Annotated in this window: 155 protein-coding genes, 6 tRNA genes, 1 other RNA gene and 3 pseudogenes (1 of these 165 cut by a window edge); 83 read left to right on the top strand and 82 right to left on the bottom strand. The window is 71.2% G+C overall.

What is annotated here, in order from left to right; all coding sequences use genetic code 11:
• Window positions 1-83: 83 nt before the first annotated feature.
• The 10 genes from ACZ4NB_RS04430 to ffs form a co-directional block, all read right to left on the bottom strand.
• Window positions 84-878: an SURF1 family protein gene (locus ACZ4NB_RS04430; RefSeq protein ID WP_467658205.1), complete on the bottom strand. Its 795-nt coding sequence runs from the start codon at window positions 876-878 to the stop codon at window positions 84-86.
• 85 nt (window positions 879-963) lie between these two features.
• Window positions 964-2397 carry a hypothetical protein gene (locus ACZ4NB_RS04425; RefSeq protein WP_467658204.1) on the bottom strand — a complete coding sequence of 478 codons (1434 nt, stop codon included), beginning with the start codon at window positions 2395-2397 and terminating at the stop codon, window positions 964-966.
• The gene (locus ACZ4NB_RS04420; protein WP_467658202.1) at window positions 2394-3056 is read right to left on the bottom strand and encodes a SigE family RNA polymerase sigma factor; all 663 of its coding nucleotides are present in this window, start codon (window positions 3054-3056) and stop codon (window positions 2394-2396) included. The genes ACZ4NB_RS04425 and ACZ4NB_RS04420 overlap by 4 nt, the downstream gene beginning before the upstream one ends.
• A 485-nt stretch (window positions 3057-3541) precedes the next feature.
• On the bottom strand, window positions 3542-4657 hold the full coding sequence (locus ACZ4NB_RS04415; protein ID WP_467658200.1) for an aspartate-semialdehyde dehydrogenase: 1116 nt from the start codon (window positions 4655-4657) through the stop codon (window positions 3542-3544).
• Complete coding sequence (locus ACZ4NB_RS04410; RefSeq protein ID WP_467658199.1) at window positions 4654-5925, bottom strand: aspartate kinase; 1272 nt, start codon at window positions 5923-5925, stop codon at window positions 4654-4656. Before ACZ4NB_RS04410 ends, ACZ4NB_RS04415 begins: the two co-directional genes overlap by 4 nt.
• A gap of 262 nt (window positions 5926-6187) precedes the next feature.
• Window positions 6188-6850: a DUF5063 domain-containing protein gene (locus ACZ4NB_RS04405; RefSeq protein ID WP_467658197.1), complete on the bottom strand. Its 663-nt coding sequence runs from the start codon at window positions 6848-6850 to the stop codon at window positions 6188-6190.
• Window positions 6843-7442, bottom strand: coding sequence for a recombination mediator RecR (recR, locus tag ACZ4NB_RS04400; RefSeq protein ID WP_006604196.1), 600 nt, complete (start codon window positions 7440-7442; stop codon window positions 6843-6845). Before recR ends, ACZ4NB_RS04405 begins: the two co-directional genes overlap by 8 nt.
• Window positions 7443-7493: 51 nt before the next feature.
• Complete coding sequence (locus ACZ4NB_RS04395; protein ID WP_467658196.1) at window positions 7494-7844, bottom strand: YbaB/EbfC family nucleoid-associated protein; 351 nt, start codon at window positions 7842-7844, stop codon at window positions 7494-7496.
• Window positions 7845-8231: 387 nt separating this feature from the next.
• On the bottom strand, window positions 8232-10823 hold the full coding sequence (locus ACZ4NB_RS04390; RefSeq protein WP_467658195.1) for a DNA polymerase III subunit gamma and tau: 2592 nt from the start codon (window positions 10821-10823) through the stop codon (window positions 8232-8234).
• Between the two features lie 84 nt (window positions 10824-10907).
• Window positions 10908-11006: signal recognition particle sRNA small type (ffs, locus tag ACZ4NB_RS04385), an RNA gene on the bottom strand.
• 131 nt (window positions 11007-11137) lie between these two features.
• Between ffs and ACZ4NB_RS04380 the strand changes: the two genes are divergently transcribed.
• Window positions 11138-11222: transfer RNA gene (locus ACZ4NB_RS04380), tRNA-Ser, on the top strand.
• A 295-nt stretch (window positions 11223-11517) separates the two neighbouring features.
• Window positions 11518-12432 carry a PASTA domain-containing protein gene (locus ACZ4NB_RS04375; protein WP_467658193.1) on the top strand — a complete coding sequence of 305 codons (915 nt, stop codon included), beginning with the start codon at window positions 11518-11520 and terminating at the stop codon, window positions 12430-12432.
• A 253-nt stretch (window positions 12433-12685) separates the two neighbouring features.
• Here ACZ4NB_RS04375 and ACZ4NB_RS04370 read toward each other — a convergent pair whose 3' ends face one another.
• Entirely contained in the window at window positions 12686-14722 is a 2037-nt protein-coding gene (locus tag ACZ4NB_RS04370; RefSeq protein ID WP_467658192.1) for a TerD family protein, read from the bottom strand.
• Between the two features lie 309 nt (window positions 14723-15031).
• Here ACZ4NB_RS04370 and ACZ4NB_RS04365 point away from each other — a divergent pair, with 309 nt between their 5' ends.
• Both ACZ4NB_RS04365 and ACZ4NB_RS04360 read left to right on the top strand, forming a co-directional pair.
• Window positions 15032-15526, top strand: coding sequence for a hypothetical protein (locus ACZ4NB_RS04365; protein WP_467658191.1), 495 nt, complete (start codon window positions 15032-15034; stop codon window positions 15524-15526).
• A 584-nt stretch (window positions 15527-16110) separates the two neighbouring features.
• On the top strand, window positions 16111-18879 hold the full coding sequence (locus ACZ4NB_RS04360; protein WP_467658189.1) for a SpoIIE family protein phosphatase: 2769 nt from the start codon (window positions 16111-16113) through the stop codon (window positions 18877-18879).
• Here ACZ4NB_RS04360 and ACZ4NB_RS04355 read toward each other — a convergent pair.
• Window positions 18839-20839: an ABC transporter ATP-binding protein gene (locus tag ACZ4NB_RS04355; protein ID WP_467658188.1), complete on the bottom strand. Its 2001-nt coding sequence runs from the start codon at window positions 20837-20839 to the stop codon at window positions 18839-18841. The genes ACZ4NB_RS04360 and ACZ4NB_RS04355 overlap by 41 nt on opposite strands.
• 467 nt (window positions 20840-21306) lie before the next feature.
• Window positions 21307-22803: an MFS transporter gene (locus ACZ4NB_RS04350; RefSeq protein ID WP_467658187.1), complete on the bottom strand. Its 1497-nt coding sequence runs from the start codon at window positions 22801-22803 to the stop codon at window positions 21307-21309.
• 166 nt (window positions 22804-22969) lie between these two features.
• Between ACZ4NB_RS04350 and ACZ4NB_RS04345 the strand changes: the two genes are divergently transcribed.
• On the top strand, window positions 22970-24103 hold the full coding sequence (locus tag ACZ4NB_RS04345) for an Lrp/AsnC family transcriptional regulator (RefSeq protein ID WP_467658185.1): 1134 nt from the start codon (window positions 22970-22972) through the stop codon (window positions 24101-24103).
• A 373-nt stretch (window positions 24104-24476) separates the two neighbouring features.
• Here ACZ4NB_RS04345 and ACZ4NB_RS04340 read toward each other — a convergent pair whose 3' ends face one another.
• The 5 genes from ACZ4NB_RS04340 to ACZ4NB_RS04320 all read right to left on the bottom strand — a co-directional run bounded on the left by ACZ4NB_RS04340 (window position 24477) and on the right by ACZ4NB_RS04320 (window position 31937).
• Window positions 24477-25451, bottom strand: coding sequence for a chitin-binding protein (locus tag ACZ4NB_RS04340; protein WP_467658184.1), 975 nt, complete (start codon window positions 25449-25451; stop codon window positions 24477-24479).
• A 38-nt stretch (window positions 25452-25489) separates the two neighbouring features.
• Complete coding sequence (locus tag ACZ4NB_RS04335; protein ID WP_467658183.1) at window positions 25490-27625, bottom strand: nuclease-related domain-containing DEAD/DEAH box helicase; 2136 nt, start codon at window positions 27623-27625, stop codon at window positions 25490-25492.
• A gap of 202 nt (window positions 27626-27827) precedes the next feature.
• Complete coding sequence (locus ACZ4NB_RS04330; protein WP_467658181.1) at window positions 27828-30062, bottom strand: family 2 encapsulin nanocompartment cargo protein terpene cyclase; 2235 nt, start codon at window positions 30060-30062, stop codon at window positions 27828-27830.
• 160 nt (window positions 30063-30222) lie between these two features.
• Window positions 30223-31053, bottom strand: a complete 831-nt coding sequence (locus ACZ4NB_RS04325; RefSeq protein ID WP_467658180.1) for an ATP-grasp domain-containing protein — start codon at window positions 31051-31053, stop codon at window positions 30223-30225.
• Complete coding sequence (locus ACZ4NB_RS04320; RefSeq protein WP_467658179.1) at window positions 31050-31937, bottom strand: ATP-grasp domain-containing protein; 888 nt, start codon at window positions 31935-31937, stop codon at window positions 31050-31052. The genes ACZ4NB_RS04325 and ACZ4NB_RS04320 overlap by 4 nt, the downstream gene beginning before the upstream one ends.
• A gap of 340 nt (window positions 31938-32277) precedes the next feature.
• Here ACZ4NB_RS04320 and ACZ4NB_RS04315 point away from each other — a divergent pair, with 340 nt between their 5' ends.
• A complete protein-coding gene (locus ACZ4NB_RS04315; protein ID WP_467658178.1) occupies window positions 32278-33747 on the top strand; it encodes an amidohydrolase family protein in 1470 nt (489 codons plus the stop codon).
• 144 nt (window positions 33748-33891) lie between these two features.
• Here the strand turns inward: ACZ4NB_RS04315 and ACZ4NB_RS04310 are convergent, their stop codons facing one another.
• Complete coding sequence (locus tag ACZ4NB_RS04310) at window positions 33892-34653, bottom strand: GntR family transcriptional regulator (protein ID WP_467658232.1); 762 nt, start codon at window positions 34651-34653, stop codon at window positions 33892-33894.
• Between the two features lie 246 nt (window positions 34654-34899).
• Here ACZ4NB_RS04310 and ACZ4NB_RS04305 point away from each other — a divergent pair, with 246 nt between their 5' ends.
• The 3 genes from ACZ4NB_RS04305 (at window position 34900) to rocD (ending at window position 37616) form a co-directional block, all read left to right on the top strand.
• Entirely contained in the window at window positions 34900-35406 is a 507-nt protein-coding gene (locus tag ACZ4NB_RS04305; protein WP_467658177.1) for an Lrp/AsnC family transcriptional regulator, read from the top strand.
• A 123-nt stretch (window positions 35407-35529) separates the two neighbouring features.
• The gene (gene ddaH / locus ACZ4NB_RS04300) at window positions 35530-36384 is read left to right on the top strand and encodes a dimethylargininase (protein ID WP_467658176.1); all 855 of its coding nucleotides are present in this window, start codon (window positions 35530-35532) and stop codon (window positions 36382-36384) included.
• Complete coding sequence (rocD, locus tag ACZ4NB_RS04295; protein ID WP_467658174.1) at window positions 36381-37616, top strand: ornithine--oxo-acid transaminase; 1236 nt, start codon at window positions 36381-36383, stop codon at window positions 37614-37616. Before ddaH ends, rocD begins: the two co-directional genes overlap by 4 nt.
• Window positions 37617-37654: 38 nt before the next feature.
• Here the strand turns inward: rocD and ACZ4NB_RS04290 are convergent, their stop codons facing one another.
• Window positions 37655-38023 (bottom strand): peptidoglycan-binding domain-containing protein, encoded by a 369-nt coding sequence (locus ACZ4NB_RS04290; RefSeq protein WP_467658173.1) that lies wholly within the window; start codon window positions 38021-38023, stop codon window positions 37655-37657.
• 176 nt (window positions 38024-38199) lie between these two features.
• Window positions 38200-38784 carry a TetR/AcrR family transcriptional regulator gene (locus tag ACZ4NB_RS04285; RefSeq protein WP_467658171.1) on the bottom strand — a complete coding sequence of 195 codons (585 nt, stop codon included), beginning with the start codon at window positions 38782-38784 and terminating at the stop codon, window positions 38200-38202.
• A gap of 147 nt (window positions 38785-38931) precedes the next feature.
• On the opposite strand from ACZ4NB_RS04285, the gene ACZ4NB_RS04280 reads away from it, so the two are divergent.
• The 5 genes from ACZ4NB_RS04280 to ACZ4NB_RS04260 all read left to right on the top strand — a co-directional run bounded on the left by ACZ4NB_RS04280 (window position 38932) and on the right by ACZ4NB_RS04260 (window position 42407).
• Window positions 38932-39390 carry a nuclear transport factor 2 family protein gene (locus ACZ4NB_RS04280; RefSeq protein WP_467658170.1) on the top strand — a complete coding sequence of 153 codons (459 nt, stop codon included), beginning with the start codon at window positions 38932-38934 and terminating at the stop codon, window positions 39388-39390.
• Between the two features lie 168 nt (window positions 39391-39558).
• Window positions 39559-40176, top strand: coding sequence for a TetR/AcrR family transcriptional regulator (locus ACZ4NB_RS04275; RefSeq protein WP_467658169.1), 618 nt, complete (start codon window positions 39559-39561; stop codon window positions 40174-40176).
• A complete protein-coding gene (locus tag ACZ4NB_RS04270) occupies window positions 40173-40829 on the top strand; it encodes a peroxiredoxin-like family protein (RefSeq protein WP_467658167.1) in 657 nt (218 codons plus the stop codon). Before ACZ4NB_RS04275 ends, ACZ4NB_RS04270 begins: the two co-directional genes overlap by 4 nt.
• Before the next feature lie 169 nt (window positions 40830-40998).
• Entirely contained in the window at window positions 40999-41250 is a 252-nt protein-coding gene (locus ACZ4NB_RS04265) for a hypothetical protein (protein ID WP_467658166.1), read from the top strand.
• An 11-nt stretch (window positions 41251-41261) separates the two neighbouring features.
• Window positions 41262-42407: a flotillin family protein gene (locus ACZ4NB_RS04260; protein WP_467658164.1), complete on the top strand. Its 1146-nt coding sequence runs from the start codon at window positions 41262-41264 to the stop codon at window positions 42405-42407.
• Window positions 42408-42593: 186 nt separating this feature from the next.
• On the opposite strand, the gene ACZ4NB_RS04255 is transcribed toward ACZ4NB_RS04260, so the two are convergent.
• Complete coding sequence (locus ACZ4NB_RS04255) at window positions 42594-43103, bottom strand: MarR family winged helix-turn-helix transcriptional regulator (protein WP_467658163.1); 510 nt, start codon at window positions 43101-43103, stop codon at window positions 42594-42596.
• Window positions 43104-43402: 299 nt separating this feature from the next.
• Between ACZ4NB_RS04255 and ACZ4NB_RS04250 the strand changes: the two genes are divergently transcribed.
• Window positions 43403-44641 carry a cytochrome P450 gene (locus ACZ4NB_RS04250; protein ID WP_467658162.1) on the top strand — a complete coding sequence of 413 codons (1239 nt, stop codon included), beginning with the start codon at window positions 43403-43405 and terminating at the stop codon, window positions 44639-44641.
• Between the two features lie 323 nt (window positions 44642-44964).
• Window positions 44965-45171 (top strand): ferredoxin, encoded by a 207-nt coding sequence (locus ACZ4NB_RS04245; protein ID WP_399145612.1) that lies wholly within the window; start codon window positions 44965-44967, stop codon window positions 45169-45171.
• A gap of 95 nt (window positions 45172-45266) precedes the next feature.
• Here ACZ4NB_RS04245 and ACZ4NB_RS04240 read toward each other — a convergent pair whose 3' ends face one another.
• Entirely contained in the window at window positions 45267-45734 is a 468-nt protein-coding gene (locus tag ACZ4NB_RS04240) for a nuclear transport factor 2 family protein (RefSeq protein WP_467658160.1), read from the bottom strand.
• 89 nt (window positions 45735-45823) lie between these two features.
• On the opposite strand from ACZ4NB_RS04240, the gene ACZ4NB_RS04235 reads away from it, so the two are divergent.
• The 8 genes from ACZ4NB_RS04235 (at window position 45824) to ACZ4NB_RS04200 (ending at window position 51425) form a co-directional block, all read left to right on the top strand.
• On the top strand, window positions 45824-46393 hold the full coding sequence (locus tag ACZ4NB_RS04235) for a PadR family transcriptional regulator (RefSeq protein ID WP_467658159.1): 570 nt from the start codon (window positions 45824-45826) through the stop codon (window positions 46391-46393).
• A gap of 154 nt (window positions 46394-46547) precedes the next feature.
• Window positions 46548-46904 (top strand): hypothetical protein, encoded by a 357-nt coding sequence (locus ACZ4NB_RS04230; RefSeq protein ID WP_467658158.1) that lies wholly within the window; start codon window positions 46548-46550, stop codon window positions 46902-46904.
• Between the two features lie 129 nt (window positions 46905-47033).
• Window positions 47034-48089 carry an NAD(P)-dependent alcohol dehydrogenase gene (locus ACZ4NB_RS04225; protein ID WP_467658156.1) on the top strand — a complete coding sequence of 352 codons (1056 nt, stop codon included), beginning with the start codon at window positions 47034-47036 and terminating at the stop codon, window positions 48087-48089.
• 215 nt (window positions 48090-48304) lie between these two features.
• A complete protein-coding gene (locus ACZ4NB_RS04220; RefSeq protein WP_467658155.1) occupies window positions 48305-48847 on the top strand; it encodes an LAETG motif-containing sortase-dependent surface protein in 543 nt (180 codons plus the stop codon).
• Window positions 48848-48875: 28 nt separating this feature from the next.
• Window positions 48876-49580, top strand: coding sequence for an RNA polymerase sigma factor (locus tag ACZ4NB_RS04215; RefSeq protein ID WP_467658154.1), 705 nt, complete (start codon window positions 48876-48878; stop codon window positions 49578-49580).
• Window positions 49577-50128 (top strand): hypothetical protein, encoded by a 552-nt coding sequence (locus ACZ4NB_RS04210; protein WP_467658152.1) that lies wholly within the window; start codon window positions 49577-49579, stop codon window positions 50126-50128. Before ACZ4NB_RS04215 ends, ACZ4NB_RS04210 begins: the two co-directional genes overlap by 4 nt.
• Before the next feature lie 174 nt (window positions 50129-50302).
• A complete protein-coding gene (locus ACZ4NB_RS04205; RefSeq protein WP_467658151.1) occupies window positions 50303-50929 on the top strand; it encodes a DUF4232 domain-containing protein in 627 nt (208 codons plus the stop codon).
• Between the two features lie 199 nt (window positions 50930-51128).
• Complete coding sequence (locus ACZ4NB_RS04200; RefSeq protein WP_362912149.1) at window positions 51129-51425, top strand: type II toxin-antitoxin system VapB family antitoxin; 297 nt, start codon at window positions 51129-51131, stop codon at window positions 51423-51425.
• A gap of 102 nt (window positions 51426-51527) precedes the next feature.
• On the opposite strand, the gene ACZ4NB_RS04195 is transcribed toward ACZ4NB_RS04200, so the two are convergent.
• Window positions 51528-51977: a hypothetical protein gene (locus tag ACZ4NB_RS04195; RefSeq protein ID WP_467658150.1), complete on the bottom strand. Its 450-nt coding sequence runs from the start codon at window positions 51975-51977 to the stop codon at window positions 51528-51530.
• Between the two features lie 186 nt (window positions 51978-52163).
• Between ACZ4NB_RS04195 and ACZ4NB_RS04190 the strand changes: the two genes are divergently transcribed.
• Window positions 52164-52811, top strand: a complete 648-nt coding sequence (locus tag ACZ4NB_RS04190; RefSeq protein WP_467658148.1) for a LytR C-terminal domain-containing protein — start codon at window positions 52164-52166, stop codon at window positions 52809-52811.
• 69 nt (window positions 52812-52880) lie between these two features.
• On the opposite strand, the gene upp is transcribed toward ACZ4NB_RS04190, so the two are convergent.
• Window positions 52881-53516, bottom strand: coding sequence for a uracil phosphoribosyltransferase (gene upp, locus ACZ4NB_RS04185; RefSeq protein WP_384424530.1), 636 nt, complete (start codon window positions 53514-53516; stop codon window positions 52881-52883).
• Window positions 53517-53693: 177 nt separating this feature from the next.
• Here upp and ACZ4NB_RS04180 point away from each other — a divergent pair, with 177 nt between their 5' ends.
• The 4 genes from ACZ4NB_RS04180 (at window position 53694) to ACZ4NB_RS04165 (ending at window position 55440) form a co-directional block, all read left to right on the top strand.
• Window positions 53694-53924, top strand: a complete 231-nt coding sequence (locus ACZ4NB_RS04180) for a hypothetical protein (RefSeq protein ID WP_467658147.1) — start codon at window positions 53694-53696, stop codon at window positions 53922-53924.
• Window positions 53925-54133: 209 nt separating this feature from the next.
• Window positions 54134-54652 carry a tRNA adenosine deaminase-associated protein gene (locus ACZ4NB_RS04175; RefSeq protein ID WP_467658145.1) on the top strand — a complete coding sequence of 173 codons (519 nt, stop codon included), beginning with the start codon at window positions 54134-54136 and terminating at the stop codon, window positions 54650-54652.
• 107 nt (window positions 54653-54759) lie between these two features.
• Entirely contained in the window at window positions 54760-55263 is a 504-nt protein-coding gene (locus tag ACZ4NB_RS04170; protein ID WP_467658231.1) for a nucleoside deaminase, read from the top strand.
• Between the two features lie 90 nt (window positions 55264-55353).
• Window positions 55354-55440: transfer RNA gene (locus tag ACZ4NB_RS04165), tRNA-Ser, on the top strand.
• 90 nt (window positions 55441-55530) lie between these two features.
• Here ACZ4NB_RS04165 and ACZ4NB_RS04160 read toward each other — a convergent pair.
• The gene (locus tag ACZ4NB_RS04160; protein WP_467658144.1) at window positions 55531-56025 is read right to left on the bottom strand and encodes a hypothetical protein; all 495 of its coding nucleotides are present in this window, start codon (window positions 56023-56025) and stop codon (window positions 55531-55533) included.
• A 401-nt stretch (window positions 56026-56426) separates the two neighbouring features.
• Here ACZ4NB_RS04160 and ACZ4NB_RS04155 point away from each other — a divergent pair, with 401 nt between their 5' ends.
• The 6 genes from ACZ4NB_RS04155 (at window position 56427) to ACZ4NB_RS04130 (ending at window position 60661) form a co-directional block, all read left to right on the top strand.
• On the top strand, window positions 56427-56591 hold the full coding sequence (locus ACZ4NB_RS04155; protein ID WP_393486083.1) for a hypothetical protein: 165 nt from the start codon (window positions 56427-56429) through the stop codon (window positions 56589-56591).
• Between the two features lie 55 nt (window positions 56592-56646).
• Window positions 56647-56940, top strand: coding sequence for a Dabb family protein (locus tag ACZ4NB_RS04150; protein WP_467658143.1), 294 nt, complete (start codon window positions 56647-56649; stop codon window positions 56938-56940).
• 242 nt (window positions 56941-57182) lie between these two features.
• Window positions 57183-57992, top strand: coding sequence for an RNA polymerase sigma factor SigF (locus tag ACZ4NB_RS04145; RefSeq protein WP_384424516.1), 810 nt, complete (start codon window positions 57183-57185; stop codon window positions 57990-57992).
• A gap of 190 nt (window positions 57993-58182) precedes the next feature.
• Window positions 58183-59019 (top strand): RNA polymerase sigma factor SigF, encoded by an 837-nt coding sequence (locus ACZ4NB_RS04140; RefSeq protein ID WP_393486079.1) that lies wholly within the window; start codon window positions 58183-58185, stop codon window positions 59017-59019.
• Window positions 59020-59178: 159 nt separating this feature from the next.
• Window positions 59179-59955, top strand: a complete 777-nt coding sequence (locus ACZ4NB_RS04135; RefSeq protein ID WP_467658141.1) for a hypothetical protein — start codon at window positions 59179-59181, stop codon at window positions 59953-59955.
• 232 nt (window positions 59956-60187) lie between these two features.
• Window positions 60188-60661: a VOC family protein gene (locus tag ACZ4NB_RS04130; RefSeq protein WP_467658140.1), complete on the top strand. Its 474-nt coding sequence runs from the start codon at window positions 60188-60190 to the stop codon at window positions 60659-60661.
• A 3-nt stretch (window positions 60662-60664) separates the two neighbouring features.
• On the opposite strand, the gene ACZ4NB_RS04125 is transcribed toward ACZ4NB_RS04130, so the two are convergent.
• From ACZ4NB_RS04125 to ACZ4NB_RS04110, 4 genes are all read right to left on the bottom strand, one after another.
• A complete protein-coding gene (locus ACZ4NB_RS04125; protein WP_467658139.1) occupies window positions 60665-61465 on the bottom strand; it encodes a class I SAM-dependent methyltransferase in 801 nt (266 codons plus the stop codon).
• 241 nt (window positions 61466-61706) lie between these two features.
• Window positions 61707-61925 (bottom strand): hypothetical protein, encoded by a 219-nt coding sequence (locus tag ACZ4NB_RS04120; RefSeq protein ID WP_467658138.1) that lies wholly within the window; start codon window positions 61923-61925, stop codon window positions 61707-61709.
• Window positions 61926-61999: 74 nt separating this feature from the next.
• Window positions 62000-62224, bottom strand: coding sequence for a helix-turn-helix domain-containing protein (locus ACZ4NB_RS04115; protein WP_467658137.1), 225 nt, complete (start codon window positions 62222-62224; stop codon window positions 62000-62002).
• Entirely contained in the window at window positions 62224-62832 is a 609-nt protein-coding gene (locus ACZ4NB_RS04110; RefSeq protein WP_467658136.1) for a DUF2975 domain-containing protein, read from the bottom strand. The genes ACZ4NB_RS04115 and ACZ4NB_RS04110 overlap by 1 nt, the downstream gene beginning before the upstream one ends.
• Before the next feature lie 353 nt (window positions 62833-63185).
• On the opposite strand from ACZ4NB_RS04110, the gene ACZ4NB_RS04105 reads away from it, so the two are divergent.
• From ACZ4NB_RS04105 to ACZ4NB_RS04095, 3 genes are all read left to right on the top strand, one after another.
• Window positions 63186-63659: a MarR family winged helix-turn-helix transcriptional regulator gene (locus ACZ4NB_RS04105; protein WP_467658134.1), complete on the top strand. Its 474-nt coding sequence runs from the start codon at window positions 63186-63188 to the stop codon at window positions 63657-63659.
• Between the two features lie 95 nt (window positions 63660-63754).
• A complete protein-coding gene (locus ACZ4NB_RS04100; RefSeq protein ID WP_467658229.1) occupies window positions 63755-66265 on the top strand; it encodes an MFS transporter in 2511 nt (836 codons plus the stop codon).
• 211 nt (window positions 66266-66476) lie between these two features.
• Window positions 66477-67319 carry a YceI family protein gene (locus ACZ4NB_RS04095; protein ID WP_467658133.1) on the top strand — a complete coding sequence of 281 codons (843 nt, stop codon included), beginning with the start codon at window positions 66477-66479 and terminating at the stop codon, window positions 67317-67319.
• A gap of 52 nt (window positions 67320-67371) precedes the next feature.
• Here ACZ4NB_RS04095 and ACZ4NB_RS04090 read toward each other — a convergent pair whose 3' ends face one another.
• From ACZ4NB_RS04090 to ACZ4NB_RS04055, 8 genes are all read right to left on the bottom strand, one after another.
• Window positions 67372-68556, bottom strand: coding sequence for an RNA polymerase sigma factor (locus ACZ4NB_RS04090; protein ID WP_467658228.1), 1185 nt, complete (start codon window positions 68554-68556; stop codon window positions 67372-67374).
• Window positions 68557-68561: 5 nt separating this feature from the next.
• Window positions 68562-68981: a YciI family protein gene (locus ACZ4NB_RS04085; RefSeq protein ID WP_467658132.1), complete on the bottom strand. Its 420-nt coding sequence runs from the start codon at window positions 68979-68981 to the stop codon at window positions 68562-68564.
• A gap of 117 nt (window positions 68982-69098) precedes the next feature.
• A complete protein-coding gene (locus ACZ4NB_RS04080) occupies window positions 69099-69887 on the bottom strand; it encodes a TetR/AcrR family transcriptional regulator (RefSeq protein WP_467658131.1) in 789 nt (262 codons plus the stop codon).
• Window positions 69888-69942: 55 nt separating this feature from the next.
• Window positions 69943-71538: an MFS transporter gene (locus ACZ4NB_RS04075; protein WP_467658129.1), complete on the bottom strand. Its 1596-nt coding sequence runs from the start codon at window positions 71536-71538 to the stop codon at window positions 69943-69945.
• A 262-nt stretch (window positions 71539-71800) separates the two neighbouring features.
• On the bottom strand, window positions 71801-74122 hold the full coding sequence (locus ACZ4NB_RS04070) for an ArnT family glycosyltransferase (RefSeq protein WP_467658128.1): 2322 nt from the start codon (window positions 74120-74122) through the stop codon (window positions 71801-71803).
• On the bottom strand, window positions 74119-75489 hold the full coding sequence (locus ACZ4NB_RS04065; protein WP_467658127.1) for a bifunctional glycosyltransferase family 2/GtrA family protein: 1371 nt from the start codon (window positions 75487-75489) through the stop codon (window positions 74119-74121). Before ACZ4NB_RS04065 ends, ACZ4NB_RS04070 begins: the two co-directional genes overlap by 4 nt.
• Before the next feature lie 123 nt (window positions 75490-75612).
• Window positions 75613-77172 carry a sensor histidine kinase gene (locus ACZ4NB_RS04060; RefSeq protein ID WP_467658126.1) on the bottom strand — a complete coding sequence of 520 codons (1560 nt, stop codon included), beginning with the start codon at window positions 77170-77172 and terminating at the stop codon, window positions 75613-75615.
• A gap of 110 nt (window positions 77173-77282) precedes the next feature.
• The gene (locus ACZ4NB_RS04055) at window positions 77283-77984 is read right to left on the bottom strand and encodes a response regulator transcription factor (RefSeq protein ID WP_467658227.1); all 702 of its coding nucleotides are present in this window, start codon (window positions 77982-77984) and stop codon (window positions 77283-77285) included.
• A 541-nt stretch (window positions 77985-78525) separates the two neighbouring features.
• Here ACZ4NB_RS04055 and ACZ4NB_RS04050 point away from each other — a divergent pair.
• Window positions 78526-79080: an NADPH-dependent FMN reductase gene (locus ACZ4NB_RS04050; RefSeq protein ID WP_467658124.1), complete on the top strand. Its 555-nt coding sequence runs from the start codon at window positions 78526-78528 to the stop codon at window positions 79078-79080.
• Between the two features lie 95 nt (window positions 79081-79175).
• On the opposite strand, the gene ACZ4NB_RS04045 is transcribed toward ACZ4NB_RS04050, so the two are convergent.
• The 3 genes from ACZ4NB_RS04045 to ACZ4NB_RS04035 form a co-directional block, all read right to left on the bottom strand.
• Window positions 79176-80051, bottom strand: coding sequence for an amidohydrolase family protein (locus tag ACZ4NB_RS04045; RefSeq protein WP_467658123.1), 876 nt, complete (start codon window positions 80049-80051; stop codon window positions 79176-79178).
• Between the two features lie 270 nt (window positions 80052-80321).
• Window positions 80322-81224: a DUF2797 domain-containing protein gene (locus ACZ4NB_RS04040; protein ID WP_467658226.1), complete on the bottom strand. Its 903-nt coding sequence runs from the start codon at window positions 81222-81224 to the stop codon at window positions 80322-80324.
• 235 nt (window positions 81225-81459) lie between these two features.
• Window positions 81460-82521: a GlxA family transcriptional regulator gene (locus ACZ4NB_RS04035; RefSeq protein WP_467658122.1), complete on the bottom strand. Its 1062-nt coding sequence runs from the start codon at window positions 82519-82521 to the stop codon at window positions 81460-81462.
• Window positions 82522-82685: 164 nt separating this feature from the next.
• Between ACZ4NB_RS04035 and ACZ4NB_RS04030 the strand changes: the two genes are divergently transcribed.
• Window positions 82686-83477: an NAD(P)H-dependent oxidoreductase gene (locus ACZ4NB_RS04030; protein WP_467658121.1), complete on the top strand. Its 792-nt coding sequence runs from the start codon at window positions 82686-82688 to the stop codon at window positions 83475-83477.
• 55 nt (window positions 83478-83532) lie between these two features.
• Here ACZ4NB_RS04030 and ACZ4NB_RS04025 read toward each other — a convergent pair.
• Window positions 83533-83606: transfer RNA gene (locus ACZ4NB_RS04025), tRNA-Met, on the bottom strand.
• A gap of 369 nt (window positions 83607-83975) precedes the next feature.
• On the opposite strand from ACZ4NB_RS04025, the gene ACZ4NB_RS04020 reads away from it, so the two are divergent.
• Together ACZ4NB_RS04020 and ACZ4NB_RS04015 are read left to right on the top strand one after the other, a co-directional pair.
• Window positions 83976-84566, top strand: a complete 591-nt coding sequence (locus tag ACZ4NB_RS04020) for a hypothetical protein (RefSeq protein ID WP_467658120.1) — start codon at window positions 83976-83978, stop codon at window positions 84564-84566.
• Window positions 84567-84679: 113 nt separating this feature from the next.
• On the top strand, window positions 84680-85390 hold the full coding sequence (locus ACZ4NB_RS04015) for a hypothetical protein (RefSeq protein WP_467658118.1): 711 nt from the start codon (window positions 84680-84682) through the stop codon (window positions 85388-85390).
• Window positions 85391-86239: 849 nt separating this feature from the next.
• Here ACZ4NB_RS04015 and ACZ4NB_RS04010 read toward each other — a convergent pair.
• On the bottom strand, window positions 86240-86461 hold the full coding sequence (locus ACZ4NB_RS04010) for a CarD family transcriptional regulator (protein WP_467658117.1): 222 nt from the start codon (window positions 86459-86461) through the stop codon (window positions 86240-86242).
• Between the two features lie 507 nt (window positions 86462-86968).
• Here ACZ4NB_RS04010 and ACZ4NB_RS04005 point away from each other — a divergent pair.
• Both ACZ4NB_RS04005 and ACZ4NB_RS04000 read left to right on the top strand, forming a co-directional pair.
• A pseudogene (locus tag ACZ4NB_RS04005) lies at window positions 86969-87865 on the top strand (site-specific integrase); the annotation flags it as partial.
• A 403-nt stretch (window positions 87866-88268) separates the two neighbouring features.
• The gene (locus tag ACZ4NB_RS04000) at window positions 88269-89402 is read left to right on the top strand and encodes a hypothetical protein (RefSeq protein ID WP_467658116.1); all 1134 of its coding nucleotides are present in this window, start codon (window positions 88269-88271) and stop codon (window positions 89400-89402) included.
• 198 nt (window positions 89403-89600) lie between these two features.
• Here ACZ4NB_RS04000 and ACZ4NB_RS03995 read toward each other — a convergent pair whose 3' ends face one another.
• A complete protein-coding gene (locus ACZ4NB_RS03995; RefSeq protein ID WP_467658114.1) occupies window positions 89601-90107 on the bottom strand; it encodes an NUDIX hydrolase in 507 nt (168 codons plus the stop codon).
• Window positions 90108-90123: 16 nt separating this feature from the next.
• Between ACZ4NB_RS03995 and ACZ4NB_RS03990 the strand changes: the two genes are divergently transcribed.
• The 11 genes from ACZ4NB_RS03990 (at window position 90124) to ACZ4NB_RS03940 (ending at window position 100131) form a co-directional block, all read left to right on the top strand.
• Entirely contained in the window at window positions 90124-90903 is a 780-nt protein-coding gene (locus ACZ4NB_RS03990; protein WP_467658113.1) for a GntR family transcriptional regulator, read from the top strand.
• Between the two features lie 519 nt (window positions 90904-91422).
• The gene (locus ACZ4NB_RS03985; RefSeq protein WP_467658111.1) at window positions 91423-91695 is read left to right on the top strand and encodes a DUF6284 family protein; all 273 of its coding nucleotides are present in this window, start codon (window positions 91423-91425) and stop codon (window positions 91693-91695) included.
• A complete protein-coding gene (locus tag ACZ4NB_RS03980) occupies window positions 91692-92147 on the top strand; it encodes a Pycsar system effector family protein (protein WP_467658110.1) in 456 nt (151 codons plus the stop codon). Before ACZ4NB_RS03985 ends, ACZ4NB_RS03980 begins: the two co-directional genes overlap by 4 nt.
• Window positions 92144-93283 carry a hypothetical protein gene (locus ACZ4NB_RS03975; protein ID WP_467658109.1) on the top strand — a complete coding sequence of 380 codons (1140 nt, stop codon included), beginning with the start codon at window positions 92144-92146 and terminating at the stop codon, window positions 93281-93283. The genes ACZ4NB_RS03980 and ACZ4NB_RS03975 overlap by 4 nt, the downstream gene beginning before the upstream one ends.
• 29 nt (window positions 93284-93312) lie before the next feature.
• The gene (locus ACZ4NB_RS03970) at window positions 93313-93705 is read left to right on the top strand and encodes a DUF6251 family protein (RefSeq protein ID WP_467658108.1); all 393 of its coding nucleotides are present in this window, start codon (window positions 93313-93315) and stop codon (window positions 93703-93705) included.
• 75 nt (window positions 93706-93780) lie between these two features.
• On the top strand, window positions 93781-93963 hold the full coding sequence (locus ACZ4NB_RS03965) for a DUF6257 family protein (protein WP_467658107.1): 183 nt from the start codon (window positions 93781-93783) through the stop codon (window positions 93961-93963).
• A 92-nt stretch (window positions 93964-94055) separates the two neighbouring features.
• Window positions 94056-96221, top strand: a complete 2166-nt coding sequence (locus tag ACZ4NB_RS03960; protein ID WP_467658106.1) for an FtsK/SpoIIIE domain-containing protein — start codon at window positions 94056-94058, stop codon at window positions 96219-96221.
• Between the two features lie 285 nt (window positions 96222-96506).
• On the top strand, window positions 96507-96983 hold the full coding sequence (locus ACZ4NB_RS03955; protein ID WP_467658105.1) for a DUF2742 domain-containing protein: 477 nt from the start codon (window positions 96507-96509) through the stop codon (window positions 96981-96983).
• Window positions 96980-98596 carry a DNA primase family protein gene (locus ACZ4NB_RS03950; RefSeq protein WP_467658104.1) on the top strand — a complete coding sequence of 539 codons (1617 nt, stop codon included), beginning with the start codon at window positions 96980-96982 and terminating at the stop codon, window positions 98594-98596. The genes ACZ4NB_RS03955 and ACZ4NB_RS03950 overlap by 4 nt, the downstream gene beginning before the upstream one ends.
• 54 nt (window positions 98597-98650) lie before the next feature.
• Window positions 98651-98848, top strand: coding sequence for a helix-turn-helix domain-containing protein (locus tag ACZ4NB_RS03945; RefSeq protein WP_069573051.1), 198 nt, complete (start codon window positions 98651-98653; stop codon window positions 98846-98848).
• Window positions 98848-100131: a tyrosine-type recombinase/integrase gene (locus ACZ4NB_RS03940; RefSeq protein ID WP_467658102.1), complete on the top strand. Its 1284-nt coding sequence runs from the start codon at window positions 98848-98850 to the stop codon at window positions 100129-100131. Before ACZ4NB_RS03945 ends, ACZ4NB_RS03940 begins: the two co-directional genes overlap by 1 nt.
• Before the next feature lie 80 nt (window positions 100132-100211).
• Here the strand turns inward: ACZ4NB_RS03940 and ACZ4NB_RS03935 are convergent.
• Window positions 100212-100284, bottom strand: a tRNA-Arg gene (locus ACZ4NB_RS03935).
• A gap of 484 nt (window positions 100285-100768) precedes the next feature.
• Window positions 100769-100859 (bottom strand) — tRNA-Ser (locus ACZ4NB_RS03930).
• 243 nt (window positions 100860-101102) lie between these two features.
• Between ACZ4NB_RS03930 and ACZ4NB_RS03925 the strand changes: the two genes are divergently transcribed.
• Both ACZ4NB_RS03925 and ACZ4NB_RS03920 read left to right on the top strand, forming a co-directional pair.
• Window positions 101103-101876, top strand: coding sequence for an SSI family serine proteinase inhibitor (locus ACZ4NB_RS03925; RefSeq protein WP_467658101.1), 774 nt, complete (start codon window positions 101103-101105; stop codon window positions 101874-101876).
• 191 nt (window positions 101877-102067) lie between these two features.
• Entirely contained in the window at window positions 102068-106303 is a 4236-nt protein-coding gene (locus ACZ4NB_RS03920) for a PAS domain-containing protein (protein WP_467658100.1), read from the top strand.
• A 424-nt stretch (window positions 106304-106727) separates the two neighbouring features.
• Here ACZ4NB_RS03920 and ACZ4NB_RS03915 read toward each other — a convergent pair whose 3' ends face one another.
• Window positions 106728-108377, bottom strand: a complete 1650-nt coding sequence (locus ACZ4NB_RS03915) for a long-chain fatty acid--CoA ligase (RefSeq protein ID WP_467658099.1) — start codon at window positions 108375-108377, stop codon at window positions 106728-106730.
• 180 nt (window positions 108378-108557) lie between these two features.
• Window positions 108558-110411 carry a SpoIIE family protein phosphatase gene (locus tag ACZ4NB_RS03910; RefSeq protein WP_467658098.1) on the bottom strand — a complete coding sequence of 618 codons (1854 nt, stop codon included), beginning with the start codon at window positions 110409-110411 and terminating at the stop codon, window positions 108558-108560.
• Window positions 110412-110535: 124 nt separating this feature from the next.
• Between ACZ4NB_RS03910 and ACZ4NB_RS03905 the strand changes: the two genes are divergently transcribed.
• Both ACZ4NB_RS03905 and ACZ4NB_RS03900 read left to right on the top strand, forming a co-directional pair.
• Window positions 110536-114888: a HAMP domain-containing protein gene (locus tag ACZ4NB_RS03905; RefSeq protein WP_467658097.1), complete on the top strand. Its 4353-nt coding sequence runs from the start codon at window positions 110536-110538 to the stop codon at window positions 114886-114888.
• Window positions 114885-115655, top strand: coding sequence for a response regulator (locus ACZ4NB_RS03900; protein ID WP_467658095.1), 771 nt, complete (start codon window positions 114885-114887; stop codon window positions 115653-115655). The genes ACZ4NB_RS03905 and ACZ4NB_RS03900 overlap by 4 nt, the downstream gene beginning before the upstream one ends.
• Before the next feature lie 29 nt (window positions 115656-115684).
• Here ACZ4NB_RS03900 and ACZ4NB_RS03895 read toward each other — a convergent pair whose 3' ends face one another.
• From ACZ4NB_RS03895 to ACZ4NB_RS03880, 4 genes are all read right to left on the bottom strand, one after another.
• Entirely contained in the window at window positions 115685-116530 is an 846-nt protein-coding gene (locus ACZ4NB_RS03895; protein WP_467658094.1) for a hypothetical protein, read from the bottom strand.
• A 214-nt stretch (window positions 116531-116744) separates the two neighbouring features.
• A complete protein-coding gene (locus tag ACZ4NB_RS03890) occupies window positions 116745-117122 on the bottom strand; it encodes a hypothetical protein (RefSeq protein WP_467658093.1) in 378 nt (125 codons plus the stop codon).
• Window positions 117123-117194: 72 nt separating this feature from the next.
• Entirely contained in the window at window positions 117195-117836 is a 642-nt protein-coding gene (locus ACZ4NB_RS03885) for a DUF6313 family protein (protein ID WP_467658091.1), read from the bottom strand.
• A 1374-nt stretch (window positions 117837-119210) separates the two neighbouring features.
• Window positions 119211-119621 carry an ATP-binding protein gene (locus ACZ4NB_RS03880; protein ID WP_467658090.1) on the bottom strand — a complete coding sequence of 137 codons (411 nt, stop codon included), beginning with the start codon at window positions 119619-119621 and terminating at the stop codon, window positions 119211-119213.
• A 112-nt stretch (window positions 119622-119733) separates the two neighbouring features.
• On the opposite strand from ACZ4NB_RS03880, the gene ACZ4NB_RS03875 reads away from it, so the two are divergent.
• The 3 genes from ACZ4NB_RS03875 to ACZ4NB_RS03865 all read left to right on the top strand — a co-directional run bounded on the left by ACZ4NB_RS03875 (window position 119734) and on the right by ACZ4NB_RS03865 (window position 121174).
• The gene (locus ACZ4NB_RS03875; protein WP_467658088.1) at window positions 119734-120582 is read left to right on the top strand and encodes a helix-turn-helix domain-containing protein; all 849 of its coding nucleotides are present in this window, start codon (window positions 119734-119736) and stop codon (window positions 120580-120582) included.
• Window positions 120579-120830 carry a DUF397 domain-containing protein gene (locus ACZ4NB_RS03870; RefSeq protein WP_467658087.1) on the top strand — a complete coding sequence of 84 codons (252 nt, stop codon included), beginning with the start codon at window positions 120579-120581 and terminating at the stop codon, window positions 120828-120830. Before ACZ4NB_RS03875 ends, ACZ4NB_RS03870 begins: the two co-directional genes overlap by 4 nt.
• A 134-nt stretch (window positions 120831-120964) precedes the next feature.
• Complete coding sequence (locus ACZ4NB_RS03865) at window positions 120965-121174, top strand: hypothetical protein (protein WP_467658086.1); 210 nt, start codon at window positions 120965-120967, stop codon at window positions 121172-121174.
• Window positions 121175-121273: 99 nt separating this feature from the next.
• Here ACZ4NB_RS03865 and ACZ4NB_RS03860 read toward each other — a convergent pair whose 3' ends face one another.
• From ACZ4NB_RS03860 to ACZ4NB_RS03820, 9 genes are all read right to left on the bottom strand, one after another.
• Window positions 121274-121636 (bottom strand): peptidoglycan-binding domain-containing protein, encoded by a 363-nt coding sequence (locus ACZ4NB_RS03860; RefSeq protein WP_467658085.1) that lies wholly within the window; start codon window positions 121634-121636, stop codon window positions 121274-121276.
• A 171-nt stretch (window positions 121637-121807) separates the two neighbouring features.
• Entirely contained in the window at window positions 121808-122740 is a 933-nt protein-coding gene (locus tag ACZ4NB_RS03855; protein ID WP_467658083.1) for a TIGR03620 family F420-dependent LLM class oxidoreductase, read from the bottom strand.
• 130 nt (window positions 122741-122870) lie between these two features.
• The gene (locus tag ACZ4NB_RS03850) at window positions 122871-123404 is read right to left on the bottom strand and encodes a SigE family RNA polymerase sigma factor (protein ID WP_467658082.1); all 534 of its coding nucleotides are present in this window, start codon (window positions 123402-123404) and stop codon (window positions 122871-122873) included.
• Window positions 123405-123565: 161 nt separating this feature from the next.
• On the bottom strand, window positions 123566-124732 hold the full coding sequence (locus tag ACZ4NB_RS03845) for a lipid-transfer protein (RefSeq protein ID WP_467658081.1): 1167 nt from the start codon (window positions 124730-124732) through the stop codon (window positions 123566-123568).
• On the bottom strand, window positions 124729-125121 hold the full coding sequence (locus ACZ4NB_RS03840; RefSeq protein WP_467658225.1) for a MaoC family dehydratase: 393 nt from the start codon (window positions 125119-125121) through the stop codon (window positions 124729-124731). Before ACZ4NB_RS03840 ends, ACZ4NB_RS03845 begins: the two co-directional genes overlap by 4 nt.
• A 44-nt stretch (window positions 125122-125165) precedes the next feature.
• The gene (locus ACZ4NB_RS03835; protein WP_467658080.1) at window positions 125166-126296 is read right to left on the bottom strand and encodes an acyl-CoA dehydrogenase family protein; all 1131 of its coding nucleotides are present in this window, start codon (window positions 126294-126296) and stop codon (window positions 125166-125168) included.
• A 1-nt stretch (window position 126297) separates the two neighbouring features.
• Window positions 126298-127374 carry a bifunctional MaoC family dehydratase N-terminal/OB-fold nucleic acid binding domain-containing protein gene (locus tag ACZ4NB_RS03830; protein WP_467658079.1) on the bottom strand — a complete coding sequence of 359 codons (1077 nt, stop codon included), beginning with the start codon at window positions 127372-127374 and terminating at the stop codon, window positions 126298-126300.
• The gene (locus ACZ4NB_RS03825) at window positions 127371-128606 is read right to left on the bottom strand and encodes an acyl-CoA dehydrogenase family protein (protein WP_467658077.1); all 1236 of its coding nucleotides are present in this window, start codon (window positions 128604-128606) and stop codon (window positions 127371-127373) included. Before ACZ4NB_RS03825 ends, ACZ4NB_RS03830 begins: the two co-directional genes overlap by 4 nt.
• A 218-nt stretch (window positions 128607-128824) precedes the next feature.
• A complete protein-coding gene (locus ACZ4NB_RS03820; RefSeq protein WP_467658076.1) occupies window positions 128825-129130 on the bottom strand; it encodes a hypothetical protein in 306 nt (101 codons plus the stop codon).
• 443 nt (window positions 129131-129573) lie between these two features.
• Between ACZ4NB_RS03820 and ACZ4NB_RS03815 the strand changes: the two genes are divergently transcribed.
• Window positions 129574-130650, top strand: a complete 1077-nt coding sequence (locus tag ACZ4NB_RS03815; protein WP_467658075.1) for a bifunctional DNA primase/polymerase — start codon at window positions 129574-129576, stop codon at window positions 130648-130650.
• 293 nt (window positions 130651-130943) lie between these two features.
• Entirely contained in the window at window positions 130944-132545 is a 1602-nt protein-coding gene (locus ACZ4NB_RS03810) for an ABC-F family ATP-binding cassette domain-containing protein (RefSeq protein ID WP_467658073.1), read from the top strand.
• A gap of 61 nt (window positions 132546-132606) precedes the next feature.
• Here ACZ4NB_RS03810 and ACZ4NB_RS03805 read toward each other — a convergent pair.
• The 3 genes and pseudogenes from ACZ4NB_RS03805 to ACZ4NB_RS03795 all read right to left on the bottom strand — a co-directional run.
• Window positions 132607-133062, bottom strand: a pseudogene (locus tag ACZ4NB_RS03805) (class I SAM-dependent methyltransferase); the annotation flags it as partial.
• Window positions 133059-133604 carry a GNAT family N-acetyltransferase gene (locus ACZ4NB_RS03800; protein WP_467658072.1) on the bottom strand — a complete coding sequence of 182 codons (546 nt, stop codon included), beginning with the start codon at window positions 133602-133604 and terminating at the stop codon, window positions 133059-133061. The pseudogene ACZ4NB_RS03805 and the gene ACZ4NB_RS03800, both read right to left, overlap by 4 nt.
• A 323-nt stretch (window positions 133605-133927) precedes the next feature.
• Window positions 133928-134419 (bottom strand): peptidoglycan-binding protein, encoded by a 492-nt coding sequence (locus tag ACZ4NB_RS03795; protein ID WP_467658071.1) that lies wholly within the window; start codon window positions 134417-134419, stop codon window positions 133928-133930.
• A gap of 492 nt (window positions 134420-134911) precedes the next feature.
• Between ACZ4NB_RS03795 and ACZ4NB_RS03790 the strand changes: the two genes are divergently transcribed.
• A complete protein-coding gene (locus tag ACZ4NB_RS03790; protein WP_467658070.1) occupies window positions 134912-135448 on the top strand; it encodes a hypothetical protein in 537 nt (178 codons plus the stop codon).
• Window positions 135449-135472: 24 nt separating this feature from the next.
• On the opposite strand, the gene ACZ4NB_RS03785 is transcribed toward ACZ4NB_RS03790, so the two are convergent.
• A complete protein-coding gene (locus ACZ4NB_RS03785; protein WP_467658069.1) occupies window positions 135473-135928 on the bottom strand; it encodes an Lrp/AsnC family transcriptional regulator in 456 nt (151 codons plus the stop codon).
• Window positions 135929-136173: 245 nt separating this feature from the next.
• On the opposite strand from ACZ4NB_RS03785, the pseudogene ACZ4NB_RS03780 reads away from it, so the two are divergent.
• Window positions 136174-136470: pseudogene (locus tag ACZ4NB_RS03780) on the top strand (PaaI family thioesterase); the annotation flags it as partial.
• On the opposite strand, the gene ACZ4NB_RS03775 reads toward ACZ4NB_RS03780, so the two are convergent.
• On the bottom strand, window positions 136467-137288 hold the full coding sequence (locus ACZ4NB_RS03775) for an SDR family NAD(P)-dependent oxidoreductase (protein ID WP_467658068.1): 822 nt from the start codon (window positions 137286-137288) through the stop codon (window positions 136467-136469). The pseudogene ACZ4NB_RS03780 and the gene ACZ4NB_RS03775 sit on opposite strands and share 4 nt — an antisense overlap.
• A 111-nt stretch (window positions 137289-137399) precedes the next feature.
• On the opposite strand from ACZ4NB_RS03775, the gene ACZ4NB_RS03770 reads away from it, so the two are divergent.
• The 4 genes from ACZ4NB_RS03770 (at window position 137400) to ACZ4NB_RS03755 (ending at window position 140678) form a co-directional block, all read left to right on the top strand.
• Window positions 137400-137819, top strand: coding sequence for a MarR family winged helix-turn-helix transcriptional regulator (locus ACZ4NB_RS03770; RefSeq protein WP_467658066.1), 420 nt, complete (start codon window positions 137400-137402; stop codon window positions 137817-137819).
• Between the two features lie 384 nt (window positions 137820-138203).
• On the top strand, window positions 138204-138407 hold the full coding sequence (locus ACZ4NB_RS03765) for a hypothetical protein (RefSeq protein WP_467658235.1): 204 nt from the start codon (window positions 138204-138206) through the stop codon (window positions 138405-138407).
• An 85-nt stretch (window positions 138408-138492) separates the two neighbouring features.
• Window positions 138493-139338, top strand: a complete 846-nt coding sequence (locus tag ACZ4NB_RS03760) for a DUF4097 family beta strand repeat-containing protein (protein WP_467658065.1) — start codon at window positions 138493-138495, stop codon at window positions 139336-139338.
• A gap of 149 nt (window positions 139339-139487) precedes the next feature.
• On the top strand, window positions 139488-140678 hold the full coding sequence (locus tag ACZ4NB_RS03755) for a cytochrome P450 (protein ID WP_467658063.1): 1191 nt from the start codon (window positions 139488-139490) through the stop codon (window positions 140676-140678).
• A gap of 242 nt (window positions 140679-140920) precedes the next feature.
• Here ACZ4NB_RS03755 and ACZ4NB_RS03750 read toward each other — a convergent pair whose 3' ends face one another.
• The 3 genes from ACZ4NB_RS03750 to ACZ4NB_RS03740 form a co-directional block, all read right to left on the bottom strand.
• A complete protein-coding gene (locus ACZ4NB_RS03750) occupies window positions 140921-141349 on the bottom strand; it encodes a hypothetical protein (protein WP_467658062.1) in 429 nt (142 codons plus the stop codon).
• A gap of 234 nt (window positions 141350-141583) precedes the next feature.
• Window positions 141584-142648: a UDP-N-acetylmuramate dehydrogenase gene (locus tag ACZ4NB_RS03745; RefSeq protein ID WP_467658061.1), complete on the bottom strand. Its 1065-nt coding sequence runs from the start codon at window positions 142646-142648 to the stop codon at window positions 141584-141586.
• A 53-nt stretch (window positions 142649-142701) separates the two neighbouring features.
• Complete coding sequence (locus tag ACZ4NB_RS03740) at window positions 142702-143103, bottom strand: SgcJ/EcaC family oxidoreductase (RefSeq protein WP_467658224.1); 402 nt, start codon at window positions 143101-143103, stop codon at window positions 142702-142704.
• A 1060-nt stretch (window positions 143104-144163) separates the two neighbouring features.
• Between ACZ4NB_RS03740 and ACZ4NB_RS03735 the strand changes: the two genes are divergently transcribed.
• Window positions 144164-144469, top strand: coding sequence for a hypothetical protein (locus ACZ4NB_RS03735; RefSeq protein ID WP_467658060.1), 306 nt, complete (start codon window positions 144164-144166; stop codon window positions 144467-144469).
• Between the two features lie 704 nt (window positions 144470-145173).
• Window positions 145174-145935, top strand: coding sequence for a tyrosine-type recombinase/integrase (locus ACZ4NB_RS03730; protein ID WP_467658059.1), 762 nt, complete (start codon window positions 145174-145176; stop codon window positions 145933-145935).
• 135 nt (window positions 145936-146070) lie between these two features.
• Here ACZ4NB_RS03730 and ACZ4NB_RS03725 read toward each other — a convergent pair.
• A tRNA-Ser gene (locus ACZ4NB_RS03725) sits at window positions 146071-146158 on the bottom strand.
• 52 nt (window positions 146159-146210) lie between these two features.
• Entirely contained in the window at window positions 146211-147707 is a 1497-nt protein-coding gene (locus ACZ4NB_RS03720; RefSeq protein WP_467658058.1) for a S1C family serine protease, read from the bottom strand.
• Between the two features lie 366 nt (window positions 147708-148073).
• On the opposite strand from ACZ4NB_RS03720, the gene ACZ4NB_RS03715 reads away from it, so the two are divergent.
• On the top strand, window positions 148074-148925 hold the full coding sequence (locus ACZ4NB_RS03715) for a glycerophosphodiester phosphodiesterase (protein WP_467658057.1): 852 nt from the start codon (window positions 148074-148076) through the stop codon (window positions 148923-148925).
• A 58-nt stretch (window positions 148926-148983) separates the two neighbouring features.
• On the opposite strand, the gene ACZ4NB_RS03710 is transcribed toward ACZ4NB_RS03715, so the two are convergent.
• Window positions 148984-149109 carry a hypothetical protein gene (locus tag ACZ4NB_RS03710; protein ID WP_266105151.1) on the bottom strand — a complete coding sequence of 42 codons (126 nt, stop codon included), beginning with the start codon at window positions 149107-149109 and terminating at the stop codon, window positions 148984-148986.
• On the opposite strand from ACZ4NB_RS03710, the gene ACZ4NB_RS03705 reads away from it, so the two are divergent.
• Entirely contained in the window at window positions 149066-149686 is a 621-nt protein-coding gene (locus ACZ4NB_RS03705) for an ATP-binding protein (protein ID WP_467658055.1), read from the top strand. The two genes, ACZ4NB_RS03710 and ACZ4NB_RS03705, sit on opposite strands and share 44 nt — an antisense overlap.
• A 190-nt stretch (window positions 149687-149876) precedes the next feature.
• A complete protein-coding gene (locus ACZ4NB_RS03700; RefSeq protein ID WP_467658054.1) occupies window positions 149877-150866 on the top strand; it encodes a DUF5926 family protein in 990 nt (329 codons plus the stop codon).
• 232 nt (window positions 150867-151098) lie between these two features.
• Here the strand turns inward: ACZ4NB_RS03700 and ACZ4NB_RS03695 are convergent, their stop codons facing one another.
• Both ACZ4NB_RS03695 and ACZ4NB_RS03690 read right to left on the bottom strand, forming a co-directional pair.
• Window positions 151099-151752 carry a hypothetical protein gene (locus ACZ4NB_RS03695; RefSeq protein ID WP_467658053.1) on the bottom strand — a complete coding sequence of 218 codons (654 nt, stop codon included), beginning with the start codon at window positions 151750-151752 and terminating at the stop codon, window positions 151099-151101.
• 160 nt (window positions 151753-151912) lie between these two features.
• A complete protein-coding gene (locus ACZ4NB_RS03690; RefSeq protein WP_467658052.1) occupies window positions 151913-152662 on the bottom strand; it encodes a bifunctional DNA primase/polymerase in 750 nt (249 codons plus the stop codon).
• A gap of 707 nt (window positions 152663-153369) precedes the next feature.
• On the opposite strand from ACZ4NB_RS03690, the gene ACZ4NB_RS03685 reads away from it, so the two are divergent.
• Window positions 153370-154944 carry a PP2C family protein-serine/threonine phosphatase gene (locus ACZ4NB_RS03685; protein WP_467658050.1) on the top strand — a complete coding sequence of 525 codons (1575 nt, stop codon included), beginning with the start codon at window positions 153370-153372 and terminating at the stop codon, window positions 154942-154944.
• A 150-nt stretch (window positions 154945-155094) separates the two neighbouring features.
• Window positions 155095-156561 (top strand): aminopeptidase P family protein, encoded by a 1467-nt coding sequence (locus ACZ4NB_RS03680; protein ID WP_467658049.1) that lies wholly within the window; start codon window positions 155095-155097, stop codon window positions 156559-156561.
• 35 nt (window positions 156562-156596) lie between these two features.
• Here the strand turns inward: ACZ4NB_RS03680 and ACZ4NB_RS03675 are convergent, their stop codons facing one another.
• Entirely contained in the window at window positions 156597-157247 is a 651-nt protein-coding gene (locus ACZ4NB_RS03675; RefSeq protein WP_467658047.1) for a TetR/AcrR family transcriptional regulator, read from the bottom strand.
• Between the two features lie 535 nt (window positions 157248-157782).
• Here ACZ4NB_RS03675 and ACZ4NB_RS03670 point away from each other — a divergent pair.
• The 6 genes from ACZ4NB_RS03670 to ACZ4NB_RS03645 all read left to right on the top strand — a co-directional run bounded on the left by ACZ4NB_RS03670 (window position 157783) and on the right by ACZ4NB_RS03645 (window position 162732).
• Window positions 157783-158307 carry a hypothetical protein gene (locus ACZ4NB_RS03670; RefSeq protein WP_467658046.1) on the top strand — a complete coding sequence of 175 codons (525 nt, stop codon included), beginning with the start codon at window positions 157783-157785 and terminating at the stop codon, window positions 158305-158307.
• A gap of 101 nt (window positions 158308-158408) precedes the next feature.
• Window positions 158409-159245 (top strand): DUF4097 family beta strand repeat-containing protein, encoded by an 837-nt coding sequence (locus ACZ4NB_RS03665; protein WP_467658044.1) that lies wholly within the window; start codon window positions 158409-158411, stop codon window positions 159243-159245.
• 124 nt (window positions 159246-159369) lie between these two features.
• Window positions 159370-160386 carry an ATP-binding cassette domain-containing protein gene (locus ACZ4NB_RS03660; protein WP_467658222.1) on the top strand — a complete coding sequence of 339 codons (1017 nt, stop codon included), beginning with the start codon at window positions 159370-159372 and terminating at the stop codon, window positions 160384-160386.
• Window positions 160383-161174, top strand: coding sequence for an ABC transporter permease (locus ACZ4NB_RS03655; protein ID WP_467658043.1), 792 nt, complete (start codon window positions 160383-160385; stop codon window positions 161172-161174). Before ACZ4NB_RS03660 ends, ACZ4NB_RS03655 begins: the two co-directional genes overlap by 4 nt.
• Window positions 161175-161282: 108 nt before the next feature.
• Window positions 161283-162524 carry a cytochrome P450 gene (locus ACZ4NB_RS03650; RefSeq protein ID WP_467658041.1) on the top strand — a complete coding sequence of 414 codons (1242 nt, stop codon included), beginning with the start codon at window positions 161283-161285 and terminating at the stop codon, window positions 162522-162524.
• Between the two features lie 4 nt (window positions 162525-162528).
• The gene (locus tag ACZ4NB_RS03645; RefSeq protein ID WP_467658039.1) at window positions 162529-162732 is read left to right on the top strand and encodes a ferredoxin; all 204 of its coding nucleotides are present in this window, start codon (window positions 162529-162531) and stop codon (window positions 162730-162732) included.
• Window positions 162733-162823: 91 nt separating this feature from the next.
• Here ACZ4NB_RS03645 and ACZ4NB_RS03640 read toward each other — a convergent pair whose 3' ends face one another.
• The 7 genes from ACZ4NB_RS03640 to ACZ4NB_RS03610 form a co-directional block, all read right to left on the bottom strand.
• Window positions 162824-163066, bottom strand: coding sequence for a hypothetical protein (locus ACZ4NB_RS03640; RefSeq protein ID WP_467658038.1), 243 nt, complete (start codon window positions 163064-163066; stop codon window positions 162824-162826).
• A gap of 205 nt (window positions 163067-163271) precedes the next feature.
• The gene (locus ACZ4NB_RS03635; protein ID WP_467658036.1) at window positions 163272-163505 is read right to left on the bottom strand and encodes a hypothetical protein; all 234 of its coding nucleotides are present in this window, start codon (window positions 163503-163505) and stop codon (window positions 163272-163274) included.
• A 537-nt stretch (window positions 163506-164042) separates the two neighbouring features.
• Complete coding sequence (locus ACZ4NB_RS03630) at window positions 164043-164597, bottom strand: hypothetical protein (protein ID WP_467658034.1); 555 nt, start codon at window positions 164595-164597, stop codon at window positions 164043-164045.
• 80 nt (window positions 164598-164677) lie between these two features.
• Window positions 164678-166279 carry an alpha/beta hydrolase gene (locus ACZ4NB_RS03625; protein ID WP_467658033.1) on the bottom strand — a complete coding sequence of 534 codons (1602 nt, stop codon included), beginning with the start codon at window positions 166277-166279 and terminating at the stop codon, window positions 164678-164680.
• A gap of 3 nt (window positions 166280-166282) precedes the next feature.
• Window positions 166283-166627: a hypothetical protein gene (locus ACZ4NB_RS03620; RefSeq protein ID WP_467658031.1), complete on the bottom strand. Its 345-nt coding sequence runs from the start codon at window positions 166625-166627 to the stop codon at window positions 166283-166285.
• A gap of 245 nt (window positions 166628-166872) precedes the next feature.
• Window positions 166873-167442: a peptide deformylase gene (locus tag ACZ4NB_RS03615; RefSeq protein ID WP_467658030.1), complete on the bottom strand. Its 570-nt coding sequence runs from the start codon at window positions 167440-167442 to the stop codon at window positions 166873-166875.
• Window positions 167435-167675 carry the end of a helix-turn-helix domain-containing protein gene (locus ACZ4NB_RS03610; protein ID WP_467658028.1) on the bottom strand. Its footprint extends 575 nt past the window's final position, so only the last 241 of its 816 coding nucleotides appear in the window; its start codon lies beyond the right edge, outside the window; it ends in the stop codon at window positions 167435-167437. The genes ACZ4NB_RS03615 and ACZ4NB_RS03610 overlap by 8 nt, the downstream gene beginning before the upstream one ends.

The following is a 167675-nucleotide window of genomic DNA, read 5'->3' as shown; positions in this document are numbered from 1 at the left end:
AGGGTGGAGGGCCCCCCGGGGGAAGCCCCCCAAGCCGCCTCCCCCCACACAACCCCACCCCTCAGCCCCCACTCCCCGAGCCCTCACCCCTCCGGCAAGATCCCCAGCGCTGCGTCCCGTGCCGCTTCGGCTTCGCGGCGGAAGAGGCGGAACCACATGAAGACCACGAATCCGGCGAAGACGAACCACTCGCCGGTGTAGCCGAGGTTCTGGAATGCCTTGAGGTCCAGGCCGCTGCCCTCGGCGGCGGCCGGGGGGACGGCGCGCAGCGGGGCCTGGACCTCGGCGAGCGTGATCCAGCCGTCGTAGACCTCGTACGGAACGATGTTGACCAGCGACGCCGCGCTGATCATGCCGAGCTGCCCCCGCGGCAGCCCGCCGCCGGCCTGCACACCGTCGGTGCCCTGGTTCTCGGAGGCCTGCAGCGCCCCGGTGACCGTCACCTCGCCCTTGGGCGGCGCGGGCACCTTCGCCGTATCGGCCTTGTCGCCGGCGTCACCGGGCAGCCAGCCCCGCACGACGGGGAGGGCCTTGCCGCTGTCCGTGCGCAGGAGGTTGAGGACGTAGAAGCCCTGCCGGTCGCCGTGTGCGCCCTTCAGGGTGCGGCCGGGTACGAGCAGTTGGTGACCGGGGTCGTAGTGCCCGCGGGCGCTGGCCTGACGGCCGGAGGTGACCTGGTCGACGGGCAGCAGGCCGGCGAGGGGACGCGCCACCGCGGCCTTGGCCCGGGCGGAGCGGTCCTCCTGCTGCTGGTGGGAGTCGACCCGGTCCTCGAAGCGGCTCAGCTGCCAGCTGCCCATGAAGATGCAGAAGGGAATCGCCAGTACGGCGAAGACGTTGATCCCCCACCACCGCGGGGTCAGCAGGAACCGGTACACACCACCACGGTACGGGGCCTGTACGGCGGGCCCGCACCGCCCCCTCCACGTCCCGCGTCCACCGCGCGGACCTGGGCGTCGGCCGCTACTGGGCCGCCAGCGCCTCGGTGCGGTACACCGTTCCGGCGCAGGCGTCCGCGACCTTCGCCTCGGTCGCGGCGGGCTCCCCGGCCTCCGGCGTGTGGCTGAGAACGATCCCTCCGGGCGCGGTTCCGCCACCGCCGGTCCCGGCGTCGCCGCCCGCCTGACCGCTGCCGTCACCGGCCGGTGCGGCGCCGGAGTCCGGGGACTGCTCCGGCTCCTTGGACGGGTCGGGGGTCGGTGAGGGCCCCGGGGTGACGCATCCGGTGGTGCCGCCACCGGCCTCGGGGATCCAGGCGAACTTGACCTCGTACGCCTCCCCCGGCTTGAGAACCAGCTGGTCAGGGGTGGTGGCCGGGTCGGGTAGACCGGTGGCCTCGTCGCCCGAGGTGTGGTCGACGACGTGTATGCGGTCCGGGTTCGTGGAGCCCTGGGCGACGACGCCGACGGCGCCACCGCCCTCGACGGAGCAGGCCGTGGTGGAGGTGTTGACCACACGGAACGAGCCATAGACGCGGCCCGAGGTGTCCGCGGGGAGGACCGTGCCGGTGCCCTGGCCGAGCTGGTCGCGGGAGCACACCGGCGAGGTGACGTCCATGGTCGCGTCCGGGGCGGGGGTACCGGCCCCGGCGCCATGGCCCGCGCCGTTCTTCTCGGCGGCCTTGCCCTTGCCCTCGGGCGCGCGTCCGCCGGGCTTCGCGCCGGCCGCGTCGGTCGGCCGGGGTCCGGCGTGCTCGGTGCCCTCGCCGTGTGCGCCTTCGGCGCCGCCCTGGGCCGCCTGGCTGCTCGCGGTGTTGGCGGACCGGTCCGTGGAACCGTCCGCGAGGTCCACGACGTGGACCATGGCCGGGATGGACGTACCGCCGAGCAGCAGCGCGGCGGCCGCTCCCACGACGGCATGACGCCGGCGCTGGCGGCGGGCGGGTACCGCGCGGCGCAGCTGCTCCAGCGCGTCCGGCGCGGGTTCGAGGTCGGCGACGCGGGACTGCAGGAGCCGCCTCAGTTCGTCCTCGCCGCCGAAGCCACCGCCCGTGGGGTGGCTGCGGCCGTGCCGGTCGTCGTCATCGCCGCCACTGCCGCTGCCACCGCCGAAGGTGACGTCGGCCCGCGCATCACGATCGTGCGCGGCGTCGTCGTAGGCGATGCCGTCGCCCCGGTCCGTGTCAGCGCCAGGGCCGGTCTCCACGCCCTGGCCCGCCTCGGCGTCCCGGCTCGTCTCAGCGCCCTGGTCGGTCTCGGCGTCCAGGCCCGCCCCGGCGCCTCGGCCGAGCGTCGCGCCACCGCACGGACGGCCGGCGACCGGTTCGTCTTCCTGGCGCCCCTGCGCCTCACGCACCGCATACGAACCGAACGCCCCATGCGTACCAACCGGCTCCCGCAGGCGACGTGTTCCCCACGCGCCCGCCGAGTCGCGCCGGCCGAACCTTGTGCCACTCATGCGGGAGCCTCCATCGCGACGCGGAGCGCCGCGATCCCGCGCGATCCGTACGCCTTGACCGAGCCCAGCGATATGCCCAGCGTCTGGGCCACCTGCGCCTCGGTCATATCGGCGAAGTAGCGCAGAACCAGTACCTCGCGCTGGCGGCGCTGCAGCCCGCGCATCGCCTTGATCAGCTGGTCCCGCTCCAGCAGGTCGTACGCGCCCTCCTCGGCGCTGGCCATGTCGGGCATCGGCTTGGAGAGCAGCTTGAGCCCGAGGATGCGGCGACGCAGCGCGGAGCGCGAGAGGTTGACGACGGTCTGCCGGAGGTAGGCGAGGGTCTTCTCGGGATCGCGCACCCGCCCGCGCGCGGAGTGCACGCGGATGAATGCCTCCTGGACGACGTCCTCGCAGGAGGCGGTGTCGTCGAGGAGCAGCGCGGCGAGACCGAGCAGCGAGCGGTAGTGCGCGCGGTAGGTCTCGGTGAGGTGGTCGACTGTGGTGCCCGCTGCCATCGCCTCGTCAGAGTCCCCACTCTGCGAAGGAAGCTGCGCGGGACGCGTGGCGGGCCAGGGGGCGATCACCGGCATGCCCCCGGCCCCACGGGGCCGCTGCGGGCGCACTGCCGCCCCTGCCGCGCCCGCTGGGGCGATCGTGAATCCGAGTACCTCTGCCACGCCTGTTGGACACGCTTCCCCCCATAAGGGTTGTACGCGCAAGGCACCGCTTTTGACGATGCATCAAATGCCCTCATGCGTACCAGCTCTTCCCGAATGTCCCATTCACTCTGACGCGCTTGTCCTGACACCCGGGGCTCGACCAGCGGCCCGCGGACATCCCGGGCCACCCCTGAGGGCGGCCACAAAGACGCGCCCCGCCCGACTGCCGGTTGCAGTGTGGCGGGGAGCGAATGGTCGAACAGATCGTCAGCCCAGATCAAGACGTAAGGGCCGGCAATTCGCTCACAGGATCTTCACACAACCCACAAAGTATCGCCCAGGCGGTCGGGCCGCGACGGCCAATCCCGCCAAGTCGCCCGGTAGCGAGCCTTCGGCGTACGGGCCTCCGGTGCACCAAGCCCAGCTTGCCCCACCGGGATCACGCCCCCGCTACCGACCCCCACCGGGCCGACCGGCTCGCGACCCGCCCCCGGCCCGCGTCCCTACCCCCGCAGCTCCGCCGCCACCAACTCGCCGATCTGCGCCGCGTTCAAAGCCGCGCCCTTGCGCAGATTGTCCCCGCACACGAACAGCTCCAGCGCCCGCGGATCGTCCAGCGAGCGCCGCACCCGGCCGACCCAGGTCGGATCCGTACCGACGACGTCGGACGGGGTGGGGAACTCCCCCTCGGCCGGATCGTCGCTGAGGACGACCCCGGGGGCGGCGGCCAGGATCTCGTGCGCGCCGGCGACCGTGACCTCGTTCTCGAACCGCGCGTGCACGGCCAGCGAGTGGGTCGTGAGCACCGGCACCCGCACACAGGTCGCGGTGACCGGCAGGTGCGGCAGCCCGAGGATCTTGCGGGACTCGTTGCGGACCTTGAGCTCCTCGGAGGACCAGCCGTCCTCCTGGAGCGAGCCGGCCCAGGGCACGACGTTGAGCGCGATCGGCGCCGGGAACGGCCCGAGCGTGTCCCCGACGGCCCGCCGCACGTCACCGGGCGTCCCGCCCAGCTCCGTACCGCTCACCGCCGACAGCTGCGCCCGCAGCGTGTCGACGCCGGCCTTCCCCGCACCCGAAACGGCCTGGTACGAGGAGACGATCAGCTCGCTCAGCCCGTACTCGGCGTGCAGCGCGCCCAGCGCGACGATCATCGACAGCGTCGTGCAGTTGGGGTTGGCGATGATGCCGCGCGAACGCACCCGCGCGGCATGCGCGTTGACCTCGGGGACGACCAGCGGCACCTCCGGATCCATCCGGAAGGCGCCCGAATTGTCCACGACCACCGCGCCCTTGGACACCGCGACCGGCGCCCACTGCGCGGAGACCTCGTCCGGGACGTCGAAGATCGCCACGTCGATGCCGTCGAGGGCGTCCTCGCTCAGCGCGACGACCTCGACCTGCTCGCCCCGTACGGTCAGCTTGCGGCCGGCCGACCGGGGCGAGGCGATCAGGCGGATCTCACCCCAGATGTCGGCCCGCTCGGAGAGGATCCCGAGCAGCACCGAGCCGACGGCACCGGTGGCGCCGACGACGGCGAGATGCGGCCTGGGAGCCGTACGGGCGTCCGTCCCCGCCGTGTCGGCGAGGGACGGACGGCCCGCCTCGGCCGGAATCATCGTCCGGTGCCGCCATAGACCACGGCCTCGTCGCTCTCCGTGTCGAGACCGAAGGCGGTGTGCACGGCGCGCACGGCCTCGTTGACGTCATCGGCGCGGGTGACGACCGAGATGCGGATCTCGGAGGTCGAGATGAGCTCGATGTTCACGCCGGCGTTCGACAGCGCCTCGAAGAACGTCGCCGTGACGCCCGGGTTGGTCTTCATACCCGCGCCGACCAGCGAGATCTTGGCGATCTGGTCGTCGTAGCGCAGCGACTCGAAACCGACCGCGGCCCGGGTCTTCTCCAGGGCGGCGACGGCCTTGCGGCCCTCGGCCTTGGGCAGCGTGAAGGAGATGTCGGTCAGGCCGGTCGAGGCGGCCGACACGTTCTGCACGACCATGTCGATGTTGACCTCGGAGTCCGCGATCGCGCGGAAGATGCGCGCGGCCTCGCCCGGCTTGTCCGGGACGCCGACGACCGTGACCTTCGCCTCGGAGGTGTCGTGTGCGACGCCCGAGATGATTGCCTGCTCCATCGACTGGTCCCCTTGCGGTTCGTTGCTGACCCACGTGCCCTGCAGCCCCGAGAAGGAGGAGCGGACGTGGATCGGGATGTTGTAACGGCGTGCGTACTCGACGCAGCGGTGCAGCAGCACCTTGGAACCGGAGCTGGCCAGCTCCAGCATGTCCTCGAAGGAGATCCAGTCGATCTTCCGGGCCTTCTTCACGACCCGGGGGTCGGCGGTGAAGACGCCGTCCACGTCGGTGTAGATCTCACAGACCTCGGCGTCCAGCGCGGCCGCCAGCGCCACGGCGGTGGTGTCCGAGCCGCCCCGCCCCAGCGTGGTGATGTCCTTCTTGTCCTGGGACACGCCCTGGAAGCCGGCGACGATGGCGATGTTGCCCTCGTCGACCGAGCTCTTGATGCGGCCCGGCGTGACATCGATGATCCGTGCCTTGTTGTGCACGGAGTCGGTGATGACACCGGCCTGGCTACCGGTGAAGGACTGCGCCTCGTGACCGAGGTTTTTGATCGCCATCGCCAGCAGGGCCATGGAGATCCGCTCTCCGGCGGTCAGCAGCATGTCGAACTCGCGCCCCGACGGAATCGGGGACACTTCCTGCGCGAGATCGATCAGCTCGTCCGTCGTGTCGCCCATCGCCGAAACCACGACGACCACCTGGTGGCCGTTCTTCTTGGCTTCGACGACTCGCTTGGCAACGCGCTTGATGCCCTCGGCATCCGCAACGGATGAGCCGCCGTACTTCTGCACGACAAGGCCCACGTGCGCTCCTCGCAACTGTCTCTTCGGGAGTTTCCTCCCGGACCCCCGAAATGGGGGTACTGCGGTCGGCTCAGTCTATCGAGCAAGCGGAGTCCGCCCTGCTGGTACCACATCGTGAGATGTGCGACCCACTGCGTGAGCCAGGCGTCCCGGGGCGGTTCCGCCGGGCGCCCCATCGCGCCCGCTCGGCGAGCACATGCCCGCTACAGGCCGGTACACACGAAAACGTAACCCAGGTCACAGGCCGGGGCGCCCCGGGGGCTCAGACTCCGCGCAGCCCCAGCGGACCGGCGATCTCGGCCGCCATGACCTTCCCGGCCTCCTCGGCGAGCCGGTCCTCGTCGCCGTCGGCCCCGCTGTCGGTGTCCAGGCCGTCCAGGGCGTCCAGCGGCTGGTCGAGGCGTACGTGGGCGACCAGCGACTGCAGCGCGCGCAGGGCGGCCGAGGCGGTCGGGCCCCAGTTGGACAGGTAGGAGAACTGCCACCACCACAGGGCCTCGCTGACCCGGCCCGCCCTGTAGTGCGCCAGCCCGTGCCGCAGGTCGGTGACGACGTCCGCCAGGTCGTCGGAGATGCGGCACGCGACCGGCTCGCTGCGCGGCACATACGGGTCGAAGACCTCGGAGTAGACGTCCACCGGGTCGAGCAGGACCGCGAAGCGCTCCCGCAGGTCGTCGACGTCCGGCTCCGGCCCGGTGTCCGGCTCGTACCGCTCGTCGGGGACGATGTCCTCGTGGGCGCCCAGCCGTCCGCCGGTGAGCAGCAGCTGGGAGATCTCCAGCAGCAGGAAGGGCACCGCGCTGTCCGGCTCGTCGCCCTTGGCGACCTCCGTGACGGCGACGATGAAGCTCTCGATCGAGTCGGAGATCGAAACGGCGAAGTCGTCCGGGTCCTGTGTCGCGTTGTGCAGCGTGGCATCAGACATCGAGAAGTCTCCTCCCTTCGAAGGCCCGCCCGAGCGTGACCTCGTCGGCATACTCCAGATCGCCTCCGACCGGCAGTCCGCTCGCCAGTCGTGTCACTCTCAGGCCCATGGGTTTGATCATGCGGGCCAGGTACGTGGCCGTGGCCTCGCCCTCCAGATTCGGGTCGGTGGCCAGGATCAGCTCGGTGACGGTGCCGTCCGCGAGCCTGGCCAGCAGTTCCCGTATCCGCAGGTCGTCGGGGCCGACGCCCTCGATCGGGCTGATCGCCCCACCGAGGACGTGGTAGCGGCCGCGGAACTCGCGGGTCCGCTCGATGGCCACGACGTCCTTGGGCTCCTCCACGACACAGATGACCGCCGGATCGCGCCGCGGGTCCAGGCAGACCCGGCACTGCTCCTCCTGCGCCACATTGCCGCAGACGCTGCAGAACCGGACCTTCGCCTTGACCTCCATCAGCGCGTTCGCGAGCCGGCGGACATCGGTCGGCTCGGCCTGAAGGATGTGGAAGGCGATCCGCTGCGCGCTCTTGGGACCGACGCCGGGCAGCCTGCCCAACTCGTCGATCAGGTCCTGGACCACGCCTTCATACACGGAACGTCTTCTCTCTCTTCTGCCGTGCTGCGTACGCTAGTTGGCTACTCCTCAGAAAGGGAGACCGGGGATGCCGCCGCCGCCCAGACCCTGGGCGAGCGGACCGAGCTTCTGCTGCTGGAGCTGCTGGGCGCTGGCATTGGCATCCCGGACGGCCGCCAGCACGAGGTCGGCGATCGTCTCGGCCGTCTCCTCCGCGGAGTCGACGTCGACCGCCTTGGGGTCGATGACCAGGCCCTTGAGCTCACCGGAGCCGGTCACCGTGGCCTTGACCAGGCCGCCGCCCGCGGAGCCCTCCACGGGCGTCTCCGCCAGCTCCTGCTGGGCGGCCGCGAGGTCCTGCTGCATCTTCTGGGCCTGCTGGAGCAGCTGCTGCATATTGGGCTGACCACCGGGGATCACGACGTGACTCCTGCCATACGACAACGATTGGTGCGGTAGCCCGAGCCTACGTGTTCCACCGCCCCCGCGCCCTACTGCGTAAGGAGGAGCACGGGTGTACGCCTGATGTAGGCCCGGTGGGAGCGTGTCGTTCACCTCGCGCCGGTCCGGCCGGGGGGACCGCGCCGGTCCGACAGGGAGGATCCGCGCCGGTCCGGCCGGGACGGGAGCCAGGACTGAGGCCAGGCTGGGGCCAAGGACAGGCCCTATCGCCGCGCCTCGCTCGCCACCCCCGCAGGCGCCCGCTCATCGCCCTCCGCGCCTGCTCATCCACATATCCGCATCCGCGTATCCGCGCAGACGCACTGAGTCACCCCCCAGTCGTCCCCCAGTCATCCCCGTATCCGCTCACTCATTGTTGAACTCCTCCAGCACCGTCGCGCCCAGCTCCCGCACGATCAGGTCGTGGCCGCTGAGGGCGGAGTCGACCAGGTCCGGGTCGTCCTCGGCCGGCATGTCGTACTCGATCGACATCGGCGGGGGCTCGGGGGTGTACGAGGGCTCCGCCGCGGGGGCGCCGCCCTGACCGCCCCCCGCAGACGCCGAGGGGGCCACCGCTTCCCGCGCCATCCGCGCACCCTGGCTGCCGCCGGCGCCGCCCTGGCCGTACTGCCCGCCGGAGGACTCGGACGCACCCTGGCCGCCCTGCTGGGGCGGGGGTGCGGACTGCGGCGGCGCGGCGGGCGCTCCGCCACCGAAGCCGCCACCGCCTCCGCCGGGGCCGCCGCCGAAGCCGCCACCGCCGCTGCGGGGCGCACCGCCGGCGGGCGGATTGGCCCCACCGGACGGGTCGACGATCGCCTCCACGCGCCACTGCACCTGGAACCGCTCGGCGAGCACGTCCTTGAGGACGTCCTCGCTGCCGCCGTTGGCGAAGCTGTCGCGGGCGCCGGCATTGGGGAACCCGATCTGCAGGGTCGTCCCGTCGAAGCCGGAGACCTGCGCGTTCTGGCTCAGCAGAATCCAGGTGAACCGCCGCCGGTCCTTCACCGCCTCCAGGATCTCCGGCCACATCTGCCGCACCTGCGCGGCACCCTGCGCCGCCCCGGGGGCCACTCCGGCCTGCGGCGGCTGCTGCTGCGCGACCGGATGCCCACCGGCCGCCGGAGCGGTCTGCGCCGGCTGCGGCGGTACGGGCGCGCCGCCCGCCGGGCCGGTCCCCGCGGGCGCACCGCCCTGCGACCCCTGGCCGCCCTGGCTCTGCGGCCCCTGGCCGCCTTGGCCCGGCGCCACGGCCGTCGGCCAGCCGCCGGGCTGCCGTGCCCCGCCCGCGCTGCCCGCTCCGCCCGCGCCGTTGCCACGGCCCGCGGCTCCGGGCCAGGCCCCGGGCCGTGCGGGCGCGCCCTCCTGGCCGGCGCCCTGCGCACCGCCCGCCGGACCGCTCTGCGGCCCTCCCGCGGCACCGCCGCCGGCCCCCTGCTGCTGCTCTCCACCGGGCGCGGCCATGGCCCCGCCGGGCGCGCCCGAACCACCCGCATCCCGAGCCGGAGCCGGAGGGGCCGTCGCGGCCGGGCCGCCCGCAGCAGCCGGTGCCCCCGCACCGCCACCCGGGCCGCCATGCGCCGCCGCACCGCCGCCTGTCGCGCCCCGCACCGCGGCACGGGCTGCCGCCGGACCGGACGGCCCCGCGGCCGGCATCGCCGGATGCGCCTCCGGGCCCGGCACATACCCGGCCGCCGGCCCACCCGTGGCCACCACAGGCGCGACCCCGGCCCCCAGGTCACCACCAGGACTGCCGGTCACACCGCCGGCACCGCCCGCCCCGCCGAGCAGCGCCGCACCCGCACCGCGCTCCAGGCGGTCCAGTCGCGCCTGCACCGACCGCTCGTCGTCGTACGCCGCGGGCAGCAGCACCCGCGCGCAGATCAGTTCCAGCTGCAACCGGGGCGAGGTCGCCCCGCGCATCTCCGTCAGGCCCGTATTGACCAGATCGGCCGCCCGGCTCAGCTCGGCCGCGCCGAACACGGACGCCTGCGCCGTCATCCGCTCGACCACATCCGCGGGGGCGTCGATCAGTCCCTTCTCCCCCGCGTCCGGCACCGCCGCCAGGATCACCAGGTCCCGCAGCCGCTCCAGCAGGTCCGCCACGAAACGGCGGGGGTCGTTGCCGCCCTCGATGACGCGGTCCACCACCTCGAAGGCCGCCGCCCCGTCCCCGGCGGCGAACGCCTCCACCACCGAATCCAGCAGCGACCCGTCGGTGTACCCCAGCAGGGCCGTCGCCATGGCGTACGTCACACCCTCGGCGGCAGCGCCGGCGAGCAGCTGGTCCATCACCGACATCGAGTCACGCACGGAGCCGGCGCCGGCCCGCACGACCAGCGGCAGCACCCCGTCCTCGACCGGGATGTCCTCCTGGCCGCACACCTGCCCCAGGTAGTCGCGCAGCGTCCCGGGCGGCACCAGGCGGAACGGATAGTGATGGGTCCGCGACCGAATCGTCCCGATGACCTTCTCGGGCTCGGTCGTGGCGAAGATGAACTTCAGATGCTCCGGCGGCTCCTCGACCACCTTCAGCAGGGCGTTGAACCCCGCGGAGGTGACCATATGGGCCTCGTCGATGATGTAGATCTTGTACCGGCTGCTGGCGGGCCCGAAGAACGCCTTCTCCCGCAGCTCACGGGCGTCGTCCACGCCTCCGTGCGACGCCGCGTCGATCTCGATCACATCGATGGACCCGCGCCCGTTCCTGGCCAGGTCCACACACGACTGGCACGTCCCGCAGGGCGTGGGAGTGGGACCTTCCTCACAGTTCAGGCATCGCGCGAGAATCCGGGCGCTGGTCGTCTTGCCGCAGCCGCGTGGCCCGCTGAACAGATAGGCGTGGTTGACCCGGTTGTTCCGCAACGCCTGCTGCAGCGGATCGGTCACGTGCTCTTGCCCGATGACCTCGGCGAAGGTCTCGGGTCGGTATCGGCGGTACAGCGCAAGGGACGACACGCATACGACGATATCGGGCCCCACTGACAACCGGCCCTTCCCCAAGTTCTCCGCTTCGCTCCAGCAGGGGCGGGCCCCATCGCAAACGCAAGCGCCCCCCACGCACCCGCCAGAGCCGACCTACCCTTGCTGCCTTCCGGCCCTGGGGGAGTTCAGTCAGATAGCGCCACGTGAGGGGCTGCGCACCACAGTAGCGGATCCACCCCCCGACAGCCGAACCCGACCCCGGCCCGCACCCCCGCTCCGACCCCCTCCGCGCCCCTCCCCCGGATCATGTTCGCGAGCACTCCCCAACGTCTTGTATTGTTTGCGGCGGAGGATTCGCCTAGTGGCCTAGGGCGCACGCTTGGAAAGCGTGTTGGGGGCAACCCCTCACGAGTTCGAATCTCGTATCCTCCGCCTGATGGAAGGCCCCGACCGGTTCACCGGTCGGGGCCTTCGTCGTTTCGTGGTCGCAGTTTCGGCTGCAATCGCGTGATCGACTCCTCCCGCGAGCCTCATGGGCCAGATCTGGCCGACCTCCCCTGTTCAGCGGCGAAACCTTCGGGCTGCTGCGTACTCTCGCCCGTCCACCCCCCTTCCCAGAGTCCGCTCGAACCTCCCGAGGGAAGCCGTGTACCCGACACACCCATATGTCCCGCCACCACCTCTGCCTGTGCGGCGCTGGTGGCAGCACCCGGCGTTAGTCGTCCTCTTGCTGATCTTCTTCCCGCCCGCTGGGATCGCGCTGGCATGGCTGACGCTCTGGAACCCGGCGAAGAAGATCGTCGCGACGGCGCTCTCCCTGCTCTGGTTCATTGTGATCCTCGTCTCGGACCCGAAGACATCACAGGATGAGGCGAAGGCCGCACTGCCACAGAGGCCAACCACCGAGCAGTCAGCCGCTGCGTCGCCTGCGCCCAGCAGGAGCGAGCCTCCCCGCTACGTGGGGAAATCCCTCAGGGAAGCCCAAGAAGCCGCAGCCGTCGACGGCTACAACGCCGTCTCCCACGACGCCTCCGAGAACGACGCCGCCCAGTGGGACGCCGACAACTGGCACGTCTGCTTCCAGGCAAAGGCCAAGCAAGCCGGAGCCGATCCAGCGCTCGACTTCGGCGTAGTCCAGAGCGGGACTCCCTGCCCGGCCAAGGACGGCGCCCCGATCCCCTGGCCGAAGATGCCGGACGTCGTGGGCATGACCTTCACCAAGGCGTCGGAATCGGTGGAGAAGAAGGGCATCACCGAAATCGAGGCCGAGGGCGCATACACCGATGTCGCCCCGCCCACCGAGCCGGATGAGTGGAAGGTGTGCTTCCAGGATCCAGAGGCCGGCAAGGAAATCCCGAACCCAGAGCAGCAGACGGCGTATCTCAAGGTGGCCGAGCCCGGCACCTCATGCCCCAGGTCGGAGGGCAGCAGGCTGCACCCCGTTCCGAATCCCCCCGGCGGGGGGAACGACAGTTCCGGAGGCTCTACGTCTTCGGGCGGCTCCGGCGACGACAGCGGCAGTCGACCGGTCAAGCATCCCGGTTCGTTCTGCTCCCCCGCCGGTGCAGTCGCTGTCTCCTCCTCCGGTACCCCTCTGGTCTGCGGCCCAGCCTCTGACGGCCGCAATCGCTGGCACTCCTGATTCCCACGTCTGAGCCCTCCCCCGTGGTGTCCTGCAACGGGGGAGGGCTCAGGCGGTTCAAGGAAACGATCAACAGGTGCGAACTCTCAGACCACTTCGGGCAATTGCTCTTCGCGGCCGATGCTGAGCCGGCTGCCGCCATTCCCGAGCTCAGGGCGCGCAGCCGGTTTGCAGCCCCCTGGCCTCTAGGCCACGCGCCCCGTGGGCAGTCGCGGGTGCGAGGTGCTCGCGTGTCACTGTCCACGGCCGCGTGTCATTCGGATACGGCATGTACCTTCGTTGCTGCTCGCCGGGGCGTCGGACGATCCAGGTGGACAACCACACTGGTGTAGAAGCGATGCACGGCGTCATCGACGCTGCGGATGAAACCCGATTCGGCGTTGCCACGACCGCTGCCCATGCCTTTGAAGAGGGACAGTCGGAAGCCGGTGATCCGGCTGTCGTTGATCTTGGGGATCATGTCCGCCGGCTCCGGGCGGAGCCGTTCCAGCGTGCCCCGCGGCCCCCCGGCCTCTCCTTGGACCAGCGTTTCGACGTGCAGGTCTGCCGGTGCCTCGGCCAATCGGCGGATGAGGCGTTTGGCCCACGTCAACGGGTAGCCCTGCTCGGGTGCGGGGATCTCGATGGAGGTGCGGAGCTTGGCGGTGCGCAGGTCGGCGCTGATCGCCAGGATCCCCGGTGCGCCCTCGATGCGGAGCTCTGCCTGAAGTCTGCCGTCGCGGCACAGCTGATCGGCCAGGAGGCTGCGGCGCGCTTTCGGATCGGTTCCACGCTTGGCGCGCTGGACGGGCAGTATCTTCTGCCCAAGTTCGCCACCGAGGCTGAGGCAGAGCTGACGGATGAGCCGCTCCCAGCTCTCGACCACGTCCAGGGCGCGCGAGTCGCCCTGGCACAGGGTTTCGTCATCGATCCCGTTGCGTACGGGGACCCAGGCCGATCCCATGTTCTGGAAGCCGTGGCAGCCGGAGTTCTCATGCCGTAGGTAGTACAGCAATTCCTGGAGCAGCCAGGCATGCGCCCTGTCTCTGACGCCCTCGTGCCGGATCAGCATCTGTGCCTGGTACGTGACTTCGGCCCAGGAGAGGTGCCAAAGGGCCACCTTGTGTTTGCGCCGTCCATCGATTTTCACGTCGACGAGCGGGCTGCCTTCCAGCGCGACATCGTTCGACAGGGTGATCACAGCCTCGTATCCACGGCGTGCGGCGATGTCCATATACGCCTGCACCTGATCGGGCTTCAGGTCATTGCCGTTGGTCTTGGTTTCCACCAGCGCGGTCCACAGCTTGCCGGCCCGCTCGACACGGATCACTCCGTCGGGGCGGCGTGGGGCATCACCGTGCGGCAGGGAGACCTCGGTGAACGTCTCCATGCGGCCCGCCGGTGCTCCGAATGCCGCCGTGAGCCTCCGGCCGAGCTCCGGTACTTGCGCCATCACCGACAGCAGTACCGACGTAGCGCGCATCTCCCGGTCCCGGTCGCTCTTGAGCACCGAAACCGGAAAGAGTCTGGCCTGCTTCCAGGACTCGTTCTCCGCCAGAGACTTCCTGGCCGCCTTGGGCACGGTGACCTTCTTCGCGGTGCGCGGCCGTGCCGCCTTCTTCGGCCCCACCTCGTCGCAAGGCGGGCGGGGAGACGGAACCAAGCCTGGTGACGCCTGCGGTTCCTGCTCGACGACCGAAACGTGAACCGTCATATCGGCTTGCTCGTTGCTCACTGCGCCATTCAGCGCTTCTTCTACGCCCGCGTCGTCCTCGATGTCGACGCCGAAGTCCGTCGCCAGGCCGGCCAGGCCGGCGTCGTAACCCTGCCCGACGGCACGGAACTTCCACTCTCCCCCGCGCCGGTACAGCTCGCCGAAGATGATCGCGCTCACCGTTCCTGCGTCGTCGATGGCGAACCTGAGGAGGTTCTCGCCGCCCCCGTCGGCCAACGTCACCTTCAGGTCTTCCAGTTCCCCGAAGCCGGCCCCCTGATAGCGGCTCGCTGCCACGACGATCCGGTCGATGTCGGCCGGGACAGCCGTCAGATCGAAGCTGATCCTGTCCTCGTCGCCGCTCTCCGTCGGCGTCTTGCCCAGTAGTTGCACACTGCCGTCAGCGGCAACCGGGTTGTTGTAGAAGTAGAAGTCGCTGTCACTGCGCACCTTGCCGTTCGCCCCCAGCAGCAGGACGGACACATCCGCATCGCCTTCACCGGTCGGACTGACCCAGCCCAAGCTGAGGATCACCGAACCGGCGTTCTCACTCAGGGCCGTCAGCGCGACGTTCGAGCCCTTGGCCATGTCATGCATGGAGCCCCCAGATCTCGCAAACTCGGGCACTTGGCTGCCCCACCCAGGCAGCTCACCCAGCACCGTTATGTGATGTACGGCACAGTCAAAGACTGTAGTTCCCACACACCAGACCGTGGGGGGTGTCCGGAAAACATCCGGCCTGCTTCGGTGGCGGCCGGGCAGGAGCACGGCCGGATGGACCCGCACGCCGCGCCCGGCCTATGCCCCAACCCGATAGGCGCGCCCGGCACTTGAGCACGGCGGAGCCGGCGCGCGGCATACCCTGGGCGCCCCCTACGAGAACTCGGCGTCCGCGGAGGTGGCCAGGTGGTCGACGGTGATCAGTCCCCCGGGGCCGGTGGGTTTCTTGGTGTGTGGCTGGACGAGATCGCCATCGAGCTGTCCAAGCTGGGGGCGCTTGCGCTCCCGGAGGGCTTCGCGGACGACTACAGCCCTGGCACGCTGCCCGTCCTGGAGGCTGCGGCCATCGCCTACCTGGAACAGGGGGGCAACACCGATCTCCTCGTCCGCGGCCTGGGCGCCTATCTGGGGGAGGCCGTCTTGTACACGGCCGGGGGGCGCTGGGAGTGGTCCGGATGCGGGGAAGGCGATCCCGTCGTGGTCGTGGACCCCGTGCACAAGGCGGGGCCGGTCGATGTGTGCGGCATCGTCCACAGGGCTCTGGACGAGGCCACCGGCGAGGTGTTCGCCGAGGAGCACGGATGGATGGAGATCGCCGCGGCCGCGCAGATGGACAGGGATCCGTCCTGGCGGCCGGTGAAGGAAGTGGACGGCGTGGAGCGTCCTCAGGGGCGCGGCTGATCGGTCGGGGGACAGGAGCCGCCGCGCGAGTGGGCCGGGTGCCGCGGGCAGGTGGTGGGTGAGTGCTCGGCACCGTCTGCTGGTCGGTACATGCCCGTCCCCGGCGTCACCCCCCTGCCGAGGCCGCGCTGGGGCCTGGTCGCCGCGTGGAGCGTGCGCCCCCGGGTCACCACCGCTTACGCCTGCCTCGCGGCTCCCCCCATAGCGGTACTCGTCGTCACCTTCGTGGCCGGTCGCCGGGACAGCCGACCCCAGCCACCTCCGATGCCGGTCGCCGGGACAGCCGACCCCAGCCACCTCCGATGCCGGTCGCCGGGACAGCCGGCCCCAGCCACCTCCGATGCCGGTCGCCCGGACGGCCGACCCCAGCCGCACGCGATGCCGGTAGCCGCCCGCCGGCCGCCATCTACGTGCATGTGCCACGTGCCCGAGCCGGCAACCGGCCCCGGGCGGCCCCGGGCCGGTTCTGGGCCGGTTCTGGGCAGGGGCGGGGCGGCCCGGCGCCGCCCGCTCTCGTCATACCGTCATCCGATACCCCGGCGTGGTGTGTGTCGGAGGTGCCAAACGAGCGGTACATATGGGACATGGCCCGAAAATCCGGCCGCTTCCCGTGGCTGCCTTCGGGGCGCTGGTTCACCGGTCGGCGCCCGGGCCGCAGTCGGCGTGCGCACAGTGCCGCCTCGCCGGGATCGCCGGGGCGACGCCCGCGGCCGCTGGCCAGTGTCCACAGCGTCGCCGGTCAGCTGTTCCTTCTGCAGGTCCTGATCGTGCTGCTGCTCGTCGTGGCCGCGGTGATCACGCTGCTGGTGCAGGCCCGCAGCGACCGGTTCCAGGGGGCGCGCGATCGTTCGCTGGCGGCGGCCGAGGCGTTCGCGCACAGCCCCGGGCTGGTGGAGACGCTGCGCGGCAAGGACCCGTCGGCGGTGCTCCAGCCGCGGACGGAGTCCGCCCGCAAACAGGGCGGGCTCGACTTCATCGTGATCATGAACCGGGACGGCATCCGCTACACGCACCCCAAGCCGAAGGAGATCGGCCGGCACTTCGTCGGCACCATCAAGCCGTCGCTCAACGGCAAGGTCACGCTGGAGAGCGTCCACGGCCCGCTCGGTCACGAGGTGCAGGCGGTGGTGCCGGTCATGGACGCGCACGGCAAGGTCGTGGCCCTGGTGTCGGCCGGTATGCGGGTCAGCCGTGTGAGCAGCGCGATCGACCGGCAGCTGCCGGTCGTCCTCGGCACCGGGGCGGCGGCGCTCGGCCTGGCCACGGCCGGTACCGCACTGGTGAGCCGGCGGTTGCAGCGCCAGACCCATGGGCTCGGACCGGCGGAGATGACCCGTATGTACGAGCACCACGACGCGGTGCTGCACGCCGTGCGCGAGGGCGTGATCATCGTCGACGCGGACGGGTGCGTCCTGCTGGCGAACGACGAGGCGCGCCGGCTGCTCGACCTGGCGTCCGACGCGGAGGGGCGCCCTGTAGACGAGCTGGGGCTCTCCCCCGGGGTGGCCGAGCTGCTGGCGTCCCGGCGCGCGGTCACCGACGAGGTGCTCCAGGTCGGCGACCGGCTGCTGGCGGTGAACAACCGGCCCACCGACCGCCGTGGGGGCCCGCCCGGCAGCGTGGCCACGCTGCGGGACTCCACCGAGCTGCTCGCCCTCGCGGGGAAGGCCGAGGCCGCCCAGAGCCGGCTGCGGCTGCTCTACGACGCCAGCGTGGCGATCGGTACCACCCTGGATGTGCGGCGCACCGCCGAGGAGCTGACCCAGGTCGCCGTGGGGCGGTTCGCCGACTACGTCACCGTCGACCTCGCCGAGCCGGTGCTGAGCGGCGAGGAGCCGCCGCAGGGGGCGTATGAGGAGGCTCCGGAGCTGCGCCGGGTGGCGCTCGCCGGCATCCGCGACGACCATCCGCTCTACCATGCGGGCGAACTCCACAGCTTCGCCGGGACCACGCCGATGGCCATGGTCTTCGTGACCGGGGAGTCCGTGCTCGTACCGGATCTGCAGGTCGCCGACCACTGGCGCGACCAGGACCCCGAGCGCTTCCAGCTGGTGCTGAGCCACGGCTGCCAGTCGCTGATCACCGTGCCGCTCCAGGCGCGCGGGGTGCTCATGGGGGTGGCCAATTTCTGGCGGACCCGGGAGAGCACCGCCTTCGAGGAGAGCGAGCTGTCGCTGGCCGAGGAGATGGCGGCCCGGGCGGCGGTGTGCATCGACAACGCCCGGCGCTTCACCCGCGAGCACGCCCTGGCCGTCACGCTGCAGCACAGCCTGCTCCCGCGCGGTCTGCCCGAGCAGAACGCCCTCGACATCGCCCACCGCTACCTGCCCGCGCAGACCGGGGTGGGCGGCGACTGGTTCGACGTCATCCCGCTGCCGGGCGCCCGGGTCGCGCTGGTCGTCGGCGACGTGGTCGGCCACGGCCTGCACGCGGCCGCCACGATGGGCCGGCTGCGCACCGCGGTGCAGAACTTCTCCACCCTCGACCTGCCGCCGGACGACCTGCTCAGCCACCTGGACGAGTTGATCAACCGGATCGACCAGGAGACGGCCGCGGCCAACGAGGACGCCATGGTCGCGGGGGCCACCTGCCTGTACGCGATCTACGACCCCTCCTCCGGGGTGTGCAGCCTGTCCCGCGCCGGCCACCTCCTGCCGGCGCTGGTGCATCCCGACGGCACCGTGGAGTTCCCCGAGCTGCCCGCGGGCCCGCCGCTCGGTCTCGGCGTGCTGCCCTTCGAGTCGACGGACCTGCCGCTGGCCGAGGGCAGCAGCCTCGTGCTGTACACCGACGGCCTCGTCGAGGACCGCAACCGGGACATCGACACCGGATTGCGGCTGCTGGCCACGGCGCTGGCGCAGCCGGGCCGGACGCCGCACGAGACCTGCGAGGCCGTGCTGGCCGCCCTGCTGCCGGACCGCCAGCGCGACGACATCGCGCTGCTCGTCGCGCGCACCCGCCGACTGGCCCCCGAGCGGATCGCCGACCGGGAGGTCCCCTCCGACCCGGCGGCGGTGGCCGACGCGCGCGCGGAGATCACCCGGCAGCTGACGCAGTGGGGCCTGGCGGAGTCGGCCTTCACCACCGAGCTCATCGTCAGCGAGCTGATCACCAACGCCATCCGGCACGCCACCGGTCCGATCCGGGTGCGCCTGCTGCTCGACTCCACGCTGATCTGCGAGGTCTCCGACACCAGCAGCACCGCTCCGCACCTGCGCTACGCCGCGGCGGAGGACGAAGGCGGCCGCGGTCTGTTCCTCGTCGCCCAGCTCGCCCAGCGCTGGGGCACCCGCTACACCCCCGGCGGCAAGATCATCTGGGCCGAGCAGGCCCTTGACCGGCCCCTTCTCTGACCGGTCCGGTCCTCGATCGGCCGGCGGCGCGGCTCGGGGCGCCGTTGTGGGTGCGGGCGGGGGGATGGGCGTGGAAGAGCGTGTCGTACAGGCCGTGCCGGTCCAGGAGTTGGGGGTGGGTGCCCGACTCCACCAGTCGGCCGCCGTCCAGGACCAGGATGCGGTCGGCTTCCACGGCGAGGTCCAGGTCGTGGCTGATCACGATCGCGGTGCGGCCCTCGGCGAGGCGCCGCAGCGGGCCGAGGATGCGCTGGGTGGCCAGCACGTCCAGGCCGGTGGTGGGCTCGTCGAGGACGAGTACCGGGGCGTCGCGCAGCACGGCGCGGGCGATCGCGACGCGCTGGAGCTGGCCGCCGGAGAGGCGGGCGGTACCGGGGGCGATGACGGTGTCGTAGCCCTCCGGGAGGGCGCTGATGAAGTCGTGGGCGTCGGCCGCCCGGGCGGCGCGTACGACCTCGTCGTGGGAGGGGTGGACGTGGACCAGCCCGCAGGCGATGTTCTCCTCCACGGTGTCGTGCAGGACGAGGGTGTCCTGCGGCAGCAGGGTGATGTTGCGGCGGAGCTGGGCCAGCGGCATCTGGTCCACGGGCACGTCGTCCAGCCGGATGCTGCCGGTGTCCGGGTCGTAGAACCTCAGCAGCAGCGCCGCCAGGGTCGACTTGCCCGCGCCGCTCGGTCCGGTGATGACCAGCAGTTCGCCGGGGACCGCGGTGAAGGAGAAGTCCTTCAGGACGTCCTCGGAGCCTCCCGGGTAGCGGAAGTCGACCGCCCGCGCCTCCACCTCCCCGACGGCGCGGTCGAAGCGCGGCGGGGCGGCCAGGGACGGCGGCGGGTCGCTGACGGCGGGGCGGGCGTCGAGGATCTCCAGCAGGCGCTCGGAGCCGGCGGTCGCCTCGGTGGCGGTCAGGCCGAGCTGGCCCAGGGAGCGGATCGGCGGGTAGAGGTAGCCGACGAAGGCGGCGAAGGCCAGCAGCTGTCCGAGGCTCATCCGGCCCGCGGAGATCTCCCACGCCCCGAGGCCGATGATCGCCAGCACGCAGAGGGTTTCGAGCAGTTCCACGATCTGGTCGTAGAGCCCGTTGAGGCGGGCGCTGCTCACCGAGGCCCTGAACCAGGTGTCCGCCCGGCGCTGGAGGCGCTGCTCCTCGTCGTGCTGCCGGTTGTACGCCTGGGTCATCACGACGTTCACCAGGCCCTCTTCGACGACCGAGGTGATGGCGCCGTCGGCGGCGCGCTCCCGGCGGGAGATCTCCTTCACCCGGCTGGTGAAGCGCTGGGTGGCGTACCAGAACACCGGGGCCAGCAGGAATGTGGCCAGTGCCAGGTCCCAGCGCAGCCAGAGGGCGGCACCGGCGTAGAAGACGATGCCGAACAGGGCCGCGACGGCCTGCACGAGGCCGGAGACCACGAGTTCCTCGATGGCGTCGACATCGCCCGTCATCCGCTCCAGCAGGTCGCCGCGGCGGTTGCGCTGGAAGAAGTGCGGCGGCAGCTTCTGCAGATGGGCGAAGACCCTGGCCCGGAGGCGCATCACGAAACGCTCGGCGGTCCAGGCCGCGAGCGAGTTGCCGAGGTAGCCCACCACCGCGCCGATGACGGCGACGCCGAGCCACACCCCGGCGGGCTGCCAGAAGGCGCTGACCGAGCCCTTCTGCAGGGCGTTGTCGGTGAGTTGGGCGAAGACCAGGATCGCCACGGTCTCGGTGGCCGCGGCCCCGATGGCGGCCAGGCAGACCAGGAAGATCCAGCGGCGGTCGCCTTTGGTCAGCGGCCAGAAGCGACGGATCGACTCCTTCAGGCCGACGCGCCTGGTGCGGATCGAGGGGTCCGCCTGCGCCGCCCACAGGCCGCGCCCGAGGCCCTGGCCCTGGCCAACGGGCGGTGTTCCGGTGCCTTGTTGGGGCGGCGGCGCGGGCGCTTCATCGCGTGCCGTTCGCCGGCGGGAGCTGCGCAGATGCATGGTCGCTACGTCATCTCGGGCTGCTCGGGAAAGCCGAGGCTGGGGAACCGCGGGGTGCCCCTATACACACGAGGCGGACCCGCGTGTCACGCGAGCCAGCCTCGAGCTCAGAGCTTTGACTTAGTCGTAGTAGCCGAAGTAACGGCGCCTACGGAGCCTGCGACCGTGCCTGCGGCGGAACCGCCGACGGCCGCGGTGCCCACCGTGGTCGTCCCAGTCGCACCTGTCGCGCCTACGTGGGAAGACGTTCCGGAAGCTCATGCTTCCTCCTCGATCGGTTCTTTGCTGACGAGCCGTTTTTCCAGCTCCGTCAACTCCCAAGCTACGACGCCAACCTGCCACCAACAAGGAAAAATGCATGAAATTTCAGACATACGCCGAAATTCTTTTCATTACCACGCAAAGTGCCTGCGGGTGACGCTCCGAATGCGGCGCCGCGTTTGAGCGAACCCGCCCTCACCAGGCAACTATGACCCTCCGTAGCCGGCACGGGACTTGACGGTCCGGTCGCGGCGCGCCGCCGGCTCCGGGCCGCGACGAGGCCGGCGCATCGGCACCGCGGCGACACCGGTGGCGGCGAGCGCCACCACGGCGGCGCAGAAGGCGTTCCGGGCGCCGTGCAGCGCGGCGTCCGCGACCGATGTGCCGGTGGCGGTAGCGGTGGTGGTGGTGGTGACGGATGCGCCGACGGCGTGGAAGAAGACCGCGCCGAGCAGCGCGACGCCGAGCGTGCCGCCGAGTTGCTGGGCGGCGTTGAGCAACCCGGCCGCGGAGCCCGTCTCGTGCGGGCGGACCCGGTGCAGGGCGGTGGCGAAGAAGGCGACGGCGAACAGCCCCTGCCCCAGGCCGCAGGCGGCCAGCGCGGCCGGCAGCGGCCACGGGTAGGACGTCGCCGGACCGGTCGCATAGACCGCGACGGCGGCCAGGGCGCCCACGAGCAGGGCGGCCAGCCCGGCGAACATCACGCGCGAGCCGTGGCGCGGCACCAGGCGGGCGCCCGCGATCCAGGAGGAGACCGCCATCGCGCACGACCACGGCAGCAGGGTGAGGCCGGCGGACCGGACATCGGTGTGCGGCCCGAGTTGGAGCTGCAGCACGATCACCATCATCAGGCCGTTGATCACCGCGAAGAAGAGCACGGAGGCGGCCAGCGCGGCCGGGAAACCGCGGTCCCGGAAGAGCCCGGTCTCGACCAGCGCGCTGCGGCCCCGCGCACCGCGGCGGCGCTGGTGGGCACCGAAGACCGCCAGGACGGCGAGACCGGCGGCCAGCACGGCCCAGGGCCGGGGCGAGCCCCAGGCCGGGCCGCCGTCGATCAGCGGGTGGACGGTCAGACCCATGCCGAGGACCGCCAGCGCGGTGCCCGCGAGGTCGAGGCGCGGCCGTCGCGCGGAGCGGTCCTCCCGCAGGAGGGGCGTCGCGGCGAGCACCCCCAGGCCGAGCGGGACGTTGACGAAGAACACCGCGCGCCAGGACGAGCCGAGCAGATCGGCGTGCGTCACGACGCCCGCGAGTACCGGACCGCAGACCGCGGCCAGCCCCATGACCGGGCCGATGCTGCCCATGGCCCTGGCCAGTTCGTCGCCGTCGAACATGCTCCGGATCAGACCGATGGTCTGCGGGATGACGAGCGCCGCCGCGGCGCCCTGGGCGGCCCGCGCGGTGATCAGCAGCGCCGGTGAGGCGGCCAGCGCACAGGCCACCGAGGCGGCCACGAACCCGGCGACCCCGATCCGGAACACCCGCTTGCGCCCGGCGATGTCCCCCAGCCGGCCACCGGTGATCAGCAGCACCGCGAACGGCAGCGTGTAGGCGGCGCTGAACCAGGGGATGGCGGAGGCGGGCCCTCCGAGGTCGGCATGGATCACCGGGGCGGTGACCGTCATGATCGTGGCGTCGAGCAGGTTCATGGCCTCGGCGATCAGCAGGATCACCAGGGCGGCCCAGCGGCGGCGAGCGGGCATGGGGGCCTCCGTTCAGGGGATGCGAGGGATGCGGCGGCGCGGCGTACGGCGGTTTCCGCACATCCGGCCGGTTGCGGCGGAGCGCACGGGAGAGCCTGCGGGCGCGTACGGTGGGATTCCCTCTGCGGCGCCGAGATCGCCGATCTTTTCCATCGGAGCCGGACTGGTGAAGGATTCATCCATCGAGCGGGTCCAAGAAGGTGCGGCCGTGCGGCTCGACGACGTCGACCGCGGGCTGGTCCACGCGCTGCACCTCGACGGGCGGGCGCCGTTCAGCCGGATCGCCGCGGTGCTCGGGGTGTCGACCCAGACCGTGGCCCGCCGCTACCGGCGGCTGCGCGCGGCGGCCGGACTGCGGGTCGTCGGGCTCGCCGATCCGCACCGCGCGGGCCGGGCGCAGTGGCTGGTACGGCTCACCTCCGCCCCGCACAGCGCCCAGGACCTCGCCCACGCGCTGGCCCGGCGCGCGGACACCTCCTGGGTGAAGCTCGCCTCCGGCGGCACCGAGATCATCACGGTCGTGCAGACCCCGGCCGATGCCGCCGGGCACTCACTGCTGCTGCACGACATCCCGCGCACCGCCGGCATCACCGCGGTCTCCGCCCACTACCTGCTCCACACCTACCTCGGCGGCCCCACCGCCTGGCGCGGCCGCGCCAACGTCCTGGACGAGGCCCGGCAGCGCCAACTGGCGCCCCCCGCACGGGCGGACGACGACAACACCGGACGGGACGGCCGGGACGGTCCCGGCGATCGTGACGGCGGACAACACCCCATCCCCGTCGTGGAGTTGACCGACGGCGACGTCCGACTGCTGGCCGCGCTCCAGCGGGACGGCCGGACCGGCCAGGCCGAACTGGCCGCGGCCACCGGCTGGTCACCGGCCACCGTCGCGCGCCGCCTCACCGCCCTGCGGGCGTCCGGCACGCTCTTCTTCGACGTCGAGGTCGACGACGCGCTGTACGGGGCCACCACGCAGGCCCTGCTCTGGATGACCGTGGCCCCCACCCACCTCGACCAGGTCGCCACCGACCTCGCCCGCCACGACGAACTGGCCTTCGTCGCCGCCACCACCGGCCCCACGAACCTGGTCGCGCACGCCCTGTGCCCCGGGCCCGCGGCCCTGCACCGCTACCTCACCCACCGCCTCGGCAACCGCACGGCGATCCGCACCCTGGAGACCGCGCCCGTCCTGCGCACCATCAAGGGGGCGGGCCCGCTCGCTCCCCCGGCTCCCGTACGTCCGCCCGCGGCGACCACCCCGGCCACACGTGCGCGGCGCCCCCGGACCGCGGTGTAGCGGGCCGTCCAGTACGCCCGTCCTCGCGCCGGTACGGCACTCCTCGCGCCAGTGCGCCTCGGCCGGTTCGCGCTTCGCATCGCCGCCGGATCCTGGTGTCGCTGTCCGAGGACTACCGCCCCCGCTCGAAGCCTTCGTCGCCCGGCGCAGCGAGCCGCTGCTGCGCGCACTGGACGGGCTCTCCCCCGGCGACCGGGCCGGCTTCCTGGCCGGACTTACGGCCTGGGTCCGCGAGGTGCAGAGCGGAAAGCCCGTCTCCCCGACTTCCGTGGGACGGAGGTCGAGGAGACGGGCCGGCCCCTAGGGGGTGCCTCCCGCTGGGCGGCGCTGCGGCCTCACCGGTTCAACAGCACCGAGCCCGGCACCGCGCGCCTTATTCGGCGGGCGAGTCACCCGCGGGGCGGCCGACCACTTTGGGGCGGGTGCTCGGCCTGGCCGGCGCGCTGGAGGGCGTCGGCTTGGCAGCCGGGGACTTGGCGGCCGCAGGGGAGCGCGCGGGCGCCGGGGCGTCGCCCCGGTCCGGGGAGTTCACGGGGTCCTGAGCGTCGGACGGATACGGGGACTTGGCGGGCGCCGGGGACTTGGCCGGCGCCGGCGTCCTGGCGGGAGCCGGGGAACGCGCCGGGTCCGGGGACTTGGTGGGCGTCGGGGCACCCGAGGGATGCATCGGGTCACGCGGGTCCGGCGAACGGAAGGGGTCCCGGGGATCGAACGGGGCCGCGGAGTCACGCGGGTCCGGGGAACGGGACGGGTCTGGGGAACGGGACGGGTCCGGGGAACGGGACGGGTCCGGGGCGTCGGAGTGATCCGCCGGGTCCCGCGGGTCCGCGGAGTCACGGGGATCCGGGGAACGCGACGGATCGTCGGAGTCGCGCGGGTCCGGCGAGCGGGACGGGTCCGGGGCGTCCGAGGGGTCGCCGGAGTCCGAGGGCTCACCGGTATCGCGCGGGTCCGGAGCGTCCGACGGGTCGCCGGAGTCACCCGGATCCTCGTAAGACGGGTCCTCGGAATCGCGCGGGTCCGGCTCCGGTGCGCTGTCCGGGTCGAGTTGCAGGCTTCCGTACCGCGTGAAGCGGGCCCACTCGCCGGCCGGGACCGTGGCCATCGCCTTCCCGGTGCAGTCGCGGGAGGACCACAGGATGAGGTCGAGGGGGGTTTCGTTGCCCACCTCTCCACCGCCGTCCCCGAGGCCGTAGCAGTGGTCGTCACCCGGGTCGAGGATCTCGTACTGCTTGTTGTGCGGGCGCATGTGGAAGGTGATGGTGCCGGTGGTGGCCTGCGCACGGACGGGGGCGAACGCGGCGAGCGCCGTCCCGGTGATTGCCGCCGCGCCAAGCAAAGCAGTCATATGTCGCATGGCCGGAAGGTTCCACATACCATATGAGACTATTCATCACGAATCGGATATTCACCCCCGGCCCCCGTGACACTTCCCAGCCACAGCACGTCCCGCGCCCGGGTCATCGCCACAAAGAGCTGACTGCGGGCCAGTTCCCCTTGTTCGCGGGCCGTTTCGACGCCCGCTCCCCCGGTGCCCTGCTTGGTCTCGGGTGGTAGGACGGCGTCGTACCGGGGCAGGTAGACGCGCTTGAATTCCAGGCCCTTGGCGCGGCGGTAGCTGCCGAGCTTCACCCCTTCGGACGGGTTCCCGTCGTACTGCTCCAGCGGGCAGACCCCGATGCCCGCGCGGGTCAGCAGGCGGAGGTAGCGCTCGATGGCGCGCTTGGAGGAGCACAGGACGGCGGAGTCGGCCCGCTCCTCGGGGGTCAGGGCGTGCAGGGCGGCCAGCAGCGCCCGGTCGTGGCCGGCCGCCGTGGGCAGTGCGGCGCGCTGCACCTGGCCGTGATGGTAGGTCAGGTCCACGTCCCGGCGGCCCGGTGTGCGCAGCCCGTCGAGGTCCTCGAAGGCGTCCTCGGCGACCAGGGAGAGCGCGGTGTCCACGATCTCCTTGCTGTTGCGGTAGTTGGCGCGCAGCACCTGCCCCCGGTCGCCGCGGATGTCGATGCCGGCGTCGGAGAGCCGGAAGCCTCCGGGGTAGACCGACTGCTGCCCGTCGCCGATGAGCAGCAGCCCGTTGGAGCCGTCGCCGACCAGGGCGTGCAGCAGGCGCACCCCGACGAGGGTGAGGTCCTGGACCTCGTCCACGACGACGGCCGTGTACCCGCAGTGGTGGTTGCGGCCGGCCGCCTCGGCGAGCGCGAGGGAGAGCACGTCGTTGAAGTCGTGCACCGCGCGCCCGGTGCGCTCGGCCTCGTACGCCTCGTACAGGGCCCAGACGGCCTGCCGGTGCGGGCGGCGCAGGGCGGCCCGGCGGCGACGGCGGGCGAGCCCGGCGTACTCGTCGAAGGAGGTGATGCCGCGGCCCTTGATGACGTAGTCGATCTCCTCGCGCCAGTAGCGGGGCAGCGGGTCGATCTCGGCCAGGCAGCTGTCCCGGCCGACGTGTTTCCAGGCGAGGCTGAAGGCCGTCTCGGCCTTGTCCTTGTGCAGGCGGACGGGGACACCGCGGCTGTGGAGGTACTCCTGCGCCCAGGAGTGCAGGCTGCGGAAGTCGATCCGGTCGGCGACCGCCGGGGCCATGGCCCTGAGGAAGGTGGCCTGCACACGGGGCAGGTTGTTGGCGAAGGTGGCGTACAGGACGCGGCCGCCGGTGCGCTGGGCGAGGTGGGCCGCGCGGTGCAGGCCCACAACCGTCTTGCCGGTGCCGGCCGGACCGCTGATCCGGGCGGGGCCGGCCCAGTTGCGGCGTACCAGCGCGAGCTGTTCGGGGTCCAGGAAGCTCATCCACTGCTCGATGGGGGCCCGGCGCGCTTCGTCCAGCGCGGCCTCGCGGAGCCCGTCGAGGTCGAAGAGGCCGTCGGCCCCGTCCGTCGGCGGGCGGGTGGCCGTGCGGGCGGGCCGGTGGTCGGCCGGGTCCTCGTACTCGGGGAAGACCCGGCCCAGATGCTCGGCCAGGGCGCGGACCGAGGCCGCGGGCAGCCGGGTGCGCTCCGACAGCAGCGCGGGGCCGATCTCGTGCTCGCCCAGCAGCCGTACCCGGCCCAGCTCGGCGTCGACGCGCTGCCCGGCGAAGGCCATCAGCGGGCGCACCGCCACCGGGGACATCCCCAGGGACGCCACCGCGACCTCGGCGGCCTTGGTGACCGCGAGCAGCTTGCGCCGGTGCTCGTCGCGGGAGAATCCGCCGGCCAGCAGCCGTCCGCACGAAGGCTCGGGCGCGGCCCGCCAGTTCTTGACGTCGATGACGAAGACCCCGCCGGGGCCGATCAGCAGCATGTCCACGTTGGCCGCGCGGGTGCCGGGCCAGCGCCGGTCCACCAGCAGCCGCCAGCCGCGTTCGGTCAGCATCAGCAGCTGGGCGGCGACCCGCTGCTCGCCCTCGCTCGCCGCCTCCCAGCGCTCGGCCTGCTGCCGGGCCGCCCGCCACTGCTCGCGTAACACCCGCTCCTGCCTGCGGGCTTCCTGCGCCCGCCGGGAGGCCGATCCGCCCGCCGAGCCGCCCGCCGCACCCGCTGCCGCCATCGCCCGTCCCCTCACCGCCGACCCCCCCCCGCACCCGCGGGGGTCATGAACCATAGGTCGGTGGCACATGACGTGGTAGCGCGCACGGGAGGAGCACAGGGGGCATGGCGTGGGCCCGCAGGCGCTGGTCCTACGGGCCCGTTGGCCTGGCGCCGGGCGGGTCCGGCGAGCTGCGGCCCGGCGCTACGGCACGGCCGACGGCCTATCCGACGCCGGCGAGGGCGCCCTTGAAGAGCCGGGCCGCCGACGTGCCGAGCCCCGACGGCGCGCCCAGCCAGCCCGGCGAACCCGGCGGATGGCGCAGCTCGTGCTCGGTGTAGCGCAGGCAGTCCCGGTGCCAGACGAGGATGCCGGACATCCAGTTCTCCAGCTCGCGCACATAGCCGTCGAGCGCCTCGCGGGCCTCGGCGGAGAGCTGGAAGTCGTCGTAGAGGAGCGGGAGTTCCTTGGCGGCGACGTGCTGGAACTCGCGCATCCTGGAGGTCATGAGGTCGTTGACGATGGCCAGCGCGGTCGGGTAGTCGCAGTCGAAGAAGGTCTGGACGACCAGGATGCCGTTGTGGACCTCGCCCTCGTACTCGATCTCCTTCTGGTAGGAGAAGACGTCGTTCAGCAGGCAGGCGAAGTCGGCGGCGGAGTTCTCCAGTGAGCGCAGCGTGCCGGTGCGGTAGATCTCCGGGGGGACCCGCCGGCCGTGGCCGATGCGGCTGAGGGCCATGGTGAGGTCGGAGCCGAAGGTGGCGCGGCGCATCTCGATGTAGTCGACCGGGTCGGGGATGCGGTTGAGGACCTGGTTGTCGATCTCCCAGAGCCAGCTGGCCGTCATCGTGTCGACGGCCGCGCGGAACGCCTCGCGGGCCTCCGGGGTCATCGGCCCGGCGGTGCGGGTCCACAGGTCCGACAGGCCGCGTTCGAGGGCGTTGACCGGCTCCGGGGTGGGGCCCAGGTCGAGCGGCATGAAGGCCGACAGCCGCTCGGTGCAGACCTTGGCGGCGGCGATGTCGCGGGGGCGGCCGAAGACCTGCGGGTAGTAGTCGTCGGCGTAGGTGCCCCAGGCCAGCCAGCCGGAGGTCAGGTCGAGTTGCTCGGGCGTCGCGTCGGGGTGGATGCCGGCCGCGCACAGCGGCAGGTCGTGGCGGATGATCGCGGGCTCGTCCCAGACGTCGGAGAGCGGCACACCGGGCTGCGGCTGCAGGATGCCCATCCGGTGCGCCCAGTCGACGAGCCGGCGGCGGGCGCCCTCCAGGTGGGGGCTGAGGGTGGCGGTGAAGGGCATGTAGATGTCGGGGATGCGGGCCGGCCCGACCTCCTGGTGCGGGACGTGGGTGGAGCTGCGCAGGCGGTGCGCGGCCGCCGTGGCCAGCGCGGTCTTGAGATCGGCCGCAGAGGTGCCGAGGCCGCCGGCGGAGAACGGCGACCAGGGCGCTCCCGAGCCGGCCGCCGCGCCGCCGCCGTTCATATAGCGGCTGGAGCGCATGTGCCACTCATGGCCGCCGGACTGCCAGTCCTGCAGGCCCTTGGCGTACGCCAGCACGTCGGCACACGACGCGGGGTCCAGGCCCTTCTCCAGGAACAGCGCGGGCAGCTCCGCGACCACCGTGTTCTCGAACTGCTGGAGCCGCGAGGTGATCAGGTCGTTGACGGAGTCGGCGGCCTCCTGGGTGGTGCAGTCCAAGAAGGTCTCCAGCACCAGGACGCCGTTGCTCAGCTCGCCCTCCTCCTCCGTCTCGCGCTGGTAGGAGAAGAGGTCGTTGCGCAGGTGGACGCCGTCGGAGAAGGTGTCCTTGAGCACCCGCAGCGGCCGGGAGCCGGCGACGGCCGCCGGGACCTCGGCGCCGGTCGCGTACTCCACCAGGCCCGCCGACCAGGGGGCGCCGCCGACCTTGCGGCGCATCTCGATGTACTCGACGGGGTTGGGCACCCGGTTGATGTTGATGTTGGACAGTTCCCACAGCGATTCGTTGAGCAGATGCTCGGTGCTCTCGGCGAACCGCCGGCGCCAGTCCATCGACATGTGCGGCACAGTGCGCGCCCACAGGTCGGCCAGGCCCGCCTCGACCGGGTTGACCGGCTCGGGCACGGCCGCGGAGTCGTCCATCGGCATGAAGGCGGGCAGCCGGTCGAGGTACTCCTTGCCGCCCTCCCGGTCCAGCGTCCGCTTGAACTTCTCCAGGAAGTGGTCGTCGAAGAAGAAGACCCAGACGTACCAGTCGGTGACCAGCGAGAGCGCGTCCGCGTCGCAGTCCGGGTGGGTGTACGAGCACAGCAGGGCGTAGTCGTGGGCGTCGAGGTCCTTCTCCTCCCAGATGCCCGAGCCCTCCAGCATCCCCATGTCGCGGGCCCACTTCTTGGAGTGCGTACGCGCCGCCTCCAGATGCGGGTTGAGCCGCGCCGGATAGGGCGTGTAGAAGTTGGGCAGTTCGAATGGCTGTGTCACCGTGGCTGGCCTCTCCCCATACGTACGGAAGGAAGGCGCGGCGCAGCACGCCCCCCTGACGGGCCAGCGCTACCCCGGGCGTCGGTGCGTCAGTCCTTGTGGAGCGGGAGGTTCCGTCTCGGTGCCGCTTGGGTTCGATCTTCTTCCGCGGATGATCGGTTCAGGCGGGTGCCTGGCGCTGTGCTTCCGGTTCCCGCGCCGCCGTACGGAGGGCGAGCGCCGCCAGCGCCTCCGGGGCGCCGGCCTGGCCCCGGATGCCGGGGAAGGCGTTGACGTCCACGATGACGGGCCGGCCCGCGCCGGCGTCGAGCAGGTCCACGCCGTAGACCTCCAGGCCGAAGACCGCGCCGACTTCCAGGGCGTACGCGGCCCAGCCCGCGGGGAGTTCGTCCAGCGGCAGCGGGCGGGTCGGCCCCCGGCCGCCCGGGGCCAGTTCCGAGCGGCGCAGCGCGGCGAAGAGCCGCCCGTCGACCACCCACAGCTTGCGGTCCCAGCCGCTGTTCGCGGTGAACTCCTGGACGACCACCGGCTCTTCGGGCCAGTCGGCGGCCAGCCGCCGCAGCTGCCGGGCGCTGTCGGCCCGCGCCACCAGGTCGTGGCGCCGGCTGTGCCGGCTCTTGATCACCAGCGGGGTGGCCGGCTCGCCGGCCGCGGCCAGCCGCCCCAGGGTGGGCACGAACGAGGTCCGGGCGAACGGCAGCCCGGCGGCGCGCGCCAACTCCGCCATCTCCACCCGGTCCTGGCAACGCTCCGTCGCGGCCCTGGAGTTGATCACCGGGACGCCGCGCTCCTCCAGGCGGGCGGCCAGGGCCAGCGCCCCCGGGGTACGTGCCTTGAGCAGGCAGACGTCGAGGGGCGGCAGGTCCCGGCCGCGTCCGTGGGCCTCCTCGCCGGAGCCCAGGTGCACCACTTGGTGATGCGGCGTCAGCAGTGCGGTGACCGCGGCCAGCAGCGGATGTCCCGGATCGGCGGTGATCAGGCCGACCCTCACCGCTCTCCGCCGATCGCCGCCAGCGGGGCCGCCGCCGAGGAGAGCCGCGCCGGAGGGACCACCGCCCGCCCGGCCCCCTCACGGGCGAGCCGCACGATCGCGGCGGACACCCGGGCGACGGCGTCCGGCACCTGGCGGAAACTGGGGAAGTCGTTGATGTCGACGACCACCGGCCCGGTCGGCCCCAGCAGCACATCGACGCCGTACAGGTCGAGGCCGAAGACCGCGCCGACCTCCTCGGCGATCCGGGCGACCTCGGGGGTGAGCGGGACCTGGCGCTCCCGTACGGCGCGGCCGGGGTGCAGCGGTGAGCACCGCTCGGTCGCGTACAGCTCACCGGCGACGCAGTAGACCTTGAGGTCGGCCCCGGAGTTGGGGACGTAGGGCTGGGCGATGAGCAGACCGCCGTCGGCGGGCCCGGCGCCCGGTCCGGTCAGCCGGTCCGGCGTCTCGACCAGCCGGACGGCGCGCCCCGAGCTGCCGTCGGCCGGCTTGACCACGAGCGGGTACTCGGCCTCGGGTATCTCCGCGAAGTCCGCCGCCCGGGCGGCCGCGTACGTCGCCGGGACCGGCAGCCCGCTGCCGCGGGCGATCACCGCGGCCAGCGCCTTGTCCCGTACGCCCCGGATGGCCCGGACGTCGTTGACCGTCGTCAGCCCGACGGAGGCGGCGGCCTCCAACAGGGACAGCCCCGGCCCGCCGGAGACGGTCTTGAGGACCCAGGCGTCATGGCTGCCGGCCTGCACCGCCCGGGACAGCGGGATCAGCGAACTGCCGGGCCGCAGCACGTCCACCTGATGGCCCCAGGCGCAGAGTTGGCGGATCACGTCCAGCGGCATGCCGTCGTCGCGGTACTGCTCCTCCACCAGGAAGCAGAGTCTCATCAAGCATCCTCGTCTTCGCCGCACGTCCGTCCACCGTCCGTCCGGCAGATCCACGACGTACCAGGATCCCACGGGGCCGGCGGGACGAGCCGTGGGGCCCACGCGCCCGGCTCCGTCTGATGTTTCGGCCGGGTTACGCCACCCCGCACGCCCCGTCCATAGGCCCTGACCAGCGGTGCGGCCGCGACCCGTACGACTTGCGCCACCCACGCCCCCATCTCTCAAATCCCGTATGCCGGAACCCTTGTTCCGCTTCTTGGGCGGTCCTAGGGTCAGGCCACCCCGGGGACCCATCGACGAGCGGTACGCGAGTACCGAAGCACGGAAGCAGGCGAGCGGGTTGGCGAACGAACAGCGAAGCGGCTTCGGCCGGCGAGGGTTTCTGGCCGGTGTGGGCGGATTCGTCGGCGCGTCCGGCGTCGGCGGTGCAGGCACGGCGGACGCCGCGACCCGCGACGACGACGCGGCGCAGCACGGGCCGGACGGCGGTCCGCGGCCCGCGCACTTCCACGGCGCACGGCAGCTGCTCGTACCCGAGGTGCTGCTCCTGCCGGACGGGCCGGTGCGGGGCCGGGCCGTGCTCGTGGAGGGCGGGAAGTTCCGCGCGATCGGGCCGGCCGAAGGGCTCATCGCCGCCCACCCGGGCCTTCCGCCGGTGCGCCTGGACGGCCATCTGCTGATGCCGGGCTTCGTGGACGCGCACCACCATCTGACCCAGAGCTTCGGCAAGGCCCAGTCGTTCGGCCAGCCGTCGGAGATCTTCAAGACGATCTGGGAGCCGCTGGAGCACGCCCTGGACGAGGAGAGCGCCTATCTCTCGGCGAAACTGGCCGCGTTGGAGGCGCTGCGCGGCGGCTTCACCACCGTCGCCGACGCCGGGACCCGTGCGCCCGTCGATGTCCGGGCGGTGGCCAGGGGCACGGAGGAAGCCGGTATCCGCTGCGTACTGTCGAAGATCGTCTCCAGCGGGACGGGCGGTCCGGAGCACCTGGCGCGGTGGGACGGGCATCCGCTGATCCACCCCTCGCTGGCGATCGCCGTGCCCGAGGACGCGCCCGCGGAGGTCATCAAGAAGACCGCCGACCTGTGTGCCGAGGCCGGTGCGGTGCTCCAGGTGCACGTCAACGAGCATCTCGCCTCCGTGGAGCGCTCGTTGAAGAGCGTCGGCCGCCGCCCCCTCGGCCATCTGCACCACATCGGCGCGCTGGGCCCGCACACCCTGGGCGCGCACGCCACCCTGCTGACCCCCGCGGAGATACGGCTGCTGGCCGATTCCGGTGCCGCGATCAGCTACAACCCGGTGGCCAGCGCCTGGAAGGGCAACGGCGTCGCGCAGGCGACCATGCTGGCGGCGATGGGCGTGCGGTTCGGCATGGGCACCGACGGCACCCGCGGCGACGGCTTCCGGCTGCTCGACGCGGGGGAGACCGCACAGCGGCTGGCGTACGGGATGGCCGAGGGCGACTCGGTGTGCGGGGCCGGGCGGCTGTGGCTGGAGCATGCGACCTCGCGCAGCGCCGATGCGCTCGGGCTGGGCAAGGTGACCGGGGAGATCGCGGTCGGCAAGGCCGCCGACTTCCTCGTCGTGGACCTCCGCGTCCCCGAGCTCACGCCGTCGTACGACCTGCGGTGGGAACTCGTCCGCCTGGCGAACCGCGACCAGATCGCCGCGGTCGTCGTCGGCGGCAGGCTGCGCCTGTGGCACGGCTGGCCGCCGGACTGGGACGGCCCGGCCCTGGTCGCCCGCGCGGCGAAGCTGGGCCCGGAGGTCGTCCGCCGCGCCGGGATCCAACGGGTGGACCCGGTTTAGGAGCGCTTCGGGAATACCCCCCTGCCCCCGCCACGTTGTGGCCCCGCAGGGGGCCCTCGCACCCCCTACGGGATCTGTTCGCCCCCGCCCTAGGTGAACCCCCCGCCGCCCCGGCCCGCCCCCTCGCCTCCCCCGCCGCCCCCGTCAGTTGCCACCCCGCACCCGGTCCAGGGTCGCGTGCAGCGTCAGCCGGTCGCCGCGCAGATGGATGAACTCCAGGTCCGCGGGGCGGCCGTCGGCGAGGCGGGTGAGGCGTTCGACGGCGAGTACGGCGCCGCCCTCGGGCATCGCGAGCACCGCGCAGGTCGCCGGGTCCGCGACGACGGCCTGTGCGGAGATCTCGGCCCGGCCCAGCGGCTCGCCGGCCGCCGTCTCGATCAGGTCGAACACGTCCTGCCGCTCCAGCGCCTCCCGCCCCCGCGCCAGCAGCGGCCCGCCGACCTCGGGGATGAGGTACGTGCAGTCCAGGGACAGCGGAGCGCCGTCCACCCGGCGCAGCCGCTCCAGATAGACCGCCGGGCTCCCCTCGGCCAGCCCGAGCCGCCGGGCGACCGTCATCGGCGGCCGTACGCTCCGCGCCTCCCGCACCTCGTTGACGACCGTCCCGTGCCGCCCCAGCACCTCCGCCAGCCCGGACAGCTCGCCCAGCGGATGCCGGTACGTCCGCCCGACCACCACCGTGCCCACGCCCCGCCGCCGCGCCACCAGGCCCTCGTCCCGCAGCAGTCCCAGGGCCTCCCGCACGGTGTTGCGGGAGGTGGCGAACTCGGCGACCAGCGCCCGCTCGTCCGGCAGCGCGCCCTTGGGGAACGCCCCGCGCAAGACCTGCGCCCGCAGCACGTTCGCCACCCGCCGCGCCCGGTCCGCCCGCGTGCGCCCCTCGCCGGTCCCGCCGCCTCCGGCCATCGGATCGTGCACGCCCGGTCCCTCCCTCACTGACACGGCTCCCGGTTGGGCCGCGCCGCCCGGTCCCGTCCCGGGACAGCACACCTAGCGGCCTGGCCGCGAAGCTACGCCACCCCGCGTGACCTGCATAGATATCGGCGTTACCGGATTGCCGTGCCCGAGGGGGGATGCGTCGCCGCCGCGCCTGGTACCGCTAGCGTGAGGCGCCCGCTCCGGTGCGGGACCGGGAAGAATCGGGAGGCTCCAGTGACCAGCAAGGCCGCGCCCTTCGACGACCTCGACCGCAAGATCATGGCGGCGCTGATCGACAACGCACGGGCCAGCTTCGCGGAGATCGGGGCGGCCGTCGGGCTGTCGTCCACGGCGGTCAAGCGGCGGGTGGACCGGCTGCGGGAGAACAACGTGATCACGGGGTTCACCGCGACCGTGCGGCCGGCCGCGCTGGGGTGGCTGACCGAGGCGTACGTCGAGGTGTACTGCGACAGCGCGGCGCCACCCCGGCGGCTCGCCGAGGTGGTGCGCAACCATCCGGAGATCGCGGCGGCGATGACCGTCACCGGGGGCGCCGATGCGCTGCTGCACGTACGGGCGACCGACGTCGAGCACTTCGAGGAGGTGCTGGAGCGGATCCGCACCGAGCCGTTCATCCGCAAGACGATCAGCTACATGGTGCTGTCCCATCTGCTGCCGGACAGCCCGGAGGCGGGCGCGGGCCGCCCCTCGACGACAGGTGGCGCAGCAAACCGGCTCTAGCCGGCCGGGGAACGCAGCATTCCTGCGCGGATGAGCAGCAATCGTTTCTTGTGACCGGAATGGGTCCCTTCTTACCGTGGAGTGCACCGCGGGTGACGATCAGTGACAGCTCGTCATACCCGCATGTCCTCATGGAAGCGGAGGGATATTTCTGTGCCGACGAGTCGTGCGCCGAGCCCCCGGCGCTATCTGGTCTGCGAGCCCCGGCATTTCGATGTGCGCTACGCCATCAACCCCTGGATGCGCGCGGACGTGCCGGTCGACACGGCACTCGCGAGCCGCCAGTGGACGGCGCTGACCGAGGCGTACCGCGCGCACGGGCACACGGTGGAGTCCGTGCCCCCGGTGCCCGGTCTGCCGGACATGGTGTTCGCGGCGAATGCGGCGGTCGTCGTCGAGGGGCGGGTCTTCGGCTCGCACTTCCACGCGCCGGAGCGGCGGCCGGAGTCCACCGCGTACGAGACCTGGTTCAAGGCCGCCGGGTTCGACGTCTACCGGCCGGAGTCCGTGTGCGAGGGCGAGGGCGACCTGGTCCCGGCGGGCCGCTTCCTGCTGGCCGGCACCGGCTTTCGTACGACGCGGGCCGCCCATCGGGAGGTGCAGGAGTTCTTCGGCGTACCGACCATCAGCCTCCAGCTGGTCGACCCGCACTTCTACCACCTGGACACCGCGCTCTTCGTCCTCGGCGGAGACGACGGGGAGCAGAACATCGCGTACTACCCGGAGGCGTTCTCGCCGGGGTCCCGTGAGGTGCTCGCGCGGCTCTTCCCGGAGGCGGTGACCGCGACCCGGGACGACGCCATGGCCTTCGGCCTCAACTCCGTCTCCGACGGCCGCCATGTCTTCATCGCCCCGCAGGCCACCGGGCTGATCGACGAGCTCGCCGCCCGCGGCTATGTCCCCGTCCCCGTCGACCTGTCGGAGTTCCACAAGGCCGGCGGCGGCATCAAGTGCTGCACCCAGGAGATCCGTTCATGACCGCTCCCACCCGCACCCTCCGTGTCGGCGCGCCCCGTTCGTCCGCCGAGCTGATCGACGCCGAGCGCCCGGTCCTGGCGCACAACTACCACCCGCTCCCCGTGGTCGTCGCGCGCGCCGAGGGCGTCTGGGTCGAGGACGTCGAAGGCCGCCGCTACCTCGACATGCTGGCCGGATACTCGGCGCTCAACTTCGGCCACCGCCACCCGGACCTCGTCGAGGCCGCGCACCGCCAGCTCGACCAGCTCACCCTCACCTCCCGGGCGTTCCACAACGACCGGCTCGCCGGATTCGCCGAGGGCCTGGCCGAGCTGACCGGCCTGGACATGGTGCTGCCGATGAACACCGGGGCCGAGGCGGTGGAGAGCGGCATCAAGGTCGCCCGCAAGTGGGCGTACGACGTCAAGGGCGTCCCCGCGGACCAGGCCACGATCGTGGTGGCCGGCGGCAACTTCCACGGCCGGACGACCACGATCGTCGGCTTCTCCGACGACGAGACGGCCCGGGTCGGCTTCGGCCCCTTCGCCCCCGGTTTCCGCACCGTTCCGTACAACGACCTCGCCGCCCTGGAGGGGGCCGTCGACGAGACCACGGCCGCGGTGCTGATCGAGCCCATCCAGGGCGAGGCGGGCGTGGTCATCCCCGACGACGGCTACCTCACCGGCGTACGCGAGCTGACCCGGCGGGCCGGGTGCCTGCTCATCGCCGACGAGATCCAGTCCGGTCTGGGCCGCACCGGCACCACCCTGGCGGTCGAGCACGAGTCCGTCGTCCCCGATGTGCTGCTGCTCGGCAAGGCGCTGGGCGGCGGCATCGTCCCGGTCTCCGCGGTCGTCGCCCGCCGCGACGTGCTCGGTGTGCTGGGCCCCGGCCAGCACGGTTCGACGTTCGGCGGCAACCCGCTGGCGGCGGCGGTCGGTTCCGCGGTCGTCGGGCTGCTGGCCACCGGCGAGTTCCAGCGCCGCGCGGCCGACCTGGGCGAGGTCCTCCGTACCGGCCTGGCCGCCCTGGTCGGCAGGGGCGTCACCGGCTTCCGCGCCCGCGGCCTGTGGGCCGGCGTGGACATCGACCCCGCTCTGGGCACCGGTCGCGAGATCAGCGAACGCCTGCTCAAGGAGGGCGTCCTGGTCAAGGACACCCATGGCTCGACGATCCGGCTCGCCCCGCCGCTGACCATCACCGGCGAGGAGCTGGCGTCGGCGCTGGCCGGCCTGGAGCGGGTGCTGGCTTAGGGGGGCGCGGTGGGGGGGACACGCCCTGGGGTGTCCCCCTAGGCGGCGCGCAGGGCCTTCCAGGTCTGCGGACCGACGACCCCGTCGGGCAGCAGGCCCCGTACGTCCTGGAAGTGCGCGACCCAGCTCTCGGTCTGCGGGCCGAATTCGCCGTCGCCGTCCAGCACGCTGCGGCCGCTCCAGTAGTTGATCAGGCACTGGATCTCCCTGACCCCGTCGCCCGTGTCGCCGCGCCGCGTGGTGGCCTGGCCGTCGTAGTAGCCGCAGTGGCCGCGGACTTGCTGCGGTGCGGCGGCGGGGACGGGGGACGCGGCCGGGGCGGCGGCGTGGGCGGCGGGTGCCGTGGCCAGCAGCAGGCCGGCCGCTACGGAAAGGGCGGCGGCGCGGGAACGCGGACCCCTGGGCATCGGAAGATCTCCTTCTCCTTCGAGCACCGTGCCCGCCGTGCGACTGTCTTCCTCGGCGGGCCGGCGGGACCGGCCCGGGCGGCGCGGCAGCCGCAGTCAGGTTTGGCCCGCACGGTGCCCGGCCATGCGCGGGCCCGGCGGAATCCGCCCCTATGAGTGACGGCGCGGCCCCGTCCCTACGACCGGGCAGCGCACGTCGCCAGCAGGCTCTCGGCGGCCCTGCGGGCGTGCCGGGCCGCGTCGGGCTCGCCCGAGAGGGCGGCGGCGGTGATCGCACCGTCGACCAGCAGCGCCAACTGGCCCGCCAGGGGGGCGGGCTGGCGGACCGGGACGGCCTGGACCAGCCCGGTCAGGTAGGACAGCAGCGCCCGCTTGTGCTCCCGGGCGACCTGGCCGACCCCGTCGGAGACGGCCCCCAGCTCACCGAAGGCGTTGATGAACGCGCAGCCGCGGAAGTCCGGCGCCGAGAACCAGTCGTGCAGCCAGTCGAAGACCGCGAGCGGCCGCGTCGCGGGGTCGTCGGCGTGCTCGGTGACGTAGGCGGCGAGGGCGGCGCGCCAGCGCTCGTCGCGGCGGCGCAGATACGCCTCGACGAGGTCGTGCTTGGCGGGGAAGCACTGGTAGAGGCGCTTGAGCGACACCCCGGCGGCGGTGCGGAGTTCGTCCATGCCGACGGCCTGGATCCCGCGGTCGTAGAACAGCTTCTCCGCGGCGTCGAGTATCCGCGTCCGGGCTTGGGCGCGGGCCTCGTCGTGGTCCATGACACCTCCGTGGCGCTTCGGCGCGGCTTTTCAGGAGAACGAGCGTTCTCTACACTAGCCGACCAGGGCGAGAACGACCGTTCTCCCTCGCGCCGAGACAGTCCCACCAAGGGCCGGGACAGGTCCTACCGAGACAGGGAGCCCGCCATGGCACCACGCCCCCCGTTCCCCCCGTTCGACGAGCCGAGCGCGCTCCAGAAGGTGCAAGCCGCCGAGGACGCCTGGAACACCCGCGATCCGGAGCGGGTCGCCCTCGCCTACACCGAGGACTCGATCTGGCGGAACCGCGACACCTTCCTCACCGGCCGGGACGAGATCGCAGCCTTCCTGCGCCGGAAGTGGGCCCGGGAGCTGGACTACGCACTGCGCAAGGAGCTGTGGTCCTACAGCGGCGACCGCATCGCGGTGCGCTTCCAGTACGAGAGCCGCGACGCCGACGGCCAGTGGTGGCGCAGCTACGGCAACGAGCTGTGGGAGTTCGACGAGGAGGGGCTGATGCGCCGCCGGGAGGCCGGCATCCACGATGTCGCTATCACCGCGGCGGAGCGACGGATCTTCGGCCCGCGACCGGAGGCCGAGCGGGGCCGGCCCCTCCCCTTCCACTGACCGGCCGCCCGGAGCCGGCACCCCAGATTTCCGGAGGCGCCGGCTCCGGATGTTTTCCACAGCCGTCGCACCAACTCCCTTGCGTACGAGCCGAGTCAGAGTATCTTGGAATAACCGTTCCAAGATGAGTTGCGGGAGGTCTCCGCAGCGCGAGACGAGCAGGCCGCCATGCCCGACATCAAGCACTTCAACCCCGACATCGTGCTCGACGACGCCCTCCAGATCTTCTGGCGCCAGGGTCTGCCCACCACCGGAATCCAGGCCCTGGTGACCGCGACCGGAGTCAGCCGCTCCAGCCTCTATGCGACCTTCGGCAGCAAGGACGGCCTCTACGCCGCGGCGCTGGCCCGCTATATAGAGCAGCACTCGACGCCGGCCTTCGCCCGGCTCTCGTCGGCGGGCTCGGGCCTGACCGCCGTCGAGGAGTTCTTCGGCGGACTGATCGACATCCGCTGCGCCGGCCCGGTCGCCGGCTGGGGCTGCATGGTCACCAACGCCTACGCCGGTCCCGAGTGCGCCGATCCCGATATCCGCGGCCTGCTCGAAGAGCATCACGGCGCGCTCCGGTCGGCCATGCGGTCGGCCCTGGAATCCGCCGCCGAACTGGACCAACTCCAGCCGTCCACCGACCTCGACGACGCCGCCGCGGTGCTGGCGACCCTCGCGTACGGCGTCAATCTGCGCTCCCGCGCCGGCGCCGACGCCCAGTCCCTGACCGACACGGTCTCCGCCGCCCTCGCCCCCCTGCGCGCCCGTCCCTCACCCCAGGAGCAGCCCCGCCCATGAGCCTCGACGACGAACTCACCGCGTTCTTCCGCGCCGGCTACCCCGAACTACCGGCCGCCGCCCGCGCCGTGATGGAGCGCGCCGCCCGCGATCTCGCCGCATCGGGCCAGGCGGCGCAGGCCCGGCAAGTCGGCGACACCGCCCCCGGCTTCCGGCTGCCCACCGCCACCGGCGAAGCCGTCGGCCTGGACACCCTGCTGTCCACCGGCCCCGTCGTGCTCACCTTCTACCGCGGCGCCTGGTGCCCCTTCTGCAATCTGGCCCTGCGCGCCCTCCAGCAGCACCACGCCGAGATCACCGCCCGCGGCGCCCACCTGGTGGCCGTATCGCCCCAGATCCCCGATGAGTCCCTCACCCTCACCGAGAAGCACTCCCTGGCCTTCGACGTCCTCAGCGACCTCGGCTCGGACACCGCCAAGAGTTACGGCCTCGCCTTCGACCTGACCGACGAACTGGCCGCCGTCTACGACTCCTTCGGCTTCGACCTGCAGCGCGTGAACGGCGGCCATCCCCGCACGCTGCCGATACCGGCCACCTACGTCATCGACCGCGACGCCCTCTTCCACTGGGCCTTCATCGACACCGACTACGTCGCGCGCGCCGAGCCCTCCGACATCCTGGCCGCCCTCGACGCACTACCGTCCGCACACTGAATGCGCCAGGCGATCCGGCGTTCTCCAACGGCAGTCTGACGGCGCGGAGGCCCTCGGCGGCGCGCCTGCGGACCGGTGCTCGAACTCGCCGCCATCCCCCCATAGGCCCCCGCACGCCAGGGCGCTATGGTCGTTTTTCCAGGAACGTTACGGGGGAGGACAGCCGCCGATGGCACAGGACGATGCCGTGATCGGCTGTACGGGAGTGCTGCTGATCGGCACTCGCGGGGCTGCCGGCCCCGGTGAGGTCCTGGTGCGGATCAGAGGCGGTTCGGAGACCTTTGTCGCCTGGTCCGCCCAGCCCCTTCCGGTAGGGGCGACCGTGCTCGTGACCGAGTCCCGTGGCCATCGCCAGGTCGACGTCATGGAGTGGGCCGATCCGTTGGACGCGTTGACCGGCGATGCCGGCGACGCCCGTTGAGGAGACACAGCATGTTCGGTTACCGCGTTCCCTCCCCTGATCAAGCCATGCTGATCTCGGGTGGCAGGCGTGGACAGGGGGGCGCGCCGTTTCGAGTGGTGACCGGCCACGGCAAGTTCGTGCTCCCGGTCTTCCGCAAGGTCCGCTTCCTGACTCTGGCGATGTGCGAGGCCGAGGTGGCCGAGCGGTGCGTGACCCGGCAGGGCATCACCCTCACGGTCCGCGCCGTGATCGCCTTCAAGGTCGGCAACGACACCGAGAGCATCGTCAACGCCGGTCAGCGCTTCCTGTCCGACCAGGACCAGATGTCGATCCTCACCGGCCGCATCTTCGCCGGTCATCTGCGCTCCATCATCGGCTCGATGACGGTCGAGGAGATCGTCACCGAGCGGCAGAAGCTGGCCACCGAGGTCCTGGAGACCTCCAAGACCGAGATGGCCAAGATCGGCCTGATCGTGGACTCCCTCCAGATCCAGTCGATCGACGACGGCGACACCGGCTACATCGAGGCGATGTCCGCCCCGCACAAGGCGGCCATCCAGCGCCAGGCGCAGATCGCGCAGGCCCAGGCCACCCAGGCATCGGTCGAGGCGCAGCAGGAGGCCGCGCGCAATCAGGCCGAGTACTCCCGGCAGACCGCCGTGGTCCAGGCCGAGTACTCCGCCGAGGTGGACCGCGCCCAGGCCCACGCCGCCCAGGCCGGTCCGCTCGCCCAGGCGCATGCGCAGCAGGAGGTCCTCGCCGCGCAGACCGAGCTGGCCCAGCGCCGCGCCCAGCTGCGCCAGCAGGAACTGGTCGCCGAGGTGGTCAAGCCCGCCGAGGCCGAGGCCGAGCGCATCAAGCTGCTGGCCATGGCCGAGGCCGAGCGGATGAAGATCCAGGCCGAGGCCGCCGCCTCCTACGACCGGGTCGCCCTGGACCGGATGCTCATCGACCAGCTCCCGCAGATCGTCAAGGAGGCGTCCGCGGGCCTGGCCAACGCCAACGTCAACGTCCTCAACGGCACCGACGGCCTCGGTGAGATCGCCGCCGGCCTGGTCGGCCAGGGCCTGACCATCCTCGACTCCGTCCGCCGCAACCTCGGCACCCCCGACAAGGCCGACACCGCCGCGTCCCCCAACGGCCAGGGCCCCAGCGGCCGCGTCGAGATCGAGTAGCCCGCGCCGAGAATCCTCCGGTGGGTCGCGTCCGTCACGGCCCCGGCCCACCGGTCCCGACCACCAGCCCCCGACCACCGGACACGGCCCACCGGCCCCGACCACCGGGCACAGCCCACCGGACACCGGCCACCGCCCACCGGACACCGGCCACCGCCCACCAGCCCCGGCCCACCGGGCACCGCCTCAGGGCGTGTCCATACCGCCCCGGCCCCGCTGCCCTTCCTCCTGTGCGTGCCGGTGGCGGGCCCAGGCGACCAGATGGTTGAGGACGGAGACGGTGGTGGCGATATCCGCGTCGTCGAAACCGTCGAGCGCCTCGTGGAGACCGGCCTGGCTGGTGTGCTGGAGGCGCTGGAGGACGGCCTTGCCGTGCGGGGTGATGGCGACCTGGCGGGCGCGCCGGTCGAGCGAGTCCGGGGTGCGCTCGACCAGGTTCTGGGACTCCAACTGGCCTATCTGGCGGGTGACATGAGGGGGCTCGACCATCAGCAGGTCGGCCAGGTCGCCGACCCTGCTGACCCCTCCGCTGTCCTCCAGGGCCATCAGCAGCCACAGGTCGGAGCGTGCCGCGGTGACGCCCGCCTTGACCGCCTGGCGTTCGTGCGCCCGGGATCGGGTGAGCAGGTAGGACAGTGTGGCCAGCACCCTCTGCAGTGCTGCGGTGGGGTCCTGGTCTCTTCCGGGCTCCGGCATGCAGGCACTTTAGCCGTCCCGTTGACCACGGGAACGGGATGCTCCGGGCACGCTCCGTACGCCTCCCCGCTCGCTTTGAGACAACCTCTCGGCGGCCCTGAAGGCCCCTTCCCGCCCCCGCTCGGGGTGAGTTAACGTGACGTTACTTAGTTGCTTAACTTAGGTAACTAATTACGTTCGGCCCACGGCCGTTGTCCGCCCCTGCCCAGCAGCCGCACACAGGACCGTCGAGGAGTGGCGCCACCCGCACACCGTTCACCACGGCAGTGCCGTGTCCCGATCGCGGAAGGACCAGCCGTATGACGACCGCAGAACGCACCGAGGCACAGCGCGACGCCGGCCCCGGCGAGGGGCCCGCCGCCCTCACCCTCCCGGCCAAGCGGGCCGGCGGCTGCCCCTTCGATCCGGCACCCGGCGTCGAACGCGCCCGCCGCGAGGAGCCCGTCACCCGGGCGACGCTGTGGGACGGCTCCTCCTGTTGGCTGGTGACCCGGTACGAGGACGTACGGGCGGTGCTCGCCGACCCGCGGTTCAGCGCCGACGCGACCCGCCCCGGATTCCCCTTCCTCACCGCCGGCGCCCGGGAGTTGTTCGCCCAGGACCCGGGCTTCATCCGCACCGACGACCCCGAGCACGCACGGCAGCGCCGGATGCTCACCGCCGACTTCATGATCAAGAAGATGGAGGCGATGCGCCCCGAGGTGCAGCGCATCGCCGACGAGCTGCTCGACCGGATGACCGAGGACCGCGACTCGGCCGACCTCGTGGCCGAGTTCGCACTGCCGCTGCCGTCCCTGGTCATCTGCCTGCTGCTCGGCGTTCCGTATGAGGACCACGGCTTCTTCCAGGAGTGCAGCCGGATCCTGCTCAATCTCGGCTCGCCGCCCGAGGCGGTACGCACCGCGCAGGAGGATCTGCGGCGCTTTCTGAGCGAGCTGGCCGAGTCCAAGCGGCAGACCCCGGACGACGGGATCTTCAGCCGGCTCGTCGAGCGCGGAGACCTCGACAACGCCGAAATCGCCTCCATGGGACGGCTGTTGCTGATCGCCGGCCATGAGACCACCGCGAACATGACCGCGCTGTCCACCCTCACCCTGCTGCGCAACCCCGCCCAACTGGCGCGGCTGCGCCAGGACCCGTCGCTGATCAAGGGCGCCGTGGAGGAGCTGCTGCGCTATCTGACGATCGTCCACAACGGCCTGCCGCGGATCGCCACCGAGGACATCACCGTCGGCGGCACCACCATCCGCGCCGGCGAGGGCGTGCTGTGCACGATCAACACCGCCAACCGCGATGAGGAGGTCTTCCCCGACGGTGCCGTGCTCGACGTCGGCCGTGACGCGCGCCGCCATGTCGCCTTCGGCTTCGGCGTCCACCAGTGCCTGGGGCAGCCGCTGGCCCGGGTGGAACTGCAGATCGCCCTCGAAACGCTGCTGCGCCGACTGCCGGACCTGCGGCTGGCCGTGCCCTTCGAGGACGTCCCGTTCCGCCACGACATGGGCATCTACGGGGTGCACGCCCTCCCGGTCGCCTGGTGAACGGCCCCCGGGCCGCGTAGCCGAAACCCCAAGCCGAAGAAAGCCCGGAACCCGGAACCCGGAACCGGAAACCCGTCAACCGAAGGCCGGGAACCGCAAGCCCCAAACCCCGGGCGCCGCGAGCCGCAAGCGCCGAACCCCGGGGCGCCGGGAGCCGCAAGCCCCCAACCCCGGCCGCCGGAAACCGCAAGCGCCGAAGCCCGGGAGCCGGATCCCGAAGCCCGGCTCTCGACATCACTCGGCTCCGCTCGACAACCTGGCGCGCGAAGGTCCGGCAACCGAAACGCGCCAGCGACATCCGCCACCCAACTACGGGGAGAACCATGCGCGTCCACATCGACCAGGACAAGTGCTGCGGCGCCGGAAGCTGTGTGCTGTCGGCACCCGACGTGTTCGACCAGCGCGACGAGGACGGCATCGTCGTCCTCGTCGACGCCGAACCGCCGGCCGAGCTGCACGACGCGGTACGCGAGGCGGCGGCCCTCTGCCCGGCCGCCGCGATCACGACGGAGCAGACCGAGCGGGTGTAGCCGCCGCCCGCGGGGGCCTCGGCCCGGCGCGCCCGGAGGCGCCGCCACCGAGGCCCCGCACACCCCGTACGCCCTCCGCACGCGCTCCGCGGGGCCTACGGCCGCGGCGCCGGCCCCTCCGCGACCAGCCCGTCCGCGACCAGGCCCGCCAACACCGCCTCCCCCAGCGCCTGCACCGCGGACTGGGGGCGCACCATCACCGTGAACTCCTTGATCAGGCCCGCCTCGTCGAACTGCAGCAGATCGATGCCATGGATCTGCTTGCCCCCCACGGTGGCCCGGAAGATCAGGATCGCCGATTCGGCGGAGCCGCCCGCCGCCCCGGCCGCCGTCTGCGCGCTACCGGCCAGCTCGCCCACGTAGTGGAAGTCCTCGAAGGTGCGCAGCAGCACCCCGAACAGCCCGAGGACCATCGGCCGCCCCTCGAAGGGCTTGAACTTCACCGGGCTGTACAGCCGGACGTCCTCGGTGAACAGCTCCTCCACCGCGCCGAGTTCGCCCGCTTCCACCGCCGCCTTGAACCGCTCCGCGGTGGCCTGCCCGGCCCGCACCCCGGTCGTCATGGTTGTCCCCTCTCGCCGCTTCCCAGCCATGGATATGATTAGTCATATTCTTGAGTATGGGAAGAGCGGGGAAGGGGCGACCCGGGGCGATGGCTCTCAAGCACGCGGTGCTGGCGGCACTGCTGGACGGCGAGTACAGCGGCTACCAGCTGGCCAAGGCGTTCGACGTCGGCGTCGCCAACTTCTGGCACGCACTGCCGCAGCAGCTCTACGCCGAGCTGACCGGGCTGGAGGCGGCGGGGCTGGTCGGCGGCCGGCGGGTGGTGCAGGAGACCCGGCCCAACAAGCGGCTGTTCCATGTCACCGACGAGGGCCTGGCCGAGCTGGAGCGGTTCGCGGCGGCCACCTCCAAGCCGTCGTTCATCCGCGACGATCTGCTGGTGAAGGTGCAGGCCGTGGACCGGATCGACGCCGCGCCGGTGATCGAGCAGCTCGACGAGCGGGCCCGGACCGCCGCCGCCAAGGTCGAGATCTTCGAGAAGCTGCTGGCCCGGCTGCGCGGCGAGCGGGACGAGTCGGAGTTCCTGGCCCACGGCGACCGCATCGGCCCGTATCTGACCTGCCTGCGCGGCCTCGCCTTCGAGCGGGAGACCCGGGACTGGTGCGAGCGGATCGCGGACGTGCTCAGGGAGCGCAGCGCGGTGCGCCAACCGGACTAGGGCGGCGCTTAGTTGAGCACGCCGGGACCGGCGTCTCGTACAGCGCTCGACGGATCGATTCACCGGCACCCCTTCGTGTGACGGGCCACATCACCGGGCCCGGATATGGGCAGCTCCCTTCCGCACAGATACCGGAAACGGAAGGAATGTCCCCATGCGTCCACGCCGCGCCACCACCGTCGCCGCCACCGCCCTCGGCGCCCTCGCACTCGCGCTGTCCCTGCCCGCCTCCCCGGCCGGCGCCGCCACCGGCACCTTCACCTACGTCTACGAGGACCTGGGCGGCGGCCCGCAGCTGGGCGTGCTGGCCGACCCGCCCAGCCGGGAGTGCATCACCCTCCCCGAGGTGGCGCCCGAATTCCTCCCGCCCGCGCACTCGCCCCGCAACCACACCGGCTCCACCGCCACGGTCTTCACCGGCGCCCACTGCGACGGCGACTACTTCACCCTCCGCCCGAACGGCGGTCACGCCTCCGAGCGGCTCAAGCTCCGCTCGGTGGTCTTCTCCTAGGCGCCCAGCTCCTCCGCTTCGGTCGGCGGCCGGCCGAAGCGGAGGGTGGTCCTGGCAGGGGTAGGCACAGCGTGCCCAGGTTGAACAGGGCACTGGCTAGGACAATCGGAACGCCGGATTCTCGATGGCATGACCCACACCTCTGTCTCCGCGTACGCCGCGCCCGCCCCCAAGGCTCCACTGGAGCGGATCACGATTCCGCGCCGCGAGCTGGGTGCCCACGACATCCTGATAGAGATCAAGTACGCCGGCATCTGCCACTCCGACATCCACACCGTGCGCGCCGAGTGGGGCGACGGCGGGAACTTCCCGATCGTCCCCGGCCATGAGATCGCCGGTGTGGTCGCCGAGGTCGGCGCCGAGGTCAGCCGCTACCGGGCGGGCGACCGCGTCGGCGTCGGCTGCTTCGTCGACTCCTGCCGGGAGTGCGAGAACTGCCGGGCCGGCCTGCAGCAGTACTGCACCGGCGCGCTCGGCAACGTCGGTACGTACAACGCCACCGGCCGCGACGGCGAGCCCACCTACGGCGGCTACTCCACGCACCTCGTCGTCGACGAGAACTACGCGCTGCGCATCCCCGACAGCATCCCGCTGGACGCCGCGGCCCCGCTGCTGTGCGCCGGCATCACCCTCTACTCCCCGCTCGCCCACTGGAAGGCCGGTCCGGGCAAGCGGGTCGCCGTCGTCGGCCTGGGCGGCCTCGGCCACATGGGCGTGAAGATCGCGCATGCGATGGGCGCCGAGGTCACCGTGCTGAGCCAGTCGCTGCGCAAGAAGGACGACGGCCTGCGGCTGGGCGCGGACCACTACCACGCGACCTCCGACCCGGCCACGTTCGAGGCGCTGGCGGGGACCTTCGACCTGATCGTCAACACCGTCTCGGCCGACCTGGACCTGAACGCCTACCTCGGTCTGCTGCGCACCGACGGCACCCTGGTCCAGGTCGGGGCGCCCGAACGACCGCTTCCGGTCGCGCCGTTCGCGCTGATCCCGGGGCGGAAGTCGCTGGCCGGATCGATGATCGGCGGCATCCCCGAGACGCAGGAGATGCTCGACTTCTGCGGTGAGCACGGGCTGGCCGCGGACATCGAGGTGATCAGTGCGGACCGGATCAACGAGGCGTACGAGCGGGTGCTGGCGAGCGATGTGCGCTACCGCTTCGTGATCGACACGGCCACGATCTGACCGCCCGCGATCCGCTCCTCGCCGCCCGCCGGCACGCGCCCGGGGCGGCCCACCACCGGCCGTCCCGGCGCCCCTTCCGGGTGCCGGGACGGCCGGCCGGGCCGACCCGTGAAAAATTCTCGCCGCCGCCCGGCAACCCCCGGGGCCGCCGCACGTCGTGACGGGTGAGGGCGCCATCAGGCGCCCGCCCGTCGAACAACGTGGAGCAGCCGACCGTGAAGCACATCCGCACTTCCCGCCCCCGCGCCGTTTCGCCGTACGCGGCCGATACCGCCCCGCGGCGCACCGCCCGTCCCGCTCTGCGCCGCGCGGCCGGCGCCGGGCTGCTGGCGGCGCTGGCGTTCACCGCGCTGACGGCCGCGGGCACCGCGCACGCCGACGACCGCACGCCCGAGCCGCGACCCACCCGGCCGGGGCAGGCCACCCCGTCGCCCGCGCCGCGCCCGACCGAGGGCAGTGCGCGGCCGACGCCCGCCCCGGACACCAGCGTCAGTCCCTCCCCCAGTGCCCCGCCCGGCGGCCCCCGGCCGTCCGCCTCGCCCACCCTCCCGGGGCCGCGGCCGAGCAGCACCGCCTCGCCCCGTCCCAGCGCCGAGCCGTCCAAGGCCCCCCAGCCCGGCGAGGGCCCCCAGAAGGGCAAGGAACTCGCGCACACCGGTGCCTCGTCCGCGACCACGACGGCCTTCGGCGGCGGCGCCGCGGCACTGCTCGCCGCGGGCGGCGGCACGCTCTACGCCGTCCGGCGCCGGCGCGGCTGATCCGGCGCCCACCCGCCCCGAGGAACACATGGAGTACTCCGTCGGCCCGCACGGCGCCCCGGTACGGTTCGCCCTGCCGGGGCCCCGGCACGCCCTGTGGCGGTGGCTGCTGCGCGGCGCCCGCCCGGCAGCCGTCCACCGCGAGCCACCGCACCGCACCGGGCCCTTCGCCCGGCGGCCCGGGGACGGCCACCCGCCGTACGGGCACCGCCCGCCCGACGACGCCACCGCCCCGCCGCCCGACCCCCGCCCCACGATCAGCGAGCTCTACCACGCGCACCGACTCGCCATGGTCCGGCTGGCCGTACTCCTCGTCGACGACCGGGCCACCGCCGAAGACGTCGTCCAGGACGCCTTCGCCGCGCTCTACAAGCGGCACGGCGACCAGCTCGGCGAGGTCGACAACGCGCCGGCCTATCTGCGCACCGCGGTCGTCAACGCCGCCCGCTCGGTGCTGCGGCGCCGGCGCACCGCGCGCGACTACACCCCGCCGTACGAGGCCGACGCGCCCTCCGCGGAGGAGCGGATCGTGCTGGACGAGGAGCATCGCGAGGTGCTCGCCGCGCTGAGCGGGCTGACCCCGCGGCGCCGCGAGGTCCTCGTACTGCGCTACTGGTGCGATCTGACGGAGGCGCAGATCGCCACGACGCTGGGCATCAGCCGCGGCGCGGTGAAATCCCTCGCCAGCCGCGCCCTGGACGCACTGGAGAAGACCTTGGAGGCGCGGTCATGAACGGCCCCGGCACGGAGCCCGAACGGCGCGTCGAGGAGCGGCTGCGGCGGGCCTTCGCGGCCCGCGCGGACAGCATCGGCATCCGGGACCTGCGGCCCGCCGCGCCCCCGGGACCGGCGCTGCGCCGCGGCCGTCCGATCGGCCCGCGGCGGCCCTGGCTGCGCCGCTTCGGCCTGCCCCTGGCGGCGGCCACGGCGGCCGCCGCCGTCGCGCTCGGCTATCTGGCGGCCGCCCCGGACGGGCCGCCGGTCCGCCCCGCGCCCCCCGCCACCTCGCCGAGCCCGGTCCCCACCCCGTCCCCGTCGCGCAGCGTCCCGCCCCCCGAACCGTCGCCGCGCGACACGCCGACGGGCCCGGGCCGCTCCGCGAGCCCCTCCGGCTCCCCGTCGCCCGGAGCCGACCCGGCACGCCCGCCCGGGCGCGCCCCCAGCGCCACCCCCACACCCACTGGGGGCGGCCGCCCGGTGGAGAGCACCCGGCCGCCGGCCTCGGCGACGCCGTCGGCCACCCCCGGTCCGAGCAACTCCCCCACGCCCACACCGCCTTGACGGTCCCGGGCGCAGACAGGGCCGGTGCGGGGCGCCGGCGCACGGCGGCGGGCGGCCCCCGCGCGCCGGCGCTCCGGCGCCCGCGGGCTCCGGGCAGGCGTTAGCGGCGCGTTAGCCGATCACCAGCGCCCGCGCCGAAGGTCGTATGCAGCCACCGTTCCGGGGGAGTCCCCTATGCCGCCCATCACCGCCGTCACCGCCCGCCGGGCGTTCGCCGCGGGCCTGACCGCCACCGCCGCGCTGGCGCTCACCGCCGGCTGCCACGACGGCTACGGCCCCCGGGCCGACGCGCCGGCCACCGCGGTGTCACCGGCCCCCACCCCGCCCGCCCCGCCGGACGGCGGCGACCGGCCCGGCCCCGGCGGGCGGGTCGCCTGTACGCCGGAGATGCTCCGCTTCCACGCGGGCGCGCTGCCCCACCCCGCCCACCGCATGCTGCTGACGGTCACCAACGACTCCGACCGGACCTGCGACTTCGCCGCCCAGGGCTACCCCCTGCTGCGCTTCGGCGACGACCGGCAGCCGGCCATCCCCGCGATCGAGGACAGCCGCCCGCCGTCCGTGGTCGCCCTCGCGCCCCGCGCGACCGCGTACGCCGCGATCACCACCTCGGCGGACGGCGGCCCGCACTTCGGCGGGAGCCGGGGCGGCCGGAAGGTCTCCCAGTTCGGTGTCGCGCTGACCGCCCGCGCCCACCCCACCCAGGTCGGCCTGGACGACCGCGCCCCGGTACCCGTCGACCCGCACACCGCCAAGGTCACGTACTGGCAGGCGAGCCTGGCGGCGTGCCGTAAGTGGTGACGGCGGCCCGGAGGCGGCGGGCGCCGGCGCGGAACGGGGCACGCCCGACGGGGCGGGGCGCGCCGTAGTCCGTTCGGGTCGCATCCGGCCATATCCCCCGGGGCGTCGCCCGCCAATGATCCAAATTTGCCGCCAATGATCCTTTTGCACTGCTGCGGCATGGCTGCGCCCGGTGCCGCTCGCCCGGTAGGCTTTCCGTGTGATCTTCAAGCGCATCGGAAATGGGCGGCCGTACCCCGACCACGGCCGGGAGAGCACCCGCCAGTGGGCGGATGTCGCCCCGCGCCCGGTACGCCTCGACCAGTTGGTGACCACCAAGCAGCAGCTCGATCTCGAAACGCTGCTCGCCGAGGACTCGACGTTCTACGGCGACCTCTTCGCGCACGTCGTGAAGTGGGGCGGCGACCTCTATCTGGAGGACGGTCTGCACCGCGCGGTGCGCGCCGCGCTCCAGCAGCGCCAGGTGCTGCACGCCCGCGTCCTCGAACTGGACTGACGCCCCCGCGCCGCCGCCGGTACGCATACGCCTGCCGCCGAGCGCCCCACAGGCGAGCGGCCCACCGGCACGCACCGATGGGCCGCCCGACTCAGCCGTGGATCACGGCATCTGGATCCAGGGGCTGCGCGGGATCACATTGTGCGTGGACCCCACGCCACGGAGCCGCGCCACCACGGTGTAGTCGCCGGCCGACTTCGGCTCCCAGTCGAATCCCTTGATGGTGTACTTGTTCACCTTGCCCGTGGGGCAGGGCCGCTTGGCCGCCTTGTAGACCGTGCTGCCGCTGCCCGCCTTGAGGACGTTGAACTCCACCTCGCACTTGTCGTGATGGGCGGGCAGCCAGACGCGCGCGTAGGCGCGCAGGAGCCCCCGCCCCGGCTTGCTGACGCACGACTGCCAGTAGTAGATCTTGTTGTTGTGCTCGTGGGTGTTGGAGTAGTCGTAGCAGCCGCCCGTGCCTCCGGCGTAGGCCGCCGGTGCCAGGGTCAGTCCGGTCAGGGACACGGCCGCACACAGAGTTCCCACCGTGGCGGACTTGAGCAACTTCACGTTCTTGTTTCCCCGCAATAGACGTACTGGGGGCAGGTCAGGGCCCCCTGAAATGGTCATGACAACCCTACGTTCCATAGCGATCTCCGACCACCCCTGCCGGAAATTGATCCTTTTGGGTTGGGTCCTGCGCCACGCGTTGATCATTTAGTAGGCACGGACCGCCGTCCGCACTACGCTGCGCCCATGAGCATGCTGACGCCTCCAGGCATGGGCGGTAAGAAGTACCGCGTCACAGGCGACAGGTATCCGCGGATGCGCCGTCCCCGGCACCGTCGCCGGATCGTTCTCACCCTCGTCGCGACCGTCTGTGCCCTCGGCCTGATCGGCTGGGGCACGCTGCAGCTCATCGACGTCTTCGGCGGCAAGGGCGACACCGCCCAGGCATCCCCGGGCAAGAAGCACTGCCAGGACGGCGGCCGCGCGAACGGGGCGCAGGCCCGGTCCGCGGTGCAGAAGCCGCCCGCGCCCGGCACCCTGACCGTCAACGTCTTCAACGCCACCCAGCGCTCCGGTCTCGCCAAGCGCACCGCCGACGAGCTCAAGAAGCGCGGCTTCAAGATCGGAAAGGTGGGCAACGCCCCGGCCGCCTACGACAAGAAGGTCAAGGGCGCCGGGATACTGCTCGGCCCCAGGGCGGCGGTCGACGGCCCGCTGAAGGTGCTGGCCACCCAGCTCGCCGGCGCCCAGCAGAAGACCGACGACCGCAAGAGCGCCGAACTCGACCTGATCCTCGGCGACGCCTTCAAGGACCTGGCCACCCAGCAGGCCGCCGCCAAGTCCCTGTCCGTGCTGTCCCACCCGTCCCCCGCCCCCGTCGAGGACACCTGCTGAGCGCATGCGAGCGGGCCCCGCACCGGACGTGGTGCGGGGCCCGACAGTGATCAAGGGGCGGGCGCTCGCTCAGCCGGCGGTGCCGTACATCCGGTCGCCCGCGTCGCCGAGGCCCGGCACGATGTAGCGGTCCTCGTTCAGCCGCTCGTCGACGGCCGCGGTGACCACCGTCACCGGCGTCCCGGCCAGCTCCTTCTCCATGACCGCGACGCCCTCCGGCGCGGCCAGCAGGCAGATCGCCGTGACATCGTCCGCACCGCGCTTGATCAGCTCGCGGATCGCCGCGACCAGCGTGCCGCCGGTGGCCAGCATCGGGTCGACGACGTACACCTGCCGCCCCGAGAGGTCGTCGGGCATCCGCGTGGCGTACGTATGCGCCTCGTACGTCTCCTCGTTGCGCACCATGCCCATGAAGCCGACCTCGGCGGTGGGCAGCAGCCGGACCATGCCGTCCAGCATGCCCAGACCGGCCCGCAGGATCGGTACGACCATGGGGCGCGGATGCGACAGCCGCACGCCGGTGGTCGCGGTGACCGGGGTCTCGATGTCGACCTGCTCGGTGCGCACATCACGGGTGGCCTCGTAGGCGAGCAGGGTGACCAGCTCGTCGGCGAGCCGCCGGAAGGTGGGGGAGTCGGTGCGCTTGTCGCGCAGTGTGGTGAGTTTGTGCGCCACCAGCGGGTGGTCGACGACGTGGATCCGCATGACATCGACAGTAACCGAGCCGGCGGGCCCCGACGCCCGCCGTGCGGCGCCCGGCTGCCGGCCACGCTCGCCCGGTCCGGCTGGCATGACCCCGCGAAAAGGAGGGAAAGTGGGCACGTACGCCCGATCGGCCGTCCCGTCATCGGGCGAAACATCGCGCCCAAGGTGGTGTGCAGCGTGCCCGACCGCAAGCGGACCGACGACACGAACGACGCCGTCCACGGCGATCCGGGGCCGGCCTCCGGCGCCGGGCCGGGCGACGAGAGCGCGGCGGCGCGCCGACGGCGGCGCGCTCAGTTCCTCCGCGAACTGCACGAGGCCAAGGAGCTGCGCGACCGCGTCCAGCCGCGCCGGGTGCGGGCCGAACGCATGCGTATGGCCATGCGGATGCGCACATTCCGCTGGTAGCGGAGGTTGTTCCGCCGGTAGCGGAAATCCGTCGCGCGCCCGCCCGCGCTGCGGCACGTGAGCGACATCTCGCACACCTCCGCACGACGCAGCGTCGAAGACCCCGCGCGAACGCCATGTTTCTGCCACGATTCCGAAGGGGCGGGACCACCGGCGTGCACGCCGCCCCGCCCCGGCCCGGCACGCCTATGACCAGTGGGAGAGTCACGGTGTACTTCGCCGCACTGCTCGCGCGCACCGAAGACGGGTGGGAAGCGAGCGATAAGGAGCTCGACGATGTGGAAACGCTGACCGATCTGGCCGATCTGGCCCGAGAGGCGGCGGTGGACGACGACACGGTGGTGGCCTTGGTCGAGCAGGAGGATGCCTGGTTCGGTGTCATCCGGCTGGACGGGGACGACGACCCCCGCGTCTTCATCTCGAACGCCGCCGTGGCGGCCCGGAGCTCGTACGGTGCGATGCTGACCGACGAGCTGCTGGGCCGCGACAAGGACGTCGAGGACGAACTCGCAAGCCTCGACCTGGACGGCACGGAGGACGGCGAACCCGAGGCACAGCAGGGCGAGGACGAGGCGGACACCCCCGTCCCGGCCGGCCCGCTCGGTGACGCCCGGCTCTTGGACGACCTCGGCATCGGGGAGAAGGAACTGCTCACCCTCGACGGCGACGCCCTAGGTGCGATCGCCGACGCCCTCGGCTGCACGGACATCCTGGAGGCCGTCCGGTAGCCCCGTCATCGACACTGGGGGGCATGAGCGCCCCCCAGTCCGACCCGCCGCACGATTCCCCCGCCTCCCCCGCGCCCGACCCGCTGCGCGATCCCTGGATCGCACCGATGCGGCAGGCGCTTCAGGAGGCCGCCCGCGCCCCCGGGACCGGTGACGTCCCGGTGGGCGCCGTCGTGCTGTCCGCGGACGGCAGGGTGCTGGGCACCGGCCACAACGAACGCGAGGCCACCGGCGACCCCACCGCGCACGCCGAGATCCTCGCCCTGCGGGCAGCCGCCCGCACCCTCCAGGAGGAAGCCGCGCGCACCGCGCCCTCCCCCGCACGCTCCGCGGCGGAGGCCGGCCCGGGCGGGAGCCCGTCGGGCCGGTGGCGGCTGACCGGCTGCACCCTCGTCGTCACCCTGGAACCCTGCACGATGTGCGCCGGCGCCCTCGTCCTCTCCCGCGTCGACCGCGTCGTCTACGGCGCCCGCGACGCCAAGGCGGGCGCGGCCGGCTCCCTGTGGGACGTCGTCCGCGACCGGCGTCTCAACCACCGCCCCGAGGTCGTCACCGGCGTCCTCGAAGCCGAGTGCGCCGCCCAACTCACCGCGTTCTTCCGCGACCGCTGACCGGCGGCGCGGGCCCGCGCGCGGGGCGCTGCGCCCCTTCCGGGGAATCCGATTTCGGCGCACGGCCACCCGTGGGCTAAGCTCTCTCTCGGTAGCGTGTCCGAGCGGCCGAAGGAGCGCGCCTCGAAAGCGCGTGAGGGGGCAACTCCTCCGTGGGTTCAAATCCCACCGCTACCGCTCAAGAACGAGGGCCCCGATCCCCCTGGGATCGGGGCCTTCGTCATGTCCGGGCCCGCGGGGCCGCGGGGCCGCCGCGCATCGCCTCGGCTAGGCGTCGCGTCGCCGGCTCACCGCGCGGCGGACGAAGCGGACGAGCAGCCAGATCACCACGATCATGACGATCAGGAAGACGACGAACAGCACGATCAGGAAGATGCCGAGCTTCTTGAAGAAGCCCTTCTTCTTCTTGACCTTCGACTTCCACTTGCCCTTCTTGGACTTGAAGGCCGTCTTGTAGTGCGTGGCCTGATGCCCGCCGTGGTGCGCGTTGTGGTGGCGGTACGAGGCGGTCTGCGCGGGAGCCTCGGCGGCGCCGGACACCTCGGCGGTGCGGCTCACCGTGCTCGTGACGGCCATCGCCCGTGCGACCCCCTCCGTACCGCGGCCGGCGGCCGCCGCGGGCGCGACGGCCGCGGTCAGCAGGCCGATCAGCAGCGCCAGTACGACGGCGGGCCGCGCGGGGCTCGCCGGGCGGCGAGGCGCCGGGACGGGCAGGCGGCCGGTCCGGTACGACGGATCGGACTCGGGCCGTGCGGAGTTCATGGGCATTCTGGGTCCCCCCTCGGGTCAGGCGTCCCGCCATTATGGTCGGGGGGAGCGGAGTCGGGGGACGGCCGCTCCCCCCGACGCGGACCGAACCCCAAAGTCCACGCCGTGTCAGGGGGGGGCGAACGGCGCGGACCCCGCAGTGAGGTCCTGGTCCCGGGCCCGGGAATTCCTGCCAGATCCACTGGGCCACTCACTCATGGTGCTCTCCGGAAGCGTCTCAACAGCCCGGCAAAGGGCCTCCTTTGGCGGGCCTTTGGTCCATAAAGTCCGGATCAGTGCCCGGTTCCGCCGCCGTCGCGACTCCCACGGTCGAACACGTGTGGTTACACTCACCCGACTGCAACCGGGATCTACCGGGACTGCCGTAGGGGACTGCCGTAGGGGAGACGGGACTGATGGCACAGGCGAAGAAGATCGCGATGTACCTGATCATCGTCTTCGTGCTGTACACGATCATCACGTCCCCACAACGGGCCGCCGACCTGGTCCAGATAGGCTTCGAGGGCATCTCGACCGCCGCTCAGGGCGTCGGCGAGTTCATGACCCAGCTGATCAACTAGGGGTCCGCCGCCGCACCGGACGGCCCCGGTGATCGCCCGTCGTAGGGAGGCCCCCGTGATCCGCCACCTGGTCCTGTTCAAGCTCAATGACGGCGTCGCCCGCGACGAGGAGCGGGTGCGAGCCGGCGTCCGCGCGTTCGAGGCCCTCAAGGACGAGATCCCGGAAGTGGAGTTCTGGGAGTCCGCCTGGAACATCACCGACCGCCCGATCGCCTACGACTACGCGATCAACACGGCCGTGGCCGACACGGACGCCCTCAAGCGCTACCTGGAGCACCCGGCCCACCAGGCAGCCGCCGCCCAGTGGCGAGAATTCGCCACCTGGGTGATCGCCGACTACGAATTCTGATCCGCAACCCTCCCCGTACGCCGTACGCCGAGCCCCTCGCCCCACCGGGCGGGGGGCTTTGCCGTACCCCACCCCGGGTACACCACCCGCCCGCCCCGCGCGCCTCCCCCAAGGCCCGCTCCGACCACCCAACTCTCTGTTCAACACGGCGTTATGAGGTCCTTGCGCACCGTGTATCCGTCTTGTAATGCTATGACCGCTTTTGCCGGATTCATGCACTGTGAGCACCGTGAAAGGGTGGCGTGACCGTGACGGCCCGTACTGCCCCCAAGGCTCCATCCCGCGAGAGCCGTAGCGCGGACACGCGGGCGCTCACCCAAGTACTGTTCGCCGAACTTGCGGACCTGGAACCCGGCACCCCCGAGCACACCCGCGTCCGCGCCGCGCTGATCGAGGCCAATCTGCCGCTGGTGCGCTACGCCGCGGCGCGCTTCCGCAGCCGCAACGAGCCGATGGAGGACGTCATCCAGGTCGGCACGATCGGTCTGATCAACGCGATCGACCGGTTCGATCCGGACCGGGGTGTGCAGTTCCCGACCTTCGCGATGCCCACCGTCGTCGGCGAGATCAAACGCTACTTTCGAGACAATGTCCGCACCGTCCATGTGCCGCGCCGCCTCCACGAGCTGTGGGTGCAGGTCAACGGCGCCACCGAGGACCTGACGGTGCTGCACGGGCGCTCCCCCACCACCGCCGAGATCGCCGAGCGGCTGAAGATCGGCGAGGACGAGGTGCTGGCCTGTCTGCGGGCCGGCCGGTCGTACCACGCGACATCGCTGGAGGCCGCGCAGGAGGGCGACGGCCTCCCCGGCCTGCTGGACCGCCTCGGCTACGAGGACCCGGAGCTGGCCGGCGTCGAGCACCGCGACCTCGTGCGCCACCTCCTCGTCCAGCTCCCCGAACGCGAGCAACGGATCCTCCTGCTGCGTTACTACAGCAATCTGACGCAGTCACAGATCAGTGCCGAACTGGGGGTGTCGCAGATGCATGTGTCGCGGCTACTGTCGCGGAGCTTCGCCCGCCTGCGATCCGCAAACAGGATCGACACATAACCGGGACGGACGACCCGTTCCTGCGCAGATATATCGACATGGCGCTACAGCGTGTTGCCGACATGTGACATTCTGCAGGAACCGCGTTTGCCGTAGCGCTGCCTCCGGTATTCAGGTGGAGGTATCACTCCTCGGTCCACCCCGGGCCGGGGACGCCGCAGCGACCCGTCCGCGACCTCAAGGGGGTGGCATGTCCGTAGAACTGGGCAGCTCGAAGGTGCTTTCCGCGATTCCCGCGCCCGCGCCGCACGTGCACGACGACGACGCCATCAACACCCGCACGCTCTCCCGCTCCCTGTTCCTGCGGCTGGCCTCGCTCGACAAGGACTGCGCGGAGCGTACGTACGTCCGCGACACGCTCATCGAGCTCAACCTCCCGCTCGTGCGCTACGCGGCGGCCCGCTTCCGCAGCCGCAACGAGCCGATGGAGGACATCGTCCAGGTCGGCACCATCGGCCTGATCAAGGCGATCGACCGTTTCGACTGCGAACGCGGGGTGGAATTCCCGACGTTCGCGATGCCGACCGTCGTCGGCGAGATCAAGCGCTTCTTCCGCGACACCTCATGGTCGGTGCGGGTCCCGCGCCGGCTCCAGGAGCTCCGGCTCGCCCTCACCAAGGCCAGCGACGAGCTCTCGCAGAAGCTGGACCGCTCCCCGACGGTTCCCGAACTGGCCATGTGCCTGGGGGTGTCGGAGGAGGACGTGGTCGACGGCCTGGCCGTCGGCAACGCCTACACCGCCTCCTCGCTCGACTCCCCGTCCCCCGAGGACGACGGCGGCGAGGGCTCCCTGGCGGACCGCCTGGGCTACGAGGACAGCGCCCTGGAGGGCGTGGAGTACCGCGAGTCCCTCAAGCCCCTGCTGGCCAAACTCCCGGCCCGTGAGCGCCAGATCATCATGCTGCGCTTCTTCGCGAACATGACGCAGTCCCAGATCGGCGAGGAGGTCGGCATCTCCCAGATGCACGTCTCCCGTCTGCTCACCCGCACCCTCTCGCAGCTGCGCGAGGGCCTGATCTCCGACTGAGGAACGGTCCGCCGAGGGGCAGCCGTTTCGATGCTCCGCGCCGCTCGGCGGACAGTTGCAGGACCTTCACGGGCAGTTGCGGGACCTTCGCGGCGCACCCCACAGAGCTGACGCATCCTCGACCTGTACAGCTGACGCATCGTCAGCAACACTGTCCCGATGCGACGGACGACAACGACGTACGCCTCGGCCTCGGCGGCCGTGCTGTGTCTGGGTGTCCTGCTCACCGGCTGCGCGGGCGCGGCCGAAGAAGGCCATGTCGCGGTGGGCGCGGCAGGCCCCGCCGACGGGCACGCGCCGGTCCGGCCCGTACCCCCACGGGACGGCGTCGAACTGACCCCTCTGGACGGCCGCGAGGCCCCCCGGGCGCAGGGAACCCACGGAGGCGACAGCAGGGACGGCGACGCCCCGCGCCCCGACCGCCCGGCTCCCACCCCCGGCAGCTCCCCCGGTCCTTCCGGTTCCGCCGATTCCGCCGGTCCCTCCGGTTCCACCGCACCGCCGCCGCCCTCCGGAACGCACGGCACGCCCGCGCCCAACTCGCCCTCCCCGTCGGGCACATCCGCCCCGCCGCACGGCTCTCCCGCGCCCGGGCCGCCCTCGCCCACCGTCCCCGCCGGCCCGGACGCCCCCGCCGGCCTCCTCGTCGGCAAGCCGGACCTCGCCGGCACCGACGTCCGCTGGTGCCAGAAGGTGCGTATCGACTTCCTCAACACCGGCAAGGCCCCCGTCACCTCGGGCACGGTCACCTTCGGCTCCCACGTCATCGGCGCGCTCGGCATCGACTGGGCCACGCTCACCTCCAGCCACCGGCTCCCGCTGCCGCTCGCCCCCGGCGAGCGCAGGACCGGCACCTGGCGGGTGTGCGTCGACGCCTGGCGGGTGCCGATGGGCATGCACCTCGACACCAAGGACGTGGCCTTCGTCTGGAAGTGACGGCGGGCGCTCCGGTGTGGAGCGGCGGAAGCCGGTCGTGACCGGCGCGGACCCGTGCGCGTGCCGTACGGCCTGGTGGGGAGGTGTCGCACGGCCCGGTGGGGAGGTGTCGCACGGACCGGCCACAACCCGTTCGGCGAACACCGATGACTTCCGCGCGCCGCCACGGTCAATACACACAGTGGCCCGTCCCGATACGAGGCCGGCCCGCAGACGACGCCAGGAGAGCGCCATGCCCAAGATCACGCCCAACCTCTGGTTCGACACCCAGGGCAAGGAGGCCGCCGAGTTCTACTGCTCGGTGTTCCCGAACTCGCGGATCAAGACCGTCACCCACTACAACGAGGCGGGCCCGCGCCCGGCCGGCACCGTACTGACCGTGGAATTCGAGCTCGACGGCCAGGAGTACCTCGCCATCAACGGCGGACCGGAGTTCACCTTCACCGAGGCGATCTCGCTGCAGATCGACTGCGCCGACCAGGACGAGATCGACTACTACTGGGCCAAGCTCTCCGAGGGCGGCGAGGAGGGCCCCTGCGGCTGGCTGAAGGACAAGTACGGCCTGTCCTGGCAGGTCGCGCCGGGCGGTATGGCGGAGCTGCTCAACGACCCGGACCAGGAGCGCGCGGCCCGCGCCATGAAGGCCATGTTCGGCATGAAGAAGATCGACATCGCGGCGCTCCAGGCGGCGGCGGACGCGGCGTAGGTCTCAGAGCGGAGGCTTCCAGCCCCAGGCGGTGATCATCCCGGGGGCGAGACCGGCGGCCTCCGGCGACGACAGCTCGCGCAGGGCCTGGTCGATCTGCGCGTCGTCCACCCGTCCCGTCGCCAGCATGGCCGCCCGCGACCGCTCCCAGGTGTCGGCCCAGAAGCGGCTGACCGGGCTGCCGGGGACCAGCGGGGGGACGTGGATCTCGGCGGCCACGGAGTGCAGGCCCTCCTCCAGCAGGAGCCGGGGGTAGTCCGGCACCCAGGAGACGTCCGTGCCGATGGTCTCCCGCAGCCCCTGCCACATCGCCCGCATCACGGCGGTGTACGGGGAGGCGGGGGCATCGGCGGTGGTCAGGTCGACGGCGTCGCTGAGCACCAGCACGCCCCCGGGGACGAGCAGCGAGCCGAGCACGGAGATCAGGCGACGCCAGGGCCGCAGATGCATCAGCACGAAACGGGCGTGCACGAGGTGGAAGCGGCCCGGGTCGAAGCCCGGCGCCGTGATGTCGGCGGTCTGCGCCACCAGTCCCGGGGTGGGGTCGCCGGCGAGGAACCGGGTGTCACGGTCCACCGCGAGGACCGAGGTGACCTGCGCCGACTCCAGCAGCCACCGCGCGAGGGTGCCGGTCCCCGCGCCCACGTCCAGGCAGTGCCAGCCGGGGCCGACGCCCAGCGCCGTCAGCCGCGCGGCGCTCACCTCGTCAAAGGCGAGCGCTCCCAGATCGATGCGCTCGGCCTCGCCGCTCTCCCCCGGACGGAACGCCGCTTCGCCGTAGCGCCCGGAATCCGTACGCCGCACATTTCCCAGTATGCGCGGCGCCGGGCCGGCCCCAGGAGACGTGCCGACGGCCGTGCGAAGATGCCGCCGCCTTCGTCGCGGGGCAAACCCGCCGACCGCGGGCACCGCGGACACCTGACCGGCCCCCGTGCGTACCGTCGCCGTCAGGCGGTGGGGCGCACGGGGGCCGAAGCGGGAGGTGCGAAGTCCGGCGCGGGGTGTGCCGGTGGTGCGGCCTTCGGGCCGGTGGACGATCCGCTCGTTACGACAGCGCCAGCCAGGCCGCGCCCGCGATGACGAGGACGGCGACGATCACGCCGAGGATGACGCCCACGCGGGGGCCCGCGGACTGCTGCGGGGCCGGGGCACGGCGGCCGCCGGCCTGGGGGGTGCCGCCCTCGTCCACGAAGGCCCGGAACATCTGCGTGCTGCCCGCCGGATCGTAGTTGCCGTCGGCCGGGTTCTGCGGGTTGGTCGCCATGGGGAAGGACCCTAGCGAACCGGGCTTGCGGGGGCACCCCTGGGGCGCGTACGAAACGACCGCCGAGCGCCGTCTCACCGCGGGGCGAAGGTGAGCAGGTCACCGGGCTGGCAGTGCAGTTCGCGGCAGATCGCGCTGAGTGTGCTGAAGCGGATCGCTTTGGCCCGGTCGTTCTTCAAGATGGAGAGGTTGGCGACGGTCACCCCGACCCGTGCGGCCAGTTCGGCCAGGGTCATACCGCGTTCGTCCAGCAGCCGGGCCAGGTGGCATGCGATCTGGTGCGCCTCCTCCGGTGGCATCAGACCAGCCCTTCGGTGTCGGCGCGCAGGCGGGTGCCGCCGCGGAACGCTCCGGCCGCGGCGGCGACGAGCACCGCCAGGAACACCGGCTCGACCGCATAGTCCTTCGCGGGCGAGACCGCCTCCGCCATCGCTTCTCCGCGGACCAGGAGGTTCGTGGTCATCATGTCCAGCAACGGTACGAGAGTGCCCATCAGGACGAGGGCGACGGCGACGACGGTGAGCCGCCGGGTGTTCTCGGGCACGAAGAAGTCGCCGGCCTGGAACGTGCGGGCCATCCGCAGCAGCACCATCAGGATCACGAGGGCCAGCAGGCCGCCGGCGAGCTCCGGAAGGGCGAGCAGCACGCGCTGACCGAGGCCGGGGGCGTGGACGACCAGCTCGGCGCGGTCGGTGCCGCGCAGCGTGAGGGGTCCGGACGCGGTGGCGCCGGACAGCCGCGCGGCGGCGTCGACACGTACCTCGCGGGAGGCCGTGGGCGGCAGCGGGCCGGTCACCCCCAGGATCGGGAGGAGGACCTGGAAGAGCCCCACCAGCAGCAGGGCCAGTCCGAGGACCAGCTCCAGCGCGTGGTCCATTGCGCGTGTCCACCAGGACGTGTCGTTCATGTTCCTGCTCCCCCTCCGGGACCATATCGTTTTTCGATGTTATCGATAATCGATACGGCCCCGTCAAGCGGGTAACGGGGACCCATCGGCGCCGACCGGGCCCCCTGTCAGGCACCCCTCGTGAGGTGCGCCACAAGATGGCCGAAAACCGCGGGCCGGGCGCCCCCCGATCGACCTGCGGCTTTATGGGCGCCATGGGTAGCCGTTGACCAATGCCGGGTCCAGACTTTTCGCCCCTTTTAAGCGCGGGGCCGTCGAATCGTTTGCCTTCAGCAACCAACATTGCGTACAGTCGCATGGTTGCCTCAAGCAACAAAGATGGCGAGATGTTCGAGGGACGCGTGGAGGAGCCGATGGCCGCTCAGAGTCAGTACGAGGAGCTGGCCAGGCAACTCAGCGCCATCGGCGCCGTGAAGCGCGAGATGGGGCGGATGCTGCCCCAGGACTGCCCGCCCGCCTCGGCCGGTGTGCTCACCCTCCTCGACCGGCACGGCGAGATGCGGATGAGCCAGCTCGCCGAGCTGCTCGCCATCGACATGTCGGTGACCAGCCGGCATGTCGCGCACGTCTGCGAGCGCGGCTGGGTCGAGCGCAAGCCCGACCCGGCGGACAAGCGGTCGCGGCTGCTGCGCCTGACCCCGAGCGGGCGGGACCTCCTGGAGGAGCTCGCCGAGCGCTACACGGCGGCACTCGCACGGTACTTGGGCGACTGGACCGACGCCGACGTCGGGCACCTCATCGAACTGCTCGGCAGGCTCCGCACGAGCTTCGGCGACTGCCGCACCCGGGCGCATCACGACTTCACCACCCGTACACCCGCAGGATGAAAAGGAACCACATGGCTACGACCACACCGGCAGGTGTGCGGGGCGGCCACGCCAAGCACGGAGGGGGCGGACACAGCACCTCCAGCGGGGCGCCCATGACGCACCGTCAGATAATGGAGGCGCTGTCCGGGCTGCTGCTCGGCATGTTCGTCGCCATTCTTTCGTCGACGATCGTTTCGAACGCGCTGCCCGAGATCATTCACGATCTGGACGGCGGACAGAGCGCCTACACCTGGGTGGTCACCGCCGCGCTGCTGGCGATGACGGCGAGCACGCCCCTGTGGGGCAAGCTCTCCGACCTGTTCAGCAAGAAGCTGCTGGTGCAGTTCGCGCTGGTGATCTATGTCGCGGGCTCGGTCGTCGCCGGCCTGTCGCAGAACACCGGCATGCTGATCGCCTGCCGCGTGGTGCAGGGCATCGGCGTGGGCGGTCTGTCGGCGCTGGCCCAGATCGTGATGGCCGCGATGATCTCGCCGCGCGAGCGCGGCCGTTACAGCGGCTACCTCGGCGCGGTCTTCGCCGTCGCCACCGTCGGCGGCCCGCTGCTCGGCGGCGTCATCACCGACACCAGCTGGCTCGGCTGGCGCTGGTGCTTCTACGTCGGCGTGCCGTTCGCGGTCATCGCGCTGATCGTGCTGCAGAAGACCCTGAAGCTGCCCGTCGTCAAGCGCGAGGGCGTCAAGGTCGACTGGGCGGGCGCCTTCTTCATCAGCGCGGCGGTCTCGCTGCTGCTGGTGTGGGTGACGCTGGCCGGCGACAAGTACGACTGGATGTCGTGGCAGACCGCGGCGATGGTCGGCGGCTCGGTCGTGCTCGGCGCGATCTTCGTCTTCATCGAGTCCAAGGCCAAGGAGCCGATCATCCCGTTGCGGCTGTTCCGCAACAAGACGATCACCCTGGCATCGCTGGCCTCGCTGTTCGTCGGTATCGCGATGTTCGCCGGCACCGTCTTCTTCAGCCAGTACTTCCAGCTGGCGCGCGGCAAGTCGCCGACGATGTCGGGCGTGATGACCATCCCGATGATCGGCGGGCTGTTCATCTCCTCGACCGTCTCGGGCCAGGTCATCACCAAGACCGGCAAGTGGAAGGCATGGCTGGTCAGTGGCGGTGTACTGGTGACCGCGGGCCTGGGTCTGCTGGGCACCATCCGCTACGACACCGAGTACTGGCACATCGCGATCTTCATGGCGCTGATGGGTCTCGGTATCGGCATGATGATGCAGAACCTGGTCCTCGCCACGCAGAACCAGGTCGCTCCCGAGGACCTCGGCTCCGCCTCGTCCGTCGTGACCTTCTTCCGCTCCCTCGGTGGTGCGGTGGGCGTCTCGGCCCTCGGTGCGGTGCTCGCCAACCGCGTCACCCACTACGTCAAGGACGGTCTGGCCGAGCTCGGGCCCAAGGCCGCCAAGGCCGCCGCGCACGGCGCCGGCAACAGCGGCGGCGGCATCCCTGACCTGGACGCCCTCCCGGCGCCGCTGCGCACCGTGATGGAGAGCGCCTACGGGCACGGCGTCGCCGATGTCTTCCTGTACGCGGCGCCCTGCGCGCTGCTCGCCTTCCTCCTCACCCTGTTCATCAAGGAGGTCGCGTTGAAGACCCGGGGCGGACTGTCCCAGAGCGCCGAGGACGAGGCCGCCGCGGCCACCGCGTCGGACGCCGGCGTCCCTGCTCAGGCCGCCGCACCGGCACCGGCCGCGGACCGCGAGCCCGTGCTGGTGGGCGCCCCGCTCGCCTCGGACGACGACGCCCACACGCCGTCCTGGGCGCAGCCCGCCGCCGCGCCGGCCACCCAGCCCCTGCAGGCCCTCGCCTCCGCCGGCGGCGCGGGCGCCGCCCCGGACGGCCCGTCCGTCCACGGCTTCGTCCGCAACGCGGAGGGCAGCCCCGTGCCGCGTTCCGCGGTGACGCTGATCTCGCTCAGCGGGCGCCAGTTGGCCCGCGCGGTCGCCCAGGCCAACGGCTCGTACGCGCTCAGCGCCCCCGGCGCCGGCTCGTATGTGCTGATCGCCGCGGCCGACGGGCACCAGCCGCAGGCGTCCACGGTCGTCGTCGGCGATCAGCCCTACGGCTACGACATCCTGCTCAGCGGCACCAGCGGCCTCGCCGGCCAGGTCCGCGGCGCGGTCGACGGCGAGGGCATCGACGGTGCGATGGTCGTCGTCACCGACGTCCGCGGCGAGGTGCTGGCCACCGGAAAGACCGGCGCCGAGGGCTACTTCGCCTTCGACGAGCTGGCGCCGGGGACCTTCACCGTCGCCGTGAACGCCGCCGGCTACCGGCCGTCCGCGCTGCCGGTCGAGGTCGGCGGGCAGGGCACCACCCGTATCGAGGTGGAGCTGCTGTCCGGGGCGCGGGTGCAGGGCGTCGTGCGCGCCGGTGCCGACCGCCGGCCGCTGCCCGACGCGCGGGTGACGCTGGTGGACGCGGCGGGCAACGTCGTGGCCACCTCGACGACCGGGGAGGACGGCGCGTACGCCTTCACCGACCTGGACGCCGGCGACTACACGGTCATCGCGAGCGGCTACCCGCCGGTCGCCAACGGCCTGTCGGTCGACGCACGCGGGGTCGACGGCTACGACGTCGAGCTCGCGCACCCCGGGGACTGACCCGGAAGGAGTCCCGGGGGATCCCCTCCGGGGCGGCAAGACCCCGGTCCGGGGCGCGCGTTGAGCGGAGACGCGCCCCGGACCGGCCACCAGGGCTCCGGCGGCGGCGCTGCGCACAGGCAGGGGACGGCCTGCAGGCCGCCGTCCGGAGCCCGACACTCGGCCCCCATGAGCAGGGGAGACCCGGACCAGGCGACAAACGGGAGAGGCAATGCATTCGACGGGCGCGGGAGCTGCGGGCGTAAGGGCGCAGGTCCGCACACGGGACGGCTGGGCGGTCCAGCACGCCGTACTGACCGTCACCGACATGACGGGCGCGCAGGTGCTGCGCGCGACGGCGGACGAGCAAGGCGCCATCCGCAGCGGGCAGCCGCTGCCCGCCGGCCCGTACACGGTCATCGTGACGGCCGTCGGCTACGCACCGGTCGCCTCCAGCGCGATCGTGACGGCGAGCGGCCGGATGGACGTGGGCGGCGTCGTACTGGCCCGGCAGGGCGGGGCCGAGCTGCCGCCGCCCGGACCGTGGACCATCGACCCGATGCACTCGACGGTGGCCGCGGTCGCCCAGCACCTGGGGATCTCCAGCGTGCACGGCCGGTTCACCGAGTTCAGCGGCCGGATCGAGATCGCCGAGGACCTGGCGCAGTCGCGGGTCGAGGCCGCCATCAGGGCCTCCTCGATCGACACCGGCAACGGAATGCGCGACGGCCATCTGCGCTCCGCGGACTTCCTCGACATCGAGGAGTACCCGGAGATCACCTACCGCAGCTCGGGCCTGCGACCGGCCGGCCCGGACCGCTGGACGGTCCACGGCGAGCTGGGGCTGCACGGCGTCGTACGGCCGGTGGACCTCGAACTGAGCTACCTCGGCACCGGCCCCGACCCGTGGGGCGGGGTGCGCGCCGCCTTCCGCGCCACCGCCGAGCTGCGCCGCGAGGACTTCAAGATGAACTACAACCAGGTCGTGGCGGCCGGCATCGCGGCGATCGGGACGACGCTGAAGGTGGAGCTGGACATCCAGGCGGTGCAGGGGGAGACGCTGCCGATGGCGTGAGGGCGCGGCGGGTGGGCCGGCCCGCCCGTCGTCGCTGTCCGAGCGCGCCCCGTCAGCGGCGCCGGCGGGCGTTGAGCCGGGCGGCCTGGCGGGTGAGGTAGTCGCGTTCGGCGAGGTTGGGTGCCTTCCGGGCCGCCTCGGCGTACAGCCGGGCCGCCGTCGCCGGGTCGCCGTCGCGCTCGTGGAGGTACGCCGCCACGGCGGCGCGGCGGGGCAGTGCGGCGTCGAGTGCTGCGAGGGCGGCCAGGCCCGCGCGCGGTCCGTCGGCCTCGCCGACGGCGACCGCGCGGTTGAGCCGGACGACCGGGCTGTCGGTCAGGCGCAGGAGTTCGTCGTACCACTCGACGATCTGCACCCAGTCGGTCTCCTCGGCGGTGGGCGCGTCCGCGTGGAGCGCCGCGATGGCGGCCTGGGCCTGGAACTCGCCCAGCCGGTCGCGGGCGAGGGCCGCCTGGAGGATCTCCACGCCCTCGGCGATCGAGGCGGTGTCCCACCGGCCGCGGTCCTGCTCGGCGAGCGGTACGAGGCTGCCGTCGGGCGCGGTCCGGGAGGCGCGCCGGGCGTGGTGGAGCAGCATGAGGGCGAGCAGCCCCGCCACCTCGGGGTGGTCGATGGCGGCCGCGAGCTGCCGGGTGAGCCGGATGGCCTCGGCGGCGAGGTCGAGGTCGCCGGAGTAGCCCTCGTTGAAGACCAGGTAGAGCACGCGCAGCACGGTGGCGACGTCGCCGGGCTGCTCGAAGCTTCCCCAAGCTCTCGGCTTCGCGCGAGCAGGGGATACCCCAACGTCGGAGACGGTGCGCTTGGCCCGGCTGATGCGCTGCGCCATGGTCGCCTCGGGCACCAGGTAGGCCCGGGCGATCTGGCGGGTGGTCAGCCCGCCGACGGCGCGCAGCGTGAGCGCGACCGCGGACGACGGGGTCAGCGACGGGTGGGCGCACAGGAAGTAGAGCCGGAGGGTGTCGTCCGCGTCCGGTGCGGGGCCGGGCGGGGGTTCGTCGTGGAGGCGGTCCTCGCGGCGGCGGCGGGCCGCGTCCGCCCGGGTCGCGTCGAGGAACCTGCGCCAGGCCACGGTGACCAGCCAGCCCTTCGCGTCCCGCGGAGGGTCGGCCGGCCAGACGCGGACCGCCTCGATGAGCGCGTCCTGTACGGCGTCCTCGGCCGCCGCGAAGTCGGCTCCGCGGCGGACGAGGACGGCGAGCACGCTCGGCGTGAGGCTCCTGATCAGGGCCTCGTCCATCTGCGTCACTTGAAGGTGCACTCCGTGATGCTGGGCTTGGCGGCCAGGAAGGGGCGCACTTCGAGCCACTCGTGGATCGGCTTCCCGCCCGCCCCGGGGGCGGCCGACAGCTCCCCGGCCAGCTCGACGGCGCGCTCGTAGCTGTCGACGTCGATCACCATCCAGCCGGCGATGAGGTCCTTGGTCTCGGCGAACGGGCCGTCGGTGACCGGCGGGCGCCCCTCGCCGTCGTACCGGACCCACGTCCCCTCGGGGGCGAGCGCCTGCCCGTCGACGAACTCGCCGGTCTTCTCCAGCCTGGCCGCGAAGTCCTGCATGTACTGCACATGCGCCGTGATCTCCTCGGGCGCCCACTGGTCCATGGGGACGTCGTTGACCGGAGCCGGAGCGCCGCGGTAGTGCTTCAGCAGCAAGTACTTGGCCATGGTGTCTCTCCTCGGTGCTGGTGCGATCCATTGTGGTCGCGTTCACCTCGGGGACGGAGCCGGTCACGGGTTCTCGACATCGCCGTCGGAAGTTTTTGAATCTCGTGTGGGGGCCTCCTACCTGGGGCCGGGCCCGGGGGCGTCGCCCCGGTTCCGCAGCGCCTCGATCCCCGCGATCTGCAGATCCAGCGCGAAGGCGAAGTCCCGGTCGCGCATCTCCCGCACGGTGGTCCCGCCGCGGGCCTGCATGACCTTGGTGGAGTTCTCCATCGTCTCCGCGAACTCCGGACGGCCCTGGACCGCGGACATCACCTGCTGGAAGTACTCGTCGACGGGCATCCCCGCCTCCGCGCAGCGGGCGTCGAAGAGCCCCTCGATGGTGGCGAAGCCGTAGACGAACTGGAAGACGGCCGACAGCCCGCCGGTGATCTGCTCCAGGGACAGCCCGCTCTCCTTCATCACCCGCATGGTGGCGTTGGAGAAGGCGATGGAGTGCGGGCCGATGTTGATGTACATGCCCAGCAGCCGGACCACCCAGGGGTGGCCGGTCAGCAGGGCGCGGTATTCGCCGGCCAGTGCGCGCAGGTGGTCGCGCCAGTCCCGGTCCGCGGCGTCCTCGTCCGGCATCCGCATCTCGCCCATGACGTGGTCCAGGGCGAGTTCCAGCAGGTCGTCCTTGGTGTCGACGTACCAGTAGACGGACATCGCGGTGACGCCCAGCTCGGCGGCGAGCCGGCGCATGGAGAACTTCGCCAGGCCCTCGGTGTCCAGCAGCCGGACCGTGGCCGCGACGATCTTGTCGCGGTCGAGTCCGGCCGGCTGGTCCGCCTTCCGTTTGAGCGGGGGCCGTTCGGTCAGCCAGACGCTGTTCGGCCGCTTTCCGGCGCGGCCGTTCGTCGCTGCCATGGCGCCCCTCCTTGTTCCTGAGCGTCACCGTTCACGATCGCTTACACCGTCGATGCTATTCGGCCGCTGCGGCGACCGGTCCCGGGCCGGTGGCCGTCCCCGGCGCCGTCGGCTGCTGGGCGGTGCGCTCCGCCCGGCGCAGCAGTACGGCCGCGAGCAGTCCGCCGAGGAGGACCGCGGCCGCGCCGACCAGCTGGCTGGTGCCGATGCCGGTGGCGAACGCGTCCTGGACGGCGAAGCGTTCGGCGTCGGTACGGGCCCGGTCGAGGGCGGCGGGCAGTGAGCCGGCGCCCGCGGCGACCAGCGGGAGCAGCGCCACGAAGCGGGAGTTGAGGACCGCGCCGAGGACGGCGACGCCCAGGCCCTGGCCGAACTCCATCAGCGTGCCGTTGACGCCGGCGCCCACTCCGGCCTTCGCCGGCGGGATGGCGGACATGATGGCGTTGGCCATCGTCGGCATGGCGAGCGCGACGCCGACGCCCATCACGATCAGGCCGGTCAGCATGCCGCCGTAGCTGTGGCCGCCGAGCAGGGCGATCGCGGCGAGGCCGGCCGCGAGCAGGGACATGCCGGAGACGATCATTCCGGGGGTGCCGAACCTGGGCAGCAGGCGGGCGCTGAGGCCGGTGAAGTTGATCAGGATGACGGTGACGGCGAGCGGCGCCATCCGCAGTCCCGCGTCCAACGGACCGTAACCGAGCACCAGTTGGAGGTGCTGAGTGAGCAGGAACATCGAGCCGCCCATACCGAAGGCGACGAGGATGCCGCCGGAGACCGCACCGATGAAGCGCCGGTTCCGGAAGAAGTGCATGTCCAGCATGGGGTGCGGGGTATGCAGCTCCCACCCCGCGAAGAGGGCGAGCGCGGCGATGCCGAGGGCGGCGGAGATCACCACCTGCCCGGACAGCCACCCGTCGACCGGTCCGGAGATGATCGCGAAGACCACCCCGACCATGCCGATCGTGGACAGCAGGGCGCCCAGCAGATCCATGGGGGTCCCCCCTGCTCGAACGCCGTCGAGGGCGTGCGGGAGGTCGCCGGCCCGGCTCTTGGACTCGGGGACGAGGGTGACGACGGCCACCACCGCCATGACCGCGACGGGGAGGTTGACCAGGAACAGCGAGCCCCACCAGAAGTGGTCCAGGAGCGCACCGCCGATCAGCGGCCCGGCGGCGAAGCCCAGGGAGTTGACCGAGCTCCAGATGCCGATGGCCCGGGGGCGCTCCGCGTCGTCGAAGATCTGCATGACGACGGCGAGGGTGGTGGTCACCAGCAGTGCGCCGCCGACGCCCATGCCGGCGCGGGCGGCGATCAGCTGGCCGGGTGACTGGGCGAGCGCGGCACCGAGCGAGGCGACGCCGAAGAGCACCAGGCCGACGGCGAGCATCTTCTTGCGGCCGTAGCGGTCGGCGGAGTTGCCCGCGGTGAGCAGCAGACCGGACTGGACCAGCGAATAGGCGTTGATCATCCACTGGACGTCGGCGGTGGTCGCGCCCAGGTCCTCGGTGAGGGAGGGGATGGCGACGTTCAGGACGGTGTTGTCGAGGATCACCGTGAGCTGCGCGATGCAGATCACGGCCAGGATCAGCCAGCGGGCGGCGTGCCGGCCCGTCGGCTGAAGGGTGGTGGCTTCCGAGGCCACAGAGGTCATACAGGCTCCCTGTACGGTGCGAGCGGATGCTTTACACCGTACAGGGAGAGCTATACGCCGTACAATTGAATTACTGCGGCATGCCCCGAGGGGCGGTGCGGCATGCCCCGACGGGCGGTGGCATACCGCGAGGGGCGGTGGCATACCGCGACGGGCGCTTGGGGAGGGCTTTGCCAGGGGGCCCATCGACCCCCTAGGGGAAGACCCGGAGCGAGGGGAAGGCCGCGAGTCTCATCGGCTCGCTGGGCCTTCCGGGGCCGCTCTAGACCTTCCGGGTCAGGTCGTAGAAGGTGGCGCTGCCGACGGTGACCTTCTTGAAGGTCTTCTCCACCCAGGAGCTGATCTTCGACGAGCCGCCCTGGCCGCCTCCGGGGCCGCCGAAGCCGCCCCGTCCGCCACCGATGAAGTAGTGGATCTTCCCGTCCGCCACATACCTCTTGAACTGGGCGAGGGTCGGCGACGGGTCGCTCCCGTTGAAACCGCCGATCGCCATCACCGGCTTCTGAGTGGCGAGTTGGTAGCTCGCGGCATTCTGGGAGCCGATGGCCGCGGCGGCCCAGGTGTAGTCGTCCGCGTCCTTCTCCAGCAGGGCCTTCGCCTTGGCGCCGACCTTGCTGCCGTTGAGCAGGCCGCCCATACCGCCCATCCGGCCGGCGCCGCGCTCACCCATTCCGCCGATCCGGTCGGGGACGGCCTGCCCGCCCTGGTTACGGCCCGGGGGGAACGCCTGGCCTGCCGGGCTGCCGTTGCCGTTGGGGTTCGGGTTGCCGTTGGGGTTCGGGTTGCCGTTGGGGTTCCGGTTGGCGTTGGCGTTGGCCTTGTTGCCGGTGTTGTTTCCGGTGTTGTTGCCGGGCCATATGCCCTGGCCGGGGCCGCGGCCGCCGGGGAAGCCTCCGCCTCCAGGTCCGCCCATACCGCCCCGCACCGAAGGCCCTGCCGTGATGATCGAACCGCCCTTGGGTGTGTTGACCGTGTCGAGCGTGTACGCCAGCGGTCCGGCCAGCGCCGCCACCAGCCCGGCCCCGGCCGCGAGCACGGCGACCCCGCGGCCTGTCCGCACCCCGCGGCCCGTCCGCACCCCGCGGCCCGTCCGCACCCCGCGGCCCGTCCGCACCCGCGCCTCACCCCGTACCGCTGGTCCCGTCCGCCGCAGGGGCACCAGCAAGCCCAGCGCCCCCACCGCCCCCAGCGCCGCCACCGTCCAGCGCAACCACGGCAGCCAGTCCGGTGAACGGTCCAGCAGCACGCACGACCAGACGGCGGTCACCGCGACCGTCGCGGCCAGCACGACCGACGCCAGCCGCCCGCCGCGCCGCCACAGCAGCGTCGTGCCCATCCCGACCAGCGCCGCGATATACGGGGCCAGCGCGATGTTGTAGTACTGGTGGAAGATCCCGGACATGAAGCTGAAGGTCGTGAACGTCATCAGCAGCGCCCCGCCCCAGACCAGGAACTCCGCCCGCTGACCGGCCTGTTCGGCTTGCTGGGCCTGTTGGGCCTGCTCGGCCTGTTGGGCCGGTTGGGCCTGTTCGGCTCGTTCGGGCTGCGCAGCGGGGTTCGCCCGCCGGGCTCGCCACAGCACGCACACCGCCACGACCAGCAGGATCAGCGCGGCGGGCAGCAGCCAGGCGATCTGCCCGCCCATGTCGGCCGAGAAGAGCCGGGTGATACCGGTCTCCCCCCATCCGCCGCCTCCGCCGGCCCCGCCGGGACGAGCACCGCCCCCGCCGACGCTGCCGGTCTCGTCGCCGGTGATCCGCCCGAGGCCGTTGTAGCCGAAGGTCAGCTCCAGGAAGCTGTTGTGCTGCGAGCCGCCGATGTACGGGCGCGAGGCCGCCGGCCACAGCTCGACGATCGCCACCCACCAGCCGCCCGACACCACGATCGCCAGCCCGGCGAGCAGCAGCTGCCCGAGCCGCCGGCGCAGCGCGACCGGCGCACAGCAGGCATGGACCACGGCGAGCGGCGGCAGGATCAGCCACGCCTGCAGCGTCTTGGTGAGAAACCCGAGCCCGAAGCAGACCCCGGCCAGCACCAGCCACTTCGTACGGCCGTCCTCCAGGGCGCGCAGCACGGCGGCAATCGCGCAGACCATCAGCAGACACAGCAGCGCGTCCGGGTTGTTGAAGCGGAACATCAGCGCCGCGACCGGCGTCACCGCCAGCACCCCGCCCGCGAGCAGCCCGGCGCCCGCGCCGAACCTCCGTCGTACGGCCGCGTACAGCACGCCGACCGTCGCCACGCCCATCAGCGCCTCGGGCACCAGGACCGCCCAGGAACTGAGCCCGAAGAGCCGTACGGACAGCGCCATCGGCCACAGCGCGGCGGGCGGCTTGTCGACGGTGATGGAGTTCGCCGCGTCGGAGGAGCCGAAGAAGAATGCCTTCCAGCTCTCGCTGCCGGCCTGTACGGCGGCCGAGTAGAACTGGTTGGCGTACTCGGACGCGGACAGGCTCCACAGGTAGAGCACCGCCGTGACCAGCAACAACGCCAGCAGCGCGGGCCTCGCCCAGCGTGGATCCGTGGGGTGGCCGCGCAGGATCCGCGCGGGCGCGGACGGCGTGGGGGACGGGTGCGGGGTCATCGGGTGCTCCTGGGGATGCCGTTCAGGTCGTGCCGGTCGTGCAAGTCGTGCCGGTCGTGCCGATCGCGTGGGCCGTACGACTCGTGCCCCTCACCCGAGCCGTGCCGCTCCTCCCGGCGCTCACGCTCCGGAAAGACCCAGGCGCGGAAGAGCAGGAACCGCAGCACCGTCGCCGCGAGGTTGGCCGCGATCAGCACCGCGAGTTCGGTGCCGTGCGAGGCATTGCCGCTGGCGGCGTCGAGGGCGGCGAGAGAGCCGCTGGTCAGCGCGAGCCCGATGGCGAAGACCACCAGCCCCTGGGCCTGATGGCGGATCGCCCGGTCCCGCCCCCGTACGCCGAAGGTCAGCCGACGGTTGGCGGCGGTGTTGCCGAGCGCCGACACCAACAGCGCGGCCGCGTTGGCCAGTTGGGGCCCCAGCCCGAGCCGGAAGAGGGAGTACAGGGCGAGATAGCACAGCGTGCTGAGCCCGCCGACGACGCAGAAGCCGACCAGCTGGCGCGCCAGCCCGCCCGGCACCCCGGACAGTTCGCGGTCCCGCGGGTCGTCCCCGAACGGCCGGGCCAGCCGGTCCAGCGGCAGCGCGCCGGTCGCCAGGGCCCGCCCCACCCGCCATACGCCCTTGAGGTCATCCGTGGCCGTCCGCACGATGTGCACGGTGCTGTTCGGGTCGTCGACCCAGTCCACCGGCACCTCGTGGATCCGCAGCCCGGCCCGTTCCGCCAGCACCAGCATCTCGGTGTCGAAGAACCACCCGGTGTCCTCGACCATCGGCAGCAGCCGTTCCGCCACGTCTCCCCGTATGGCCTTGAACCCGCACTGCGCGTCGGAGAAGCGCGCGGCGAGCGAGCCGCGCAGGATGAGGTTGTACGTACGGGAGATGAACTCCCGCTTCGGCCCGCGAACGACGCGTGAGCTGCGGCTGAGCCGGGAGCCGATCGCCAGGTCCGAATGCCCCGAGATCAGCGGTGCGACCAGCGGCAACAGCGCGTTGAGGTCGGTGGACAGATCGACGTCCATATAGGCCAGCACCGGCGCCTCGGAGAGCGACCACACGGTGCGCAGCGCCCTGCCGCGCCCCTTCTGCTCCAGCCGTACCGCCGTGACCTCGTCGATCGCGTCGTCGAGCCGGGCGGCGACGTCCGGCGTACGGTCGGTGCTCGCGTTGTCGGCGATGGTGATCCGGAACCCGTAGGGGAAGGTCCGGGCAAGGTGCTCGTGCAGGCGCCGGACACACGGTTCAAGGTCACTCTCCTCGTTGTGGACGGGAATGACCACATCGAGCACGGTCGCGATCCGCCCGAGTGGCAGATGCTGACGTGGCGGCAGGGAGCCCAGTGGAGTGCGGGGCGGCTGAGTCGTCGTCATGGCAACGACACTCGTCAACCGCCCTGTCATGGCCGTGTGCTGAGCCTGTGCCGGTGCTGTGAGTCCGCGGTGGCGCCGGGCGGATCACCTGCGGAGGGCCGCCTCAGGGATGATCGGACGCGCTCACACCGCGGCGACGATCGGGCGGCCGCCGGAGTGCGCCACCGGGAGCGTCACCGTGAACACCGTCCGGCCCGGCACGCTCGCGACCTCGACCGTGCCGCCGTGCGCGGCCACCACGGCCTGCACGATGGCCAGCCCCAGGCCGGTGCTTCCGGCGGCCCGTGACCGCGAGGCATCACCGCGCGCAAACCGCTCGAAGACATGCGGGAGCAGCTCGGCCGGGATGCCGGGCCCGTCGTCCTGCACCTCCAACTGCACGACGCCGCCTCGAACGCCTCCGCCACCGCCCTTGGAGGCACCGCCGTCGACGCCTCCGTACGCGCCTGCCGGCCCCGCAGCGCGCACCCGCGCCGTGACCGTCGTCCCCTCCGGGGTGTGCGTACGGGCGTTGGCCAGCAGGTTCACCAGAATCTGGTGCAGCCGGCCGCCATCGCCGCAGACCAACGCCGGCTCTTCCGGCAGCTCCAACCGCCACCGGTGGCCGGGCCCGGCCACCCGCGCATCGCTAACCGCATCCACCACCAGCGGCGAGAGATCGGTGCTCTCGTACGAGAGCGGGCGCCCGGAATCGAGCCGGGCGAGCAGCAGCAGGTCCTCCACCAGCCCGGTCATCCGCTCCGCCTCCGACTCGATCCGCCGCAGGGCGTGCCGGGTCGCCGGCCCGGGCCGCTCGTTCCCGCGCCGGGTCAGCTCGGCATAGCCCCGGATCGACGCCAGCGGCGTACGCAGCTCATGGCTGGCGTCGGCGACGAACCGCCGGACGCGCATCTCGCTCTCCTGGCGGGCCGAGAGCGCCGAGCCGACGTGCCCCAGCAGCCGGTTCAGCGCCGCACCGACCTGCCCCACCTCCGTACGCCCGTCCGCCTCGGACTCCGGCACCCGGACGTGCAGCACCACCTCACCCTGGTGGAGCGGGAGTTCGGAGACGCGGGTGGCGGTGGCGGCGACCCGGCGCAGCGGCCGCAGTGCGAAGCCGACCATGGAGGAGCCGGCGATACCGGCCGCGATCAGCCCGGCGACCGTCACGCACTCCTCGATGACCACGAGCCGGCCGACCGTGTCCTGGACATGCCCGAGCGGCAGCCCGAGCAGCAGCGAGCCGTCGCCGGTGGACCGCACGCGATAGTCGCCGAGCCCGGGGATCTCGGCGGTGTGCACCTCACCGTCCCGCGGCACCGCGCTCAACGCCCTGACCTGGGCCCGGGTCAGTCCCGCCAGCCTCTCGCGCGGATCCCGGCTCGTCGAATCGCCCAGCCTCGCCCCGGGGTCGACCCTGCCGTCGGGTCCGATCAGCGCTCCCACGGTCCCCAGCGGCTGGCCCCCCATCGCCACGAAGTCGAGCGGTCCGCCGCCCGGAGGAGCATGCGACCGAAGCCCCTGCGCCCGCCCGACGGACTCGCCCAGCTGCTTGTCCAAGTTCCCCTGCAGATAGGAGTGCAGCGCGATCGTCGTCACCACTCCGATGACGGCCCCGACGACGGCGATCAGCGCCACGGCCGACACCACGAGCCGCGCCCGAAGCGACCAACGGCGGCGAAGACCGAACTTGGCGCTCCACACGCCGGACTCGCTCCCTCGAAGACCGGACTTGTCCCTCCGAAAACCGGACGTGTCGCTCCCCACACCGGACTCGCCGCTCCGAAGACCGGACGTGCCGCTCACCACCCGCCTTACCCAGCCGGCTTGATCAGATAGCCCGCACCCCGCCGGGTGTGGATCATCGGCTCCCGCCCCGCGTCGATCTTCCGCCGCAGATACGAGATGTACAGCTCCACGACGTTCGCCTGGCCGCCGAAGTCATAGCTCCAGACCCGGTCGAGGATCTGCGTCTTGCTCAGCACCCGCCGCGGATTGCGCATCAGATAGCGCAGCAACTCGAACTCGGTGGCCGTCAGATGGATCTCCCGGCCGTCCCGCCACACCTCATGGCTGTCCTCGTCGAGCACCAGATCGCCCACGGTCAGCTGCGAGGTGCTGCGTGCTGCGGCCGCCCCGGCCCGCCGCAGCAGCCCCCGCAGCCGCGCCACCACCTCTTCCAGGCTGAACGGCTTGGTGACGTAGTCGTCGCCCCCCGCCGTGAGCCCGGCGATCCGGTCCTCGACCGCGTCCTTGGCGGTCAGGAACAGCACCGGTACGTCCGGGAGTTCACGCCGCAGCCGACCGAGCACCGTCAGCCCGTCCATGTCGGGCAGCATGACGTCGAGCAGCACCGCGTCCGGCCGCCAGCTGCGGGCGCTGCGCAGGGCACCCGCGCCGTCCCCCTCCGAGCGGATGTCCCAGCCCTCGTAGCGCAGCGCGAGCGACAGCAGATCGGCGAGCGAGGACTCGTCGTCCACGACCAGCACCCGTACGGGGCTGCCGTCGGCCCGCAACAGCTCCGGCTGCTTGCCGGGCGCGCCCCTGGAGGACGAGGCCGCGGCCGGCGCACGAAGGGAGGCTGAGGACGACGAAGTCACGGTCATGCCGCAGAGCCTGACCCACCCCCGTGAGAGCTTCCTTTCCCCTTTCTGTGAATCTCCTGAGAAACCACTTCGGCCGTCTCCCGAGAACCCCGTCCACGCATCTCCCGAGCAGCCACCTCCCCCGTGCTTCTCCGCCGCGCCCCGGGCCGCCTTTCCCCCGCGCTCTTGTCCCCCGTGGCTCTGTCCCCGTTCCTCTTCGCAGCCCCCGTTATCGCAGTCCCCCGTACCCCCTTCGCAGCCCCCCGTTCCCCGTCCCTCCGCCCCTTTTGCCTCGGTCCCCTTCCTCCCCGTCCCCTGCCGCAACGGACCTGGGCCGCCCCCCGCGCGGTCCAGGTCGATCACCACTTCCCCAGCATCGCATCCACCACTGACAATCCCCCTGACCAGCAGTTTTCCCTCTTCCGCAGCCCCACCCCGGCCGCGCTCCGCCCCACCCCGTACCGTCGCCCCCATGAGACTCCTCGCCCTCTCCGGCAGCCTGCGAGCCCGCTCGTCCAACGGGGCGGTACTGCGCTCCGCCCTCGGCTTCTGGGACGGGCCGGCCACCACCGCGGACATCGGCGCGCTGCCGCACTTCAACCCTGATCTGGACGGCGAGGACGCCACGCCCCCCGCCCCTGTGGCCGCCCTGCGCAAGGCCGTTGAGGCCGCCGATGCGCTGCTCCTCGTCAGCCCCGAGTACGCGCACGGGGTCCCGGGCGTCCTCAAGAACGCGCTCGACTGGCTGGTCAGCAGCGGCGAGTGCGTCCACAAGCCGGTGGCGGTGCTCACCGCCTCCCCGTTCCCCACCGGCGGCGACCACGCCAACGCCCAGCTCCGCGAGACCCTGCGCATGATGACCGGTGACGTCGTCACAGCCGCCTGCCGCGAAATCCCCGCCATCGGCCCGAAGATCGACGCCGTCACCGAACGGGTCACGGACGAGCCCACCCTCGCCGACCTGGCGACGGCCATGTCTCACCTCGCCGCGGCCGTCACCGCCCCGTCCACCCCTGACCCGGCCTGAGGCACCAGGGCAGCCGGCCTGAGGTCCCGGGGTGATCCGCGCTCAAGCCCCGGGTGGTCCAGCCTCAAGCGCCGGTCTGCCCGCCCGCCGCCCCCTCACACCCCGAACAGCCGCGCCGCATTCCCGTAACAGACCCCCCGCAGCCACTCCTCCCCCATCTCCAACCGGGTCAGCGCCTCCAGCGCATGGGCATACCCGTAGGGGATGTTGGGGAAGTCGCTGCCGAACAGCACCCGGTCGCCGAGGTCCGCGAGCCGGCCGCGTTCCGCCCGCGGAAACGGTGCGTCCCGCTCGGAGAAGTCCGTGAAGGCCATCGTCGTATCGAGGTGCACACCCGGATAGCGCTGCGCGAGGTCCAGGAAGTCGGCGTACTCCGGCATCCCCATATGCGCGACGATCAGCCGCAGCCGAGGGTGGCGGGCCAGCAACCGCGCGATCGGCTCGGGCCCGGTGTGCTTACCCGGCACGGGACCCGACCCGCAGTGGACGACCACCGGCACACCCGCCTCCGCCACCGCGCCCCACACCGGGTCGAGCAGCGCATCGGCCGGGTCGTACGCCCCCACCTGCACATGCGCCTTGAAGACCCGTACCCCGTCGGCCAGTTCGGTCCGGACATACGCCGCGGCCGCCTCCTCCGGGAAGAACGTCGCGGTCCGCAGGCAGTCGGGTGTACGGGCCGCGAAGTCGGCGGCCCATCCGTTGAGCCACTGCGCCATCCCCGGCTTGTGGGGATAGATCATCGACGTGAACGCCCGTACGCCGAAGCCCCGCAGCACCTCCAGCCGCTCGTCCTCCTCGAAGCGGTACTCGATCGGCCATCTGCGGCCCACCAGCGGCCCGGCGGCGTCGAAGTACGCCCAGACCTTCGCCATCACCCGCGCGGGCATGAAGTGGGTATGCACATCGATCAGCCCCGGCAGCCCCAACCCCCGCCAGAACGCACCGACCCGCTCATCACCGTCCGCCACTGCGGCCCCCTCCCGACGCTCCCTGCCCTCCAGCAGGCCACCCGCCCATTTCCCGGCCTACCAGCCCTATCAGGCCAGCCACCATGCCTACCAGTGCCACTCGGCCCACTAACGCCATTGCGGCCCACTAACGCCACTGCGGCCCGCCAGCCCCACTAGTTCGACCAGTCCCCAACAGGGCCCAACCCCCACCTGGCCCGGCCCGGCCCGGCCGTACCTGACCTGGCTGTACCTGACCTGATCTGACCTGGCCCGCCACCCTCCCGCGGATCAGAACAAGCCCTCCTGCTCCCCCTCCCGCTCCCTCGTCCGGAGCGCCGCCGCCCGAACCGGAACGGTCGTCACCCGCCCCGAGGCGGCCCCCAGCACCCACCCCGACAACCCCCTGGCATCCAGCACCGCAACCACCCCACGCCCCTCTCCGCCGGCCACTCCACCGACCACCCCAGCCGCCCCTCCCCCGAAATCCCCGACCTCCCCTGCCCTCCCGGCCTCGCCGACCTCCCCGGCCAGCCGCACATACACATCCGAGCCCACCCCGGCCAGCACCTCCCCCACGATCTCCGCGCCCGCCGTCATTCCGCCCAGCTCCGCCACCTCATGCGGAATACGGTCGAGCCCGAACAGCTCCGAATGGTCCGTACAGGCGAACGCCACCGGCTCCAGCGCTTCCGGCCAGCCCGCCAGTTCTCGTGCTCTGTCGTGCAGTTGGGCCAGCTCGGCGGCCCGCTCCGACACGGGCGGCAGCTCCCCGCGTGCCGCCCGCTTCGCCGCCTTCGCGAACCGGTCGGGCACCGCCAGCGCGCTCCCCAGCAGCGCCTCCGCCCGCCGCGCCGCCATCAGGGGCCCGCGCCCCAGCCAGGCGTACGCGATCGCGCCCTGCTCCACCAGGCGCGCCGAGCCGCGCTCGGCCGCCGTGATCCCCACCTTGAGCAGACCGGGTCCGAAGTACGCGAGATAGACGCCGTACGGGCGCGGATCGTCGGCCATCGTGTCGGCGGCCACCGACCGCGAGCGGTCCAGCTGCGCACAGCGCGCGCACTGGTCCTTGGCGCTCGCACCGTCGAGCACCGCCGCATACGGGCAGACGATCCAGCCCCCGGCCCGCCGCACCCCCAGGCAGCGCCGCTCACCCTGCGCCGCGAACGCCAGCCGTTTGCCCGCGGGGAGCATGCTGACCCGCTCCTCGCCCCGCTCGGCGCAGTACCAGCCGAGCCGCTGCCCGAACGGCCCCTCCGGCCCCGGCACCGACCCCGTACCTCTACCCGACCCGCCGCCTGACCAGCGAGGTCCCGTACACCGCCACACATCGCCAGCGTACGACCGCCCACTGACAACGCCCCGCCACCGCACCACACCCCGCCCGCCCAGCCCCGGGCCTCCCCCGCACCGCCCCGGGGCCCCCACCTCACGCCACCATCCCACCCCCACCGCCACCGGCCCCAGCTCCAGTCCCAGTCCCAGCCCCCCGGAACGTGCTCCGATACGCCCGCGGCGACACCCCCAACGCCGACTGGAGATGCGCACGCAGCGAGGCCGCCGTCCCGAAGCCCGCCTCCGCCGCGATCCGGTCCACCGTCAGCTCCGTCTCCTCCAGCAACTGCCGTGCCCGCTCGATCCGTTGCTGGGTCAGCCACTGCAGCGGCGAGACCCCGACCTCCTCCCGGAAGCGCCGGGTGAAGGTCCGTACGCTCATCGCCTCCCGAGCCGCCAGCTCCCGCAGGCTCAGCGGCCGGTCCAGGTGCTCCAGCGCCCAGGCCCGCGCCGCCCCCGTGGAGGACACCTGCGGCTCCGGCATCGGCCGCCGGATGTACTGCGCCTGGCCGCCCTCCCGGTGAGGCGGCACGACCGTCCGCCGGGCGACATCGTTGGCCACCGCCGCCCCATGGTCACACCGGACCATGTGCAGACACAGATCGATCCCCGAGGCGACCCCGGCCGCCGTCAGCACATCCCCCTCGTCCGTGTACAGCACCTCCGCATCCAGCTCGACGGCCGGGAACAGCCGGCGGAAGTCGTCCACCGACCGCCAGTGCGTGGTCGCTCGCCGCCCGTCCAGCAATCCGGCCGCGGCCAGCACGAACGCCCCCGTGCAGATCGACGCGACCCGGGTCCCGGGCCGGATCCGCCGCAGCGCGTCTGCCAGCTCCGCACCCAGCCGTCCGGCACACTGCTCCTCCCCCGGGCCGTAGTCCGCGTTGGCCGCCGGTACGACCACGGTGTCGGCCTCCGCCAGCGCCTCCGGACCGTGCGCGACGTTCACCGTGAAGTCGGTGTCCGTACGCACCGCACCGGGCCGCAGCGTGCAGGTCACCAGCTCGTACAGCGGCTCCCCGGTGGCCGACCGGGCCTCCCCGAAGATCCGGTGCACGATCCCCACCTCGATCGGCAACATCCCGTCCCGCACCAGCACGGCCACCCGATGCCGCCGCCCCTCGCCACTCACACGTCTCACACCACTCACACCCATCACGCACCTCTCCCACCCCACACCCATGACCCGACCCCATGGCCTGCCTCCACGGCCCGATCCCATAGCCCGATCCCATGGCCCGACCTCATGGCCCGATCCTTGCACTCTATGACCATCCGGCCACTCGTGCGCCCTCCCGCTCACCCCGGACAGTGGACGCCATGAAGGTCCTCTGGCTGTTCGCGCACCCCGACCAGCGCTCCCTGAGCGGCGCCCTCAAAACGGAGGGCCTGCGCACCCTCGAATCCCACGGCCACCAGTACCGCGTCTCCGACCTGTACGCCATGAAGTGGAACCCGGTGGTCGACGCCCCCGACTACGACCACGACCCGACCGACCGCCTCCTGGTCGGCGAGGTCTCCGAACGCGCCTACACCCACGGCCACTTGAGTGCCGACATCGCCGCCGAACAGCAGAAGCTCACCTGGGCGGACACCCTGATCATCCAGTTCCCCCTCTGGTGGTACGGAATGCCGGCCATCCTCAAGGGCTGGTTCGACCGCGTCTTCGTCAAGGGCTTCGCCTTCGGCCTCACCGACCCCGCCACCGGCCGCCCCCGCCGCTACGGCGACGGCCGACTCACCGGCAAGCGCGCCATGGTCATCACCACCGCCGGCGCCCGCGCCGCGACCCTCGGCCCCCGAGGAGTCAACGGCGACCTCAACGACCTCCTCTTCCCCCTCCAGCACGGCACCCTCTGGTACACCGGGATCTCCGTCGTCCCGCCCCTCCTGATCCCGAGTGCGGACCGCGCCACCCCCACCGCCTACGGGACCGCCACCGCCCGCCTACGGGAGCGCCTGCACACCCTCCCCACCACCGAGCCGCTCCCCTTCCGGCACCAGAACACCGGCGACTACGACGACGACCTCCTCCTGCACCCCCACCTGGCCCCGCCCCCCACCGGCCCGGCCGCCCACTACACCGCCCCGCCACCCCCGACCCACGACTGAACGCAAAAAAGGCCGTAGGCCCAGCGGAAGAATTCCACTGGGCCTACGGCGTCAGTAGCGGGGACAGGATTTGAACCTGCGACCTCTGGGTTATGAGCCCAGCGAGCTACCGAGCTGCTCCACCCCGCGTCGGTAACCTGAACACTACGCGACTCCCGCCCCAACGCCTAATCGTTTCTCCCACCCCACCACCCACAGACCCCGACCACCCCCACCCGCACCGTCCACCCACGTCCGCGCGACGGCCGACGAGCCCCACGCGGTCCGTTGCCACGGAAGCGGCCCCGCTCATCGTTGGACGCGTCGCCGCTCTCCAACGCCGTCGCGTTGTCCGGGCGGGACGCCTGGGCGGCCCGCAGACCAAGAGGACGACCCGATGCGGCGTCCACGACGACTCCCTCACCCGAAACCACTGACCCACACACAGGTACGGCAACTCTGCGCGTCCGGCTTGCGTAAAGGCTGCCCGCCCCCGGCTGCACGCCGTACCCTCTTGTCATGAATTCGTTAACGGCCGCCTTTTGGGGGGCGTTTGGCGGTTTTGCGATGGAGGCGCTCGACTTCATCCGAGCGGTCCGGTGGCATCGCAAAGCTCCGTGGCACATCCAGTCGGCCTCTTCGGACCTTGGCCAGGCGCCTGCCCATAGGGATGTACGGCCCGGAGAGGAGAACTTGCCCGCCACGGGCTTCGGCGCCTACCTGACCTCCGCGGTCTTTCGGATCGTGGTCTCCGGGGGTATCGCGGGCGCAATCGCAGCGAGCGCCCCTGAGGGATCGATCACGCCGTGGCTGTCGCTCATCTCGGGTGTGGGTTCGCTCATGATCGTGGAGCGGATCCTCACGTTGATCCCGCTGCTCGTCAGATACGGCAAGGATGCCGTTGTCGGAATGGTGGAGGCGCAGCAGGCGCAGCAAGCGCAGCAGCAGTCGCAGGCGCTGCCACCCCCCGGACCGACAGACCCCGGGCCGACAGACCCCGGGCCGACAGTCCCCGGACAGGCGACTCCGGGCAGTCCTTCCACAGGCATTGCAAGCACCGCGTCGTCCCCTGCTCAGCCGGATCCAGGCCCGGGGGGAGTGGTTCAGTGATGGCGATCGCAGCAGAGTCCTTTGCCGGTCGGTTCTTGGCAGCCGCCTCCCGGCGTGGACCGGCGTTCCGTCCCCCGCGCCCTGCCGGACCGCACGGCGGAAAACCTCCGCGCATGTTCATCCGGCGCTTGAGCGTCATTGCAGCCAGCGGAGCCCGACTGCGCATGTGCGCGAAGCAACTGCGTACCGAGTTGTTCGCGCTGCCGGCTGAGACACGTATCAAGGCCAGGGACGCCCTGCACGAGCTGGCCTACGACATCACTCAGTTTCAAATGTTGATCCAGCGGCTGATCCTGCACGCCGAGGTGGTTCTGGAGTTCGACGGCGTGGTGAACAATTCCCAGTTTGCTCAGACGTACCGGGTTCTGCGCGACGACGTGCGTGCACGTTGGGGCGAGCTGCAAGAGCAGGTGCGCGGGCGCTTTACCGAGCTGGGGGCGAGTGGCGTCGAGGCCGGACTGCTGGCACTTCTCTCCGAGGTGGGAGATGAAGCGCGCATGGGCCTGGCCATGCTCCGAAGGGAGCGGTACGTGCGTCTGGTCGGGTTTTCCGAGGCCCAATCGCGGTTGCGTGCGGTCCACGAGGTGATGGCTTCCGTGGAGCGCTTCATCGAGTCAGCAGCCAACGACTTCTCCGGTACCGACCTGACGCGAATCGACCCCGGCACTGCCTATCTGGACTGGCTCCAGTGGGATGAGGCGACGCGTTGGCCGCCAGACTGGGAGGACAGAATCCGGCGGATGTCGAACGAGCCTGAACCGGGACAGTTCGTGATCCGGCCGAGGGATGCGGAGAGCAGGTCGGGCCGGCTCGCGGACGCATAGCCGCTCTTCAACGCCCAGAGATCGCGGGTCGGCGGGGAGTTGCCGATCGTCGCGCCGCATAAGCAGCGCTCGGCCCGGCGCCTGGCACTGCCGTCCGAGTGCGTGACGGCGCTCCGCGCGCAGCGCACTCAGCAGATCGCCGACCGGAAGGCGGCCGGCGAGACCTGAAGGGGAACGGGCACGACCTGGTCTCCACCACAAACACCAGAGGCCCCGTCGATCTCTCGACGGGGCCTCTGGCCTGCTGTGCGCTCGGCAGGATTCGAACCTGCAACCTTCTGATCCGTAGCTCTGAAGAGATCGGCCATTGGAGGTCATACAGGCTGCCGCGACGCTTGTGAGGGCCGATGTCGGGCACTGCCGGCTGTTGGGGTTGCTGTACTTCGTCGCTGTACCGCACGATCCTGACTGGGGGTGAGAACGTGCAGCGAAAACGGACCGAACGAGATGTCGCTGGCGGCTCTCGCTGCTCTCTGTGCCGGTGCTTCCTATGTTGTCCGGGACGGCACGACGTCCGCCGATTCAACTGAGGCGGCCGCGCTCCTCAGCGTTGCGCCGGAGACTACCTGCGGCCGGCTTTCGAAGGCACCGTCATTCGTGGAGCTGAGCTGCCTTGGGTCACGCCGCTCACATGCCTGAGGCGGGCTCCTGTGCGTCTTCGAGCAGGAAGGTCTCGCCTTCGCCGAAGTCTGGGGCTTGGAAGGGATTTGTCGCCGGTGGCGGCGATGCTGCGGTGGAGCAGCGGGGTTGCCTTTCCAGCGCGGAGAACAGCGATGTTGGATCGATGAGAGATCTCCTTTCGTTGCCGGTCCCTGAAGGGCCTGGTGTGCCGTGACCGGGACAGCGGTCCTACAGCTTGGTCATCTTGGCGTACGGGCTCAAAATCCGCATTTGCGACGAGCCGAAATCCACGAGCACGGCGATTCCGTCCTCGATGCCGATCACCCGGCCGAGGCCGTGCATGTCGTGTGTGACCTGGTCGCCCACGGCGAACTGCTTGAGAGCCGGTGTGACCGGGGCCTTGAAGGGGCTGGTAGGCAAATGACGCTTCGGTGCTACAGGCTTTGTCATCGTCCTCAGTATGAGCCTATGTGCATCCCGTTCGCTGCGGCCGTCGGCACAGATACTGGACGGCACCAACCGCTTGAGGAGCGAGGCTAGTCGATCATGGGCGTGACCTGCGGATTCCCTGCCTTGGGCGGAGTCCGGTCGCGTGTACTCCCCTGCACCCCCTTGCTCCCGCATTCATGACGGTGGCGGTACGGCGGCCCGCCCCTTGCCGGCCTGCATGCCCGGAGCGCTCTCCCCTCGGGACTTCCACGTGGTCCAGCCCCTGAGCTACGGGCGCCTGCGTAACTGCTCCGCTCGCCGTGGTGGTGGGTGACTGCGACCCCGTCTCGCGTGGAGGGCGTCGGCGATGGCCCCCATCCGGTCGGTAACCGCCTCGGTGCCTGCTTCCGTGAGCGCTTCGTACTTGCGTGGCTTGTTGGCGGCCGACGGCCGTGCCCCCCCCAGCCAAGTGGGCTGCCTGGACGTCAGTGACGGAGTCGCCGATCAGCACGCACTCGGACGGTCCGACCTCAAGTAGCTCGGCACCGCACGCTGGACGCCTTCCTGGCGTACTGGCTGGAGTCGATCGTGAAGCCCAACCTGGCCCCGCTCTCCTACGTCTCGTACGAGGGGTCTGTACGGCTCTATATCGCGCCGCACCTCGGTTCGAGGCGCTTGGACAAGCTGACCGTGCGGGATGTGCGGGAGTGGCTGACCAAGCTGGCGACGATCTGCCAGTGCTGCGCCCAGGGGAAGGACGCCAAGCGTGCTCCCAGTCGTCGGCGCTGCTGTGCTGCTGGTGAGTGCTGTGAGGCGTACCCGTCCCGCCGGGTGATCCAGGCTGCTCGTGATGCGCTGCGGGCCGCTCTGACGCACGCGGTCTCGGAAGAGGAGATCGGGAAGAACGTCGCGGCCCTGGAGAAGGTGCCCAAGCCCCGTCGGCCCCGGATCAAGCCGTGGTCGGTGGTGGAAGCGGGTCAGTTCCTCGCGGACGGGGTGGCCCGTGAAGACCCGCTCTTCGCGGCCTGGGTGCTCGTGCTCTGCCTCGGGCTGCGGCGCGGCGAGGTTCTGGGCCTCACCTGGAAGTCCGTCGACTTCGAGGCGGGTGAGCTGTGCGTGGATCACCAGATCCACCGAGCGGGGCGTCAGATCCTGCATCGCGAGACCAGGACCGAGGAGTCGGACGATTTCCTGCCGCTGCCCGCGCTCAGCCTCAAGGCGCTCCGGATGCGCCGCGCTCAGCAGATCGGGGACCGGAAAGCGGCTGGTGATCTCTGGCAGGACAGTCACGAGCTGGTCTTCACGACGAAGTACGTCACTCCGATCGAGCCGGGGAACCTCACCCGGATGCTCCTGATCGCCCTGAAGGTCCACCCGAAGGTCGCGCAGCGCATCCTGCGGCACTCGCAGATCGCGATGACGATGGGCGGCACCGGCTGACCCGGTTGCTGTACTTCACTGCTGTACGGCACGACAAAGCCCCCTCCGGAAGATCCCGGTGGGGGCTTTGACCTGCTGTGCGCTCGGCAGGATTCGAACCTGCAACCTTCTGATCCGTAGGCGGGTGCAGCACCATCACGGGTTGCTCGCCTGCTGGGAGCTGTCTGCTCGTCTACCGGCTGCGGGGGTTGCCGCCGTGTGCTGTTGTACGCCTCTGTTGATGTCAGCTACTGATGTCACGCCACGTGCCTTGGCCCGCAGGTCCGGTCGACGGCCCCTTTCATCGCCGCCCCGGGCAAAGCGGGCCAGAGATCTCTGAACCAGTACCCACAGGGCGGGCGATCGTATAGCCTCGGGTTGAGGCCGTGGCGACGGCCGCGGTTGTGTCTTGGCCCGTGCCCACGACGCTTTAGCAGCCGAAAGTTCAGTCATCGCGATCACCTCGGTCAGTCATGCCTTCACGCATGTCTGCCCTGACGCACGGGGTTGGGACAGACAAGAGGACGGCGTGATGGGTCGAAGCGCTCACGGCGATGCAATGCCCGTATACCTTCAAAAGGCAACGCTCGCCAACGTGGTCACCGTTGTCGACTACCTGCAAGACGTTCTGCGCTATTCCGCTCCCGACCGCGCCAGCCACGGGTGGGCGAGAATGTGCATGTACCAAGCGAGCGACGCCATGGATACGGCAGGGCGGCTGGCAGGAGTAATCGCCGCCCAGCTGGCAGAGGATGGGCTGGGGCAACAGGGCATTCAGAAATTGCTCCACTCCGATGAAGAGCGGCTCCGTACCGCACAACCACAGAGACTTCCCGGGCTCTCATATCGCAAAGAAGATCTGAGCCACATGCCTGCATGGATCTACGAGCAGGTTCAATGTTCGGTGGCAGTTGTGTCGCTGGGGCTACATCAAGTTTCCAACAAGAGCAAAGCAAAGACGCAGGGCTGGTTTCGCCACTGCCTCTACCAGCTGTCGTTCATCATGGATGAGCTCGGAGGACTCAACCAGCTGATAGCTGCAGCGAATGCCGAAATCATGGATCGGGACACCTTGGCCCGGTATCAGCATCTTTTTCAGCAACGTTCCAGGTCCGAGATGCCGAGCAACGAGGACAAGGCATACCTTGCTGGGCTGCAAGGCCGACCAGCCATCGAAGAGGCCACGTGGGAGATGATCGGACGCTCCCAAGCCAAGACGCGCAAGACCTCGCCGAAGAGCAACTCTCACGAATCACGTGTCCTCCAAGCACTCGCCGCAATGGATTCTTCGTTGCAACCCTCGCGCTGGAAGACCTCGGACGGGAAAACGCTAGCTCGCACTCGGACTACTGCCGTCGCGCACCTCAACGCAATCACCGCTGTCGAGTACTATGACGAAGATTATCCACCACTCTACTGGCTACCACCGACCGAAAGATTCCTGGCCGAAAAGGCTGCGGCCGCAGCATTTAGCGCCGCTGACACCTCGCTCTCGCAATCAACTGACACCAAACACGATGAAGTCCAGGGGAGCGGGCGATGATGGACGCTATTCGCGTAATCCCCATGGGAGCAAGCTTGACCCTGGCCTGCGGCGTTGGGGTGTTCGTCTTCGCGCTGCTTACCATCGGTTTGACGGCAATCTTCCGCGCAGAGAGAAAGGATATTCCGGCGACACTTCGCGCCTTGTCTGGCTGGTTTCCATGGGGTAGCGGAGGCAGGAGGCAACGCTGAAAAGCGCTTAGAGCGCCTTTGGGTCCGCGGGTTGCCACCCTTCCGATGGAGAATCCGTAATCAGCTCACGCCCATCGTGAGCACGCACCCGCGGTCCCCCAGCATCGAGGGCATCGAGAACCCGCACCGCGTATGCCTCCACCATGTGGCTCTCGACCTCGTCGCGGGTGAACCAGCGCACGTCCACGGACTCGTCTGACGTATGCTCCTCGCCACCGACCGGCCGGCAGCGGAAGACCAGGGCTACGACGCCGCGCGTCATGTTCTTGTAGACGCCGGTCAGGCGCTCCGTCTCAACCTTGATGCCGGTCTCTTCCAGAACCTCGCGGCAGGCGCCTTCCTCGGGGCGTTCGTCCAGTTCGAGGACGCCGCCCGGGGCTTCCCAGGCGCCGTTGTCGGCACGCTTGATCACGAGAACGCGGCCGTCCTCGCGGACCACCACTCCGGCCACCGAAACCGAGTGAAGCGACATTGACCGGCCCTCCCGGTTAGCGTTACTCATGTACAGGAGCATAGGAGGACTGAAGGACATGGGCACAGCAGCCTCTAGAGACTCAGGTCAGCCACGGTACCTACAGATCGCGGAAGACCTGGCTCAGCAGATCAGGTCTGGCGTCCTCCCCGCAGGAGCCAAGGTTCCCAGCGAGTCGGAGCTCATGGCCCGCTACTCCGTCTCCCAGGGCACGGCGCGTAAGGCCGTGGCGGAGCTCAGGCCCACCGGCTTGATCGACACCCACCACGGCAAGGGCTCGTTCGTGAAGAGCCAGCCGCCGGTACGCCGTAAGTCGTCCGACCGCTTCCGGCGGTCCCACCGCAAGGCCGGCAAGGCCGCCTACCTTGCAGAGTCCGAGCAGGCCGGGAAGACCGCGGGCGTGACCGTGCTGTACGTCGGTCCCACCGAGGCGCCGGAGGAGATCGCGGAGCGACTGGGAGTCTCCGCCGGCACCAAGGTGCTGGCACGTCGGCGCCTGTACTTCAGCAACGGGACGCCGACGGAGGAAGCGACGTCGTACCTCCCGTGGGACATCGCGGAGGAGATCCCAGAGCTGCTGGCTGAGAACCCTGGGGGCGGCGGCATCTACGCACGCCTGGAGGAGAACGGGCACATGCTGAAGGAGTTCACGGAGACCGTGCGCGCCCGACTCGCCACGAAGCAGGAGACCGGCGCCCTGAGCCTGAGCCCTGGCTCGCCCGTGATTCACCTGGTCCGGAACGCGGAGAGCGAGGACGGCCGGGTGGTCGAGGTCTGCGACACCGTCATGGCCGCTGACCAGTTCGTTCTCGACTACCGCATCCCTGCCGGAGACTGACGCAGCCTCAACTCCTCCAGCCCGTCGCGAAGAAACCTCTCGCGGCGGGTTGACTCATGTGCAGGAGTTGGGCATTCTCATGGCAGCAACTCCTGCACATAAGTACATGAGTGAAGGAGTTCAGGGGCTTCGCGCCCCGTGCATTGCCTGCCTGGACGCCGCCCGGAGGGCCCCGTGACACGGGCCCGAAGGAAGCGGTCGGACCTTCACAACTCAACAGCGTGCGGGCCTCTGAGCCGTCTCCCTCAAGTGACGGCCGCGCGGATGCAAGACCGCGCAATTCATCACTCCGCAGCGCTCTTGCTGCGGCGGTTGCCTCCTCCGCTCGTCCAGCGTCCGCGCTGTACGAGCGGGGTGCGGGGAGCCGGACAACAGCCGTTTCCTTCTCCGACCTCCTGGTCACCGACGCCGCGGCCGCCCTGGCCGCCTGATCCAACTCCACACCAGACGGCGCACGGCCCCGGGGGGCATCCCGGGGCCGCTTTACGAGCCGTCCCACTCGCCAAAGGAGTCGACTCGATGAAGTACATCGTTCCTGTTCAGGCGGCTGTTACCGCCACCGATCACGACCGCGAGCCGACGGCCGCGGAACTGGACGCGATCGACGCCGAGATGCCGCTCATCTCCGCCCAGGTCGAGCTGCTGGACGCGCGGATCATGGTGCTCGACCGGGTGCCGACCGAGCTGGACGAGCGACGCATCCGTCGGGCCCGGCGCAAGGTGCTGGCCGCGCGGCGGGAGCTGCAGAACCTCATCGCCACTGCGGCGTTCGTGCCGGAGGTGGGGGCGTGAGCTTCCAGGACACCGCGCTGACCGCGGCGCACGCGGAGGTCAAGGCCGAGCTGGCCCGCACGGATACCAAGGCCAGTCTGCTGCTGGCGTTCATCGGCGCCATGCTGGCCGGCGCCTGGACGGTCGCCACCAGCGTCCACCTGTCCGCGGCCGCCATCGTGTTCGGGGCGGCCGGGGTGGCGGTGCTGCTGGCCGCGGCCACGTACCTGCTGTGGACGGTCCGCCCGAACCTGGGCGGGGCCCGCCCGCAGGGCTTCCCGAAGTGGGCCACCCTCACCCCCGACGAGATCCGCGACGCCCTGGCCGAGGACGACCGGCCGGCGCACATCGCCACCCTGTCCAGCATCGCGGTGGCGAAGTTTGGGCGCCTGCGTCGGGCAATCGACCTGACGTGCCTGGCCGGGGCTCTGCTCGTCGTGGCGGCCCTCATCGCGTGGGGCGGTGGCGCATGAGCCTGAGCACCTACCGCGAGGAGCGGCGGGCCGACCAGGCCGCCGAGTCCGAACAGCGCCGCTTGGACGCCGCCGCGGCCGAGGACCGGCGGGCCGAACGGCAGAAGGCTGCCGATGAACGTACTGCGCGGCTGCGGGAGCAAGCCCGTGCCGACAAGCAGGCCGACCGCGCCGACCGCCAGGAGCGGCGGCGGGAGCGTGCCGAGCGCCGCGCGCAGGCCCTGACTCCGGAGCGCATCTACCGCAACGGCACGCTCGCCCTGGTCGTGGCGTCCGGGCTCGCGTCCCTGCCCGCGCAGATCGTTCACTTCGTCGGCATCTCCGTGATGCTGCTGCCCGTCCCGTTGGGGCTGGAGGGTGCCGCCTGGGTGATGGCGGCCGGCGTCGCCTACGCCGACGCACGGTCCGCGCCCGGCTGGGTGCGCTGGCTGCTGCGGTTCCTGGTCGCCGCGTGTGCGGGGTTCGCCGCGTCCATCAACTACGGCTATGGCCTGTCCCTCGCCGACGGTCCGCACGGGCTGTCGGCCGACAACGCGGCGGTGGCCGGCGCCGGGCTTGCCGCCGTCACCGTCCTGGGCCCGGCCGTGTTCGAGATCCGGCAATGGGTTGCCACGCTCGCGGCCCGGGACGAGGACGCCCGCGAGCGCCGCCGGCATGCGGCCCGCCGACGTCGCCACCACAGGGACGTGCTGCGCGTCGCCCGTCGGCTCGTGTCGGCCGCGCCCTACGGCGTGCTGCCTGCCGAGGACGCGTGGCGCAGGGCGTGGGAAGTCGTGCACGGGCCGACCGAACCCGGCATGACGCCCCGGCTGGAGAAGCACGCGGCCGCCGCGGCCACCCGCCTGATCGAGGCGCGTAAGCCGGATGCGGAAGCGGTAGCGCGACGCATTCGCGCGGGGATGACACACCCTCAGTTCGTGCTTCCCGGCACCGGCAACGTCGTACCGCTGCGGCGGGAAAAGTCGCAGGTCGCGACCCAAGTCCCCCCACCCAGTGAGAAGCCCGCCAAGGCTCCGCGGAAGCGCCCTTCGCCGCCCCGACGCCGCAAGGGTGACGCCCCCCGATTCCACCCCGCTGCACGCGCCGTCGCAGCCGACACCGCCCGACGCGTCCCGACCGTCACCCAGCACATCTGACCGGCCGCCCGCTGCCCGAGGAGGTCCCCGTGCCTACGCCCCGCCGCTACCAGTTCGACAACCAACTCCCGGTCCCGCACGCACCGCAGGGACCCGTGTACCGGCCCGAACCGATGGCGACTCCGGCTGCCTACGATCAGCCGCCCGTAGTGGTCCAGCACATCCACCAGGCACCGCCGGACCGCACCGTTCAGCGCATCGCCCTGGGCGCCGGTGCTGGAGCCGGAGCCGTCGCGGCCGGCGTCTACTTCGGCCCGCTGCTGGTGGTGGCCATCTCCTCCATGGCCGTCTCCCTCGCTGTCGTCGCCCTGGTCGTCGTGGTCATTGCCTGGGGCGTGGCGACCGTCGTGAAGTCCGTCGGTGGGCCGGACGGTAAGTCGGCCGCGGAGAACGTCTCCAAGGGCCGTCGCAAGCGCGGCTGACGGCTGCCCAGTCGCGCCCGGCCCGTGCCGGGCGCGGTGGGGAGCTGGACAGGCCGGCTCCGGACGGGAGCAGCAATGGCACAGCACGAACCCCGGCTCACCGCAGGCGAGAAGGCCAAGGTCGCCTGGTACATCGGCCGCATGGCCAAACGCGGACTGGCCGGTGACGAGGTCTATCAGCGCGACCTCGAATCGAAGATCGAGGGCGTTCTCGACGGCGCCCGTAAGCGCGAAGAGCGCGAAGCCAACACGAAGTGACTACGCCCCGGGACGGCCGACTGGCCTGGACACCCGCGACCGTCCCGGGCCCTTTCCCTGCCCGCCGAGCAGACGCGACAGGAGACACCATCATGCCCGAACCCGCCGCGGAGGAGCCGCAGATGGGTACCGTCCACCACCTCGACGAACACCGCCCCACCCCGCCCGTCACGCTGGCCAAACCCGCCACCGAAACCACCACGGACGACGTACCGGCCACAGACGAGCGGTCCGGCGAAGCCGTGGACCGTACGGACAACCCGCTGGCCGACTGGCTGACCGTGCCGGATGCGCCCGTTCTTCCCGCCTGGGCACGCTCCGCCGAGTCCATCAAGGCCAACGTCACCGCGCTGGGGCGCCTTACGTGGTGGCACACGCGCTACCACGGTCTGCGTCTCCCCAAGTACCTGATGAAGACGATGCTGTTGGCCTGCCGTGGCTTCTTCCGAGTGGCTGTCGGTATCTGGCCGACGCTCTCCGCCCGAGAGCACACCGCGACCGTGCGGGCCCTCCGAGCGCAGGTCAAGCTGCGCCCGGAGGACGTCGAGCTGGCCGCCCGCCACCAGGCCGCGCACGCCGCCCGTACCCAGACCCGCCGCTGGCGCTTCGGTATCGCGGCCGTCGGGGTGGCTGCCGCCGCGACTGGCATCGCATTGGCTGACCCGGTCTTGCAGGCCGGCATGAGTGCGGCCGTCGTCGGCCCCCTCGCCTACCTGGGTCGCGGCAAGGAGACCCGTCTGCTCGACCAGGGCGCCCCGCCGCTGAAGGTGGACATGTCCGCCCAGCAGCTCAACGACGCACTCCGCGCCGCCGGTCTGCTCAAGCCCGGCAAAGGAGACGAGGACGGCCCCAAGGTCACCTGCGTCATGGGCCCGGTCCGTGACGGCCGCGGCTGGGCGGTGGTCTTCGACCTGCCGCGCGGCGGCGGCAAGACTGCCTCGGACGTGCTGGCCAAACGCGAGGTGATCGCGCAGGAACTGGGCGTCGACGAGATCCAGGTCATCATGTCCCGCGTGCGGGCCGCCAAGGGCGGCAACGCCGGCCGGGTGTCGATGTGGGTCGCCGACGATGACCCCTACCTGGGCACGCCCACCCCGTCGCCACTGGAGAAGGCCGAGCGCTTCTCCATCTGGGACGCGGTGCCCTTCGGGCAGGACGCCCGCGGTACCCGCATCTCCGTCCCCGTCATGTGGCAGTCGATGTTCTTCGGCGGCCTCCCGCGTCGTGGCAAGACGTTCTCGCAGCGTCTGCTGACCGCGGCCGGCCTCCTCGACCCGTACGTGCGGCACTACGTCGCCGATGGCAAGGGCGGCGCCGACTGGATGCCCATGAAGGCCGTCGCCCACCGCCTGGTCATGGGCGCCGAGGACGACGCCATCGAGGCGCTGAAAGCGATGCTCGCCGAGCTGCTGGCGGAGATGGAGCGACGGTTCGCGCTGCTCCGGGACCTGCCCACCTCGCTCTGCCCCGAGGGCAAGCTCACCCCGGACATCGTGGCGAAGTACAACCTGCCGGTCATCTTCGTGACCATCGACGAGCTGCAGGAGTACTTCACGGCCATGGAGAAGGACGACCGCGAGCAGGTCATCAACGACCTGTGCCGCATCGCCCGGCGTGGCCCCGCGGCCGGCTTCATCTCCAACTTCGCCAGCCAGCGCCCCGACGCCGACTCGGTCCCGACGAAGCTCCGGGAGATCATCACCATTCGCTACTCGACGCAGGTCGTCGACCGGGCGAGCAGTGACATGGTCCTGGGCAAGGGCAAGGCCGCCCAGGGGGCCGACGCCTCCGTTCTCTCCGAGGAGCACAAGGGCGTAGGCGTCCTGGTCACCGGCCCTGCCTCGTACGTGACCGTGCGCGCCGACTACCTGGACGGCCCCGCCTTCGCCGCCCTGTGCCGCAAGGGCCGCACGTTGCGAGAGGCGTCCGGGCAGCTCACCGGCGATGCGGCCGGGGACGTCACCGCCGCCGCGGACGCCCAGGGCATCACCGTGCCGCCGATCATCTCCGATGTCCTGGAGGTCATGCGGCACTCCCCGCGCATGTACACCACCGACCTGCTGTCCGGCCTGGTCAACCTCGACGAGGACGTCTACGGCGACTTCAACGCCGAACAGCTCGCATCCGAACTGGAGGCGGCCGGCGTCAAGCGCACCAGCAAGCAAGTGAAGATCAACGGCAAGGCCCTCGCCGGATACCAGCGCCGCGACATCGAGGACGCCGTACCTGCCGAGATCCTGCTTGCCGCGGACAGGTAGAGGGGTCCCCCTCGACCCAGGGCGCTCCCCCGCCCCCGTTCTGGTGCCCCTCGACCGAGTGTCACGAGGGCGCCGAAGTCACGGGGGCCCTTGACCCCGGTCCAGGGGGTGGTCACGGCCTCTGACCTGCAAGGTCATGCCGGTCATGGGGGTACGCCACCCCCTGCCCAGACCCCTCCCAGGGGCCCAGAAGCGCACATGCCACGACGAGGGCGGCCCCTCTCACGCCAATGAAATCGGGCCGCCCTGGTCTCCCATCTCCAGCATGAGACGGAGGTCTTCAGCATGCCTCAACCGACCCCGAACCAGCGAGACTGCCCGCCCGAGTGCCCGGACGCCGTGATCGTCCTGTGGGCCCAGGCGAAGGCGGCCTACCTGGCCGGTGCCTTTCCGCTCTACGCCGGCCCCGACTGGTGCAGCCTCCGACCCAACGCCCCACAGCGGCTCGCGTCCGTTCTCGCGGCCGCCGAACTGTGGCGCCGCCACCAGGCCGAACAGAAGCGCCTCGACCACCTCATGGACACCGACCCCGACGCCTGGTGGCGCGCGGTCACCGCCGACGCCAGCGACGAGTCCCACCGCACCCTGGTCCGCCTCCGGCTGTCGAGCGTGCCGAGCGCCGCCGAGATGGCCGGGCGCCGTCTCCCTCACCCCGCGACGCAGCTGCACCCCTCCCCCGGCTGGCCGGCCATCGCCATCCCCGGCCGCCCCGGTCACCACCTGACCTGGCACGGCGACGAGCACCAGGAGGAGGCCGCATGAGTCAGAGCGCCGCGACCGAGGCCGAGCAGATCCCGCCCCCCTCCAACCCCATGGCCGTCGCCCGGCACCTCGCCCCGGACTGGCAGGGCGCCGACGGGCAGTTGCTCCGTCGCCGCTGGCGGGGCTCCTGGATGCGCTGGGCGGGCAGCTCCTGGCGGGAGCTGGACGAACAGCAGGTGCGGGCATCGCTCTACCAGCGGCTGGAGCACGTCACCTACGAGGCCGGCACCGACAAGGACGGTGAGCCGGAAATCAGGCCGTGGGCGCCGACAAAGCAGAAGATCGGCAACCTGCTGGACGCGATCACCTCCATCACTCTCCTGCCCTCCGATGTCGACGCCCCTTCCTGGATCGCCGACGGCAGGACCGCGGACGACCACGGCCCGATCGTGGCGTGCGAGAACGGACTCCTGCGGGTCAGCGACCGCGAACTACTGCCGCTCACACCGGACTTCTTCAACCTGGTCTCCGTTCCCTTTGCCTACGACGCTCAGGCCACCGCGCCGAGCTGGGAACGGTTCCTGCACCAGGTCTGGCCGGACGACCAGCAGTCCATCGACGCCCTACAGGAGTGGTTCGGCTACGTCCTCTCCGGCCGCACCGACCAGCAGAAGATCCTGCTCATCGTCGGGCCGACCCGCTCCGGCAAAGGCACCATCGCCCGCGTCCTGGCCGAGCTGGTGGGCCGCGGCAACCTGGCCGGCCCCACCCTGGCCGGTCTCGGCAGCAACTTCGGCCTCTCCACGCTGCTGGGCAAACCGCTGGCCGTCATCTCCGACGCCCGGCTTTCCGGCCGCGACGGCGGGCAGGTCGTCGAACGCCTGCTGACCATCTCCGGCGAAGACACCATCGACATCGACCGCAAGTTCCGCGATCCGTGGACGGGCAAGCTGCCCACCCGCCTGATGATCCTCTCCAACGAGCTGCCCAACTTCGGCGACTCCTCCGGCGTGATCGCCCGCCGCTTCATCGCGCTGAACATGACCGTCTCCTGGCTCGGCAAGGAAGACACCGATCTCACGGACAAGCTCGCCGCCGAGATGCCCGGCATCCTCAACTGGGCCCTCGACGGACTGGCGCGCCTGGAGGAGAAGGGCCGCATCACCGAACCGCCCTCCTCCCGGGAGGCGGTCACCACCATGCAGGACACCGCCTCGCCCACCTCTGCGTTTGTCCGCGAGTGCTGCCAGACCGGCCCGGCCGTGGACGTGACCGTCGACGCCCTGTGGGCTGTCTGGAAGGACTGGGCCGAGGACAACGGTGTACGCAGCGTCGGCACGAAGCAGATGTTCGGCCGCAACCTCCAGTCCGTCGTCCCGCAGCTGCGGCGCACCCGCCCCCGCGACGACACCGGCAAGCAGGTCCCGACCTACACCGGCATCACGTTGATCAACTCGCCCCACAGTCAACGGGGCCGCGACTCAACGCGACTCAGCACCACCGAGACGGCTCTGAGTCGCGATGAGACGCGACCCAACACATTGCGGGCCCAACCCGACGGCAGCCAGCCCGTCGGCATCTCCGGCCCCAACGTCGGCCCCTGCGTCCGCTGTCAGAACCCCACCGTCCGCTACGGCCCGTACGGAAACCCGCACTGCCGCGACTGCCGCTGAACCGCGACCAGGAGGGGCCGCCGTGTCGGCCCCTCCTCTCCCAAGGAGGCACCCGTGAGCATCGTCCTGCCCGAGATGCCCACCGCCGTCACCGTCCCGGAGGTGATGGCGGCCCTGCGGCTCAGCCGCAGCAAGGTCTACGACCTGATCCGCTCCGGCACCCTGCCGAGCTTCACCGAGGGCCGCGCCCGCCGCATCCCCCTCGACGCACTCCGTACCTACATCCACAACAAGCTTGAGGAGGCTGCCTGATGGCCAAGAGGCGCGCCAACGGGGAAGGCACCATCACGAAGCGCACCGACGGCCGCTATCACGCAGCCGCGTACGTCTACCGGCCCGACGGCACCCGCGTCCGCAAGTTCGTCTATGGCAAGACGCGTGAGGAGGTGGGCAACAAGCTCATCGAACTGCAGGAGAAGACCCGGCAGGGCATCCCGGCCGCCACCTCCGCCATGGCCTTCGGCGACTTCCTCACCTACTGGCTGGCCGCCATCGCACCCACCCGCCTCAAGCCCGCGACGCTCAACAGCTATGAGGGCCTGTCGCGGCTCTACATCAAGCCCGCCCTCGGCAAGAAGAAACTCAACCGCCTCTCCCCCACCGACATCCGGCTGTTCCTCGCGGAGTTCAAGGGCGGCTGCCTCTGCTGCCTGCGCGGAGTCGACGCAGCACGCGCCAAGGAAGACCGGACGTGCTGCGCCGTGAACAAGTGCTGCAAGCGCCGGCCGTCGGCCCGCACGGTCCAGTACGTCCATGCCGTCCTCCGTTCCGCGCTCCAGCAGGCCGTCCGCGAAGAACTCATCGCTCGCAACGTCGCCCGCATCGTCGAGACACCCACCGTCGAACGCCAGGAGGTACACCCGTTGGACGCCGCGGAGGCCAGGATCCTACTCAGGACGGCCCGCAACCACCGGCTCTACGCCCTGTGGCTGCTGCTCATCTCCACCGGCCTGCGTCGCGGAGAGGCTCTCGGGCTCACCTGGTCGGACATCGACCTCGAGGCCGGCCAGCTCCGGGTCCGACGCAATCTCCAGCGCATCAAGCGCGAGCTGCTCTTCGGCACGCCGAAAACGGCGCGGTCGCTCCGGACGGTGTCGCTGCCCCGGAAGTGCGTGGCGGCCCTCATCGCTCACCAGGCGCAGCAGGAGCAGGAGCGGAAGGTGGCCGGCACCAAATGGCAGCCGGTCCCGGGACAGCCGAGCGGCCTGGTCTTCACCACGGCCACCGGACGAGCTACCGACCCCCGCAGCCTCAACCGGATGCTCACGATCCTGTGCCGGGATGCCAAGGTGCGGCGGGTGCGGGTGCACGATCTCCGGCACACCTGCGCCTCGCTACTGCTGGCCCAGGGGGTCGATCCCCGGACGATCATGGAGACGCTGGGCCACAGCACCATCACGATGACGCTGGACACCTACGCGCACGTGATGCAGACCACTCTCAAGGCGGCGGCCGACCGGATGGACGACGCCCTGGGGGTTGACGAGCCGACCGAGGACGAGGAGGGCGGTCCGGCGTGCGCGCCGGCCGCGTGACGGACGCCAGCACCCGCGTTGATGTCACCCGCTGATGTCAAAGGCCCCCTGGACGATGTCCAGGGGGCCTTTGACCTGTGTGCGCTCGGCAGGATTCGAACCTGCAACCTTCTGATCCGTAGTCAGATGCTCTATCCGTTAAGCTACGAGCGCTTGGCTTTCCGGCGGTTTTTCTTGCCGGTCGGCGTTGCGGGAACAACATTACATGACCTGCGCCGTGAGGCGAAATCCATTAGGCGCAGCCCGTCTGACCTGCGGAAATGCGCTTGCGGCGGCTGCTGGGGACTGCCGGGGCCGGGGGGCGTCCTCGATGATCTGGTCGAAGTTCGGGCGGGTGCAGTCCTCTTCGGAGCGGCCGGGTCGGAAGCGGCCCGAGTCGGCAGGGCTCGCGGCTCGCGGCTCGCGGGCTCGCAGCGCCCGGCCGGGGCCGATGCTCCCGCCGGGACGGACGTCGGAGAGTCGGTGATCACGTGGCGTTGGTGATCACGTGGCGTCGGCCCGTCGCGGCGCTGGCAGCGGCAGAGGCGGCAGGCTCAGCGCCGCGCCCCCGGCTCGCGTGCGCCCAGGCATCGCCCCGCCCGCCGCGCAAAAGCGCTCAGGCCCCGGTCGGAGCGACCGGGGCCTGAGCGAAGAAGAGCGGAGGCGGAGGGATTTGAACCCTCGATGGGGGGTAAGCCCCAAACCGCATTAGCAGTGCGGCGCCATAGACCGGACTAGGCGACGCCTCCACACACTCCACATGCGCGCGTGCACGCTGTGGTGTGTCCAGATGATGGCACAGCTCCAAGGGCTGTCACCAATCGCCCCCTACGGTACTAGGCGCGCGGGCCACCCGGCAAAGACGTTCCTGCGGCGCAACGTCGGGGGCGGCGGCGCGTTAGGAGTGTTGGGGCCGTGGCGACACGCGTGTCGTGCGCCCCCGGCGCGTACGTACCGCGTACCGCCCCGCACTCGCCTCTCTGGAGCCTGTGATGCCCCACCGCCGGACCCCCTTCCTCGTCGTCACGGCCGCCACCGCCGCCACCGCCGCACTGGCCCTGGCGTCGTCCGCCGCGTCGGCCGCCCCGATCCCGCTGCCGCACCACCGGTCCGGTGGCGGCATGAGCGGTGCGAGCCACGGACGTGCCGGCCACCCGACGCCCGCCGACATCACCAGCGGCACCGGCATCGGCAACATCAACAACATCACCAACGTCTCCGACATCACCCGCATCGCGGACGGCGTCGGCGACCTCCGTGTCGTCGATCGGCAGATCGGCCGGGAGATCGGCCGGCAGATCCGTCAGCACGGGCACAAGGGGCACCACGGACAGCAGGGACACCGGGGGAAGCAGGAAGGCCAGGGGCAGCAGGAAGGCCGGGGACCCGCCGGGCGGAGTGGCCACGACCGCGGCACGGACCGCCGGAGCGCGCCCGGCGACCACCTCACCGTCACCGTGCACGACTCCGGCTCGGCCCGTAACGACGGGACCTTCGAGCTGTACTGCCACCCCGGGCACGGCACCCACCTCGACGCCAAGCGGGCCTGCGACAAGCTGGACGGGATGGCGAAGTGGGGCAAGGACCCGTTCGCCCCCGTTCCGCAGAGCGCGCAGTGCACGATGATGTACGGCGGTCCGGCCACCGCGCATGTGACCGGGACCTGGGCGGGGCGTCCGGTCGACGCCGACTTCAAGCGCACCAACGGCTGTGAGATCAGCCGCTGGAGCCGCTTCGAACCTCTGCTCCCCCGGACCACTTTGTGACCGGATTCGTGCCGCAGTAGCGCGCCAGGTCAGGACGAGGGGCACATGTCGGGCGTGCGGCGAGTCGCCCCCGGCCGTGGCATTACCTCCTCGTCATCCGCCTCCGCGTCGCGGGCAAGTGCCCGTAGACTCCATCCCAGCGATCCGCCACGGTGGGTCGGCACGGTGCGGTAACAGGAGGGAAGCGTCTCGTGAGCAGCAGGCCATCCCGAGGCGCTGCTCGCCTCGCAGCCATACTCGACGCCCTCCCCGACGCGCTCTTGCTCGTCAACTGCAACGGCACGGTCGTCAACGCCAACACCATCGCGCTGGAGACCTTCGAGGCGCCCGGTACGGCACTGGTGGGGCGCGGGCTGCTGGATCTGCTGCCGTCCTTCGACTCCAAGCGCATCCCGGGTTCCATGCGGCGCCGGGACGAGGAGATCGAGGGGCAGCGGACGAAGCCGACGCGGATGGTCGCGCGGCGGACCGACGGCACCGAGCTGCTGGTCGAGGTGACCAGCGCCAACCTGGAGGACGGGCGGACCCCGTACGAGAGCGCCTTCGAGGCCGCGTACGCCGATCACCGCAACGGCTACACGGGCGACGAGCTGCTGATGCTGGTCGTACGGGATCTCACCGGCACGCTGGACACCGAGACCGAGCTGGCCCGCCAGCAGCGGCAGACCGAGATGATCCTGCGGGCCGCGGCCGAGGGCGTGGTCGGGGTCGACGCCGAGGGGAAGGTCGTTCTCGTCAACCCGTCGGCCGCGCAGATCCTCGGCTATCGGGCCAGTGAGCTGGGCGGGAAGGAGCTGCATCCGCTCATCCACCACTCGCGGTCGGACGGGTCGGCGCTGCCGTGGGAGGACACGCCGCTGGCCGACACGCTCAAGTCCGGGCGCAAGCACCGGGTGCGCGGTCAGGCGCTGTGGGCGAAGGACGGGCGCGCGGTGGCCGTCGATCTGACGACGGCGCCGGTGCGGGACGGCGACCAGCTGGTCGGCGCGGTGATGACCTTCACCGATCGGCGCGCCTTCGACGCGCTGGCGGCCCGGCACGCCCAGCTGCTCGCCGTCCTCGACCAGGCGCTGCGCGGGCCGCTGGAGGAGCTCAAGGGCGAGCTGGGCACGCTCGCGTCCGATCCGGCCGGCCAGCTGTGGCCCGAGGCGAACCAGATCCTGCACCATCTCGCGGCCGGTCACGCCCGGATGACGACGCTGGTGGACAACGTCCTGAGCTACCAGCGGCTGGACTCGGGCAAGGACAAGCTCAGCCGCACCCAGGTGTCGCTGGACGCGGTGGTCGCGGCGGGTGTGGAGGGCGCGGTCGAGCTGATCGGGCCGGGCCGGGCGCAGTTCGCGGTGCATGCCCCGCCGATAGAGGCGGTGGTGGACCCGGAGCGGATCGCGCAGGCGCTGTCGCATCTGATCGCGGATGTCGCGGGGGTGGACTCCACGGGCCGGATGCCGGTCGGCGAGGCCGCGCCCGGCGCGGGCGGGCGCACGGGGGCGATCCCGGGCGACTCGACGATCGTGGTGGCGGCGGCCAAGCGCGGCGATGTCGTACGGATCGAGGTGCGCGGGCCGTTCGACGGCGGTGACCCGGTCCATGAACCGATCGTGCGCGGGATCGTGCGGCAGCACGGCGGGCTGATGCAGACGCACGAGGTGCCCGGCGGCGGGCCCGGTGCGGGCGGCAGCGCGTATGTGCTGGAGCTGCCGGTGGCGGTGGACGGCGCGGCGACGGCCGGCGCGGACCGGGCGGACGCGCCGACCGGCAACGAGACGACGGTGATGCCGGTACCGGCGGCCCGTGCGCGGGGCACGCAGGGCGACGCGGCGAACGGCGCCCAGGGGCCCGCGGACAAGGCCGAGGGCACCGAGGGCCGGGCGCAGGGTGACGGTGCCACGGGCGGGGCCGGTGAGCCCCTCGCCCCCCTCGCACAGCCGACCGGTCGTCGGCGGGCCCGGCGCGCGGGCACGGAGCAGAACGCGGCCTCGGGCGCACCGGCCACGGCGGCGGGCAACGGCCCGGCGGCCGGCGGTACGCAGGGTGCCGGTGTTCCCGGTGGTGCGGGCGAGGCCGGCCCGGAGGCGCGTCCGCAGGACGGCGCCGCGGTGGCGGGCGGCCCGCAGACGGGCACGGACGGTGCGGGGCTGCCGCCGGGTATGGCGGCGGCCGAGGCGGTACCGCCGACCGGCCGGCGGCGGGCCCGGCAGGACGCCACGGAGGGCGGCGGGCTGCCCGCGCTGCCGGCCGGCCCGGGCCGGGCGCCCCAGCAGCAGGGCGGACCGACCGCCGGCCCTCAGGAGCCCGCGGCGGGCGGACCGACCGCCGGCGCCGCTCCCTCGGCGCCGACTCCCGTTCCCGCCCGTCCGCAGATGCCGGGCCGGGCCGCCGTTCCGGGGCAGGCCCCGGCTCCCGGTCAGCCCGCCGCTCCGGTTCCGGCGCAGGTACCCGGCCAGGCGGAGGTGCCTGCCCAGGCGCAGCCGCAGGGCCTGGGTCCCGTCCAGCCGGGTGGCCGGCGGGCGCGCCGGGCGCTGGCCGAGGCGCCCGAGCGCGCCGCGCAGGGCGAGCGGGTGCAGGCGGCGGCCGGCGCCCAGCAGTCCGCCGGTGCGCGTACGGCCTTCGCGCTGCCGCCCGCCGCGGCGGACCGGACCCCGCAGCCGGCGCAGTCCGCGCTGCCCGCGCTGCCCGCGGCCGCCGGCCAGGTGCCCGCGCAGGAGGGCGCCGGTACGGGGCGCCGTCGTGCCCGCCGCCCGGTGGCCGGTGGCCCGGAGCCGACGGCGCCCGCGGAGCAGTCCGCATACGAGCTGGAGGCGGCCGCCGACTCCGATGCGCCGCAGGGCGCGGCGGAGGCCGAGCCGACCGGTCGGCGGCGGGCCCGGCGGGCCGCGGCCGAGGAGCGCGCGGCGGCCGCGATGGCCGACGCCGAGTCGTCCGGCACGTTCGTGGCGGGTCCGGAGGGGCTGGTGGCGCAGCCGACCGAGCACGCCGATCCGGCCGGGCGCACCGAGGCCGCCGAGCCGGCCGGTGCGCCGGATCCGGCGGCGGCGACCGGGACGGGAACCGGTATGGCCCCCGGGATGGGCCCGGTAGCGGGCAACGAGGCGCCCGGTGTCGCCCCGTCCCCGAACGGCGGCGTGCCCCAGACGCCTCAGGACCCGTCTGCCCCCGCGCCCACCGGTCGTCGCCGCGGCCGTCCCAGCCCCGCCGAGGAGGCCCCCGCGCCGGCGCACCGCCAACCGCTGCCGCCCACGGCCGAGGACGACGGGCACCCCGGGCGGGCGTTCAGCGTGCGCACGCTGGGGCAGGGCGTGCCGTTCGCCCAGCAGATCGCCGACCAGCAGCGTCCGCCGGCGCCGCCCGGCAGCACCCCGCCCGGTGGGACCTCCGCCGGCTCGGGCCGCCGCCGTAAGCTCGCCGCGCCCCCGCGGGACGGTGAGCGCGCCCTCGCGGCCGACTCCGCGCCGGACGGGGCGCGCCCGCACCCGGGCGCACCGCAGCCGCAGCCGGCGCCGCAGCCGGACCGGAGCCCGGTCCCCGCGCAGCCCAAGCAGCCGGCCCAGCCGCAGCCGCCGCATCTGATGGACGCGAGCGAGGGCCGCGCCTTTGCGATCTCCGCGCCCGACGAGGGCAGCGAGGGCCCCGAGCCGCTGGACGGCCCGAACGGCGCCATAGAGGTGATGGACCGTCAGCCGATGCCGATGGACGACGAGTTGCCGCCCGAGCCGCTCGACAATCCGCGCCGGCTGCTGGTCTGGCCGGCGCCGGACGTCGCCACCCAGCAGGCGCTCAGCGACCGCGGCTACCGCCCGGTGATCGTCAACTCCCGGGAGGAGGTGGACGCGCAGATCGCGGCGTACCCGGCGGCGCTCTTCGTCGACCCGCTGACCGGGCCGATCACCCGCACCGCGCTGCAGTCGCTGCGCCAGGCGGCGGGCGCGGCCAAGGTCCCGGTCCTGGTGACGGCCGGTCTGGGGCAGGCCACCCGGGAGGCGGCGTACGGCGCCGACCCGGCCGTGCTCCTCAAGGCGCTGGCGCCGCGGGACAGCGAGCAGCATCCGCCGCGGGTGCTGCTGATCGAGCAGAACGACGACATCGCGGGCGCGCTGACCGCTTCGCTGGAGCGGCGCGGGATGCAGGTCGCACGGGCCGGTGCGGACAGCGACGCGGTCACCCTGGCGACGCAGATGCGGCCGAATCTCGTCGTCATGGACCTGATGCAGGTGCGCCGGCGACGGGCCGGCATCATCGACTGGCTGCGGGCCAACGGCCTGCTCGACCACACGCCGCTGGTCGTCTACACCTCCGCCGACATGGACCCGGCGCAGCTGCCGCGGCTGGCGGCCGGGGAGACGGTGCTCTTCCTCGCGGAGCGCTCGACGAGCGCCGAGGTGCAGGCCCGGATCGTCGACCTGCTGGCGAAGATCGGCACGAACTGAGCCTGGGGGCCTAGGGGCCCTAGGGGGCGGGGGAACAGAACCCGTAGGGGATGCGAGGGCCCCCTGCGGGGCCACAACCTGGTGGGGCGAGGCGGTATTCCCGCACGTGGTGGGAAGAGGCGGTATTCCCGTCGGCCGCCGACCCGGTAGGGCACCACAGGATCAGAGCCGGGCGCGCGCACCACGGACGGTCGACCATGGGCTCGGTGCCAGCCTTATCGGGGCCGTGCCGGGCGCGCGCACCACGGACCAGTCGCGCCCGTGCGTCGGCACCGCACCAGGGGCCGGCCGCGCCCCGGCACCGCATCCGGGCCGGGCGCCCCGTTGCGGACACCCGGCCCTTCGCGCCGCGGCCACCCGGCCTCCGGCCTCCAGCCCCGGCCCCGGCTCAGGCTCAGGCTCAGGCTCAGGCTCAGGCTCAGGCTCAGGCCAGCAGGGTGACGTCCAGTTCCCCGTCCGCGTACTGCCTGCGCAGCACCTTCTTGTCGAACTTGCCCACGCTCGTCTTGGGCACCGCCGGGATCACCGCCCAGCGCTCGGGCAGCTGCCAGCGCGCGATCCGTTCGCCGAGGAACGCCTTCAGCTCCTCGTACCCGGTGGTCGCGTCCGGGGTGAGCACCACGGTCGCCAGCGGCCGCTCGCCCCACTTGTCGTCGGGTACGGCGACCACCGCGGCCTCGGCGACATGCGGGTGCGCCATCAGATGGTTCTCCAGCTCGACGGAGGAGATCCACTCACCGCCGGACTTGATGACGTCCTTGGCGCGGTCGGTCAGGGTCAGATAGCCGTTCGGGGTGATGGTGCCGACGTCGCCGGTGCGCAGCCAGCCGTCGGGGCTGAACTTGTCGTCGGGGCGCAGCGGTTCGCCCTGTGCGCCGCCGTAGTAGGCGCCCGCGATCCACGGTCCGCGGACCTCCAGCTCGCCGGCCGACGTGCCGTCGTGCGGCAGCAGCTCGCCGCCGGGCCCGACCAGCCGGGCTTCCACGGACGCCGGGAGGCGGCCCTGGGTGGCGCGGTAGTCCCACTCCTCCGCGCCGCTCACCCCGGCCGGCGGGTGCGAGACGGAGCCCAGCGGAGAGGTCTCGGTCATGCCCCAGGCGTGCACGACACGGATGCCGTGCCGCTCCTCGAAGCCTCGCATCAGGGTCGGCGGGCAGGCCGAGCCGCCGATGACGACCGTGCGCAGACACGCGACGTCGCGCCGGCGGGCGTCCAGTTCGGCGAGCAGGCCCTGCCAGATGGTGGGGACGGCGGCGCCGACCGTGGGCCGCACGGTCTCGATCATCTCGGCGAGCGGCGCGGGCTGCAGGAAGCGGTCCGGCATCAGCAGCGAGGCACCGGCCATGAACGCGGCGTGCGGCAGCCCCCAGGCGTTGACGTGGAACATCGGCACGACCGGCAGGGTGATGTCGCGCGAGGTCAGTGCGAACGCCTCGGCGGAGTTGACCTGCATCGAGTGCAGATACAGCGAACGGTGGCTGTAGAGCACGCCCTTGGGGTCGCCGGTGGTCCCGGAGGTGTAGCAGAGGGCGGCGGCCGCCCGCTCGTCGGTCACCGGCCAGTCGTAGGTCTCCTCCCGCCCGGCGAGCAGCTCCTCGTAGTCGTGCACCCGCGCCCGCGCGCCGTCGAGGACGGAGGTGTCGCCCGCGCCGACGACGACGATGTGCTCGACCTCGGGCAGGTGGGCCAGAAGGGGTGCCAGCAGGGGCAGCAGGCTGCCGTTGACGAGCACGACCCGGTCCTCGGCGTGGTTGATGATCCACACCAGCTGCTCGGCGGGCAGCCGCAGGTTGAGGGTGTGCAGCACCGCGCCCATGGAGGGGATGGCGAGGTATGCCTCCATGTGCTCGGCGTTGTTCCACATGAGGGTGCCGACCCGTTCGTCGTCGGCCACCGACAGCTCCTCGCGCAGCGCGTGGGCCAGCTGCGCGGCCCGGCGGCCGATCTCGGCGAAGGTGCGCCGGTGCGGCTCACCGTCGGTCCAGGTGATGACCTGCGACGCACCGTGGACCGTCGAGCCGTGGTCCAGGATGCGCGAAACGGTGAGCGGTACGTCCTGCATCGTGCTCAGCACCGGGTGCCTCCGCTTTGTTACGGGCGGGTAGTGGTGCTGCGATTGTCGACGCATACCGATCGGTATGTCACGCCCCCGGGGGTGTGTTTCTTGCCAGCTCTCGATACCGTGTCCGAGCCCGCGGGCGGCCGCTGATCAGCAAGGATGGGATAAACCGGGACCGGGCAGGCGGCTCGCCGCTCAGGGTCGCGGCTCGACCGTCGGCGGCGCAGCCTGGAGGACCAGCACCGACAGATCGTCCTCGACCGGACCGGTGCCGAAGTCGTGCGCGGCGCGCCGGACGTGCTCGGCCAGCGCCTTGGCGCCCAGGCCCGCGCCTTCCTTGAGGACCTCGATCAGACCGTCGTTGTCGTCCAACTGCCAGTTGCCGCAGCGGCGTTCGGTGACGCCGTCGGTGACGCAGAGCAGCGTCTCGCCGGGCGCGAGGTCGAAGGAGCTGGCGTGGTACTCGGTGCCCTCGTCGATGCCCAGCAGCATCTGGGGATCGGAGGCCGCCTCGACGGCGCCGTCGAGGAACATGTGCAGCGGCGGCGGATGGCCGGCGCTGGCGACCGTGCAGTGCGCGCCAGGCACGCCGGGGTCGACCGCCAGCTCGCCGTAGAGCAGGCTCAGGAAGCGGGAGGTGGCCTGCTCGCCGCCCAGCTCCACCGCCTCGGCGCTCTCCTCCGCCATGGCCAGATTCAGCCGTCCGAGCACGGACTCGACACCATGGCCCTCGCGCGCCAGCAGCCGTACGAGGTGCCGGGCCAGCCCGGTGACGGACATCGCCTCCGGGTCCTTGCCCTGTACGTCGCCGAGCAGGAAGCACCAGCGGCGGTCGCCCATCGGGAAGACGTCGTAGAAGTCGCCGCCGACGGTCTGGCCCTCGCCGTGCGGCTCGTAGACGATCGCGGTGTCCACGCCGACGATGCTGGCCAGCGACGCGGGCAGCTGCCGGCGCTGGAGCGCCAGGCTGATCGTGGTCTGCCGGGTGTACTGGCGGGCGGTGAACACGGCCTGCGCCACCCGGCGCGCGACGTCCTCGACCATCCGCACCACGGTGTCGGTCATCTGCAGATGCCCGGACCGGCCGAGCAGCAGCACGCCCAGGTCGGTGTCCCGGGCGACCAGGGGGAAGGCGAGTGCGGAGCCGCCCGAAGGGGCCGCGCCGGCGCAATCCGGCCAGGGCCAGGGGGTGCCGGCGGTGCGGACCATGTCGACGGGCGGTTCGCTCTCCAGGTCGGCGCGGAGCGGATTGATCCGCCGCTCGTCGACGTGCCAGACGCGGGAGAGCTGCATTCCGCCGCCCTCGACGCTCAGCCAGATGGCGCACCAGTCGGCGAGCCGGGGCACCAGCAGCTGGGCGGCGAGCGCGGTGACCATGTCCTGGTCGAGCTGCCCGGCCAACAGCTCACTGGTCTCGGCCAGGAACGACGGGCCACCGCGGTCGGCCCACTCGGCGGGGTGCCCGTGCACCTGGCCGCGCCGGCTTGCGGGGTGCGCCAGGCGCACCGGGGGCTCGGCGCCGCGCGGCTCGGCCCCGGCGCCGACGCGTGCGGGCTCCCCCTCGGTCGCCTCCAGCCGGAACCAGACCGTCTTGACCGACCTGCGGTAGGTCACCCCCCATGCCTCCGCCAGCGCGCCGACCAGCTGCAGACCGTAGCCCGGCTCACCGGTCCGGGCGTCCACGCCACCGCGTACGCCCCGGGCCGGGTGGCGGTCGGAGACCTCCACCACCACGCCCACCTTCGCCCGGCCGGCGCCCGTCTCGGGGTCGGCCGGCGGGCCGTGCTCCAGGCGGCAGGTGACGTCGATGTCCGTGCCGGCGTACATCACGGCGTTGGTGACCAGCTCGCTGGTGAGCAGCACCGCGGTGTGGATGAGCTCCGAGCTGATCGCCGCGGCGCCGGGGCCCGCCGTGGCGGGCGGCGCGCCCGCCCGTTCGGTGAGCAGTGCACGCACGAATTTCCGTGCTCCGGAAGCCGCCAGCTGATTGGCGGGCAGCCCTTTCCGGGACACGGATTCCGTCGCGTACGGGGAGGACAGCGCCGCCACTGCGCCCCCTGAGTGTGCCGGGAAAAACTAATTACGAGCGCTTTATACTATGTCATATCCGGCCAAATTGATCATTCTGCAGGAATGGGACCTCTCCACAACGACCACCGGGGGATGGTGCGCCATGGCTCTCGACCCGCCCCCACCCGAATCCGCCTCCGCGCCCGCCGGGCGCTCCGTGTCGTCGCGGCCCACCGCGCCGTCGCCCGCCGCCGCGCCGTCACCGCCCGCCGGCGCCGGGCCCGACGGGGGCGGGCAGTGGGTGCGCACCAGTGAGCTGCGGCCGCTGCTCGCGGCGATGAACGCCCTGCGTGACGGCGACTTCACCACCCACGTGGAGAGCTTTCCGAACGGCGGCACGGCGGACGGTGTGCTGGCCGACATGGTCGGCGTCTTCCACCAGATCGTCGCCCGCAACGTCCATCTGGCCTCCGAGCTGCAGCGCGTACGCGGCGAGATCCTGCGCCAGGGCCGCCTGGACGAGCGGATCTCCGCCAGCCCCGGGCAGGGGACCTGGACGACGAACATCGAAGCGGCCAACACCGTGCTCGAAGCGCTGGTCGTGCCGCTGGCCAAGGCCACCCGGGTGCTGGACGCGGTGGCCGACGGGGATCTGACCCAGCACGTCGACCTGCACGACGGCAACCGCCAGCTGCACGGCGATCTGCGCCGCCTGGGCAGCGGCGTGAACCGCATGGTCGACCAGCTCTCGCTGTTCACCGGCGAGGTCACCCGCGTCGCCCGCGAGGTCGGCACCGAGGGCCGGCTGGGCGGCCGCGCCAAGGTCCAGGGGCTCTCCGGCGACTGGCTGCATGTGACCGAGGCGGTCAACACCATGGCGTCGCGGCTGACGGCGCAGGTGCGCGACATCGCGGTGGTCACCACGGCGGTGGCGCGCGGCGATCTGACCCAGCAGGTGACGGTCGAGGCCACCGGCGAGCTGCTGGAGCTGAAGATGACCGTCAACAAGATGGTCGACCAGCTGCGGGCCTTCGCCGACGAGGTCACCCGCGTCGCCCGCGAGGTCGGCACCGAAGGCCAGCTCGGCGGCCGCGCCCAGGTCAGAGGCGTCTCCGGGGTCTGGAAGGACCTCACCGACAACGTCAACTTCATGGCGTCCAACCTGACCTGGCAGGTCCGCAACATCGCCCAGGTCACCACGGCGGTGGCCAACGGCGACCTGAGCCAGAAGATCACCGTGGACGCCCGGGGCGAGATCCTCGAACTGAAGTCGACGATCAACACGATGGTCGACCAGCTCTCCGCCTTCGCCGACGAGGTCACCCGCGTCGCCCGCGAGGTCGGCACCGAAGGCCAGCTCGGCGGCCGCGCCCAGGTCAGAGGCGTCTCCGGGGTCTGGAAGGACCTCACCGAGAGCGTCAACTTCATGGCCGACAACCTGACGACCCAGGTCCGCAACATCGCCCAGGTCGCCACCGCCGTCGCCGAGGGCGACCTCGGCAAGACGATCACCGTCGAGGCGAAGGGCGAGATCCTGGAGCTCAAGACCACGATCAACACGATGGTCGACCAGCTCTCCGCCTTCGCCGACGAGGTCACCCGCGTCGCCCGCGAGGTCGGCACCGAAGGCAACTTGGGCGGTCAGGCACAGGTCAGGGGCGTCTCCGGGGTCTGGAAGGAACTCACCGACAACGTCAACTCCATGGCGCTGAACCTGACCTCCCAGGTCCGCAACATCGCCCAGGTCACCACGTCGGTGGCCAACGGCGACCTGTCGAAGAAGATCGACGTCGACGCCCGCGGCGAGATCCTGGAGCTGAAGGAGACCGTCAACACCATGGTCCAGCAGCTGCGGGCGTTCGCCGACGAGGTGACCCGGGTGGCCCGCGAGGTCGGCACCGAAGGCCGGCTGGGCGGCCGCGCCCAGGTCCACGGCGTGTCCGGCGTCTGGAAGAACCTCACCGACAACGTCAACTCCATGGCCGACAACCTGACGTCCCAGGTCCGCAACATCGCCCAGGTCGCCACCGCCGTCGCCAAGGGCGACCTGTCGAAGAAGATCGACGTCGACGCCCGCGGCGAGATCCTGGAACTGAAGACGACCATCAACACGATGGTCGACACCCTCTCCTCCTTCTCCTCCGAGGTCACCCGCGTCGCCCGCGAGGTCGGCAGCGAGGGCCAACTGGGCGGCCAGGCCCGGGTCGAGGGCGTCTACGGCACCTGGAAGCGCCTGACCACCAGCGTCAACGACCTGGCGCTCAACCTGACCACGCAGGTCCGCGCGATCGCCGAGGTGGCCAGCGCGGTCACCCAGGGCGATATGTCCGGCTCGATCTCCGTGGAGGCCCAGGGCGAGGTCGCCGCGCTGAAGAACAACATCAACCTGATGGTCTCCAACCTCCGTGAGACCACCCGCGCCAAGGACTGGCTGGAGTCCAACCTGGCCCGTATCGCCAGCCTGATGCAGGGCCACCGCGACCTGGTCGAGGTCGCCGATCTGATCCTGCGCGAGCTGACCCCGCTGGTGAACGCCCAGTTCGGCGCGTTCTTCCTGGCCGAGGCAGGCGCCAAGCCGGGTGAGGGCCTCGAACTCATCGCCGGTTACGGCACCGGCCAGCCCGAAGGCCGCCGCTCACTTCCGCGGCTGCGCCTGGGCACCCCCGGATGGGGGCTGATCACCCAGGCCGCCATGGAGAAGAAGCGCATCGTCGTCGACGCCGTACCGCCCGACTACATCACCATCAGCTCCGGCCTCGGCGCCGCCGCCCCCGCCAGCATCGTCGTCCTCCCGGTCCTCTTCGAGGACCAGGTGCTGGGCGTCATCGAGCTGGCGTCCTTCAGCCGCTTCAGCGAGGTGCACCTGGCCTTCATCGACCAGTTCGTGAACACCATCGGCGTCTCGATCAACACCATCATCGCCAACGCCCGTACCGAGTCGCTGCTTTCGGAGTCCCAGCGGCTGACCGCCGAGCTGCGCCAGCGCTCCGACGAGCTGCAGCTGACCAACGCCGAGCTGGAGGAGAAGGCCGCGCTGCTCGCGACGTCGTCCCAGTACAAGTCCGAGTTCCTGGCGAACATGTCGCACGAGCTGCGCACCCCGCTGAACTCCCTGCTGGTGCTCTCCCGGCTCCTCGCCGACAACCCCGAGGGCCGGCTCTCCGCGCAGGAGGTGGAGTTCGCCGTCACCATCCACCGCGCCGGCTCCGACCTCCTCCAGCTGATCAACGACATCCTCGACCTGTCGAAGATCGAGGCCGGCAGGATGGACGTCCACCCCAAGCCGCTCCCCCTCATCAAGCTCCTCGACTACGTCCGGGCGACCTTCAAGCCGCTCACCGTCGACCGCGGCCTCACCTTCGACGTCCAGGTCGGCGACGACGTCCCCAAGGAGCTGTTCTCCGACGAGCAGCGCCTCCAGCAGATCCTGCGCAACCTGCTGTCCAACGCCGTGAAGTTCACCGCCTCCGGCGGCGTGGAACTCCTCGTCCGGCGCGTGCCGGGATCGGAGTTCGAGGAGGAGCCCCTGCACACCGCCGCAGACGTCCTCGCCTTCTCCGTCAAGGACACCGGAATCGGTATCCCGCCCGAGAAACTCGACGACATCTTCGAGGCGTTCCAGCAGTCCGAGGGCACCACCAACCGCAAGTACGGCGGCACCGGCCTCGGCCTGTCCATCAGCCGCGACATGGCGGCGCTGCTCGGCGGCCGGATCACCGCCGAGAGCGTGCCCGACGTCGGCTCGACCTTCACCCTGTACGTGCCCGCCCGCTACACCGCCCCGCTCCCCGCCCTCAGCGACGGCGGCCCCGCCCCCGCGCCCCGCCCCGTCCTCGCCGAACAGCTCGCGACCAGGCCCATGCCCACCACCCGCCCCCGGCCGGACCAGGGCTCGCCCCAGGGCGACGTCTTCGCCACCGAGGAAGCACGCGCGCACGAGCCGGCGCCCCATACGGGACCCCGCGACGGCGACGGCGGCGATGTCACCTGGCCCGAGACCACCCGCCTGAAGGACTGGCTCAGCGGACGCCCCGGCCAGGTGCTGGCCGACCGCCGGATCCTCATCGTCGACGACGACATCCGCAATGTCTTCGCGCTCACACATGTACTGGGCCGGGTCGGCATCCGCGTGAAGTACGCCGAGAACGGCCGCGAGGGCCTGGAGGTCCTCGACCGGACACCGGACGTCTCGCTGGTGCTGATGGACATCATGATGCCCGAAATGGATGGTTACGAGATGATCAAGGCGATCCGACAAGCCCCCCGTTTCGCGGACCTGCCGATCATCGCCCTCACCGCGAAGGCCATGCCGGGCGACCGGGAGAAGGCGATCGACAGCGGCGCCAACGACTACATCCCCAAACCGGTGGACGTGGACCGCCTGCTGTCCGTGATCTGCACGCTCCTGGACCCCGAGAGCTGCGCCCCGCCGAGTTCCGACCCCTCCTGTGACGAGGCCGACGTCGGCGCGGGCGCGGACCCGGACGACCGGGGAACGGCGGGGCAGCGGTCATGACGACGACACCGGACACCGCACCGAGCATCCTCATCGTCGACGACATGGAGGAGAACCTCGTGGCGCTGGAGGCGGTCCTCGGCTCCCTCACCCAGAAGGTCGTCCGCGCCCGGTCCGGCGAGGAGGCCCTCAAGGCGATGCTCCGCGAGGAGTTCGCCGTGGTCCTCATCGACGTCCTGATGCCGGGGATGAACGGCTTCGAGACGGCGGCCAACATCAAGGGGCTGGACCAGACGAAGGACGTGCCGATCATCCTGCTGACCGGCGCCTCGGTCGACCCCAACTACGCCTACCGCGGCTACACGGTCGGCGCCGCCGACTTCCTCATCAAGCCCTTCGACCCGTGGCTGCTGCGGACGAAGGTGAACGTCTTCCTCGAACTGCACCGCAAGAACCGCCAACTGGCCGCCCAGGCAGAGCAGTTGAGGCGCCTGCTGACCTCGGACGGCGGCCGCCCCGGCGGCCCGGCGGCAGAGACCGCGGGGCCAGCCACGACGCCTCAGGACGGCGCACCCGAGGAACACAGCGAGCGCCCCGCCGTCGCCACCGCGTCCGCCGAGGCCACCCGCCTGGCGGAGGTCGCCGCCCAGCTCGCCCAGCTCGAATTCCTCCTACGGGACAAGGCCGGCCGCGAGTCGGGCCCGGAGACCGGCACCGCCGAGACGGGCGAGGCCATGACGGACGACGGCGCCGCGGCCGACCTGGCCGACCGCATCGCGCAGTTGGAAGAGGCGGTGGGACGGCTGCTGACCGACAAGACGGGGTAGCCGCCGATGCCCCGGGGAATGGGGCACGCCTAGCCGCCACCCCCATCACTCCCGTCACTCCCTTCGCCTTCGCCACTCCCGTAGCTCTCGAACCAGTGGCTGTCGAAGTAGCGGGCCGTGGCGAACGGGTGCTGCCGGTCGGTGAGCATGCGATAGATGAACTCGGTGGTCGTACCGTCGAAACGCACCCAGGAATCAGGGATGTCCTCCGTGATCAGGATGGGCCATCTGTCAGGATCGGCGCCCTCGGTCAGCCAGAAGAACGCGTCGGCCTGCTCCGTGCTCGCCCACTGCAGCAGCCCGCCGGGGGTCGGGTACAGCTCGTACGGGTCCCATAGACCGCTCTGGCTGGAGCGCTTCCACTCACTCAACCACTCGGTGTGCCGGACGATGTCGGTGCTCTGGAAGCAGGACCCGGGTATGTGCATCTGGAGGTACTCGTCGAAGGCGCCGTCCCCGAACAGTTCGACGAGGCGTTTGTAGTCGCTGGGAAGAGCCGTTCCGAGCCGGTCCTCGGTCTCCGCCCAGTCGACCGTACGCACGCCGGTGACGTCCCACCCCGTAACGGCGACGACCCCGGACAACCAGGAAGATCCATCCGACAGTTCCGCCGCCGGGTCCTGCCCTTCCGCGACGAGCACCACGGGCCGTATGCCGTCGTCGAAACGGGCGGTACCGCAGCCGATCCACCGGCTCCCGTGCGCCCACGCACGCATCGCGACGAGCCGTTCGCCGAAGGGAGCCAGGAGCCCCAGCCCCGTTCGCCGGGTCACGGTCGGATCGGCGTACCCGTCCACCACAAGGTTGCGCGGCTGCCCGTAACGTCCGCTGAGGGCCTCGTGGAGGTCGGCGAAGCCGTCCCGGCCCGAAGGCACCCACAGACACGCATGTCCCTCCGGGTGCCCTGCCTCCTCACACCGCAGATCGCCCGTACCCGTCCAGGACAGGCGATGGACGACCGCAAGGATTTCATCAAGCTCTTGCTGATCGCGCTGATCGCGCGGCTCGCCCACGCCGTTCTGCTCGCTCATGGCAGGCATTGAAGCGGACGCCACTGACAGCGCCCCTACGGGTCGGCTCCCCTACGGGTCAGCCGCGCCCGCTCCGGCCCCACCCGCCGCGGAACCGGCCCCGCCCCGGACGCTCGGGAGGCCGCGGAATGAACGGCAGCCCGTCGTCCCGCGTCTCGGCCGTACGGCTCCACGCGCGGCTCGCCGCGGGCTCGACATAGGTGAGATCCGTACGCGGCGCCCGCGCTGCCTCGAACTCGCGCGGCTCCTGACCCGCGACCGCCATCAGGTCGAGCAGCATCCGCTCCGCCAGATCCGGCTCCAGCTGGACCCCCACCCCTTCGGAGCCCCAGCGCAGCACCAGTTCCGCGGCCCTGGTCAGGCCCTCATCCGTAGCGGTGGGAAACGCCAGGGCCAGCGAGGCCCGGACGATCTCCACCGCGCTCTCCGCCTGCATCAGCCACCGCCACCCTCTCCACCACGCCCATCGTCACGTCCACGCCCGGTACGGCTCACCGCCACGGCCCCCTCACGGCTTCCGCGCCACGCACACCGCACACAGCCCGACCAGCGCCGGCGGCCGCATATGGATGAGCGTCGCGTCCTGCGCCTGCCGCAGGCACTCGTGCCGGTCGAGCTTGGAGAACTGCTGCGTGCTCATCGTGTCCCTGATGATGACTTCCCAGTGGTCCTGCGCCTTGACCCAGTCGTTGCGATGCGCGATCCGCACAAAGGCGTCCACGAAGACCTGCTCCGCCAGCGTCCCGTGGAAGTAGCCCCCCAGGTAGTCGATCCGCGACGGCGGACGGAGCCTGTCCCCCCAGCCGCGCCGCTGGAACAGCGTGCTCGTCGCGATGGACTTCACGCTCTGGATACGGGTGGCGATCACATGACCGGCCACCCCACCGAGGACGGCCGGAACGGCCAGCCAGCCGATGACGGACGCCAGCCACAGCAGGGCGTGCTCCGGCGCATCGATCAGGGTGAACGTCCTGTACACCTTGCTGGGGCTCGCCGCCCGTGCGGCGAAGACGTACAGGACGCTGATGCCCGCCGCGAAGGGCAGCCCCCAGTCGATGATCCACTGCGTCAGACCGGCCAGCGCCTTCCTGGAGCGCCACAGCCGCCGCAACCGCCCCATGGGGCGCGTCGGCGGCAGCGCCAGATCCATGGGTATAGGGATCGGGTTGTTCAACTACGCCCCCATTGCCTCGCTCTATGCCCCGAGTCTAGACATTCGGGAAGCGCCAGATCCGGACAACCGCCAACCTGGCCAGGCGAGTTGGCGTCACCGGACCCCCGATCATGTGGGGGCCGCCCGCCCTCCGGCTGCGGCTCACTGCGGCAGTCGCGGCAGCGGCCGGGCGCTGGGGCGCGGAAGGCCCGTTCGCAGCCCTCGCAGGTCTGGAACGGAAGGAGCTGGGCGCGCGGCGGGCCGGCGGGAGCCGCTGCCGGGAGGGGCGGCGGCAGCCCCTTGGCGAGCCGGTGGGCGATCAGGGCCGCTGGGCTGCGGAGGGGCTGCGGAAGCCCTGTGGTCAGGGCCTGGCGTACGGACTCCGGGTCCACGCCGCGTTCCAGCCAGGCAGCGACGGACGGAGCGAGGCGGTGGACGTCCTGCACGGAGAGCAGCAGGCGGGGGTCGTCACGGCGCAGGTTCGCGAGGAGGGCGGCCGCGACGGGGTGACGTTCTCGCTGGTCGCGGGGTTGCGGGAGGGCGGGCGGGGGTGTCTTCCGTACGGGCACGGGTGCGGGTTCAGGTGCGGGGGCCGGCTCAGGTGCGGGAGCCGGCTCAGGTGCGGGCGCTGGTTTCGGTGCGGGTGCGGGTTCGGGAGCGGGTTCAGGTGCGGGCTCGGGTTTCACCGGAACCGCGGCACGGCGCTTCTCCTGCTCGGCCGCCTCGCGGGCTCGGCGGGCCCGGGTGGCCTTCGGGTTGTTGTACGAGATGGTGACGGTGACGATCCGCCCGTCATCGGTCCGCCACCGAACCCGCTCCAGGTAGCCATGAGCCTCTAACTCCCTTAGGGCAGCGCCGATCCGGTCCCGCCCCTCGGGGAACCTCTTGGCGAGCGTACGGATGTCGACGGGCGCGCCCTCGGGAAGCGACTGGATGTGCGCCCCGAGCCCGATCGCAAGGCCCGACAGCTCTCTGTGCTGGACCAGGTGATTGCCGACGATCGTGTGCCCCGGCTCCTGGAACTCGGTGACCTTGTGAACCCCGGACGGGGATCGTCGAATGACGTACTGGGGACGCGAAGTCGCGTTAAGCTGCTGTGTATCCATCAGGAAGGGCTTTCTTCCTTGGTGGTCAGGCCCTCGATCCGGGATGCCAGTCCCGACCGAGGGCCGTCGCATGTCTACGGGCGGTCTGTCGGTCGTGCTGTGTCCGAGCCTGCAACGTTGGCATATGCGGATGCCAGCCCTCCGGGCCCTCATCACCCAAGCGAGTGAGCCGGCCGGTTGGGTTTGGTGGGTTGGTTCTTTATCCCTGGGGTTATTTGGTCTTTTACGGGGCCGAACCGCCGCAGGCCGAGTCTCCGGCCGCCGGTCATCCCCACATCGGCAGATCGAACTCAGCCCAGACCGTCTTGCAGGGGACGGGGCCCTGCGAGGTCCCCCAGCGATCGGCGAGCGCATCGACGAGGATCAGGCCGTGACCGGACTCCCTTAGCCCCGGAGCCTGTTGGACCGGGCTCCGGTCGGCGCGCGCGTCCACCAGCTCGACACGGAGCGTGTCCGCGTCAAAGGCCAGCACGATCCTGAAGTCACGCCCCCGCACGCGCCCATGGGAGGCGGCGTTCGCGGCCAGCTCGGCAACGACCTGAGCGGGCCGCTCGAACGGCACTCCCCAGACCCGGAGTTGCTCGACGGCGAGCAGCCGCGCAAGGCGGGCCCCTCGACGGGTGGCCGACAGCTGGACCCTGAACCGAAGCTCGGTCTCGGCGATTTGCTGATTCATGTCACTCAGCGTGGTCGGGCGCGTTTACCCTGCAAAGTGATAGCGCAAGTACGCAGGGTCACTGTCCTGAGGTTGGCCAGGCGTGTCCCCGCTGTCCAGGAGGTGGATGCGGATGAACGTTGACGGGGAAGACGAGGCGGGTTGGGACGTCACCCCGCAGGACGAGACGCAGGCCGTTGTCGAGGCGGTCGGACGCCAGCTCAAGCTGTGGCGGGAGGCCGCGGGTATGCGGCCGGCCGAGTTCGGGGCGGCGATGGGGTATGGGGAGAATTTGATCTACAAGATCGAGCGCGGCGTGCGCATCCCACGGCCGGAGTTCCTCGACAAGGCCGACGAGGTTTTGGGTGCGGCCGGGAAGATCGCCGCGATGAAGAGGGACGTGGAACAGGCCAGGTACCCGAAGAAGGTGCGGGACCTGGCCAAGCTGGAGGCCGAGGCAGTCGAGTTCGGCGCGTACGGCAACCACAACCTGCATGGTTTGCTGCAGACCGAGGAATACGCACGGGCGCTGTACGACGTGCGCCGCCCCGCCCTCACCGAGGACGACCTTGAGCGGCACGTATCAGCCCGGATGGCGCGCCAGGGGATTTTCGACCGACGGCCGCTCACGACGCTGACATTCGTCCAAGAAGAGGTCACGCTACGACGGCCCATCGGGGGCAAAATGGTGCTGCGCCGCCAGCTTGAACGCATCCTGGAACTCGGCCAGTTGAGACATGTGGAGATCCAGGTGATGCCGACGGAGCGCGAGGACCATGCCGGGATGAGTGGACAGGTCCAGCTGTTGAAGCTCAGGGATGGGTCGACCGTGGGGTACTCGGAGGCACAGCTCACCAGCCGCGTGGTCGTACAGCCCAAAGAGGTGCAAGTCCTCGAACTACGGTATGGGATCATCCGATCCCAGGCTCTCACGCCACGGGAGTCACTGGCCTTCATCGAGAAACTGCGGGGAGAGACATGACGCTCCGGCCTACGGGCGTGTGGATCAAGAGCAGCTACAGCGGCAGCGACAACAACGACTGCATCGAGATCGCCTGGACCAAGAGCAGCTACAGCGACAGCAGCGACGGCACCGACTGCATCGAAGTCGCCGCCACCCCCTCCACCATCCACATCCGCGACTCCAAGAACCCCGATGGGCCGCGGCTGCACCTCCCGCCGGCCTCCTGGGTCGACTTCGTCGCGTACGCCGCCGACTCCGCGCGCTGACCGGGCGCCGGGGAGTGCGCAACGGCGCATAGCGGCCGGGCGTGCAACTGCCGAGGGCTTCCTTCGTGCCGCCGACGGGGTCGGCGCGGCCGTGGCGGGAACGCTGTCGGCAAACGGCAGAAGGGGGAGCCACGGTGCGGCAGTTCGACCTGAAGGCGGAAGCGGAAATGCGGCTGCAGTCCGAGAAGTTCGCCGCGGAGCTGGCACAGAAGCGCCGCGAGAGCCTGGCCGCGGCCGAGGGCAGTGCCCCGGCACCCGCATCGGCCACGGCCACAGCCACGGCCACCGGCACGACGACGATGACGACAACGGCGACGGACGCCACCACCGCCGAAACCGAGTGAGGGCCAGGGGCGATCACCACCCCCGGCCCGGTTGTCAGGGCCTGTCCGACGGGTCGTGAAAGAGCGCCTGATCGGACAGGTTCAATGCGGCAGCGCCGGTCACACCGCGCGCAGGGAGGCCCAGGTCTGCGGCCCGACGACGCCGTCTACCCGGAGACCCCGCACGTCCTGGAAATACACCACCCAGCTCTCCGTGCGCGGGCCGAAGTTCCCGTCGACGGCCAGTGGTGAGCCACCGTTCCAGGCGTTGATCACGCACTGGATCTCCCTGACACGGTCGCCATGGTCACCACGCCGGGTGGTGGCAGATCCGCTGTAGTAGCCGCAGAATCGGGACGCGTCGGCCACCGAAGTGGTGCCCCGCGCCGTGACCGGCGTGGCGGAGGCGGCCGGAGCCAGTGTCAGAAACAGCCCGCTCAAGGCAGCCGCCGCAGCAAATACGGCGCGCTGACGTGTACGCATGTGAGGTTCCTTCCCCCCAGGTCTTTGCAGATCTCCCGGACAGGAGCTCCACAAAGAGGCTGGCTTCGGGAGCGGTCCGCTACGCCGCTGCCGCCCACTTGCACCCCTGTGGGTGACATCCGCGCTGCCCCGTGCGGCAACACGGATGTGCTCCGCCCAACCGGCCGTACCTCAAGACGTGTTGAGGAGTAACTCGGCCAGGGTGCGCCATGCCGCGCGCGGGAAGGTGTACGGGCGGCGGCCGTCCGTGACGACCTGGACCGCTACGTGGTCGGCGCCCGCGGCGAAGCGTTCGGCGATGCGGGCGGCGATCCGCTCGGGGGTGCCCCAGGCGAAGACGGCGTCGACGAGGCGGTCGCTGCCGTGTGCCGCGAGGTCGTCCGTGGTGAAGCCGGAGCGCAGCCAGCTGTTGGCGTAGTTCGGCTGGGCGAGGTACGGGGCGAGGGCGGCGCGGGCCGTGGCGCGGGCGGCCGACGGGCTGGTCTCCGGGATCACCGACACCGCGGGAGCCAGCAGCGGGCCGTCGCCGAGGAGTTTCCGGGTGTGGGCGGTGTGGTCGGCGACGGTGAGATGCGGCTGGACGCCGGCGGCCCGGGTGGCGGCGAGCCGGGTCATCCTCGGGCCGTGGGCGCCGAGGAAACGCCTCGCCCTGGGGAGCGGCGGTGTCGAGCCGTCCAGCGCGTCGAGATAGCCGCTGAGCGCCGTGTACGGCCGGTGGTAGCGCTGCTCGACCTGCGAGTGGCTCACCCCCAGGCCGAGGAGCAGCCGCCCGCGTCGGCGGCCGGGTACGGCGTGGTACGCCGCGGCGAGCTCGGGCGCGGGCTGATGCCAGATGGAGACGCAGGCGGGCGCGACGACCGTGCGCTCCGTCGCCGCCAGCAGCTCGGTCGTCGTGACGAGGTCGCCGCGGGGATTGCCCCCGGGGTTGCCGCCGAGCCAGAGCGTGCCGTAGCCCAGCTCCTCCAGTTCCGCCGCGGCGTCGCGGGCCTCGCCGCGCTCCCCGTGGGTGAAGGCCAGACTCCAGACGCCGATGCGTCCCAGGTTCAGGCCGTGGTCGAGGTCGTTGAGGTCGGGGTGGACGTCATGGTCGAGGTCGACGGTCATGACTTGTGTGTACCGGCGGGTGGGCGGCGCCGACGGGCGCGCGGGGTGCGGTGGCCAAAATGACGGGCCTATTCGCCCCGTAGGCCGCTCTTGACGCTGGCATAGGGCGGGCGCACGAGTGTCCCCCGGGTTAGCGGATCACGGCCAGCTCCGGGTCCTCCCGGAGTTTGGCCAGGGCGCGGGAGACGGCGCTCTTGACCGTGCCGATCGAGACCTCCATGACCTCGGCGGTCTGCGCCTCGCTCAGGTCCTCGTAGTACCTGAGGACGACCATGGCGCGCTGGCGGGCCGGCAGTCGCATCACCGCCCGCCACATCGCGTCGCGCAGCCCTTCCAGCTCGGCGGGGTCCGGGGCCGGCAGCGGGTCCGGCTCGGGGAGCTCGTCGACGGCGAACTCCTCGACCTTTCGCTTGCGCCACTGGGAGGTGCGGGTGTTGATCAGCGCGCGGCGGACATAGCCGTCCAGGGCGCGGTGGTCCTCGATGCGCTCCCAGGCCACATAGGTCTTGGTCAGCGCGGTCTGGAGGAGGTCCTCGGCGTCGTTGGGGTTGGCGGACAGCGACCGCGCGGCGCGCAGCAGGACCGGCCCCCGGGCCCGTACATAGGACGAGAACGACGGGAACACAGCAGCGGTCGAAGCTCTTGTGCACACTGGCGTGGTCATGGGCTCAACGCTAGAAGCGAGGGGGGGTTCAGGGGATCGCCCCCAGGTGCCGAAGCGCTCTCCGCCTCAAGTTGTACGGGTAGGGCCCATCCCACCTCCTTTGGGGGGACCAGCCCTCAGCCCTCCCCACCCGGGCCCCTGAGCCGTCCCTCCCGCGCCCCTCAGCCGTCCCGGCCCAGGATCAACCCCGACGTGGGCACCCCCGTACCCGCCGTGACCAGCACATGGGCGGCGTCGGGAGCCTGGTTCGGGGACGTGCCGCGCAGCTGGCGGACGGCCTCGGCGATGCCGTTCATCCCGTGCAGATACGCCTCGCCGAGCTGGCCGCCGTGGGTGTTCAGCGGGAGCGTGTCCGCGGCGACGAGGTCGGCGGCCTCACCGGGCGCGCAGAAGCCGAACTCCTCCAGCTGCATGAGCACGAAGGGGGTGAAGTGGTCGTAGAGGATGGCGACGGAGATGTCGGCGGGGGCCAGGCCGGAGGTGCGCCAGAGCTGGCGGGCGACCACGTTCATCTCCGGCAGGCCGGTCAGGTCGTCGCGGTAGAAGCTGGTCATCTGCTCCTGGGCGCGGCCGGCACCCTGCGCCGCGGCGGTGATCACGGCGGCGGGGTGGCGCAGATCGCGGGCCCGCTCGGGGCTGGTCACCACGATCGCCTGGCCGCCGTCCGTCTCCTGGCAGCAGTCCAGCAGCCGCAGCGGTTCGACGATCCAGCGGGAGGCGGCGTGGTCGGCGAGGGTGAGTGGCCTGCCGTAGAAGTACGCGGCCGGGTTGCGGGCGGCGTGCCGGCGGTCGACGACGGCGACCTGCCCGAACGCCTCCGGGGTCAGACCGTAGGTGTGGAGGTAGCGCTGGGCCGCCATCGCGACCCAGGAGGCGGGGGTGAGCAGGCCGAAGGGGAGATTCCAGCCGAGCGCCGCGCCCTCGGCGGACGGCTGCCGCTCCTGGACCCCGGAGCCGAAGCGGCGCCCGGAGCGCTCGTTGAACGCGCGGTAGCAGACGACGACTTCGGCGATACCGGTGGCGACGGCCAGGGCCGCCTGCTGAACAGTGGCGCAGGCCGCGCCGCCGCCGTAGTGGATTCGGGAGAAGAAGGACAGCTCGCCGATGCCGGCCGCCTGGGCGACGGTGATCTCGGGGCTGGTGTCCATGGTGAAGGTGACCAGGCCGTCGACGTCGGCCGGGGTCAGCCCGGCGTCGTCGAGGGCGGCGTGGACGGCCTCGACGGCGAGCTTGAGTTCGCTGCGTCCGGAGTCCTTGGAGAACTCGGTGGCGCCGATACCGGCTATGGCGGCCCGTCCGGACAGCGAGTCGGGGCGGTGCAGGCTCATGCGGTGCCCTCCGGGAGGCTCACGGTGACCGTGCCGGTGACGTGGTTGCCCAGGGCGTTGGCGCCGGTGATCCGCACCTGGGCGGTGTCGCCGTCGACGGCGGTGACCGTGCCGGTCAACGTCATGGTGTCGCCGGGGTAGTTGGGGGCGCCGAGCCGTATGGCGACGGTACGGAGCACCGCACCGGGCCCGAAGTGGTCGGTGAGGTAGCGGCCGACCAGCCCGTTGGTGGTGAGGATGTTCATGAAGATGTCCGGGGAGCCCTTGTCCTTGGCCGCCTCGATGTCGTGGTGGACGTCCTGGTAGTCGCGGGAGGCGAGCGCTCCGGCGACGATCAGGGTGCGGGTGAGGGGGATCTCCAGGGGTGGCAGCTCGTCGCCGGGCTTGATGCCCGTCCCGCCGTCGGTCTTGATGCCCTTTTCGCCGCCGGTCGTCACGCCTGAACCTCGCTTCTGTCGCTCGCCATCAAGTCCCCCAGTTCTTCGAGGAGTTGTGAACCCGAGCCGAGGTGGGCATCGAGCTGCCGGCCCCAGAGGAAGTGCCGGTGGACGGGGTGGTCGACGTCGGCGCCGATGCCCCCGTGCAGATGCTGGCCGGTGTGCACCACGCGCTTGCCCGCCTCGGACGCCCACCAGGCGGCGGTCAGCGCATGCTCGGCGCAGGGCAGTCGCGCGTCGTGACGCCAGGCCGCCTCGTACGCGGTGACCCGTATCGCCTCGGTGTCCATGTACGCGTCGGCGGCCCGCAACAGGACGCCCTGGTTGGTGGAGAGGGGCCGTCCGAACTGCTCGCGGGTGGTGGTGTGGGACACGGCGCGGGCGAGGGAGCCGGCGCAGACACCGGCCTGGAGGGCGGCGAAGGCGGTGCGGGCGGCGGCCAGCGTGCCGGCGTAGGCATCGGCCCCGCCCAGCCGCTCGCCGGACGCACCGTCCAGGGTGAGCCGGGCCGCCGACCACGGTGCGGTGGTCTCGACCGGCTCCCGCCGCACGCCGGCGTCGTCGGTGCGTACGAGCCACAGCCTGCGCGAGGCGTCCGGCACGAGGACATGCGTGGCCTCGCGCAGCCAGGGCACCACCGGGACCGCACCGGTCAGCCGCGCCGTCCCGCCGGCCCCCACCGCGGCCATCGCCGCAGCCCCCGCCCCGACCCCTGTCCCGTCCCCCGCCTCGGCCCCCGTCTCCGTCTCCGTCTCCGTCCGTACGCCGGCGCGCCGGGCCGGGAAGGCCCCCGTCACGACCGACTCACCGGCCCGCAGCCCCGGCAGCAGCCGCGCCCGCTGCTCCGCGCTCCCGTACGCGCCGATCGCCAGCAGGCCGTACACACAGCTCGCGGCGAACGGCACCTGCGCCGTCGTACGGCCCTGCTCCTCCAGCAGCAGCGCGAGCCCCAGCAGCCCGGTCTCCTCGACCGCGCCCGGCAGACCGGCCGCACACAGCGCCTTCCACAGCTCGGCGTCGGTGACGGTACCCAGTCCGGCCAGCCGCTCGGGCGTGGACAGATCGCCGAAGATCTCGGCCGCCAGCTCGCGCGCGGCCCGCTGCTCCTCCGTGGGCGTGAAGTCCATCTCAGCCCGCCACCTCGTCCTCGGGGCGCGCCTGACTCCCACTACGAGCCACCGAGCCCTCGGGGCGGAACACCGGCAGCTCCCACTCCTCGTCCACCCGCAGGAATTCCAGCTGCACGGGCATCCCGATCCGCACCTTGTCGTGCGGCACTCCGATCACATTGCTGACCATCCGCACGCCCTCCGCCAGCTCGATGAGCCCGACGGCGTAGGGAGGGTCGAAGGCCGGGAAGGGCGGATGGTGCATCACGACGTACGAATAGACGGTGCCGGCGCCGCTCGCCTCGATCGTGTCCCACTCGGGCGAACCGCACGCACCGCAGCCCGGCAGCCACGGGAAGCGCAGTTCGCCGCAGCCGCCGCAGCGCTGGATCAGCAGCCGGTGCCCGGCGACGCCCTCCCAGAACCCGGCGTTGTCCCGGTTGACCACCGGACGGGGCCGCCTGGCCTTGGGGGTCCTCGACGGAGTACTGGATGCGGTCCTCGATGCAGTACTCGATGCCGCCCTCGACGGAGTACGCGTGGAAGTCCCCGTAGGAGTTCTCGATGCGGCGGGCGCGTACTTGAGGACGCGGAAGCGGTGCGTCCCCGCCGGTTCGCCGTCCGCCCAGATGTCCATCCGCGTGGTGATGAAGTACCCGGTCCCCAGCTTGGTCGTCTTGCGCGCGGACACCGACTCGATCACCCCGCGGAAGGTGATCCGGTCGCCCGGACGCAGCGGCCGCAGATACTCCTGCTCGCAGTCCGTCGCGACGATCGAGGTGCATCCGGCGCCGTCCAGCAGCCCCGACAGCTCGTCGTACGCCCCCGAGCGGGCGCTGTGGCCCGACAGCCCGCCCATCGTCCATGCCTGGAGCATGGTCGGAGGGGCGATCGCGTCCGGCCCGTCGTACGCCGGGTTCGCATCGCCCATCGCCTCGCACCAGTGCCTGATCATCGGCACGTTGACCAGGTCCTTTCCGACGCCCGCGGTGGAGGACGCCCGCCCTTCGAAGCTCTTCAACCGCTCGTACAGCTCGTCGCGCTCGTACCGCTCGCCTTGCTCGTACCGCTCTTCCCGGCCGTGTGGACCGCTCACCGACGCCCCCTCCGCATCCCCAACCGCATCGTCGCGACGATCTCCCTCTGGACCTCGCTCACACCGCCGCCGAAGGTGTTGATCTGCGCCGCGCGGTTCATCCGCTCCAGCTCGCCGTCCCGGAAGACGCCCGGCGAACCGGCCCGCACCAGGGCGGTGTCGCCGACCACCTCCTGGCACATCCGGTAGACCTCGACGGTGGACTCCGTCCCCGCGAACTTCACGCCGCTGGCATCACCGGGGCCCAGCGTCCCGGCGCCCACATCGCCGACCAGGCGCCAGTTCAGCAGGCGGGTGGCGGCCAGCCTGGCGTGCGCCTCGGCGAGCCGGGACCGCACCCAGGGCCGGTCCGCCGGGCGCTCACCGGTCTCCGAATCCGGCGTACGCGCGTACGCCAGCGCCGCGTCGAAGGCGTCCTCGGCCTGCATCCCGAGGGCGGCCAACGCGACCCGTTCATGGTTGAGTTGGTTGGTGATCAGCTGCCAGCCGGCGTTCTCCTCGCCGACGAGGTTCCCGACCGGGACACGGACGTCGTCGTAGTACGTGGCGGTGGTCGTCAGCCCACCGACCGTCTCGATCGGCGTCCAGGAGAAGCCCGGCGCGTCGGTCGGCACGAGGATGATCGAGATGCCCTTGTGCCTGGGCGCGTCGGGATCGGTGCGGCAGGCGAGCCAGATCCAGTCGGCCTGGTGGGCGTTGCTGGTGAAGGACTTGGCCCCGTTGATCAGCCAGTAGGCGCGCTCGCCTGAGGGGACCCCGTCGTCTGCTCCGAATCCGCGCTCGTCCCCAGGCTCGTCCTCGGCGGCCGTCCGCTTCACCGCGCGGGTACGGAGCGCGGCGAGGTCGGTACCGGCCTCCGGTTCCGTATAGCCGATCGCGAAGACGATCTCGCCGCTGAGGATCCGCGGCAGGAAGTAGTCCTTCTGCTGCGGGGTGCCGTACTTCATGAGGGTCGGGCCGACGGTGTTGAGGGTGACCATCGAGACCGGGGCGCCGGCGCGATGGGCCTCGTCGAAGAAGACGAACTGCTCGTCGGGACCGCGGCCCGCCCCGCCGTACGCGGTCGGCCAGCCCAGGCCCAGCATGCCGTCGGCGCCGATCCGGCGCAGCAGCGCGCGTTGCGCCTCGGGGTCCTCGGCCGTCGCCTTCGGCCCGTCCGGCAGCAGCTTGCGGAAGTACGAGCGGAGTTCGGTGCGCAGGTGCTCCTGGCGCGCGGTGGGGGCGAGGTGCACGTCGGCGGCCTCCCCTTCTGGTGGCCGTACGTCCGGCGCGCAGGGGTACCCGGACGTACGAACGAGCGAGCGGGTTTCTGACTGTCCGTCAGAAACCCGCTCGCTGTCAAGGCCGGTGCGATTGAACCCCGGAGCAGCCCCATTCGCTCCCGCACCGGCCCCGACCATCACCCCTCGGTCAGCCGCCACTCCCCAGGGCGGCTCACCGGCTCACCGGCTCACCACAGCTCGGTGAAGTTGACGGTGGTGTTGTCCTGGTCGATGTCCGTGAAACCGGAGCCGTTCACGCTCGCGGTGTTGTTCTGGTTGGAGGCACCGGCACCGTTGGCGACCTGCTGGCCGGTGGTCGAGTTGCCGTTGTTGTCGTGGCCGACGCCAGTCCCCGCCTGGCTCGTCGCCGCCGAACTCGACCCGTTGTTCGCAAAGCCGCCGTTGTCGGCCTGCGCCACGCCGGACAGCAGCGCCACCGCGAAGGGCAGTGCGGCGGCCACGGCGATGATGCGGGCAGTACGGGTGCTTGCCATGTCTATTCCTCCTACGGAACACAACTTCTGGATCTGACCTGCTGGATCTGATCTGCTGGGTCTGTCCTGCCGGACCCGACCTGCTGGACCCGCCTGCTCGATCCCGCCCGATCCGGATCACGGATTCCACGAACTCCGCTTTTCACCGGGGCAGTTGGCCGACCACCACGATGCTTCCTCGACGTCGCGATCTCAGGATTGCCCACGAATCCCCGGCGAACCCGCCGCGAAGGGGCGATTCCCTCGCAAGCATGAGGAACCCCGGGTAAACCCCTGCCGCACCACCCGTCCCCGTCCGCCGCACTCGGCGAGGTAACGGCCGGCCGGAGCCCTTCCCCCGCAAGGGGTACGGACCCCACCCGACCGGCCCACCGACCCGGCGCATGAGCGACCCCCCGCACGCCCCCCTTCCCTTCTTCGAACATTCGTACGAAAATGAAGCCATGGCCATGCACCGACGCCATGCCGAACCGCCCACCGCCCTCCGGCCCGAGCCCCCGGACCTGGGGGAGGTCGAGTCCCCGGACCTGGGGGAGGTCGAGTCCCCGGACCGGAGGCTGGAGCCCCCTTCCGGCCTATTGCCGCAGCCCCCCGCCGACGCCCAGGACGCCGCACTCGCCGACGCTCCCGTCCCGGCGCTCGCCCCCGCCGACGCCCACGCCGCCGCACTCGCCCATGCCCTGCTCGCCGCCGAGCACGGCTACCCCGTCATACCGCTGACCCGCGGCAAACTCCCCGCCATCCGCTCCCCGCACCGCGGCCACCCCGAGGTCCCGCCCTGCCGCGGCGGCTGCGGCCGCCTCGGGCACGGCGTACACGACGCGAGCACCGACCCCCTGGCCGTCCGCCGCCTGTTCGCCGCCGCCCCCTGGGCTACGGGCTACGGCATCGCCTGCGGACGGCCCCCGCACCACCTCATCGGCATCGACCTCGACACCAAGAACGGCGCCGACGGCCTCACCGCCCTCCGGTTCCTCGCCGAAGCGCACGGCGTGCCGATCCCGCCCACCGTCGTTGTCCGCACCCCCAGCGGCGGGCGCCACCTCTGGTTCACCGGCCCGCCGTCCCCGCCGGTCCCCAACTCGGTCGGCCGGCTCGCCCCGGGCATCGACGTCCGTGGTGCGGGCGGCTATCTCGTCGGCCCGGGCTCGCTCACGAACCGGGGGCGGTACGTCCTCGCGCCGGACACCCCGCTCCGCCCCGCCCCCGCGCCGCGCGCCCTGCTCGCCCTCCTCACGGCCCCGCCCCCGTCCGCCCACCGCCCGCCCGCGCCCGGCGCCCCGGCCCAGCCCGCCGCCGCCCTCGTCCGCTTCGTCCGCACCTCACCGGACGGCCAGCGCAACGCCCGCCTCTTCTGGGCCGCCTGCCGCGCCTACGAGTCCGGCCTGGGCCGGGAACTCGCCGCACGGCTCGTAGCGGCCGCCTGCCACACCGGCCTGCCCGAGGGGGAGGCACGCGCGACGATCGCCTCGGCGGCCCGGCGGGAGGGGGACCGGCGGGAGGGGGACCGGCGGGTCTGACCCGGCGCCTGACCAGGCCCGCAGAAGCCGGGTCCGTCCTCCCGCACGCAGAAAATCGGCTGCGCCCGCGACCCGCCCCCGCTACCCTCGCCACCATGTCTACGCCCCGGATCTCTTAGCTCGGAAACCCGCTTCCACGCCACCCGTGCGTCCGCACACAGGCGTGTCACGCGTAGCCGCAGGCGCGCAGCCGCACCGGGCGCGCGCCGGCCGGGGCAGCTGACCGCACACCGGCAGCCGCCCCCTCCCGAGTCCCAAGACCTCCCTTCTCCTCTCCTTCCGGAGCGTTTTCCGTGATCACCGTGCGCGGTGTCGACGTACGCGTCGGCGCCCGACTTCTGCTGTCCGACCTCTCCTTCCACATCGCCCCCGGCGACCGCATCGGCCTCGTAGGCCGCAACGGCGCGGGCAAAACCACCCTGCTGCACACGCTGACCGGCCGGCACCACCCGGCCGCCGGGGACGTCACCCGCACCGGCTCCCTCGGGCACCTCGCGCAGGACTCCCGTACCGCCGACCCCGACACCACCGTCACCGACCGCATCCTCTCCGCCCGCGGCCTGGACCGTGCCGTACGGGCGCTGCGGGCCGCCGAGCACGCGATGGCCCTGGCCGGCGACGCGCCCCAGGAGCGGGCGGCGATGGCCGCGTACGCTCGCGCCGAGGCCGACTTCCAGGCGGGCGGCGGCTATGCGGCACAGGCCGAGGCGGCCCGGATCGCCGCAGGTGTGGGGCTGCCGGCGCGGGTCATGGACCAGCCGGTCGGCACCCTCTCCGGCGGTCAGCGACGCCGCGTCGAGCTGGCCCGGATCCTGGCCGCCGACCACGACACCCTGCTCCTCGACGAGCCCACCAACCATCTCGACGCCGACTCGATCGCCTGGCTGCGCACCTTCCTGACGTCGTATCGGGGCGGCCTGATGGTCATCAGCCATGACACCGACCTGCTGGCCGGGATCGTCAACCGGGTCTTCCACCTCGACCCGGCACGCGCCGCGATCGACGTCCACAACACCACCTGGCGCGCCTACCTCACCCAGCGCGCGGCCGACGAACGACGGCGTACCCGCGAGCGGGCCAACGCGGAGCGCAAGGCCGCGGCGCTGCGCACCCAGGCCGACAAGATGCGCTCCCACGTCTCCACGGCCGTCGCCGCGAAGAACATGGTGCGTCGCGCGGACCGGCTGCTGGCGGACCTGGAACCGGCCCGGCGTACGGAGAAGACCGCCCGGATCCGGCTGCCGGAGCCCGCGCCGTGCGGCCGTACGCCGCTGGGCGCCGTCAGCCTGACCAAGGCGTACGGCGGGCACCAGGTGCTGGGCGGGGTGGACCTGGCCGTCGACCGGGGCAGCCGGCTGGTCGTGCTCGGCCTCAACGGCGCGGGCAAGACCACCCTGCTGCGCATCCTCGCCGGGCAGGAGACCCCCGACAGCGGCCGGGTCGTCCCCGGCCACGGTCTGCGGCTGGGCTACTTCGCCCAGGAGCACGACACCCTCGACCCGGCGTCCAGCATCCGGGAGAACCTGGCCGCCGCCGCGCCCCACCTCACCGACGGCGAGGCACGCCACGTCCTGGGCTCGTTCCTCTTCACGGGCGACGACGCCGACAAGCCCGCCCGGGTGCTCTCCGGCGGCGAGAAGACCCGGCTGGCACTGGCCGGCCTGGTCCACTCGGGCGCGAATGTGCTGCTCCTGGACGAGCCCACCAACAACCTCGATCCCGCCTCCCGGGACGAGGTGCTGGCGGCGGTCGACGGCTATCCGGGCGCCATCGTGATGGTCACCCACGACCCCGGCGCGGTCGAGGCCCTCCGCCCGGACCGCGTACTGCTCCTGCCGGACGGCACCGAGGACCTGTGGAGCGCGGAACACGGGGAGTTGATCGGGCTGTCGTGAGCGATCGGGCCGTCGGGGGAGAGCAGGCTGTCGCGCGCGAGCAGGCTCGTGCGCGGCGGGCGAACACGCTTGCCGGGCCGACCTGTTGGGAGAGGTACGTGCCACCCGGCCGCAGTACCCGGGCGATCTCCGACCACCACACGGTCACCGGGTGCCGGCTCGTCACAAGATCGAAGGCCGCATCGCCGAACGGCAGCGGCGGCTCGTCCGCATCGGCCACCACAACCGCTCCGCGCGGATGCAGCAGCGCCGTGGCCTTGGCGATGTTGGGCGGCCAGGACTCCATGGCGACCATCAGCGGCGGCAGCTCGGCCGCCCCGGCGAGCACCTCCCCGCCGCCGGTCTGGATGTCCAGCGCCGCCGACGCCCGCGCCAACCGCTCGCCCATCGCCCGTTGGTACCCCCACGAGGGCCTCTCCTCCGTGGCGCGCCCCTCCAGCCACGAGAAGTCCCGCCCCTCGACCGATACCGCCTCGGCCTCGGCCACCAGCTCCTCGAACGATCGCGGCCCCGTCACCTGCCCTCCTCCATCACGAACGTCAGCACCGGCCGGTCCCACATCACCGCCGGCGGATTCGCCCGCACCGTTCCGCTGGGCCGGGCGCCCACGCTGCGGTAGAAACCCTCGGCGGGCGGATGCGAGACGACCCGTACGCGGTCGATCCCGACGCGCCGCGCCTCGCCCCGCATGTGCTCGATCAACCGACGCCCTATGCCGTATCCCTGCGCCTGATCATCCACAAACATCAAATCAAGCTCCGGCGGCTCAAGAACCAGCGAATAGAACCCGAGAACCCGCTCGCCGACCGGCGCCTTCTCCGACTCATCCGCACCGCCTCCCCCGCTTCCGCTTCCGCTTCCGCTTCCGCTTCCGGGGACGCCCTCCCACACAGCGACGAACACCCGATGCGCCTCGATGTAGTCCGGCCCCACCCGATATCCGTCGACCATCGCGGAATACCGCCCCGCATAGGCCCGCGAACTCCGCACGATCCGGGTAAGCCGCCGGGCGTCGCGCCGCTCGGCCCGCCGGATCACCACACGACGTTCCTCTGCCATCGCCCCCACCTTCCGAAAACCCACGGCGACCACTGCCTGCTCTCCGCCGACCCTCGAAGACGGCCGCGGGGCGAGAATTACCGACCGAATCCCCCATTACCCGCACCATCTCATCACCCCCACGATAGCGACCAGGCAAACCACCCATCACCGCGCCACCGCACCATCACCGCCCCACCGCCGGCCCACCGCACAGTCGTCTCCCCGCCGCGCACAGGCATGGCGCGACGGGGAGACGGGAGGAACGGGGGAAAGGGGGGACGGAAAGGCGTGGAACTCGACGATTCCCTGTCCCCTTCAGCCGGACCCTTCGCTCGGGCCCTTCAGTCGGATCCCCACTCCTCAGGCGACGGGCTCGGAACGCGGAGCCGATCCCAGGACGTCCGCCCGGGAATACCGTCCGCATCGGCTCCTATGAAGCCCAATGTCTGCTGCCAGAGGGAGTACGCCTTCCGGTGCTTCTCGTTCCACCTGGGCCCGGGCCCACTGAACCCGTAGGGGGCGCCGCAGTCTTCGTCGACGAGGCGCAGCCCCATGTTCAGGATGATGGGGCTCTCCGTCGGCGGCAGGCTCGTGAAGAAGTCCTTGCCCGGGAACGGCACCAGGTCCGGAGCGGTCGGCGCGGGCGCTCCTCCACCAGAAGACGCCTTCGCGACGATGAGCCGCTGACCCACCTTGATTATGTTGGGGTTCGGAATGTTGTTCCAGATCTGGAGCTGCTTCACGGTGGTGTGGAATTGAGTAGCGATCTCGCTGAGCGTATCGCCATCAACGACGGTGTAGATCGTGTCTCGTGTTCTCTGTTGAGTGCCCATGCATCTCACGCTAGAAGCGTTCCCGCATCCCCGCACGTTCTGACGAACACCTCAACCGACACCCACCCCAAGAATGTGCGGATCAGCATTTTAACCCCCAACCACCACCCCCGCAGCCCGAATTCACTTACCCCCTCACCAATTCACCGATCAATCAACGAATCAACCAACCAGCCGACCCGCCGAGCGATTGACCCTTTAATGACTGGCCGCCAGCCAGCCACGGAATGCTCTGCAAATGGGCGCACGGCAGATCAACCGGCTGACCGCCCGCGCATCGGGCTGGAGAAACACAAAACCAGAACACGATCCCCACCGGGGTAAGAGCACAGACGAGCCCGAAGCACAGACACACGGAGGCCAACGCCTTGACCGCCGCGGGTCGCTGGGCCCGACACCGCCACCGACACCGCCACCGCCACCGCCGACGACCACCCGCCAGCAGGGCCGCCACCGCCGGCATTGTCAGTGCGAGCCGTTACGGTCGGGCTCATGAGTAGGTGGAGCTGGAGCGCCAAGGACATACGCGAAGCACGTGAGTTGGACGTGCTGCGGTCGGAGAACGACGTGCTGCCCCTGTGGCTGCGGGAGCAGCAGTCCCGCTTCTCGGCCTGGGTGCACGACGTCGGCGGCCTGTGGGACTTCTCCCCCGAATCACTGGATCGCCTGGAAGCGGCGATACGGGAGAGCTTCACCTCGCTGGAGGAGTTCCGGGAGCAGGAGGACGAGGCGTTCTTGCAGGTGGCCGCCTGGTACCTCGGCGAGGTCCACAACCACCACCGGGGGGCGCAGTGGCAGGTACACCCCGACGGGAAGGGCCGTTTCCGATGGAAGTGGTACCCCTTCGTCATCCCCCCGTGGGACCGACTGGACGACTACGAGGACGAGGACGGCATCGAGTACGACGCACGCCCCATCGTCGACCCGCTCAGCAGCCTACGGGCAGTGTTGCTGGAGCCGCACGAACGGCCGTACCCGGGCAGGACGCTACGCAGCGAACTGGACGGCTACGCACCGGAGAAGGACTGACCGACGACCACCCCCCCACCACCACTACTTCGCAGGCAGCGGCCGGTCGTCGATGACGTTCTTCATGACGAGGGTGGACGTCAGGCGCTGGACACCGGGCAGCCGCGCGAGCTGCTGGTCGTAGAGCTGCTGGTAGGCGGACAGATCGGCGGTGGCGACGCGCAGCAGGTAGTCCGGCTCGCCGAAGAGGCGCTGGGCCTGGATGACATGCGGGACGGCGGTCACGGCCTCCTCGAAGGCCGTGACGGTGTCGGGGTCCTCCCAGCGCAGTGTGGCGAAGACCAGGGCCTCGAAGTCCAGGCCGACGGCGGCCGGGTCGACGACTGCGCGATAGCCACGGATCGCACCCGCGCGTTCGAGGTCCCGCACGCGGCGATGGCAGGGCGAGACGCTCAGCTGCATGCGAGCGGCGAGCTCGGTGACCGTCAGCCGGCCGTCCATCTGCAGCTCGGTAAGAATCTTCCGATCCAGCGCATCCATAGAGAAAATTCTCCCCCATTTATCGAGATCATGAGGCAAGAACGCAAACATATTCGGCCGAATCACACCTAACCTTCCCTCCCGAAGCAAGGCACTGCTGCTGCACTTCTCGCTGTTCCCGCAGTTCATCGACCCCGCCGGAGGCTGGCCCACCGCCGCCCAGACCGGGCTGCTCGGCACGCTCCACATGACGGCCTGCGCCCTCGTCTACCTCACCGTCGGCGTCCTCGCCCGGCCCGCCCCGAAGTGACCAGCAGCACGGCTACTTCCACGCCGGCGCCACCAGCGCCATCGCGGGCAGCGCCGGCGGCTACGCCGCCTACACGCTGTTCCCCGAGGACACCGACGTCCTCACGGTCGAATACAAGATCAACCTCCTCGCACCCGCCGTCGGCACACACCTCGAAGCGATCGGAAGTGTCCTGAAGTCCGGCCGCACCCTGACCGTCTGCCAGTTGGAGGTGTACGGCGTCCAGGCCGACGGAGAGCGGAAGCTCATCGCCAACGGCCGGCAGACCCTGATCCACGTAGACAGGCCCTAGGCGAGCCATGCGCCGGTCGCACCCTGTACGGCCGAGCCGTCAAGGTCCTTGAGCTTCGGCCCGACGAAGGCGCGGGCGGCGTCCGAGGTGAGCACCCGGAAGGCGGGCCGCTCGGCTGCCAGCAGCTCGACCACCTGCGCTGCCACGTCCTGCGGCGTCTGCGCGTTCGCGAAGGCGCCGCGGGTACGGTCCAGGTAGGCCGACAAGGCCGGCGCATACGGTCCGGCCTGCTCCACTACGTTGTCGGCGAGGCCCACGTTGCTGACGAACTCGCTGGCCACCGCGCCCGGCTCGACCACGCTGACGGACACGCCGGTCGTGGCCGCGACCGGCGCGAGGGACTCCATGAAGCCCTCGACCGCGAACTTGGCGGCGCAGTAAGCCTCGTTGAAGGGCTGGCCGATCACTCCGCCCACACTGGTCACGGTCACCACACGCCCCTCGCTCGCCCGCAGCAGCGGCAGGGCCGCCTTCGTCACGTGCAGCACGCCGAAGAAGTTGACCTCCATGACGGCACGCACATCGTCGACGCTCTCCTGCTCCAGCGTGCCGACGTGGCCCGCGCCCGCGTTGTTGACCACCGCGTCCAGCCGGTCGAGACCGGCCAGGCATGCCTCGACCGAAGCCGGGTCGGTCACATCCAGCGCCCGGACATCAACGGTGACGCCGGCCTCCTCCGCCGCCGCCAGCAACGCGCCCGCCTTGGCGGTGTCGCGCATGGTGGCGACCACATGCCAGCCACTACGCGCGGCCGCGACGGCCGTCGCCAACCCGATGCCGGACGAGGTGCCAGTGATCAGAACGTTCTTGCTGCTCATCCCCACTACCTGCCTTACTTTTCGCACTTACTTATGACCCATAACTAAGATCGGCCATAACTATGCACGGAGATATTTCATGCTGTCAACCATCTCGTTACACTGGACGCCATGCCCAACCCACCGGATGAGCTCACCAAAGAGATCGTCGGCCTCTTCGCGGCCATCAGCCGCCGCTACACCCAGGAGTCCGAGGCCGCCGCGACCAGCCACGGCCTGACCCCGCTCCAGGCCAAGGCGCTGCTCGCCGCCGAAGAGCCCGTCCCGATGCGCCGTATCGCCGACCGACTGCACGCGGAACCCTCCAACGTGACCGCGATCGTCGACCGCCTGGAGTCCCGCGGCCTGGCCGAGCGCAGCCTCGACCCGGACGACCGCCGCATCAAACGCGTCGCCGCCACCACGGCCGGCCGCACCACCGCCGCCGACCTCCGCGACCGCATGCCCTTCGCCGCCGACCCCCTGGTCCAGCTCAGCGCACAACAGCGCGAGACCCTGCGGGAACTGCTGCAACTGGTACTCGACGCATAACGCGGCATCCACCTGCAGCGGCCGCCCGTACCCGCACCTGCCGGCCACCCTCTTGCCGCATCACAGGCCCCACCGCCACGGGCGGCACAGGCAGTACGGGCGGCACAGCCCAGCCAGCACAGGCGGCACAGCGATACGGGCGACATAGGCGCCACACGGCGCCTGATGCGGCACCCTTGACGCCACCCGACGCCACCTGGTGCCGCCCGGCGCCACTCGGCGCCACTCCACACGACCAGGGGCAACCGAGCCTGCTCCGGGCCGCCTTGCCCCAGGCCACCCTTTCCACATTTCACCAGCTCAGGGCAGTCACGCTCCAGCCCGAGCCACATCAGGTGCCATTCAGGCTTGCACGTGGCGCCACAGTGGTGCCAGTATGACGTCATGAACCTCACGCCGCATGTCGACACCCCGCGTCGCGAGCTCGCAGTGATCGCCGAAGCCGGCGGAGAAGACACCCGCGAGCTCGCCCCCGGCTCGGCCGGCATACGGCTGCGCGGCCTGGACCCCGACTTCGTGTTGCGGCAGCCGCGTACGACGGAGCAGACCCGCACCACCGGACAGAACCTCACGGCCTGGGTGCACTAACCGCCCCACACCCGCCCCGCTTCACCCACACCGCGTCCCACCAGCAGGGACGCCATCCACCAAGACCCAAGAGGACGGCACAGCCATGCCTTCTTACGACACTCCCGACCCGATCTCGGCCACCGCGCACGTGACCGCCGGCACCATCCGGTTCACCGCGGGCGAGCGCCTCGACACGGTCGTCGAGGTCCAGCCCCGCGACCCGAAGCGGGACCAGGACGTACGGGCCGCCGAGCAGACCGAGGTCAGCTACGCGAACGGCGCCCTGACCGTCAGAACGCCCAAGCAGCGCTATCTCGTCGGACGCACCGGCACCGTCGACATAGCGGTCGAGCTGCCCACGGGCTCGCGCATCGACACCACCGGCGCCTGGGCCCAGGTGCTGGGCGAAGGCCGGTTCGGCGAGGTCCGCGTGAAGATCTCGGCGGGAGACGTCCGTCTCGACACGGCCGGGCCGCTGCAGCTGACCGTGTCGCACGGCTCGATCACCGTGGACCGCGTCGAGGGCATGGCCGAGATCACCACCAGCTCCGGCAGCCTGCGCGTCGGCACCATCGACGGCCCCGCCGTCCTGAAGAACTCGCACGGCTCCACGACCGTCGGCACTGCGACCGGCGACCTGCGGGTGAGCGGCGCCAACGGCGACATCGACATCACACGCGCCGAGAACTCGGTCACCGCCACCACCGCCCACGGCGCCCTGCGCGTGGCCGAAGTAGCCCGTGGGACCGTCGACTTGGAGACCTCCAACGGCGCCATCGACCTTGGCATCCGCGAGGGCACCGCCGCCTGGCTCGACGTCAGCTCCGACCGCGGTCAGGTGCACAACACGCTCGCCGCCTCCGAGGCCCCGGAGCAGTCCGAGGACTCCGTCAAGGTCCGCGCCCGCACCCGCTACGGAAACATCGACGTCCGCCGCGCCCGGCCCTGAGCCACGCCTGAGCACGCCCCGAGCACGCCCCGAGCACGCCCCGAGCACGCCCCTGCCAACTCCACAGCCACCACAGAGGATTCCCGATGAATCAGACGCATCAAACGAACCAGACGAACCAAGAGGCAGCCCTCTCTCACGGCCTACCGATGGAGCGCGATGCGGGCCCCTTCGACCCGCCCAGCCAGATCACCCGGCTCCGCGAGGCTCGCCCGGTCAGTCCCCTGCTCTTCCCCGACGGTCACGAGGGCTGGCTCGTCACCGGCTACGAAGCGGTCCGCCAGCTCCTGGCCGACACCCGGTTCAGCTCCCGCCAGGACCTCGGCATTCTCCACTTGCCGTACGAGGTTCCCAACATGCCCGTCATCACCGAACCGTCCCCGCAGGTACCGGGCTTGTTCGTCGCCATGGACCCGCCGGACCACACCCGGCTGCGGCGCAAGCTCACAGGCGCCTTCACCGTCAAGCGCATGAAGATGCTCGAAGAGCACATCGGCGACATCGTCGAGCGGCAGCTGGACGAGATGGCGCGCCTCACCCCGACGATCGACCTGGTCGAGGCGTTCGCCCTGCCGGTGCCCTCGCTGGTGATCTGTGAGCTGCTCGGCGTCCCCTACGAGGACCGGGAGACCTTCCAGGGCAACTCCGCCAAGTTCATGGCCAAGGACCCGGATTTCGAAGAGAAGATGGCCGCGTACGGCGCAATGTCCGCCTACCTCGCCGAACTGGTCACCCGCAAACGCGCCGAGCCCGGCGAGGACATCCTGTCCGACCTGGCCCGCGATGACGACCTCACCATCGAGGAGCTGACCGGGATCGCCTTCCTGCTGCTGCTCGCGGGCCACGAGACCACCGCCAACATGCTGTCCCTGGGCACCTTCGCGCTTCTGGAGCACCCCGAGCAGCTCGCCGAACTGCGCGCCGACCCGGATCTGATGCCCGACGCCGTCGAAGAACTCATGCGCTACCTGTCCGTCGCCGACATCTTCTACCGCTACGCCACGGAGGACCTCGAACTCGGCGGCGAAACCATCGGCAAGGGATCGACCGTCGTCATCTCGCTCCTGGCCGCCAACCGCGACCCCCGGCGCTTCGACAACCCCGACACCCTGGACGTCCACCGCAAGGCTCGCGGGCACACATCCTTCGGCCACGGCATCCACCAGTGCCTCGGCCAGCAACTCGCCCGTATCGAAATGCGTGCCGGCTTCGCCGGACTCCTGCGCCGCTTCCCGACCCTCCAGCTCGCCGTCCCCGCCGACGAGGTGAGACTCCGAACCGACATGAACATCTACGGCGTCCACGAACTGCCGGTCACCTGGACACAAACGTCCCAGTAGGGCCATCGGCCGAGCACGTCACCTGCACGCAATCTGAACTGCGCACGCAGCCTCGCCGCGACCACCCACCCACTCACCACCCACCCACTCACCACCCACCCGCTCACCGGCCGCGAGCAGCTGAGCCGTCCGTCCGAGCCGGATCTCCCGAGGGCATGCCGGACGGGCGGGGGCTCCGGATCGCTCCTGAGCCCCCGCCGTACCCAGCAGCGCCGTAACGAAGGCTCTCGCCCCGTGCGGCCTCAGCCGAGAATCTCGTCGTTGGCCTTGAGGAGCGGACGGAGTGTGCACTTGGCGCTCTTCGGCCGGTGGCTGCCCTTGAGGAACGTGTCCGAGACCGGGAGGGACCGGGTCTCACCGGCGGCAACACCGGCCAGAGAGAACACCGCCCCACCGATGTAATCACCGGTCTCGTCCTTGAACACCACGGTGCCGTCATAGCTCGCGCGGCTCCGGGAGTTGCCGTTGTGCACGCTCAGTTTGGCCGCCAGCGTGCCGTCCGAGAAGTCCACACTGCATTCGGTGACGGTGACGTCCGACTCGGGTTCGGTGAGCGTCCCGGACGTCGGCGTGCTGCTGGGGACAACGAGCCGTGGCTTGGAGGGGAATGCGCAGCCCCCGGCGCCGGTCAAGCCGACGACCAGCAGTCCGCAAACGACTGCGCTACGCACAAGACGACAGTTCACGTTGCTCCCCCGAGATGGCCGGCCCCATCGGGCCAAGGCGTGAGCGCACGCGGGTGGTGGCCTCTGTGTGACCGGACGCACGCTCGAAGTGTTGTTGACAGGCGCGCGTCAGGTTAACAAGTCGGTGACACCACTCCTGAATTCCGCGCCGCCGGCCAGTTGTTCAGTCGTGAAAGCCAGGCGTTCAGCCGTGGACGTCAGGTGTCTCAGTCGTGGACGTCAGGCCGGCGAGCAGCCCGGAGCCGTAGGCCAGTCACCGACAAAGTCGATCTCTGGCGTGAGACGTATCCCGGTGCACGCCAGGACCTGATCGACCACGGCACCGATGGCTTCGGTGAACCCCGCCGCGCTCGCCCCCTCATCGGCAACCAGAGTGTGGTGCAGGTACGAGACACGGACGCCCTCCGCAACCCGGCTGCCGAGGGCAAAGCCCGTCCGCCGCATCAGCCAGCTCGCACTCACCCTGGTCGAGCCGTCGGGAAAGCGGTTCAGCGACGCGCCCTCGTCCCGCAGCCCCGTCGCCTGGGCCGGCGTCACCTCAGGGCTCAGGAAGACACTGCCCACCGTCCGACGGTCGGCGCCAGGACACCCCAGCACCATGCCCTTGCCCCTCCGAACGGCCAGCACTGCCTCGACCGCCTCGGCTGTCGGCACCCGGCTGCCGACGGGCACATCGAGTCGCTCGGCAACCGCCCGATACGAGAGCGGGGCACTCAGCGCGCACTTCCGCAGGGCGAAGACCACCGTCAGCAAGGTCCAGCGGCTGGAACCCTTGAAGACGCTGGTGCGATGTCCCAGTCCGCAGGCCGCCGCGTCGAGGGTGACGCGGCGCCGCAACACCCAGTCCCAGGCCGTCACCGCAACCAACGTGTCGGAGATCTCCTGGCCATACGCGCCGACGTTCTGGACCGGTGTGGCGCCGACGGTCCCAGGAATGCCCGCGAGCATCTCCACACCGATCAGCCCGTGGCCGACGGCCGTATCCACCAGATCGGACAGAGGATGGCCGGCCTGTACCTCCACCAAGGCCCGGCCGTCGGCCGCCTCCCCCACGAACCGCACGCCCCTCGTGTTCATCCGCAGCACGGGCGACGAACAGCCCGCGTCAGCGACGAGCGCATTGCTACCGGCCCCCAGACAGGTCGGCACGCCGGGAAAAGCATCGGCGAGCGCGACGAACTCCGGGAAGTCGGCCAAGTCCTCAAGATCGGCGAACACCGCAGCCGGGCCACCTATGCCCAGTGTCGTCTTCCGGGCAAGAGATAACCCGTGCGTGACTCGCATGAACGTCGTGTCCCCTCAGTGATGATGAGCAGTAGCCGACAGTACGGGGACCCTCAACCGGTCCGTACTTCGGTGTTTTGGCAGACGTGCAGCAGCCATCTGCCATCGGACTGCTTGGTCACGACGTAGAGCGGGGTGCCTTCCGAGTCGCCCTCCGCCGAGTGGTAGACCTGCCGAACCTTGACGGCCGCCACATCGGGCCGCAGGAACTGGATGTGGACCACCTCGTACGTGACATCGCCGTCCCAGTCGCCGTGGGGTAGCACAGCGCGAGTGAACTCAGCGATGACGTCGAAGCCAATGAGGGCCTTGCCGTGACCGGTCGTCCAGATGGCGTCGGGGTGGAAGAGCGCGAGAAAGCCTTCGGCATCTTTCGCTCGCTGAGTGAACTCGACGGTGGCCACGATCTCTTCGATGGCCGCAATATCCGCGTTCTTGGTATCCATGCAGACCATGCTGAAATCTCCACTGCGCTTGAGGTCAAGGGTCACGAGCATCTGAATGCCAGTCGCCTCAAGAAGGCCGATGCAGTACAGCAGCACGGAGTGCAGCAACCACGGCAACCGCCTCCGTCCGGTGATGCCCCTGCCCTGTACAGCCGCGCCTCGGCTGGTGCGACCGACCGTCCACGACCGGACCCCATAGAGCTACGGATCAGCAGGCACCCGCGCCCCTCCCGTACCCGACCCACCGGGAATCACGGAGACGGCCAGGCGATCGCGGTACGCGCGCAAGCAAATGGCCCCTGACCAATCTTCCTGGTCAGGGGCCGCTTCGCCGTGCTGAGCCGCCCAAAAGGCCGCACTTCCTGCGATGATCTCGCCCCTCGTCCACAGGTCGTCCACAGGGCCCCGCGGGGCGCCGCCCGTGGAAGCGGAGTCCTGCGCAAGCGACAGATTTGAAGACCGCTGGGCTACCGGTGCGTCACGTGCATTGACCTGCAGCAGAGTCACACGCCCCGCATGGAGTAGCCCAACTCTGGCCGCAGGCTGGCCGCGTACCTCAAAATCGCGCCTCGGCACCGTCCGCGAACACCGCTTTTGGAGAGCAGCTGGGGCCAATGATCGCGTCACCCGGCAGCGCCATCGTCAGCCGCCGTGGATCCAGGCATTCGTGCGCTCTACCACCCAACGGACCACGCCGAGTCCGGAGCCATGAGGTACCCCGCGCCGTGCCTCGCCGAACTCCCGCTGCACGGCCTCCACCTGATCCCGCAGACGCTGCTCCTCGGCCCTGCGTGCCTCTTCGGCCTCCTGGTGCGCCTGAACAATCGGCGCGTACTCAGCCACCTGCGCCCGGAGCCGCTCAAGTTCGACGTTCGCGTCATCCGCTCACACCGAAGGTTCAGCAGGCCCGGCAGATGCGGGCACCGGCATGTCAATCTCGGGGGGCGTCCCGCTCGGCGCCTCGTCACTCATTCGTCAGTCCTCCTAAAGACTCGTTCGATTCCATGTGATTCACTCGATCGGCCCTGCTCTGAGCGACGTCGGTCACGACGGCGCGCATGGTGATGTCATGAACAACACCCAGATGAACAGCACGAAAAGGCGCTCACTCCGTAGCGCGTCACCCCTCTCCCGGATACTCCCGGTCGCGGCCGTCCTGAGCATCGCCCTTGCGGCAGGGGCGGCAACGGCCACAACCGCCACAGCAGCAACCCCCGCCTCCAACCACGTCGCAAAAGCCCCGGCTGGTGGCTGGGGCAACCAGAACAACGGAATGGGCACCTCCGGCCAAGACCACGGTTGGGGCAACCAGAACAACGGAATTGGGACTTCCGGCCAAGGCCACGGTTGGGGCAACCAGAACAACGGCATGTAACTGACGGATACTCCGCGGGCACTCGGACGAGGCGAGGGCGATGCCTTCCTCATCTCTCCCCGCGCCCGCACGGACCGCCCCGCCCGCTTGGAGGCCCCCCTCCGTAGCGGGCGGGGCCTTCCTATTGCGCGCTAAGCGCGCCCCTCTACGAGTCGCCGGAATTGAACCGGCAGGAATCCGCGCGGCGAGCACGCCTTCCTGCTGCCGCCCACGCAGACCCCAGAGGGGCGCTCCGAACAGCGGCGTCACATCACCATCGAGTTCACAGACGTCGCCGGGATCATGTCCGCCGCCCAGAAGGGCGAACAGTTCGATGTGGAGACCGGCCTACCCAAGTCCGAACTTGTCGCTCAGCAGCCGCCGTTGACCTGGTTCGAGCATGCCAAGGAGTGCGGATGCTCTCGCTGCTGTCACTGCCGCTCTGGTCAAGGACACGAAGGGGGCGCCGGCGCCGGCGCTGCTACGACGGGCGCTGACCGGCTACGCGTTCAACTTCTCCGAGCACCGGACGCCTCCGCCTGAACATCTCGCTGCTGCTCTCGCATGGCTCGCGTCCAAAGCCCTCCCGATGCCTGCCCTGGAGGAGGACTCCGAGCTGATCCGTGTCGCGCTCAAGGCGTTGAGCACGCGGCTCAACGGAAAGCGTGCGGTGGCGACCACCATCACGAATCGCCGCACGGTCTTCAACAACGCTTCGGTACGCCGTGGAGCGGAAGCGCCTCACGGCGAACCCGCTGCCATCCGTCGACTGGACTCCTCCAGCGACGGACGACGAAATCGACTGGCGTTACGTTCCCAACCCGCAGCAGGCCAAAGCCCTGATCGATGCCGTCGGAACGCTGGGCCCCCGCGGCGAGCATCTGCAGGCGTTCTTCGCGTGCATCTACTACGCGGCCACGCGGCCGGCCGAGGCCATGAACCTCAGGGAGTCCGACTGCACGCTTCCTGAGACCGGGTGGGGCGTGATGCTGCTCTCGGGGAGTTCCTCCCGGGTTGGTTCAGCCTGGACGGACGACGGCAAGTCCTATGAGGAACGAGGCCTGAAGCATCGGGCCCGGGCCTCCGTGCGCGACGTACCGATCCCGCCCGAGCTGGTGAGGATGCTGCGTGCCCACCTCGACAGGTACGGGGTGGCGCCGGACGGCCGACTCTTCCAGGCAGCGCAGGGCGGGATCCTGCTCAGCAAGGAGTACACCGACATCTGGAAGCAGGCCCGCGAGGTCGCGCTCCCCCCTCACCAGGTCGACAGCCCGTTCGCGGAGGTGCCCTACTGCGGGCGGAAGGCCGGCATCTCGATGTGGATCGCATCCGGCGTCGACCCCGTCGAGGTCGCTCGCCGCGCCGGCCACAGCGTGGCCGTGCTTTACAAGTTCTACGCCAGGGTGCTGGACGGCAAGCGCGAGCAGGCCAATGCGCTGATCGAGCGGGCCATGCGTGCCGTGGAACAGAGGGCCACCGGGGCCTGATCCCCGTCCACGGCTCGTCCACACAGGCTGCTCAGCGGTGCAACAGCCCGGCACGGAGTGAGACAGGAACACGGATGGGCGGCGGCCCCGGATCGCTCCGGAACCGCCGCCCACCTGCATGTTTACCTACCTCAGCGGAGGCTGTGGGATTTGAACCCACGGTGAGGGGTTACCTCACGACAGTTTTCAAGACTGTTCCCTTAGGCCGCTCGGGCAAGCCTCCCCGCTGCACCGGCGCGCGGGCGCGCGGGTGTCGCGGGGATCAGACTAGCGCGTCACTTGTCGCCGGTGCGCTGGCCCAGGGTCACTTTGGCGGTGTGCTCCTTGCCGGCGCGCTTGTAGGTGAGGGTGACCGTGTCGCCGGGCTTGTGCTGCCAGATCTCGCTGATCAGGGTGGGGCCGCTGTCGATGACCGTGTCGTCCAGCTTGGTGATGGTGTCGCCGGGCTGGAGGCCCGCCTTGTCGGCCGGGCCGTTCGGGGTGACCGCTTCGGAGCCGTTGTTGCCGGTCTGGGCGATGGTCGCGCCGTCGCCGGTGTCCCGCATGCCGACCTGGACGCCGATCTGCGGGTAGACCGGCTTACCGGTCTTGATCAGGTCCTGGGCCACACGCTTCGCCTGGTCGATGGGGATGGCGAACCCCAGGCCGATGCTGCCGGACTGGCCGGACTCGCCGCCCAGGCCGCCGTTGCCCGCCGACTGGATGGCGGAGTTGATGCCGATGACGTTGCCGGCGGCGTCCATCAGAGGGCCGCCGGAGTTACCCGGGTTTATCGACGCGTCCGTCTGCAGGGCGCTCATGTACGAGGCGCTGCTGCCGCCGCCGTCGCTGGAGGCCACCGGGCGGTCCTTGGCGCTGATGATGCCGGTGGTGACCGTGCCGGAGAGGCCGAAGGGCGCGCCGATCGCGATGGTGGCGTCGCCGACCTGGACGTTCGACGACTTGCCGAGGGGCAGCGGGTTGAGGGTGGCGTCGGAGGCGTTCTTGAGCTTGAGCACGGCGACGTCGTAGCCCCGGGCGTTGCCGACGACCTCGGCGTCGTACTTCTTGCCGTTGGAGAACGTGGCGGTGAGCTTGCCGCCGTCGGCCGCGCTGGCGACGACGTGGTTGTTGGTGAGGATGTGGCCCTGCTTGTCGTAGATGAAGCCGGTGCCCGTGCCGCCCTCGCCGGTGGCGCCCTGGGCCTCGATCGTCACGACGCTCGGCAGCGCCTTCTGCGCTATGCCCGCGACCGAGGTGGGCTTGCGGTTCAGCGCGCCGGTGTCGCCGGTCGCGGAGACCGTCGTCGAGGCGCTGTCGTTCTGGCCCGCGGCCCAGAAGCCGATGCCGCCGCCGATCCCGCCGGCGACCAGTGCGGCCGCCAGTACGGCCGCGATCAGGCCGCCGTTGCGCCGCTTGGGGGAGGGGCTGTCGGGCGGCGCACCCCAGGGGTGGCCGCCGTACGGGGGCTGGCCCCAGCCGCCACCGGACGAGCCCTGGCCGGCGGTCGGGTACGCGGGGATCTGGGCGGTCTGGTCGGCCCCGGCCGGGGGCTCGCCGCCGGGGTGCGGTGCGTGCCCCGGGGAGCCCTGGGCACGGTCCTGATCACCGGGGCCGCCTGCGGAACCGGCGACGGTCGGGGCGAAGGCCGGCGGCGGGGGCGGCGCGGCGGGCGCGGACGGTGCGTGGGGAGCCTGGGCGCCGGAGGCGGACGCGGGGGCGCGGTCCGGCGGCGGCCCGGCCGGCGGCGTGGCCTCCGGCGGGACGGCGGCTCCCTCGTTCTCGGTGCTCACAGCTCTCTCCTCAGCTTCACGCGGGCCTCACGGTCCCGTACGGGGCCGGTGGCGCCCGAACGGGGTCTTGCGGGTCGTACAGCTCCTCGCCGCGGGTCCACCGGGGACCCGTACCCCGTCACCCAGGATTCAGGATCCGGGCGATCCGGGCGAGTCCCGGTGGGCCGGTCCAGGCCCGGGAGGCCCGACCGGCCGGTACGGGCAAGTCTGTGTCCCAGCCTTTCCCACCGCGCGTCAGAGCGCCGTAAGCCGAGGCTGTGACTGTCCCCTCATTCTTTATGTCGGACAAAGCAGACACGTTGCCCGTTCCGTGCCCCGGGGGTAGGCACCGGCGGCCGGTCGGCGATGGAATGGCACGATAACTCGGTGACCTCTGCACGCCCCTCTCAGGACGCCCGTCCGGATCGTCCGACGATCTCCGTCGTAGCCCATCGGGGTGCCTCCGAGGATGCCCCGGAGCACACCCTGGCCGCCTATCGCAGGGCGATCGAGGACGGTGCGGACGCGCTGGAGTGCGATGTCCGGCTCACCGCGGACGGCCATCTGGTGTGCGTCCACGACCGGCGGGTGAACCGCACCTCCAACGGGCGCGGCGCGGTCTCCGCCCTGGAGCTCGCCGATCTCGCCACCCTCGACTTCGGATCGTGGAAAGAGGGCAACGAGGACGCGTACGGGGAGGCGCCGGACCGGCAGCACGAGGACCCCGAGCGGACGTCCGTGCTGACGCTGGAGCGGCTGCTGGAGCTGGTCGCCGACGCGGACCGGCGGGTGGAGCTGGCGATCGAGACCAAGCACCCGACGCGCTGGGCCGGACAGGTGGAGGAGCGGCTGGTCGAGCTGCTCGACCGGTTCGGGTATGCAAAACCGGCCAGGAGCACCGATTGGACCTCCCCGGTCCGCGTCATGAGCTTCTCGGCGCGCTCGCTGCACCGGCTGCGGGCCGCGGCGCCCGGCATTCCCGGCGTCTACCTGATGCAGTTCCTCACCCCCCGCTACCGCGACGGCCGGCTGCCGGTCGGCGTCGGCATCGCGGGCCCGGGGATGCGGATCGTCCGCGCGCACCCGGAGTACGTCGCCAAGGCGCACCGCGCGGGCCACCGGGTCCATGTGTGGACGGTCAACGACGCCGCCGATGTCGAGCTGTGCCAGGAGCTGGGCGTGGATGCGGTAATTACAAACCGCCCCAAACAGGTGCGAAGGCAACTCGGCCTTGGCTAAAGCCCATCACAGGGTGTGCACCGGCGCATTCGACTCGTATTCGATCGTGTCTAGTGCGTCACTGCGTGCCGCTTGGCCGGTTTCCGGTCCAGTCCATTGGGGCATTCATCCCGTGGCGTGGGGCAAAGGAGGTTTCGGGGGTGGCGTTGGTGGTGGCACAAGAGGTGCCGACGTCGTCGATCATGGCCGTACCTCATGGCCCAGTGGGTGTGGGCATGGCCAGGCGACGCATGCGAGAAGAGCTGTTGGCAAGTGGAGTTCAGGACAATGTCGTCGATGACGCGGTGCTCATCCTTTCGGAGCTGCTGAGCAATTCGTGTCGCCATGCGCGTCCGATATACGAAAACGGATCACCGTGCTCCGCAAGAGCCGTAGCGGGTGACCCGTCTCGGTCGGCGCCCAAGGACGGTGCGTCGGACGCGCCGTTGGCATCCGTACGCGCGTCGTGGCGTATCGACGCACAGGGCCGGCTGACCGTCGCGGTCACGGACGGCGGCGGCCCGACCCGACCACTTCCGGCCACACCGTCGGTCACCGCACACGGCGGCCGCGGGCTGGCGATCATCCGGTCGCTCGCCAAGGACTGGGGCGTACGCGACACCACAGCCGGCGAAGTGACGGTCTGGGCGGTGCTCTCCCTTCAAGGTGCCTTCGCTACGCGCGTGGAGCTGACCCCGGACGTACCCCCGTCGATCGCCACCGGCGGGCGGCCGGTGATGCCGCTGGGACCGGCCTTCGCGGACCTCGACGACCTGACGTAGCGGCCGCGCGCCGGGCGCGGGGCTGGAGCACCGGATGCGGCCCGGGCTCATGACACGGGGCGGGACACGCCAGGGACACCAGGGCGGGACACGGCGTTGTCCACAGGCGAGCGCGACCTCGTACGCGATCCTCTAGGCTCGCGCCGAAACGCGTCCGTACGTCCAGGATCGACCAGGAGAAGCCGTCGCCATGGCCAAGAAGCGCCGCCCTCAGCCCCAGGCCGCAGCACACGCCCGCACCAAGGACGGGGCACCCGGCGGAGAGGAGAACTACCCGGTCGTCGGCGCTCGTGAGCCCTGCCCCTGCGGCTCCGGCCGCCGGTACAAGGCATGTCACGGGCGACGCGCCGCGCACGCCGCCACCGAGCTGGTGCAGCGCCCCTTCGAGGGCCTGCCCGGCGAGTGCGACTGGGTGGCGCTGCGGGAGCTGGTGCCCGCCGCCACCGCGGAGTTGACGCTCAAGGGCGGGCTGCCCGAGGGCGTGCCCTCCGTGACGCTCGCGACCGTACTGCCGATGGCCTGGCCCGCGCTGCGCCGGGACAACGGCGCGGTGATGCTCGGCCTGCAGAACGACACCGCATCCGGTGACCTCAGCCGCGCCCTCGCGGACACCCTGCAGCGCGCACTGGAGACGGAACCGGGCAATCCGGTCACCGCCGGCCGGCCCTCCCCCGACGGACCGCGCCTACAGGACCTCCTCGACCTGGAGGCGGATTTCGAGCCGGTCGTCCACACCGGGTTCGAGTTCTGGGTGGAGAACGCCGAGAACGCCACGGGAGAGGTCGCCGCCTCCCTGGAGCGGGCCAACGCGGCCGCCATCCCGACCGCCCGGATCCCCGGCCTGGAGGGCGCGTACTGGTGCGAGGCCCCGGAGAAGAACCATCTGCGCTGGGTCACCTCCCACCCGGAGGAGCAGCTGCTGGACGCGCTCGCCCGGCTGCACGCCGCGGGCAGCTCCTCGCTCGGCGAGGGCACCCGGCTGGTGGGCTCGTTCCGGGCGCACGGTCTGGTCGTGCCGGTCTGGGACCTGCCCCGGTCGATGGGCGCCGAGGAGGTCGCCAAGCCGGCCGAGGAGTTCGCCGAGCGGCTGGCCAAGGCCCTCGCGACCGACGCCCCGCTGACGGCCGACGAGCGCCGGGCGCGCGGCGGTCTCACCAACCGTCAGATCACCCTGAGCTGACAGCGGCGGACCCGGCCGTGAGGACCGTACGCCACTCGGGGCACCTGCGTGACACCGGTCACAACTCCCCGTACCTGCCGGTAAATAGGCGTCCGGAAATCCACGATCGAATTTGCTAACCGCCGATCTCTTGTTACGGTTCTAAAAGCCCGGTCGCTGGTGCATCCCCCGTCGCCAGCGACCGGGCGCTTCCATGTCCGGAACCAGGCGTTCCGATCGGCCCGGCCTGCTGTCAGCGGCCCGCGCGCCCTCGCCGTTCCGAACCCCCGCCGCCCGCAGCCGAGTTGCTGCCGGAGCGCAGCAGCAGCCGCTCGCCCGCCGCGTCGGCGATCTCCGCCACCGCGCCGTACGCCTCCCGGCCCCGGCGCACGGTCAGCCCGGACGGCGTCTCGCACAGGCCCGGCACGTCGGCCGCCGGCAGGTCGCAGTTCACCTGTACGGTCCCGCCGTCCGGCCGCATCAGGGTCAGCACGGCACGCAGCGGGTTGCCGGTGATGTTGCGGTAGTACGTACGCGCCCAGGTCCGGCCGCGCTCGGCGAGCACACAGGTCTGGACCTCGATGCCCTGGGCGGAGGCGAGTTCGGGGCCGCAGCGGGTGGTCCGCCCGGAGAGCAGCGGGAGGCCGAGGGCGTCGAGGGGGCCGGTCGGGTGATGTAAGGCGGCGGGCTTCTTGTCCGGCTTGGCCCCCACTTCACCCTTGACGCCCGATTCCTCCATACGGCTGTTTTCGGCCTTGGCTCTCGCCCCGGACTCGGCACCCGACGCCGGCCGGTCCGGCATCACCGAGTCCGCCGGACCGGCGATCGCGGCACCCAGCGGAACGGCGATGGCGAGCACCGCCGCCCCGCCGAGGCCGGTCATGCGGAGTTTCTGCGCACGCTGCATGGGCCCCACCTGCGATTGAGTTGCCGCCGACGGCGGCTTGACGGTGGGCCGAACCTATCGGCCGGGAAGGGGCCACCCGGCCGCCCGGACACCCGTTTCCCGTAGTGATCCGGGGCGGTCACACCCGTACGGGTGAACCGGGCGCGGGTCGCCCGGCGGCTCAGTACGCGAGCCGGCTGCCGCCGTCCGGAGTCCCGGTGCTCGCCATGACGAGTGCGTCGACGATCGTGTCCACCTTCGGCAGCCAGGGCGCCGCGGAGGGCGGGGGTCCCCCCTGCTCGAAGGAAGTCGAGCGCTTGGGGAAAGCCGGCGGCCGCTCCCAGCGGACCCCGCCGGCGCCGATCTGGGACGGCGGGAGCACCACATAGCCGCCCTCCCCATGGAAGCGCAGCGAGCTGGGCACCCAGTCCTGGGAGTACAGCAGCTCACCCAACTCCGGCAGTCCGTAGGGCGATACGAGCAGCGACCAGCGGCTGGGCGTGGCCACCACGGGGCCGAGACGTACGCCGAAGTGGTCCAGGGCCGCCAGGGCGCGGGCGCCGGCGACGGCGGGCAGGCTCACCGCGCAGGGCGCGCGGCCGCCGGTGGCCAGCACGATCGGGGCGTCGGGGCGGTTGGTCCACCACCACCGCACCATCCGGGCATCGGTGGTGGCCGCCAGCAGTCCGGGGTCGAAGGGGTGTGCGCCGGGGACCACGCAGTCGGGGTCGGGGCAGTGGCACTGACGGGCGGCCCGCTCGCCGAGGCCGAGCCGGGCGCCGGCCGGCTGGCGGCCGCCGGACCGGAGTCCCACACCGGGGAGTACGGGCCACTGCCACTCGGTGGCGCAGCGCAGCGCCGCACCGAGCAACGCCGACCTTCCGCCGCGCCGGAACAGGAGCTTGCGTCGCCTTCCGAGGATCTCGCGCATGAGCGCTCGTTCCTTTCCGTAAACGCCGAGGGCTTCGTCCATCGCACTACAGGGCACTACTGGGCACTGCTCACCGGTTCACCTGCGCTTCGCGCCGCGCCGCTTCATGCCGTTGTGTGGCGTCTGTTGCGGCCCGGCCAAGCGCCCCGGGGTCGATCGCGCATCGATCACGCCACGTGGATATCGGTCACCGCGTGTACAGGGCAGCGCATCACGCCGTACGCCGAGCGGGAAACGTGGCGGGGGGTGGCGCGCGCATGGCGCTTGCGCTCCGTAGTGCAGTCCCCGCCACTTAGGGGTGCGTCGCGGTGGTCGCCCTATGAGACGCCGGTGCCCGCCGGAGAGTTCCGATGCGGCCCCAACTGGCCCCGCACCTTTCCGATTACGTACCCGCCACTGTGGTGATGACGCGCTGCTGATCGCCGTCAGTCGACCTCAAATTGACGTTCAGGGGGCCGTTTTCAGGCCAATCTACAGACCTCGCTGACACCACAAACCCCATCGGGACAATGCTGGACATCACATCGCTGGTGCGTGTACATGTGGAGGCATTGATAGCGGAGCAACATGACATGGGGGTTTGCGATGCTATTGACAAATTTGCGCGGCCAAACGCACCGCACAGCATCACTCAACGAAATGCCACACGTCCTACCAAACTCCCGCCTGACCTGGGGTAATTCCTGTCGCGTCGATGGCCGTCAGCCATGACCGCGCCACACGTACCGAAAGTGGCTGGAATCGAGCCAGCTCTCCCCGCCCCCACGCACACTACGGACCCGCGCGTGGCCCACACCCCCGCGGACCCCGCCGCCCGCACCCCCTCCGGCTCCTCATCCGACGGCGCGTCCGGCACTCTTTCGGACACCCCCCAAGGCGCCGCCGCCCTCCCGTCCGGCGGCTCCCTCGAAGCCTCCGCCATCGATCAACTCGCCGCGATCCAGGACCGGCTGGCCGGCTGGATCTCCGACCTGAGCACCCTGCACGACCTGCTCGAACAGCTCGCGCGCACCCGCACGCTCAAGGACGCGCTCCATGAGCTGCTGCGGGCCGGCGCCTCACTGGTCGGTGCGCGCCGCGGCATGGTCGTGCTCGCCCCGGCCGACGGACTCGGCCCGGAGACCACCGTCGGACTCGGCCTGGGCCACGCCGACATCGGCCATATCGAGACCGTCCCGCGCCGCGCCCTGTCGTACGCGCGGATACTGGACGGCCTCCCCGAGCCGGGCGCCGACGGCGAGGACGCCTCCGAGATCGCCGAGCCCGACATCCCCGGCGAGAAGGACCTCGACCCCCGTCTGCGCGAGGTCGCCGCCCGCCTCGGATACGCCGCCAGCTACGCCGTCCCGCTCACCGCCGACCCCATCGGCCGGACCGGCGCGGCGGTCTGGCTCTACGACGAACCGGCCGAGCCCACCGAACGCCAGCGCCACCTCGTCGGCCTCTACCGCACACACGCCGCCGAGCACCTCGCCCGCCTCCTCGAACTCCACCGCGCCCGGCAGGCCAACCGCACCCTGCGCGAGGAGCTGCTGCCGCGCCGGCTGCCGCGGATCCCCGGCGTACGCCTCGCGGCGCGGCACAGCACCGGACCGCGCGGCGGCGGCGACTGGTACGACGCGCTACCGCTGCCGGAGGGAGCGCTGGGCCTGGCCATCGGTTCGGTGACCGGCTCCGGGCCGAGCGCGGTGGCCGCCATGGGGCGGCTGCGGGCCTCGCTGCGCGCGTACGCGGTCATGGAGGGCGAGGACCCGGTCGCGGTCCTGTCCGACCTCGAACTGCTGATGCGGCTGACCGAGCCGGCCCGCAGCGCCACCGCGCTGTTCGCCTTCACCGAGCCGCCGCCCGGTGCGCCGGGCGGGCCGCCCGCACCGCCGATGCCCGGCGGGATCACCGACCCCTTCGCCCGCAAGGTGGTGCTCGCCGGGGCCGGCCACTGCCCGCCGCTGATCCTGGGCGATCTGCGGACCGAGTACGTGGAGACCTCGCTGTCCGCGCCGCTGGGGATGCTGGGCTGCTGGGAAGCGCCGAGCGTGGAGATCGAACCGGCCGGCGGGGAGACCCTGCTGCTCTACAGCGACGGGCTGCTGCACCGCACAGGTCAGCCCATGGACCGCGCCTTCGCCCGGTTGCACGCCGCCGCCGCGGGCGTCCCCCGGACGAGCCGCCATGATCCGGAGGCGGTGGCCGACCACATCGTGCGCGCGATGCTGCCGCGGGGCCTGGAGGACGAGTCGTCGGAGGAGGACGTGGTGCTGCTGGTCGCGTACTTCGAGGAGTAGCGCGAGGCGCTACGAGGAGTAGCGCGGCGAAACACCTCCGAAACCGTGCATCTACGGCCTAAATGCCCGAGAAGTCACACCTTCTTCCCCCTGGACGGCTTTCCATCCGCACATACGATGGAATGCGGTTCAGTCTTAAAAGGAGGCATAGTGACCGACGAGCTCACGCCGGAGACCCCGGACGAGGACGAGCAGCCGATCAAGCAGCGCAAGAACGGCCTTTACCCGAGCCTCTCGGATGAGCTCGCGGAGAACATGAAGGGCGGCTGGGCCGACACCGAGCTGCGCGATCTGCAGCCGATCGAGCAGGCCCCGAACGCCGCCCGCCGCCGCGCCGCGCTGTCCGCGCGCTTCCCCGGCGAGCGCCTGGTGATCCCGGCGGGCAATCTGAAGACCCGCTCCAACGACACCGAGTACGACTTCCGCGCCTCGACGGAGTACGTCTACCTCACCGGCGACCAGACCGACGACAGCGTCCTGGTGCTGGAGCCCCGCAAGGGCGCCGACGGCCACGACGCGACGATCTACCGGCTGCCCCGCTCCAACCGCGAGAACGGCGAGTTCTGGCTCAACGGCATGGGCGAGCTGTGGGTCGGCCGGCGCCACAGCCTGACCGAGGCCGAGGCGCTGCTCGGCGTCCCCTGCAAGGACGTGCGCGAGCTGGCCGAAGCGCTCAAGGAGGCCACCGGCCCGGTCCGCGTGGTGCGCGGCCACGACGCCGGCATCGAGGCCGCACTGACCGACAAGGTCACCGCCGAGCGCGACGAAGAGCTGCGGGTGTACCTCTCCGAGGCCCGGGTGATCAAGGACGCGTTCGAGATCGGCGAGCTGCAGAAGGCCGTCGACTCCACGGTGCGCGGCTTCGAGGACGTCGTGAAGGTCCTGGACAAGGCCGAGGCGACCAGCGAGCGCTACATCGAGGGCACGTTCTTCCTGCGCGCCCGCGTCGAGGGCAACGACGTCGGCTACGGCTCGATCTGCGCCGCGGGCCCGCACGCCACCACCCTGCACTGGGTCCGCAACAACGGTCAGGTCCGCTCCGGCGACCTGCTGCTCCTGGACGCCGGTGTGGAGACCACCACCCTCTACACCGCCGACGTCACCCGCACCCTGCCGATCAACGGCCGCTACACCGACCTGCAGCGCAAGATCTACGACGCGGTGTACGAGGCCCAGGAGGCGGGCATCGCGGCGGTCAAGCCGGGCGCGGCGTTCCGCGACTTCCACGACGCCGCGCAGCGGGTGCTCACCGAGAAGCTGGTCGAGTGGGGCCTGGTCGAGGGCCCGGTCGAGCGGGTGCTGGAGCTGGGGCTGCAGCGCCGCTGGACCCTGCACGGCACCGGCCACATGCTCGGCCTGGACGTCCACGACTGCGCCGCGGCCCGCACCGAGGCGTACGTCGACGGCACGCTGGAGCCCGGCATGGTGCTGACCGTCGAGCCCGGCCTGTACTTCCAGGCGGACGATCTGACGGTTCCCGAGGAGTACCGCGGTATCGGCGTCCGGATCGAGGACGACATCCTCGTGACCGAGGACGGCAACCGGAACCTCTCGGCCGGGCTGCCGCGCCGGTCGGACGAGGTCGAGGCATGGATGGCGGGCCTGCTCGCGAAGTAGGCCGCGGCACGATCCCGTTCCGTCTCCCGGTGGCGTCAGGCGTCGCCGGGAGACGGCCCGTATGACGGGGCGTCGGCCCGCCGCGCGTAGGCGCCCGCACGGGCCGCCGCCCATACGGCGGTGGCGGCGGACTCGGCGAGGGCCGCGTCGACGGGGCGACGGGAGATCAGGATCCGGTAGTAGAAGGGCGCGCCGAGGGCCGACAGCACCTCCTCCGGGTCGGTCTCCGGGGGCAGCTCGCCGCGTTCCACGGCCCGCCGCACCATCTGGCCGGCCAGCACCAGCCGTTCGTCGAAGAAGGACCGCAGCACCATGGCCGCCTGCGGGTCGCGGGCGGCGGCGGAGACCACCGCCTCGATCAGCCGGCTCATCCGCGCCTCCCCGTAGAAGGCGCTTATCGAGCGGGCCAGGACCCGCAGATCCTCCGGCAGTGTGCCGGTGTCGGGCAGCGGCACATCGGCGCTCAGGTCGGTCAGCAGCTCGCAGACCAGCCCCTCGGTGCAGCGCCAGCGCCGGTAGAGCGTCGCCACGTGGATACCCGACCGCTGCGCGACCTTCTCCATGGTGAGTTCGGCGAAGCCGCTGTCGTCCAACTCCTGTAAGACGGCGGCCAGTACGGCCTGCCGGGTGCGGGCCGTACGCCCGCCGGGGCGGGTCGCGCCCGGGGCATGGTGCGCTGTCGTCACGACGGCTCCGTATTGCAGTGCGGGTTCACGCCAAGTATTGTCCGGGAAAGACTAACGCGATTGGCTTCGCGTTAGCCCTGGTGTGCGCTGGTCTCGTAGGGACAGGGGACGCCGCGGGGGAGGTCCTCCCACCGCGAGACCGCGCTGCCCCGGGGTGATTTCCGGCCAGTCGTCAGACTGCCGACGTTCGCCCCGGTTTGACACCCCCACGGTAGCCCCCGACGGCAACTCCTTGTAGTGCTCGGTCGCCGCGAGCCGGCGGCCGTCCAGGGCGAGGGGCCGCCGCGGCGGCAGTGCCACCTGTTCACGGCGCCCTTCAAGGGGAGTTGACGCAGCGGCACACCGTCCCGCGCCACAGACGTCATGGGGGCCACGTGCGCTCCGTGCACCACGAGTGCCATGAGTGCCGCACCTGGCGCCATAGCGGCGCTGGAGCACCCTCACGACACCTCGATGGCGCCGCCATGGCGCCACGCACGCCACCGTGGCGCCACAAGGACTTGCCATGGCGCCACCGTGATGCCATAGTGGCGTTATGGACCTCACGCCCTACGTCGACAATCTCCGGCACGAGCTCGCGGTCGCCGCGGACGCCGGCGGAGACGAAGCCCGCGCTCTGGCCGAGCGGCTCACCACACCCCTGGAGTCGGCCGCCCGGCTGACCCTGCTGAACGCCCTGTCCGCCGCCATGGGGGAGGTCACCCGTGACCTGGCGCCGGGATCGGTCGACGTACGGCTGCGCGGGCTCGACCCCGAGTTCGTGGTGACACCGCCGCCGGGTCACGAGGTGTTCGAGGAGGCCGCGGAGCCCGAGAGCGCCCCGGCACCTCCGCCGGTTCCCGCCGTGGACACCGACGAGGGCGGCACCGCACGCATCAACTTCCGGCTCCCGGCCCACCTCAAGACCCGGGTCGAGGAGGCCGCCGGCCAGGAGGGCCTCTCGGTCAACGCCTGGCTGGTACGGGCCGTCGCCACCTCGCTGGAGCAGCCCGCCGAGCGCCCCCGCCCGACCGGCCGCCGCTCCCGGGGACAGCAGGGCTTCACGGGCTGGGTCCGCTAGCCCACCGCCGCACAGCACGCCAGCACCTCGCACAGGTCGAGTACCTATCCACCCGCCTGACCAGCGGGAACGCAGACCACAGCCAAGAGGACGGCACAGCCATGCCACGTTTCGACACTCCCGAACCGATCTCCGCCACCGTCGAGTTCGACATCGGGTCGGTCCGGATCATCGCGAGCAAGCGCACCGACACGGTCGTCGAGGTGCTGCCGACCAACGCCACCAGCGAGCTGGACGTACGGACCGCGGAGCAGACCAAAGTCACCTGCTCGGGCGGCACGTTGCTGGTCAAGGGGCCCAAGAAGCGCTCCCCGTTCGGCAAGACCGGCTCGGTCGACGTGCTCGTCGAGCTGCCGGCCGACTCGGACGTCCTGGGCAACGCGCCCATGGGGGACTTCCACTGCGAAGGCCGCCTCGGGGAGTGCCGGCTCAAGACCTCGCTCGGCACCCTCCGGGTGGACGAGGCGGCGGCCGCCAACCTGCGGACCGACCACGGCCGGATCAACGTGGCACGTGTGACGGGAGACGCCGAGATCGTCGGCGCGGGGCGGATCGAGGTCGGGGAGATCGCGGGCGCGGCGATCGTCAAGAACAGCAACGGGGACACCGAGCTCGGCGAGATCACCGGCGATCTGAGGGTGAACTCCTCCAACGGCGCCATCTCCGTGGACATCGCGCACGCCTCGGTCAACGCCAAGGCCGCCAACGGCGGTATCCGCGTCGGCGATGTGACGCGCGGCCAGATCACGCTGCAGTCCGCCATCGGCGATCTCGAAGTCGGCATCCGGGAGTCCACCGCCGCCTGGCTCGACGTACACACCCAGGTCGGTGCCATGCGCAACTCCCTCGGCACGTCCGAGGGCCCCGGCGACTCCGCCCACAAGGTCGAGGTGCGCGGGCGCACCGGCGTCGGCGACATCGTCATCCGCCGCGCCTGACCACCTGAGCCGGGGACGCCTCCCCTGCCCCTTCAGGGCCCTGGGGGAGGGGTCCCGGCCACGCGATCCACCGCTCCCCGCCGACCACCACACCACCTAGCACGGAAGGTGACCTGTCATGCCCATGAAGACCCCGTCCTATGCCGCTCCCCCGCCCGGCCCGGCTCCGACCACCGCCGCACCGGCGATCACCGCCACCGGACTGGCCAAGTCCTTCGGCGACAAAGTGGTCCTCGACGGCATCGACCTGCACATCCCCGAGGGCACGATCTTCGCCCTGCTCGGCCCCAACGGCGCCGGCAAGACCACCACCGTCCAGATCCTCTCCACCCTCATCTCCGCCGACGCCGGCCGGGCGCGGATCGCCGGGCACGACCTGACCGGCGACGTCGATGCCGTACGCGCCGCGATCGGCGTCACCGGCCAGTTCGCGGCGGTGGACAACCTGCTGACCGCCCACGAGAACCTGATGCTGATGGCGGACCTGCAGCATCTGCCCCGCCGCGAGGGCCGGCGGCGCGCCGCGGAGCTGCTGCACCGCTTCGAGCTGACCGAGGCGGCCAAGAAGCCGGTCGCGACGTTCTCGGGCGGTATGCGGCGCAAGCTCGACCTCGCGATGACCCTGGTCGGCGATCCGCGCATCATCTTCCTCGACGAGCCGACCACCGGCCTGGACCCGCGCAGCCGCCGCACCATGTGGGAGATCATCCGCGGTCTGGTCGCGGACGACGGCGTCACGATCTTCCTCACCACGCAGTACTTGGAGGAGGCCGACCAACTCGCCGACCGCATCGCCGTACTCGACCACGGCAGGCTGGTCGCCGAGGGCACCGCGGACGAGCTGAAGCGCCTGATCCCCGGCGGCCACATCCGCCTGCGCTTCGGCGACGCCGACGGCCTCGAAACGGCGGCGGCCCTCTTCGCCTCCGCCACCCGCGACAACGAAGAACTCACCCTGCGCATCCCCAGCGACGGCGACATCCCCACCCTGCGCGCCGTCCTCGACGTCCTGGACAACGCGTCGGTCAAGGCCGAGTCCCTCACGGTGCACACGCCCGATCTCGACGATGTCTTCCTCACCCTCACCGGCCAGGCCCAGTCGGGCGCCGGGGCCGACTCCCAGAAGGAGAGCGTCCGATGAGCTCCCTGTCCTACGCCGTCAGCGACTCCATGACGATGCTGCGGCGCAACCTCAAGCACGCGCTGCGGTACCCGTCCATGACGGTCTCGGTCGTGGCGATGCCCCTGGTGATGCTGCTGCTGTTCAACTACGTCTTCGGCGGCGCCCTGGGCAGCGGGATCGGCGGTATGGCCAGCGGCGGCGGTGAGTACATCGACTACGTCGCGCCCGGCATCATCCTGATGGCCGCGACCTCCGGGGCCCTGTCCACCGCCATCAGCGTCTGCTCCGACATGACCGAGGGCATCGTCAACCGCTTCCGCACGATGTCGATCTCCCGCGCCTCGTTCCTGACCGGGCATGTCGTCGGCAGTGTCATCCAGACGCTGTTCAGCGTCGCGCTGGTGATCGGCGTCGCGCTGCTGATGGGCTTCCGTCCCCACGCCACGGCCGTGGAGTGGCTCGCGTTCCTCGGTGTCATGGTCCTGCTCATCCTGGCGCTGACCTGGCTGTCCGCCGCCATGGGCCTGATCGCCAAGAACGTCGAGACCGCCAGCAACATGCCCATGCCGCTGACGTTCCTGCCCTTCCTCGGCAGCGCCATCGTCCCGCCGGAGTCGATGCCCGCCGGGCTGCGCTGGTTCGCCGAGTACCAGCCCTTCACCCCCGTCATCGAGACGCTGCGCGGCCTGCTCATGGGCACCGAGATCGGCAACAGCGGGATCGCCGCACTCGCCTGGTGCGTCGGCCTCGCCCTGGTCGGCTACTTCTGGGCGCGCTCGGCCTTCAACCGGGACGCCAAGCGGTGATCGCCGCACCGCACAGGCCACTTCGCACCCTCGCGCACGGCCCCGACCACCACGCCTTGGCCCACCACGTCTTAGCCCACCGCGGCTGACCCCGTACCGGAGGACACCATGCACAACGAACCGTCGACGCACGCGCCCGAGACGACCGCAGGGGACCCGGCACCGCTCTCCGAGCTGCCGATCGACCGCCCCTCGGGCTGCCCCTTCGCCCCGCCCGCCGAACTGGCGCAAATCCGCGAGGAGCAGCCGCTCCGCCGGATGACCTACCCCGACGGCCACGTGGGCTGGCTGGCCACCGGCTACGCCACGGTCCGCGCGATCTTCGCCGACCCCCGCTTCAGCTCACGGTACGAACTCATCCACTACCCGCTGCCCGGCGGCCCCGAAGGCGGCCTGCCCCCGGCACCGGTCGGCGATATGACCGGTATGGACGCCCCCGAGCACACCCGCTTCCGCAAGCTGCTCGCCGGCAAGTTCACGGTCCGGCGGATGCGCGCCCTGACCGACCGGGTGGAGGCGATCACCGCGGAGCATCTGGACGCCATGGAGCGCGAGGGCGGCCCGGTGGACCTGGTGAGGGCCTTCGCCCAGCCCATACCGGCCCTGATGATCTGTGAACTGCTCGGCGTCCCCTCGTCCGACCGGGAGACCTTCCAGCGGCAGACCCACACGATGACCGACCGCAGGTCCACCGACGAGGAGCGGATGGCCGCCATGAACGGGATGGGGGAGTATCTGCACGCCCTGGTCCTGGCCAAGCGTGCCGAGCCCACCGACGACCTGCTCAGCGATCTGACCACCAGCGACCTCACCGACGAGGAACTCGCCGGCGTCGGCGCCTTCCTGCTCGGCGCGGGCCTCGACACCACCGCCAACATGATCGCGCACGGCACCTTCGCCCTGCTGAGCAACCCGGACCAGTTCGCGGCCCTGCGCGACGATCCGGACCTCGCCGACAAGGCCGTCGAGGAACTGATGCGCTATCTGACCATCGCCCACACCTCCGTCAAGTCGGCGCTGGAGGACGTCGAGCTGGACGGTCAGCTGATCAAGGCCGGCGAGACGGTCACCCTGTCCATGGAGGCCGCGAACCGCGACCCGCAGCGCTTCCCCGACCCCGACCGGCTCGACCTGCACCGCAAGGCCACCGGCCACCTGGGCTTCGGCCACGGCATCCACCAGTGCCTCGGCCAGCAACTGGCCCGCGTCGAAATGCGCGTCGCCCTCCCGGCGCTGGTCACCCGCTTCCCCACACTGCGGCTGGCCATCCCGGCCGACGAGGTCCCGCTGCGCACCTTCTCGAACATCTACGGGGTGCACCAGCTCCCGGTCACCTGGGACAAGGAGTAGCCCGATGGCCCTGATCATCAGCATCGACCGCGACCGCTGCGTCGGCGCCGGGATGTGCGCACTGACCGCCCCCGAGGTCTTCGACCAGGACGACGAGGACGGCCGGGTCCTGCTCCTGACCCCCGAGCCGTCCGCCGCCCACACCCCCGCGGCCCGCCAGGCCGCCGGCTTCTGCCCCGCCGCGGCCATCACCACCGCCGAGCGGTAGCCCGGCGATTCCTCCCGCTCAGCCCAAGGCCCAGGTCTGCGGACCTGGGCCCTGTCCGTCCGGGGAGGTCCGCCGTTCCGGTGCGGCCGCTCTACTTCTGGCCGGCCAGGCTGATGATGACGAGCAGGATGATGAAGCCGAGTGCGATGGCGCCGCAGCCGCCACAGCCGCCTCCGCCGCCGCTGCCGCCTCCGTTGATCTGCTGGGCGCCGCCCGGTACGACATCCGGATGGTGGCGGGCGTAGTGCTCGATGATCCGGCGTTCCGCCTCGGATTCCTTGAGCCAGGGTGTGATGTAGCGGCACTCGCCGCAGGCGTTCCTGAACGTAGCCACAACTCCCCCTTGGTATAGGCCACTTGACTCACCAGGGCAGCACGCAACGAGTCGATTGACAAGCCCCTCGGCAGGCCCGGTCCTGGGGGTCTCGACCGGCCGCGACAGCGCCGGAACCGACGCCGGAACAGCAGTTGATCAGAGGCTGTGCGGCAGTTGATCAGGGACTGTTCAGGGGGTTGATCAGGGACTGATCGAAGGTTGATCAGTTCCGGCGGCGACGTCGCTGGCCGTACGGGCCGCTGTTGTCGTGGGCGCGCCACTCCTCCTCGTGGAGGTCCCGATCGCCGCTCTCCTGTTTCCCTCCGGGCGCGGCAACCGTCTCGCCTCGGCGGACCCTCTCCAGCAGTGCGTCGAGCGGGTCGGGCTGCTCATCGCCGCCGCGCTCGCGCTCCGGTAGCGGTCCGGGGGCGGGCGGCTTGAGAGCGATCCGCTTCACCTTGGAGCGATCCGGCGCCAACTCGCCCGGCGCCTCCGAGGTGTTCGTGGCCTCATCAGCCGCGCCGCTTTTTGGACGCGGTAATGACGTGTCACTCATGCTCCGGCCCCCCGCCTCGCCGAGTCGTCGGGCCGTCGAGTCGTCTCAACGGCCCGCAAGTTCTCCTCAGGGACCTACCCAGAGCATCCGGGAGGAAACGGCCAGGGCCATGCCGGCGCAGCACCCCGGCACAGGCGGTTTCCGTAGGTCAGCGCCCAGTTCCCGGCGCCGCCCGACGGCTCATGACGCCATGGGAAGCGCCGCGCCGTCCCGCCACTTGAGGATCGAATGGCGGGGGATGGCGGCTGACCTGCGGCTTTGCTGCGAAAACCGTGCGGACCAGGGAAAACCACGCTCGGTGGTTCTCACTGGTCCGCAGGGTTTTCTGGTGTGTTGTGCCCTGGAAGTGCCCGCCGAGGGCACATCCGAGGGCGGGCCAGGCTGCCCCCTGCGTGTTCCGGTACACGCTGGTACTTGGCTGTTTCCCCGAGAGGTGCTCTACCCGAAGGGGCTATCGGGGTATGCAGGCCCGGTGGTCCCCATCAGTGCGAGGCGTGGGTCCTTCGGCGTAACCGGGATGGACTCAGCTGCCGGAGCCGATACCTGCTCCTGCTTCATACCTGGCGGCATGTAGCAGCGGGTGGTGACAATGAAGGTGAGCCGAGTGGGCGGATCGGAACTTTGCACCGTGACGGAGACGTTGTCCCTACCGCCCTCAGCGTCCATCAACGCCCACGGGTTCTTGGACTTGTCCTCTCGATAGCCGCTGATCTTGTAGCCCTGGGCCTCCAGCTTCTTGCGCATGGCGCGGATCGCCTTGCCATGCTCCGTTTCGGGAAGCGAAGCCCGCACGGCGTAGTCCAGGTTGAAGCGGCCGTCGTTGGCGGACTCGCCTTTCTCGCCGATGCAGCGGAAGAACTCCTTGTTAACGCTCTTGTCGTCAACCTTCAGGTCGTACTCGTTAGCCAGCGAGTCGATCAGGCTCCGGACCAGGTGCTCCGCTTGCCCCTTGCTCTTGACCGGGAGCGGGTCGTTCTTTCCGCCGTCGTTCATACATCCTCCTGATGCGAGCAGAGCCAGCAGAGCGAGTCCGAGCATTCCGATGCGGCCGGCCCGCTTGGGGGTCCGCAGGGTCATGAGTGGTAGTCACCTTCCGAGGGATCCTGGCCGGCGATGATGCGGCCCTGATTTCGCAGACTCCTGCTGCCGTCGTCCCAGTAGCCGCCGTGACCTTCGGTGTCCACTTCGATGACCTTTCCGCCGAACTCCTTCTCCATCGGATCCTCACCCAAGGTAAGTCCTGAGAAGTCCGTGGATACAGGGTCGTCCTTGGCCCCGCCGACCCACACATGGTCGGGGTTGATGTGCAGATCCTTGGCATGATCCACGGTCATGCCCGGGCTGCCGACCGCGACGATGTCATCGGCGTCCAGCCCGCTACCCCCGGACGCGGCGAGGCCCACCATTGTCGACCCATAACTGTGTCCGAGTACGGTCATGTGTGCGCGCTCGCCTTGGTGGGATTCGCGCAGCCCGTGCGTGAAGGCGCGGAGGTCCTCGGCACGCGGCTCGGCGCGTTCAGTGTCGAGCATGCTGCCGTCGATCTCGGGGGCGTCGTACCCGAGCCATGAGACGACCGCCGTGTTCTCAGCGTCATTGTCGTTGGCAGCCTTCTGCAGCACGCCCGCACGGGTGATCTGCTCATCGATATTCGTGAAGTCGTTGTCCGTGCCAGGCACTTGCACGGCAACGTCGTGTGCGGTGTCCGGATTTCCCTGGGACACCACAGCTCGACCGTCGCGGTGCTTCGTATCGATCCCCAGCACGTAAAGCCGCTTGTGCTCGTCGCCACGGCCGTCGGCCGTATCGAGCGCAACCTGCAATTTCTGCAGCCCCTCGTACTGCCGCTGGTCATGGATGCCCAACTCGCCGTTCTGCTTCTTCATGTCGTACTCCGCGAGCTGGAGATCCACCACCTTGCGGTTCGCCTCGTCACGGTCGGCGCTGGGTATGCCATCGAGCCAGCCGATTTTCTCGGGGTAGGCGTCGAGGTACGACTGCCGCTCCTGCTCGGTAAGGCCAGCCCACCACTTGGCGTTCTCCTTCGGGTCCTTCTTCGAAGGGATGGAATCCTCATCGAGGTGGGCGAACTCCGCGACCTTGCGGGCGCCTTCTTCGGCCTTCGACGCACCGTAGTCCTTGTCGAGGTTGAAGGCGTCGATCTGCTGAAGGAGCTGCATCCCGTCCCAGTCAGCGGTACCAGCCTCGTCAAGGCAGTACTGGATGTCGTTCTTGTAGCCCTCCAGCGTGGCGACGCGCAGTTGATGCTCTTCCTGCGCGTCGGCGTCGGCATTGCCGGTGGGGCAGGACGACCTGCTGTCCGTTACGTTGCCGTGGTCGTCGACGGCATACCCATCGAGTTCCGCCGTGCGCACACACCGGCGCAAGTCCTCCTGGGCTTCCTTCATTCTGGTGTGAACGGTGTCCAAGATGGTGGCGATGGAGGTGACGTCGGACTGCGCGGTGCCGAGCTGGGCCTCGCTCGCCTCCATCTTCATGAATGCGTAGCGGGAGTCCACGCCCTGCCACCCACTGGCGTGCAGTGGTCCGGTCACCTTGTGCCGGTGCCGGACCTGAGCCTCCTCCAGTTCCTTGGCCAGCTTCTGCCAGGACTTCACGGCGGCCTCCAGATCGGAGAAATCCTGCCTGAGCAGTGCTTTGAAGTTCTCTGACACCGGTTACAGCCCCTGGAACGACTGAAGTGACTGGGCCGACCGGAATGACTGAGCAGTCAGGTCCTCATTGAACTCGTGGCCGTCGGCGGTGCGCCGCAGACGGGTCGCCGCACTGTCGGGGTCGCCGCCGCCGATCCGCTGGCACAGCTCATTCAGCGCCATACCCCAATCGTGAGCAACACGCTCCATGTCCGGGCCGATGTGCCAGGACTTCAGTGCCATACCTGCCGCTTCGACATCGCGCTTGGCCGTAGCGATGGGTGCCTGGAGATCTCGGCTGATGGCGTCGGCGGCGTCTGCCGCCGACCGCAGTTCCTCGGGTGTGACCGATATGCTGCCGTTGGACATGGACTCACATTCCCCCTGTTGATCGGGCCTGTTGGAAACCTTGGCCCCTCTGATCATGACGGTAACGCCGAAAGGTTGGCTGCAGCGGGGGTGGATCTGGCCAGAAGCCGCCGGCGTATTCCCCTGGGATCGCGGGTGGTGCCGAGGTTGATCGCAGTGGTGACCGGGCAGTGGGAGCTCTTCGCCAACGGGCGGCACTGCCTCACTCGATCCAGCCAAGTCATGACGGATGCCGCCCCGCCGGGTCAGGCCCCGTCGTACACCCAGGCACGGCCGGTCTGTCGGTACTCCTCCACCGGGATCGGCTCTACCTCGGTTCGCATGCGAGCGGTGTAGAGCAACCCGTGGAGGTGGTCGATCTCGTGGTGGATGAGGCGGGCAAGACCGCGTTCGTACACGGTGGTGACAGTCTCGCCGGTCAGTGTCGTGGTCTCGACAGTGATCTTCAGGGGGCGGGGTACGAGACCGCGGACGTCGAAGAAGCTCAGGCAGCCCTCGTACTGGTCGTCCGTCTCGTCGGAGCCGGTGGTGATCTGTGGGTTGAGCAGGATGATGGCGGGCGCGCCGCCGTGCGGCTGGACGACGGCGGCAGCCCGTCCGATGCCGATCTGCGGGGCGGCGATGCCCATGCCTTTGGCGAAGGGGTGGGCTTGGCCGATCCGTTCCATGGCGGCGAACAATTCGTCCACGACGCGCTCGGCCGCTTCGCGCTCGGCAGGGAGGTCGAAGGAGCGAGCGGTGTCGGCAAGGATGCCGGCGCCGCGCTGGACAACGCCGAGGTCTCGCATCTGCTGGCTGGGCCGCACGTCAATCACCTGAACTCCCCTTGTTTATGCCGGGTTCTGGACGTGCCCGGAACCGCCATTCCAGACGGTATCGAGCGTGGAGGGCGGGTGTGACCGTGATCCACGTGAATTGCCGTAGCTCGCCGTCGTCGCTCCGGACGGGTGGGGTCCGCAGCGGAGTGGCTTCGGCGGTCATGGAGGTCTCGGTGTCCCAGACAGTCGGGTCGAGGTCGGTGGGGAAGACGAGCTGGACTTCCAGTTGC

The sequence above is a fragment of the Streptomyces sp. NPDC026575 genome (genome assembly GCF_055567415.1).
The sequence above is the reverse complement of the archived record's forward strand: the minus strand, read 5'-3'. Positions and strand labels throughout refer to the sequence as shown.

Excerpts from the sequence above, each read along its gene's own strand:
- ACZ4NB_RS04425 (WP_467658204.1), bottom strand. The coding sequence starts at position 2,397 with ATGAGTGGCACAAGGTTCGGCCGGCGCGACTCGGCGGGCGCGTGGGGA.
- ACZ4NB_RS04415 (WP_467658200.1), bottom strand. The coding sequence starts at position 4,657 with ATGATTCCGGCCGAGGCGGGCCGTCCGTCCCTCGCCGACACGGCGGGG.
- ACZ4NB_RS04405 (WP_467658197.1), bottom strand. The coding sequence starts at position 6,850 with ATGTCTGATGCCACGCTGCACAACGCGACACAGGACCCGGACGACTTC.
- ACZ4NB_RS04370 (WP_467658192.1), bottom strand. The coding sequence starts at position 14,722 with ATGCATGACATGGCCAAGGGCTCGAACGTCGCGCTGACGGCCCTGAGT.
- ACZ4NB_RS04360 (WP_467658189.1), top strand. The coding sequence starts at position 16,111 with ATGGCCCGAAAATCCGGCCGCTTCCCGTGGCTGCCTTCGGGGCGCTGG.
- ACZ4NB_RS04355 (WP_467658188.1), bottom strand. The coding sequence starts at position 20,839 with ATGCATCTGCGCAGCTCCCGCCGGCGAACGGCACGCGATGAAGCGCCC.
- ACZ4NB_RS04350 (WP_467658187.1), bottom strand. The coding sequence starts at position 22,803 with ATGCCCGCTCGCCGCCGCTGGGCCGCCCTGGTGATCCTGCTGATCGCC.
- ACZ4NB_RS04340 (WP_467658184.1), bottom strand. The coding sequence starts at position 25,451 with ATGACTGCTTTGCTTGGCGCGGCGGCAATCACCGGGACGGCGCTCGCC.
- ACZ4NB_RS04335 (WP_467658183.1), bottom strand. The coding sequence starts at position 27,625 with ATGGCGGCAGCGGGTGCGGCGGGCGGCTCGGCGGGCGGATCGGCCTCC.
- ACZ4NB_RS04320 (WP_467658179.1), bottom strand. The coding sequence starts at position 31,937 with ATGAGACTCTGCTTCCTGGTGGAGGAGCAGTACCGCGACGACGGCATG.
- ACZ4NB_RS04310 (WP_467658232.1), bottom strand. The coding sequence starts at position 34,653 with ATGGCCGGAGGCGGCGGGACCGGCGAGGGGCGCACGCGGGCGGACCGG.
- ddaH (WP_467658176.1), top strand. The coding sequence starts at position 35,530 with ATGTCCTCATGGAAGCGGAGGGATATTTCTGTGCCGACGAGTCGTGCG.
- rocD (WP_467658174.1), top strand. The coding sequence starts at position 36,381 with ATGACCGCTCCCACCCGCACCCTCCGTGTCGGCGCGCCCCGTTCGTCC.
- ACZ4NB_RS04290 (WP_467658173.1), bottom strand. The coding sequence starts at position 38,023 with ATGCCCAGGGGTCCGCGTTCCCGCGCCGCCGCCCTTTCCGTAGCGGCC.
- ACZ4NB_RS04285 (WP_467658171.1), bottom strand. The coding sequence starts at position 38,784 with ATGGACCACGACGAGGCCCGCGCCCAAGCCCGGACGCGGATACTCGAC.
- ACZ4NB_RS04280 (WP_467658170.1), top strand. The coding sequence starts at position 38,932 with ATGGCACCACGCCCCCCGTTCCCCCCGTTCGACGAGCCGAGCGCGCTC.
- ACZ4NB_RS04275 (WP_467658169.1), top strand. The coding sequence starts at position 39,559 with ATGCCCGACATCAAGCACTTCAACCCCGACATCGTGCTCGACGACGCC.
- ACZ4NB_RS04270 (WP_467658167.1), top strand. The coding sequence starts at position 40,173 with ATGAGCCTCGACGACGAACTCACCGCGTTCTTCCGCGCCGGCTACCCC.
- ACZ4NB_RS04265 (WP_467658166.1), top strand. The coding sequence starts at position 40,999 with ATGGCACAGGACGATGCCGTGATCGGCTGTACGGGAGTGCTGCTGATC.
- ACZ4NB_RS04260 (WP_467658164.1), top strand. The coding sequence starts at position 41,262 with ATGTTCGGTTACCGCGTTCCCTCCCCTGATCAAGCCATGCTGATCTCG.
- ACZ4NB_RS04255 (WP_467658163.1), bottom strand. The coding sequence starts at position 43,103 with ATGCCGGAGCCCGGAAGAGACCAGGACCCCACCGCAGCACTGCAGAGG.
- ACZ4NB_RS04250 (WP_467658162.1), top strand. The coding sequence starts at position 43,403 with ATGACGACCGCAGAACGCACCGAGGCACAGCGCGACGCCGGCCCCGGC.
- ACZ4NB_RS04245 (WP_399145612.1), top strand. The coding sequence starts at position 44,965 with ATGCGCGTCCACATCGACCAGGACAAGTGCTGCGGCGCCGGAAGCTGT.
- ACZ4NB_RS04240 (WP_467658160.1), bottom strand. The coding sequence starts at position 45,734 with ATGACGACCGGGGTGCGGGCCGGGCAGGCCACCGCGGAGCGGTTCAAG.
- ACZ4NB_RS04235 (WP_467658159.1), top strand. The coding sequence starts at position 45,824 with ATGGCTCTCAAGCACGCGGTGCTGGCGGCACTGCTGGACGGCGAGTAC.
- ACZ4NB_RS04230 (WP_467658158.1), top strand. The coding sequence starts at position 46,548 with ATGCGTCCACGCCGCGCCACCACCGTCGCCGCCACCGCCCTCGGCGCC.
- ACZ4NB_RS04225 (WP_467658156.1), top strand. The coding sequence starts at position 47,034 with ATGACCCACACCTCTGTCTCCGCGTACGCCGCGCCCGCCCCCAAGGCT.
- ACZ4NB_RS04215 (WP_467658154.1), top strand. The coding sequence starts at position 48,876 with ATGGAGTACTCCGTCGGCCCGCACGGCGCCCCGGTACGGTTCGCCCTG.
- ACZ4NB_RS04210 (WP_467658152.1), top strand. The coding sequence starts at position 49,577 with ATGAACGGCCCCGGCACGGAGCCCGAACGGCGCGTCGAGGAGCGGCTG.
- ACZ4NB_RS04205 (WP_467658151.1), top strand. The coding sequence starts at position 50,303 with ATGCCGCCCATCACCGCCGTCACCGCCCGCCGGGCGTTCGCCGCGGGC.
- ACZ4NB_RS04190 (WP_467658148.1), top strand. The coding sequence starts at position 52,164 with ATGAGCATGCTGACGCCTCCAGGCATGGGCGGTAAGAAGTACCGCGTC.
- upp (WP_384424530.1), bottom strand. The coding sequence starts at position 53,516 with ATGCGGATCCACGTCGTCGACCACCCGCTGGTGGCGCACAAACTCACC.
- ACZ4NB_RS04170 (WP_467658231.1), top strand. The coding sequence starts at position 54,760 with ATGCGGCAGGCGCTTCAGGAGGCCGCCCGCGCCCCCGGGACCGGTGAC.
- ACZ4NB_RS04160 (WP_467658144.1), bottom strand. The coding sequence starts at position 56,025 with ATGAACTCCGCACGGCCCGAGTCCGATCCGTCGTACCGGACCGGCCGC.
- ACZ4NB_RS04155 (WP_393486083.1), top strand. The coding sequence starts at position 56,427 with ATGGCACAGGCGAAGAAGATCGCGATGTACCTGATCATCGTCTTCGTG.
- ACZ4NB_RS04140 (WP_393486079.1), top strand. The coding sequence starts at position 58,183 with ATGTCCGTAGAACTGGGCAGCTCGAAGGTGCTTTCCGCGATTCCCGCG.
- ACZ4NB_RS04135 (WP_467658141.1), top strand. The coding sequence starts at position 59,179 with ATGCGACGGACGACAACGACGTACGCCTCGGCCTCGGCGGCCGTGCTG.
- ACZ4NB_RS04130 (WP_467658140.1), top strand. The coding sequence starts at position 60,188 with ATGCCCAAGATCACGCCCAACCTCTGGTTCGACACCCAGGGCAAGGAG.
- ACZ4NB_RS04120 (WP_467658138.1), bottom strand. The coding sequence starts at position 61,925 with ATGGCGACCAACCCGCAGAACCCGGCCGACGGCAACTACGATCCGGCG.
- ACZ4NB_RS04115 (WP_467658137.1), bottom strand. The coding sequence starts at position 62,224 with ATGCCACCGGAGGAGGCGCACCAGATCGCATGCCACCTGGCCCGGCTG.
- ACZ4NB_RS04110 (WP_467658136.1), bottom strand. The coding sequence starts at position 62,832 with ATGAACGACACGTCCTGGTGGACACGCGCAATGGACCACGCGCTGGAG.
- ACZ4NB_RS04105 (WP_467658134.1), top strand. The coding sequence starts at position 63,186 with ATGGCCGCTCAGAGTCAGTACGAGGAGCTGGCCAGGCAACTCAGCGCC.
- ACZ4NB_RS04100 (WP_467658229.1), top strand. The coding sequence starts at position 63,755 with ATGACGCACCGTCAGATAATGGAGGCGCTGTCCGGGCTGCTGCTCGGC.
- ACZ4NB_RS04095 (WP_467658133.1), top strand. The coding sequence starts at position 66,477 with ATGCATTCGACGGGCGCGGGAGCTGCGGGCGTAAGGGCGCAGGTCCGC.
- ACZ4NB_RS04090 (WP_467658228.1), bottom strand. The coding sequence starts at position 68,556 with ATGGACGAGGCCCTGATCAGGAGCCTCACGCCGAGCGTGCTCGCCGTC.
- ACZ4NB_RS04085 (WP_467658132.1), bottom strand. The coding sequence starts at position 68,981 with ATGGCCAAGTACTTGCTGCTGAAGCACTACCGCGGCGCTCCGGCTCCG.
- ACZ4NB_RS04080 (WP_467658131.1), bottom strand. The coding sequence starts at position 69,887 with ATGGCAGCGACGAACGGCCGCGCCGGAAAGCGGCCGAACAGCGTCTGG.
- ACZ4NB_RS04075 (WP_467658129.1), bottom strand. The coding sequence starts at position 71,538 with ATGACCTCTGTGGCCTCGGAAGCCACCACCCTTCAGCCGACGGGCCGG.
- ACZ4NB_RS04070 (WP_467658128.1), bottom strand. The coding sequence starts at position 74,122 with ATGACCCCGCACCCGTCCCCCACGCCGTCCGCGCCCGCGCGGATCCTG.
- ACZ4NB_RS04065 (WP_467658127.1), bottom strand. The coding sequence starts at position 75,489 with ATGACGACGACTCAGCCGCCCCGCACTCCACTGGGCTCCCTGCCGCCA.
- ACZ4NB_RS04050 (WP_467658124.1), top strand. The coding sequence starts at position 78,526 with ATGAGACTCCTCGCCCTCTCCGGCAGCCTGCGAGCCCGCTCGTCCAAC.
- ACZ4NB_RS04040 (WP_467658226.1), bottom strand. The coding sequence starts at position 81,224 with ATGCTCCCCGCGGGCAAACGGCTGGCGTTCGCGGCGCAGGGTGAGCGG.
- ACZ4NB_RS04035 (WP_467658122.1), bottom strand. The coding sequence starts at position 82,521 with ATGGGTGTGAGTGGTGTGAGACGTGTGAGTGGCGAGGGGCGGCGGCAT.
- ACZ4NB_RS04030 (WP_467658121.1), top strand. The coding sequence starts at position 82,686 with ATGAAGGTCCTCTGGCTGTTCGCGCACCCCGACCAGCGCTCCCTGAGC.
- ACZ4NB_RS04020 (WP_467658120.1), top strand. The coding sequence starts at position 83,976 with ATGAATTCGTTAACGGCCGCCTTTTGGGGGGCGTTTGGCGGTTTTGCG.
- ACZ4NB_RS04015 (WP_467658118.1), top strand. The coding sequence starts at position 84,680 with ATGTTCATCCGGCGCTTGAGCGTCATTGCAGCCAGCGGAGCCCGACTG.
- ACZ4NB_RS04010 (WP_467658117.1), bottom strand. The coding sequence starts at position 86,461 with ATGACAAAGCCTGTAGCACCGAAGCGTCATTTGCCTACCAGCCCCTTC.
- ACZ4NB_RS03995 (WP_467658114.1), bottom strand. The coding sequence starts at position 90,107 with ATGCTCCTGTACATGAGTAACGCTAACCGGGAGGGCCGGTCAATGTCG.
- ACZ4NB_RS03990 (WP_467658113.1), top strand. The coding sequence starts at position 90,124 with ATGGGCACAGCAGCCTCTAGAGACTCAGGTCAGCCACGGTACCTACAG.
- ACZ4NB_RS03985 (WP_467658111.1), top strand. The coding sequence starts at position 91,423 with ATGAAGTACATCGTTCCTGTTCAGGCGGCTGTTACCGCCACCGATCAC.
- ACZ4NB_RS03975 (WP_467658109.1), top strand. The coding sequence starts at position 92,144 with ATGAGCCTGAGCACCTACCGCGAGGAGCGGCGGGCCGACCAGGCCGCC.
- ACZ4NB_RS03965 (WP_467658107.1), top strand. The coding sequence starts at position 93,781 with ATGGCACAGCACGAACCCCGGCTCACCGCAGGCGAGAAGGCCAAGGTC.
- ACZ4NB_RS03960 (WP_467658106.1), top strand. The coding sequence starts at position 94,056 with ATGCCCGAACCCGCCGCGGAGGAGCCGCAGATGGGTACCGTCCACCAC.
- ACZ4NB_RS03955 (WP_467658105.1), top strand. The coding sequence starts at position 96,507 with ATGCCTCAACCGACCCCGAACCAGCGAGACTGCCCGCCCGAGTGCCCG.
- ACZ4NB_RS03950 (WP_467658104.1), top strand. The coding sequence starts at position 96,980 with ATGAGTCAGAGCGCCGCGACCGAGGCCGAGCAGATCCCGCCCCCCTCC.
- ACZ4NB_RS03940 (WP_467658102.1), top strand. The coding sequence starts at position 98,848 with ATGGCCAAGAGGCGCGCCAACGGGGAAGGCACCATCACGAAGCGCACC.
- ACZ4NB_RS03925 (WP_467658101.1), top strand. The coding sequence starts at position 101,103 with ATGCCCCACCGCCGGACCCCCTTCCTCGTCGTCACGGCCGCCACCGCC.
- ACZ4NB_RS03905 (WP_467658097.1), top strand. The coding sequence starts at position 110,536 with ATGGCTCTCGACCCGCCCCCACCCGAATCCGCCTCCGCGCCCGCCGGG.
- ACZ4NB_RS03900 (WP_467658095.1), top strand. The coding sequence starts at position 114,885 with ATGACGACGACACCGGACACCGCACCGAGCATCCTCATCGTCGACGAC.
- ACZ4NB_RS03890 (WP_467658093.1), bottom strand. The coding sequence starts at position 117,122 with ATGCAGGCGGAGAGCGCGGTGGAGATCGTCCGGGCCTCGCTGGCCCTG.
- ACZ4NB_RS03885 (WP_467658091.1), bottom strand. The coding sequence starts at position 117,836 with ATGGATCTGGCGCTGCCGCCGACGCGCCCCATGGGGCGGTTGCGGCGG.
- ACZ4NB_RS03880 (WP_467658090.1), bottom strand. The coding sequence starts at position 119,621 with ATGAATCAGCAAATCGCCGAGACCGAGCTTCGGTTCAGGGTCCAGCTG.
- ACZ4NB_RS03875 (WP_467658088.1), top strand. The coding sequence starts at position 119,734 with ATGAACGTTGACGGGGAAGACGAGGCGGGTTGGGACGTCACCCCGCAG.
- ACZ4NB_RS03870 (WP_467658087.1), top strand. The coding sequence starts at position 120,579 with ATGACGCTCCGGCCTACGGGCGTGTGGATCAAGAGCAGCTACAGCGGC.
- ACZ4NB_RS03860 (WP_467658085.1), bottom strand. The coding sequence starts at position 121,636 with ATGCGTACACGTCAGCGCGCCGTATTTGCTGCGGCGGCTGCCTTGAGC.
- ACZ4NB_RS03855 (WP_467658083.1), bottom strand. The coding sequence starts at position 122,740 with ATGACCGTCGACCTCGACCATGACGTCCACCCCGACCTCAACGACCTC.
- ACZ4NB_RS03850 (WP_467658082.1), bottom strand. The coding sequence starts at position 123,404 with ATGACCACGCCAGTGTGCACAAGAGCTTCGACCGCTGCTGTGTTCCCG.
- ACZ4NB_RS03845 (WP_467658081.1), bottom strand. The coding sequence starts at position 124,732 with ATGAGCCTGCACCGCCCCGACTCGCTGTCCGGACGGGCCGCCATAGCC.
- ACZ4NB_RS03835 (WP_467658080.1), bottom strand. The coding sequence starts at position 126,296 with ATGGACTTCACGCCCACGGAGGAGCAGCGGGCCGCGCGCGAGCTGGCG.
- ACZ4NB_RS03820 (WP_467658076.1), bottom strand. The coding sequence starts at position 129,130 with ATGGCAAGCACCCGTACTGCCCGCATCATCGCCGTGGCCGCCGCACTG.
- ACZ4NB_RS03815 (WP_467658075.1), top strand. The coding sequence starts at position 129,574 with ATGGCCATGCACCGACGCCATGCCGAACCGCCCACCGCCCTCCGGCCC.
- ACZ4NB_RS03800 (WP_467658072.1), bottom strand. The coding sequence starts at position 133,604 with ATGGCAGAGGAACGTCGTGTGGTGATCCGGCGGGCCGAGCGGCGCGAC.
- ACZ4NB_RS03795 (WP_467658071.1), bottom strand. The coding sequence starts at position 134,419 with ATGGGCACTCAACAGAGAACACGAGACACGATCTACACCGTCGTTGAT.
- ACZ4NB_RS03790 (WP_467658070.1), top strand. The coding sequence starts at position 134,912 with ATGAGTAGGTGGAGCTGGAGCGCCAAGGACATACGCGAAGCACGTGAG.
- ACZ4NB_RS03785 (WP_467658069.1), bottom strand. The coding sequence starts at position 135,928 with ATGGATGCGCTGGATCGGAAGATTCTTACCGAGCTGCAGATGGACGGC.
- ACZ4NB_RS03775 (WP_467658068.1), bottom strand. The coding sequence starts at position 137,288 with ATGAGCAGCAAGAACGTTCTGATCACTGGCACCTCGTCCGGCATCGGG.
- ACZ4NB_RS03770 (WP_467658066.1), top strand. The coding sequence starts at position 137,400 with ATGCCCAACCCACCGGATGAGCTCACCAAAGAGATCGTCGGCCTCTTC.
- ACZ4NB_RS03765 (WP_467658235.1), top strand. The coding sequence starts at position 138,204 with ATGAACCTCACGCCGCATGTCGACACCCCGCGTCGCGAGCTCGCAGTG.
- ACZ4NB_RS03760 (WP_467658065.1), top strand. The coding sequence starts at position 138,493 with ATGCCTTCTTACGACACTCCCGACCCGATCTCGGCCACCGCGCACGTG.
- ACZ4NB_RS03755 (WP_467658063.1), top strand. The coding sequence starts at position 139,488 with ATGGAGCGCGATGCGGGCCCCTTCGACCCGCCCAGCCAGATCACCCGG.
- ACZ4NB_RS03745 (WP_467658061.1), bottom strand. The coding sequence starts at position 142,648 with ATGCGAGTCACGCACGGGTTATCTCTTGCCCGGAAGACGACACTGGGC.
- ACZ4NB_RS03740 (WP_467658224.1), bottom strand. The coding sequence starts at position 143,103 with ATGGTCTGCATGGATACCAAGAACGCGGATATTGCGGCCATCGAAGAG.
- ACZ4NB_RS03735 (WP_467658060.1), top strand. The coding sequence starts at position 144,164 with ATGAACAACACCCAGATGAACAGCACGAAAAGGCGCTCACTCCGTAGC.
- ACZ4NB_RS03710 (WP_266105151.1), bottom strand. The coding sequence starts at position 149,109 with ATGATCGACGACGTCGGCACCTCTTGTGCCACCACCAACGCCACCCCC.
- ACZ4NB_RS03700 (WP_467658054.1), top strand. The coding sequence starts at position 149,877 with ATGGCCAAGAAGCGCCGCCCTCAGCCCCAGGCCGCAGCACACGCCCGC.
- ACZ4NB_RS03695 (WP_467658053.1), bottom strand. The coding sequence starts at position 151,752 with ATGCAGCGTGCGCAGAAACTCCGCATGACCGGCCTCGGCGGGGCGGCG.
- ACZ4NB_RS03690 (WP_467658052.1), bottom strand. The coding sequence starts at position 152,662 with ATGCGCGAGATCCTCGGAAGGCGACGCAAGCTCCTGTTCCGGCGCGGC.
- ACZ4NB_RS03685 (WP_467658050.1), top strand. The coding sequence starts at position 153,370 with ATGACCGCGCCACACGTACCGAAAGTGGCTGGAATCGAGCCAGCTCTC.
- ACZ4NB_RS03670 (WP_467658046.1), top strand. The coding sequence starts at position 157,783 with ATGGACCTCACGCCCTACGTCGACAATCTCCGGCACGAGCTCGCGGTC.
- ACZ4NB_RS03665 (WP_467658044.1), top strand. The coding sequence starts at position 158,409 with ATGCCACGTTTCGACACTCCCGAACCGATCTCCGCCACCGTCGAGTTC.
- ACZ4NB_RS03660 (WP_467658222.1), top strand. The coding sequence starts at position 159,370 with ATGAAGACCCCGTCCTATGCCGCTCCCCCGCCCGGCCCGGCTCCGACC.
- ACZ4NB_RS03655 (WP_467658043.1), top strand. The coding sequence starts at position 160,383 with ATGAGCTCCCTGTCCTACGCCGTCAGCGACTCCATGACGATGCTGCGG.
- ACZ4NB_RS03650 (WP_467658041.1), top strand. The coding sequence starts at position 161,283 with ATGCACAACGAACCGTCGACGCACGCGCCCGAGACGACCGCAGGGGAC.
- ACZ4NB_RS03645 (WP_467658039.1), top strand. The coding sequence starts at position 162,529 with ATGGCCCTGATCATCAGCATCGACCGCGACCGCTGCGTCGGCGCCGGG.
- ACZ4NB_RS03630 (WP_467658034.1), bottom strand. The coding sequence starts at position 164,597 with ATGAACGACGGCGGAAAGAACGACCCGCTCCCGGTCAAGAGCAAGGGG.
- ACZ4NB_RS03620 (WP_467658031.1), bottom strand. The coding sequence starts at position 166,627 with ATGTCCAACGGCAGCATATCGGTCACACCCGAGGAACTGCGGTCGGCG.